The organism is Salinithrix halophila (genome assembly GCF_042650125.1).
Lineage (GTDB): Bacteria > Bacillota > Bacilli > Thermoactinomycetales > DSM-45169 > Salinithrix > Salinithrix halophila.
The window spans coordinates 519,306-698,316 of record NZ_JBHSAP010000018.1 but is presented as its reverse complement, the minus strand read 5'-3'; the positions used below and the strand labels follow the sequence as shown (position 1 = coordinate 698,316).

165 protein-coding genes, 5 pseudogenes, 3 riboswitches and 1 other annotated feature (1 of these 174 running past the window's edge) are annotated in these 179,011 nt (G+C 52.3%); of the genes and pseudogenes, 131 read left to right on the top strand and 39 right to left on the bottom strand.

The window, feature by feature from the left end; translation table 11 throughout:
* Positions 1-56: 56 nt before the first annotated feature.
* The 3 genes from map to ACFOUO_RS16475 form a co-directional block, all read right to left on the bottom strand.
* The gene (gene map, locus ACFOUO_RS16485) at positions 57-803 is read right to left on the bottom strand and encodes a type I methionyl aminopeptidase (protein ID WP_380706225.1); all 747 of its coding nucleotides are present in this window, start codon (positions 801-803) and stop codon (positions 57-59) included.
* A gap of 94 nt (positions 804-897) precedes the next feature.
* The gene (locus ACFOUO_RS16480) at positions 898-1,377 is read right to left on the bottom strand and encodes a hypothetical protein (RefSeq protein ID WP_380706224.1); all 480 of its coding nucleotides are present in this window, start codon (positions 1,375-1,377) and stop codon (positions 898-900) included.
* Entirely contained in the window at positions 1,362-2,291 is a 930-nt protein-coding gene (locus ACFOUO_RS16475; protein WP_380706223.1) for a DMT family transporter, read from the bottom strand. Before ACFOUO_RS16475 ends, ACFOUO_RS16480 begins: the two co-directional genes overlap by 16 nt.
* A 381-nt stretch (positions 2,292-2,672) precedes the next feature.
* On the opposite strand from ACFOUO_RS16475, the gene ACFOUO_RS16470 reads away from it, so the two are divergent.
* Both ACFOUO_RS16470 and ACFOUO_RS16465 read left to right on the top strand, forming a co-directional pair.
* On the top strand, positions 2,673-4,514 hold the full coding sequence (locus ACFOUO_RS16470; RefSeq protein ID WP_380706222.1) for a GAF domain-containing sensor histidine kinase: 1,842 nt from the start codon (positions 2,673-2,675) through the stop codon (positions 4,512-4,514).
* A complete protein-coding gene (locus ACFOUO_RS16465; protein WP_380706221.1) occupies positions 4,504-5,154 on the top strand; it encodes a response regulator in 651 nt (216 codons plus the stop codon). The genes ACFOUO_RS16470 and ACFOUO_RS16465 overlap by 11 nt, the downstream gene beginning before the upstream one ends.
* A gap of 21 nt (positions 5,155-5,175) precedes the next feature.
* Here ACFOUO_RS16465 and ACFOUO_RS16460 read toward each other — a convergent pair whose 3' ends face one another.
* Genes ACFOUO_RS16460 through ACFOUO_RS16450 form a run of 3 tightly spaced genes read right to left on the bottom strand, consistent with a single transcriptional unit; the run spans position 5,176 to position 7,811 of the window.
* On the bottom strand, positions 5,176-6,012 hold the full coding sequence (locus tag ACFOUO_RS16460; RefSeq protein ID WP_380706220.1) for an ABC transporter permease: 837 nt from the start codon (positions 6,010-6,012) through the stop codon (positions 5,176-5,178).
* Positions 6,009-6,776, bottom strand: a complete 768-nt coding sequence (locus ACFOUO_RS16455) for an ABC transporter ATP-binding protein (protein ID WP_380706219.1) — start codon at positions 6,774-6,776, stop codon at positions 6,009-6,011. The genes ACFOUO_RS16460 and ACFOUO_RS16455 overlap by 4 nt, the downstream gene beginning before the upstream one ends.
* A 27-nt stretch (positions 6,777-6,803) precedes the next feature.
* A complete protein-coding gene (locus tag ACFOUO_RS16450) occupies positions 6,804-7,811 on the bottom strand; it encodes an ABC transporter substrate-binding protein (protein ID WP_380706218.1) in 1,008 nt (335 codons plus the stop codon).
* 220 nt (positions 7,812-8,031) lie between these two features.
* On the opposite strand from ACFOUO_RS16450, the gene hemA reads away from it, so the two are divergent.
* The 19 genes from hemA (at position 8,032) to ACFOUO_RS16355 (ending at position 31,772) form a co-directional block, all read left to right on the top strand.
* Positions 8,032-9,402: a glutamyl-tRNA reductase gene (hemA, locus tag ACFOUO_RS16445; protein WP_380706217.1), complete on the top strand. Its 1,371-nt coding sequence runs from the start codon at positions 8,032-8,034 to the stop codon at positions 9,400-9,402.
* 18 nt (positions 9,403-9,420) lie between these two features.
* Entirely contained in the window at positions 9,421-10,236 is an 816-nt protein-coding gene (locus ACFOUO_RS16440) for a cytochrome C assembly family protein (protein ID WP_380706216.1), read from the top strand.
* 86 nt (positions 10,237-10,322) lie between these two features.
* Positions 10,323-11,252, top strand: coding sequence for a hydroxymethylbilane synthase (hemC, locus tag ACFOUO_RS16435; protein WP_380706215.1), 930 nt, complete (start codon positions 10,323-10,325; stop codon positions 11,250-11,252).
* Entirely contained in the window at positions 11,249-12,676 is a 1,428-nt protein-coding gene (locus ACFOUO_RS16430; RefSeq protein ID WP_380706214.1) for a bifunctional uroporphyrinogen-III C-methyltransferase/uroporphyrinogen-III synthase, read from the top strand. The genes hemC and ACFOUO_RS16430 overlap by 4 nt, the downstream gene beginning before the upstream one ends.
* Before the next feature lie 55 nt (positions 12,677-12,731).
* Positions 12,732-13,709 carry a porphobilinogen synthase gene (hemB, locus tag ACFOUO_RS16425; RefSeq protein WP_380706213.1) on the top strand — a complete coding sequence of 326 codons (978 nt, stop codon included), beginning with the start codon at positions 12,732-12,734 and terminating at the stop codon, positions 13,707-13,709.
* 106 nt (positions 13,710-13,815) lie between these two features.
* Complete coding sequence (locus ACFOUO_RS16420) at positions 13,816-14,148, top strand: hypothetical protein (RefSeq protein WP_380706212.1); 333 nt, start codon at positions 13,816-13,818, stop codon at positions 14,146-14,148.
* A gap of 32 nt (positions 14,149-14,180) precedes the next feature.
* On the top strand, positions 14,181-15,467 hold the full coding sequence (gene hemL / locus ACFOUO_RS16415) for a glutamate-1-semialdehyde 2,1-aminomutase (protein WP_380706283.1): 1,287 nt from the start codon (positions 14,181-14,183) through the stop codon (positions 15,465-15,467).
* 307 nt (positions 15,468-15,774) lie between these two features.
* Complete coding sequence (locus ACFOUO_RS16410) at positions 15,775-17,055, top strand: LysM peptidoglycan-binding domain-containing protein (protein ID WP_380706211.1); 1,281 nt, start codon at positions 15,775-15,777, stop codon at positions 17,053-17,055.
* Positions 17,056-17,097: 42 nt separating this feature from the next.
* Entirely contained in the window at positions 17,098-18,207 is a 1,110-nt protein-coding gene (locus tag ACFOUO_RS16405; RefSeq protein WP_380706210.1) for a phosphotransferase, read from the top strand.
* Positions 18,208-18,464: 257 nt separating this feature from the next.
* Entirely contained in the window at positions 18,465-19,961 is a 1,497-nt protein-coding gene (locus ACFOUO_RS16400; protein WP_380706282.1) for a spore germination protein, read from the top strand.
* A 25-nt stretch (positions 19,962-19,986) separates the two neighbouring features.
* Positions 19,987-21,177 (top strand): Ger(x)C family spore germination protein, encoded by a 1,191-nt coding sequence (locus ACFOUO_RS16395; RefSeq protein WP_380706209.1) that lies wholly within the window; start codon positions 19,987-19,989, stop codon positions 21,175-21,177.
* A 32-nt stretch (positions 21,178-21,209) separates the two neighbouring features.
* Positions 21,210-21,440 (top strand): hypothetical protein, encoded by a 231-nt coding sequence (locus tag ACFOUO_RS16390; protein ID WP_380706208.1) that lies wholly within the window; start codon positions 21,210-21,212, stop codon positions 21,438-21,440.
* 29 nt (positions 21,441-21,469) lie between these two features.
* Entirely contained in the window at positions 21,470-22,564 is a 1,095-nt protein-coding gene (locus ACFOUO_RS16385) for a GerAB/ArcD/ProY family transporter (RefSeq protein WP_380706207.1), read from the top strand.
* 611 nt (positions 22,565-23,175) lie between these two features.
* Positions 23,176-23,337, top strand: coding sequence for a hypothetical protein (locus tag ACFOUO_RS16380; protein ID WP_380706206.1), 162 nt, complete (start codon positions 23,176-23,178; stop codon positions 23,335-23,337).
* Between the two features lie 138 nt (positions 23,338-23,475).
* Positions 23,476-23,705: a binding site (T-box leader), on the top strand.
* A gap of 50 nt (positions 23,706-23,755) precedes the next feature.
* A complete protein-coding gene (locus tag ACFOUO_RS16375; RefSeq protein ID WP_380706205.1) occupies positions 23,756-26,407 on the top strand; it encodes a valine--tRNA ligase in 2,652 nt (883 codons plus the stop codon).
* A gap of 103 nt (positions 26,408-26,510) precedes the next feature.
* Positions 26,511-27,854: a bifunctional folylpolyglutamate synthase/dihydrofolate synthase gene (locus ACFOUO_RS16370; RefSeq protein ID WP_380706204.1), complete on the top strand. Its 1,344-nt coding sequence runs from the start codon at positions 26,511-26,513 to the stop codon at positions 27,852-27,854.
* Positions 27,855-27,859: 5 nt separating this feature from the next.
* Positions 27,860-29,251 carry a UDP-N-acetylmuramate--L-alanine ligase gene (gene murC, locus ACFOUO_RS16365; protein ID WP_380706203.1) on the top strand — a complete coding sequence of 464 codons (1,392 nt, stop codon included), beginning with the start codon at positions 27,860-27,862 and terminating at the stop codon, positions 29,249-29,251.
* A 180-nt stretch (positions 29,252-29,431) separates the two neighbouring features.
* Entirely contained in the window at positions 29,432-30,955 is a 1,524-nt protein-coding gene (locus ACFOUO_RS16360; RefSeq protein WP_380706202.1) for a glycine betaine uptake BCCT transporter, read from the top strand.
* A gap of 166 nt (positions 30,956-31,121) precedes the next feature.
* Complete coding sequence (locus ACFOUO_RS16355; RefSeq protein WP_380706281.1) at positions 31,122-31,772, top strand: SCO family protein; 651 nt, start codon at positions 31,122-31,124, stop codon at positions 31,770-31,772.
* A 32-nt stretch (positions 31,773-31,804) separates the two neighbouring features.
* Here ACFOUO_RS16355 and ACFOUO_RS16350 read toward each other — a convergent pair whose 3' ends face one another.
* Positions 31,805-33,028, bottom strand: coding sequence for an ABC transporter permease (locus ACFOUO_RS16350; protein ID WP_380706201.1), 1,224 nt, complete (start codon positions 33,026-33,028; stop codon positions 31,805-31,807).
* Positions 33,025-33,756, bottom strand: coding sequence for an ABC transporter ATP-binding protein (locus ACFOUO_RS16345; protein WP_380706200.1), 732 nt, complete (start codon positions 33,754-33,756; stop codon positions 33,025-33,027). Before ACFOUO_RS16345 ends, ACFOUO_RS16350 begins: the two co-directional genes overlap by 4 nt.
* Positions 33,757-33,886: 130 nt before the next feature.
* Between ACFOUO_RS16345 and ACFOUO_RS16340 the strand changes: the two genes are divergently transcribed.
* The 4 genes and pseudogenes from ACFOUO_RS16340 to ACFOUO_RS16325 all read left to right on the top strand — a co-directional run bounded on the left by ACFOUO_RS16340 (position 33,887) and on the right by ACFOUO_RS16325 (position 36,920).
* Complete coding sequence (locus ACFOUO_RS16340) at positions 33,887-34,021, top strand: hypothetical protein (protein WP_380706199.1); 135 nt, start codon at positions 33,887-33,889, stop codon at positions 34,019-34,021.
* A complete protein-coding gene (locus ACFOUO_RS16335; protein ID WP_380706198.1) occupies positions 34,018-35,889 on the top strand; it encodes a terpene cyclase/mutase family protein in 1,872 nt (623 codons plus the stop codon). The genes ACFOUO_RS16340 and ACFOUO_RS16335 overlap by 4 nt, the downstream gene beginning before the upstream one ends.
* 89 nt (positions 35,890-35,978) lie before the next feature.
* The gene (locus ACFOUO_RS16330) at positions 35,979-36,623 is read left to right on the top strand and encodes a prepilin peptidase (protein ID WP_380706197.1); all 645 of its coding nucleotides are present in this window, start codon (positions 35,979-35,981) and stop codon (positions 36,621-36,623) included.
* A 99-nt stretch (positions 36,624-36,722) separates the two neighbouring features.
* Positions 36,723-36,920, top strand: a pseudogene (locus ACFOUO_RS16325) (HU family DNA-binding protein).
* Positions 36,921-36,957: 37 nt separating this feature from the next.
* Here ACFOUO_RS16325 and ACFOUO_RS16320 read toward each other — a convergent pair.
* Complete coding sequence (locus ACFOUO_RS16320; RefSeq protein ID WP_380706196.1) at positions 36,958-37,647, bottom strand: glycosyltransferase; 690 nt, start codon at positions 37,645-37,647, stop codon at positions 36,958-36,960.
* 247 nt (positions 37,648-37,894) lie between these two features.
* Between ACFOUO_RS16320 and ACFOUO_RS16315 the strand changes: the two genes are divergently transcribed.
* The 24 genes from ACFOUO_RS16315 to ACFOUO_RS16200 all read left to right on the top strand — a co-directional run bounded on the left by ACFOUO_RS16315 (position 37,895) and on the right by ACFOUO_RS16200 (position 58,067).
* On the top strand, positions 37,895-38,623 hold the full coding sequence (locus tag ACFOUO_RS16315; RefSeq protein WP_380706195.1) for a glycosyltransferase: 729 nt from the start codon (positions 37,895-37,897) through the stop codon (positions 38,621-38,623).
* 42 nt (positions 38,624-38,665) lie between these two features.
* Positions 38,666-38,923 (top strand): metal-dependent hydrolase, encoded by a 258-nt coding sequence (locus ACFOUO_RS16310; protein ID WP_380706194.1) that lies wholly within the window; start codon positions 38,666-38,668, stop codon positions 38,921-38,923.
* A 53-nt stretch (positions 38,924-38,976) separates the two neighbouring features.
* Positions 38,977-40,047 (top strand): hypothetical protein, encoded by a 1,071-nt coding sequence (locus ACFOUO_RS16305; RefSeq protein ID WP_380706193.1) that lies wholly within the window; start codon positions 38,977-38,979, stop codon positions 40,045-40,047.
* A gap of 218 nt (positions 40,048-40,265) precedes the next feature.
* Positions 40,266-40,877 carry a Maf family protein gene (locus ACFOUO_RS16300; RefSeq protein WP_380706192.1) on the top strand — a complete coding sequence of 204 codons (612 nt, stop codon included), beginning with the start codon at positions 40,266-40,268 and terminating at the stop codon, positions 40,875-40,877.
* A 62-nt stretch (positions 40,878-40,939) separates the two neighbouring features.
* Positions 40,940-41,641, top strand: a complete 702-nt coding sequence (gene radC, locus ACFOUO_RS16295) for a RadC family protein (protein ID WP_380706191.1) — start codon at positions 40,940-40,942, stop codon at positions 41,639-41,641.
* Positions 41,642-41,688: 47 nt separating this feature from the next.
* Positions 41,689-42,789, top strand: coding sequence for a rod shape-determining protein (locus ACFOUO_RS16290; protein ID WP_380706190.1), 1,101 nt, complete (start codon positions 41,689-41,691; stop codon positions 42,787-42,789).
* Positions 42,790-42,806: 17 nt separating this feature from the next.
* A complete protein-coding gene (gene mreC / locus ACFOUO_RS16285; RefSeq protein WP_380706189.1) occupies positions 42,807-43,706 on the top strand; it encodes a rod shape-determining protein MreC in 900 nt (299 codons plus the stop codon).
* Positions 43,707-43,709: 3 nt separating this feature from the next.
* Positions 43,710-44,240 (top strand): rod shape-determining protein MreD, encoded by a 531-nt coding sequence (mreD, locus tag ACFOUO_RS16280; protein WP_380706188.1) that lies wholly within the window; start codon positions 43,710-43,712, stop codon positions 44,238-44,240.
* Between the two features lie 86 nt (positions 44,241-44,326).
* Positions 44,327-45,004 (top strand): septum site-determining protein MinC, encoded by a 678-nt coding sequence (gene minC / locus ACFOUO_RS16275; RefSeq protein WP_380706187.1) that lies wholly within the window; start codon positions 44,327-44,329, stop codon positions 45,002-45,004.
* A 31-nt stretch (positions 45,005-45,035) separates the two neighbouring features.
* On the top strand, positions 45,036-45,830 hold the full coding sequence (gene minD, locus ACFOUO_RS16270) for a septum site-determining protein MinD (protein WP_380706186.1): 795 nt from the start codon (positions 45,036-45,038) through the stop codon (positions 45,828-45,830).
* A 147-nt stretch (positions 45,831-45,977) separates the two neighbouring features.
* Positions 45,978-46,130, top strand: coding sequence for a DUF1540 domain-containing protein (locus ACFOUO_RS16265; RefSeq protein ID WP_380706185.1), 153 nt, complete (start codon positions 45,978-45,980; stop codon positions 46,128-46,130).
* A gap of 154 nt (positions 46,131-46,284) precedes the next feature.
* On the top strand, positions 46,285-47,043 hold the full coding sequence (locus tag ACFOUO_RS16260; protein ID WP_380706184.1) for a peptidoglycan DD-metalloendopeptidase family protein: 759 nt from the start codon (positions 46,285-46,287) through the stop codon (positions 47,041-47,043).
* The gene (locus ACFOUO_RS16255) at positions 47,036-47,896 is read left to right on the top strand and encodes a M50 family metallopeptidase (protein WP_380706183.1); all 861 of its coding nucleotides are present in this window, start codon (positions 47,036-47,038) and stop codon (positions 47,894-47,896) included. The genes ACFOUO_RS16260 and ACFOUO_RS16255 overlap by 8 nt, the downstream gene beginning before the upstream one ends.
* A 197-nt stretch (positions 47,897-48,093) precedes the next feature.
* Positions 48,094-48,405, top strand: a complete 312-nt coding sequence (rplU, locus tag ACFOUO_RS16250; RefSeq protein ID WP_380706182.1) for a 50S ribosomal protein L21 — start codon at positions 48,094-48,096, stop codon at positions 48,403-48,405.
* A 12-nt stretch (positions 48,406-48,417) separates the two neighbouring features.
* Positions 48,418-48,759 (top strand): ribosomal-processing cysteine protease Prp, encoded by a 342-nt coding sequence (locus tag ACFOUO_RS16245; RefSeq protein WP_380706181.1) that lies wholly within the window; start codon positions 48,418-48,420, stop codon positions 48,757-48,759.
* A gap of 15 nt (positions 48,760-48,774) precedes the next feature.
* The gene (gene rpmA / locus ACFOUO_RS16240) at positions 48,775-49,083 is read left to right on the top strand and encodes a 50S ribosomal protein L27 (protein ID WP_380706180.1); all 309 of its coding nucleotides are present in this window, start codon (positions 48,775-48,777) and stop codon (positions 49,081-49,083) included.
* Between the two features lie 102 nt (positions 49,084-49,185).
* Entirely contained in the window at positions 49,186-49,905 is a 720-nt protein-coding gene (locus ACFOUO_RS16235; protein WP_380706179.1) for a Spo0B domain-containing protein, read from the top strand.
* 42 nt (positions 49,906-49,947) lie between these two features.
* The gene (gene obgE, locus ACFOUO_RS16230; protein WP_380706178.1) at positions 49,948-51,228 is read left to right on the top strand and encodes a GTPase ObgE; all 1,281 of its coding nucleotides are present in this window, start codon (positions 49,948-49,950) and stop codon (positions 51,226-51,228) included.
* Between the two features lie 19 nt (positions 51,229-51,247).
* Positions 51,248-52,465, top strand: coding sequence for a NupC/NupG family nucleoside CNT transporter (locus tag ACFOUO_RS16225; RefSeq protein WP_380706177.1), 1,218 nt, complete (start codon positions 51,248-51,250; stop codon positions 52,463-52,465).
* A gap of 283 nt (positions 52,466-52,748) precedes the next feature.
* On the top strand, positions 52,749-53,939 hold the full coding sequence (gene pgsB, locus ACFOUO_RS16220; protein WP_380706176.1) for a poly-gamma-glutamate synthase PgsB: 1,191 nt from the start codon (positions 52,749-52,751) through the stop codon (positions 53,937-53,939).
* A 28-nt stretch (positions 53,940-53,967) separates the two neighbouring features.
* Positions 53,968-54,417, top strand: coding sequence for a poly-gamma-glutamate biosynthesis protein PgsC (pgsC, locus tag ACFOUO_RS16215; RefSeq protein WP_380706175.1), 450 nt, complete (start codon positions 53,968-53,970; stop codon positions 54,415-54,417).
* Positions 54,418-54,429: 12 nt separating this feature from the next.
* Complete coding sequence (locus ACFOUO_RS16210; protein ID WP_380706174.1) at positions 54,430-55,737, top strand: CapA family protein; 1,308 nt, start codon at positions 54,430-54,432, stop codon at positions 55,735-55,737.
* Between the two features lie 5 nt (positions 55,738-55,742).
* Positions 55,743-57,395: a gamma-glutamyltransferase gene (gene ggt, locus ACFOUO_RS16205; protein ID WP_380706173.1), complete on the top strand. Its 1,653-nt coding sequence runs from the start codon at positions 55,743-55,745 to the stop codon at positions 57,393-57,395.
* Positions 57,396-57,443: 48 nt separating this feature from the next.
* Positions 57,444-58,067 (top strand): golvesin C-terminal-like domain-containing protein, encoded by a 624-nt coding sequence (locus ACFOUO_RS16200; RefSeq protein ID WP_380706172.1) that lies wholly within the window; start codon positions 57,444-57,446, stop codon positions 58,065-58,067.
* 77 nt (positions 58,068-58,144) lie between these two features.
* Here the strand turns inward: ACFOUO_RS16200 and ACFOUO_RS16195 are convergent, their stop codons facing one another.
* Together ACFOUO_RS16195 and ACFOUO_RS16190 are read right to left on the bottom strand one after the other, a co-directional pair.
* Complete coding sequence (locus ACFOUO_RS16195) at positions 58,145-59,029, bottom strand: fructosamine kinase family protein (protein WP_380706171.1); 885 nt, start codon at positions 59,027-59,029, stop codon at positions 58,145-58,147.
* Entirely contained in the window at positions 59,029-59,496 is a 468-nt protein-coding gene (locus ACFOUO_RS16190) for a low molecular weight protein-tyrosine-phosphatase (protein WP_380706170.1), read from the bottom strand. Before ACFOUO_RS16190 ends, ACFOUO_RS16195 begins: the two co-directional genes overlap by 1 nt.
* Positions 59,497-59,631: 135 nt before the next feature.
* Between ACFOUO_RS16190 and ACFOUO_RS16185 the strand changes: the two genes are divergently transcribed.
* From ACFOUO_RS16185 to treR, 9 genes are all read left to right on the top strand, one after another.
* On the top strand, positions 59,632-60,081 hold the full coding sequence (locus ACFOUO_RS16185; RefSeq protein ID WP_380706169.1) for an ACT domain-containing protein: 450 nt from the start codon (positions 59,632-59,634) through the stop codon (positions 60,079-60,081).
* A gap of 109 nt (positions 60,082-60,190) precedes the next feature.
* Entirely contained in the window at positions 60,191-61,492 is a 1,302-nt protein-coding gene (locus ACFOUO_RS16180; RefSeq protein WP_380706168.1) for a homoserine dehydrogenase, read from the top strand.
* A 2-nt stretch (positions 61,493-61,494) separates the two neighbouring features.
* Complete coding sequence (thrC, locus tag ACFOUO_RS16175) at positions 61,495-62,580, top strand: threonine synthase (RefSeq protein ID WP_380706167.1); 1,086 nt, start codon at positions 61,495-61,497, stop codon at positions 62,578-62,580.
* Positions 62,558-63,514, top strand: a complete 957-nt coding sequence (thrB, locus tag ACFOUO_RS16170; protein ID WP_380706166.1) for a homoserine kinase — start codon at positions 62,558-62,560, stop codon at positions 63,512-63,514. Before thrC ends, thrB begins: the two co-directional genes overlap by 23 nt.
* Positions 63,511-64,422: a prephenate dehydratase gene (gene pheA, locus ACFOUO_RS16165; protein ID WP_380706165.1), complete on the top strand. Its 912-nt coding sequence runs from the start codon at positions 63,511-63,513 to the stop codon at positions 64,420-64,422. Before thrB ends, pheA begins: the two co-directional genes overlap by 4 nt.
* A gap of 21 nt (positions 64,423-64,443) precedes the next feature.
* Positions 64,444-64,548, top strand: a riboswitch (guanidine-I (ykkC/yxkD leader).
* Positions 64,549-64,626: 78 nt separating this feature from the next.
* On the top strand, positions 64,627-65,577 hold the full coding sequence (gene ilvE, locus ACFOUO_RS16160) for a branched-chain-amino-acid transaminase (RefSeq protein ID WP_380706164.1): 951 nt from the start codon (positions 64,627-64,629) through the stop codon (positions 65,575-65,577).
* Positions 65,578-66,035: 458 nt separating this feature from the next.
* Positions 66,036-67,454: a PTS system trehalose-specific EIIBC component gene (gene treP, locus ACFOUO_RS16155; RefSeq protein ID WP_380706163.1), complete on the top strand. Its 1,419-nt coding sequence runs from the start codon at positions 66,036-66,038 to the stop codon at positions 67,452-67,454.
* A gap of 103 nt (positions 67,455-67,557) precedes the next feature.
* The gene (gene treC, locus ACFOUO_RS16150) at positions 67,558-69,243 is read left to right on the top strand and encodes an alpha,alpha-phosphotrehalase (RefSeq protein ID WP_380706162.1); all 1,686 of its coding nucleotides are present in this window, start codon (positions 67,558-67,560) and stop codon (positions 69,241-69,243) included.
* Positions 69,244-69,292: 49 nt separating this feature from the next.
* Positions 69,293-70,003 (top strand): trehalose operon repressor, encoded by a 711-nt coding sequence (gene treR / locus ACFOUO_RS16145; RefSeq protein WP_380706161.1) that lies wholly within the window; start codon positions 69,293-69,295, stop codon positions 70,001-70,003.
* A gap of 95 nt (positions 70,004-70,098) precedes the next feature.
* Here the strand turns inward: treR and gndA are convergent, their stop codons facing one another.
* Positions 70,099-71,511 (bottom strand): NADP-dependent phosphogluconate dehydrogenase, encoded by a 1,413-nt coding sequence (gene gndA / locus ACFOUO_RS16140; protein WP_380706160.1) that lies wholly within the window; start codon positions 71,509-71,511, stop codon positions 70,099-70,101.
* A gap of 415 nt (positions 71,512-71,926) precedes the next feature.
* Positions 71,927-72,116, top strand: a riboswitch (Lysine riboswitch).
* Positions 72,117-72,264: 148 nt separating this feature from the next.
* Here gndA and ACFOUO_RS16135 point away from each other — a divergent pair.
* The 4 genes from ACFOUO_RS16135 to ACFOUO_RS16120 all read left to right on the top strand — a co-directional run bounded on the left by ACFOUO_RS16135 (position 72,265) and on the right by ACFOUO_RS16120 (position 77,598).
* The gene (locus ACFOUO_RS16135) at positions 72,265-73,728 is read left to right on the top strand and encodes an amino acid permease (RefSeq protein ID WP_380706159.1); all 1,464 of its coding nucleotides are present in this window, start codon (positions 72,265-72,267) and stop codon (positions 73,726-73,728) included.
* Positions 73,729-73,899: 171 nt separating this feature from the next.
* Positions 73,900-75,411: a spore germination protein gene (locus ACFOUO_RS16130; protein ID WP_380706280.1), complete on the top strand. Its 1,512-nt coding sequence runs from the start codon at positions 73,900-73,902 to the stop codon at positions 75,409-75,411.
* Entirely contained in the window at positions 75,392-76,489 is a 1,098-nt protein-coding gene (locus ACFOUO_RS16125) for a GerAB/ArcD/ProY family transporter (protein ID WP_380706158.1), read from the top strand. The genes ACFOUO_RS16130 and ACFOUO_RS16125 overlap by 20 nt, the downstream gene beginning before the upstream one ends.
* Complete coding sequence (locus ACFOUO_RS16120; RefSeq protein ID WP_380706157.1) at positions 76,486-77,598, top strand: Ger(x)C family spore germination protein; 1,113 nt, start codon at positions 76,486-76,488, stop codon at positions 77,596-77,598. The genes ACFOUO_RS16125 and ACFOUO_RS16120 overlap by 4 nt, the downstream gene beginning before the upstream one ends.
* Positions 77,599-77,664: 66 nt before the next feature.
* Here the strand turns inward: ACFOUO_RS16120 and ACFOUO_RS16115 are convergent, their stop codons facing one another.
* A complete protein-coding gene (locus tag ACFOUO_RS16115; protein WP_380706156.1) occupies positions 77,665-78,438 on the bottom strand; it encodes a GDSL-type esterase/lipase family protein in 774 nt (257 codons plus the stop codon).
* Positions 78,439-78,614: 176 nt separating this feature from the next.
* Here ACFOUO_RS16115 and ACFOUO_RS16110 point away from each other — a divergent pair, with 176 nt between their 5' ends.
* The 3 genes from ACFOUO_RS16110 to ACFOUO_RS16100 all read left to right on the top strand — a co-directional run bounded on the left by ACFOUO_RS16110 (position 78,615) and on the right by ACFOUO_RS16100 (position 81,425).
* Positions 78,615-79,493, top strand: a complete 879-nt coding sequence (locus ACFOUO_RS16110) for a LysM peptidoglycan-binding domain-containing protein (protein ID WP_380706155.1) — start codon at positions 78,615-78,617, stop codon at positions 79,491-79,493.
* A 22-nt stretch (positions 79,494-79,515) separates the two neighbouring features.
* Entirely contained in the window at positions 79,516-80,451 is a 936-nt protein-coding gene (locus ACFOUO_RS16105; protein ID WP_380706154.1) for a phosphotransferase, read from the top strand.
* Between the two features lie 221 nt (positions 80,452-80,672).
* Positions 80,673-81,425: a YebC/PmpR family DNA-binding transcriptional regulator gene (locus tag ACFOUO_RS16100; protein WP_380706153.1), complete on the top strand. Its 753-nt coding sequence runs from the start codon at positions 80,673-80,675 to the stop codon at positions 81,423-81,425.
* A gap of 129 nt (positions 81,426-81,554) precedes the next feature.
* Here the strand turns inward: ACFOUO_RS16100 and ACFOUO_RS16095 are convergent, their stop codons facing one another.
* The 8 genes from ACFOUO_RS16095 to ACFOUO_RS16060 form a co-directional block, all read right to left on the bottom strand.
* Positions 81,555-82,964: a nucleoside recognition domain-containing protein gene (locus ACFOUO_RS16095; RefSeq protein ID WP_380706152.1), complete on the bottom strand. Its 1,410-nt coding sequence runs from the start codon at positions 82,962-82,964 to the stop codon at positions 81,555-81,557.
* Positions 82,927-83,709 (bottom strand): FeoB small GTPase domain-containing protein, encoded by a 783-nt coding sequence (locus tag ACFOUO_RS16090; protein WP_380706151.1) that lies wholly within the window; start codon positions 83,707-83,709, stop codon positions 82,927-82,929. The genes ACFOUO_RS16095 and ACFOUO_RS16090 overlap by 38 nt, the downstream gene beginning before the upstream one ends.
* 5 nt (positions 83,710-83,714) lie before the next feature.
* The gene (locus ACFOUO_RS16085) at positions 83,715-83,963 is read right to left on the bottom strand and encodes a FeoA family protein (RefSeq protein ID WP_380706150.1); all 249 of its coding nucleotides are present in this window, start codon (positions 83,961-83,963) and stop codon (positions 83,715-83,717) included.
* A 284-nt stretch (positions 83,964-84,247) separates the two neighbouring features.
* Positions 84,248-85,147: a metal ABC transporter permease gene (locus tag ACFOUO_RS16080; RefSeq protein ID WP_380706149.1), complete on the bottom strand. Its 900-nt coding sequence runs from the start codon at positions 85,145-85,147 to the stop codon at positions 84,248-84,250.
* Positions 85,144-86,451 (bottom strand): metal ABC transporter permease, encoded by a 1,308-nt coding sequence (locus ACFOUO_RS16075; protein ID WP_380706148.1) that lies wholly within the window; start codon positions 86,449-86,451, stop codon positions 85,144-85,146. Before ACFOUO_RS16075 ends, ACFOUO_RS16080 begins: the two co-directional genes overlap by 4 nt.
* A 5-nt stretch (positions 86,452-86,456) precedes the next feature.
* The gene (locus ACFOUO_RS16070; protein WP_380706147.1) at positions 86,457-87,218 is read right to left on the bottom strand and encodes a metal ABC transporter ATP-binding protein; all 762 of its coding nucleotides are present in this window, start codon (positions 87,216-87,218) and stop codon (positions 86,457-86,459) included.
* A gap of 49 nt (positions 87,219-87,267) precedes the next feature.
* Positions 87,268-88,206: a metal ABC transporter solute-binding protein, Zn/Mn family gene (locus ACFOUO_RS16065; RefSeq protein WP_380706146.1), complete on the bottom strand. Its 939-nt coding sequence runs from the start codon at positions 88,204-88,206 to the stop codon at positions 87,268-87,270.
* 275 nt (positions 88,207-88,481) lie between these two features.
* Complete coding sequence (locus ACFOUO_RS16060; RefSeq protein ID WP_380706145.1) at positions 88,482-88,955, bottom strand: hypothetical protein; 474 nt, start codon at positions 88,953-88,955, stop codon at positions 88,482-88,484.
* A gap of 301 nt (positions 88,956-89,256) precedes the next feature.
* Here ACFOUO_RS16060 and ruvC point away from each other — a divergent pair, with 301 nt between their 5' ends.
* The 7 genes from ruvC to yajC all read left to right on the top strand — a co-directional run bounded on the left by ruvC (position 89,257) and on the right by yajC (position 94,339).
* Entirely contained in the window at positions 89,257-89,763 is a 507-nt protein-coding gene (ruvC, locus tag ACFOUO_RS16055; RefSeq protein ID WP_380706144.1) for a crossover junction endodeoxyribonuclease RuvC, read from the top strand.
* Positions 89,760-90,374 (top strand): Holliday junction branch migration protein RuvA, encoded by a 615-nt coding sequence (gene ruvA, locus ACFOUO_RS16050; protein ID WP_380706143.1) that lies wholly within the window; start codon positions 89,760-89,762, stop codon positions 90,372-90,374. Before ruvC ends, ruvA begins: the two co-directional genes overlap by 4 nt.
* Before the next feature lie 22 nt (positions 90,375-90,396).
* A complete protein-coding gene (ruvB, locus tag ACFOUO_RS16045) occupies positions 90,397-91,395 on the top strand; it encodes a Holliday junction branch migration DNA helicase RuvB (protein WP_380706142.1) in 999 nt (332 codons plus the stop codon).
* Positions 91,392-91,610, top strand: coding sequence for a DUF2905 domain-containing protein (locus ACFOUO_RS16040; RefSeq protein ID WP_380706141.1), 219 nt, complete (start codon positions 91,392-91,394; stop codon positions 91,608-91,610). The genes ruvB and ACFOUO_RS16040 overlap by 4 nt, the downstream gene beginning before the upstream one ends.
* Positions 91,611-91,686: 76 nt before the next feature.
* On the top strand, positions 91,687-92,718 hold the full coding sequence (gene queA / locus ACFOUO_RS16035) for a tRNA preQ1(34) S-adenosylmethionine ribosyltransferase-isomerase QueA (RefSeq protein WP_380706140.1): 1,032 nt from the start codon (positions 91,687-91,689) through the stop codon (positions 92,716-92,718).
* A 109-nt stretch (positions 92,719-92,827) separates the two neighbouring features.
* Positions 92,828-93,970 (top strand): tRNA guanosine(34) transglycosylase Tgt, encoded by a 1,143-nt coding sequence (gene tgt / locus ACFOUO_RS16030; RefSeq protein WP_380706139.1) that lies wholly within the window; start codon positions 92,828-92,830, stop codon positions 93,968-93,970.
* A 60-nt stretch (positions 93,971-94,030) separates the two neighbouring features.
* Positions 94,031-94,339, top strand: a complete 309-nt coding sequence (gene yajC / locus ACFOUO_RS16025) for a preprotein translocase subunit YajC (protein WP_380706138.1) — start codon at positions 94,031-94,033, stop codon at positions 94,337-94,339.
* 99 nt (positions 94,340-94,438) lie between these two features.
* Here the strand turns inward: yajC and ACFOUO_RS16020 are convergent, their stop codons facing one another.
* Both ACFOUO_RS16020 and ACFOUO_RS16015 read right to left on the bottom strand, forming a co-directional pair.
* A complete protein-coding gene (locus ACFOUO_RS16020; protein WP_380706137.1) occupies positions 94,439-95,287 on the bottom strand; it encodes a phosphatase PAP2 family protein in 849 nt (282 codons plus the stop codon).
* 139 nt (positions 95,288-95,426) lie between these two features.
* Positions 95,427-95,825, bottom strand: coding sequence for a TIGR04086 family membrane protein (locus ACFOUO_RS16015; RefSeq protein WP_380706136.1), 399 nt, complete (start codon positions 95,823-95,825; stop codon positions 95,427-95,429).
* A 133-nt stretch (positions 95,826-95,958) separates the two neighbouring features.
* Here ACFOUO_RS16015 and ACFOUO_RS16010 point away from each other — a divergent pair, with 133 nt between their 5' ends.
* Positions 95,959-96,618: a DUF421 domain-containing protein gene (locus tag ACFOUO_RS16010; RefSeq protein ID WP_380706135.1), complete on the top strand. Its 660-nt coding sequence runs from the start codon at positions 95,959-95,961 to the stop codon at positions 96,616-96,618.
* Between the two features lie 21 nt (positions 96,619-96,639).
* Here the strand turns inward: ACFOUO_RS16010 and spoVB are convergent, their stop codons facing one another.
* On the bottom strand, positions 96,640-98,226 hold the full coding sequence (gene spoVB / locus ACFOUO_RS16005; RefSeq protein ID WP_380706279.1) for a stage V sporulation protein B: 1,587 nt from the start codon (positions 98,224-98,226) through the stop codon (positions 96,640-96,642).
* A gap of 290 nt (positions 98,227-98,516) precedes the next feature.
* On the opposite strand from spoVB, the gene ACFOUO_RS16000 reads away from it, so the two are divergent.
* The 10 genes and pseudogenes from ACFOUO_RS16000 (at position 98,517) to ACFOUO_RS15955 (ending at position 113,798) form a co-directional block, all read left to right on the top strand.
* The gene (locus tag ACFOUO_RS16000; RefSeq protein WP_380706134.1) at positions 98,517-98,816 is read left to right on the top strand and encodes a post-transcriptional regulator; all 300 of its coding nucleotides are present in this window, start codon (positions 98,517-98,519) and stop codon (positions 98,814-98,816) included.
* 106 nt (positions 98,817-98,922) lie between these two features.
* Positions 98,923-101,062, top strand: a pseudogene (gene secD / locus ACFOUO_RS15995) (protein translocase subunit SecD).
* 84 nt (positions 101,063-101,146) lie between these two features.
* Positions 101,147-102,049: a cation diffusion facilitator family transporter gene (locus ACFOUO_RS15990; RefSeq protein ID WP_380706133.1), complete on the top strand. Its 903-nt coding sequence runs from the start codon at positions 101,147-101,149 to the stop codon at positions 102,047-102,049.
* A gap of 83 nt (positions 102,050-102,132) precedes the next feature.
* Positions 102,133-104,526, top strand: coding sequence for a single-stranded-DNA-specific exonuclease RecJ (gene recJ, locus ACFOUO_RS15985; RefSeq protein WP_380706132.1), 2,394 nt, complete (start codon positions 102,133-102,135; stop codon positions 104,524-104,526).
* Positions 104,499-105,011: an adenine phosphoribosyltransferase gene (locus ACFOUO_RS15980; RefSeq protein WP_380706131.1), complete on the top strand. Its 513-nt coding sequence runs from the start codon at positions 104,499-104,501 to the stop codon at positions 105,009-105,011. Before recJ ends, ACFOUO_RS15980 begins: the two co-directional genes overlap by 28 nt.
* 225 nt (positions 105,012-105,236) lie before the next feature.
* On the top strand, positions 105,237-105,839 hold the full coding sequence (locus ACFOUO_RS15975; RefSeq protein WP_380706130.1) for a DUF4912 domain-containing protein: 603 nt from the start codon (positions 105,237-105,239) through the stop codon (positions 105,837-105,839).
* Positions 105,839-108,682, top strand: a complete 2,844-nt coding sequence (locus ACFOUO_RS15970; protein WP_380706278.1) for a 1,4-alpha-glucan branching protein domain-containing protein — start codon at positions 105,839-105,841, stop codon at positions 108,680-108,682. The genes ACFOUO_RS15975 and ACFOUO_RS15970 overlap by 1 nt, the downstream gene beginning before the upstream one ends.
* Positions 108,679-111,093, top strand: coding sequence for a sugar phosphate nucleotidyltransferase (locus ACFOUO_RS15965; RefSeq protein ID WP_380706129.1), 2,415 nt, complete (start codon positions 108,679-108,681; stop codon positions 111,091-111,093). Before ACFOUO_RS15970 ends, ACFOUO_RS15965 begins: the two co-directional genes overlap by 4 nt.
* 321 nt (positions 111,094-111,414) lie before the next feature.
* Complete coding sequence (locus ACFOUO_RS15960) at positions 111,415-112,068, top strand: lytic polysaccharide monooxygenase (protein ID WP_380706277.1); 654 nt, start codon at positions 111,415-111,417, stop codon at positions 112,066-112,068.
* 185 nt (positions 112,069-112,253) lie between these two features.
* Complete coding sequence (locus ACFOUO_RS15955; RefSeq protein WP_380706128.1) at positions 112,254-113,798, top strand: glycosyl hydrolase family 18 protein; 1,545 nt, start codon at positions 112,254-112,256, stop codon at positions 113,796-113,798.
* Between the two features lie 84 nt (positions 113,799-113,882).
* Here ACFOUO_RS15955 and ACFOUO_RS15950 read toward each other — a convergent pair whose 3' ends face one another.
* Complete coding sequence (locus tag ACFOUO_RS15950) at positions 113,883-115,073, bottom strand: C1 family peptidase (RefSeq protein WP_380706127.1); 1,191 nt, start codon at positions 115,071-115,073, stop codon at positions 113,883-113,885.
* Positions 115,074-115,443: 370 nt separating this feature from the next.
* Between ACFOUO_RS15950 and ACFOUO_RS15945 the strand changes: the two genes are divergently transcribed.
* Positions 115,444-115,680, top strand: a complete 237-nt coding sequence (locus ACFOUO_RS15945; RefSeq protein ID WP_380706126.1) for a hypothetical protein — start codon at positions 115,444-115,446, stop codon at positions 115,678-115,680.
* Positions 115,681-115,877: 197 nt separating this feature from the next.
* Here ACFOUO_RS15945 and ACFOUO_RS15940 read toward each other — a convergent pair whose 3' ends face one another.
* Positions 115,878-116,252 (bottom strand): DUF1259 domain-containing protein, encoded by a 375-nt coding sequence (locus ACFOUO_RS15940; protein ID WP_380706125.1) that lies wholly within the window; start codon positions 116,250-116,252, stop codon positions 115,878-115,880.
* Between the two features lie 215 nt (positions 116,253-116,467).
* On the opposite strand from ACFOUO_RS15940, the gene ACFOUO_RS15935 reads away from it, so the two are divergent.
* The 3 genes from ACFOUO_RS15935 to ACFOUO_RS15925 all read left to right on the top strand — a co-directional run bounded on the left by ACFOUO_RS15935 (position 116,468) and on the right by ACFOUO_RS15925 (position 119,378).
* Positions 116,468-117,448: a hypothetical protein gene (locus ACFOUO_RS15935; protein ID WP_380706124.1), complete on the top strand. Its 981-nt coding sequence runs from the start codon at positions 116,468-116,470 to the stop codon at positions 117,446-117,448.
* A gap of 17 nt (positions 117,449-117,465) precedes the next feature.
* Positions 117,466-118,287, top strand: coding sequence for a YiiX/YebB-like N1pC/P60 family cysteine hydrolase (locus ACFOUO_RS15930; RefSeq protein ID WP_380706123.1), 822 nt, complete (start codon positions 117,466-117,468; stop codon positions 118,285-118,287).
* Positions 118,288-118,361: 74 nt separating this feature from the next.
* Positions 118,362-119,378, top strand: coding sequence for a hypothetical protein (locus ACFOUO_RS15925; RefSeq protein ID WP_380706122.1), 1,017 nt, complete (start codon positions 118,362-118,364; stop codon positions 119,376-119,378).
* 190 nt (positions 119,379-119,568) lie between these two features.
* On the opposite strand, the gene ACFOUO_RS15920 is transcribed toward ACFOUO_RS15925, so the two are convergent.
* The gene (locus tag ACFOUO_RS15920; RefSeq protein WP_380706121.1) at positions 119,569-120,498 is read right to left on the bottom strand and encodes a DUF2935 domain-containing protein; all 930 of its coding nucleotides are present in this window, start codon (positions 120,496-120,498) and stop codon (positions 119,569-119,571) included.
* Between the two features lie 1,090 nt (positions 120,499-121,588).
* Between ACFOUO_RS15920 and ACFOUO_RS15915 the strand changes: the two genes are divergently transcribed.
* From ACFOUO_RS15915 to ACFOUO_RS15905, 3 genes are all read left to right on the top strand, one after another.
* The gene (locus tag ACFOUO_RS15915; protein ID WP_380706120.1) at positions 121,589-121,711 is read left to right on the top strand and encodes a sporulation protein YjcZ; all 123 of its coding nucleotides are present in this window, start codon (positions 121,589-121,591) and stop codon (positions 121,709-121,711) included.
* Positions 121,712-121,865: 154 nt separating this feature from the next.
* The gene (locus tag ACFOUO_RS15910; protein ID WP_380706119.1) at positions 121,866-122,243 is read left to right on the top strand and encodes a YmaF family protein; all 378 of its coding nucleotides are present in this window, start codon (positions 121,866-121,868) and stop codon (positions 122,241-122,243) included.
* A 542-nt stretch (positions 122,244-122,785) separates the two neighbouring features.
* Entirely contained in the window at positions 122,786-123,475 is a 690-nt protein-coding gene (locus ACFOUO_RS15905) for a Crp/Fnr family transcriptional regulator (RefSeq protein ID WP_380706118.1), read from the top strand.
* Positions 123,476-123,578: 103 nt separating this feature from the next.
* On the opposite strand, the gene ACFOUO_RS15900 is transcribed toward ACFOUO_RS15905, so the two are convergent.
* A complete protein-coding gene (locus tag ACFOUO_RS15900) occupies positions 123,579-123,986 on the bottom strand; it encodes a DUF6789 family protein (RefSeq protein ID WP_380706117.1) in 408 nt (135 codons plus the stop codon).
* Between the two features lie 301 nt (positions 123,987-124,287).
* On the opposite strand from ACFOUO_RS15900, the gene ACFOUO_RS15895 reads away from it, so the two are divergent.
* The 8 genes from ACFOUO_RS15895 to ACFOUO_RS15860 all read left to right on the top strand — a co-directional run bounded on the left by ACFOUO_RS15895 (position 124,288) and on the right by ACFOUO_RS15860 (position 130,609).
* Positions 124,288-125,079: a cyclase family protein gene (locus ACFOUO_RS15895; protein ID WP_380706276.1), complete on the top strand. Its 792-nt coding sequence runs from the start codon at positions 124,288-124,290 to the stop codon at positions 125,077-125,079.
* Between the two features lie 23 nt (positions 125,080-125,102).
* Positions 125,103-125,507: a DUF4288 domain-containing protein gene (locus ACFOUO_RS15890; RefSeq protein ID WP_380706116.1), complete on the top strand. Its 405-nt coding sequence runs from the start codon at positions 125,103-125,105 to the stop codon at positions 125,505-125,507.
* 464 nt (positions 125,508-125,971) lie between these two features.
* Positions 125,972-126,262: a hypothetical protein gene (locus ACFOUO_RS15885; protein WP_380706115.1), complete on the top strand. Its 291-nt coding sequence runs from the start codon at positions 125,972-125,974 to the stop codon at positions 126,260-126,262.
* Positions 126,263-126,513: 251 nt separating this feature from the next.
* Positions 126,514-127,524 carry a glycoside hydrolase family 15 protein gene (locus tag ACFOUO_RS15880; RefSeq protein WP_380706114.1) on the top strand — a complete coding sequence of 337 codons (1,011 nt, stop codon included), beginning with the start codon at positions 126,514-126,516 and terminating at the stop codon, positions 127,522-127,524.
* 361 nt (positions 127,525-127,885) lie between these two features.
* On the top strand, positions 127,886-128,386 hold the full coding sequence (gene mobB / locus ACFOUO_RS15875) for a molybdopterin-guanine dinucleotide biosynthesis protein B (RefSeq protein WP_380706113.1): 501 nt from the start codon (positions 127,886-127,888) through the stop codon (positions 128,384-128,386).
* Positions 128,387-128,401: 15 nt separating this feature from the next.
* On the top strand, positions 128,402-128,593 hold the full coding sequence (locus ACFOUO_RS15870; RefSeq protein WP_380706112.1) for a hypothetical protein: 192 nt from the start codon (positions 128,402-128,404) through the stop codon (positions 128,591-128,593).
* Positions 128,594-128,772: 179 nt separating this feature from the next.
* Positions 128,773-129,930: a homogentisate 1,2-dioxygenase gene (locus tag ACFOUO_RS15865; RefSeq protein ID WP_380706111.1), complete on the top strand. Its 1,158-nt coding sequence runs from the start codon at positions 128,773-128,775 to the stop codon at positions 129,928-129,930.
* Between the two features lie 34 nt (positions 129,931-129,964).
* The gene (locus ACFOUO_RS15860; protein ID WP_380706110.1) at positions 129,965-130,609 is read left to right on the top strand and encodes a flavin reductase family protein; all 645 of its coding nucleotides are present in this window, start codon (positions 129,965-129,967) and stop codon (positions 130,607-130,609) included.
* Positions 130,610-130,672: 63 nt separating this feature from the next.
* Here ACFOUO_RS15860 and ACFOUO_RS15855 read toward each other — a convergent pair whose 3' ends face one another.
* The 3 genes from ACFOUO_RS15855 to ACFOUO_RS15845 all read right to left on the bottom strand — a co-directional run bounded on the left by ACFOUO_RS15855 (position 130,673) and on the right by ACFOUO_RS15845 (position 132,074).
* Positions 130,673-131,248 (bottom strand): YdcF family protein, encoded by a 576-nt coding sequence (locus tag ACFOUO_RS15855; protein ID WP_380706109.1) that lies wholly within the window; start codon positions 131,246-131,248, stop codon positions 130,673-130,675.
* A 74-nt stretch (positions 131,249-131,322) separates the two neighbouring features.
* The gene (locus ACFOUO_RS15850; RefSeq protein WP_380706108.1) at positions 131,323-131,679 is read right to left on the bottom strand and encodes a fluoride efflux transporter FluC; all 357 of its coding nucleotides are present in this window, start codon (positions 131,677-131,679) and stop codon (positions 131,323-131,325) included.
* On the bottom strand, positions 131,676-132,074 hold the full coding sequence (locus ACFOUO_RS15845) for a fluoride efflux transporter FluC (protein ID WP_380706107.1): 399 nt from the start codon (positions 132,072-132,074) through the stop codon (positions 131,676-131,678). Before ACFOUO_RS15845 ends, ACFOUO_RS15850 begins: the two co-directional genes overlap by 4 nt.
* Positions 132,075-132,367: 293 nt before the next feature.
* Here ACFOUO_RS15845 and ACFOUO_RS15840 point away from each other — a divergent pair, with 293 nt between their 5' ends.
* The 9 genes from ACFOUO_RS15840 (at position 132,368) to ACFOUO_RS15800 (ending at position 143,755) form a co-directional block, all read left to right on the top strand.
* Positions 132,368-133,312 carry a hypothetical protein gene (locus ACFOUO_RS15840; protein WP_380706106.1) on the top strand — a complete coding sequence of 315 codons (945 nt, stop codon included), beginning with the start codon at positions 132,368-132,370 and terminating at the stop codon, positions 133,310-133,312.
* A gap of 170 nt (positions 133,313-133,482) precedes the next feature.
* Positions 133,483-136,350, top strand: coding sequence for a D-alanyl-D-alanine carboxypeptidase/D-alanyl-D-alanine endopeptidase (gene dacB, locus ACFOUO_RS15835; RefSeq protein WP_380706105.1), 2,868 nt, complete (start codon positions 133,483-133,485; stop codon positions 136,348-136,350).
* A 33-nt stretch (positions 136,351-136,383) separates the two neighbouring features.
* Positions 136,384-137,880: a family 10 glycosylhydrolase gene (locus ACFOUO_RS15830; protein WP_380706104.1), complete on the top strand. Its 1,497-nt coding sequence runs from the start codon at positions 136,384-136,386 to the stop codon at positions 137,878-137,880.
* A 363-nt stretch (positions 137,881-138,243) separates the two neighbouring features.
* A complete protein-coding gene (locus ACFOUO_RS15825) occupies positions 138,244-139,560 on the top strand; it encodes an anti-phage deoxyguanosine triphosphatase (protein WP_380706103.1) in 1,317 nt (438 codons plus the stop codon).
* Between the two features lie 80 nt (positions 139,561-139,640).
* On the top strand, positions 139,641-140,144 hold the full coding sequence (locus ACFOUO_RS15820; protein WP_380706102.1) for a hypothetical protein: 504 nt from the start codon (positions 139,641-139,643) through the stop codon (positions 140,142-140,144).
* Positions 140,032-141,219: a methionine gamma-lyase gene (megL, locus tag ACFOUO_RS15815; RefSeq protein ID WP_380706101.1), complete on the top strand. Its 1,188-nt coding sequence runs from the start codon at positions 140,032-140,034 to the stop codon at positions 141,217-141,219. The genes ACFOUO_RS15820 and megL overlap by 113 nt, the downstream gene beginning before the upstream one ends.
* A 376-nt stretch (positions 141,220-141,595) precedes the next feature.
* The gene (locus ACFOUO_RS15810) at positions 141,596-141,955 is read left to right on the top strand and encodes a hypothetical protein (RefSeq protein WP_380706100.1); all 360 of its coding nucleotides are present in this window, start codon (positions 141,596-141,598) and stop codon (positions 141,953-141,955) included.
* Between the two features lie 48 nt (positions 141,956-142,003).
* A complete protein-coding gene (locus ACFOUO_RS15805; RefSeq protein ID WP_380706099.1) occupies positions 142,004-142,786 on the top strand; it encodes a carbon-nitrogen family hydrolase in 783 nt (260 codons plus the stop codon).
* A gap of 162 nt (positions 142,787-142,948) precedes the next feature.
* The gene (locus ACFOUO_RS15800) at positions 142,949-143,755 is read left to right on the top strand and encodes an amino acid ABC transporter substrate-binding protein (protein ID WP_380706098.1); all 807 of its coding nucleotides are present in this window, start codon (positions 142,949-142,951) and stop codon (positions 143,753-143,755) included.
* 63 nt (positions 143,756-143,818) lie between these two features.
* Here ACFOUO_RS15800 and ACFOUO_RS15795 read toward each other — a convergent pair whose 3' ends face one another.
* Positions 143,819-144,148, bottom strand: coding sequence for a hypothetical protein (locus ACFOUO_RS15795; protein ID WP_380706097.1), 330 nt, complete (start codon positions 144,146-144,148; stop codon positions 143,819-143,821).
* A 251-nt stretch (positions 144,149-144,399) separates the two neighbouring features.
* Between ACFOUO_RS15795 and ACFOUO_RS15790 the strand changes: the two genes are divergently transcribed.
* Positions 144,400-145,083, top strand: coding sequence for an amino acid ABC transporter permease (locus ACFOUO_RS15790; protein ID WP_380706096.1), 684 nt, complete (start codon positions 144,400-144,402; stop codon positions 145,081-145,083).
* A gap of 20 nt (positions 145,084-145,103) precedes the next feature.
* Positions 145,104-145,853, top strand: coding sequence for an amino acid ABC transporter ATP-binding protein (locus ACFOUO_RS15785; RefSeq protein WP_380706095.1), 750 nt, complete (start codon positions 145,104-145,106; stop codon positions 145,851-145,853).
* Positions 145,854-145,917: 64 nt separating this feature from the next.
* Here ACFOUO_RS15785 and ACFOUO_RS15780 read toward each other — a convergent pair whose 3' ends face one another.
* Together ACFOUO_RS15780 and cudC are read right to left on the bottom strand one after the other, a co-directional pair.
* A complete protein-coding gene (locus tag ACFOUO_RS15780; RefSeq protein WP_380706275.1) occupies positions 145,918-147,504 on the bottom strand; it encodes a sodium:solute symporter family protein in 1,587 nt (528 codons plus the stop codon).
* 108 nt (positions 147,505-147,612) lie between these two features.
* Complete coding sequence (gene cudC / locus ACFOUO_RS15775) at positions 147,613-148,158, bottom strand: choline uptake/conversion transcriptional regulator CudC (RefSeq protein ID WP_380706094.1); 546 nt, start codon at positions 148,156-148,158, stop codon at positions 147,613-147,615.
* Between the two features lie 274 nt (positions 148,159-148,432).
* On the opposite strand from cudC, the gene betB reads away from it, so the two are divergent.
* The 3 genes from betB (at position 148,433) to ACFOUO_RS15760 (ending at position 152,057) form a co-directional block, all read left to right on the top strand.
* The gene (betB, locus tag ACFOUO_RS15770; RefSeq protein ID WP_380706274.1) at positions 148,433-149,890 is read left to right on the top strand and encodes a betaine-aldehyde dehydrogenase; all 1,458 of its coding nucleotides are present in this window, start codon (positions 148,433-148,435) and stop codon (positions 149,888-149,890) included.
* A gap of 36 nt (positions 149,891-149,926) precedes the next feature.
* Complete coding sequence (locus ACFOUO_RS15765) at positions 149,927-151,129, top strand: iron-containing alcohol dehydrogenase (protein ID WP_380706273.1); 1,203 nt, start codon at positions 149,927-149,929, stop codon at positions 151,127-151,129.
* Positions 151,130-151,262: 133 nt separating this feature from the next.
* Complete coding sequence (locus tag ACFOUO_RS15760) at positions 151,263-152,057, top strand: N-acetylmuramoyl-L-alanine amidase (RefSeq protein ID WP_380706093.1); 795 nt, start codon at positions 151,263-151,265, stop codon at positions 152,055-152,057.
* Between the two features lie 151 nt (positions 152,058-152,208).
* On the opposite strand, the gene ACFOUO_RS15755 is transcribed toward ACFOUO_RS15760, so the two are convergent.
* Positions 152,209-152,547 (bottom strand): DUF4115 domain-containing protein, encoded by a 339-nt coding sequence (locus tag ACFOUO_RS15755; protein ID WP_380706272.1) that lies wholly within the window; start codon positions 152,545-152,547, stop codon positions 152,209-152,211.
* A 51-nt stretch (positions 152,548-152,598) separates the two neighbouring features.
* Here ACFOUO_RS15755 and ACFOUO_RS15750 point away from each other — a divergent pair, with 51 nt between their 5' ends.
* Positions 152,599-152,820, top strand: a complete 222-nt coding sequence (locus ACFOUO_RS15750) for a hypothetical protein (protein ID WP_380706285.1) — start codon at positions 152,599-152,601, stop codon at positions 152,818-152,820.
* Positions 152,821-153,120: 300 nt separating this feature from the next.
* Here ACFOUO_RS15750 and ACFOUO_RS15745 read toward each other — a convergent pair.
* The 3 genes and pseudogenes from ACFOUO_RS15745 to ACFOUO_RS15735 all read right to left on the bottom strand — a co-directional run.
* A pseudogene (locus tag ACFOUO_RS15745) lies at positions 153,121-153,336 on the bottom strand (helix-turn-helix domain-containing protein); the annotation flags it as partial.
* 203 nt (positions 153,337-153,539) lie between these two features.
* Positions 153,540-154,349: a YqhG family protein gene (locus ACFOUO_RS15740; RefSeq protein ID WP_380706092.1), complete on the bottom strand. Its 810-nt coding sequence runs from the start codon at positions 154,347-154,349 to the stop codon at positions 153,540-153,542.
* On the bottom strand, positions 154,330-156,054 hold the full coding sequence (locus tag ACFOUO_RS15735; RefSeq protein WP_380706091.1) for a DEAD/DEAH box helicase: 1,725 nt from the start codon (positions 156,052-156,054) through the stop codon (positions 154,330-154,332). The genes ACFOUO_RS15740 and ACFOUO_RS15735 overlap by 20 nt, the downstream gene beginning before the upstream one ends.
* 199 nt (positions 156,055-156,253) lie before the next feature.
* A riboswitch (glycine riboswitch) is annotated at positions 156,254-156,345 on the top strand.
* 177 nt (positions 156,346-156,522) lie between these two features.
* Here ACFOUO_RS15735 and gcvT point away from each other — a divergent pair.
* The 16 genes and pseudogenes from gcvT (at position 156,523) to ACFOUO_RS15655 (ending at position 174,560) form a co-directional block, all read left to right on the top strand.
* Positions 156,523-157,620, top strand: coding sequence for a glycine cleavage system aminomethyltransferase GcvT (gene gcvT, locus ACFOUO_RS15730; protein WP_380706090.1), 1,098 nt, complete (start codon positions 156,523-156,525; stop codon positions 157,618-157,620).
* A gap of 33 nt (positions 157,621-157,653) precedes the next feature.
* Entirely contained in the window at positions 157,654-159,000 is a 1,347-nt protein-coding gene (gene gcvPA, locus ACFOUO_RS15725; protein WP_380706089.1) for an aminomethyl-transferring glycine dehydrogenase subunit GcvPA, read from the top strand.
* Entirely contained in the window at positions 158,997-160,457 is a 1,461-nt protein-coding gene (gcvPB, locus tag ACFOUO_RS15720) for an aminomethyl-transferring glycine dehydrogenase subunit GcvPB (RefSeq protein WP_380706088.1), read from the top strand. Before gcvPA ends, gcvPB begins: the two co-directional genes overlap by 4 nt.
* Positions 160,458-160,671: 214 nt before the next feature.
* Entirely contained in the window at positions 160,672-161,316 is a 645-nt protein-coding gene (locus ACFOUO_RS15715) for a YdbC family protein (protein WP_380706087.1), read from the top strand.
* Positions 161,317-161,397: 81 nt separating this feature from the next.
* Entirely contained in the window at positions 161,398-161,751 is a 354-nt protein-coding gene (locus tag ACFOUO_RS15710) for a DUF4870 domain-containing protein (protein WP_380706086.1), read from the top strand.
* 170 nt (positions 161,752-161,921) lie between these two features.
* On the top strand, positions 161,922-163,454 hold the full coding sequence (locus tag ACFOUO_RS15705; protein WP_380706085.1) for an aldehyde dehydrogenase family protein: 1,533 nt from the start codon (positions 161,922-161,924) through the stop codon (positions 163,452-163,454).
* A 21-nt stretch (positions 163,455-163,475) separates the two neighbouring features.
* The gene (locus tag ACFOUO_RS15700) at positions 163,476-163,853 is read left to right on the top strand and encodes a DUF779 domain-containing protein (protein WP_380706084.1); all 378 of its coding nucleotides are present in this window, start codon (positions 163,476-163,478) and stop codon (positions 163,851-163,853) included.
* A gap of 55 nt (positions 163,854-163,908) precedes the next feature.
* Positions 163,909-165,108, top strand: a complete 1,200-nt coding sequence (locus tag ACFOUO_RS15695) for an amino acid deaminase/aldolase (RefSeq protein WP_380706083.1) — start codon at positions 163,909-163,911, stop codon at positions 165,106-165,108.
* The gene (locus tag ACFOUO_RS15690; protein WP_449329109.1) at positions 165,096-166,415 is read left to right on the top strand and encodes a D-arabinono-1,4-lactone oxidase; all 1,320 of its coding nucleotides are present in this window, start codon (positions 165,096-165,098) and stop codon (positions 166,413-166,415) included. The genes ACFOUO_RS15695 and ACFOUO_RS15690 overlap by 13 nt, the downstream gene beginning before the upstream one ends.
* A gap of 23 nt (positions 166,416-166,438) precedes the next feature.
* Positions 166,439-167,164 (top strand): annotated as a pseudogene (locus tag ACFOUO_RS15685) (SDR family NAD(P)-dependent oxidoreductase).
* A 167-nt stretch (positions 167,165-167,331) separates the two neighbouring features.
* Positions 167,332-169,062: a glycoside hydrolase family 3 protein gene (locus tag ACFOUO_RS15680; RefSeq protein ID WP_380706081.1), complete on the top strand. Its 1,731-nt coding sequence runs from the start codon at positions 167,332-167,334 to the stop codon at positions 169,060-169,062.
* Between the two features lie 159 nt (positions 169,063-169,221).
* Positions 169,222-170,187 carry an NAD-dependent epimerase/dehydratase family protein gene (locus tag ACFOUO_RS15675; protein WP_380706080.1) on the top strand — a complete coding sequence of 322 codons (966 nt, stop codon included), beginning with the start codon at positions 169,222-169,224 and terminating at the stop codon, positions 170,185-170,187.
* Positions 170,188-170,310: 123 nt separating this feature from the next.
* On the top strand, positions 170,311-171,147 hold the full coding sequence (locus tag ACFOUO_RS15670) for a lipoate--protein ligase family protein (RefSeq protein WP_380706079.1): 837 nt from the start codon (positions 170,311-170,313) through the stop codon (positions 171,145-171,147).
* Between the two features lie 108 nt (positions 171,148-171,255).
* Positions 171,256-171,729, top strand: a complete 474-nt coding sequence (locus tag ACFOUO_RS15665) for a GNAT family N-acetyltransferase (RefSeq protein ID WP_380706078.1) — start codon at positions 171,256-171,258, stop codon at positions 171,727-171,729.
* Between the two features lie 391 nt (positions 171,730-172,120).
* Complete coding sequence (gene proB, locus ACFOUO_RS15660; protein WP_380706077.1) at positions 172,121-173,272, top strand: glutamate 5-kinase; 1,152 nt, start codon at positions 172,121-172,123, stop codon at positions 173,270-173,272.
* Positions 173,273-173,305: 33 nt separating this feature from the next.
* Positions 173,306-174,560 (top strand): annotated as a pseudogene (locus ACFOUO_RS15655) (glutamate-5-semialdehyde dehydrogenase).
* A gap of 474 nt (positions 174,561-175,034) precedes the next feature.
* Here ACFOUO_RS15655 and tnpA read toward each other — a convergent pair.
* Positions 175,035-175,454, bottom strand: a complete 420-nt coding sequence (tnpA, locus tag ACFOUO_RS15650) for an IS200/IS605 family transposase (protein WP_380706076.1) — start codon at positions 175,452-175,454, stop codon at positions 175,035-175,037.
* A 404-nt stretch (positions 175,455-175,858) separates the two neighbouring features.
* Here tnpA and ACFOUO_RS15645 point away from each other — a divergent pair, with 404 nt between their 5' ends.
* Both ACFOUO_RS15645 and ACFOUO_RS15640 read left to right on the top strand, forming a co-directional pair.
* Positions 175,859-177,622 carry a hypothetical protein gene (locus tag ACFOUO_RS15645; RefSeq protein ID WP_380706075.1) on the top strand — a complete coding sequence of 588 codons (1,764 nt, stop codon included), beginning with the start codon at positions 175,859-175,861 and terminating at the stop codon, positions 177,620-177,622.
* Positions 177,623-177,897: 275 nt separating this feature from the next.
* On the top strand, positions 177,898-179,011 hold the 5' portion of the coding sequence (locus ACFOUO_RS15640; protein ID WP_380706074.1) for a hypothetical protein. 656 nt of this gene lie beyond the right edge of the window; only the first 1,114 of its 1,770 coding nucleotides appear in the window; it begins with the start codon at positions 177,898-177,900; the stop codon falls past the right edge of the window.

Below are 179,011 nucleotides of genomic sequence, written 5' to 3'. Positions count from 1 at the left end.
CCCCCGACACCTAAGGGTGTCGGGGGTTTTTGGGCCGTTTTGATTGATGGGGGAATCTATTGTTCTGTCAGTACCAGCGGTCCATTTCGGGTGATCGCTATCGTGTGCTCATACTGGGCGGAGAGACTGCCGTCGACCGTGCGGGCCGTCCAGCCGTCGGGATCGATGCGGGCGCGCCAGGAACCTGTAGTAAGCATGGGCTCGATGGTTAGGACCATTCCTTCTTCCAGCATTTCTCCACTGTTTTGAGGCCCGAAGTGGGGGACGGCTGGTTCTTCGTGGATCCGCCGGCCGATGCCGTGGCCGATGAACTGACGAACGACGGCATAGCCGCGGGATTCAGCGAAGGTCTGGATGGCGTGGGAGATGTGACCAATTCGATTACCTACCTTTGCTTGACGGATTCCTTCCAGGAGAGCGTCCATGGTAGCCTGCAACAGGGATTGGGCTTGGGAGGTGATTTTGCCTACCGGGTAAGACCAGGCGGAATCGGCCAACCAACCGTCTAGGTTAACGACCATGTCGACGGTGAGGATGTCCCCTTCCTTCAAGGGGGTATCATTGGGCATCCCGTGGCAGATCACGTCATTGACCGATGCACACGTGGCAAAGGGATAACCCATGTATCCTTTTTGTTCGGGAGTGGCTCCTAAACGCTCGAGATATTTCTCGACGAATCGGTCAATCTCCAAAGTGGTTGCCCCTGGGCGGATCCGCCCGGCGATCTCTCGGTGGCAGGCAGCCAGGAGTTTGCCCGCTCGGTGCATATGGAGGATTTCTTCTCTGCTTTTGATGAGGGCCATGGCGTATTTCCTTTCTATAAGGGGTCGCCATTAGTTTATGATGCAGAATGAAATCAGAGACGCGATTTGACCCGAAACACCGATAGCCCGATTGTCACCATTTCTTGAATATGAGGGTCAATCCCAGGATGACGAGCAGTGCGGGCCAATAGGTGTTAAGGGTGTCGGCGGCTCGCCCTAGCCCAGGGATCTCTGTTACACCAGGCCAGGCGAACAAACCGAGCAGGAGAAGCAAGGACCCAATAGTTCCTTGCTTATTATTTTTGCGAAGGATTCCACCGAAGAGGAGGAAGGAAGATCCGATAATGGCGGGTACCAGGCTCCAATGCTCGGGCCACTCGTTTACATGGGAAAGGCCCCAGGAGTGGATGCCCAGGCCGGTAATGATGCCGCCCCAAATCATCAGATGAGGCTTTCCTGTTTTTTTTCTGGCGATCAGGAGAATAGTGACTCCAGCGACGATTAAAAGGAACTCCCAATTGGTAATGGATTTGGGAATCGCCCCATTTAATTTACGCAACATCAATAGGGCTCCAGATACTACAAGTAGAATGCCAATCATTTTTCCGCGCATGATGTTCCCTCTTTCTGTACCGGTTTGCGAAGGCGGCGGAAGCGGATTTCTGCAAATACCATCCCGCACAGGATCAGTAGACATCCGGCAAGGGTCTTCCCATTCATGGAGGTTTCCAGCCACCACCAATCCGTCCAGGCGGCGAAAACAGGTTCCATAGCAAAAATAAGGGCGACCCTTGTTGGCGTGGTATACCGTTGGAAGTGGGTTTGTCCCGTGTAAGCCAATACCGTGGCAAATAGAGAGGTGATTAGGAGAGCTGCGATGACTTCTGTTCGGGCAAATAGACTCAAATTAAACCATGAATACCAAGGTTCGAAGAGGAGGGCAAAAACTCCGTTCAAAAAGGCAACCGTACCCACCTGAACGGTAACGAGGGGCAGGGCGTCGGCCCAGGAAGCGTATTTAGCGGTATAAACAATTTGCAGACCAAAACCGATGGCGCAGAGGAAAGCAAGCAAATCGCCTCTGTTCAGGCTGGAAAAATCGGCAAAGGCGAGGTTCCAGAGGCCTGCCAAGGCGAAGAGAGCTCCGGTTATGGCATTCCATCCGGGTTTTGTGCCGAGGATCCACAGACTGAAGACCGGGACCAGGACGACAGCGACTCCGGTCAGAAAACCGGATTTCCCCGAGGTGGTGTAAAGGAGGCTGAACGTTTGCAAGGCGTATCCGACAAAGAGCCAAATACCTAGATAACCCCCTGTTTTTCGGTAGCGTGGTTCGCGAATCTTCCAAGCCTGCCCGTTGATCCGGAGCAGAATCCAAAGCATGGTTGCTGCCAAGCCAAAGCGAAGGGCCAGGAAGGAGAAAGGGGGCATCGTTTCAATGGCATTCTGAACGAGCACAAAGGTAGCTCCCCATACAAAGGCGATCCCTAACAGCGCCGTATCGGCGACCCAGGTTTTTGTACGCAATCCCGTTCCTCCTGCCAAGTATGTATTCTTCCTCCATCGTAACACAATTTCACCATGGCACAGAGGGTACGATCAACCTCTTTATATCAAGGAGGAGAGATGCATTTTATATTATAAATGATGGCAGAGGTATGGTAGGATTATATACGACAAAGGTAGGGATATAAAGGGACGAAAAGGTAGCATCCACGCCTTTTGTTCCCCATCTGTCAGCTTTCTGGGTTTTCTGTTGAATCAACTGAGGGGAAATAAGCCGCTGGACCATTGGGAATTTTCCTGATAAAAGGGATCGGTGGCCCACTGGATAGCAAAAAAAGCTATTCGAAGCTTGTGCGTATTACATAATTGGGTACGAGTACAAAGAGAATGGCGGGTTGTCAGATGAAATGGAAACTATGGCTGGAGCAGATTTGCCGTTGGTTCGTCGTATTTTCGGCCTGGATTTTGGCCTTTTATTCACTCTTTCATCCGACGGCGAGCGGGTGGACTCTCTTGCACCTTTTCACGTTGGCCGCATTGCTCCTGGTCACCGAGTTTTTTCCCTACCCTGGCCACGACGGGCGGGTGACGGTCCACTTCCCTTTCCTGTTTACCCTCGCAACCATGTTTTCTCCGGGGATCGCCGGCTTTGTTTATATGGTTATCGTCCTGCCGGTCACCTGGCTCCGGAAGCACTCTTTGACGCGGGCGGCTTTTCGGACGGGGTATACAATCTTCGCTCTCTTTAGCGTCCAGTTTTTTCTCGATGCCATTGGCCAGTCTCTGTTTGAGAACGGGGGAGTCTGGGTACCTGTATTTGTCCTCTTAGGCTGTGTGGCGGTGTATGAGCTGACAAGCAAGGGGCTGCGGGACGGTGTGGAAATGATGCGCCCCCGCCCCCGGGCTAACCGGCTCTGGGTGAATAACTGGCTGTTGGAGACAGGGATCGCCCTCTTTTCCTGGGGCTATGTTTGTGCATACTACGGTATGCTTCACCAGGGGCGGGAGACAGACCCTTTGGCTTTTCTGTTTTTCTTCACGCCGCTGACTGCTTTTGCTGTTTTATCCAATGTGTTTGCGAGGCTTCTCCGTAAAAAGCGGAAGCTGGAACTATTATTTCTGCTCACCCGTAATATCAACAAAAACCTGAAGCTGAACAAGGTGATGGAACATACCCTTCTGCCTTTGTCTAAAGTGATCCGGTTCAGCTTCGGAGTTGTCTACTTGGTGAAGAATGGCCGGTTGTCCCCGGCGGTGACAGCCGGAGATTTTCCGAAGCATCTGCGACGGCAATCTCAGCCGCTGAACCGGGGGTTATCCGGTTGGGCTGCTTCCCACGCCCGACCAGCTTTGGTTCATCACGCCAAAATGGATCCCCGCTGCCAGAAGGATCGGGCGGACTTTGAGGATGTCCGTTCGCTTCTTGCCGTGCCTCTGGAGATGGATGGTGAGGTGCTTGGTGTAATCACCCTGGGCAAAACCGAGCGGGGTGGCTTTGAAGAGGCTGATCTAACCTTTTTACAGGTGCTGGCCAGCCAGACGGTAATCGCTATACGAAATGCCCGTCTCGTCGAAGAACGGGAACGGCGGGTGGTGGCAGAAGAACGGAACCGCCTTGCGAGGGATATTCACGATGGAATCGCCCAGTCTTTTGCAGGGGTTTTAATGAAGGTTGAATCATCGCTCAAGGTGTATGACACCCAGCCGGATAAGGTGAAAGAATGGCTGGAAGAGAGTCGAGCAAAACTCCGGGAAGGGTTGAAAGAAGTCCGTTACTCCATTACGGCTCTCCGTCCTTCGCCGGCACAGAAAATCGGCCTGATCCCCGCCCTTAACCGGCGGGTGGAGGCTTTCCAAAATGAGACCGGGGCAGAGGCGGTCTTTGAAGCAGAGGGAGAGAAAATCCCTTTGCGGTGTGAAACAGAAGAAACGATTTACATGGTTTGTCACGAGGCTTTGTCCAACGCTGCGAAGCACGCCAAAGCCAATGAAGTGAAAGTAACCCTCGTATTCGAACCGGAGGAAGTGAGATTGGTGGTTCAGGATGACGGAGTAGGTTTCTCTCTTGCCCGGGCTGTATACAAGGCGGAAGCCCAAAAACGCTACGGCATCGTCGGCATGAACGAACGGGCCCAAAACCTCAAAGCTGCCTTGCAGTTCGACAGCGAAGAAGGGGTGGGTACGACCGTTACCTTGAGCATCCCGATCGGAGAAGAGGAGGAGGCTGCTGTCCATGCCCATTAATGTCCTATTAGTGGACGATCACGCCGTACTGCGAGACGGTTTGTCCAACATCATCAGCCTGGAGAAAGATATGGAAGTAGTCGGGCAGGCGAACAGCGGGAGCGAAGCGTTAGAGATGTTCGAGGAATTGAAGCCGGATGTAATCCTGATGGATATCAATATGCCGGGGATGAGCGGAGTGGAAGCCATCCGACGTATCCGGGCCAAGAACCAGAAGGTGGCCCTGCTGGTTCTGACTATGTTCGACCGGGACGAATATCTTTATGAATCCATCCGGGCGGGGGCCACAGGTTATCTCTTGAAGGACGCTCCCTCTTCCGATGTCATCGATGCGATTCGCTCCGCCTCCAGGGGAGAGTCTATCCTGCATCCGGTAATGGCACGCAAACTCCTGGATAACATCAGCGGGGAGAAAAAAACGGATCGCGGCACCGGGGAAGACTCCCTGACACCGCGAGAATTGGACGTACTCAATTTGATGGTGAAAGGCCTATCCAACAAAGAGATTGCTGAGCAACTGTTCATCAGTGACAAAACGGTCAAAATCCATGTCAGCAATATCCTAAAGAAGCTGCGGGTAAAAAGTCGTTCCCAAGCGATTATCTATGCGATCCAGCACGAATTGGTCATGCTGGAGTAAGGCGGTTGATTCATCTGGGGGCTACTCTAGGTCTCGGTGGCGAAGGAGACGACGCTCCAATCGGTTGACGACCTGATACATCAAGGTGGCGCAGAGCGCGACCAGGACGAGAGAAAGAAGAACCAGGTTGAGGTTGAACACCTGGAAGCCATAAATGATCAAATAACCGAGCCCCTCTTTAGAGACAAGGAATTCACCCACAATCACGCCGACCCAGGCTAATCCGACGTTTACTTTTAGAGTGGCGATCATTTCCGGGATACAGGCGGGAAAAATGATGGTAAGGAAGAGCTGTCGTCTGGAAGCGCCGAAGGCCCGGGCAAGCTTATGGTAATCGGGATCTACACTTTGGAAGGCGGAATGGATGACCAGCGTCGTGATAACGATGGTGATGGCTACGGCCATGGCGAGGATGGAGCCGAATCCTGCGCCGATGGTCACGATGAACAAGGGGCCGAGGGCTACCTTAGGCATGCTGTTCAATACAACGAGGTAAGGATCCAATACCCGGGATAGGAACGGAGAAGCCCAGATTAGTGTAGCCAGGCCGGTTCCCGCGGCTGTCCCCAAAAGAAAGCCTGCAACGGTCTCCATGGCTGTGAGGCCGATGTGATGGAAAAGGTCCCCTGTCGCGACCATCTGCAGGAACAATTCCCAGATACGGGACGGACTGCTGAAGAGGAAAGGGTCGATCCAGCCGGTTTGGGCGCCCCACTCCCAACCGCTGAGGAGGAGGAGCAGGATCGCCGTCCGGACAGCCCCCACGTGGATATCTTGGAGGCGGAGACGCCGCAAGTGAGCGGCATGGATGTTGGATTGGGCATCCCGTATGAGCCAGCGGTTCCATCTCTTTCTCATGTTTGGTCGATCTCCTTCCACAATTCATTGAAAAGAGGACGGAAGGAGGGCCGGTCCCGGGCGGAAAGGGGGGTGGCTTGCCTGATTTCCTCTGGCACCTCCAAGGTACGGCGGATGTGCCCTGGATGCCCTCCCATGACGTAGATCCGGTCCGAGAGGGCTAAGGCTTCTTCTAGATCATGGGTTACCAGGAGAACGGTCATCCTTTGCCCTTTGAGCACGTTTACCAGCAGCTCTTCCAAGTGAAGCTTGTTTTGATAATCTAATGCGGAAAACGGTTCATCCAACAAGAGCAATTCCGGCTGTACGGCAAGGGTGCGTACAAGAGCGACGCGCTGGCGCATTCCGCCGGAGAGCTGGGAGGGATACTGGTGCAAAGTATGTCCTAGGCCCAGTTCTTGCAGGAGATAGCGGGCATGACCCGCTGTTTTTTTGTTTTTTAGACCACGAAATTCCAACCCGAGTGTAATGTTCTCCTCCACGGTCCTCCAGTCCAAGAGGCAATCCTGCTGAAGCATATAGCTGATGCGGTCGGATGGGCCGTCTACCGGTCTGCCGAAAAGGAAGATTTCTCCTGATGTAGGGGGGATAAGCCCCGCTACTAAGGAGAGAACGGTGCTTTTTCCACAGCCGCTGGATCCGATGAAACTGACGAACTCACCCGGATTGATTTGGAAAGAGATCGGCTCCAACGCCTCCACTTGATCTTGTCGGCTTAGATAGGTTTTCGTTGCTCGATTGGCTTCGATGGCACAGGCGGTCATCGATTTCCCTCCTTCCGCATTCCAGGATCATTCCGGTTCTTTCATAACTTGGTTGGTTAAGTCCATGCGGATCACTTGGTCATAGGGGACGCGTTCGGGCAGTTCACCTGCCTCTTTCATCACGTCCAGCAGAAGCCCATACTCTGTCTTGTCAATAAACGGGTCAGTGGCCCAGGAACCCTGAGCTTGGTAGCGTTCCAGCACCTGAACCACGATTTGGCGGTTGGTGTCCGGGAAGAAGGATTGCACGGTGTCGGCAATTTCCTCTGGTTTATGGGATTCGCACCATTTCTGTGCTTTTTGGAGGGCGCGAATATACCCTTTGATTAACTGGGGATGACCTTTCATGTATCCTTCACGGGTGAGATAGACGGTATAGGGAAGCCGTCCGCTCTCTTTGCCAAAAGAGGCGACGATGGTCCCTTTTCCTTCCTGTTCAATCTTGGAGGCGAGGGGCTCAAAGAGCTGGGCGTAATCGCCGGTCCCTGACAGGAAAGCGGAACCGAGGTTTTTGAAGTCGATGTTTTGAATAATGTTGACGTCTTGGTGGGGTTTCAGCCCGTTCTTGCGCTGGACGTGTTCACTGACCATTTCCGGCATCCCTCCTTTGCGTTGCCCGAGGAGGGTTTTCCCCTTTAGGTCTTTCCACTCGAAATCCTTTGCGGGCTTTCGAGAAACGAGGAAGGTACCGTCGGTCTGGGTTAGCTGTGCAAAGGCGACGACAGGATCTTTGGCACCCCTTGAGGTGACGTAGATTCCGGTCTCGGCACCGACCAGGACGATATCCGCATCCCCGGAAAGGAGGGCGGCCATCGTCTTATCTCCGCCGAACCCGTTGGTCAACTGAATATCGAGACCCTCTTCTTTGAAATAACCTTTTTTGATTGCCACATATTGGGGAGCATAAAAGAGGGAGTGGGTCACTTCGACGACCTGTACCTTCTCAAGCCCTCCCTTCGATCTGTCAGTGGCACAGCCGATCAGGGTGAAGAACAGGATCAGAAAGAGCGGGAAAGCGATACGGACCAACCTCATCGGGAATCTCCTTTCTCCCTTGAAAAGGGTTCCGAAAATAGGCTGATGTATCGTATGCCCCCGCTTCAAATTCTGTTCACAACCCTTTTTTCACGGTGGAATAGCCTATGCTATAATGGGGTATGAATACACGAGATCTGTTGGCCTTTTAGCCTGTGCCGCGGGCCAGCAGATGACGGGACGTCCGATAGGACACCCGGGTAGATTCGGGGTGGAGTCTATGCATATCATCGTAACCGGATTTAACCATAAAACGGCTCCAGTGGAATTGAGAGAGCGGATGGCCTTTTCCTCCGAGGATCTCGGTCGCTCTCTCCGCCGACTGCGCCATATGAAAAGCATCTTGGAATGCGTCGTTGTCAGTACTTGCAACCGGATGGAATTGTACGTGGTGAGCGACCAAATACACACGGGTGTATATTATTCGCAATCCTATCTGGAAAGTGAGTTTGGCGTCCCGCAAGAAGCATTTACGGACCACTTGTATGTTAAGAAGAACGGGGAGGCAGTCAACCACTTGTTTTCGGTTGTGTGTGGCCTTGATTCGATGGTTCTCGGGGAGACGCAAATCCTGGGTCAAGTAAAAGGTGCTTTTCTCGCTGCCCAGGAAGAGGGTGTCACCGGCACGATTTTCAACCATCTCTTCAAAGAGGCGGTTACGCTGGGCAAAAAGGTTCAGTCGGAAACGGAGATTGGACAGAACGCCGTCTCCGTCAGCTATGCGGCAGTTGAACTCGGGAAGAAGATGTTCAGCACGTTTACCGGGAAGACGGTCCTGTTGTTGGGGGCGGGGGAGACCGGTGAACTGACGGCAAAGCACCTTGCCGATGCCGGTGCCGCTCGGGTGTTGGTCCTCAATCGGACCCTAGAGAAAGCGCAGGAATTGGCAGGGCGGTTCCAGGGCGAAGCACGCCCGCTCTCCCGGTTGGTCGAGTCAATCCGGGAGGCGGATATCGTGGTCAGTTCCACGGGTGCACCGACTTCGGTGATCGGGAAGGAAGCGGTGGAAGAGGCCGTGAAAAAACGTCTCAATCCCCTGTTTCTGATTGATATCGCCGTCCCTCGGGATGTGGATCCCGATATCCACGGTTTGGACAATGTCTATCTTTTTGACATTGATGATTTGAAAGGGATCGTGGAGGCGAACATCGATCTTCGCCGCCGTGAGGCGGAGAAGGCCCAAACCTTGATCGCCGATGAGGTCGCCTGTTTTAATGAATGGCTTCAGACCTTGGGTGTGGTACCTCTGATCACGGCCCTCCGCGAAAAGGCGATCGGGATTCAGGAAGAGACGATGCAGAGCATCGAGCGTAAACTCCCGGACCTGACAGAACGGGAAAAGCGCGTCCTCCGCAAGCATACGAAGAGTATTGTCAACCAGCTTCTTCGCGACCCACTGTCCCGGATCAAGGAGATGGCGGCTACTCCGGAGCGTGAACAGGCTCTGGAGATGTTTGTCCAAATCTTCGCCCTGGAAGAGCAACTGAAAGAGATCACGCGGGAAGAAACCGAAGAGAAAAAGACCGTATCCGAAACCCGGGGGCCGGTGCTACAACCGGCTCTAGCAGGCGAGGTTTCCATCCGTTCCTGAACGAAGGGGGAGGCCGAGGTGTTCGCCGAGCATTGGTTCTACGATTTTATCATTTATATCTACGCCCTAAGTTTGTTGTTTGCTTTCTCAGACTTGATGCAGCCCAACCGGCCGGCCCGCCGGTTGGCTCTCCTTTTTCTCGTGGCCGTTTGGCTGTCTCAGACGGCCTTTTTCGTATGGAGGGCGACGAAACTGTTTCCTGTGCTGACCGGTTTTGACTCGCTCATGTTCTTTTCTTGGACGCTGATCACGGTCACCCTGGTCATTAACCGGTTTTACAAGATGGATTTCTTCGTATTTGCAGCGAACTTGCTGGGTTTCGCCATTTCCGCTGTCAACCTGTTTATCATACCCAATCATGGCCTGGGGTTGAGGGAGCCCCTTTTGTCGGAGCTGGTATTTATCCATGTGGTGATGGCGTTTCTCGCCTATGTTTTTTTCTCTTTGTCGACAGTATTTGCGGTGCTCTATCTGATCGGAAATTCCCTACTCAAAAAGAAGAAGTGGAACCAAACGCTGCGCCGGCTTCCTAGTTTGGGCCGGTTGCAACTTTTTTCTTACCGCTTAAACATGCTTGGGGTGCCCCTGTTGATCCTGGCTCTCATTCTCGGCGTTATCTGGGCTCAGCAAAAAGTGGGAGGCGGCTTCTGGTTTGACCCGAAGATCATCGGTTCCCTATTGGTGCTGGCGGTGTATTCCGTCTACCTTTACCAACGAAGGGCTGGGGGATGGAACGGACGTCGGCTCGCCTGGTGGAGCGTCCTTTCTTATTTTACTGTGCTGGGGAACTACTTAATCTCCAATGCGGGGCTTTCTTTTCACCAATGGCTTTGAAACGGATCGGTGGAGGAAGCATCGATAGACCATCGGGTTGGAACGGGATTTCTTAAAGTTGATCGACAGAAGAGGAGGACGCATCGATGCGAACGGTAATCGTGGGAACAAGACGGAGCGACTTGGCTATCACTCAGACGCAATGGGTGATGGATAGGATGGAAGAGGCGTTGCCAACCTCTTGGGAGCTTCGGCAGGAACGGATGGTGACGAAGGGAGACCAAATTCTCAATGTCACCCTTTCTAAGGTGGGAGGGAAAGGATTGTTCGTTAAAGAAATCGAACAGGCCCTCCTCGATGGCCGGCTCGATATGGCTGTCCACAGTATGAAGGATATGCCCGGGGAAATGCCGCCGGGGTTAACTATGGGAGCGGTTACTGTACGCGAAGATCCCCGGGATTGTTTGATTTCCAGGACCGGGTCGACCCTGGAAACCCTACCGGAAAATGCTCTTGTCGGGACGAGCAGCTTGCGTCGTCAAGCTCAAATCCTGGCGTATCGACCGGATCTGCGTGTGGAACCGGTACGGGGTAACTTAAACACCCGGCTGAAAAAAATGATGGAAGGTCAATTCGACGCAATTGTCCTAGCTTATGCGGGTATCAAACGGCTCGGTTGGGAGGAGAAGGTGACCCAGGTTCTGCCCGAGGATGTGATGCTGCCTGCCGTGGGTCAGGGGGCGCTGGCAGTTCAGTGCCGGGCCGATGACCATGATATGCTGGAAGTCCTCCAGAGGGTTAATGATTCGGAGACGGAACGGGTGATCCGGGCAGAACGAACCTTTCTCCATGCATTTGAAGGTGGATGTCACCTGCCGATCGCCGGATATGGCACACTGGAAGGGGAAGAAGTTCATCTTACCGGTTTGGTGGCGGATCCTACGGGCCATCCTCTCTTGAAAGGGGAAGCGAGGGGCACCGACGAGGAGGAGGTGGGTCGGAGGCTGACTGTCGACCTGATGGAACAGGGGGCACGGGAGCTCTTGGAGAAGGTGAAGGATGGTATCGGGGAATGAAGCCCGGGCGCATTGTTTTTGTGGGGGCAGGCCCTAGTCCCCAGGGACTATTGACGGTTCGGGGGAGGGAAATCCTGGAACGAGCCGAGGTGCTCGTTTATGACGAGGAAATCCCTGCAACCTTGTTGATAGAGGCCCCTGATGGGGCAGAACGGTTCCTGACTACTGGCGATACCGCCGAGCTGCTCCTCTCCCTGGCAAAGAAAGGGAGGGAGACGGTTCGCTTGATACAGGGAGCTGCTTCTTTCTCCAACAACCTGCGAAAGGAAGCGGCAGCTCTCGCTGAAGCGGGAGTCCCCTTTGAGGTAATACCCGGGGTATCCCCAGAGATCGCCGCCTCCGTCTTCGCCAGTATTCCCCTTCCTACAGGAGAGTGGATTCTACGGGGGGGAGAGGGAGAGGTCCAAATCCTCTCCCTGAAAGGGATTTCTCCAGCAGAGGCAGCTGGGCGGTTGATCGATGCCGGTTGGCCGTCCTCCGCTCCTGCCGCCTTGGTAGCTTGGGGGGCAAGGAGAGAGCCGCGAGTAGAGAGGTATAACCTTGGATGGTGGACAGGAGAGAGGGAGAGCCCGCCACCTGGCTCCTTGTTGATCGTAGGGGAGGGAATGGCTGACTCTTTCGGACTTTCCTGGTTTGAAAAACGCCCGCTCTCAGGGAAACGGGTGTTGGTTACCCGGGCCAAAGGCCAAGGGAGCCTCCTTTCCAAATTGATTCGCGACCAGGGTGGTGAAGCGGTGGAGTTACCGATGATTCGGCTGACACCTCCGCCGGAAGGAGGGCTACTGGATGACGCCCTCCGCCGATTGAGTGACTTTTCTTGGGTGGTTTTCACCAGTGCGAACGGAGTGGATTTCTTTTTCCAACGCCTGCGCGGCTTGAAACGGGATATTCGAAAGATTCACCGGGCAAAGATCGCCGCCGTCGGGCCAAAGACAGCGCAATCTCTGGAGGAAAAAGGCATCATGGTCGATCTCATTCCGAAGGAACACCGGGGAGAAGGATTGGCTGCTGGACTCGCCTCTCTGGTGAAGGCAGGGGAGGAAATTCTCCTCCCGCGAGCGAACATCGCCCGTAAACGGTTGGTCGAGGAACTGGTTGCTCTCGGTTGCCGAGTGACTGATGCTCCTGCTTATCATACGCTACCCGACACGCGAGGAGCCCATGAGGCGGCCCGTCTGTTGCGAGAGGGGCAGCTAGACATCCTCACCTTTACCAGCCCGTCAACAGTAAGGAATTTCGTTCAAGCCATGAAGTTCATGGAGCCTGAGTGGAAATCTATAGTTTCCCGGGCGAAAATTGCCTGTATCGGTCCTGTTACGGCTGATACTGCAGAGAAGCAGGGGCTGAGTGTCGATGGGACCGCCGAGCCCTATACCATCGAAGGCTTGGCGGAAGTTGTCAGCCGCTTGTCGAATATACATTGAGCCATCCGAAAATGTCGGTATGCTTTCTACGGAATGTTAAGAAGGAGGATGGACCATGAAAGCTTTTGCCCGTCACCGCCGTCTGCGTCAGAATGAAGCCATTCGCCGCATGACACGGGAAAATCACCTATCACCCGCAGACTTTATCTATCCGCTGTTTGTTGTGGAAGGGAGCGGGATTAAGAAAGAGATTCCCTCGATGCCGGGAGTCTTTCACTATTCGCTGGACCGGCTCGGGGAAGAGCTGGATGAAGTGGCGGAATTGGGCATTCCCTCGGTCATTCTGTTTGGAGTGCCCGAACACAAAGATGCCTGTGGGAGTGAAGCCCAAGCGGAAAATGGGATTGTTCAGCAGGCGATCCGTAGGGTGAAAGAACGGCAACCTCACCTCTATGTAATGGCTGATACCTGCCTTTGCCAATACACCGATCATGGCCATTGCGGTGTGGTGGAAGAAGGGAAAGTGCAAAATGACGAGTCGCTGGACCTCCTGGTGAAAACGGCTGTTTCCCAGGCGAGGGCCGGGGCTGACATGATTGCCCCTTCCAACATGATGGACGGTTTTGTCGCTGCCATCCGTCGCGGGCTGGATGAGGCGGGTTTTAAGGAGATCCCCATCCTCTCCTATGCCGTGAAATATGCTTCAGCATTTTACGGTCCTTTTCGGGATGCAGCACACTCCTCCCCGCAATTTGGTGACCGGCGCACATACCAGATGGACCCCGCCAATTCCCGGGAGGCTCTCAGGGAAGCAGCCACCGACGTGGAAGAAGGAGCGGACATGTTGATGGTGAAACCGGGGTTGGCTTATATGGATATCATCCGTCAACTCCGTGACCGATTCCACCTGCCTGTTACCGTTTATAATGTAAGCGGAGAATACTCCATGGTGAAAGCGGCTGCCGAGAAGGGCTGGATTAATGAACGGGACGTGGTCCTGGAACTTCTCCTGGGAATGAAACGGGCGGGGGCCGAGCTGATTCTGACCTATCATGCCAAAGAAGCGGCTCGCTGGCTACAGGAGATGACGTAAAGATCGGGGTTTAAAGCCGGCGAAGGGCACCGCAGGAGGTGTCCTTCCTTCTATTCCGATTTGAAACCAAAACGACAACTCCGGCGTTGAAGAAGGAGGAACAAACGTGCCCGAAGAGTATACGCTTCGGATGGTCCGGGCGGAAGCCCAGAAGAGAGCCTTTGATATCCGGTATGATGATGCCCGCATCCTACTGGACACTCCTGGTCCGTGGAACCTGAAGAGCTGGTCTGTCCAGCTGGATGGAATGGACGCGGATAGTACGGAAAGGTTGGATGACTGCTTTTATTATGGGCGTAAACAGTTAACCCTGGTGATGGAGACCGAGGGGGGTAAACCTCTTCGCGGGGAAGCGGTTCTTACCAAGGTTGCCATCGGTCCACGGTCCCGAGCCTGGCTTGAAGGAGCGGGAACGTTGGAGGGCTTCCAAGCCCTGTAATAGGGAAACAGAGCGAAGGAGTGATCCATGTGGTGCGAAGCTATGAGCAGTCGGCTGCCCAGTTTGAAGAAGCGTTGAAATATATCCCCGGCGGCGTAAACAGTCCGGTGCGTGCCTTCAAGAGTGTGGATATGTCCCCGGTCTCGGTGGCGCGTGGGAAAGGCTCCCGGATTTATGACGTAGACGACAATGAATACATCGATTATATCTGTTCCTGGGGTCCTCTTATCCTGGGTCATGCTCATCCGGAGGTCACCTCGGCGGTCCGTACCGCCTTGGAGAAGGGTACTAGTTTTGGATTGCCCACCACAGCGGAAACGGATCTGGCCCGGCTGGTAACAGAGATCGTGCCTTCCGTTGAGGTGGTCCGGATGGTCAACTCTGGAACGGAGGCGACCATGAGCGCCCTTCGCCTGGCACGGGCTTTCACCAAACGGAACAAGATCCTCAAGTTTGAGGGTTGCTACCATGGCCATTCCGACAGTTTGTTGATCAAGGCCGGCTCCGGTGTGGCCACCCTGGGGCTGCCCGACAGCCCTGGCGTCCCGGACAATACGGGTCAGCACACGTTAACCGTCCCCTATAATGATGTCGACAGTCTCCGGGTGGCCTTTCAGAAGTTCGGTCACGACATTGCCGCTGTCATTGTCGAGCCGGTGGCGGGCAACATGGGAGTCGTACCGCCGGAACCGGGATTCCTGGAAGGACTGCGGCGTTTGACTCATCACTATGGTTCCCTGCTTATCTTTGATGAAGTGATGACCGGTTTCCGGGTGGATTATCACTGTGCCCAGGGAAAGTATGGGGTAACTCCGGATCTTACCACCATGGGCAAAGTGATCGGTGGCGGTCTGCCGGTGGGTGCCTACGGCGGGCGAAGGGACATTATGGATATGGTGGCTCCTTCCGGCCCTGTTTACCAAGCCGGTACGCTGTCGGGTAACCCCTTGGCGATGGCGGCGGGGCTTGCCACCTTGACCGAATTGGGCAAGGATGGGACCTATGAACTTCTAGAGAAACGGGCAGCCCGCCTAGCGAAGGGAATCGCTCGCAATGCAGAGGAAGTGGGGATCCCCTATTGGATCAATCGGGTTGGCTCGATGGTTTGCTTCTTCTTCACCGAGGAGAAGGTAACCAGCTACGAGCAGGCCAAAAGAGCAGACACCGGGAGGTTTGCCCGCTATTTTAAGGAGATGATGGAGCGAGGCGTCGCCGTTCCCCCCTCCCAGTTTGAGGGGATGTTTGTGTCTACCGCCCATTCGGAAGAGGACATTGAACAAACGATTGAAGCCAACCGGGATGCCCTGGGAGCGCTTTGATCCCTCACGTATTGATTGTTGACCTGCCGACCTCAAGGGTCGGCAGGTTTGTTTTTTAGGAGAATTATAAAAGAACGAGGTGGAGCCCCTTGGCGGACTAGGGTATATCCGCCCAGGCTCTCGCATAAGGTTACAGTACAGTCGTAAACCTATGACTTCCATCCATACTCCTGCATCCAGGGGATTTTGTGGCCCTGAGATATAGGGGGAGGGGTGAAACGGGGACTCTCCGTTGGCTGCTTATATGCTAAAGAGGCGGCAAGTCTCGGGTTTCTTCGGTAACCATTGTCCTGAGGGGGGATTTTTGTTGACGGAGAATTATAACCAACTCCGGTTTGACATACTGGAAAAGGTCCGTCTCCATCCCCAGCAGCCGGGGATCGGGACCCTGCTGGAATTGGACTTGTATCCGGATGTTGAAATCGAAGATCAGAACACCCATCTAAAGATTGAGGGATACCTTCGTCTAAATGGAACCTATGTACCGGATGAAGGCTTCCATCTGCAGCCGGGCGAGGATGGAACGGCTGGAGAGGGGACGGAAAAAGGGGAAGGGGCTATATCGGAGCAGAAAAAAGAGGAAATCGCTTATGTGATCCCGGTAGAGATTACCCTACCTGCGGAACGGGCAGATATCGAACAGATTGCTTCCGAGATCGAGTCCTTTGACTACAAGGTGCTTTCTCCCTTTGAGCTTCAGATTGAAGCAGTCCTTACCATAGACGGGCTTCTGACCGAGATGAAGAAGGAGGAGCAGCAACCGGACTATGAGGTAGTGGACACAAGCAAGACGGCCACTTTTACCGTTCCCGGGCCGGGTCGAATGGAAGGAGAGGAGCAGGAGGAAGCGGAAGAACAGCAGTCATCCTTACATGAAGAGCTACCGGACTCAGAGAATCTGGTGTCGGAGCCTCAATCCGAGGAGTACGAATTTGTCCATGTTGCCCGTTATGATGGGGAGGAAGACTCGAAATCGGAGGAGGCTGACTCTTTAGCCGAAGAGTTTCCTGAAGAATTGGACCGCCCCACTGAAGTATCCTCCCATTTTGAAGACGAGGGGGAAACTCAGGAAGAGGAATCCGCAGAGGAGAGCCTTCCCGCTGCCGACGAAGAAAGAACAGAAATGAATACCCGTCCGGAATTTCTTATCCGGGACCGGGGGGACTGGGACGGTTCTGATCGTTACCTCCGAGACCCTCATATCGGCGAATTCGATTTTCAAGATTTAGAGAATAATGAACAAGCGAAGTTTGGCCTAGAACGTCTATCGGATTCCGGTGAAAGCCGTCGGGAGAGTACGACAGAGAATATGGAAGAAACTGATCTCAATGATCGTGATTCCTTCCCCGATGAAGCGGAAGAAGAGGAAAAAGGGACCAGCTTGGAGTGGGCGCAGTGGATGCTAAAGGAAGAAAAAGATCAATTTGTGAAACTGCGTATGGTCATCGTCCAGAAAGAGGATTCCCTCGATGCGCTTGCCGAACGGTATGAGGTTCCAGCTAGTAAGATCCTGCACCTAAACCGGCTGGAAAGCAATGTACTGGAACAGGGACAAATTGTCTATATCCCTTCACAGCCTAGGCCCTAGGAAAGGGCTTGTCATAGAAAAGGGAGAAAGGGGGATCAACGATTGAAATTGGATCCTTCCCTCGACGGGCCGGTCCTGTCTGAGGTGTTCGACCGATATGGGTGGTCGCCCCGACGGATCCATTATACGAGGGGTGTCCTTCGGGTCCAGACTGATGAAGGGGAGTTCGCACTGAAAAAAAGCTCCGTCCCTGGGGAAAAACTGCGAATTCTCCACCAAGTACTGGAATCGATCCGGGAAAAGGGGTACCCACACCTGCTTTCCTGGGTAATGACCAGGAAAGGAGAACCTTTCGCCGAAACGGACCAGGGAAACTGGTATGCCAGCCCTTGGTATGGGAAGGCGGCGGTGAAAGGGAACGAAGTGCCGGCTGACGAGTTGATCCGGGATTTGGCCCGTTTTCACCGTTTAAGCCAGCCCTTGGTAGAGGAGGAAGAACCTCTTTTTGAAGCTTCTCTTGCTTCTTTGCCGGAGCAATGGCGGGAATGGAAGAAACAGATGGATCGGTGGCGGGAGCTTGTCGGGAATCGGGAATTTTCCTCTCCCTTCGACCGGACATTCCGGGAGCACGGCGATTTCCTTGAGAAATCCCTCCAGTTCTCCCTCCAGGGAGTAGAACGATTCACGGTTAGCGGGGGAGATCTCCCCCGTCGAGCTCTCCTTCATAAGCGGCTTCATCCCCAGAATCTCCTGGTCGGGGATGAAGGTTGGCGCTGGATCGACTGGGATAATGCGGCAGTCGGCAGTCCGGCGGGTGATATCGCAGCCTTCCTGCGCCGTTTTCTCCCTGTGGAGGAGGATGAAATTCTCGACCCAGCAGCTCTTCTGGAAGCGTATGAAAAAGAATGGCCGTTGCCTGGGAATGAGAAAAAGCTTCTCGCTCTCCACCTGGCTTACCCGGTACGGCCTTTACGGCTCCTGCACCGCTATTATACGGAACGCCGGCATGACGGAGAGGCTGCTACCATCCGCCGTCTGGAAGAGGAAGTGGACCGTCTCCATGTTTTTCAGGATTGGATTCGGTCGGAATGGAAACAAAAACCCTCCCGGAAGCCTACTGAGAAGAAACCGGGGCGGGAAACAGCAGGAGTCCGCTCAGGTAATCCATCCGCTCGCCGTCGTCCGCCTGGTGCGAGACGGCAGAGAAATTAAAGGACTTTTCAGGCATGGTTTGATTCTATTTGCAAAAAATTGTTCATGGTTAGCCGCTCAGCGGCTTTTTTTATTTTTGTCGGAAGTTGAACGGTTCCTAAACCAACGCCTTCCACCAATCAGGGTAAAAGCGGAGTGGATGGGTGATAATATGAAAAACTTGTTGTGAAGGGGGTGGGAGATTGTTCAAGAGATGGCTTTTTAAACGGGGCAAGAAAGCCACGCAACAACAAGGGGTGGAAAAAGAAAGCGATACGATGTCCGCATTGAAAAAAGACCTTCCCGATAATATTAAGAAGATCCAAAACGATTTCGGAGACAGCAGCGATCTGAAAATCAGGCAGCTTCGTCTGGGTGGTAGGGAGCCGTCCAGGAAATTGGCTGTAATCTATCTGGAAGGATTGATCGATGAAAACAGACTCCAGGACTTTATTCTTCAATCGCAACAAAGAGCTGATCATTCGAAAATGGACTGTGATCTTCTCGAAAGGATCAAAAACGAGCTTCTTGCTGTGGGGGAGGTCCAATCCGTTGTGGACTTTCCAAGCGTATACCAATCGGTCGTAAGCGGAAATACGGTGATCCTGATTGAAGGGTTTATGGAAGGAGTGGCCCTTAGTGTCGAAGGGTCGGAAGGCCGTTCGGTTTCTAAGCCATCCACTGAGACAGTCATCCGCGGTCCTCAGGAAGCTTTCAATGAAAATCTGCGGACGAATACCGCCCTGGTTCGTCAGATTATCCGGACGCCCGACCTATGGATGGAAACCAGGCAGGTAGGAAAGATAACCAAAACAGACATAGCAATTATGTATATTCAGGGGATCGTCAACGAACATGCTCTAGAAGAAGTGCATGAGCGGATGGATCGAATCGATATCGATGCGGTGTTGGAAAGTGGCTATATCGAAGAGATGATCCAGGATGCTAACTTCTCTTTCTTTCCCACGATTGACAATACCGAGCGTCCCGATGTGGTTGCTGCCTCGCTCCTGGAAGGGCGGATCGCGATCTTCGTTAACGGGACGCCCTTTGTTCTTATGGTACCGGCCCTGTTCGCCCAATTTCTTCAGTCACCGGAAGACTATTATACACGGTCAGATTTTGGATTGATCCGTATCCTGCGGTATATCGCGGTATCCATCTCTTTTCTTGCCCCATCTCTCTATATTGCGATTACCACCTTTCACCAGGAGATGCTGCAAACCACTCTTTTGATTAGTATCGCTGCACAGCGGGAAGCGATCCCTTTTCCCGCCTTAGTCGAAGCCTTGATCATGGAATTCACTTTTGAAGTATTGCGTGAAGCTGGTATCCGGATGCCGAGGGCGGTGGGTTCCACCATCTCTATTGTCGGGGCCATCGTGTTGGGTGAAGCGGCCGTTCAGGCGGGGCTGGTTTCCCCTGCCATGGTGATTATCGTATCGATCACCGCCATCGCCGGCTTCGTCTATCCTTCCATAGCCATGGGATTTCCTTTCCGGGTTTTGCGGTTTGCTCTTATGGGACTGGCCGCTTCCTTTGGCTTATTTGGGATCTTCATTGGATTGATGATGCTGGTTCTCCATTTGTGCAGCTTACGTTCCTTCGGGGTCCCATATATGTCTCCGATGGCACCCATGAATGCAGCTGGAATGAAGGACTCCTTGTTTCGTTTCCCCCTATGGTCCCTTCACACCCGTCCGCGGTTAATCAGCCGGCGAAACGTCGTGCGAGAGAGAAGTTCCAATTCGGTAAAGCCTAAACCCCGTCCATAAGAGGGGAAAGTGGAGGTAGCCAAGCATGATCAAGCGAATCGGAATTCTTTGTTTGGTCGGCTCCCTATTGCTCCTTACTGCAACAGGATGCTGGGATCGACGGGAACTTAATACTCTTGGCATCGCGATCGGCATTGGGATCGATAAAGTGGGGACCCGGTATCGCGTGACCGCTCAAATCGTTAGTCCAGAGGCGGTTACGGGACAACGGGCACAAATCGGTCCACTTGCCACCACTTACCAGGCGATGGGAGATACCGTGTTTGAAGCATTAAGGAAAATAACCACGAAATCCCCGAGAAAGATTTATGTCGCTCATATCCGCGTCCTAATCCTTAGCGAAACGTTAGCGAAAGAGGGGATTCGCAATGTGTTAGATTTCTTTTTCCGGGATCCCGAGGTCAGACCCGATTTTTACGTCCTCATCGCCAAAAAAAACAGTGCTCGGGATTTGCTGTCGCAATTCACACGGGTGGAAAAAATCCCTGCATCGAAAATGTTTTTCTCCCTGGAGACTTCGGAAAAGAGCTGGGCTCCGACGAAAGGGGTGAAACTGGATCAACTCCTTTCTGAAATGATGACCAAAGGGAAGGCTCCAGTCCTAGCGGGAGTTGAAATCAGGGGAGAAGAAGAAACAGGCGAAACGGAGGCGAATCTGAACACCATCACCCCCCCCTCTCTGGTGGTTATCGAATTGATGGGGGTACTCAACAAGGACAGGCTGGTCGGCTGGCTCAATCAGGAGGAAAGCAAAGGGTACAATTACATCAGAAATAACATCACGAACACCGTCGGTCACCTTCCCTGCCCCCAAGGAGGGAAGGTTGTCATCGAGGTAAAGGGGATCCAATCAAAAATCAAGGGAGAGATCAGGAAGGGGAAGCCGAAACTTACCGTAGAGATTAAGGGCGAAGGGAATGTGGGGGAAGTCGCCTGTAACATCGACCTCTCGAAGAAGCAAACCCTTTACGAATTGGAAAAAAGAACGGAACAACGGATTAAAAAAATGGCTGAGATGAGCATCAAAAAAGCGCAGGGCTACCGATCCGATATTTTTGGCTTTGGCGAGGCGATTTACCGCAGTGATCCGAATGTGTGGAAAAAGCTTAAGAAGAACTGGGACCGGGAATTCGTCAAACTCAAGCCTGATGTCAAGGTGGATTTCAAAATTCGGCAAACCGGGTCAGCGGGTAATTCTTTCATTGAAGGAATGTGACTTTTGACCGCGGCCTAAGAGGGGGGATCCGGATGTTTATGATTGGGATCTTTGTGGTGGTTGCTGCCATTCTATACATCGAAGTCCCGAAGTTAAAACAGCAAGGGATGAAAAAGGGACTGTGGCTTTTCTCGATCCTCCTTCTGTTTGGAACCGGGTTGAATATCGCTTACGGGTTGGATCTGGATATCCCAAACCCGTTGGATGGGGTCGTGCTTATTTACAAACCGTTGAGTGATTGGATATTCGGTTGGTTAAAGTGAGTCAGTCCTTAATTAGGAAGTGAGACGCCATGATGAACCAAGGCTACATATCGGGGCGCCAGTTTATGATTTTGGTTATTCTGTTTATGATGGGGAACGCGGTTTTGTTGACCCCTACCATAGTGATCGATTCGGCAAAACAAGATGCTTGGATCGCCGCCGCCTTGGGTTTGGTCGAAGGTGTGGTGATCGCTCTTTTGTATGACGCGATCGGAAGACGGTTTCCCGGTAAGACCCCTATAGAGTTTACGGGGGAAATCTTGGGGAACTGGATGGGTAAAATGGTTTCGTTCCTGTTTTTTACCTTTGCTTTTATAGATACCATCCTCATGTTGAATCAAGTGGGTGATTTCATTACGACCTACATTCTGGTTGAGACACCGATTCAAGCGATTCTTCTTCTTTTTTCTATCGTTCTGATCTTCGGGGTTCGGCTTGGGATCGAACCGCTTGCCCGTGCTGCGGAATTGTTGTTTCCATGGGTGGTCGCCTTATTTCTCATCCTGATCCTTACTTTGGCCCCCGAAATGAAAGGAGTACGGCTCGAGCCTATTCTCGCTGAAGGGGTAAAACCAGTTTTGGAAGGGAATATCCGTTATGTCGCATTCATTTTTGAAACGGTCATATGGTTTATGGTTTTTCCCGCCTTTACTCGGGCTAAGGCGACTAAAAAACCCTTTCTAATCGGGATGATTGTGGCTAACCTTCTGCTGGTAATGATGAATGCCGTCTCGGTATCGGTTCTTGGGGCTGACATCGCGAAGTTGTATAACTATACACCATTTAAGCTGGCGCAAAGAATCAGTCTGGGTCAGTTTGTTGAGCGTGTGGAAGTCATCGTGGCGGGGATATGGTTCATCACTCTCTTTATAAAAACAGCGATTAGTTTTTACGCTTCAGCCTTCAGCCTCGCACTGGTTTTTCGCCTCAAGGATTACCGGCCCTTGACTATGCCCCTGGGTCTTATCATGATTCCCCTCAGTTTAATATTCGTTCCGAATATCCTGTATCTCACCACTTTCACGAAGCTGATCTGGCCCCCTTTCACTGCGACGTTCGGGGTTCTTTTGCCCGTTCTTCTCTTAGGAGCGGCAATCCTCCGCCGTAAGGGAACGTCAGCTTGAACACGAGCTTCATGATCACCCCAACCGCTAACCCCGGCGGATGCCGGTGTTTTTTTGTGGTTAGATGGTGAAAAAAGACCTCAGTGTTCGTATTCACTTTTGCAGCTGGGGCTATCGAGAGGATTGGGGTATCCATGCGGTACGAAACGGTTTCATTGAGCGATTGGTTTTTTTCCCGAAATCGGCTGGTTTAAACGCAATTTTCTGGCTCGGGCGGTGCCTTCGGAGAGGATAGCGGGTTATCGCACCCGATGATCCGAGAAGCTCACGGCTTCAGCCATGGGAGAAATCACTTTCTCTTCCTTCGTTCTTCCAACCAGATTTCCATCATTTTCAGGGGGAAGAATAAGGCGGCAGAAAAAAATAGAGCCCTGAACCATTCCATGGGGATCACCCTTTCCATCTCTATATGACTCATTCGAGCGAATCCTCGTTGAAAGGTTTGCCTTCAACCAAATTATATGCGTAACGGAAACACAAAGTGTACACAAGTGTCGTGCTGCCTTTTTACGCGCCGGAAATGATGAAAGAGGGAAAAAGGGTAGACAAGCCGAGGGGAAAGGAGCAAAATAAACGTTGAGAGAAAGCATGAGGAGTAAGGGGGGTTCATCATGAGCACTGTGAAATCAACGGTCAGAAGCATGTACCGGGGTCTGTTGATTCTTCTCATCCTCAGTTTCCTGCTATTGAGTACGGTCCTGCTGTTGGCTTTTCTGGCCAATCCGCAGCTGATGTGGGAAAGCGTACAGCAAGCTTTTGGAATGACCCGCTGATTTACCGTAACTCCGGCACTTATTTCTTTATAAAAGCATCGACAACCCCAGGGCTGGCCGCTGTGGGTTTGTTGGTGTGCCGTTTCCTTGCGCCCCCGAGACTTTTTTGGTACAATTTAGTTCGCGAATGGGAAGCTCAAAAAAGTGATGACAGGGAGAGTAGGCAGAATTTAGCCTTTCAGAGAGGAGCCTCCCCGGCTGCAAGGGGTTCCAGGTGAAACTGTCGAAGGTCCCCCTCGAGCTGCCCGCCTGAAGGTTAAGTAGGGTGGGACGCGTCCCCGGCGTTACCGGGATCTCAGAGTGCATCGTAGGTTCTTTTTGAACGCGATGAATAAAGGTGGTACCGCGGAACTCCTTCCGTCCTTTGGATGATGAAGGAGTTTTTTATTTTTGTAAAAGTCGACAAAGGAGGGCTATGATGGCTGATCAAAAAAGCATGTCTTCGGCCTATGATCCGAAGCAATCCGAAGAGAAATGGAATGAGTTTTGGTTGAAGGAAGGTTTTTTCCGTGCTGGAAAACATCCGGAGCGGGAGCCTTTCACGATTGTCATTCCGCCGCCTAACGTAACCGGCAACCTTCATATCGGTCACGCTCTGAATATGACCTTGCAGGATATCATGACCCGCTTCAAGCGGATGAACGGGTATGACGCTCTCTGGCTCCCGGGGATGGATCACGCTGGGATTGCTACCCAGGCGCGGGTAGAGGCGCGCCTTCGAGAAGAGGGAGTCAGCCGCCATGATTTGGGTCGGGAAAAATTTCTGACCCAGGTATGGGAATGGAAAGAAAACTATGCCGAGATCATTCGCAGTCAGTGGCGCAAAATGGGCCTCTCCTTGGATTATTCCCGGGAGCGGTTCACGATGGATGAAGGGCTTTCCCAGGCGGTTCGTGAAGTTTTTGTCCGTCTGTATGAAAAAGGGCTCATTTACCGCGGAAAGTACATTATTAACTGGGATCCGGCAGCTCGAACGGCTCTTTCCGACATTGAAGTGATCCATAAAGAGGTGCAGGGGAAACTTTATCACATGGAATATCCCCTCACCGACGGCAGCGGTAAGATCCGGATTGCCACGACAAGGCCGGAAACGATGTTGGGGGACACGGGTGTCGCTGTTCATCCCGAGGATGACCGCTATAAGGCGTTAATCGGAAAGACGGTCCTATTGCCGATCGTGGATAGAGAGATCCCGATTGTTGCTGATGAACATGTAGATCCGGAATTCGGAAGCGGGGCGGTGAAGATCACTCCTGCCCATGATCCGAACGATTTCGAGATCGGTCGCCGTCACGACCTGCCCCAAATCCTGGTGATGGATGAGACAGGAACGATGAATGAACAAGCGGGTCCCTATCGGGGATTGGATCGATTCGAATGCCGTAAAGCCTTACTAAAAGATTTGCAGGAAGACGGGGTACTGGTCGAGGTTGAAGATCATGTCCACTCCGTTGGGCATAGTGAACGGTCCGGAGCCGTGGTGGAGCCTTATTTGTCCACCCAATGGTTTGTTGCTATGAAACCCTTGGCCGAGTCAGCCATCCAAGATACGCGGTCAGGGGAAGGCGTCCGTTTCATTCCGGGGCGGTTTGAGAAGATCTACCTCCACTGGATCGAAAATGTACGGGATTGGTGCATTTCCCGGCAACTGTGGTGGGGCCACCGGATTCCGGCTTGGTACTGTACAGATTGTGGAAAAATGCTCGTAGCCAAGGAAGATCCTGATACCTGCCCTCAATGTGGCGGAAAGAACCTAAAACAGGATGATGATGTCCTGGATACCTGGTTCAGTTCCGCACTGTGGCCCTTCTCTACCCTGGGGTGGCCAGCCGGTACAGAGGACTTGAAACGGTACTATCCAACGGATGTGCTTGTGACCGGGTATGATATCATCTATTTCTGGGTTGCACGGATGATTTTCTCCGCCCTGGAGTTTACCGGAGAAAAACCCTTCAAGGATGTTCTCATTACCGGTTTGGTCCGGGATGCTGAAGGTCGCAAAATGTCCAAATCACTGGGTAACGGAGTCGACCCGATGGATGTCATCGATAAGTACGGAGCAGATGCGATGCGATTTATGCTGTCTACCGGCTACACTCCGGGGAATGACCAGCGCTTCCGTTGGGAGCGGGTGGAATCGGCCCGCAACTTCGCCAACAAGATCTGGAACGCCTCCCGCTTTGCTCTCATGCACCTGGAGAAGGAGGAAGTTGGGGATCTTTCCCTGGGGGAGAACTTGTCTACAGCGGATCGCTGGATCCTCCATCGCCTCAATGAAACGGTGAGCGAGGTGACCCGCCAGCTGGATCGGTACGATTTTGGTGAAGCTGGGCAAGTACTCTATCAATTTATCTGGAACGAGCTGTGCGACTGGTATATCGAGTTCGCCAAGCTTCCTCTATATGGGACGGACGAACAGGCAAAACGGACGACCCGGGCGGTCCTAGCCCATGTCTTGGATCAATCCCTGAGGCTTCTTCACCCGTACATGCCTTATGTGACGGAAGAAATCTGGCAGCACCTGCCCGTGGATGGAGAAAGTCTCACGATTGCCGACTGGCCCTCTCCCCATTCGATGTTTGAAGCGCCAGAAGCGGTGCGTGAAATGGAAGTGCTGATTGAAACCATCCGTGCCGTTCGTAACATTCGCGCTGAAATGGAAGTAGCGCCCAAAAAACAGGTGGATCTACTGATCAGGGCTGAGGCCGAAACACTTCCCATCTTCCGTCACAACGAACCGGCAATTCGGCGTCTCTGTGGAGTGGAGAACCTGACTGTAGAGGTGGATCTGGCGCGTCCGGGCCGGGCGATGACCGCCGTCGTTACGGGTGCCGAACTATTCCTTCCTCTAGAAGGTTTGATCGATATCGAACAGACCATCACCCGTCTGGAAACCGAGAAGAAAAAGTTGGACAAAGAAGTGGAACGGGTGGAAAAAAAGCTCTCCAACCCTGGGTTTGTGGCGAAGGCACCGTCCCACGTGGTCGACGAAGAGCGGAAAAAAGGCGAAGAGTATAGGGAAAAGCGGACCAAAGTGGAAAATCGCCTTCAGGAGTTAAAAGGGAAGTAACCGGAAAATGGGCAGGCCCCCTGCCCGTTTTCTCTTTTGACTGTTATGATAGTATTGGTTTGGGGATTTTTCCGCATGGAATGGAAGAAGGGAACGAAGCGGCATGGCTGAAGCAATGGGATTCACCATAGCGGATGATGTGTTTCAGTGGATGAGAGAAGGGTGCTCCCAGGGCGTTCGCCCAGGGCTGGACCGGATGGAATGGATGTGTGCCCGTCTCGGCAACCCGGAACGCCGACTGAAAATCATCCACATTGCGGGCACTAACGGCAAAGGATCGACAGCCGCGATGACGGCATCTATACTTAGGCAGGCGGGTTATCCGACCGGAATGTTCACTTCTCCTTATTTGCAGCATTGGGGAGAGCGGATTACCATGGATGGGGACCCCATCCCGGAGTCCGAATTTGTCCGTTGGGCGAAAGTCGTAGCCGACCTGACAGAGGAACGGGCGGCGGCAGGGCTTGACCGGGTGACAGAATTCGAGTTTTGGACATTGGTTGCTCTTTTATACTTCGCCCGTGAGGCCGTTCCTTGGTTTGTCGTCTGGGAAACGGGTTTGGGCGGGCGGCTGGATTCCACCAATGTTGTCCTTCCCCTCGTATCCGTTATTACCAATGTAGGACATGATCATCAGGCGTTTCTTGGGGAGTCCATCCCAGAGATCGCTGCGGAGAAAGCGGGGATCATCAAGGCGGGAGTGCCGGTAGTGAGTGCCGTCGAAGACGAGGAGGCGCTTCTCGTTATCCGACAGCGAGCGAAAGAAAAAAACTGCCGTCTTTACCTGTTGAACCGGGATTTTAAAGTGGAATCCTTTCCTGAAAAGGGAGCGGAAGGGGAGGCTTTTACATTTATCGGTCCCTACCGTTCTCTTGAGAAGGTATCCATCCCTTTGAAGGGGGCGCACCAGGTAAAGAACGGGGCCATGGCCCTGATGATATGTGAGGTGCTGCGCCAGTTTTATGCAACGCTGCTGGATAAGGAGACAGTCCGCCAAGGGCTGGAGAAAGTGTTCTGGCCCGGCCGGTTGGAGACAGTGGCTGATTCGCCCCGCATTCTGCTTGACGGGGCTCATAACCGGGAGGGAGCCCTGGCACTTGCCGACGCTCTAACATCTTATGAATATGATCAGCTGCACTTTTTGACAGGAGTGATGGCGGATAAAGAACGGGAGAACATTCTCGCCCCGTTGCTGCCGCTGGTGGATACGGTTACGGCTACGCAAGCGAACCATCCCCGTTCTCTCCCGGCTGTCGAGCTGGCGGATACCATCCGGTCCCTGAATCCGGAGATCGCGGTTCGGATTGCCGAGAAACCATGGGAAGGGCTGGCTCAACTCCGAGAGGAAGCGGGAGGCCGGGATCTGATTCTGGTGGCTGGAACCCTTTTCCTGGTAGGGGAGATTCGTCACAGCCTAAGGACGCAGAAATGGGATAAAGGTGGGTGAGTGGGTTGCACAAAGGAGAACATGTACATTTTGTGGGGATTGGTGGTTACGGGATGAGTGCGATTGCCCGTGTGTTGCTGGAGATGGGGCACCGGGTGACCGGCTCCGATGTGGCCGTGAACAAATTGACGGAAAGCTTGGAAGTCAGAGGGGCAGAGATTCATCTCGGGCATGATGCTTCTCTCATTGATGGAGCCGACCGTGTGGTCTATTCTTCCAGTATTCCCAAAGGTAATGTGGAGCTCAAAGCGGCTGAAGCACAAGGGATTCCTGTCCTTCACCGTTCGCAAATGCTAGCAGCCCTTCTAAACGATAAAAAGGGAATCGCGGTCGCCGGTGCACACGGCAAGACGACGACTTCTTCGATGATTGCTCAGACATTGGAGGAAAATGAAGCGGACCCGACTTATGTGATCGGTGGCGAGGTAGTCGGCCTCGGCAGTAATGCCAAAGCGGGTCAAAGTGAATATGTGGTTGCGGAAGCGGATGAAAGTGATGGGACTTTTCTTGAATACTATCCCCATATTGCGATTGTTACCAATATTGAACCCGACCATCTAGAGAATTACGATGGCGATTTTGAAAATCTGAAGAAAGCCTACCAACAGTTTCTGCGCCAAGTTAAAAAAGATGGGGTTGCTGTCCTAGGCTGGGATGACGGGTATTTGCGGGAGATCGCCGGAGAGTCTGACGCTCAGGTGATCACGTATGCTTTAGACCGTCCGGCGGATTATACCGCCGTTGATATTAGGCAGCGTTTCAACGAGACCCGTTTCACCGTGAAACGGGGAGAGGAAATTCTGGGCGACGTCATGATCCAGGTTCCTGGTCGCCACAATGTGGCCAATGCCCTGGCGACGGTTGTGGCCTGCCTCGAAGCGGGACTTTCCTTCGAACAGATCGTTGAAGGGCTGGCTCGCTTTCAAGGGGCAAAACGTCGTTTCCAGGTTATCGGGGAAGCGGATGATATTCTGGTTGTCGATGATTATGCTCACCATCCGACGGAGATCCGAACCACCATTAACGGCCTGAAAGCGATGGAACGCCGGATTGTCGCCGTATTCCAGCCTCAGCGGTATTCACGGACCCACCTCTTGATGGAGGAGTTTAGTCGTGCCTTTGGAGAGGCTGACCAACTGGTGATTACCAGTATTTATTCTCCGCCGGGAGAAGCCCCCATTGAGGGGGTCACCTCAGAGAGGCTGGTGGAGATGGTGAAGGTCAACAGCAATCCCCATACCGTATTCCGTAATACCAAAGAAGATGTGGAAGCCTATCTGATCGAACAAGTCCGCCCCGGAGATCTGGTGATTACCATGGGGGCTGGCGATATCTGGCGTGTCGCCCACAATCTGGTCCCTATTCTTGAAAAGCGGAAAGAGCAAGCAAGACAATAAGATATTTGCCCGCCCTTCAAAGGCGAGCGGTGCTCTTAAAAAAGCAATTTTCCGATACATGAAATGGGAGGAAATTCCCGATTATAGGAAGAAGGAGGGACATGGAGGTTTCACGCTGATTGATTTGGGGTAACATAAAAACGTTAAAGTGATAGCATGTTTGGATAAAGGTGGGTTAATGTGAAAAAAGTCTCAAAGTCTGTTTTTTACACATCGGTTATCATCTCACTTCTTTTCATCGTCTGGGGTACGGTGGCACCTAAAAATGTTGCTGCAGTCACCGGAGATATCCAGGAGTTTCTTCAGGTCAAATTCGGATGGTTTTACCTCCTAGCAGCGACGGCTTTTTTGATCTTTGTGCTTATGCTGGTATTTACCCGGTACGGGAACATCCGGCTTGGAAAAGACGATGAGAAACCGGAATACGGGTTTATCACTTGGTTTGCGATGCTTTTCTCCGCTGGTATGGGTATTGGTCTTGTATTCTGGGGTGTTGCAGAACCTCTTACTCACTTTACCAGCCCTCCGATCGGTGAAGGTGGGACTCGGCAGGCAGCGGAAAATGCGATGAAATACTCGCTGTTTCATTGGGGCCTCCATCCCTGGGCCATCTATACCTTGATTGCCCTTGCTTTGGCCTATTTTAAGTTTCGCAAGGGCGCCCCTGGCCTGATCAGTGCTACCTTCACCCCTTTGTTGGGGGATCGGGTAAACGGACCGATCGGTAAAACGATCGATATCCTGGCGGTCTTTGCTACCGTTTTCGGAGTTGCCACATCTCTCGGGCTCGGTGCTGCCCAGATTACCGGGGGTCTCTCCATCGTTTCCCCTGCCATCGATAATACCTTCACAACGCAACTGATTGTAATTGCTGTCGTCACTGTCCTATTTACGTTTTCTGCCATATCGGGGCTGGATCGGGGTATCCGAATCCTCAGTAACGTCAATATTACGTTGGCCACCGCTCTGATGTTGTTTCTTCTATTTGCCGGACCGACTATGTTCATCATGAACTCTTTTGTCACCACTATCGGCGCCTATCTGCAAGATTTGCCTGAGCGGAGCCTCCATATCACGCCTTTCCCGAAATCCCAGGAAGCTGCCTGGACCCAGAGCTGGACAATTTTTTACTGGGCATGGTGGATCGCTTGGGCACCTTTTGTTGGAACGTTCATCGCTCGGGTCTCCCGAGGTAGAACCGTGCGAGAGTTCATCCTGGGAGTTCTTGCCGTTCCTACTCTCTTTAGTGCACTTTGGTTTGCGGTATTCGGCGGCAGTGGGCTCTATGCCGATATGTTCAATGACTTGGGCATTTCCAAGATCGTTACCGATCAGGGTCCGGAATTTGCCCTCTTCAAACTCCTTGAGAGCGTCCCCTTGGGGATGGTTTTAACCGTGTTGGCCATTCTGCTGATCAGTACCTTCTTTATTACCTCAGCGGATTCCGCTACGTTCGTTTTGGGAATGCAGACTACCAATGGCAGTCTCAACCCCGCCAACTCAGTCAAACTTTTATGGGGGGCTATCGTCGCCGGTTCCGCCGCTGTGTTGCTCGCTTCCGGAGGCTTGCAGGGGCTCCAGACGGCGTCGATTATTGCCGCTTTCCCCTTTACCTTTATCCTGATTGGGGTGGCTGTTTCTCTGTTCAAAGCGTTCCGTGCAGAAAATCCAGCACCCCGACGAAGCCGGGTGAAAACAGGTTAACCAATCCGAATCATGAACCCTCGAGAATTTCTCGGGGGTTTTTCAATCGGTATTTATCAATATTGTGACGGGGCTGTTTTCTCTTTCGGGAAATCGATTACACTGGTTAAGGAAACCTTGTCGCTGGATGCTTGATGCGGCGGAGTGAAAGGAGAGGTCAATCTTGGTGAAAAGACGGCGTCGATATCATCGAGGGGTGTTGCTCGTGGCTGTTGTTTTGTTGCTTGCGGGAACCGCCGCTGGATGTGGTGCTCCCCAAAAGGAAGAATCGGCAGGCGATCAAAAGCAGGAAAAGCGGCAACCCCTTAACTGGAAAGTTCCTGAATACGAATTCACCGACCAGGACGGCAAACCTTTCGGTTCGAAAGACTTAAAAGGACAACCCTATCTGGTGGATATGGTTTTTACCCGTTGTCCGGATGTTTGCCCTCCGATGACAGCCAATATGGTCCAATTGCAGAAGAAGATGAAAGTGGAGGGGGCGGAAGTGGACATCGTCTCTTTCAGTGTCGATCCTCATCATGACACACCTAAGGTGCTGAAACGTTTTGCAAAGAACCACCATGCAGATCTCACCCGCTGGCATCTGCTGACGGGCTATCGTGAAAAAGAGATCAAAAAATTGGCCTACAAGGGATTCAAAAGCGAAGTACAGAAGAGAAAGCCCCAGTCTAAGGGGGATCCGCTCACCATTAACCACCCGGTTTCTTTTTTCCTTGTGGACGGTGAAGGGAAGGTATATGAACGCTACAACGGCTTAGATCCGGAGGAAGAAAAGATCATCGAAGATATTAAGCGACTGAAAGGTCAAGAATAGAAAAAGGTCCCCGATCGGGGACCTTTTTTTGTTTAAGCAAGGGATTTTTTCTTTTGGCGGGGGATCCATCCCCAGCCGAGCAGCCAGCCGGCTCCCCATCCGAGGAACAGGAGGGGGAGTCCCCAGGTTGAGGGGGCGTACCAGAAGAGGGGTTGGGGAAGCAAAATCAGGGTGGATTGTACCCCGATGATCCGGAAGACGAGGCGGGAGAGGTCCCGCTGTTTCTGTCCTTCTGGCAGGGGATAGAGACGGAACCAAGGCTGAAACCGATGGATGCGCCGGATCCAGGGAAGCTGGATCCCGGTGACGAAGAGCGCTACCGCCAGAATGATTATCCCCGTCGGCAGGGAGGGGCGAAACGTCAGTAGGAGGATTGCCGCTACCAAGGTTAGCCGGAGGGTCGCGCCAAAAGGCTCGCTGTGACGGAGGAATGTGCGAAGGTACAGATAGAGATAGGTATTATCCGGACGGCTGGAAACTGCCCCTTCCAAAAAGGCAAGCCAGCGCCGTGGGCGAACTTCGTTACGGATATGGGGCACTTCGACGAACTGGCTGGCAAGCCGGTAATAGGCGGAAACCGTCTGCTCTTCCTGAGCGATCAGCCTCTCCCAAGGGATGAGGGAAGATGGTGGCTGGCGGTGGAGCTTATGCCATGTGATCAACCCGAGCCACAAGAGAGCGGCAGGGATCAGAAGGGGATGAAGGCGGCCTTCGAAAAGCCAGAGCAGAATCAACAGGTTCGTACCGCCCCGCAACCAAAGAGAGGAGAGAGAAGGCGAGCCACCGGTAATCTCCAGTCGGAGCATGTATAAATTCCAACTCTTTAGCAACAGGAGCAGGATGAGAGCGAAAACAAAGAAGGCGGTTCCTCCGATCCCCGTATAGAAGAGCGGGGCTAGGAAAAGCATCCATACAAACGTGTGACCGAGTTGAAGAACAAGATTGTAAAAGAAGGCCTTGCGAAAATAAACATCAAGTTCCTCGCGGGCCGGAAAAAGAAAGTAGGGATCAGCCGGTTGGACAAAGGTTCTATACCGTGATCGGGTTAGCACAACAGTCAGGATGACGGCCAACAAGATCCCTGTCGGGAAATCCGCTGGGAGCCATTCCAAAAAGCGTTTGTAGCAGAAATAAAGGATAAGGAGAGCGAAAATAGGAAAAGCCTGAAGGCTTTTGGCGATCAGGGCGGCGTAACGGACTCCTTTAGCCCAGGTTTTTTTCCGTCGCTTTGCGAACAGGGATTGGATGCTGTTCATCGGTTTTCGTCCTTTGACACATGGATGAACAGGTCGTCCAGAGAAGCGCCGGAAAGACCCGCCTGCTTCCGCATTTCCTCCAGCTTGCCGCTGAGGACGATCCGGCCTTTCTTCAATAGAACAAACCGATCCCCATACTTTTCTGCTGTGGCGAGGACATGGGTGGAGAGAAGAATACCGGTTCCCTGCTGCTTCAGCTGAAGCATTCGCTCCAGCAGGGAGTGTATAGCCAGAGGATCCAAACCGATGAAGGGCTCATCCACGATCAGTAGTTTCGGTTGAACGAGGAATGCACACAATACCATTACTTTCTGCCGCATCCCCTTGGAGAACGTGCTCGGATACCATTCGAGCACGTTTTCCATCTGGAACTCGCGCAAAAGAGGTAGGATCCTCTCTTTCCACCGGTCGTTGAGGCTGTAAGCCATTGCGGTCAATTCTAGGTGTTCCTCCAGAGTGAGTTCAGGATAGAGATAGGGAGTTTCCGGTATGTAAGCTACCTGTTTACGGAAACGGACTGACTCCTGTTCCGTAGAAATTCCGTCAAAGAGGATTTCTCCGCTCCCGGGATGGAGAAATCCGAGGATTTGTTTGATCGTCGTGCTCTTGCCCGCACCGTTCAATCCGATCAGCCCTACGATTTCACCGGGTCTGACAGTAAAGGAGATATCGTGGATAACGGGTTGCCGGGAGGAATACCCCCCGGTTAAGTTTTTGATTTCCAGCAAAGAAAGACCCTCGCCTTCGCAGATGATTCCATCACACTTGTCATCTTATCCCAGTGGGACGCAGGTGTCCAGAAGGGGCACATACCGAAGAGCCACCAGCCATAAGGTGAAAGAAGAGGGAGGGGTTTGCGTGTCGGTAAAACGGGAGGAGAGGGGTTCTGTCACGAGCATGTGCCACCACAACCAGGAGGTTCTTCTTTATGTCAAGATGATGATCGGGCGGGCTGGTGTGGAATGGTCGGATACGGTGGGGGAAGGAAGTTGATCCGGGATGGATGGATGGACAGGGTGAACCGGGAGATCGGGCGGCTAACCGATTTTTTGATCCAAGAGCAGGGGCCGGATGGGCGCTGGACCTTTTGTTTTGAGAGTAGGCCGATGACGGATGCTTATGGCATTCTTTTTTTTCGACTTCTGGGAATGGGAGAGGAAGAGATCCAGGGGATGGCCCGCCGCCTGGAAGGATTGCGGGACAGTGACGGACTTTGGCGGGTGTATCCGGATGAAAAGGAGGGGAACCTTTCTGCTACCCTGGAGTCAACCCTGGGCTTAATGGCTGCTGGAAGGTTGGAGTCGGGGAGCCCGGAAATCGAGCAAATTCGTGAATGGGTCCGGTTCCGGGGCGGCCCGGCTCAGTCTTCCTCTCTTACCCAAGTTATGCTTACCCTTGTCCGGTTGCTGGATTGGTCCCGTCTTCCACGGGTCCCGGTGGAAATTCTGTTGTTGCCCAGGTGGCTGCCAATCAGTTTCTGGGATCTTGTCGGATATGCCCGTGTCCATGCCGCCCCCGTTTTACTCGCGTCCCATCGGCGCTTTTCGACCCGCATCCCAGGACTGCCCCTGGACTTGTCCGGTTGGGGGAAGACAGGACGAATAGCTGAAATTCGGCAGGAAGGTGAATTGACGGCACGGGTGAATGATCTTATTCAACCGTACCGACTAGGAAGAAGGCTGGCTGGGGCTGCCCTTGCCCGCGGTGAACGGTTTATTCTCGATCGGATTGAACCTGACGGCACCTTGTACAGCTATTTCAGCACCACCTTCTTCATGCTTTTTGGACTGATGGCGCTGGGTTATCCAAAAAGGCATCCGATTTTCCGACGGGCGGCAGAGGGGCTGAAGTCGTTTTTGTTTCCCATGGGGGAAGGGCTTCACATGCAGGAAACGACTTCAACGGTATGGGATACCTCCTTGATTGCCGGGGCACTGACAGATGGGGGGATGAAGGCGGACCATCCGACTCTTCGCCGAGCAGCCTCCTACCTTGCAGTCCACCAGCATCATCGTTTCGGAGACTGGTCGTTAAAGAACCCGCGTGTATGGTCTGGAGGGTGGGGGTTTTCCGACATCAACACGATCAATCCGGACTGCGACGACACGGCATCCGCCCTAAGAGCTCTAGCCCCATTCGCAACTAGTCATCCACGTTGGAAGCAGGGTGTTTACTGGTTGTTGTCGATGCAGAATCGGGATGGAGGCTGGCCTGCTTTTGAAAAAAATACAGATAAAAAATGGCCATTGAAGCTCCTCCAACAGGATACGGCCCCTGCATGGACGGACCCTTCCTCTAACGATTTGACGGGTCGTGTTCTTTATTTTCTCGGTCGGGTGGCCCGCTTTGACCTTTCCTGCCCGGCGGTTGGAAAGGCCGTTGGCTTCTTAACCCAAAGCCAAGAAAAGGATGGTTCTTGGTTCGGACGCTGGGGGGTCACCTATTTGTACGGTACATGGGCTGCTCTGACCGGTATGGCGGCAGTAGGGATCGGGTCGGCGTATCCTCCGGTGGCCCGCGGGATGAAATGGCTGCTGGACGTTCAGAACGAGGACGGAGGTTGGGGGGAATCTTGCCGTAGTGATCAGGAGCGCCGTTATATCCCTCTTGGTATGAGCACCCCTTCCCAGACAGCTTGGGCCCTGGATGCCTTGATCGCATGTTCCGACAAGCCGACACCGGCGATCCAAGCCGGAATTCGCCGTTTACTAGAACTAACTGAAGAGAAGGGCATCGCCGTCCAATATCCTACCGGGGCCGGACTGGCCGGCCAATTTTACATTCACTATCACAGTTATCGGTATATTTGGCCGCTGACCACCCTGGCTAACTATCGAAGGAAGTTTGGCGGGAAGCTGTAAAAAAATCACCTGAAAATAAAACCATTTTCCCCTCATATTTCCTCGTTCATAGTATAATAGAACCGTCAGCTTGGAAAGGGGTGGGGAAAATGGAGTGGGCCTTCCTGTGGGTAGTCGGCGGTTGGTGGGCGGGAGGAATCATGGAAAGATTGGCCGCTGTTACCCTGCAGCGAGTCGCACCCGACCCGTCTCTGAGGCCGCTGTCCATCCGCTTTCTTTTCCCTTTAGGATGTGCAGTAGGCTTCACGGTCATCTGTTTCGTTCATACGGATACGGAAGAAAGAGTGATTGGCTGCTTTCTCTTCCTGTTTCTGTCGGCTGCCTTATTGACCGATCTTTGGTGCCGCTTAATTCCGGATCGGCTCACCATTCCGGCCTTTTTTCTTTTTTTTCTGCTTCGTCTTGTAGACGGAAAAGCGGCTTCTTCCCTGATAGGCGCTTTCCTCTGCGGAGGAGTATTGGTACTTGCGGCGTATCTGTCTGGCGGGGGGATGGGTGGTGGAGACGTCAAACTGGCGACCGCAGCCGGGGCTGCACTCGGTTGGCCTGTAGCAGTCGTAGGCTTGGCCCTGGCTATTATGCTCGGAGGGGTTGTTTCGACCGTTTTGCTCCTTGTCGGAAAGGTGGGCCGTAAAACGGCTTTACCTTTTGCTCCGTTTCTCTTAGCCGGGTTCTTATCGGCCTTCCTATGGGGGCAGATGTTGGCGGATTGGTATCTCTCCCTCCTAGGGTAACCAGGGGTGGCGATCGGGCGTCTTCCGACACCATTGAATTGGATGCCTATAAATACGTGACATTAGCCGCCTAGAAAAACGGGAGTTCCAGCTGGGTAAGTGGTTCTGGGGACAGTGGCGAATGCTCTGCAACAAGAGGAAAAGGTGACGCTGACCGGTTACGGGAACTTCATCGTACGTAAACGGCCGGGACGAATGGTTTGAAACCCGAGAAATGGTGAATCCATCCATGTTGGTGCTAAACGCATGCCGGCTTTTAAACTGGGCAACAAGTTGAAGCAAATCGTGAATGGTTAAATCCATGGGGCGTCCGAGGGGCGCGATTCCAAAACATTTACGCATAGGAATTTTTCAGAAAAGCGACCAGCCGGTTTTGAGGATGGGATAGAAGCTCCCGGTCGCTGATTCTCCATGTATGGTTGTTCTGTGAATGGCGGACAGCGATAAAGTGGGATTTTCCCGCCGAGACGAGTTTAAACCCTTTCGCGCGGCAGTCCCTGCAAAACTGGTCGTCTTCCCCCGCATTGCGACGGGAAAAACGAACTTTATGAAACACCCGTTTTTTAATGAACAGCGTGGCGCCGGGCAGCAAGAACGGGGATGGGACCTTCCTTAGAATAAGGGCGTTCGACCCCTGAAGCCAGATGTAATGACTTCGTTTACCGACCACATCGGCTTCAGTTTGTTTCATGACCCGCATGCAGTCGGTTAAATAGGAAGGCGCATAGTAATCATCGTCATCAAACTTGGCGATATATTCGTATCGGGCCCGGCTCACTCCAAAATTCAAACACTCCCCCAGGGAAATACTCTCCGAAAGTTGATAGACCGACACCTGTGGAACCTGTTTCGCTGCCTTTTCGTATACGTGCAGGGGCAGTTTGTTGTGATTCAGGATGACGATCAGTTCTTTTCTTCTCCACAACTGTCTTCGATAGTTGCGGAGAAGGTGATGGATATTCAAAGCACGTTTCGTGCATGTGATGATGGTAATCCCCGAATTGTTGGGCAGAGTCGCATTCACGGTTTCTTTCTCCTTCCTCAAAAATCTCTTCTGCTATTCTACGAAAGGTTGATAGATCATTTGACGGCTAATCCAGCGGGTGATAAGTGGAAAATACGAGGCTTTGTTCTTTCTGATCCCGTATGTCAATCTTGCAGGTATCCACCCTCACAAATAGATGAACTCCTGGATAGGATAATGGTAGTTTACAAAAACGTTCTTTTACGGTGATGCCACCGCAAAGAAGACAGCAGAGGTGAGTACCTCCATGAATCGGGGATCGAAAAAGAGGGGGAAGAACGGCGTTTCCATCATTGTCTGTACGAAACGTCCCCAGTGTATCGATCGAATTTTCAACAACTATCGGAGACAAGCTTACAAAGAAAAAGAATTAATCATTGTATTGAACCATAACAGGATGGATTTCGCTCCATATAGGCTCCGCGCCAAAGACTACCAAAAAGTACGGGTATATCAGCTTCCAGAAGTCGCTTCCCTGGGGGCATGTTTGAACTTTGGAGTAGGCAAGGCCCAGTATCCATTGGTGGCCAAATTTGATGATGATGACTACTATTCTTCCTATTACCTTTTGGAGGCTGTCCGGGCCATGAGCGAAACCGGGGCAGACGTAGTGGGCAAACGAACGATGTACGTCTATTTAAGAGAAAAGAAGCTGTTGCTGATCCGCCGTCCGGGGATCGAGAACCGGTTTTCTCAAGTGGTGGCCGGCGCCACTTTGGTGGCCAAACAGGAAGTGTTTCGAAAGGTCCGGTTTCCGGATTCCACACTGGGCGAGTGTTTGTCGTTTTTGCGGGGTTGTAGGAAAAAGGGTTTTAAAATATATTCGACCAGCCGATACAATTTTGTTGCATACCGGCGACAGGATCATAAAAGTCATACGTGGCAGATTCCGTATCCCGTTTTGATCCGACAATACAGTCGAATCGTCTCCTTCACCCGCAATTATAAAAAGTGGGCAGACAAGCCGATTTTGTGATCCTCCTCAAGAAAGAGGAAGGAAAGAATTTCAACAAAACAAATGATCGGGGAATTATTTATAGAGGAATCAGTAGGAAAACAGCCATTTATAAAACCAAATTTTCACTTGTTTGCGGTCGCTTCTCATCTGTTAGCGGATGCCATGACCCCTCAAGGGATCCCGTTACTATGGCCGTCATCCCAACCGTTTCGTTTGCAGATTCCAGGCTACAGGATTTACACAGGGCACCGAGTCGATCATTGGACAGGGGCGGTTGCTCTATCATTTTGCACTCTCTTCTCCCGGGTTCTACTTTAATCTAGCAGGACATACATATGGTAGTACCAGATGGGAGAAGGGGACGATAGACGATGGAGAAACCGCGAATCACCGTTCGTTTGAATGGATTGGCAACGCACCCGTCACAAAAAATCGCGGGCCTGTCGTGCAATAGTAAAGAGAAGGAAGGATTGGAAACTGTCGCGAAACCGGAAGGCAGAGAGAGGGGGACTAGGGAGCCCGACCGAGCACGGACTCCCTGGACCGTGCTGGAGGTGGATGAAGAGGGAATCGAGTGGGGAAGTCCGTATTCCCGAAAGCGTTCAACTCAGGGTAAAAAGGCGGTGGGGGCTCTCCTGCTCTCCATCGGGGCGGCTGTCATGATAGGGACTTTAATGGGGGTTGTGGTTCTTTCCCTCTTTTTCCCTGAAGGAAGTGACTCTTCCGCCGGATCCATCGATTCCCACCTGAAAACCGTGCCAAGCGAAGTGGAAAAGGAGATAGCTGGAAAAAAGAAGGAGTCAAAACAGGAGATCCCTACGGTAACGATTCCCAAATTGACGGCTGTTCTTGTCCAGGGAGGGACTTTTCAGGAAAAAGCAGGAGCCGGCAAAACGGTGATGAATCAACGTACCCAAGGGCTGGCTGCTGTAATGACGGATAAAGCTCCCTACCGGATCTATCAGGGGGCAGCTCTGAACAAAGGAGAGGCTCAAAAACTGTCTGCCGGTTTCAAGGAGAAAAAAGGAGAAGTCTACTATAAAGATATTCAGCTGGGAAAAGATGTTCCTCTTCCTAAAGGGGCCGAAACCGCTTGGAAAAAGGACCTTCCTACGGCTCTCCGGGAAGGAAATCGAATCTTCACCACAATGGCAAAATTGACGGTGAAGGGAGTCTCCTCTCCCGGTACAGACCTTGATTTTCAATCGGCACGCAAAGATGTCAACCAAGCCTACACCCGCTTTTCCAAAGTTAGGGATTCTGTGGAAAAAGGGCTTTCCGATCAGACAATGGCAGATTGGATACAGATGGTACGGGCAATGGATTTGGTGGTGCAAAGCACACAGACGGAAAAACCTAACAAAACAGTATTGTGGCAAATCCAGGAAGGATTGGTGAGGTACGCGCTCGCCTATGAAAAATTTATAGAGACCCTTAGTTGAAGCGGGGATTGTTCCTTGTGACCGGGTTTTGATTTTGCTAAACTGAGAATTATCAAGAGCGATTGTAATCCTGTCAAAAGAATGGAGGGGTGGAAGCAACCCTGCTGGGTCTCGTCCTTTTCACTTAATGACAGGAATTGAATGTTATTCCCGACTAAGTATAAAATAAGGAAACTATTAACAAACTTTGTTGCAAGTGTTAAGGAGGTCGGGACCCCATGCAGCCGGAACTCGTACTTGCTTCCGGGTCTCCACGGCGGAAGGAACTCCTGCGTTCTTTAGGTGTTCCTTTTTCTGTCCACCCAAGTTCTGTGACGGAGGAAGTGCCGGGTAGCCCGTCACCTGGGGAACTGGTTGAAATCCTGGCCGCCAAAAAGGCGTTGGCGGTGGCACATACCAAACGCTACGCTGTGGTGATCGGGTCGGACACCGTCGTCTCCCTCGAGGGAGATATTTTGGGGAAACCCGCCAATCATGCGGATGCAGTCCGCATTCTAGAGCGTCTTTCGGGACAAGCCCATCAGGTTTATACCGGAATCACATTGGTGGAAGTAAATGAAGGAAAAGTGAGAAGGCGGTTGATCGACCATCGAGTGACTGAGGTGATGGTTCGAAACATGGATCGGGCGGAGATCGAGTGGTACGTATCTACTGGCGAACCGATGGATAAGGCCGGCGCCTACGGGCTTCAGGGGATCGGTTCTCTTTGGGTAGACTGGATCGATGGATGCTATACCAATGTGGTAGGTATGTCGCTGCCTCTACTCTACGATATGCTGAAAAAAATGGATTACCCTGTGCTTTACCCATTACCCACTCCGGAACAATAAGGTCTCACCTTCAGCGAATACAACCAGATCCTCCTTATTTGACGGTAAGCAGGAGGTTCATGATGAGCGGATTGCCGGAACCGATGATGATCCGGGATGTACCGGAAGAAGACCGCCCTAGAGAGCGTTTGGCTCGTTATGGTGGAGCAGCTTTATCCAATGCTGAGTTAGTGGCGATCCTGTTACGGACGGGCACGGCTGCGGAATCGGTTATTATCTTGGCCCAGCGCTTGCTTGCGACGGGTGGGGGCTTACGTGGCCTTGCAGCAGCAGATCTGCGAGAATTGGTGAAAATCCGTGGCGTGGGCAAGGCGAAGGCGATCCAGGTACTCGCGGGAATCGAGCTGGGTCGGCGTGTCTGCCGAGCCGTTCCTGAGGAACGGATAGCTATCCGTTCTCCCCGGGACGCGGCCGATTTCGTGATGGACGAGCTACGCCACCTCTCCCAAGAACACTTTATCTGTCTGTTTCTCAATACAAAAAATCGGGTAATCGATAAACAGTGTATTTTTGTAGGAACGCTTAATTCATCGGTGGTCCACCCCCGGGAAGTATTTCGGGAAGCAATCCGACGAAGCTCCGCGGGCGTTATCTGTGTGCATAACCATCCCAGTGGAGATCCGACTCCTAGTCGTGAAGACATCCTCGTTACCGAACGTCTGTTTGAAGCAGGCCGCATCGTTGGAATCGAATTGTTGGATCATGTCATCGTCGGAGATCACCGATTTACAAGCATGAAAGAGAAGGGAATTCTTCCTGTCTGATACCATACACGGAATGATCACTTTAAGCAGAAGGGCTGAGACAGCAGATGCGATTTTGGTTTGGGAGTAACGAAAACAACGGGGGAAATGAGACAATTTTTCAGAAATTTGGCGGTTTCACACGAGATATGGGAATCGATCTAGGTACCGCCAATACGTTGGTTTATTTGAAGGGGCAAGGAATCGTCGTCCGTGAACCTTCAGTTGTTGCCCTGGAGACAGGAACTCAGGATATCAAGGCTGTTGGGGAAGAAGCGAAACGAATGATAGGAAGGACACCCGGCAATATCATCGCTATTCGTCCGATGAAAGATGGTGTCATTGCGGATTACAATACCACTGCGACGATGCTGGAGTATTTTCTCAAAAAATCGCAAACCCAACGGGTTTATTTTCCCCGACGCCCAAACGTAATGGTCTGTGTTCCTTCCGGAGTAACGGCTGTCGAAAAACGGGCAGTGGAAGAGGCCACCCGTGCAGCCGGAGCAAAAGAAGCCTATACGATTGAAGAGCCTTTTGCTGCGGCTATCGGTGCTGGATTGCCTGTCTGGGAGCCCACAGGTAGCATGGTGGTGGACATCGGAGGCGGTACGACAGAAGTAGCCGTGATTTCCCTGGGGGGAATCGTCACAGCGAAATCTTTGCGAATCGCCGGGGATGAGATGGACGATGCGATCATTCAATATATTAAGCGGCAGTACAACTTGATGATCGGGGAACGGACGGCTGAAACCCTGAAGCTAGAAGCTGGCTCTGCTAAAGCGGATGGAGATAAGGAGGAACGTCAGATCCGGGGGAGGGATCTGATCAGCGGTCTTCCCAAAACGATCCGGATCACTTCCCGGGAAATTGGCGAAGCCCTTAACGATACGGTCCATTCGATCATCGAGTCCGTTAAGCTCACCTTGGAACAGACTCCCCCGGAATTGGCAGCGGATATCATGGATAGAGGAATTGTCCTCACTGGCGGTGGGGCGCTCCTTCGACACCTTGACCAACGGTTGTCTGAAGAGACGGATATGCCTGTCGTTGTGGCAGATAATGCCCTCGATTGTGTGGCGGTTGGTACGGGGCAATCCTTGGAGAACATCCATCTCTTCACATCAGGGGCTGGTATCACTTCCACTCGGACGGGACGCCGGCCGTGAATAGGGGCGGATGACGCATGTTTTCGAGAATTTTTGCCAACCGTCGGCTGTTCATGTTGCTCCTGTCTGTCATTCTGCTAACTGTAACCGTGGGCATGACTCGAGGGGAGCGGACTTCCCTCACTTGGCCCGAGGCTGTGGTGAAAAACTCAATCGCCTGGCTAAACGGTTTTTTCGCATCTCCGGCCTACGCTGTTTCCAATTGGTTTGAAGAATGGGGAGAGGTAGGGAATCTACGGGCTGAAAACCGAAAGCTGGAAAAACAGGCAGATGGTTATCTGCAGTTGAAATCCCAAGTGGCTACTTTAAAACGGGAAAATCAGCAGCTGAAAAGTATTGTCGGTTATACAGACAAGTACAAAACGAATTGCATCGCCGCCCAGACAGTAGCGCGAAATCCTGATCGGTGGAACGATCGGGTAGTGATCGACCAGGGAACCCAGGACGGTGTAAAGAAGAATATGCCCGTCATCACCCATGAAGGATTGATCGGTCGCGTGAAGGATGCAACCGCCCATATGGCCGATGTCCAATTGCTGACAGACACGGGAAGCGGGCCCGGAATCGCTGCTCATGTGAAAGCGGGGGATAAAGAAGTCTTCGGCTTAATCGAGGGCTATGATACCAAGCATGAACGCCTGCTGCTGAAAAAGATCCCTCCCAAGGCCAAACTGAAAAAAGGGCAGCTGGTGGTTACTTCGAGATTGTCCGACATCTATTCCGGTGATTTGTTGATCGGAACGGTGGATCAGGTGACGACGGGTGAGTTTGGGGTCGACCAAATGGCCTATGTCAAACCAGCCGCCAGTTTCGAACGGCTCAATTATGTGTTGGTGGTTCGTGATCCGGCCAAGTTGAAGCTCAAAGAACACCGACAGGAACTGGATTCTAGGGAAGAAGGTAACGGAGGGGAATAAACGATGGCGGCTTGGATTCTCATCGGGTTCCTCTCCTTTCTTTTTTTGTTGGAAGGAACCGCATTGCAAATGTTTGTGCCTCAAGCTTGGGGCAGCAATTTTGTGTGGATTCCGCAACTGGTGGTTAGTGGCATCATCCTGCTTTCTTTGTATCGGGGCCGAAAAGTCGGACTGATCTACGGTTTGTGTTTTGGATTGCTTCATGACCTCGCTTATGGTCAGGCGGTGGGCGTGTATGCGTTTTCTACTGCCGTAATCGGTTATATAACCGGGCAGGTTTCCCGGCAGTTCCTATCGGGTCCCATTGTTGCCCTTCTCGCAACGGGCCTGGGGCAGGCAACCCATCTGATTCTCACCTACTTGTGGCTACGTATGTTTGACATCACACAGGTGGGGTGGGAGACAGCATTTATCTATCATATCCTTCCCTCTGTCTTTTTTAATTTATTGGCGGCATATCCGGTTTACCGCGGAATCCGGTGGATCTTTCGACGGTTTCACCCCCAGTCGGTTCAACTGTTTGACAAGCGGTAACGGGCGCTCCTGCCATTCAATTGCGTACCGGGGAAGGAAATCGGAGGCTTATGCCGAAAATAGAATTGAGGCGGGGTGACTGTATCATGGGGAAAGTTTTAAAGCCGGGTGTCACGATCAAGGGAACAAAGGACGGACTTCTTTTCCTTTTGGATGACTCACGGCCGTTTTCCGCGCTCTTAAGCGAATTGAAATATAAACTGGATAACGCTTCCAGCCTCTGGGACGGACCCGATACCCGCGTCCATATTAAAATCGGGGACAGGAAAATTACCCGGGAAGAAGAGAAAGAGCTGCGCTGGCTTTTTGCCCCCCGCAAGAACCTGCTCGTTCATTCCATTGAGGCAGCAGGAGGAAAGCCCTACTTGGTGGATGAGGATCAGGGTATTCAACTGCTGGGTGGGACAGTCCGCTCCGGTCAGGTTTTGGAACACCGGGGAGATCTTCTTTTACTGGGGGATGTTAATCCCGGAGGGACTGTCCGGAGCACGGGAAGCATCTATGTGTTGGGTGCTCTTCGCGGATTGGCCCATGCTGGGGGAGAGGGAGACGAGACAGCCATTATCGCGGCTTCCCTCCTAAGGCCGACTCAGCTCCGCATCTCGGATATCGTTTCCCGACCACCGGATGAGTGGGAGGAAGCGGAAACCTCGGGTATGAATTTCGCCTACCTTCTAGGCGGCCAGATCGCCGTCGATAAAATGCATCATCTCAACCGGATCCGTCCGGACATCGAATGGAAAGAGAATCGTTTCCGCAGTTGAAGCCTGCGGGTGTCCGGGAGGGGGGATAGAGTTGGGTGAATCCATTGTCATCACATCTGGCAAGGGTGGTGTGGGAAAATCGACCACTTCGGCCAATATCGGCACGGCTTTGGCGTTATTAGGCAAAAAAGTGGTCTTGCTTGATACCGACATCGGTCTCCGTAACCTGGATGTTTTAATGGGTCTAGAGAACCGGATCGTCTACGACATCATCGATGTCGTAGAAAAGAAATGCCGGATCAAACAAGCCTTGATCAAAGATAAACGTTGTGAGGAACTTTATCTGTTGCCGGCGGCACAAACCAAAGATAAATCATCGATCTCCTCGGAACAGCTTCGTTGGTTAGTCGCCGAATTGAAGGAAACCTTCGATTATGTCATGATTGACTGCCCCGCTGGGATCGAGATGGGATTTAAAAATGCCGTTTCCGGGGCTGATCGAGCGATTGTTGTCACCACGCCGGAAACGGCGGCCATTCGCGACGCCGACCGGGTTATTGGCTTGCTGGAAAAGGAGAGAGCAGGTTCTCCCAGACTGGTCGTGAACCGTTTACGGACCCGGATGGTAAAGGAGGGCGGCATGATGGATGTAGATGAAGTGGTGTCCGTCCTTGCCGTCGATTTATTGGGTGTGGTACCCGATGATGAAGAAGTGATTCGCGCTGGTAACCAGGGAGAGCCTGTTGTTTTACATAATCACCATTTGGCTGCTAAGGCATACCGTAACATCGCCCGTCGCATCCAGGGGGAAACTGTTCCGCTACTGGTGTTAGACAAGGAGCGGAAGTTCATGACCCGAATGAAAAGGTGGTTGGGGTTTGCTTAGGACACAAAACGAGCCGATCCGCGGTTCGTTGAATATGGCATGTTCCGGTGGGGGCCTTCCCTGCCGGTTTTTTCTATTGTTATCCTGAATTTGGTGCCTGTTTTCGGGGGATGTCCTGTCCATACTGTAATCAAAGGAGGGAACATCATGCCGAAAGATGTTTTGTGCGAAGTGGATACCTGTACGTATTGGGGGAAAGGAAATCACTGCCAGGCAGATGCCATCTACGTTGTTGGTCATACTGAGGAACCCCATGAATCTGAAGAAACCGATTGCAAAACCTTTAAACCCAAACATTGATTTTGAAGCATGTCTCCTCAGCCGTCGGGGAGGCATTTTTCTGTTTAACCATTCAGTGCAGAAACACCCAGTCATACCTGAATCAGACAAGTCATAGACTTGTACAAACACCAAGCGAGGTTGGTGACTTGGGATGCGGGAGTGGAATCAGGGCGTGCAGAAGCGACGCGTGGAACGTATGCGAAAGATCCGAGAGGGGAAGCCTTTCCCTGATTACCGTCAACAGTGGGGTACACCCGTCTGGAAAAAGGAAACGTTAGAAGACAGGGACGAGCTTCCTTGGAATCGACCGCAATGGATGGAAAGGGAAAGGAAAAAAAAGCGGGAAGGGCGTTTCCTCCTGCAAACCTTCGCTGCTTTTCTCCTTCTTACTGGTACGTATTTGGTCTTCCAGTCCCAGGTTCCAGCTGGACGGGAAGTGCAAACCTTCATTTCTCAAGTGATGGAGCGCGACTATAATTTTGCTGGTGTGGCAAAGTGGTATAAGCAGAATATTGATGGTTCACCAACCATCCTGCCTGCCTTTCAGGGAAATAAGATCAAAGAAGAGGAGAAGCAGGCGACATGGGTGGCGCCGGTCAAAGGGAAAGTGATGGCGGGCTTCAGCAAGGAAGGGCGGGGCATCGTATTGCGGACTGCTAAAGGGGCTCCGGTGGTAGCTTCCTCGGAAGGATGGGTCGTCAAGGCAGGAACAGAGGAAGGGCTGGGCCAAACGGTGGTGATCCGTCACGCGAACGGTCTGGAAACTTGGTATGGTTGGATGGGAAAGGTGCAAATAAAGGAAAAAGAATGGGTGAAGCCGAGGCAACTTCTCGGGGAAGCAGGCGATAGAGAAGGGGACCCGCTTTTTTTCTTCGCGGTTAAACAGAAGGGAGCGTTTGTGGATCCGGCGGGAGTGGTCCCGTTTGATTAGTCTTCTGCTACAGGGAACGGTGCTGCGTATCCATTTTCTTTTTTGGGTGGTTATCCTCTCGTCGGTGGTGACTGGACAGTTTATGGAGGTGACCACCCTTTTTGTGCTGGTTCTGATCCACGAATTAGGGCACGTAACAGCTGCCCGTTCCTTTGGGTGGCGAATTCATTCCATCGAGCTTCTCCCTTTCGGTGGAGTCGCCCATACGGATGAATGGGGGACCGTTCCTGCCAGGGAGGAAATCGTTGTCGCTCTGGCAGGTCCCTTTCACAATGTGATAATGGTGCTCTTTGGCCTTCTGTTTTACCAGTTCGGCTGGTGGTCTGCCGAATGGACGGAATATTTCGTTAAGGGAAATGCCATGTTGGCTGGGTTCAATCTATTGCCCATCTATCCTCTTGACGGAGGGCGGATCCTTCAGGCACTCCTATCCTATGTATTCCCCTACCGGAGAGCTGTTGTGTGGAGTCTGGGATTCGGTTTTGCCGGGGCGGCTGGGCTTTTTCTCTTTAGCCTGTCGGGAGAGAAAGTGCAAATCAACCTGAGTATAGTCGCGCTCTTCCTTTTCTATTCCAACTGGATCGCCATGAGACAGCGAGATTACCAGTATATGCGATTTCTTATGCACCGTCGAGAGCACAGGGTCCCAGACTCCGCTCCCATCATTCAGTTGCCGGTCCGTCCCGAGGAACCATTGCTCACCGTGCTTAAGCGCTTCCGTAAAGAGGCTTACCATGTGGTGGTGGTGCAAAAACCAAAGGGAGGATGGGCGACGGTGCCGGAGGAAGCAGTTTTTCGCTGTTATTTTGATGAGAAGCGGATTGGAGGTTTAGCCGCCGATCTCATCGCTTAAAAAAGGGTATGATATAATATTCAAAGCAGGCTCTTTTCCGAGAGCCTCATTGACAGCATGGATGGTATGTGGTAAGATTTCCTTTGTGTAATCTGCGCTTGCTCACCCGGAGCAAGGCAGTACCGCACGGATCGGGTTTTGAAAAGGGCGCTGCCCACCCGGTTTCGGCGAGTCTTCACACAGGAGGTGGATCCGGGATGTACGCATTGATTGAAACCGGCGGCAAGCAATATCGCGTAGAGGAAGGGAAAGCAATCTACGTGGAAAAACTGTCCGCCGCAGAAGGCGAAACCGTTACCTTTGAAAAGGTATTGCTTGTCGGGAAGGAAGACGGAACCAGCGTCGGCACCCCGTTGATCGATGGTGCGAAAGTGACCGGCAAAGTGGATAAACAAGGCAAAGGTAAAAAGGTGACCGTGTTCAAGTACAAACCGAAAAAGAACTACAAACGGAAGCAAGGGCATCGTCAGCCTTTCACCAAAGTGGTCATCGATAAAATCGAAGGCTGAGACCTTTTCGATATGATTCAAGTGACCCTTTACCGGGATTATCAGCGGAAGTTGCAGCGACTGGTCGTAAAAGGCCATGCCGAATTCGGTGAATATGGTAAGGATATCGTTTGTGCAGCGGTATCTGGGATTACGATCGGATTAACCAATGCTTCCGAAACTTTGCTCGGGGTTCGGGTTCACCGAGAGGTGGATCCAGAGGCCGGTGGCTTGTTGGACTGCCGCGTTCCTCAGGGCCTGACACCGGACGTGGAAGCACGGGTTCGGTTGCTCCTGGAGGCGATGGCGGCCTCTTTGCAGTCTGTTGCTGATGAATACGGATCGTATGTGACAATCACGGAAGACTCCCATTAAAAGGAGGTGGACACCATGCTGAAAATGAACCTGCAGTTTTTCGCTCAGAAAAAAGGGGTTGGCTCCACCAAGAACGGTCGCGACAGCATCGCGAAACGCCTCGGCGTTAAGCGCGGTGATGGCCAATCGGTGAACGCCGGCAGCATCTTGGTCCGTCAGCGCGGAACCAAGATCTACCCGGGGATCGGTGTGGGTCGCGGCGGCGATGATACGCTTTTCGCCAAAGTGGACGGTGTTGTCAAATTTGAACGTCTGGGTCGCGATAAAAAACGCGTCAGCGTTTACGCCAAAGCCGCTGAAGAAGCGGTCCAAGCCCAGGCTTAACTTGAAGAGGCCTCGGCCATTTCGGCCGGGGTTTTTTTGTGGCCAAAAATCCATTAGAATGAAGAGACACGGAGGTTTGAACGGGATGGGGGGCGGTTGAAGATGAAGGAGGAGAGCTTAGGCCGATTGACAGATGCGGCGTGGGTCTGGTTTCTGATTCTCCTGATGGCAGTGCAACCCTGGGGATGGGCGGTAGGCATTCCTTTGGGAATCTTCACCGTTCTGGGCGTCTTGCGGTTCCTTCATCGGGAAAGGATGAGAGAGGAGCGATTTTGGCGCATGAAGAATGCTCAAACCTCTCTTGAACTAATGAGTCGCCAACGGCATGATTGGTTGAACCATGTGCAGGTCATCATGGGTTATCTCGGGATGAAACGGCAAGAACGGATCCTCCCTTATCTGCGGGAGCTGACAGATCGGGCTCGTGAAGAACGGGAAGCCGCCCGGGTAGGCTACCCTCCTTTGGCTTTGGCTCTGTCCACCCTGAACCAGCGCATCCCCGAATGGCGTTGGTTCGTTGAAACGGGAGAAGAAATGAAGGAGATTGATCCCGAATGGGGAGACCGGCTCTGTGAAGCCCTGGACCGAACAACTGCATGGCTGAGGAAGCAGGGAAGAGGCATGGAGGAGCCGGAGGAGGTTTGGCTCCGTGTGGAAAAGACGGATTCAGATTGGCAGATTACCATCCACCCGGATTTTCCCCCTGAGTTGAAAGTAGAACCGAGTGAGTGGACGAACCTGAGGGATACTATCCGGGAACGGGGTGGAGCCCTGGAGCGGGAGGAAGCAGCCGGCGGGTTTACCCTTCGGTTCGCGGCTTGAGGGATTGATCATGCTTACATATTTGGAGGCGGTGGGGAGAACATGTTTGTCGATAAGGTAAAAATCTATGTAAAGGGCGGCGACGGCGGGAACGGGATGGTCGCCTTCCGCCGGGAAAAGTACGAGCCCAATGGGGGACCTGCCGGGGGTGACGGGGGGCGCGGGGGGGATGTGGTGTTCCGAGTGGAAGAAGGGCTCCGCACACTGATGGATTTCCGTTACCAGAAACATTTTAAAGCCCAGCGGGGGGAGCATGGTCGTTCCAAGAACCAACATGGGAAATCGATGGAACCGATGATCATCCGTGTACCGCCAGGAACGGTGGTAACCGATGCCGACTCCGGGGAACGGATTGCCGACTTGATTCGCCATGGAGATGAAGCGACAGTGGCTCGCGGCGGTCGTGGCGGTCGTGGCAACGTCCGTTTTGCAACCGCCAAAAATCCGGCGCCCTATATAGCGGAAAATGGGGAGCCGGGTGTAGAACGATGGGTGGAGTTGGAGTTGAAGTTATTGGCCGATGTAGGGTTGGTCGGCTATCCAAGTGTTGGAAAGTCCACCCTGCTCTCTGTTGTGACTGCCGCCAAGCCGAAAATCGGGGCTTATCACTTCACGACAATCGCTCCCAACCTGGGAGTAGTCGAAGTAGGGGACGGGCGTAGCTTCGTGATGGCGGACTTGCCGGGTTTGATTGAAGGTGCCCATGAAGGAGTAGGTCTCGGCCACCAGTTCCTGCGCCATGTAGAACGGACCAAGGTATTGGTTCATGTGGTGGACATGGCGGGTTCCGAGGGACGCGATCCTTACGAGGATTGGAAGCAGATTAATGAGGAGCTAAAACAGTACCGGGAAAGCTTGTCCAAACGACCGCAAATCGTGGCCGCGAACAAGATGGATTTGCCCGAAGCGGAAGTAAACTTGGAAATCTTTCGCGAGACTGTCGGGGAACAGGTGCCGGTCTATCCGATCTCTTCTGCTACCGGCCAAGGGGTTAGAGAATTGTTGTTTGCGGTGGCTGATCAACTGGATCAAATGCCTGTCGAAACGGATCCTGAGATGGAAGAAGTTGCAGAACCCAAGGTTTATCGGATGGAAGAGCCGGAAGTGCCCTTCCTTGTCAAAAAAGATAATGAAGTGTTTGTAGTAGAAGGTGCCCGGGTGGAGAAATTGGTCAAAATGACCAACTTCAACTATGACGAGTCGGTTCGCCGATTTGCTCACATATTAAAGGAAATGGGTGTGGATGATGCCCTGCGAGCCCGTGGAGCGCAAGAAGGCGATACCGTCCGGATTGGCACAATGGAATTCGATTTCACGTTTTAAACCGAAAGGTTGATCGAATATGACATATCTCTGGGGACTCGGCGGGATGCTGGTTGTCCTATTGATCGCCTTTTTATGTTCAACAAACAAACGGGCGGTCAATTTCCGAACGATTGTTGGTGGGTTAGCGATCCAATTGGTTTTTGCCTTCATCGTGTTGAAATGGGAGGCAGGTAAAGCTGGGCTCGATTGGTTTAGCCGGCGGGTTCAAGGGCTGATCAATTACGCCAATGAGGGGATCACCTTTTTGTTCGGCGGTCTTTTAAAGGGGCAGGAAGGTCCGATCTTCGCTCTCCAAGTTTTGCCGATCATCATTTTTATTTCCTCGGTTATTTCTGTCCTGTATTATCTGGGAATTATGCAATGGGTCATTCGTCTTCTAGGAGGTAGCATCTCGAAGCTTCTCGGGACAAGCAAAGCGGAATCTCTGTCAGCGACAGCTAATATTTTTGTTGGACAGACGGAAGCTCCCCTGATGGTAAAACCTTATATTTCAAAAATGACCTCTTCTGAGATCTTTGCTGTTATGACCGGTGGATTTGCTTCGGTTGCTGGCTCCGTTCTTGTCGGGTATTCTCTTTTAGGAATCCCTCTCTCCTATCTGTTAGCGGCCAGTTTCATGGCAGCACCGGCCGGTCTGGTCATCGCGAAATTGATGGTACCGGAGACGGAAAAACCGATCACAGATCCGGAAGACGACATCAAAACGGGTGAAGAAACGGAACATGTCAACGTCATTGACGCAGCCGCCGGCGGGGCCATTGACGGCCTTCGTCTCGCGGTGAACATCGCTGCTCTCTTATTGGCTTTTATTGCTCTGATTGCTCTGTTGAATGGAATTCTGGGAGGAATCGGAGGGCTTTTCGGCTATTCAGACCTTAGCATGGAACTGATCTTGGGTTATCTATTCTCTCCCCTGGCTTTCGTCATCGGAGTCCCCTGGACCGAGGCTGTGCAGGCGGGAAACTTCATCGGCCAGAAAATTGTCCTCAACGAGTTTGTTGCCTACTCTAATTTTGCCCCCCAACTGGATACCCTCGGCACGAAAACCGTGGCGATCGTTACATTTGCTTTGTGCGGGTTTGCCAATCTATCCAGCATTGCTATCCAATTGGGAGGATTGGGCGGGATGGCTCCAGAGCGCCGGGGAGAAATTGCCCGCTTTGGGCTCCGCGCCGTCCTGGGAGGTACCTTGGCGTCCCTTCTCAGTGCGTCCATAGCAGGAATGTTGATCTAACCCTCGACAACTTTTTTCCGTCCCAATAGGGGCGGTTTCCTTTTCCGCCCTATTTACTGAATATTTAAAATATAAATCCCGGGGGTTGAGCCTCCAGAGATTAACAAAAGATTAATATGACTGTGATTTAATAGCAACGGATGAGTTTTTCCCCCTTTTGTGGGCGAAATCGCTGGATAATAGTTATTAAGGATTGGTGATTTTTCTTCCCTATCCATTTAATATAAAAAGGTCAAAGGAATTTGGTTATCAGGAATTAATTTGTATCCAGGAGATGGCGTGCATGCTGTTCATTTCTTTACTGTTGGCGGGCCTGGTTTTCATGGGGGTGCTTGAGTGGCGCCGTCACCGGAAAGCCATCAGCTCGATCCCGCTGCGAATCAACATTAACGGGATCAGAGGTAAATCGACGGTCACCCGCCTGATTACAGGAATCATGATGGAGGCCGGCATGCGAACGGTGGGGAAGACCACCGGAACACAGGCTCGAATGATCTATTGGTATAAAGACCAGGAGGAGCCGATCGTTCGTCGTCCGGAAGGACCCAATATCCGTGAGCAAAAAGAGGTGGTGGCTAAGGCTGCCCGCCTGAATGCCGAATGTCTAGTCAGCGAGTGTATGGCTGTCAACCCGGATTATCAAATCATTTTTCAGGAGCGGATGCTTCGAGCTAACGTGGGAGTGATCGTCAATGTACTAGAGGATCACATGGATGTCATGGGCCCTACCCTGGGCGAGGTGGCGGAGGCTTTCACCGCAACCATCCCTTACCGTGGGCATCTGATCCTCAATGAGAGCCCCTATGTTCCTTATTACCGGAAGATCGCCCGTCAACGGAGAACCCGTGTCTATGTCTGTGATACGAGCCGGATCAAAGAAGAATACTTGCGCCGGTTCCGTTACATGGTTTTTCCGGAGAACGCCGCCCTTGCTCTTGCCGTAGCGGAAGCGGTAGGAATTGATGAAGAGACCGCTTTGCAGGGCATGCTGAATGCGCCGCCGGACCCTGGAGCGATGAAAATTCTGCCCGTTGGTGATCCGGCACAACCTGCCTACTTCGCTAACGGATTTGCGGCCAATGATGCCTCGTCTACGTTGAATATCTGGAATCGGATTGTGGAGTTGGGCTATCCCACGGAACAAAAACCCGTGGTCATCATGAATTGCCGTTCAGACCGGGTGGACCGTACAGAGCAGTTTGCAACCGATGTGCTCCCATATATTGAGATGGAGGCGTTGGTGCTGATCGGACAGACAACACAACCGATAGTGGAGGCGTTCCATCTGAGCAGAATTCCGGCCCGGAGGATGTTGAATCTAGAGGGAAAAGAGACGGGGGAGATCTTGAACGATCTGCAACCTCTCTTTCAAAACAGAGTGATCTACGGGGTGGGTAACATTCACGGTGCAGCCGAACCCCTATGCAAAACACTGGAGAAAATGAAACAGCAACCGGTTTCCCACGTCAGCTGAGCGTTGGAATCCATGGGGGGAAAAGGGATTGTTTGGGTCGGATTTATATATATCTCTCGTCGTAGGGGTGGTCTTAAGTCTTCTGTACGCAGAAAAGACCGGGGTAGTCCCGGCGGGCTTAGTGGTACCCGGTTATCTCGGACTGGTTTTCGACCAGCCGTTGTTCATCCTGGTGGTACTCACGCTCAGCTTTCTTACATATTTGATTGTCACTCAAGGTGTCGCCCGGTATACCATCCTTTATGGTCGAAGGAAATTTGCCGCCATGCTATGCACGGGTATTATGTTGAAGCTACTTTTCGACTATTTTTACCCGGTAGTCCCCTTTGAAATTTTTGAATTTCGGGGCATTGGGGTTATCGTTCCTGGTTTGATTGCCAACACGATTCAGAAACAGGGGTTGCTCCCGACAGTCGGTAGCACGATGTTGCTGTCGGGGCTGACATTCCTAACCATGTTTGCCTACTATCTGTTCTAAGCGGGGATTGGGATGAAAAAGTTGAACCTGCAACAGAAAATGCTCTTGAACACGAAGCGGCATAAAAAGAAAGCGCCTTTGCACACGGCAATCGCTTTTGGGATCTCTTTTGCCTTGCTCGTGAGTATTCCTCTCCTGGATGGCGGGAAACCGGTAACTGCCGACTCTAATAACCTGGATGAGGTTCTGACGATGACGATGGTGGGAGATATGATGCTCGGGCGCCATGTGGAAAAGGTAGCGGAACGGAAAGGATCCGACTCCCTTTTTCGGTATGTGAAACCGCTTTTGAAGGAATCCGATTTGGTGACGGGAAATTTCGAATCTCCCATCCTGCTGGGTGACCCGGAGAAGTATCCCCCATTTGATAAGGCGATTCGTCTTAATGCCGGTCAGGAATCAGCTGTCGCCCTAAAAAAGGCGGGGTTTACCTCTGTGAATTTGGCTAATAATCACATGATGGATTACGGCGGCCCGGGGGTATCGGACACCAAAAAGGCCTTCGAACAAGCGCGGTTGGAAACCGTTGGGGCAGGGCGGGATCGATACAACGCCAAGCAGATCTTGTACCAGGAAGTAAACGGCCTCAAAGTAGCTACCATGGGAATGACGGATGTTTATCAGTCCGGCTTTCCAGCGAGGCAGGGAACCCCCGGGATTTTGCCCGCCAGTCCGAAAACAGTTCTTCCCCTGGTTCGGAGTGCCGAAAAGAGCGCGGCTTTGGTCGTTGTCCACATTCATTGGGGAGTGGAGTACGATAACAATGTTCATCCACGGCAACGGGATTTGGGGAGAGCTCTGGTGGACGCCGGTGCCGATATTGTGGTGGGTCATCACCCCCATGTACTGGAACCGGTGGAGATTTATAAGAACGGCATCATTCTCAACAGCACAGGCAATTTTATCTTTGATCAGGGTTGGTCCCGTACGCGAGAAACCGCCCTTTTTCGGTACCGTCTTGCCAAGAACGGAACGGCTAAACTGGAAGTGATCCCGATGTGGATCAGTGAAGGGCATCCACGTCCACTGGCGGGCCTCCGAAATCTGTACCGGCGAGAAAAAATCTATCTTCAGCTGACGGAAGGCTGGATTTACAGTAAGGCCTGGAAAAAGGAATGGAAGCGGGAAGGGGATAAGCTCGTTCGTGAGTTAGATCATTCCCGTATCCTAAAGCACCAAGAAAACCGACAGAAAACCGGTGGACCGGGCCAATCACTGGAGAACAACCAAGCACCCCCGGGCTCCGTGTTGCGGCCCGCCCAGTCAGAGACCGGGAGGAGAGCATCTGCGACTGGTTCGGAACCGGTTCAGGGGAGGTGAAGCATATGTCTACCCGAACACTGAATGGGGTCTTAGCGGTGATTGTGGTATTGGGTATGGCAGGGTTCTATTGGCACCAATCCCGAGGAAGCACCGATTCCTTGGACCGCCTCTACCGAACTAGCTTGGGGTTCGGAGGCAAGGAACCATCCTTTGGGGTGGCCTCTGCCCATCCGCTAGCGACAGAGGTCGGAATGGATGTTCTCCATAACGGAGGCAACGCTGTCGACGCGGCGATTGCGGTCTCTTATGCATTGGGTGTGGTGGAACCCCATGGTTCCGGGATCGGGGGAGGCGGCACGATGATGGTCTACCCTGGGGCTGGGAAGGAACCGACAGTCTATGATTACCGGGAGATCTCATCCTACAGTGGCCAGACTTCCCCTCTCGCCATCGGGGTTCCTGGTTTTGTCAAGGGAATGGAAGCGGTGCATAAGGACTTTGGCACCCGGAAGATGGCGGAGTTGATCGAGCCCTCGGTTCGCCTCGCCTCTGATGGATATTCCTTGACGGCCTTGGACGAGTCCAGGTTGGAGAATACCCAGTTCCGCATGCCGGTCCGGGAACTGCCCCACATGTATCCAAAGGGGCAGCCCCTCAAGCGGGGGGATATCTTGCGTCAACAGGAATTGGCCCAGATATTGGAATTGATTCAGCAGGAGGGAGCCGACGGCTTCTACCGGGGATCGATCGCCAAGGAGTTGGTACGGAAAGCACCCTCCATCACCCTAGATGACCTTGCCCGCTATCGGGTTCTCAAGAAGAAACCGGTCAAGGGGAGATTTGCCGGGTATGATGTCTACGCTCCCCCCGCTCCCTCGGGAGGGATCATGATGATTCAATTTCTGCAGGTGGCCGAGGCGCTCAAGGTGGAGGAGACCAAAGGAAAGCCGTCTGACTTTGTTCATCTGAGCAGTGAAATCTACAAGTGCACTTACAAGGATCGTCTGTACAAGGTAGGGGATCCTGCATTCGTCCAAGTTCCGGAGGAAGAGATGATCTCCAAGCAACATACCCTGAAATTGACCAAGGAGGTTTCACGTAATCAACTCTCCAAGGAACAGAAGCTGGAACTGGACTCTGCGGCAGATCAGGAAGACCATGATAATACGACCCACTTTGTTGTGGTGGACCGGGACGGGATGATGGTTTCAGCTACCAACACCGTGAGCGGTTACTATGGTTCCGGGGTCTATGTAAAGGGGTTCTTCCTGAATAACCAGCTAAAAAACTTCAGCCTGTCCGCTAATCTGCCAAATCGTTTTCAGCCGGGCAAGCGGCCCTTCAGCTATACGACACCGATGATTCTGATAAAAGACGGCGAGTCGATGATCGGGATCGGTAGCGCAGGAGGCAGAAAGATCACGGAGATGGTGGGACAGGTGTTGATCCGTCATCTCGCATACGGCCAATCCATCGAGGATTCCTTGAAGGGTCCCCGTTCCTATGTAGACCTGGCCAACAATACGGTCGTCAACGAGAAAACATTTCCGCCGAAAGTCTCTCAAACCCTCATGCAAAGAGGATACTCAAAAATTAAGACGGATGATCCCTGGGCTTATGGAAGTGTCCAGACCATCCGGGTTGATCTGAGAAACGGGAAATTGGAGGGGGGAGCCGATCCTCGGCGGGACGGGACCTGGCGGGCGGAACATTGATTGGTTTACTGACGCTGGGGCTTCATCCGTTGAAGGGGGAGTGATAGGGTGAGACGATGGATCAAAAGGTTGTTCCCTGTCTTGTTTTTAGGTGGGATCTTGTTTGCTATGATCGGGTTTCGCCATCTGGATCGGCTGGATGCCAGTGAGGCACGGGTGATCGAGGAATTTCGGGAGCGATGGATGTACGAAGCAGATGGTCCGGCCTTGGCCAAGGCGAAGGAGGTATACCGGGGCGACTGGTCCCTTTCTACCAACGCCCAGGGATATTTTGGCCCGGATTATCAGGCGCATCCTCAGGGAGACGGAAGGAGTACCTTTACCTGGATATTCATGGTGAAACGGCCTGGTACATATAAAGTATTCGTCAATTATGCCGCTGAATTTGATCGAGCCAGCAATGCTCCTTATACCATCGAGTACAATGGGGGGCAGAGGGCTGTCAGACAGGTGGACCAACGTACAGGCGGCGGCAATTGGGTTTCCCTAGGGACCTATACTTACAAGAGGGGAGAAAAGGGAAAAGTTACTCTCTCCAATCAGGCGGACGGGTTTGTCATCGCCGACGCCATCAAGTTGGTTCATAAGGACGACCCCTCCGCCAAACTGATCCTGGATAACCGAAATCCACAAAATGGCTCAACGGTTCCGACCACAGCGAGCGCGCGGTAAAAACGACGAGAGCCGATCTGAAGAACCGATAAAAAAAGAGGCTGGTTTCGGGAGAAAACCAGCCTCTTTTTTTACGTCTACTCGCCTGCAAATCGCTTCCACACCTGATCTACTCCGTTGCCATAGCTCTCTCCGAAAATATTGAGATGGACGAGGAGGTAGAAGAGCTGGTAGAGGGGTTTTCTGTCTTCGAAACCGGGATCGAGCGGCCAAGCTTCCTGGTAAGCGTCATAAAAAGCAGCGGGAAAGCCTCCGAAAAGTTGCGTGAAGGCGAGATCCACTTCGCGGTGGCCATAATAGGTAGCAGGGTCGATCAGGCAGGGGACGCCTTCTTTGTCGATGATCCAATTACCGCCCCATAAATCGCCATGAAGAAGGCTGGGTTGGATTTCGGGATAACCGATCCATTCATCCAACCGATCCATCAATCGGGTTAATCCCCGTTCCCTTGCCGAGGGGAGACGATTTTGCCGACGAGCGCGTTCTATTTGAGGGCGGAGGCGCCGTTCTCGGTAAAAGGTTGTCCATTCTTCCAGATATCCGTTTTTCTGCGGAAGGGTTCCGATAAAATTATCGTGTTCCAAACCAAAAGAGGGAGCCGTCGTGCGGTGGATCTCCGCGAGGCCCCTGCCCAAATCTTCCGCCGCTTGGGGGCTTGGAGTTTGTGGATCGGACTCCAGCCATTCCAGCAAGATCCAGCCGGTTTTATCCTCCTCCGTGATTCCATGGGCAATCACCCGAGGGATTCGGATTTGATCGGAGACATCTAGTTTGGTGAGACCCGCAGCTTCCACCGCAAATAAACCGGCGGGGGCTTTTTTTCGCACTTTAAGAAAGTATCGACCCTCTTCGGTTTCGAGACGAAAGGCATCGCTGATTTCTCCACCGGAAACGGGGTGGGGATGGAGGACAGGGCTTCCGATGGTCTCCTCCACCATCCGTTTTAGCGTGCCTGACAGCATTACTGAACCTCCCGTCGGATCGAACGGACGATTCCCCGGCATGCTTCCTCCAACAGGGTGTATGTTTCGTTAAAATCGCCTGTGAAATAGGGATCGGGTACTTCGGTATAGGGTGTGTCGGAAATGAAATCGACCAATCGGTTGACACGGGATTTTCCGGCAACCCGTTCCAAAGCGCGGACATCGCTGTAATTGCTCTCATCCATCACAATGACATAGTCGAAATCGCTCAGATCTTTGGGTCTGATTTGGCGGGCGAGAATGCCCTCATAAGAGATTCCTTTTTCGGTGAGGAGCTCCCGCGTACCTCGGTGTGGCGGTTGACCGACGTGCCAGTCACCGGTGCCAGCGGAGTCCACTGTCACCTGGTCGTTCAGGCCCTCCTCCTTTAATTGATGACGCAATACCGCTTCCGCCATCGGGGATCGGCAGATATTTCCTAAGCAGACAAACAGGACGGAAACCACGTTATTCGCCTCCTATTTTTATCGTCGAGATCCATCTTACCATAGGCTTCACAAAAAACTCTTGCATTCCTCTCCCGTCCCTTCTATAATGTCCGTTATATACAGACATTTGTTTTTATTAGGAGGACGATCGATTTGAGCCGTCGCGAAGAGTCCTACTACCTGATTCGTTCGGACATGTTGCCCGAGGCGGTGCAAAAGACGGTGGAGGCGAAGGAAATGCTTGCCTCCGGGGAAGTGCAAACCGTTCAGGAGGCGGTGGAACGAACTGGGATCAGCCGCAGTTCGTTTTATAAATACAAGGATGCGGTTTACCCTTTCAATGCCTTGATGAAGGAGAAAATCATCACGGTCTCCATGAGTCTGGAACACCGTTCTGGGGTGTTGTCAGGTATCCTTTCTTATTTGGCAATCCAGCGGGGCAATGTTCTCACCATCAACCAGACGATCCCTTTGCAGGGGGTGGCTGGGGTGACGATGTCTTTGGACACGGCCCAAGTGAATGTAGACACTACAACCTTAGTCGATGGCCTGCAGGATCTGGAAGGTGTCAAACGGGCGGTGATCGTGGCTCGGGGAGAATAAAAACCAGAAAACCTGCTCCCTGTCTGGGAACAAAAGGTTTTTGATTGCGGAGTCGGATCGTACCAAATGGGGTGCACATGATACAAAGAAAAGGGAGCGGGAACTAACCATGCAGAACAGTGACGTTGTACGGGTGGGTTTGATGGGTCTGGGCACGGTCGGATGCGGAGTCGTCCGGCTTGTGGAAGAACACCAAGATGATTTGTATAACCAAACAGGGCAACGGATCGAAATCCGGAAGGTATTGGTGCAGGATCTCGATAAAAAAAGGCCGGTACCCTTGGAAAAATCGATGTTGACGGATGATCCGAGGGCCATCCTCGAAGATGAGGAGATCGATGTCATCGTTGAGGTGATGGGCGGGATCGAACCAGCCCGGGAGTGCATCCGACAGGCCTTGGAGAAAGGCAAACATGTAGTGACCGCCAATAAGGACCTGATGGCTCTGCACGGAGCGGAACTCCTCTCCGTTGCTGAGCGTCATGGATGCGATGTGTTCTATGAGGCGAGTGTAGCCGGTGGAATTCCCATCCTGCGAGCGCTGGTAGAAGGTTTTTCTTCCGACCGGATTACACAGATGATCGGCATTGTCAACGGCACTACCAACTACATCCTGACAGAGATGGATCGTAGGGGGGCCGGCTTTGAAGATGCTCTCACGCAGGCACAGGCTCTTGGTTATGCGGAGTCCGATCCCACCTCGGATGTGGATGGACTGGATGCAGCCCGTAAGATGGCCATCCTAGCCACCCTGGGTTTTCATATGGAGATGCCGCTGGAGGACGTAGAAGTACAGGGAATTGCGGATATTACGACAGAGGATGTTCAATTTGCGGAACAGCTAGGGTACCGGATGAAGCTGGTCGGAATCGCCCGTTCCGACGACGGCAAGGTGGAGGTAAGTGTTCAGCCGGCTCTTTTGCCCCAGAATCATCCCCTGTCCTCGGTGGACGGGGTGTATAACGCCGTATATGTCCATGGTGAGGCTGTGGGAGAGACCATGTTTTACGGGCCCGGGGCTGGGGACATGCCCACTGCTACCGCAGTTGTTTCCGATCTAGTAACCGTGGTGAAGAACATGCGCCTCGGGATCAACGGGAGCGGGATTGTTGCGCCCTATCGGGAAAAAGTACTAAAAACACCTCGGGAGATTCACTCTAAAACCTTCTTACGTTTGCACGTTTCCGATGAGGCGGGAGTGCTGGCCCAGTTGACCCGTATCTTTGCTGACGCAGGAGTGAGTTTGGAAAAAGTGCTTCAAGTCCCCCGCAGCCGGGAGAAGGAGGCGGAGATCATCCTGGTGACTCATACCGCCAGCCGCCACCAACTGAGACAAGTCCTTGCAAACGTTGAAGCTCTGGAATCTGTCCTAACCATCCAAAGCCATTACCGAGTCGAAGGGGGATGCTAAACATGTCAGAAGGAATTATTGCCCGTTACCGTCCATTTCTGCCCGTAACCGACCAGACACCAGAGGTTACTCTCCATGAGGGTAATACCCCCCTGATCCATGCCCCTGCTTTGTCGGATCAACTAGGGGTGGAACTGTATTTGAAAGTGGAGGGATTCAACCCGACCGGCTCTTTCAAGGACCGGGGGATGGTCATGGCTATCGCCAAAGCGGCGGAAGAAGGGAGTCGAGCGGTGATTTGCGCTTCTACCGGCAATACCTCCGCTTCTGCCGCCGCCTTTGCCGCACGGATGGGACTTCGTTGTATCGTCGTGGTTCCCGATGGTCACGTAGCCCTCGGAAAGCTGTCCCAGGCAGTGGTTTACGGAGCCGAAGTGCTGGCGGTGAAGGGAAACTTTGACCAAGCTCTGGAGATCGTGCGCGAGATTGCGCGGGAAGCCGACGTCACCCTGGTCAACTCCGTCAATCCTTACCGGATCGAAGGCCAGAAGACAGCTGCCTTTGAAGTATGCGACCGTCTCGGAGACGCTCCCGACGTTCTGGCTATTCCCGTCGGCAACGCGGGTAACATCTCTGCCTACTGGAAAGGGTTTAAAGAATATCGCGAGGCAGGATACAGCGGTAAACTTCCCCTCATGTGCGGGTTTGAGGCGGAAGGGGCGGCTGCTATCGTGCGCGGAGAGCGGGTGGAGAAGCCTGAGACGGTGGCGACAGCGATCCGTATCGGTAACCCGGCCAGTTGGGAAACGGCGGTGACGGCGGCCAAAGAATCCGGTGGCCTCATCGGCAGCGTCACGGACGAAGAAATTCTTAATGCCTATCGGGCATTGGCCCGCTGGGAAGGGGTTTTCTGTGAGCCGGCTTCTGCGGCCTCGGTAGCGGGAGTGAGTAAACTCCGACAGACAGGGGAGATTCCCGATCATGCCCGGGTCGTCTGCGTCCTGACAGGCAATGGTCTCAAGGATCCTACCACGGCGATGGATGCGATTCCGGTCAAACCCAAGGTTCTTCCCTGCGAAAAAAGGGCTGTATTGGCAGCGGTAGAAGACAAGGAGGAGGAGGCCCATGGAGGAATTTCAACCCTTTGAAACGGTAGTGCCGGGGAGTACCGCCAATTTGGGTTCCGGTTTTGACTCCATCGGCATGGCCCTCGACCGCTTCCTCCGCCTTCACATCGAACCCTCGGATCAACTGGAGCTGGACCCCAAAGGAGAAGCCCTTGCCCAAGTGGAACGCGGCAGGGACAACCTGGTTTTTCGGGTGATGGAGCAGCTTTTCCGTAAAGCGGGACAACAGATGCCTTCCCTCCGTATTGTTGCGGAAAGCGACATTCCCCTCGCTCGCGGCTTGGGTTCCAGTGCAGCTGCCATCGTGGCAGGGCTGATGGCTGCTAACTACCTGCTGGGAAAGCCATTTAGCCGGAAGGAATTGTTCCGGGAGGCGACAGAATGGGAGGGGCACCCCGATAATGTAGGGGCCTCCCTTTTTGGAGGTGTTGTGATCGCTTCCTGGGACGGGGAGCAGGTTCACCGCGTTAGTGCTCCGGTGCCCCCTTTTCAACTGGTGGCGGCCATTCCTCGGGTGTCTCTGGCCACCTCTCGCGCAAGGGAAGTGCTACCCGCCTCGATCTCCCATGGGGAAGCCGTACTCGGAAGCAGCCGGGCCAATCTACTGACGGCGGCTCTGCTTACAGGGGATGGGGAATTGCTCCGGGTCGGGATGAAAGATCGATTTCACCAACCTTACCGAATGGCGCTGGTGCCTGGTCTAGAGGAGTTGATCCAGGAGGCAGAGAACTATGGTGCCCTAGGGGTGGCTCTTTCCGGGGCGGGTCCCACCGTGGTTGCTTTCGCTTCCGATCCGGATTCTGTCGTTCGCTATATGGAAAGGGTATTCCAGAGGTTGGACGTAGAGGCTGACATCATACGCCTCCGTCCCAGCGGACAAGGGGCCGTTGTCCGATTGACAGGAGAGGAGCCCCGTAGTAAATTGGTGGGAAACATCAAAGGAGCGAGTCGATGAACGAGCCGGTAGCCTATTTAGGACCGCGCGGTACTTTCACCCATGAAGCGACGCGTGCCCTGTTTCCAGAGGATCATACCCTTCATACTCCATGTGACTCCATTCCGGATGTCCTAACCGCCGTTGATCGGGGGGAGTTCCCCTATGGTGTCGTTCCAGTTGAAAACGCCATCGAGGGGTCTGTCACTCTCACGCTGGATTGGTTGGTTCATCATGTGGATGTACCCATTACAGGAGAGCTTATCTATCCCATCGCCCAGCACTTGATGGTTCATTCGAGTCGGGCTGGAGAACCGCTTTCTAAAATTACCCGGGTCCTTTCCCACCCCCAGGCGGTTGCCCAGTGCCGCGGGTTTCTGCGGGAAAACTTGCCGAAGGCGGTCGTCACCTATGTGGACAGCACCGCTGATGCCGCTCGTCAGGTACGAGACCATGCAAGCGAGACATGGGCCGCTATCGGGCCATTCATGGCCCATCAATTATATGGCTTGCAGTTGGCCGCCCAGCAAATCCAGGATTACGAGAACAACTTCACCCGGTTCATCGTCGTCGGAAAGGAGTGGGCTCATCCCTTAGTCCTGCCTGAAAGCAGGAAATCGAGTCTGCTGGTGGCGCTTCCCTCGGATTATCCCGGCGCTCTCTATAAAGTATTGCAATCCTTTGTGGAAGAGGGAATCAACTTGTCTCGTATCGAATCGAGGCCAACTAAGAAAAAATTGGGGACCTACCATTTTTTTATTGACGCGGAAGCAGAGCTTTCCCAAAGCGGGATGGAGCGGGCCCTAACGAGTATGGAGAGTTGGGGTTGCCAGGTTCGTCGCCTTGGATCCTACCCTTGTCATTCTTATCAAACACTCAATAAAGCCCGGGTTGACAACACTTCCTGGGAGGCATATAATCATCGTTAAATATTGCGAAAGCTTTGTGATCAGGAGGGCACCTAGGGTTCCGCCCTGTGGCAGCAGGGGTCTGGTCCGAGCGGTGCCGACACCGGAAACCGGTGTTACACCGTGGGGAAAAAAGCCTCATGCGGCAGGTTCTGATTCTTTTTTCTACCTGCGCAGGAAGGCTTTTCATTTTATTTAAAACACGTTGACGGGGGTGCTTGTCCAATGGAAGAGCGCTGGGTGTTCATGGACGGGGAATATGTAAAAAAAGAGGAGGCGACTGTATCGGTCTTTGACCATGGATTCCTGTATGGTGACGGGATTTTCGAAGGAATCCGGGTCTATGAGGGCAATGTCTTCCGATTGCGCGAACATCTGGTTCGTCTGTATGAATCCGCCCACTCCATCCTTCTAGGCATCCCTTATACATTGGAAGAGATGGAGAAAGCGGTATTGGAAGCTGTTCGCAAAAATAGTCTGAAAAATGCTTACATCCGGCTGGTGGTATCGCGAGGGACGGGGGATCTCGGCCTTGACCCTGCTAAATGTTCTCATCCGAGGGTCATTATCATCGTTGATCAGGTAGTTATGTTTCCTCAGCGGATGTATGATGAAGGCTTAGCCATCGTCACGGTGCCGACTCGCCGAAATGTGCCCGATGCTCTGAACCCGAAGATCAAGTCCCTCAACTATCTCAACAATGTACTGGTGAAGATTGAAGCCAACCAGGCCGGAGTGGGTGAAGCCTTGATGCTCAACCATGAAGGCTATGTTGCCGAGGGCTCTGGGGACAATATTTTCATCGTCAAAAAAGGCGTGCTCTATACCCCGCCGTGTTATGTGGGCGCCCTTGACGGCATTACCCGTCAGGCGATCATGGATCTGTGTGGGCGCCTCGGGTATACGGTCAAAGAAGAACCCTTCACTCGTCATGACGTTTATGTGGCGGACGAGGTTTTCCTTACCGGCACCGCTGCGGAAGTGATCTCTGTCGTCAGTGTGGACGGTCGCACCATTGCCGACGGAAAGCCGGGATCGATCACGAATCACCTGCTGAACGAATTCCGCAAGCTTGTCAGAGTGGATGGTAGTCATGCTTATCCGGAAGAGGCTCGTGAATCGGAACTCGTCTCGGTGCAGGATAAACAGAAAGCCGCTGCAGGGCACGCGGGATAACATAGGCGCGGAAAACGCCTTGCGTTCCTTGAGATGGTTAAAGAATGATCGGATAATCAGGCTCCCTTTCGGGGGCCTTTTCCATTTTATTCGCAGGATCGACTAAAGGCTTATTTGTCAGATTTTTCTCGTTGACACCCTGTATATACAGGTTTAAGATGACCATGTAAGCGTTTTTTGGTAGGTCAGCGTGCCCATGAAAGGGGTTTCTCTGAAAACAACCCTGCATATACAGGTGCGAGAGTTGGTGGGAGATTCATGCAGGGAACCAAGGAGGGTATGGTAACCGATATAGGGTTTACGGAAGCGGCGGATTACTGTCCAGGATGAAACCGCCTTCACGTAGGGGGGGCGACGTCGAAAGAATCCTTACCTTGATATGAAACCGGCGAAGATCAAGTTCCCTGCTTGTGCAAGAGTTAGACGATTACACTTTGACATCAGAGAGGAGCCACACCATGAGTATCAGCCGACAGTCAGTGGAACAAATCGTCCAAGGCGTTGGCGGAAAAGAAAACATTTCTGCCGTGACCCACTGCATTACGCGACTGAGGTTTGCCTTGAAAGACGAGAGCAAAGTGGATAAGGAAAAACTGGAAAGCATTGATCTAGTGAAAGGGTCGTTTTCGACCAACGGTCAATTCCAAGTGGTGGTCGGTCAAGGAACGGTCGACAAGGTGTACAAAATACTGGTGGAACTGACCGGCCACACTGAATCCTCCAAAGAAGACGTAAAAGAAGCAGCCTCTAAAAACATGAATGTGCTGCAACGGATGGTCAAGGTCCTGGCTGACATCTTCATCCCGATTGTCCCGGCTATCGTGATGGCAGGTTTACTGATGGGGATCAACAATGTGCTTACCGGGCCGGGCATCTTTTATGAAGGAAAGTCCGTCGTTGACCTTCATCCCCAATGGAAAGATATCGCCGACATGATCAATTTGATGGCCAACACGGCCTTCACCTTCCTGCCGGCGCTTATCGGTTGGTCAGCGATGAAGAAATTCGGCGGCAGTCCGCTGCTGGGTATCGTCCTTGGGCTCATGCTGGTTCACCCCGATCTGTTGAATGCCTGGGGGTACGGGGAAGCTCTCAAGAAGGGGGAAGTGCCGACCTGGAACCTGTTTGGATTCGAGATTGAAAAAATCGGTTACCAGGGACAAGTTTTGCCGGTTCTCTTCTCAGCTTACGTCCTGGCAAAAGCGGAGATCTTCCTAAGAAAGCGCGTACCCGATTCGATTCAGTTGCTGGTGGTCGCTCCGGTTGCTCTTCTTCTCACAGGATTCCTCGCATTTATCGTCATTGGTCCGGTCACCTTCGCAATCGGCAACATGATCACGCAAGCTTTCGTCACGGTTTTTGACCAGTTCGCCGCTGTAGGGGGTCTATTGTATGGCGGTCTCTATGCGGTACTGGTGATGACGGGGATGCACCATACGTTCCTGGCGGTCGACCTGCAATTGATCTCTTCCGCCGGGGGCACATTCCTGTGGCCGATTCTCGCTCTTTCGAATATCGCTCAAGGGTCGGCAGCCCTGGCCGTGGGTTTTGCATCCCGAGATGAAAAAATGAAAGGTTTGTCCTTTCCCTCAGCAATTTCCGCCTTTCTGGGTGTTACCGAGCCGGCCATGTTCGCAGTCAATCTGCGCTACCGGTACCCGTTCGTGATGGGCCTGATCGGTTCAGCACTCGCTGGAATGGTGATTATGATCCTGGGGGTGAAAGCTTCGTCCATCGGTGTTGGCGGTATCCCTGGTTTCCTATCCATCTTCCCGCAAAATTGGGCAGCTTTCTTCCTTGGAATGGGTATCGTGCTCCTCATCCCCTTCGCCTTGACATTCATCTACACAAAAATCAAAGCTGGAAAATCTAAATAAAAACAGACATCAACCGGTTGGCCGGATTCCATCCGGTTGATGTCTGTTTCCGGCCTCAAGCCGGTGCGTGAAGAACCAGGAAATGCTAGAAGGAGCGATCGTGATGACGGAATGGTGGAGAAAAGCGGTTGTCTATCAAATCTATCCCAAAAGTTTCCGTGATACGACAGGAAACGGAGTAGGGGATCTCCGTGGAATCATCGAAAAGCTGGATTATTTAAAGGATCTCGGAGTCGACGTTTTGTGGTTGACACCGATCTATCGATCTCCCCAGCGGGATAACGGTTACGATATCAGTGATTACCGAAGCATCCATGAAGAATATGGGACGATGGAAGATTTTGAAGAATTGTTGGAGGAGGCCCATGCTCGTGGACTGAAGGTGCTGCTCGACATTGTGGTGAACCACACGTCGACGGAACATGCTTGGTTCCAGAAGGCTCGATCTTCCGAGGACAATCCTTACCGAGATTTTTATATATGGAAAGATCCGACTCCTGAAGGAGGAGTGCCTAATAACTGGCAATCCAAATTCGGCGGCTCTGCATGGGAATGGGACGAAAAAACGGGACAGTATTACCTGCATCTCTACGACGTTACCCAGGCAGACCTCAATTGGGAAAACATCCGCGTTCGACAAGAAGTATACGATATGATGCGCTGGTGGTTGGATAAGGGAGTGGATGGCTTCCGACTCGATGTGATCAATGTGATTTCCAAGGATCAGCGTTTCCCCGACGATGACGGTTCAGTGCCACCAGGGGACGGTCGTAAATTTTACACCGATGGCCCCCGGGTCCATGAGTTTTTTCGGGAGATGAATCAGGAGGTGTTCTCCCGTTATGAGATGATGACTGTGGGAGAGATGTCTTCCACCACCATCCCCGAGTGTATCCAATATACCCGGCCGGAAAACCGGGAGTTGAACATGACCTTTAACTTCCACCATCTAAAAGTGGATTACCCCGAGGGAGAGAAGTGGAAGCAAGGGGAGATGGACTTTAGCGCCTTGAAACGCATCCTATCCGAGTGGCAGGTGAAGATGCATGAGGGAGGCGGATGGAACGCTCTGTTCTGGTGCAACCACGACCAGCCCCGGATTGTCTCCCGGTTTGGAAATGATGGAAAATGGCACAAAGAGTCCGCGAAAATGCTGGCTACTGTCATCCATCTCATGCAGGGAACTCCCTTTATCTATCAGGGTGAAGAGATCGGAATGACCGATCCCAAATTTACTTCCATCGACCAATACCGGGACGTAGAGACACGCAATATGTATCGGATCTTGAAGGAAAAGGGTATCCCTGAAGCCGAAGTGATGGCTGTTATTGGGGAGAAATCCCGGGATAATTCCCGAACCCCGATACAATGGGATGCCACAGAACATGGGGGGTTCACCAGAGGTACACCCTGGATCGGAACGGCCCCCAATTTCCAGGAAATTAACGTGGAGAAAGCCCTTGCAGATCCGCATTCCGTCTTGTACCATTACAAGGAACTGATCCGCTTGCGTAAGGAGATGGACATCGTGACCACGGGGCGCTACGAACTGATCCTGCCCGATGATCCGAATCTCTTTGCCTACTTCCGTCACGGAGACGGGGAGAAGCTGCTGGTGGTCAACAATTTCACCGATCACCAAGTTCGATTTGAACTTCCCGATCCGGAAAGATGGGAAGGGTGGATGGGCGTTCAGCTTCTCACGAACTACCCTGCCAGCTCCGCCGATTTTCGCGGTATGGAGATGCGCCCCTACGAGTCCGTGGTTTTCCGTTTGACGAACTCGTAACGGATCGACCCGGTAAGGAAGGAGAGCAACTGGAAGGAAGGCGTACTGGATGGACAATATCTACTACAAGATTTACCGTGATTACGCAAAACAAATACAGAATGGCATCCTCCGCCCCCACAGCAAGCTCCCCTCGGAAAACGAGCTGGCTGAAGCCTATACCACTTCCCGGGAAACTGTGCGTAAAGGACTCAACCTTCTGGCCCAAAACGGGTATATCCAGAAAGTAAAGGGAAAGGGATCTTTTGTCCTTCCCATCGATCGGTTCGATTTTCCCGTTTCAGGCCTTGTCAGCTTTAAAGAGCTGGCTGCTAAGATGAGGGAAAGTCCGGTTACTCGAGTGGTCTCCCTGGAGGCAAGCCTGGCTGGAGAAGAGATCGCTTCCCGGCTGAAAGTGGGCCCTGACGAACCTATCTGGAAAGTGGTACGCACTCGGACGATGGATGGGGAGGCAATCATCCTGGATAAGGATTGGTTTCTCCAGTCTTGTGTGCCGGACCTGACAAAAGAGATCTGTGAAGACTCAATCTATCAATACCTGGAGAAAACGATGGACATTCCGATCAGCTTCGCGAAGAAGGTGATCACGGTCGAGGAAGCGACCGAAGAGGACAGCTCCCTCCTCGACTTGACCCGCCATGAGCTGATCGTTGTCGTTCGAAACTACGTCCACCTCGAGGACGCTCAACTTTTCCAGTACACCGAATCCCGCCATCGACCGGATAAATTCCGTTTTGTCGATTTCGCGCGAAGGCAATAATGCGGAAGAAAGCCCTCATAAAAAAAGCGATGGCCCCTTTTTTAGGGGGCCATCGCTTTTGCTTTTCAAAAGGATGATGATAGGATTCGCGGGGCTTATTTGCGCAACCAATCGGTATGGAAAGTCCCTTCCTTGTCCACCCGTTGATACGTGTGGGCACCGAAATAGTCCCGTTGTGCCTGAAGCAGGTTGGCAGGGAGGCGCTCCAGGCGGTAACTGTCGAAATAGGCCAGAGCACCGGACATGCCGGGGACAGGGATGCCGCTGTGAACGGCAAGGGCGACGACTTTACGCCAGGAGGTTTGGTAACGATCCACCACTTCTTGGAAGTAGGAGTCGAGGAGCAGGTTGGTGAGAGCAGGTTCCCGGTCGTAAGCTTCTTTGATGTTCTGCAAGAAGCGCGCCCGAATGATGCAACCACCGCGGAAAATCATGGCGATGCTACCGTAGTCCAAGTTCCAGTCATATTCATTGGATGCTGCCCGCATCTGGGCGAAACCCTGGGCGTAGGAGCAGATTTTACTGGCGTAGAGGGCTTGGCGGATCGATTCGATCCATTTTTTCTTGTCGTCGGTAGCGATGCCGGAGTCGGGACCACGCAAAATACGGGAAGCTTTCTGCCGTTCCTCCTTCATCGCAGACAGGAAACGGGAAAAGACGGATTGGGTGATGATGGAGAGAGGAACTCCCAGATCGAGGGCGCTCTGGCTGGTCCATTTTCCCGTTCCTTTCTGGCCGGCGGTATCCAGAATAACATCGACGAGCGCTTTGCCGGTCTCTTCATCCTTTTTGGTGAAGATGTCTGCTGTAATTTCAATGAGGTAGCTGTCCAATTCCCCTTCGTTCCACTCGGCGAAGACCTGGGCCAGTTCTTCATTGGAAAGGCCGAGTCCTTCTTTCATTAAGTGGTAAGCTTCGGAGATCAATTGCATGTCACCGTACTCGATCCCGTTGTGGACCATTTTTACGTAATGTCCAGCGCCATCGGGACCGATATATGTGGTACAGGGCTCTCCCTCTACCTGGGCCGCGATGGCTGTCAAGATCGGCTCTACCAGCTTGTAGGCACTCTTTTGGCCGCCGGGCATGATGGAGGGGCCTTTGAGAGCCCCTTCTTCGCCGCCTGAGACCCCTGCCCCGATGAAGCGGATCCCTTCGTCTTCCAGCTCCTTGTTGCGCCGCATCGTATCCTCGAAATAGGCGTTGCCGCCGTCGATCAGGATATCCTCTTTATCCAGGAGGGGTTTCAGTTGTTCGATGGTTTTATCCGTTGCTTCCCCGGCTTTCACCATCAACAGGATGCGGCGAGGTGTCTCCAGAGAGGAGACGAATTCTTCCAGGCTAAAAGTACCCTTCAGATTTTTGCCTTCGGCTTCTTTCAAAACCTGTTCCGTTTTCTCCGGTGACCGGTTGTAAACAGAGACGGAGAATCCTTTGCTCTCGATGTTGAAGGCCAGGTTTTTACCCATGACGGCCAGGCCGATAACACCGATCTGTTGTTTGGACAAAGGCGATCATCCTTTCTTGGTCTGAATACTGGGACTTAGGAAATAGGCGGATGTTCACAGTATAGTATCCCTTTGAAGCGGGATCAATCGTCAAAGGGAAGAAATCCTCAAAGTAAGCCGTTAAGACTTTTCCAATTCATCCAGAGTACGGTCGTTGCCTGATCGTAAATGACGGGTTGATGAATAACTAGGCAGGGGAGAAGCCCCATAGATTGCCCGTTTATGGCCCATTTTGTAGGTGATTAGAGGGGAAGCGGCGGAAGTTGGCTCAGGGGTGCCATCAAATCGTTTTGTTGGTAACTAGAATACCAGCATCCCGGGACGGAAAAACATCCCATTGTCAACCTTTTTTCCATTCGTTATACTGGTTACCGATTGTCAACAATCGAATGATGACGAAATCCTCATCGCTGTAAGGTGAGGTAGAGGTTGCGGTTTTCATTAGTAACCCGCAGGAGGGACGGAGTTCCCTAGGAACGCGGGAGAAAGGGAAAGCCGCCGAAGTCTGTGCTGTCGTCTCCGGACGGTCAGGCTGGGCCTGTTTCCGACAAGGGACAGGACTGTCACGTCGGCTCTCGCTGCTGCCGTGGTGCGCTATCTTCGCGGAAGGTGATGTGGTTTGCACAGTACCGTCGAAGATCGTTTTCGGCGGTATTTTCTATTATCTATCGCGTGGGTATTTGCCAAAAAAGGTGATAGCGAAAGGGTTGTTGAATCTTCTGCAATAAATAAAAAAGAGGGGTGCAATCATCCATGCAAGTAACTTCGGAAAACGGAGCATCTTCGGGAGGGTTGAAGAGAGATTTAAAGTCCCGCCACCTGTCGATGATCGCCATTGGTGGAGCCATCGGGACGGGGCTGTTTGTAGCCAGTGGAAGCTCCATTCATGAAGCCGGCCCCGGCGGGGCACTGACTGCCTACGTTGCTGTGGGAATCATGGTCTATTTTTTGATGACCAGCTTGGGGGAGATGGCCTCTTTCATGCCCGTCTCCGGCTCCTTTAGCACCTATTCCTCCCGTTTTGTCGACCCGGCCCTCGGTTTTGCTATGGGATGGAATTATTGGTATAACTGGGCGATTACTATCGCCGCCGATTTGTCAGCAGCCACGCTGGTAATGAAATTCTGGTTCCCTGATACGTCTTCAATTTTGTGGAGCAGCCTTTTTCTTTCGATCTTGGTCGGGTTGAACTTCCTCTCCGTCCGCGGTTTCGGTGAAGCGGAATACTGGTTCGCCTTTATTAAGGTGGGAACGGTGGTCATTTTCCTCATCGTTGGCGTTTTGATGATTTTTGGAATCATGGGAGGTCAGGCTGTCGGTTTTCATAATTGGACGTTGAACGACGCCCCCTTCCATGGAGGATGGGCTGCCATCCTGGCCGTATTCATGGTGGCTGGTTTTTCCTTTCAGGGTACGGAGTTAATCGGGGTAGCTGCCGGGGAAAGCGAAAATCCCCGTAAGAATATCCCGCGTGCCATCCGCCAGGTCTTCTGGCGTATCCTGCTCTTCTATGTGTTCGCCATTTTAATCATTGGCCTGATCATTCCTTACACGGATCCTAAGTTGGTGAACGATGACTTGGGAAACATCGCGGTTAGCCCTTTCACCATCGTCTTCAATAAAGCGGGCCTGGCTTTTGCCGCCTCAGTGATGAACGCGGTGATTCTGACAGCAGTGCTATCTGCGGGCAACTCGGGAATGTACGCCTCCACTCGGATGCTGTGGTACCTGGCCAAAGAAGGCCACGCTCCCCGACTATTCGCCCGGGTAAACCGCCGTGGAATCCCTGTGTTTGCCCTGCTCGCCACTACCGTTATCGGCATGTTGGCCTTCCTTGCTTCCATCTTTGGGGATGGGACAGTCTATGTCTGGTTACTCAATGCTTCTGGTCTGTCCGGCTTCATCGTTTGGTTGGGAATAGCGATCAGCCATTACCGTTTTCGAAAAGCGTACGTGGCTCAGGGCAGGGATCCTTCTAAGCTTCCCTATCGAGCTAAATGGTTCCCCTTCGGCCCGTTGTTCGCTTTCGCCCTCTGTCTGATCGTCATTGCCGGGCAGAACTGGTCGGCCTTTACCGGCGGGGGAGTCGACTGGTACGGGCTGCTCGTCGCTTACATCGGTATCCCCCTTTTCCTCATCCTGTGGCTCGGCTATAAGTGGGTGAAGAAAACGAAGGTAGTTCCGCTTATGGAATGCCGGTTCGACGAGGAAAAATAAGAATAAGAGGAAGCAGGTACCCGGCCCTGGGGAATGGGCCGGGTTTTTTATTTTGGATGGCCTTGGTTTGAGGCATATCGGCATCTTATCGGGTCATATTAAGAGAAACTGCCTCACATGGACGGTAGTAGCGAAAGGGAGGGGAACGTCATGAAAAAGAGGAAACGACCGCTGTCTCTGAATCGTAAAAAGCGTTCCCAATCCACGTCGAAAAAGGAAGTAGAACTGGACGAGTCTTTGCAAAAGAATGTGGAGTACATTGAGGAAACCCTCTTTCACAGCCAGGATCTCAAGAAAAGAAAGATCCGTTTTAACGGCCGGGATGGGATGATCCTGTACATCGATTCCCTGACGGACACTCAGTTAATCCGTCGGGATGTGGTAAAGCCCTTGTCCCAGGAGCCGGAAGGGGATTTGGAAGAGAATCTCCTCGCTGTGGATTTTCAGGAGGAAAAGAGCCTGGCGAGTGCTGTAGAAGCCGTCATCGCGGGTCATTCGGTACTGCTCCTGGACGGGCAACGCTCGTTTTTTACCTTGGGTACGAATGCTACTCACGCGCGGAGTATGAGTGAACCGGAAAACGAAAGCGTCGTCCGCGGACCTCATGATGGGTTTGTGGAGCAACTGACTATCAATCTTTACAGCATTCGAAAACGGATCGAGAGCCCCCATTTGACGGTCCGTTTCATCGAAGTAGGAAGAGTGACCAAAACAAAGCTCGCCATGGTCTATATGCGGGATCTGGCCAATCCGGACTTGATCCGGGAGATCGAGAAGCGAATGAAGTCCATTTCTTCCGATTCGGTGATCTCCCCTGGTTACATCCAGGAATTCACTGAGGATAATCCCTGGTCTCCTTTTCCTCAGCAACTTAGCACGGAGCGGCCGGACCGGGCGGTGGCCAATCTGATGGAGGGGAGAGTGGCGATTCTTTCTGAAGAAAGCCCGACAGCCTTGATTGTACCGGTCACTCTGTATGCCTTCTACCAATCCCCGGACGACTACCACGGTCGCTGGATCATTGGTTCGTTTGTTCGAGCGATCCGCCTAATGAGTTTTTTGATCGCCACCCATTTACCCGCCTTATATATCGCCACCGTTTCCTTTCACCCGGAGATTTTGCCGATTGACTTGATTTTTACCATTAAAAGCACCTTGGAGAGGGTTCCCTTTCCGCCTCTGATCGAAGCGATGCTGATGGAATTGATCTTTGAACTACTTCGAGAGGCTGGGGTTCGTCTACCCAGCCGGGTAGGTCAGACCATCGGCATAGTGGGCGGTCTCGTCATCGGCGATGCAATCGTGCGTGCAGGTTTGGTTTCCTATTCGATGATCATCGTGGTTGCCCTGACGGCCATCGCTTCCTTTCTGGTCCCCTCCCATGAGATGAGTACGGCAATCCGTTTGCTTCGGTTTCCTTTAATGATCGCAGCGGCCACCCTGGGATATATCGGGATCAGCTTCGGGTTGATGATAGTCATCATCCACCTATGTAAATTGCAATCCTTCGGCACACCTTATTTGGCTCCTCTTGCCCCCCTTCATTTGAAGGACATGAAAGATGTCCTTTTTCGGGCGCCGATCTGGCAAATGAATCAACGTCCCCACGATCCGCATCCACAACGAAAGAAGCAGCAAGCCTACTCGAGGGAGTGGAATCAGCGTGATCAGCGAGAAAAGTAGAATTACCCAGGGGCAGCTTGCTTTTTTTATCTTGCAAACGCAAATAGGAACCGGAATTTTGTCTCTGGCTCATGATGTTCAATTTGTAGCGAAAGGTGGCGGATGGATTTCCGTCCTGATCGCGGGAATCGCCGCGCAACTCCTCATTTTAGTGATGTGGTTACTCATGCGGCGTTTTCCCAGTTCAACGATCTATGATGCCCTGCCTCGGATCATTGGCCGTTTTCCCGGAAAAGCTGTTGCTTTTATTTACGTGGTCTATTTTTTAGTGGTCGGGGGAGCTGTATTGGTGAGGGCAGCAGGGATTATCAATAAGTGGATGTTGACGGAAACTCCCCGTTGGGTTCTGGTCGTGTTGGTGGTTACTGCTGCAGCTTATCTGGTACGGGAAAGCCTCAGGACCATAGCCCGGTTTTATTTGTTGGTTTCTCTCCTCGTTCCCCTGTTTTTCTTGCTGATCGCATATGGGTATCCGAAGGTTGACTACTTTACTTATTTTCTTCCCATCCAGGAAGCCGGGTGGGGGAATATCGCAAAAGGTGCCAAACAAGCGGTGACAGCTATGTATGGTTTTGAGATGTTGCTGGTGATTTACCCCTTTGTGGAAGGAAAGAGCGGCGGAAAATGGAAGGCCGTTTCATTGGCTGTCGGCTTGGTTACCCTCTTTTATACCTTTGTAACCCTTTCATGCCTCATTTACTTTGCCCCGGAGGAACTGGCCGTCACTCCCGAGCCCGTCTTATTTATGTTGAAGACGTTTCAAATTCAGGTGGTGGATCGCGCAGACCTGATCTTTCTATCCTTATGGTTTCCCAATGTAGCCGCCTCCATCTTCAGTTACATTTATGCCGGTGCCAACGGGCTGGGCTATCTTTTTCACAAGGGGAACCATAAAAAAGCGGTCCTCTACGCCGCTGTAATCTGTGGGATTGTCGCTCTCCTACCTCAAACGCCGGCGGAAGTCGATACCTTAAGCAAAGGGATCGACCAGGCTACGTATGTGTTTGTAGGAGGGCTCCCCGTTTTGTTGTGGTTGCTGGCGATCTTTCGGAAAAAGAAAGGGGGAGGGGAAGCGTGAACAAGTGGATCCGTCGGTTGCTGATGGTGATGAGCCTCCTTCTCCTGCCAGGGTGCTGGGATCAGGATTTACTCAAAGATGCGCGATTGCTGTATGCTTTAGCCTTTGACCGTGCTCCTGGAGAAAAGATGATGCAAACCGTTACCATCCGGGATATGCCGACGACGGAACAGGGGGAACCCGTTAATGAAGTCTATTCCGCCCTCGGGGACTCACCCAGGGATGCAACGGATTCCTTGGCCCGGAAAATCTCCGGCAGTTACCGTGTCTATAAGGCCCAGGTTCTCTTGCTGGGAAAATCCCTTGCCAAAACCGACATTTATCCGTATTTCGATGTTTTTTTTCGTGACCCCAAAGATCCGATCAACACGAAGGTGGCGGTAGTGGACGGGAAAGGGGGAGACATTCTGCGGATGAAAAAGGTGGGGAATCAACTGATTGGTGAATTTCTGTACGATCAAGTGACGAGCAAAGAGCAATTGAGTGTGTTTCCGGAAGAGAGCCTGCAATCGATCCGTCCGATTATGCTCGACCCAGGAAGGGACTTTCTGCTCCCTTACATTAAACAGGAGGGAGGAGAGGTTGTCGCTAAGGGATCGGCGATGTTTCACGGTCACCACCTTACCGGTATCCTGGCTCCTGATGAGACAACGTTGTATTTACTCGCCCTGGGGAAACAGGGAAAGGTTGCCCGATTTACTGAAAAAGTAGACCCCGGCCTGCCGTCAAATCCGGCCAACTATATCACGATTGACGTGGCGAAGTCCAAGCATACATTGAAGGTGAAGGTTCAACCCGACGGGAAGATCATTGCGGATGTCGGTTTGTATCTAAAGGTGTCGGTGCCCGAATACTTTCCGAACCGGATGGCCGATGAAAAGCAGGTACAACGGCTGAATCAAGTTTTGTCCAAAAAATTGACCAAAAAGGCGAAGAAAATGATTCGGAAGACACAAGCGGCACACTGCGACGCCTTGGGCGTTGGCAGAAATCTGATCGCCTACCACCCCGAAGTATGGAAGAAAAAGAAGTGGACACGGGATTATCCCAAGGTTCAATTCCAAACCAAAGTGAAAGTAGAAATTATCGGGAGTGGAGTGATTGGTTAGCGGGAACGGTAGAAAACACCCTCCTTCAGGGCATGGAAGGAGGGTGTTTTGATTGATCGGTAGAGATCAGCGGGTATTCATCGCTTGTAACAAGCGTTCAGCTATCACTTCGTATCCCTTGTCGTTGGGATGGAGCTGGTCTTTGTACAGAAGTTTGGGATGAAGCTGGAAGATATCTGATACGGGGATAACGACGATCCCTTCAAATTCCTGGGAAACGGAATGGATAGTTTGATTCCACAGGACCACTTCAGTTGTCGTTTTTTCTTTATTCTCCAAAGCACTGAAGGGGTTGTATAATCCGATCAGGAACACCGGAGCGTTAGGATTTTCCTGTCGGATATCGGTCAGGATTCTACGGAGGTTTTTTTTATATTTTTTTCGAGTGGCTTCCGCCCGTTTCAGATTTGGCTGATCCGGTGTGCCGCTTGCCCGGATGAGGTCGTTGCCTCCGATAGTGAGGCTGATGTGATCGGCTTGGTTCAAGAGTTGTCGGATACGTTTTTGTGTCATTTGGTTTCTTAGTTGGTAAGATGTCTGTCCCTTGATCCCGAGATTGATGACACGGAGGGATCTCTCTTTTTTCTGCAGGGCCGTACGAACCCGACCGACATAGCCCTGTCCTTTGGAATCACCCGTGCCCCGTGTAAGGGAATCGCCCAAGGCTAAAAACAAGCCCTCTTCAGGTGAGGATGGATTCTCTGTAAGGGCGGTTGATTGGCTTCCGAAATAAGGAGCTGAGATTTCCTGCATAACAAGACTGAAGCCAGCGGCAATCAATACGAGGGAACCGGCGAGAACGCTGAATAAAATCCAAACTGACCGTCCTTTGTATTTCATTCCAATCTCCTTATCTGGGGGGTATGGTCAGGTTATTTTGCCCTGGATGCCGGATGAGTGGCTAGAGGACAACCTCAATGAATCGTTCTTATATCTTTTCCTCCCGGAAAGGGGGCAAACCGCCTATCTGCGCATATACATAAAACGTATTTGTTTTTTGAGGGAGGGAATGAGATTTGAAGCTTCACATTGTTCAATCGGGAGACACGTTGTGGAAGATTGCCCAACGCTATGATATTCCGCTTCAGAAGCTGATCGACATGAACCGTGACATCCAGGATCCGGATTATTTGGAGCCAGGGACGAAAGTCCAGATTCCAACGGGCAAGGTGTCTGTCCATGTTCAGAAGAAAGAGGAATTGGAAGTAAGCGGGGAGAAGCCTCCCCACCAACCCCCGAAGCCGGAATATCCCAAAGAATCGCCGGAAGCGCCCATGCGACCCATGCCCCCGCGAAAACCGGGGGCAGAGCCATATCCGTCCCCTATGCTGCCGCCGATGCCAAAGATGCCACCAATGCCAAAGATGCCCGAAATGCCAAAGATGCCCGAAATGCCAAAGATGCCGCCGATGCCACCGATGCCGGAAGCTCCGGCTTATACGCCACCGGGATCAAGCCCAGGAATACCAGGCGGAGCCCCGGGGGGTGGATATCAGCCAATACCGCCCACGGGAGGGTGTCGCCCGGACAGGGGGCGTGGCTACCCCTCCCCCATGCCGGGATATGGCTACCCGCTTCCCGGGCCCGGCTACGGGAGTCCTGGTTTCGGCTATTCACCCTGTGCTCCCTGCGGTCCCCGTTATCCGATGGGCGGGATGCCTGGTTATAGCCCAGGGTACCCCCCAGGTTATATGCCACCCGGATATACGCCAGGTTCCATGCCGGGATATACTCCGGGTTATCCGCCGATGCCCCCTAGGTATGGAACCCCCGGTTATGGTGCTGGGCCCATGACTGGAGGGTACGGAAGCGGAAACTCCCATGCCCCTGATTTTACCTCGGTTCTCTATGAAGAGGAAGAGTCCCTTGAATCGAGTTCCGGGGAGGAATTCTAGAGAGTGAACCGGAGGGCTACCCATGGAAGGGCATATGGTGGAATGGGGGCAGATTCTGGGAGAGCCGGTTTCTGAAGCGATTCCTTTTCACCGGAATTGGATTGTTACCACATCCCGAGGAAAATGGGTGGTAAAGAGGATTCGGCATCCTGGGCATGTGCGGTGGTGGCTATGGGTGGAACGGGAGATGCGGCTTCGGGGGTTCACCCCCATGCCGACGATTCGTACGGACGGGGTTCGTTGGCTACTTACCGAGTGGATTGAGGGGAAACGGGCCAGTTATCGTCGAAAGGAAGACATTCAGGTGGTCGCTGATTTGTTGGGTCGGTTCCACCGGACGGGGCGAGGGTTGACCATTCATCCGCTAGGGAATGGTCGGTATAATCTAGCGGAGAAGGTTCGGTCCCGGTTTCGTTCCTTTTTCTCCCTTGTCAAAGAAGTAGGCAACCGAGGAGAGCCAGGAGCGCTTCTCCGTTCATATGGGCAGGAGTTCTGTGAGTACGGACGGGAAGCCCTCCAGCGATTGGAACAGCTTCCCCTGGTTGAGTTGTGTGCTTGGGACCGAAGGACCCATTCTCTGACCCACCGGGACCTGGCTAGCCACAATATTCTATTGGGGGATCAAGCTTGGCTAATTGACTTTGAAACAGCGGATTATGATTGCCAGGTAGGAGACTTATGGCAGCTTCTCTCCAGAGGTTTAAGTGAGCAGGGATGGGATGGGCGGGTGGCATGGGAAGTCCTTGATGCCTATGAGGCGCATCGTTCGCTTACTCCGCCGGAAAAACAGGTGCTGGCGGCACTCTTCGCCTTTCCCAACGAGTTTTTCAGGGAAGCCCTGGGCCTGTTCCACCAAAAAGAGGGATACGGAGAGGCAAAGACTCTCCCCTACCTTCAAAAATTGGCTCGAGAAACTCCCCGCTGGCGGTCGTTTCTCCAGAGCCTCGACGGTTGGTAGAAAGAAGAAAAAGCTTGTGGTATCATGAACATGATTTCACAAGCTTTTTTTATGTCCCGGCTCGGGTAGTGCCTGCTGGCGGGAGGACCTTTATTACCATAGAGCCGGAGTCGATAGGATCCGCCTGTCATTGAAAAGGACGGTGGATCCTTTGCCATGCCCGGCTAGCTCATTCAGCACTGGCTGGGCAGGACCCGAAGCAATTGAAAGAGGTGATCAGGATGGCCGGCCATTCTAAATGGAAAAACATTCAACACCGTAAAGGGCGCCAGGACGCCCTCCGGGGGAAAATCTTTGCCAAACTGTCCCGAGAAATCACCGTGGCGGCTCGAGAGGGCGGAGATCCGGATATAAACCAAAGGCTGCGTCTTGCGATTGCCAAGGCGCGTTCCCAAAATATGCCTAATGACAATATTGAACGAGCGATTAAAAAAGGAACCGGTGAAGAAGGTGGGGGCAACTATGAGGCTGCCACTTACGAGGGTTATGGTCCTGGAGGAGCCGCCGTCATGGTGGAGGCCCTCACTGATAACCGCAACCGGACCGCCGCCGACGTACGCCACATCTTTACCAAACGGGACGGAAACTTGGGTGAGGCAGGTTGTGTTGCCTGGATGTTCGAGCGAAAAGGCATCCTCACCATCGACCGGGAACATACCGACAAGGGAGAAGATGATGTGCTGATGTTGGCCCTGGAGGCAGGAGCAGAAGATTTCGAGGCAACGGAGGAGACCTTTGAAATCACCACCTCTCCTGAAGCCTTTGAAGAGGTGAAAAATACGTTGGAGGAGGAAGGCTTTCCATTCTCCACAGCGGAAGTGACGATGGTTCCCAAAAACACCGTCGACCTCACTGGGGAGCAGATACCGAAAATGCTCGCTTTGATGGAAGCCTTGGAAGATCACGATGACGTACAAAGTGTTTATGCCAACTTTGAAATGGATGATGTAGAACTGGAGAAGTACGGCGGATAAGACACTCTTTTCTTGAGAAACAACTACGATCCCTCTCCAACGCCGGACCGGTCCAAGGAGGGCGGATTTCCTCGAAAAGAAAGGCCCTGTTGACAGAATCAACAGGGCCTTTCTATTGGGAGAGTCTTCTTAAACCCAACCCATCAACTGGGCTGTCTGGGTGGTCAGGAAAGTGACGCCTACAGCGAGGGCGGTGGGGATGGCAAATGACAAGAACGTCCACTTGGGGCTTTTGGTTTCTTTATAGATGTTGATCAGCGTCGTTCCACAAGGGTAATGAAGCAGGGAAAAAAGCATCATATTGAGGGCGGTCAGCCAGGTCCATCCGTGGTTGAGGAAAACCTGCTTCAACGCATCCAAATCGGTGACCTCGGTCATTGCACCAGTAGAGAGGTAACCCATCAGCAGGATAGGCAACACGATCTCATTAGCCGGGAGGCCGAGGATGAAAGCCATCAGGATAAAACCGTCCAGTCCGAGAGTCTTGGCGAAGGGGTCAAGAAAGGCTACAGCATGTTCGAGTACGCTCAACTCTCCTACGAAAATGTTAGCCAGAATCCAGGTGATCACCCCGGCGGGCGCTGCAATGACTACAGCTCGACGGAGAACAAATAACGATTTATCCAGGGTGGCACGGACAATGGTATTCCAAAATTTTGGCTTTCGGTAGGGAGGGAGTTCCAGTGTGTAATGGGTGGGAACCCCCCGGAGGGCTGTCTTGGACAGGATCCAGGATACGGCGAGGGTGACCACGATGCCTATTAGGACCATTCCCATCACTACTGAGGCCGTGACAAGGGTGTGTGCACCTCCCGAAAAACCGGCGGCCATGAATAGGGAAGAAAGAAGGATTAACGTTGGCCACCGGCCATTGCAAGGCACAAAGTTATTTGTCAAGATAGCCATCATCCGCTCACGGGGAGATTCAATAATCCGGGTCGATAGAATGGCGGCCGCATTGCAACCGAAACCCATAGCCATGGTTAAGCTCTGTTTTCCGTGTCCCCCTGAACGTTTAAACAGGCGGTCCATATTAAAGGCTACACGGGGCAAATATCCGAAATTCTCCAACAGGGCGAATACCGGAAAAAAGATGGCCATAGGCGGTAACATCACGCTGACGACCCAACTGATTCCCCGATATAGGCCCAAGACGAGGATGCCATGCAACCAGTCCGGTGTACCGACCGCTCGAAATGCCGACGTCATGTACCCTTCGATCCAGCCGAAAAATTCGGCCAACATGGAAGAGGGGACGTTAGCCCCGGCGATAGTAATCCAGAACACAGCCCCCAGAAGGGCGAACATGATCGGGTACCCCCAGATTTTTGAGGTGACGATGCGGTCCCATTTTTCCGAACGTAGTAATTTTTCCTTGTCTTCATATCGGATGGTCTCGGAGCAGATACTTTGGCTGGTCTGGTGAATCCGACCGACGATCTCGTCCCGAGTTGAGCAATCTCTTGCTGGTCGGTCTTGGTTGACAAGGGTGTCTAGCACCTCATGCTTCAATTGGATAGAGGGGTTGGTCTGTGCCATGGGATCCCTTCTCCTCTCCGTCCCGGTTGAGCCGGTTTTTCAAGGCATCCACCAGGTTTTGGTCCCCGTCTAGAAGCCGCAGGGCGATCCAGCGGGAGGGGAGCTGGGCGTCAAAAATCGCCCGGATGTCGGGTTCCATTTCTGCGATTCGCTTCTCTATCTCTTCACCATAATGGACCCGATAGGGATGCGTCGGGATCTTCCCTTCCACCATCTCCTCGATGGTCCGTTGTAGACGCTGGAGTCCATCATGATTACGGGCGGTTGTCGGGATAACCGGAACGCCCAATTTGGCCGAAAGTTTGCGGGTGTCAATCCAGATGCCTTTTTTTCTGGCTTCATCCATCAAATTGACGCACAGGATGACCTGGTCTGTTATTTCCAGCACTTGAAGAGCTAGATTCATGTTCCGTTCCATGGCGGTGGCGTCCAGTACAACCACCGTTACGTCCGGCTGTTCGAAAACGATGCAATCCCGAGCCACTTCCTCGTCTGCCGAGTTGGAGTAAAGGGAGTAAGTGCCGGGCAAATCGATTAGTTTAAAGGTCTTGCCGTTAAAATCGTAGGTTCCTTCCGCATGGAGAACCGTTTTTCCCGGCCAGTTTCCTGTATGTTGGCGAAGGCCGGTTAGTGCGTTGAACAGGGTGCTCTTTCCGGTGTTGGGATTACCGGCCAAGGCCACTCGGTACATGGTTTTTACCGGTAGGTTTTTATCTGTTTTCGACGGATGGTAATGTAAAGGCATCTCTCTCACTCTCCGATGATTTCTCCGTTAATACGGGAACTTTCCTCGCGTCTGAGTGCGATGGTGGTGTTACACACCCGGAATGCGATGGGATCTCCCAAGGGGCTCCGTTGCAGAATACGGATTTCCGCGCCTGGAACGAAACCAAGGTCCAGAAGGCGGCGTCGCATGGTGCCTTCCAGGGTGATAGATTTTACACGCAACGTTTGCCCGGATTTTGCCTCGGACAGAGGGATGACAACAGGTCCGTTCATCGGATCGACCTCCGTGCGGTGCGGTCGTTCTGTAGCACTGCAAAGTTGTGTATTGAGACAAAGTTTTTAGCCAAGGCAATGTAAGTTTCCCTAGGGAAACTATTTATTACTTCATTATAATAAGGGGTTCCACCATCTGTCAAGACTCTCCATCCTCCCCACTGGGTAAAAACGTCAAGGGTTCCTCCCAGGATGGGTGGAAAATGAAGAAGGGGGGAGGACCGTTGAGAAATAATAAAACCCGACTGGGGTCGGGTTGACAATCTTTCATACACTGCTCCACTCTAGTCGATTCCTTCCTTCGAGAGGGCGGTCCGAAGCCGATGACGGATGAACCAGCGGGTAACAATGCCGTGAAGAGGAGAAAACAGGAGAGCGAGCAAGAACAGGAGCCCTGCCACGCCCGTCATGGTGCCAGCAATAGAAGCGTCCAGCCACAGGGCCGCTCCGTATCCTAGCACCGAGCTGGCGATTCCTGTAAGAACACTTAAGCCGAGCATCTTTTCCAGTTTGTCCGTCAAGAGATAGGCCGTCGCCGCTGGCACGATTAGCATCGCTACCACTAGGATGGCACCCACGCTTTCAAAGGAGGCAACGGTGGTAAGGGAGACCAAACCCATCAAGAGGTAGTGGATGAATAGGACCGGGATTCCAAGGGCGGCTGCCATATTAGGATCAAAAGTGACCAACTTGAATTGTTTGAAAAGGAGGCCCACGACGATGAGACTGATGAGAAAAGCGCCGCCCACGGCCCAAATCGCTTTCGGCCCCATGTCGTTGCCGAAAAGAATGAACGTGTCCCAGGGAACATAGGCGATTTCTCCATAAAGGACACAATCGAGGTCGAGGTCTACCTGACGAGCATATAAGGAGACGAGGATGACTCCGATAGCGAACAGGGCCGTAAATGTAACGCTGATGGCAGCGTCGTTTTGTACTCCTTGTTGTTTCAGGGTCTGGATAAAGAAGGTGCAGAGGAGGCCAAGGATCGCTGCCCCGACTAGCATTGCCAGGGAATCCCGTGTGCCGCTGATCAAAAAGGCGATCACGATACCGGGAAGAACGGCGTGGCTGATCGCATCTCCCAGCATCGCCATTCGGCGCAAAATGAGGAAACAGCCGAGGAAGCCGCAGGAGGCGGCCACTAAGGCACCAGTGATCATGATAGTGAGTCCCATGCTCATCGCGTCGCACCTTCTTCCGTGTTTCCGGGTTTCCATTTTGGTTCGCGGCCGTGCCGGACTAGCAGGTCCGACAGTTCCCGGAAAAGATCGGCAGGAATGTCTTCCCGCATCGTTCCGTTTTCCCGGTCGCGTAACATCCCACCTACCTCTTCCTCGTGCATCATCCAGACTTCGGTGAGACGGGTCTGGAGCACCAGATCATAGGCCTTTTGCCATCCAGCCTTCGTACACCGGATCAGGGAGCCGTCCTGTTCCCAGGTGATAAATCCATCCCGTTCCAGGGATCGGAGGGCTGCTTCCAGCCGCCGGTGGGAGAAGGCATATCTTTCTAGCAGTCCATCCATATCCATCTCATGCAGTCCGTCGGTTTCCCGGGATTCATAGAGGATGGTCAATACTCGTTCTTGAGCCCATTCCCGCCGTGTGCGGGCGAGACGGGCCCACTTGGCTACCAATCCCCGTTTCGGGGAAAAAACGAGGGAGATGAGAAAGACCACGGTGGCAGCGACCACGATTAGGGGTCCGGTGGGCAGGTTGTGTACCAAAGCGCTGAATAGGGTTCCCAAAACGCCGGACAGAGCGCCCATCAGGGCAGAAAGCACCACCATCACACCGAGTCGTTCCGTCCAATAACGAGCCGCGGCGGCCGGTGTGATGATCAGGGCGGCCATCAACACGACTCCGGCCGCCTGAAGGCCGATTACCACCGCCACCACCAGCATGACCATGAGCAGTAGGTCGAGGAGACCAACAGGGAAACCGAGGCTTCGCCCAAAGCCCGGATCGAAACAGAGGAGTTTGAATTCCTTGAAAAACAAGAAGCAGAAGAGGAGAAGGGAGAGAGCCACACCGCCCATCACAAGGACATCGTCCCCGACGAGAGAAGCGGATTGGCCGAACAGGAATTTGTCCAGCCCGCTCTGGTTTCCGTTCTCTGAGTGTTGAATCTGGGTAAGGAAAATGATTCCCAGTCCAAAGAAAACTGAAAGGACCAACCCGAGGGCAGTGTCTTCCTTAATGCGGGAGAAACGGGTGATTCCGTTAATTGCTAGGGAGGCGAGCACCCCGGTCACCGTTGCTCCGATAAGGAAGAAGAAGGGGTTTTTCGACCCGGTCAGCATGAAAGCGAGACAGATCCCAGGCAAGGCGGCGTGAGCCAGCACATCGCCCATCAGGCCCCGCTTACGGAGGAAGGCAAAAGCACCCAACACCCCGCTGGAAAGACCGAGAAGGAGGGTCCCCGCCAACACCCAGGCAGTGTTAGGGTCAGACAGGAAACGGATGATCTCGTGGAATCGGTCCATCTCCCTCACCTCAACGCGGCGACGCCGGCCATCTCTGGTAGGATGGTGAGGCGTCCGCCATAGGCCTTTTGTAGGTTATCGGCGGTGTAGGCCTGCTCCGTAGGGCCGAATGCGATTTGGCGCAGATTGAGTAGAAGTAACCAGTCGAAGTACTCCCGGACGGTCTGGAGATCGTGATGAACCACTAACACTGTCTTGCCCTGCCCTTTCAGTTCGTCTAAGATGCGGATGATCGCCTTTTCAGTGGCAGCGTCGACACCGACGAAGGGCTCATCCATGAAATAGATGCGGGCATCCTGGGCGAGGGAACGGGCGAGGAAAACTCGCTGTTGCTGTCCTCCGGAAAGCTGGCTAATCTGACGATTGGCGAAATCTGCCATACCCGTCTTTTCGAGGCAATCCATAGCGAATTCTCGGTCTTCCGCTTTAGGTCGTTTGAACCAGCCCAACTTACCGTACCGCCCCATCATGACCACGTCGAGCGCGTCGGTGGGGAAATCCCAGTCAACCGATTCGCGTTGGGGGACGTACCCGATCATATGCCGTTGTTCCCTATAGGGTTTTCCGTAAATTTCCACTTTGCCGCTGGTCAAGGGCAACAAGCCCAGGATCGCCTTGATAAGGGTAGATTTACCGGCTCCGTTGGGGCCAACGATGCCAATCAATTTTCCTTCTGGAGTGTCGAAGGAAAGGTCGCGCAAGACTGGTTTTCGGTGGTAGGCGACAGAAAGGTCCCGAACCGAAACTGGATGGATAAAGGGCGTCATAAGGTTTCGCCTCCTATTTCTTTGGTGTTATGTTCGGATCGATCAGCAATCATTTGAGAGCGGAGACGATTGTATCCACATTATGGCGTACCATGCCGATGTAGGTGCCCTCCTTCGTTCCCGCTTCCCCCATAGCGTCGGAGAAGAGTTCACCACCGATCTGAATCGAGTGGCCCTTTTTTTCAGTTCCCTTTACAACGGCTTGAATGGAACGCTTGGGGACACTGGATTCCACGAAGACGGCCTTGATCTTTCGTTCCGTAAGCAAGTTTACGATCCGTTGGACGTCTCTCAGCCCGTATTCTGAGGCGGTGCTAAGCCCCTGGAGTCCGACCACTTCGATGTCATAAGCTTGGCCGAAGTAGCCAAAGGCGTCGTGTGCAGTCACCAGGACTCTCCGTTCATCGGGAATGCTTTGGATCTCTTTTTTTGCGTAGCGGTCCAGATGTTCCAGTTTGCTGATATAGTTCTCCGCTCGTTTTTCATAGTCCGCCCGGTGTTTCGGGTCCGCTTTCGCTAACGCTTTTTCGGCATTAGTCACTGCTTCCATCCACAGATTTACATCGAACCAGATGTGGGGGTCGGCCTGTCCCGAGCTTGTAAGTAGACGGGATTTGTCAATATCGTCGGCGACGGCTGTCACGGGCTTTTCTTCACCGATCTTTTTCAGGATGTCGGTCATTTTCCCTTCAAGATGGAGTCCATTGTAAAAGATCATGTTTGCATGGTTCAATTTGTTAATGTCCCCTTGCGATGCCTTGTATAGGTGAGGGTCTACCCCGGGTCCCATTAAGGTGGTGACCTTTACGCGGTCTCCACCGACGTTTTTGACGATATCTCCCACCATCCCGGTGGTGGCAGTCACCTCGATGGGGCGGTCTTGTGGGATGGAGGATTCCCCTTGGGTTCCGCAGGCGCTCAGGAGGAGGGAAGAAAGAAGGAAGAGGCAAAAGAGGGGTATGGCGCGTCGGGCATGGGTTCTTTTCATCTGTTTGTACCTCCGTTGAATGAATGTTGCCCCGTTGATAAATACATTCTTTTGGGCATATTTTTTTCATGGACAAAGCTATTTTAACCAAGGAAACAATTTTTGCCCTAGGGCAAAAAATCGTCACCTCCATTTTATGCGCATGCGTAAAAGAATGTCAATCCTTTTCGTGATCGGGAGGAGGGGCCATTTGTTTCAGAGGTACGGGGATGAATCAAAACAAAAAATCCCCGAACACTTCGGGGGAGCCATCGGTTTGGAAGGGGTTCTGAGGGCTACGGGCTATCCACCCGTTTCCATTGAATCTCAGGATATTCTTGACCAAGGCGTTGGTAGGCATCTTGGCTGACATAACCACCAGCCCGGGGGTCAAAGTTCTGTTCGAATTTAACCACTTTCCATTCCCCGTTCCGGAGTTGGAGACGCACTTTATAATCTCGTTTGTCCGAAGGGCGGTGGATCAGGATGGTATGAGTCCCCATCTGACGGTCCGTGGGGGACTGAACGAGAAGGATGGGGGGGTTTTTTCTTTCCTCATTTTGGACTTCTTGCACCCGCCAGCCGATTTCTTTCACTTTGTCGGGGCGGTCTAACATCCGCTGTGCCTGCTCTACGTTCCCCTCTACCCAGACTTCCTTGTAGAACCGTACGGCGGCTTTTTCCGGGGCGGTTAAATTCTGGGCGCAGCCGGACAACATTCCCCATACAGCCAAATGGAGAAGGAGGGACATCCATCGATTTCTATTCATTGTCATTCACTCCCATAGGGTCGGATGTGAGGGGCAAGCTCCTCCCTACGAGTTTCCGCTTGAATTGTCGCTTCCATTCCCCCTTTTTATAAGGGGATACATAAATTCGTGTATCGCTTATCACAATCGTTTGTTTTCCAAGAGTCCCTTTCCGTAGAAAGATTCCTTGCGGATATTTAGCCAGATAAAGTGCCGGGAAGGCATTTATATACCGATGTGCGACGTGGGGCGAAACACTCATGGAATGTGATATAATCAGCCTCATGGGAGAATGAATGTTCGCAGAGTGGGAGGGGCTTTTGTGAGAATTATGGGGATCGATCCGGGGATCGCCATCGTTGGGTACGGGGTTGTCGACCGACGGGGTAATCAACTGAAAGCCGTCGATTACGGCAGTATCCAAACGCCGGCAAAAACGGCTACCTCGACCCGGCTGAAGCAGATTTATGATGCCAGTACGGCGTTATTTGCCCGGTACCGCCCTGATGTGGTGGCGATTGAAAAACTTTTTTTCAACCGAAACGTGACAACGGCTTTCGATGTTGGCCAAGCTCGGGGAGTGTTAACGCTGGCGGCGGAGGAGGCTGGGGCTGTTATCACCGAATATACGCCGATGGAAGTAAAGATGGCGGTAGTGGGTTATGGCGGAGCGCAAAAGAAACAGGTGCAGGAGATGGTTAAAATGCTGCTCACTCTTCCAGAAATCCCACGCCCCGATGATGTGGCGGACGCTCTCGGTGTCGCTATCTGCCAGGCTCACTCAACGACCTTTACCGATCGAATCGACACCCGGGGGTGGAAAAGATGATCGATTATGTCCGAGGACGGGTAGCCTACCACACCGTCGATACCGTTGTCGTTGAGGCAGCAGGAGTGGGTTACCGCTTGTTCTGCGCCAACCCCTTTCAATGGAAAGAAGGGGAAGAAATCCGCATTTTTACCCATCATGTTGTACGGGAAGATGCCCAATTGTTGTACGGCTTTAAGGATGCTGAAGAGCGGGATCTGTTTCGCCTGCTTCTGGAGGTATCCGGCATCGGGCCCAAGGTAGCCCTTGCGGTGATCGGGGCGGGGTCTCCGGCCACGCTGGTGGAAGCGGTACAGCGGGAAGATCTCCGTTTTTTGACCAAACTGCCTGGGATCGGCAAGAAAACAGCCCAACGCATCGTCCTCGACCTGAAGGACAAGCTGGAAAAGGCGGGTTGGACCCGTCTGTTGGCAGAATCGGACCTTCCGAAAGAAGCCTCTAGACCTGGTTCCCCCGCCTTAGCGGAGGCAATTGAAGCCCTTATGGCCCTGGGCTATAATGAAGGGGAAGCGGAAGCGGCTGTCCGGCAAGCACGGGACTCTTTTGAGGATGAGGAACCCGCCTTGGATGGCTGGATCCGGAGAGCACTTCAGGTATCGGTGAAGGGTTGAGAGGAAAAGGAGGAGGGATGGAATGGAGGAGAGGATCATCTCTTCCCATATGGCGATGGAGGACGAAACCGTTGAATTCAGTCTGCGTCCTCGTTATTTAAAAGAATATATCGGCCAGGCCCGTGTGAAAGACAACCTAAAGGTGTACATAGAAGCGGCTAAGATGCGGCAAGAGACGCTGGATCATGTCTTGCTCTACGGTCCGCCGGGGCTGGGGAAAACCACCCTTTCTCATATCATTGCCAATGAGTTGGGAGTCCAAGTGCGGACGACTTCAGGCCCCGCTATTGAACGTCCAGGGGATCTGGCCGCGATTTTGACCAACCTGCAGCATGGGGATCTCCTCTTTATCGACGAGATTCATCGGCTCAACCGAAGTGTGGAAGAAGTCCTCTATCCGGCGATGGAGGACTTTGCCCTCGACATTGTGATTGGCAAAGGGCCCAGTGCACGATCCGTTCGCCTTGATCTGCCCCCTTTCACCCTGGTAGGGGCGACGACACGGGCGGGCTCTCTCTCATCCCCCCTTCGGGACCGGTTTGGGGTGATGAGCCGGCTGGAGTATTATACGCTGGAAGAACTTTCCCTAATCGTTTCCCGGTCGGCAGACCTGCTCGGTATAGCGATCCGGGAGGATGGGGCTGAAGAGGTTGCATGTCGGGCCAGAGGAACCCCCCGGGTAGCCAATCGCCTTCTGAAGCGGGTGCGTGACTTTGTCCAGGTGCAGGGGGAAGGAATCATTACGGCAGAGGCTGCACGGGACGCATTGGATCGGATTCAGGTGGATAAACTGGGATTGGATCAGGTGGATCACAAATTGCTGCGTTCAATTATCGACCATTTTCGAGGAGGACCGGTAGGGTTGGAAACGATTGCGGCTACAATCGGGGAGGAGGCCCATACCGTAGAAGATGTTTACGAACCGTACCTGATGCAAATTGGTTTTTTGCAACGGACTCCTCGAGGCAGAATGGCCACCCCCCGCTGTTACCAACACTTTGGAGTGGAAAATCCCCAATGAACCCGATTGCCAAACTACTGATCTTCGTCGGTATCGCTCTCGTGGTAATCGGTCTCTTGTGGCAGGTAGGTGGTCGGTTCCTCCACTTGGGACGTCTACCGGGGGACATCGTGGTTGAGAAGGAAAACTTCAAGTTCTACTTTCCGGTCGTCACCAGCATTCTGATCAGCGTCGTCCTGTCGGTTGTCCTGTATTTGATTCGCCTGTTCCGGTGAGGAGCGGGCGTTTCTCATGTATGAGCTCATCGGGTACCCTAAGGGATAAATTGATATGGATTGGAGCTTTTGATAAATGGATGTGTCCTTATTTGATTTTGATCTCCCCGAAGAATTGATTGCTCAGACACCCTTAAAAGACCGATCCTCCTCCCGCCTGATGGTGTTGGATCGGAAGGACGGTTCCGTTCAGCACCGGCGGTTTCCCGATTTATTGGAATACCTTCAACCGGGTGATGTATTGGTACTGAATAATACCCGAGTAAGGCCGGCTCGTCTCATCGGGAGCAAGGAGGAGACAGGAGCCCGGATTGAAGTGCTGTTATTAAAACCTTTGGGAGAGGATCGTTGGGAAGCGCTGGTCAAACCGGCCAAGCGGGTTAAACCGGGAACTGTGGTTCAATTCGGCAACGGAAAGCTGCGAGCGGTCGTAGAGAGGGAGGCGGAAGTTGCTGGTGGCCGCATCTTCCGTCTGGAATATGCGGTGTCAGATTTGGAAAAGCTGCTCGAGGAATTGGGGAAAATGCCCCTTCCTCCCTATATCCATGAGGAATTGGAAGAAGGGGAGCGATACCAGACGGTTTATTCTGCCGAAGTCGGATCCGCTGCGGCACCGACTGCCGGCCTTCATTTCACACCGGAACTGCTGAGACGGGCGGAAGAGAAGGGTGTTCGAGTGGCCACACTGACTTTGCATGTGGGGTTAGGTACGTTTCGTCCTGTAAGCGCCGAATCCGTGGAGGAACATCGCATGCACGCCGAGTATTATGAACTCTCGGAAGAAGCGGCTGGGCTGATCCGGGAGGCTCAGAGCAATGGGAATCGGGTGGTCGCGGTTGGCACTACCTCTGTCCGGACGTTGGAGACAATTGCTCGGGATTTCGGTGAAGTCCGGGCCGCCAGTGGATGGACCGATATCTTTATCTATCCGGGGTATGAATACCGTGTTGTCGATCGGTTGCTGACCAATTTTCATCTGCCAAAATCGACACTCATTATGTTGGTGAGCGCCTTTGCCGGTACAGAATTTACCTTGCAGGCGTATCGGGAAGCGGTGGAGGAACGGTATCGGTTTTTCAGCTTTGGGGATGCCATGCTGATTGTGTGACAGGAAGCCATGTTCAGCGCATTGTCACACATTTCCGTCTCAACTATCCACCGATAGGTTTATCTAGGATTAGGACTAAGGTATAATGGTACGAGTAGGAGGAGCAGCCTTGGCCGTTCATTACGAGTTGATTAAGACATGCAAACAGACTGGTGCCCGCCTCGGGCGCATACATACCCTTCACGGTACGATTGAGACCCCTGTTTTTATGCCGGTGGGAACGCTGGCTACGGTCAAAACGATGAGTCCGGAAGAATTGAAGGAGATAGGTAGCCGCATTATTCTGGCCAATACATACCACCTCTTTCTCCGACCGGGCCACGATGTGGTGGAAGAGGCCGGCGGTCTTCACCGGTTCATGAACTGGGATCGGGCTATCCTGACCGACAGTGGGGGTTTTCAGGTATTTAGCCTGTCGGATCTGCGTAAAATCACTGAGGAGGGCGTCTCCTTCCGCTCCCACCTGAGCGGGGAACCCCTCTTTATCAGCCCGGAAAAATCGATTGAGATCCAGAACTCTCTGGGGGCGGATATTATCATGGCCTTTGACGAGTGTCCCCCGTATCCGGCTGACCGGGACTATGTACGTAGCTCCATGGATCGTACCTACCGCTGGTTGCAACGGTGCGTTGAAGCTCATCGGCGGCCTGAGGAGCAAGGCCTCTTCGGAATCGTCCAAGGGGGCATGTACCGGGATCTGCGGGAGGAGAGCGCCCGTCAGATTACGTCGGTTGACCTTCCGGGTTATGCCATCGGTGGACTCTCCGTCGGGGAGCCCAAGGAATTGATGTACGAGGCCTTGGAACACACGACTCCCCTTTTGCCCAAGGAGAAACCGCGCTACCTGATGGGGGTGGGCTCTCCGGATGCACTGGTAGAAGGGGTGATGCGCGGGGTCGACATGTTTGACTGTGTGCTTCCCACCCGGATTGCCCGTAATGGGACGACCATGACTAGCCAAGGTCGGCTTGTGGTCCGAAACGCCCGCTATGCCCGGGACTTCTCTCCTCTGGATCCGGAGTGCGATTGTTACACCTGTCGCAACTACTCCCGGGCATATCTCCGGCATCTGATCAAGGCGGATGAGACCTTCGGCTTGCGGTTAACCACGTATCACAACCTCTATTTCCTTCTTCGGCTCATGGAGGGGGTAAGGGAGGCCATCCGGCAAGACCGCCTGCGCGACTACCGTAACGCTTTCTTTGAAAAGTACTACGGCTCCGTTGAAGAAGCGCACCGGCGTGGCTTTTAACCCGTTTGAACCCGGTTTAACCTTGATGTATACCAACAACCATCTCAAGGAGGCAAAAGAATGAATCTGACCCAAATCCTTCCTCTCATCATCATTTTCGGGATCTTCTACTTCCTGCTTCTCCGTCCGCAACAGAAACGGCAAAAGGAACGGAACGCGATGTTGGCTTCCCTGAAAAAAGGAGATAAGGTCGTTACGATTGGCGGATTACACGGAACGATCATGGATCTGACCGATGAGCGGGTCACCCTGAAGGTAAACGAAACGACTCGCCTGTTTTTCGAGCGTTCCGCCATCAATGCTGTAGCTAACCAGGCTGAAGAGAAGAAGGAAGACCAAGAGAAAGAGGAAACAAAGGAAGAGAAGTAACTTTCCGCAGAAGGAGCCCCGCTATTAGCGGGGTTTTTTACATATTCACGAAAGGAATGGTGTATCCAAAAAACCGGCCTAGAGGCCGGGTTTTTTGGATTAGGATAGATCGGCGTATTGTTCTGATGAAGCCTTGCGTTGGGGAGATAATCCCGGACGGGGGGTGCCGAGGGGTATCTCGCACGCCCAGTAGGCGAGGCCGAGGCTGACGGAGGCGAGGATGATGCCAGCAATGATGTCGAGGTACCAATGGATCCCCAGATACAGGATGGCAAATAGAATCACCCCGACTGACAGCAGGTTGAGCCGGGCGAAACGCCGGTTCACCGAATGCCATGCAATCACAGCCAACGTAATCGAAAGAGAAGTGTGGAGGCTGGGGAAGGAGTTGTTTAATCCGGAGAAGTTTCGATATTGCTCCTCGAAACCAGGATATACCGTTGGAATGAGGAATTGGATGTTCGGGTGGCTGTGCCAGGTTTCATTGACAGGGAAGAACAAGTAGAAGGGGATGGCCAGCAGATAGTTAAAGCCGATCCCGTATAGTAGGGCATACAGGGAGCGAAAATCCCGTTCCGAGTGGTAGATAAACAAGGAAGCGAAAAGAAGTACTGAAAAAAGGATTACATAAAAATAAGTGGTTAGATAGGTTAAGGAATCATTCATAAATAACTGCTGAATGATCGGGGTGACGTTTTCTTCGAACATCCCGATGTAGGGAGTCCAGTCTTCCGAAACGTTTAAGTGAGGTTCTAACAGCAATTCCAATTTATTCATCAAGAGGATGCCCATGCAGGCAATTACATGGAACAAAAGCAATCGATGATGTTTTAAACCGAGGATAAAATCCCTTATAACAATGAACGGATTTTTCCGAAGGCATATCAAAAGAACGGTTAGGAAAGTAAGTAAACTAGTGAGCAGGATCGTTGTGCCGGATTGAAACAACGTTCGCACCTCCGAACGGTTTGTCGGTAAAAAGGAAAACTTCGGTTTACTCTGGTAACCGAAGCAGTGCTCCTGTGATACCTATTCCCTTTACCCCCGGAGATGGAACTTTAAACGCTCTGTCATAGAATGGAAAATATCACCGCTCTCCCGTATTGACACCAAAAATTCCGCCAATGGCTGACAAGCCGGTTGCACAGATAGTGAACAAAAAAGGTTGCACGCGCATGGTGGTGTTGAAGGCGAGGAAGCCGATGACGAGGATGAGAAGGACATACAGGATGCCTGTCAACCCCCCATATAACCAGCCTTTTCGTCCTGCCCTTCTCCCTGCGATCCATCCCCCGGCTATAAGGGCCGCTCCGTTGATCCCATAGGTAAAGTAAGGAAGCGAGGCCTCTGCGAGACTGGTGAAACGGAGCAGCATCGCGGTGGCGATCGATCCGGAAAGTACCGTTCCAAGTACGACAGCCATTCCGGATAGAAGCGGGGATCGCAGCAGTGGGTGGGAGGGACTTTCTGTTGTAGCCTGTTTCATGTTAAGCACCCCCGGTCAAAAGGTTTTGTACATGAATATGAGCGTGTCTCCTTATTTATTCGGGATGGCGAGCGTGATAAAACAAAGAACTTCAGTGGAAGCTATGAAGAGCGGCTTCAAGGGGGGAACAATCATGGCGGAATTGTGGATAACCCTTTTACGTACGATTGTCATCTATTTTTTTATCCTGGTCATTATGCGTTTAATGGGGAAACGGGAAATCGGCAAGCTGTCTGTCTTCGATCTGGTAGTTTCCATTATGATTGCTGAATTTGCCGTTTTGTCCGTGGAAGATGTCAAGGTGTCTATTTTAAAGGGAATGATCCCGATCGTTGTCATGTTTTCCATCCAAGTTTTCCTGGCATATATCTCCATGAAAAGTTCCCCGATCCGCCATTTAATTGAAGGGACCCCGACAACCTTAATTAAAAACGGAAAGATTCAAGAAAAAAACATGCGAAAACTTCGTTATAATGTGGACGATCTCATGCTGCAATTGCGTGAGAGCAATATTGCCAATGTGGCGGATGTGGAATTTGCGATTCTGGAAACGACCGGAAAGCTGTCTGTCTTTGAACGGAAAGCAGACGGGGCACAGAAGCGGGTCCGGCTTCCGATTCCCCTTATTATCGACGGGCGGGTGCAAGAGGACGGACTGGACCGGATCGGCGAGGACCGATCCTGGTTATCCCGCCAACTACAGCAATACGGTTACCAGGATATCCATGAGATTTTTTTCGCTAGTATCGACGATAGGGGCAGGCTGTACATCGACCTGCGGAACGATGAATAAATGGACAGGCAGAGGGTGTGGTTAACGGGGGAGTAAGGGAGCCATCCATTTCCCGACATAGGGGATGCGTCGGACGTCCTCTTTTTTGACGAGGGACAGAAGGATCAAACCGGCCAGATAGACAGAGAAGCTGGATCCCGTTGCGATTAGGACACGGGTGAGAAGGGCTCCCTCAAGGGTATGGAACACCCACCAGCCAGCCGCCCCCATTCCTGCCACCGCCAATGCGAGTTTCAAGGTGTCTCCGGCCATTAGGGTAAAGGGGACATGGCGCATGACACTGATAAAATGAAGGGCGGTAACGATAACAATTCCGCAGTTAATGGCGAGTACTACCCCGTCGATTCCCAGGCTGGGCTGGGAGCCGAGCAGAAAAATAAGCACCGTTTTGATAATGGCACCGAAGATGGAATTACGCATGGCGTCTTTCGCTTTGTCCAGCCCTTGAAGAACGGCTGACAGCGGGCCCTGGATGTAAAGAAAGACGGCGAAGGGGGCCATAATCTGCAACAACCGGGCTACGGAGACATTGTGATAGAGGAGGGTGGTCAGAGGCTCGGCCAATATGAATAGGATCATGGCACAGGGGCCACCGACAACGAGAGAGAGGCGGAGTGCCTGATTGAGGCGATGCTCCACGGTTCGGTGGTGTCCCTGAGCCGCTGCTTCAGAAATGGCCGGGACGAGGGAGACGGAAAGGGCGTAAGTAATAAAAGCCGGGAAGAAGAGCAAAGGAATCGCCATCCCCTCCAACTGGCCGTAGAGGGCAGTGGAGGCGGCAACAGTGATGCCGGCGACCGCCAGACTCTGAGCGACGACGATCGGCTCCACGGCGTATGAGAGAGAGCCGACCATCCGGCTGGCGGTGACGGGCAGGGCGATTCGCATCAGTCGTCGAGTGGTGGTATGGAACCGCCTCCATGCTCCGAAGCGGAGGGCTTCTTTTACTTTGAACTTGATCGGTGGCCTTGCCGGGTCTTTCTTGTAGGAATGGAGGAGAAAGAGCATGCCTGCCCCTTCCCCGATTACTATCCCAACCATCGCTCCTGCAGCAGCATATTCGACCCCGTAGGGAAGGAGATAGCGAGCCAGCAGTAAAACAGTAAAGATCCGCACAATTTGCTCAACAATCTGGGAAAAAGCATAAGGGCTCATATGCTGCCGTCCCTGGAAATAACCCCGAAAGATGGAGGAGACCGCGACGATGGGAAGGATAGGGGCGATGCCGATCAAAGGGTAGATCGCCCGCTCGTCCGTGAGCAGGGTATGGGCGATCACCGGAGCGGTTAGCAAGATCAGTCCGGTAAAAAGGGTGCTGGAAACTGTGACAATCAGAATGGACACAATCAGAATAGCCCGGACTCGTCGTTCATCCTTGACGGCTTCCGCTTCAGAAACCAATTTGGAGATGGCGACGGGCAGACCCGCTGTTGTAATGGTGATGGCAAAGATCAAGATGGGGAAGGCCATCTGGAACAGGCCCATCCCTTCGTCTCCGATGAGACGGGAGAGCGCGATTCGGTAGACGAAACCGAGCACTTTGGTTACGAAACCCGCCCCGACGAGGATGAGGGTCCCGTGGAGGAACGATTGCTTGGTCAAATGGATGCCCCTCCTTCCTGACGAGGTTGTTAGCTAATACAAGCTTATGCGCTTGTCTCTCGTCTTCATGACTGCAAAACCGGTCTTCCCTCTCGCCAGTCCGATATTTTTTTGGTACGATTTAACTAGCTATGTTTCAGATAGATTTGATCTGAAACGAGGGGGGATACCCTCTAAATATCCGGGATTCTGATTACCCGGTGGAAACCTCCAGTGGCGACGATGCCACGGGTGTGTCATGATAGAAATAAATGAACCTTCTCCGGGATTGCACCGGACATAGGGAGGGAAGGAACATGGTGAGACAGACATCGCTGAAGCCGGTCAGCCGACAGCGGAAAACCTCGGTGGAACTCTTGAGCGAATCGGAACTGATGCAGTGTATTGAAGACCTGTGCAACAGCAAGGCTGAAGAATTCCGCCTATACGGCTACGAAAATGTTACGGGTGAACAAGTCTGGGCCTGCGTCTCCGAGAGCTATCGCCGAGGCTGGCCTCGGCTCAATCGCCTGGTTAATGACATCCTTTCGCTGAAAGCGACACGTTTTATGAACTGGCTGATGGTCAGCGTCTACAAATCCCCGGGCGACCAGTGATGCCCGGATTTTTTATGCTGGATTTGGCTGCCGGTATAAATTGACATGCTTCGGTTGTCTTGGGATAATGGGAGTGGTTTTCTTCAATTGAAGGAGGAGCGTCAGCATGAAGGTTCGCAAGGGAAGAATCGTTGTTTTCTCCCTGTTGGTGCTGGCCATTTTGGCCATCGTGGGGGCGACGACCCAACCGGTTATCAACAAGATAACCCTGGGCCTGGACTTGCAGGGCGGTTTTGAAGTTCTCTATGAGGCCCAGCCTTTAGAGAAAGGACAGAACATCACGCCGAACGTATTGAGCGATGCGTCGAAGGCACTAAGCAAACGGATTGACGTACTCGGCGTGACAGAACCGGAGATCTCCGTCGAAGGGAAGAACCGGCTCCGGGTTTCCCTCGCTGGAGTGAAAGATCCGGACAAAGCTCGTAAAATTCTTGGGAAGCCCGCTGTCCTGGAATTTCGGGATCCCTCGGGAAAAAAGGTGCTCCTTAGAGGCACGGATCTGGTCGAGGGCAGCGCAAAGCAGGACTATGATCAACATGGGAGGCCTGCCGTTTCTCTCTCATTCAAGGACAAAGAACGATATGCCAATCTGACTGAGAAGTACATAGGCAAACCCATTCCCATCTATTTGGATGATAAGCAATTGAGTAGCCCCGTCATCAATGAGCGAATTCCAAACGGTTCTGCTCAAATATCGGGGAGTTTCACTGTCGAAAAGGCCCAAGAACTGGCTGATCTCTTGAACGCAGGTTCCCTTCCTGTGAAACTGAAGGAAATACAGTCCAATGCTGTCAGTGCCAGCTTAGGGCAGGCATCCTTGCAACAAAGCTTGATCGCAGGTCTGTATGCCATCGGTTTCATCTTCTTGTTTATGATCGGGTACTATCGCCTTCCGGGGTTGATTGCCGTCCTCACCTTGATCAGTTACAGCTATTTGGTCCTACTGACCTTCTCCCTTCTCGGGGTCACGCTTACTTTGCCGGGAATCGCCGCTTACATCCTGGGTATCGGGATGGCGGTCGACGCCAATATCATTATGTATGAGCGGATCAAAGATGAACTCCGGGTGGGCAAGAGTATTCCTGCCTCTGCCAAAAGCGGTTCGAAACGCTCTTTCCTCACCATCTTCGACGCTAATATCACGACTATGATCGCTGCGGCAGTTCTCTTTTACTTCGGCACTTCCAGTGTACGAGGCTTCTCTGTGGCCCTGATGGTGGGGATCGCAGTCAGTTTCCTGACAGCGGTAGGACTCTCCCGTATCCTTCTTACCTTGTTGGTTCGATCCAACCTGTTGCGGAAGCCCGGCTGGTTCGGTGTGAAGGAGGATGAGATCAGTGAACTATAAATTTGATTTTGTCAAAGCCCGGAAATGGTTCTTCCTCTTTTCCGCCGTCACGATCTTATTCGGTATCGGTTCCCTGCTGGTCCAAGGGCTCAACCTGGGGATCGATTTTGTCAGCGGTACTCGGGTGGATGTCAGCATCGGAAAGCCTTACAAACTGGAGAAGGCCAACGCGAAACTGGAATCGCTGGGTTATGAGAAACCCAATACACGAAAAGCGGGAGCCGATGGGAATCTGCTCATCTTCCGTACCGATGAAACGCTCAAGTTGGACAAGGTGAACGAGATCCGGGATGCCTTCAAAAAGGACTACGGTAAGCAGGTCAGCGTCAACGAACAGAAGGTAGAGCCGATCGTGGGGCGGGAGCTGGCCCGAAACGCGTTGATTTCTGTCCTGATCGCTTCCTTGGGGATTATCCTCTATGTCACCCTGCGGTTTGAGTACCGCTTCGCCGTTGCTGCGGTAATTGCCCTGTTTTATGACGCTTTGTTTACCATCAGCCTCTTTTCCCTGTTCCAGTGGGAGGTGGATCTGGTCTTTATTGCGGCCATCCTTACCATCGTCGGGTATTCGGTCAACGATACGATCGTCATCTTCGACCGTATCCGGGAAAACCTAGAGACGGAAAAGCCCAAACGATGGGAGGACCTGTCCACCTTAGTAAACGCTAGTATCCAGCAAACGCTGGTACGTTCTATTAATACGGCGCTTACTGTTGTCTTCGCCGCCGCGGCGTTACTCTTGTTCGGAGGGGAAAGCATCAAGTATTTCTCCCTCGCTCTCCTGCTAGGCCTCATTTCAGGAGCCTACTCCTCCATCTGTATTGCTAGCCAGATCTGGGTGGGGTGGAAGTGGCGCTCCATGGAGAAAAATCGGCTAAAAGCCAGGACCGCTGAATAAAAGAGAGATGGATTACCATAAACTGAAAGTACGGACCGGCCGCGGGAATTCCCGCGGCCTTTCTTGCGAAGGGAGAATCTTCGTATGCAATCGGAGCAATACCGGCTGGCGGAAAAAGGCGCTTGGGTTGGCATTCTAGGAAATCTGGTTCTGGCGGTGCTCAAGGGAGTCGTCGGTATCCTCTTCAACAGCCGCGCCCTGACAGCAGATGCCGCTCATTCCGCTTCCGATGTTGTCGGCTCCCTGGCGGTGCTGATCGGGGTGAGGGCGGCGAAGCAGCCTCCGGATGAAGATCACCCCTATGGGCATGGGAAAGCAGAATCCATCACGGCTATTATCGTTGCGGTGCTTCTGGGTGTAGTGGGAGTAGAGATCGGACTTGGTTCGGTGAAAGCCCTCTTTGCAGAAGTGAGCGCTCCGGGTTGGCCGGCGGTGGGGGCTGCTTTTGTATCCATCGTAGTGAAGGAGGGGATGTTTCAATATAAATATCGCCTGGGAAAACGGATCCGCAGCCAGGCGATTATCGCCAACGCCTGGGAACACCGTTCTGATGTATACTCCTCGATGGCCGCTTTGATTGGGATCGGGGGGGCGATTATCGGAGAGTGGTTGGGAATTCCTGCTCTGGTCTATTCCGATGCCGTCGCGGGGATCTTGGTATCGATCCTGGTGTTGAAGATGGGCTATACGTTGGCGCGGGAATCGATACATAATACGTTGGACCATATCCTGCATGAGGAAGATGCCGAGGAATTGTGGAAATCAGCCGCCGGTGTGCCGGGTGTAGAGCGAGTCGATGAGTTGCGGGCGAGGGAGCATGGGTTTTATGTGATCGTGGATATTAAGGTAGCAGTGAAACCCACGATCAGTGTTGAAGAAGGTCACCATATCGGTAAACAAGTGAAGGAGGCATTGATGGAACAATTCGACCACGTGCTGGATGTGTTTGTCCACATTAACCCCTACCATGCGAAGGAAAAAGGATAGGTGGGAGGGACCTTTTAAAAAGGCAGGAGGGGTTTCTTGTGCTATAATGGGAAACGGCAAATGTGGGAAAGGGAGGGGCGCACATGCTCCAATCCAAAACACGTTGGCAGACCGTTGAGGCCGATATTGCCCATATCCGGTCCCTTGCCGATGAACTGGGGATCCATCCCCTGACCGCCCGCCTCCTCTATAACCGAGGAGTGACTGATTTTGAGGAGGCCCGCCGCTTTTTATCGGTGGATATTTCCCAGCTTCATGACCCGTTTCGCCTGGACGGGATGGAGGCCGCTGTGGAACGCATCCGAAAAGCATTGGAAACCGGTGAAAAGATACGAATCTACGGGGACTACGATGCTGACGGTGTCTCCAGCACCAGCCTGATGATGCGGGTGTTCCGTGATTTGGGCGCTGATGTGGATTACTACATACCCAATCGTTTCACCGAAGGATACGGCCTCAATGGGGATGCCCTCCGTGCTGCGGTGGAGAACAGGATCGATCTGATGATTTCCGTCGACACGGGTATTAGTGCTGTGGAGGAAGCAGCTCTCGCCAAGGAATTGGGGCTGGATTTGATTATTACCGATCACCACGAGCCGCCGAAGGAGTTGCCCGAGGCTCTGGCGGTAATTAACCCTAAAAAACCGGGATGCTCCTATCCCTTCGACATGCTGGCGGGGGTAGGTGTTGCCTTTAAGCTGTGTCAGGCCTTGTTGGGACGCGTTCCGGAGGAGGTGCTGGAAATCGCAGCGTTGGGGACAATTGCCGACCTGGTGCCTTTGGTAGAGGAAAACCGGGTATTGGCTGCCCTTGGGCTGGAACGAATGAATCAGCGCCAAAATTCCGGGCTGACTGCCTTGATGGAAGTTTCTGGCTGCGATGGGGAGGTAGGGGCTGGGCACGTAGGTTTCTCCCTCGGTCCCCGAATCAACGCCAGTGGGCGCCTGGACTCCGCCAACCAAGCGGTGGAACTGCTTCTGACCGGGGATCCCGATCAAGCGCGTCAAATTGCCGAGGAACTGGACGGCATGAACCGGGAGCGACAGAAGCTGGTGGAGGCCATCGCCGAGGAAGCCTCGGCGATGGTAGAAGCAGAACCCGAAAAAAACCGGCGATTTATTGTGGTGGCCGCACCAGGGTGGAATGTCGGGGTGATCGGGATCGTTGCTTCCCGGCTAGTGGAGAAGTATTATCGCCCGACCATTGTGCTGGGTATCGACGAAGAAACAGGGATGGCCAAAGGCTCCGCCCGGAGTATTACAGGTTTGGATATGTACCGGGCTCTTAGCCGGTGTTCCGATCTGCTTCCCCATTATGGAGGGCACCAGATGGCAGCGGGGATGAGCCTGCCGCAGGAGAATCTCCCGGAGTTACATCGATGGCTGGATGAATTGGCCGGGGAGTGGTTGGCAGAAGAAGATTATATCCCCTGCTCCCGGGTGGATGGGGAACTGACTGTAGGCGAGGTTAGTCTCTCCCTGATTGAAGAGCTGGAACGGCTTGCCCCATATGGAATGGGGAATCCTACCCCGCGTTTTCGTGTCACGGGTGCAGCTCTCTCTCGGATGCAGCGGATCGGACGGGACAAAAATCATCTGAAACTGATCCTGGAAGAAGAGGGTCAAACCCTGGATGCTGTCGGCTTTCGGCTCGGTGAGCTGGCGGAGGAGATCTCTCCCGCCTCTTACCCCGAACTTCTGGGTGAGCTTTCCATCAATGAGTGGAACAACCGGCGTCTGCCCCAACTCCTAATCCGGGATATCTCCGTCCCCCATGTTCAGGTGTTCGACTGGCGCAGCAACGGGGATAAAGGGGATCGTTACCGCTTTCTGGCGGAGCGGAAGGATGTTCTGTTCGTCATCTCCGATAGTCGCAAACGTCGGGAGTTTCTCGATAAAGGCAGCCAGGCGGGGGTTCTCTCTTGGGGAGAAGTGGAATCCGGTACCTGTCCTTCAGGGTTGAAGGGGACGCGTTGGCTTGTGTTGGCCGATTTGCCGGTCACCATTGGCTGTTTCCCGGAGTTCCTCCGTTCCCTGTCTCGGGTGGAGCGACTTTATTTTGCCTATGGGGACACGGAGTTGGATCATGGCTTGAGTCGAACCCCTGAGCGGGAACAGTTTAAACGACTGTATGCTTTTCTTATGGGGAAAAAAGGAGTACGGCTTCCGAGGGACGTTGAGCGGATATCTCGCCTGACAGGATTGTCTGGACGTTGGATCCGTTTCATGGTGGATGTTTTCGAGGAGCTAGGTTTCCTCCGTCTCCCCGACGGCAATCTGGAGATGATCGAAGGGGCCTCCAGGCGCCCCCTAACCGAATCGGACCGATATATGCGCCAACTGGAAAGGGAGAAGGTGCAGGAGTTGTTTGTTTACTCTTCCACCCGCGACCTGTGCCATTATATCGCTTCATTATTTCCATATGAACTGAACTTGGGAGGAACGGGAACATGGACTTTAAAGAGAAAATCCGGGTAATCGAGGATTTCCCCCAGCCGGGTGTCCGGTTCAAAGATATCACCACTCTTTTAAAGGACGGAAAAGCTTTTCAGGCGGCCATCGATGAGATGGCCCGCCAGGTGGCGGGGAAAGAGATCGATGTTGTGGTAGGACCCGAGGCGAGGGGGTTCGTGGTTGGAACGCCTCTGGCCTATGCGCTGGGTGTTGGTTTTGTCCCTGTCCGGAAGTCGGGTAAATTGCCCGGAGAGACAGTGGAAGCAGGATATAGCCTGGAATATGGCAAAGATAAACTGGCGGTCCATAAAGATGCGATCGACCCAGGGCAGAAAGTATTGATCGTCGATGATCTCTTGGCCACCGGCGGTACGATTAACGCGACGTTAGACCTTGTACGCCAACTGAAGGGAGAGGTGGTGGGAGCCGCCTTCTTTATTGAACTGACCTATCTCCACGGACGGGATAAACTGAAGGATGTGGACCTTTTCACCTTGATCCAATATTGATCGGACAGGAGCTTCCTGTTCCATTTGAAACACCGGGTTATCCCGGTGTTTTTTTGATTTCCAGCGAATTTTTCTTTGTATGCGGTTTCAACGATTCAAGGTGTGTCTGAAACACCGGAGCCATTCATAGACTCCTTAAAGCAGGATCGTTGTGTCATGAAATTTTTTCCTGGAACATATGAAAAGGAATAGTTTTGCACATAAAGGGGGCTCACAGAAATTACGGTGGAAGAAGTTCTTTATTGGGATCGGATCATTCGGGCGGAACAGTCACAAGGAGGTACCGGCCTGTCGGATGAAAGCTGGGATCAACGAGGTACCCCCGACCGACTGACCCTTCTGGTCAAAAATCCATGGACCCTGTGGGCCTATTGGCGGGTAGGAGATCTCCGCCGAAGGATGACCTGTGAACATTTTGAATCCGATTGGGCGCACCTTCCTTTTTCCCTAAGGCTTTGCAATGTGACGGATCTTTCCTATGACGGGGAGTATGCCCACTCCTGTCGGGTGGAAAATGTAGGACCTTTCGACGACCGTTGGTATATCAACGGATTGGAACCCGGTAGGCTCTATCTGGCTGAGTTCGGGACCTGGACGATTGAGGGCCGGTTTTTTGCCCTCCTCCGGTCCAATACGGTGGAAGCTCCGCCGACAAGGGAGAGGAGGACATCTCCTTTAATCGCTTTCGGGGAGCGGTCGGACTCTTCTCGGAAGGAAGTTGCAAAGTCTGCCCACCCGTCGTCAGTACCTCTAGCGATCAAGGAACCGTGGGCCGAGCAATTTAGCGGCTATACGCTGGTGCCAGAAGATAAAGAGGTGAATCGTTGATGGAGTCGGGTTATTTAGCCTTGGTACTACATGCCCATCTGCCTTATACCCGCCACCCTGAACGGAAGCACACATTAGAAGAACGCTGGCTCTTTGAGGCGATCACGGAGACTTATATTCCCTTATTGCAGGTTTTCCAAGGGCTTCTCCGGGATGGGGCGGATTTTCGTCTGACTTTCTCCATCTCTCCTACTCTTCTTTCTATGTGGACTGACGATTTGTTGAAAGAACGGGTTCTCCGTTATCTGAACCAATCGATTGATTTAGCGGAGAAGGAGGTCGACCGTACTCGGAAAGATCCGGTTTTTCATCGGCTAGCCAACTACTACCGGGAACGACTGGGAAGTATTCATCGGTTCTGGAGGCATTACAACGGGGATCTGGTTCGTCCCTTCCGGGAGCTGGCTGACCGGGGAAAGCTGGAGTTAATAACTTCAGCGGGAACCCACCCCTTTCTTCCTTTTGTAAAAAGGGAAGAATCGATCCACGCTCAATTAAGGGCGGCGCTCACCCTCCATGAACATCATTTTGGCAGGAAATCCCGAGGGATCTGGTTACCGGAATGCGGGTATGCCCCGGATCTTGACCGGCTTTTACAGGAAAACGGGATCGACTATTTTTTTACGGATAGCCACGGATTGGCTTTAGCGGAACCCGCTCCGGTGTTCGATCTACTTTCACCGGTGCTGACACCAAAGGGAACGGCTGTATTCGCCAGGGATCCCGCAGCTTCAGAACAGGTGTGGAGTTCTAAAGAGGGTTATCCAGGGGATTACGATTACCGCGAGTACTACCGGGACATCGGTTACGATCTGGATTTTGAGACGATCCGCCCCTATATCCACCCTGAAGGCATCCGCATCAACACCGGGTTTAAGTATTATCGGATTACCGGCCCGGGAGAACACAAAGAACCTTACAACCTTGAATGGGCCCGAGAGAAAACAGCTCGGCATGCGGATCATTTCCTCTGGGAACGAAGGTGTCAAGTTCGGGAAGGGGTTCATTCCATCGGTCGCAAGCCCGTGGTAACCGCGCCTTATGATGCAGAACTATATGGTCACTGGTGGTTTGAAGGTCCTCAATTTCTCGATATGCTTTTTCGCAAAATGCACTTCGACCAAGATGAACTTCAGCCGATTACACCCTCAGAATATCTGGATCGTTACGGAGATTACCAAGTGTGTCGCCTGGCAATGAGCACCTGGGGCCGGCACGGTTACGCTGATGTGTGGCTCAATGGAACGAACGACTGGATCTATCCGGTCCTCCATCGCTCCGAGGAGAGGCTGGTAGCATTGGCCCTGCGTTTCGACCGTCCTTCTTCCCTGGAGCGCCGTGCCTTAAACCAGGCGGGACGGGAGCTGATGTTGGCTCAGGCGAGTGATTGGGCGTTCATTATGGACAACAAAACGATGGTGGAATACGCCGTCAAACGGACCAAACATCATATCAACCGCTTCGAGTGCTTGATGGAAATGCTGGAGGCGGCTTCCTTGGATGAGGAGTGGATCGCCCAGGCGGAAGCGCTAACTCCCTTGTTTCCACAGATGGACTACCGCTGGTACCGCCCTCTAACCAGAGGGACGGTACCGGTCGCTTCCGAGTGCCCTCGTGTGCTGATGCTGGCATGGGAATTCCCGCCGATGATGGTGGGGGGATTGTCCCGTCATGTTTATGATTTGTCCCGTGCACTGGTGAAAAAAGGGTGGGAGGTCCATGTAGTCACGACGGAAATCGGAGATGATCCCCATACGGAGATGGTAGAGGGAATCCACGTTCATCGGGTTCATGTAATGAAACCCTGCGGAGACGAATTTTATCATTGGGTGTTCCAGCTGAATCTGATGATGGTCGATACCGTTCATGCGCTGATGGACACGGGTTTGTCCTTCGATATCATCCACGCCCATGACTGGCTGGTCAGCCGTGCAGCCAAAGCATTAAAATACCGCCTCGGATCTCCCCTGGTGTCTACCATCCATGCGACGGAACACGGGCGCAACCAGGGGATTCACACGGATCTCCAACATCGCATCCACAGCTTGGAACAGCAACTCATCGATGAATCAGATCGGGTCATTCTGTGCAGTACGTATATGAAAAGGGAAGTGGAACAAATTTTTCATATGCCTTCGGATAAGGCAGAAGTTCTCCCTAACGGGGTGGACCCGGAACTGATCCAGGTCGCTGATGGTAGAGAGGAAAATAAAGAGCCCTTCGCTATGGTTCATGAGCGGATCGTTCTCTTTATCGGTCGTCTGGTGCGGGAGAAAGGAGTGGAAACGCTCATTCGGTCGGCGGAACGGGTCCTTTCCCGTCACCCCGATACCAAGTTTGTCATCGCCGGTAAAGGGCCGATGAAGGAAGAATGGGAGGAGTTGTCCCGGCAGCTCAATCTGGCGGATAAGGTCCTTTTTACCGGGTTTATATCCGATGAAGCCCGAAACCGCCTGCTTCGCTCCGCTTCGGTCGCCGTTTTTCCCAGTTGGTATGAACCCTTCGGCATCGTCGCACTGGAAGCGATGGCTGCCGGTACCCCTGTTGTTGTTTCCGACACAGGGGGGCTCGCTGATGTAGTAGAACATGGCTACACGGGACTGAAGGCTTATCCGCAGGATGTTCATTCGCTTGCTCTGCAAATCAACACCATTCTGTCCGACCCGGAACAGGCAGCCGGGTTTGCCCAGCGAGCTAAAGAGGAACTGAGCCGATTCGACTGGAATCGTATCGCAAACGGAACGATCAGCCTCTACGAGAAAATACTTCCCCGAGATTGCAGTTACCTCATGGTTACCAGGAATCCAGTATCCAGGGTTAGAGAGGAGAATGCATGCATATGAAAGCCGTGATCATGGCCGGAGGAAAAGGAACCCGCCTGCGTCCTCTCACCAGCCGACTGCCAAAGCCGATGGTCCCTCTGCTGGATAAGCCGTGTATGGAGTATATCATTGAACTGTTGAAACGCCACGGCATCGAAGAGATCGCCGTCACCGTTCAGTATCTTCCGCAGGCTATCCAAAACCATTTCGGGGATGGTTCCGATTATGGGGTGAAGATACAGTATTTCGAGGAGACGCTCCCTTTGGGAACAGCGGGTAGCGTCAAAAATGCCGAGGATTTCCTGGATGATACGTTTATCGTGATCAGCGGGGACGCATTAACGGATTTTGACCTGGATAAGGCTGTGGCCTTTCACCGAGAGCGTCGGGCGATCGGTACGCTTGTCACGACTCGAGTGGAGGTACCTCTGGAATACGGGGTGGTGATGACCGATGAATCAGGCCGCATCCTCCGATTCCTGGAGAAGCCGAACTGGAGTGAGGTGTTTAGTGATACGGTAAATACCGGGATCTATGTACTGGAACCAGAGATCCTTTCCTTTTTTCATTCCGGGGAATCTTTTGATTTCAGTAAAGATCTTTTTCCTCTGATCATGGCGAAAAACTTACCGCTCTATGGGTATATTGCCGAGGGATACTGGTCCGATATCGGCTCGTTGCGGCAATACCGAAAGACCCAGATGGATATGCTGGAGGGTCGGGTGAAGGTCTCCATCCCTGGAACGGAAGTGGAACCCCATATCTGGGTGGGGGAGGGGGTGGAAGTGGAAGACACCTCTTCCATCCAGGCTCCCGTCTTTATCGGGGCGGGGACGAAGGTAAGCCTTCAGGCAAAAGTGGGCCCTTATGCCGTGCTGGGACGGTACAATCGGATCGCTTCCGGGGCCAGGGTGGATCGATCCATTCTGTGGAACCGGACGTCCCTGGGAGCGGCAAGCTCCCTGTCAGGTTCCACGCTGACCCATGATGTCCGAGTTGCGGAAGGGGCTCGGATCGGTGAGGACACAGTGGTTGGGGACCGGAGCTTGATTGGTGAGACGGCGGTGGTAGAAGCTGGGGTAAAGGTTTATCCGGGAAAAACGGTTGGTCCCGGTTGTATATTGAAGCACTCACTCGTCTGGGGTGCATCCGTCTCCCGGGGGATTTTTGGCTCTGACGGCGTGAGCGGAATCACCAATCTCGATTTGACACCAGAACGGGCGGGGGGCATTGTTTCCGCTTATGCCTCCGTGTTACCGCCCCAGTCGGTGGTGGTGGTCAGCAGTGACGATGCCGTCTACAGTCAAATCCTGAAATATGCGATCCTCTCCAGCCTCCTTGCTTCCGGCATTCATGTACGCGACTTGGGAACAGCCCCCGCTCCGGTGGTTCGCCATGCCTGCCGCCGAGAAAAACAGCAGGGGGGCATTCACCTCCGTCGGTCCAATGAGAGTGCCGGGAGTCGGACGGTCCTCCAATTTTTCGATAGGGAAGGGCTTCCCATCGATAAAGGAACAGAACGAAAAATTGAACACGCTTGGATGCAGGAGGAATACGCGAGGCCTACGGAAAAGAGCTGCGGAATCGTGGAACGGTGGGGGGGAGCGGTGGAAGCCTACCAGAGGGAGGTAATGTCTCGGATCAACGTCCTCGCAGTGAGGGAGAGGGAATTTCGGCTTGTCTTCCATAGCGAGAACACACCATTTTTCCCGGTGATCCAGCCTCTCCTGGAACAGTTGGGCTGTCAAGTAGTAACTGTGCTCGGCCAATGTCCGGCCCTGGACCGGTTTGTTCTCGATAATCGGGCGGATCTCGGGATCCAGATGGATGGAAGCGGCCAGTCTCTCTCTCTATTTACAGAGAAGGGATACCGTGTGAGTCATTCGGAATTAACGGTATTGCAGACCTTGTTGGCGATCCTGAAGCAGGAGAGAGTGGCTATTCCGGTGACGGCTCCCTCGGCGGCAGAGATGGTTGCCCGCAACGCAGGGGTGGAGCCCGTACGGACGAAAGACGGTGTGCGGGCGGTGTTGGAGGTGGATCGAACCAGCTCTCTCCAGGTGTATTTCGACGGATTTTACACCTTGGCATGCCTCCTGGAGTACGTAGCGGTGGAGAAAATCACCCTCCAGGAGGCCCTAAAGCGACTTCCCCCCATCCATCTAAGCCGGAAGAAAGCAGGCTGTCCCATAGAAGCCAAAGGGCGGGTAATGAGAAAACTAATGCAGGAAATGAAGGGGCGCGACCTGGAACTTCTCGACGGAATTCGGGTGTTGACGGAGGCGGGGTGGGTACTTATCCTGCCTGATGCAGAAAAAGCGCATTTTGAAGTGGTGGCCCAGGGGAAGACGAGTCGGGAGGCGGAAGCACAAGTCCGTGATTTCCAGGAGAAAATTGAACGTTATCAATCGCCCTATGCCTCACAGAGCTAATCGGAGCATACGGCAAAACCCGTATTCCATCTTGGAGTACGGGTTTTTTGTAACCAAGTATAGTTCCTCCCTTTATTATTTTTTAATAAAATTATTTGTATTTGAAACAAATGTAATAGGAGGATCGTTTTTAAGGGCGTCGGGTCGTAATAAGGAGGACAGACATCTGGAAAGGGGGGATCTATATTTAATGAGGGCACTTTTCCATGGTTGACCGGCCATTCTTATCAATATTAAAGAAAAGGGGCGGATCATATGGAACAATGTTGTTTCCGGGTGAAAGAGTGGTTTAAAAGTTCGTCGCTACTTACCGCTTGCGGAATGATCCTGCTGCTTGCAGCGGGTATGCTCTTGTTTGCCGAGAGTGCCTCTGCCCATGGTTATATTAAGTCTCCGGCGAGCCGTTCCTATCTGTGTAAACAAGGCAAAAACAAGGGCTGTGGTCCCATACAGTATGAACCGCAGAGCCTGGAAGCAAAAGGATCCTTCCCGAAATCAGGTCCCTCGAATGGCCATATTGCCGGGGCCGACCGTTTCCCGGAACTCGATGCACAAAAGTCAACTCGATGGAAAAAAGTAACCCTACGTGGGGGCAAGAAGACGTTTAAATGGCATTTGACCGCACCCCACAGCACCGCCAAATGGAAATATTATATCACCAAAAAGAACTGGAACCCGAATAAGCCGCTGACCCGTGCCGCCCTTGAGTCGAAACCTTTTTGCTCTTTCAACGATGGCGGATCTAGGCCTTCTTCTACCGTTACCCATCCATGTAAGGTACCGACCGACCGCAGCGGTTACCACCTGATTCTGGGTGTCTGGGAAGTCGCGGATACCGGTAATGCTTTTTATCAGGTGGTTGACGTTAATCTGGTTAACAAAGGTTCTAACAAACGCTCCAATCCGGAAGCTTCATCGACGGATGATGTGGTTTCCCGGCTAAAAACCTGTATGAGGGATTGGTTCAATTGGTAAGAGGGCTTAATCTTACAGAGTAATGGAGGCAGATTATTTCTAATTTTATAATGATTGGGAAACGCCTTCAACTTGTCTCATGCCTTCCATTTGCCTCTCTTATATGGATCCAAGCGAACTGATCCTGATTGGAAATGATTTTAACTTTATTCAAAACGTCGTTTGGGAGAGTGAGAGAAATACGCATGGATCAGGAAAACCCAATGAAAAGAAAAAAGCGCCGGAAGAAACTGAATGGCAAATGGATCCTCGCCCTTTCCGTTATTTGCATCTTCGCCCTGTCTGCCGGTTGGCTCTATGCTTCTGACTCGAGCGCAACCGACAGCAAAGATCAAAAGAGTACCCGAGCAGCTACAGCCACTGAACAGGAAGCCGAGTTATTCAACTCCCTGGAGGGAACCAAAGAAGCAGATAAAGAAGAAGAAAACGATCAGAAAATAGTGACGGCACCTGTTCATGAAAAAAAGAAGGAACAATTTCTCCAGAGCATCACTGACCATCAACAACGAGAGGCCACACGTCTATCGAAAGAACAGCCTCGACAAACCCAAAAAAGGAAGAATCCTTCACCTTCTAAGCATCAACAACAAACAGCAACACCGTCCAAAGAAAAAGACGCTTCCTCCGACTCCGATCAAAAAGAGCCTTCCAAAGAGCGGGCAACCACAAACAAGGACTCAGAAAAGCCGCAACAAAAACCGAAACAACCCTCCACTCCTCAGGAGAAGTCAACCAAACCATCACCACCGGTGACAAACCCTCCCCAACCATCCAAACCCAATCCCCCCCAAGGGGAGCATCAAAAGAAAAATGGGTTGAAGGTGGCGGTATGGTTCCCCTTCTGGATGCAGGAAAGTGCGACCAAGGCTTTAAAGAAGAATGCCGATGTGATCGATTCAACCGGATTTTTCTGGTATCGGCTTACTCCAGAGGGAGAAATTACACGCATGAAATATGCGGATGATGCGAATGAACAGGCGATGCGCATCGCCAAGGAAAAAGGCATAGCAGTCATGCCTACCATTGCCAATGTGGAAGAGTGGGGGCGGCCAGAGTATAAGCAGGAGCTGCATAACCAAATCGGTACCCCTGAAGCACGGGAAGTATTAACCAATCGCCTCGTCAAATGGGTAATGGATAACGGGTTTGATGGGTTGGATATCAACTATGAAGTGATGTTTGCTGAGGAACGGGACAATTATGCCAGCTTTATCGAACTGCTGGCACAGAAACTCCATCAGCGAAACAAGAAGATTTCCATCTCGGGCTGGGCGGATCCTCACCAGGGAGAAGATATGAAACGCTTGGGGAAAGCCGTCGACCAAGTGAGATTTATGAGCTACCATAAGCAAGGCGAAGAGCTAAAAAGTTATCTCGAGCGTTGGAAGCGAGAAATCCCTGCCCATAAGATTTATGTAGGGTTTCATGTGTTTTCACAGAAACAGGTACAAGGTGCAGCAGGAGATAAGCTTATATCCCATCAGCAGGTAAGCAAAATTGTACGCGAGCACCAGCCGCAGATTCAGCGAAATCCCGTAACGGGAGTAGGAACCTTTACGTATCAAGAAGAGGGAAAAACGGTTACCGTGATCATAAGGGATGAGCAAACCTTAAGTAAAACGGTCGACTATGTTAAACAGCACCATTCAGATATCGGTGGTTTTATCAGCTGGCACATTGGAGCTGAAAATCCTAAAATGTGGGATGTCCTGCGTGAGAAATTGAAGTAGGGGAAAAGCGATAAACATAGCAAATCCGTACCACCTGTAAAAAGGGGTACGGATTATTTTTTGGGCTTGGCTCTCCCTATGGGTTTAGCCTGCTTTTTTCAATTTCAGGGTTTCCGTTTGAGTCTCCACTTGGATGGGTTGGCTTCTCGTGTCACCGTTTCGATTCTTAGCCACGATGTGGTAGGTGTAATGGTGACCGGGTTCCAGGTTTTCATCGCTGACCTGGGTACCGGTGAAGGTTTTTACCAATTGATCGTCGCGGTAGAGCTCATAACTGTCTGCATCGATGGCAGAAACCTCGAAACGGACGGAGGTGTCGAGAGTGGAGGTGTCGGTCACGTTCACCCCTTGGGGAGGGTAGGTCTGGTTGGCATAGGGCTCGGCAATAAGAGCGTATCCGTGGTCCATCTCTTTCAGGATATCGTATTTCATATAAACGTATCCTCCGTCACCGAAGCGGTTTCCCCAGCTGTTTCGAAGGATGAACCATTGATTTTCTTCGTCATATCCGGCGACGACGAGAGCGTGTCCACCCCGGGATTTCTTCTCACCCACGGGCGGAACGATCCCGGAAGAGGGGGTTGCATCGAAATTGGGGTAAACATCGATGCCTACCATGGCTGGGTCTCCGTTAGCGACAGCTTGTTTAATCTCGTCGATCATGCGGCTTCCCCAAATCATGCGATAGTCTTCAATCTGATAAGGTTTGGCGTTTTTGTTTTGCAAGGGTGTTAAGGGAGCTGAAAATTGAGCGGTATTCTCGGGATCCAGATCATACGGTCGTTCTGTTTCCGGTGTGACGCCTTTCCTTACCATAACTCGAAATGCGCTGTCTAGTGCCATCCCATCCTTTGGTCCTTTGGGATAATAGATATAGAGAGGGGACAGATAACTGATTTCGCTTCCCCGGGCGGAACTGTTCCTGCCGATGTAATACTCCCGTAGCCCGGTTGTGGCGAAAGCGACACATGTGCCGAAACGCCCCTGGCTCCGGATGGGGGAAAAATACTGGCGAAGATCGACCTTGGCAGGGAGTACGTTGGTCTTTTTCCGGTCGGAGGCCGGTTGTTTCTGGTACTCATCTTTACTGATAAACCGTTTTTCTGGCGTGTACTTCTTGATGTTCTTATCTTCCAACCCTTTATTTAACCCAAGGCCATAGGTGGAAAAGTCCTTGGGGTTAAAGGGTTTTTGATTTTTAGCCTCCGCTGAAGGTGTGATACTTAGTGAAACCAGCAATAAACCACTGAGCAGTAGGTATATCCACTTTTTCATTTTCTACTCTACTCCCTTTCTTTTTGAGTGCTACAGTGATGGAAATAGAAGCTTCTTTCTATCAACATAAGAAGCTAGCAATTAAATTCAATATATTTCAATAGAGATGAACTGTCAAATATTTTTTAATTGAATCATAGTATTTGAATAGAAAATAAATTCGTTAAAAAATACCCCCTTTCGCCATCGGCTGAATGAAAGGGGGTTTAGAAGGGCAGGGTTCCTTATACCGCAGAAGATATCGAGAGGGGTCCCACAACCATCGGAATGGTTTTTATAACACTATGGGTGTTGGTGTCAACGGCGGTTCTCCCTGATGCTTGAGGAACCCGCCTGTCCCCAGTAAGATATGGAGAAAGAAGAGATCTTTGTGAAATCATATTTATGGTTCTTATTGGGTAGTTTTCTAATCGTTTTTATGTGGTCGGCCATCCATCCCTATGATCCGTTCACGTGGGTATTGGAGGTGTTACCGGCGGTATTTGCTGTTATCCTGCTAGGGTTGACGGTTCGTACCTTTCCCCTCACTCCCTTGGTTTACGGGGTCATCGGAGTTCATGCCATGATCTTGCTGGTTGGAGGTCATAACGGTATCTTAAGCCTGTAGCCCACTCCAGGAATCGGAGTGGGTTTTCCTGAAGCTCACCATTTCAATGGCAAGAGGTTCACAGAATCCATCTATTTGCTCGAATACGGAAACAATGAGCTTTTACAATAGAAGACCCCCTTCCTGTAGATCACCAAAAAAGTGAGTAAATCTACTGAAGGGGGTCTTCTCATAGAAAAAATAGATCTCCTCGTAAGTTATCTGCCCAACACCTTTAAGGCTTCAGCGACCTTTCTGGCAAAGATAATCGGGTTTTCAATGGCTTCGAAGTGAATGTACATGAGGCGTGGATTTTCGAATAACCAGTGATTATGCAAAGCCGTTACCTTGATTCCCCGCTTTCGTAAGGCTGAGATAAAGGGATTAATCTCTTTTTGTAAAATAACGGTTTCTCCCAGATTTAATGCACGTCCCTGACGGTCGAGGCTTTCAAAGCTGAAAAACTGGGGTAACACCAAGGGGGAACGAGAGGGGCGGCCTAAAATCGTCACATCAATATTACGGAATCTCTGTGATAGACAAACCCCATTAACAACGCTCGGGGTTCCGCCGAGAATATCCGCAAATTGCATACATAGCCTTCTCAAAGCGCTCACTATAACACTCCTTTTTGAAAAAAGATACCATAGAGTATGTATAGTAAAACGGCTATGACTCTTTCGAATACCTACCCTCAATAAATTAGGCTTTTTGAGCTATAGATAAAAGCTTCGAGCAGGGGTGTTATCTCTTGTCGGGAGCTTTTATTTAGGCATTAACGGTATCCGGCGGAGGAAAGACCAGAAGTGTGATCCTCCCGGTTTCCTGCCATTTGCTAGTAGGAAAGGAAAAAGGGATTGACAGCATTGTTGGATTCAAAGACTTTGTGTATTATCCCGCCAAATGTACATCTTGCAATTATTCGGGGAACTATTTTTGGGATCGGTTTTCGTATTATGCCGGTCAAGGGTATACGGTTGGGAATTCCCTATCTAAAGCCCGAAATGACTTGGTGGTCAAAGAAGGAAATGATGGAGGATATGGATCCTACTATATCGATGGTGCCGTCAATTACCCGTCTTCTACGCGCCTGACGTCACCGGATTGGGGGGAGTCGTGGAACTCCGAACCGTTTGGTATCGATCCGTTTGATCCCGTAGCTCTTCATGTAGTCGCCACATCCGAAGAAACCATCGATGGTATCGAGTACAAAGACATACATACGAAAGAAGGTGTGGAAATCCGCCGAAAAGCGAATACAAACGAGCTAGTCTGGTTACAGGCTCCAACCTCCACAAAAGGGGGTCAAGAGCCGATATCCAAAGAGGAAGCCTTGGAAAAAGGACGATCTTTCGCCCAAGAGCAAGTGAATGGATTTAAAAACATGGAACTAGTTAAAGCAGAAGAGGTGATCCATATCCCGGGTGATACCTTGTATACCTTTACTTGGCGACCGAAGAATAATGGGGTATGGGGAGCTTCCCAGGTAACTGCTGAGGTGGATCGGAGAACCGGTGCAGTAGTTTACTTCTCTGCTAACCGGAAAAACGCCTCGACTGATCCCTTAAAGGTGACGAAAGAAGAAGCGATCAAAATGGCCAAACGAGTGGCTGGTGAAGGAGAAATTCAAGGAGCCATTGCTGAGGTTTGGGACAAACCACGCTGGGTTGTCACCATGGATCATGGGAACCGAAACACTACCATTAACGGTCAAACCCTCAGCTTTCCATCCAGGACACAAGTCATTGTCGATGGTACAACGGGTGACGTTGAACGAATGATGAAATAATAGGGAGGCAACAACAAATGAAAATGAAACCCTTCAAATGGACTGGATCATTAGTACTCGTTCTTGCTTTGGTTGTAGGAATGCCTTCTGGTGTTTTTGCTGATGATACTTCGTACTCTTTGGAAGAGATTTCGAAACTTGCTGAAAGTACGGGGTATTCAGAAGCGCAGTTGATTGAAGAGATTGAAAGAGAAAATCAGGCTAATCAGGAAAAGATAGAAAACTGGAGCAATCAAATCGATGTTCAAGCAGTTATTGAAGCAGCAAGGTTGAAAGGCTATGATTTGAAAGAAGAGGATGTTCTGGAAGACGGAGGATTGGCACGCCCTTCCCAGACGAATGGGGATGTAGGAGTTGCCAACTTGGATCCGGGTGTAGGGACTTACGGGGATATCCTGTATACTCCTGATACCGGAACCAAAAGGGGATATTTTACGGGTCATGCCGGTATGGTTGCTATGGATGATGATAATACTTGGGAGTCCTATTCCACTGCAGATAAGGGTGGAGTCATTTACGATGTAAATAGATGGCGCTGGGATTATGAAAAAGCACAAGCTTATTGGGTGAAAGACGCTACCTCTACAGATTATGATTATGCTTCCAAGCAAAAAGGGGAGCCCTACAACGTCATGTCTAGTAAAGAAACAACTGATGAGTGGTACTGCTCCAAGCTGGTTTGGAGAAGCTGGAAAAATGCAAAAGGTATAAACTTGGATCCCGATCCCGACAGCGGATGGCATGGGAATGTCAAAGTTTCTAGTGGGAACTACTGGGTTAGCACTGCCGACCTTGGTGACAGTCCGCATACCATTACCTATTGGTCCAAGGGTTATTGAACAAAGTTTTTTTCAGTAAAGAGTGAAGACGGGCTACGTCTTCACTCATCTTTTTGAACAAGGGAGGTAACGTCATGTGGAATAAAGGAATTAAAATAATGGCCTGTTTCATTTTGACTTGGGCAATTTCCGCCTGTAGTTTAAATGGTGAGAATAGCAACTCGGGGAAAATTCCAATAAATAAAGGAAAGTTTGGAGTAATCTACACAAATGCAGTAGAACCAAAAAGTAAGCTGCTTATCGTTGATGAAAGCGGAGATATCATTTCCAATGTCAATATAAAAGCAGCAAGAATCAGGAAGATTGAGGAGGCGAAAAACGGAGGTTGGGTATTACCCGCTTCATATGATGATGTGATTCACTACATCAATGAAAAAGGGGAGATTTCAAACCGAAAAGCACCAGGTCCGACGAATTTTGTTAAGAAAGATTCCGCTTTCGAAATCGCTGCTTACAATACCGAAGCCTTTCAAAATACGTTGATTGTTAAAGAAGAAAAAAAGCAATGGAAGGTCAAACAAAAGGGATATATGGGAGAGGGTGTGTACGATGATCAATATATCTACATATATGCGGATATCCCATATGAAGATAAGAGTGTCCCTCCCGATCAACATCATGTAGTATATATGATTAAACGGGACACCGGTAAACTAATAAAAAAAATACCTTTAAAAGAAAAGTCCGCGCGAGACATGAAGTGGTTTAAGAAGAAACTCTTACTTACAACAGAAAACCGTTTGACTTTAATAGATCCGAAAAAATCGAAGGCCGATTATTTACCAACCCCAACAGTCGTCGGGGAACCCATGACGATCGTTAAAGAAGATAATAAATTCTATGTCACTTTTTTTGGAGGGTCTGTAGTTGAATACGATGATCATTTTAATATTGTCAGGCATAAAAGATTATGTGACGTGATATTAAATGATCATGCCGACGAACAGAACTTATATTTATTTGGTCAAATGCCATCAGGTGCGGGTCAGATTCATGTTGTGGACAAGAAAACATGGAAGGTGAAAGAAAAAATCAATCTCCCTGACGTTGGATATAACATTATGGCACAAGATTTTACCTTAATAGATTAAAAGTCCGAACGGGAAGATCCTGCTGACTGTGGAGCCATACCATAGGGAGAGGAGGGGGTTATGGTATTTCCTATGGGGCTAAGTAGCAGGGAACAAAAAACCTCTCTCTCCTTTAGAAGAGGAGAGAGAGGTTTTCCGTTATTCACTATAAAATAACTTACGATGATGGTACTGAATCTTTTTAAAACCATTAACCAAAGCGAATCCGTTCCAGAATATCGATAAAATAGATGACTTCTCTGCGCATGTGATCCGCTAAAAGGGGCGGGAAGTTGGTTTGACCCGTTGGGATTCTACAGGTAGAAATCTCGTCTAAAAGTTTAGTTAGGTAATCTCGGAAGGAAAAGGAAAGCTTTTTGTTTTCCTCCAGAAGTTTGCCGAGGTCGGAGCGAGTGCTTTCGACTTCTTTGGCCTGAAGCATCAGGTTATGGTAGTCGTCTTTAAAACGAAGGGCTCTTTTCCGATATTTTTCCTGGACCTCGGGCCGAAAGGACATGGAGAGGTGTTCGGCGTGTTCGGCGTGAGTCCGATCGAAAAACATGCTTTCCTCAATGGCTACAGTAAAAAGTTGTTCAGGGGGCAAACGATGATACAATAAACGGGGGACCGTTTGGGCATAACGGTTTCCATCTTTTAACCCTAAGCGTTGGCGAGTACGAGTTTGGAGGTTGCTCTTCGATCGTTCCAGTGTTCCTACAAAGCGATCAGCTTCCCGACGAACGTGGTCGATGAGAATAGCCGGTAGAATGCCCAATGCTTGACAGGATTCAAGGGCGTTAAAGATTTGTTCTTTTAGTAAGATAAGCTGATTGACGAGCGTAATCGTTTCTTCCCTCAACTGATACAAAATTTCATTGGGAGCAGTTGGAGGAGTTGCGATGGTACGGCTATAAAGCATATCAAGTTGGATGGCAAATTGATCGGCCGTGCGAAAAAATTCTTCTTGTTGGGGGTTGGGGTCCAGGCCAAGACGAATAAACTTGGCATGTTCGGCCATAAGGATCGTCCAAACCCGCATCTCTTCCAAGGCAGCAATAAGTGCTTCACGGTCCGGTGCCACACGGGGATTCATCAGGTGGGGCCAATACGGGGCATCAGAAAAAGGGTTAGGTTGGTTCATGGTAAATCCCTCCTTCGTATAGGTTCTTTAATACCTATGACGGGAGGGATCTTTTTTTGCTTATACGTATCCCATAAAGGTGGGGGATGGGGGGTAATAACGTGGATCCCGATAGTATGGAACATATGGAACGGGGTAGGGAGTCGGGTACGGGAAGGCACGGTGGTCACAGCGGCAACCACGCCCACACTGACAATCTTTACACTTACACCTTGGGTTGGAGCAGGCCATATAATCCCTCCTTTTTTGAACAGTACATGATATGTGTATATGCCATTTATGTACCCAACAAAATAATTCCAATTGGCATTTCTGAGCGGCGGCTTTTCCTGGGGTTATAACAAAGGGAATTTGGGAGGAGTCAACTCAGGCACGCAAATGAAGTGATTCATCATTTTATTAAATCGACCACTCTCCATGAGAAGGCAACGAAAATTGTAAAGGATATGCTCTGTTCGATGGCTCCGGAGACAGAGAAACACGGGATTCAAAGTATTTCTTGCGTCAGAGAGCCTTAGTTCTCCTAAATTTGATTAGTTGAAGTATATCGTGTAAAGGATCGTGCCTGCCACTGTGGCAAGGATTGAACTGAGAATGAAGACTTGCCACCAAGAGTAATTACCGTTGCGGGAAGGTTCTACCCATGACAACCCCAGCAATGACTACCAAGAACAAACCACCGAGAAACTTAAAATCAGCATATGGAACCCATCCGAATAAGTAGGCGGAAAACAATGAGACAAGTAACAGTGTGCCTCGAAGGAAGACACCTTTCAGGGTATTGCTAAAAATGGCCATACCTTATAGCTCCTATTCTTCTCGATTTCTTTTAGGATTCGCAATGAAATTTATAATACCAGGTATTCATACGATCAGGGAAGCGTGGTTTTTACTCGGGCTAGTTACTATTGTACCAGTTTATCAACTCCCCACCCTAAGCACCTTATTTAAATAAGGCTCTACTTTCTAAAAAAATTCCATACTGGCCTACCCAACATGCCTATTTTATTCAAGATGGTTTTTTGATCATTTCCTTCCGTCAGCTCCGTACATAGGATATGAGTAAATGGGTGAAAGGAGGAAATTAAAGATGTCCGGATACGGTGGATATGGCTCCGGTTATGGTTTTGGTGGATTTGGTTTGCGCCGTCTGTTAATTTTCCTATTGGTCATTGCGACGATCTTCTCCCTGGTCAGTTTTGGAGGGTATTAACCTTCACTTCGATTCGCACCCAAATGGGTGCTTTTTTTTGCTCGTTTCGATATTACTGGGATGTTTGTATAGCCTCCGGGTCATCGGTTTATCTGTTCTGTTGAAGTCCTTCCCTTCATACCTATTATTGACTGAAAATGAGGGGGGACTTGAATTGAAGAAACCAGAACATACCACTGTGCAGATGAAGGACGGGTTACACGACCATCGTTTTGAAATCGCTTTTTTTGAGGAGAAAGCGTCGATTAGTCAAAATTTCCATCGACACAGGTATGAAGGAGAAACTTCATTTGATGTGGGGCACCGACACGGCCTCAGAGGAGTCACAGCACCCGCTCCGGACGTTCCAGATCATGTTCACGAATATAAGGGAACCACTTCATTTGATGATGGCCATGTCCACCATTTTGGAGGCGTTACCGGGCCGCCCGTCGAGACACCGGATGGCGGTCACTATCACATCATCGAAGGAGAAACCACTGTAAATGGGGCAATGCCCCATGCCCATACCTATGAGGGGATCGCCAATTAATCATCCATTTAAATACAACCATTCGATGCTCATATTGCTAAACGGTTGGCTGGTAAGTCGGTGGACTTATCAGGTTTTTTTGCGACGAATAATCATCAATGGAGACAGAGAAGTTGGGCAGGGATTACCAGTCTGACTTCTCTGTTTTATTGGCGTTTCAATCGGGATTATCTAGTAAAGGGGATCTCTTTTTTTCGACTTAGTGATCCGTGAGAATCTTAACTTGTGACCTACCATACAGATTGTTGGGGGAATCGAGGTACAATGGAGATATCCAATCCGTGTGAGGCGAGCTCTATGAATCCGTGTGTTCTACTATTGACCCATTCCGGTTGTCCCGGGGGTCGCCGGGCCAAACGTCATTTTGAGAGACACCAGATACCTTATCAAGAGATTCCATGGGAGGAGCTTGATTCTGGCCTTTGGACACGGCTGAACATCCGGGTTGTGGTCAGTCCCATGATTCTGGTCAAAGGAGAGGCTTTGCAGGGGTTTGATCCCGAAGAATTTCAACGAATCTACGATTCAAAGGAGCCACGTCCATGAACAAGTTATGGTATTTGTCTCAAATCAACATTATGGAAGAACTAACCATGGAGGATTTGCAGGAAATCGATCGGAGGGCTCCCATGTCGGAAACGTCAAAGGGGACAGTGATTTCTTCTCCGGAACGTCCCCAACGTTCCCTGTACTTGCTGAAAAAAGGAAAAGTACGCCTGTACAAATTAAATCGGGAAGGCAAAGAGTTTACGCTGGGAATCCTGGGGAGCGGAAATTTTTTTGGAGAGGTGGAGTCCTTTTCCACTGGAACACAAGATACCTATGTGGAGACCATGGAAGATTCCCTCCTTTGTGTCCTGAACCGGAAAGATTTTGAGGAGTTCATGAGAGAACGTCCTCAGTTGGCGATCAAGATGGTCCAAGTGATGACGCAACGTTTACGGGAAGCGGAAGAAATGTTGGAAACCATGGCTTACGGGTCCGTGGAAAAACGTTTACTGCATCTGTTATCCAAACTGGCCCCCAATTTCGGGACAAAGAAGGGCGAGTATATGGAATTTGATTTGCGCTTAAGTCATCAAGATTTGGCGGCGATGATCGGGGCGACCCGCGAAACGGTGAGCGCCACGATCTCCAATTTAACTCGGCAGGGCGTCATCGCAAAGAGTAGCAACAAAAAAATGATCCGAATCCACATAGAGAAAATGAGGGAAGCTATCGATTTTGGCTAAATGTATGATTCCTTCGGGTAAGGCCGGTAAAATCAAGCGGGCCTTTTCTTTATGCTCAATAAAAATGAGCCGGTGTCATCCCGGCTCGGGTCGTCTATGGGGGTCACTGGGCCAATTGACGCTTTTGTATGCCACCATATACAGTGCCGGTGATCAGTCCGTAAATCAGATGCCCCATCATGCTCATCATGCTATCCATGTTCATCGGGAAAGGAGGCATTCCCATCATCATCGGCATGAGAATAAAGGGAAACAATACCCAGAGACCGAAACCGAAAATCAAGCCCGAAATCAGAGCGGAGCCTTTAAATAAGCTCGCAAATAGGGTAAAGGCTAGGCCGAAGATGAAGCTGATCATCATATGAACGGCAAAACCGACTACAGATGATTGGCTTCCGACCATTCCGGCGATCATTGGAAGCATCCCCATCATAGCCATCATTATTCCAAACACGATCCCACCAGTCAGACTTCCAAGGATACCCGCTTTCCAGTGAAAAGAACGTTTCAATGTTACTTCCACCTCCATATCGAGTTGACCTTATTAAAACAGTTTTGGAAGATGGAATCTGTAAACTTCCTTACAATCATGGTCATTGGATCCCCATAAACCGTTTCGCTCTGAAAGGATTAGTACTTACTAACAAATAGTCCATTCAACGGTTTATCATCATTCAAAGGCTTGTTGTACTGGTGAATAGAAGTTTATGATTGGATTATCGCCTAAAACGGTGTGATGAACTTGAACGATTGTATCTATAAAACTAGAAATCTCGTTATGATCCATAGAGATGGAGGTGTCATAAACCTTGGTGAAAGAAACCTTTGAACGAAACGGGAAACAAACGACACTCATTGATTTAAGCGACCGATTGGGCAATGATTCTACACCTTATGAGGTCAATGCCCATCAAATCCAATATTCGGATCATCGACAAGGGGTTCATTTAACGGAGAAGTTTTTGGGACTTGGAGCCGAGTATTTCCCTAAGGGGATGGCTTGGGCGACCGAGGAACTGACAATTAGCACCCATTCGTCTACCCATATCGATGCTCCGTATCACTATGGACCGGAGACAAATGGGATGCCCGCGAGAACCATCGATCAGGTTCCCCTTCAGTGGTGCTATGGGGATGGGATTCTCCTTGACATGAGGCATAAACAAATCGGAGACGGGATTTCTGAAATCGATATCCAGCAGGAACTCGAACGGATCGATTATGTCTTGAAGCCCTTTGACATTGTTTTGGTACATACAGGAGCGTCGCAGTATTTTGGAACCCCCAATTACTTTACTAAACAGCCTGGTCTGTTGCGATCGGCAACGGAATGGTTGGTAGATCGAGGCATAAGGCTGATCGGCATCGATGCTTGGGGATTAGATCGCCCATTTGATAGGATGGCCGAAGATGCGAAAAAGGGAAAGGGTCAATTTTGGGAGGCCCACTTACTGGGGCGAGAGAAGGAATATTGCCAGATTGAAAAGCTATGCAACCTGGAGCAAATACCCAAACCGTTCGGGTTTACCGTCTCTGCTTTTCCGATCAATATCAAAGATGCCAGTGCAGGTTGGAGCAGGGTCGTGGCGATTATGGAGGAGTGAGTATGAAAAGGGAGTTTTAACCTTTGGATAAAGAAACGAAAACCCATTGGTACGAAGTAAAGGTGTTGTTTGAGTCGATTCACACGGGCGAGCCGCTTCCTGATAACATGGATGAACACGACTCTGATCCCGACCTGAAGCTTTATGAAGAAAGCATCCTGTTGGTTCGAGCCGGTCATATCGATAGCGCTTGCAAAATAGCAGAAGAAAAGGCGAAAGAAGAGGAAATCGAATACTTAAACGCCTATGGTGAATGTGTTAAAAAGAAATATATGAGTACCGTGGATGCTTTCGAACTTTTTGACTCAGAAATCGTATCTGGGGTGGAGGTTTATTCCAGATTTATTCACGCCAAAAAAGGCGACACAGCTTCGGAGATTATCAAAAGGTATTATCCTGAAGTTCTTGACAACGGAAAGTCTGAATAGATTCGAATTTGGGAGTTCCGATCATGGTAGTAGCTAAAAACGGTTGGCCACACTGCCCTTCAGGGAGAGGGTGAGTTTATGGAGCTTGATCGCGAAGGCGGCTGGTGTTTTGGCCCAAGCATTAGTCTTCTATTGCGTATCGGGCACTCAAAAAAGAGGGTACTCGCCCTCGTGGCAAAGGTGTGCGGGCAACCCGTGTCCGTTTTGTCTGCGGAGCTATCCGGCGGTAGGGGTGAAACCCTGCCGCCGTTTTTATTTCTATCAAAAGAAAACTATGGGCATACTTTGGCTGCCCAGACAAAAGGGTTGCCAGTTGCAGGGCGAATCTATGGGGGCTATAATGATTGCCAGCCGAGCAGTAAGAGAAAGAGGGAATTGTCCAGAGAATTCGGTAGGAGGGCAAGATTCGCCAGGGCCTGAAAATGAGCAAGAATGACGAATAAACTAATAGGGGGGGCATTGGCATGGAAATTACCTGTAAACTGTGCGAATCTACCAACGTTTTTCACCTTCGTTCTCCGAAACACGGTAAGAACCATCACCTGTACTGTTGTCACCAGTGTGGAGGATATACGAAGGTCGACCGTTGGAAGCATATCCAGGCGAAGGAAGCGAAGAAAGCTGCGAAGATAGCCGCCAAGGAGCAGAAAAAAGCAGAAAAGAAAGCGGAACGTAAGCGTCCGTTAACAACCAAGGAGAAAGCAATAGCCGCAATTGCACTTATCATTGTTTTGGTCGGATGGTTGACGAATTGAGGCCTATGGTAACAAAAAAAGGGCGTTCATGGGTATAACATACAACAAGCACCCCTAGATAAGGGGTGTTTGTTTGTCTACGTTTTGACGAGGGAAATTGAAGGTTGTCTGAAGAGTGACCATGTGTCTCGATGATCAGGAGGGAGGAGTGCGGGTTTTTGTGACAGGCAGCCCCTTCGCTACGTATAAAGATAATAACCGGTTGGAAACCCTTTTCATCCGTCGATAATGGAAGGGAAAGGAAGGGTACCATGAACCGATGGAGCGAAGTCTTGGATACGATGCGTATCGAAAACGGCGCCTATATCGCGAGTCCTTCCCGGGATTATTCCTATGTCTGGATCCGAGATGTGTGCTATACGGTCCTGCCCTATCTCGGCACCCCTTGCGATCGCTACGAAAGAGCTTATCACGCACTCTTGGACTTATTTCGCCGTTATGAGTGGAAAATTGATATTCATACCCGGAAGAAACCGGTCTATCTTTATGAATACATCCATGCCCGTTATACCCAAAAACTCACGGAACTGGACCAGCCCTGGGGGCACGCGCAAAATGATGCCATCGGCCTTTTCTTGTGGGGGGTGGCGGAAGGAGTGCGCCGCGGCAAACGGATCTTACGGGACGAAAAAGACCGGGAGATCTGTGAGAAGCTCGTCCGCTATCTCGCCTGTCTGGAGTATTGGGACCACGCGGATAACGGGATGTGGGAGGAGAATATGGAGGTGCATGCCTCCAGTATCGGCGCCTGTGTCGCTGGGCTTACTGCCGCCCGTCTTCTGGTGGAAGTGCCGGAGGGTCTGATCCGTAAAGGGGAAAAGTCTTTAGGATTGCTGCTTCCCCGGGAGAGTGTCACCAAGGAGTCGGATCTGGCCTTGCTCTCCCTGATCTATCCGTACCAAATCGTTCCCCGGACCGTTGCGCAACAGATTCTTTCCCATGCGGAAGCCCGGTTGGAGCGCACCTATGGCCTTATCCGCTATAAAGGGGATCGGTATTACAATGAAGGGGCGGAGGCCGAATGGTGCTTCGGCTTCCCGTGGATGGGTCTTTGTTACACACTGCTTGGGGACGATACAGAGGCGGAGAAGTATTGGGCGAAGACGCAATCGATCCTGCCCCCAGATCATCATCTCCCCGAACTCTACATCGGGGGTACGGATCAGCCGAATGGAAACACTCCTCTCGCTTGGGCCGTCGCCATGGCCTGGCTTCTGGAACAGCGCATTCCCTCTTCCCAGGCCGGCGAACGGGCGGAATAGGTGGGTGCCCCTCCATGGAAGGGGTGAGGTTATTGACAAAGTCCTTCCGTACCGCAAGGTGGGCCGGTTTCCGGTGAAGCGCCTGTTGGCCGACCACCCAGCGGAGTGTCTGGAGGCTCCAACCGTTTTGCGGCCACACACGTTTTTCCTTTGGCCGCTGGTTGGAGCCGGAGGGCACGGAGCGGACAGACCCTACATCTTTGGGAGGAACATCTGGCGCGGAATCGGAAATCCGGCTCCCCACCCAACATCGGTTTGTCAGCAGTCTCGCCCCCTCACAGGAGGGGTTTTTCATTGCTCTCTCCCCTGGTTTTCGATAGGGTAGAGAAAAGAGATCCTTTGAAAAGGAGCGAACAGCGCCTTGTCCCATAACCACCCCCCCGTGCTGCAGATTGTCGGACACGCCAATTCAGGCAAAACGACCTTGATCACCGCTCTTATTAACCATCTCACCGGGTGGGGCTATCAGATCGGTACCGTCAAGCACCATGCTAAAGACCTGGAGATGGACGTCCCGGGGAAGGATTCCTGGCTCCACCGGCAGGCGGGAGCCTCCCCCGTTACCCTCATTACCGGGAATCAGGCGGCTGTTTTTTATCCAACCCCTCCATCGCTGGACCTCCTTCTGGAACACTACCAGGAAACGGATTTGGTGTTGGTCGAAGGATTTAAAAGGGCCCCCTTTCCCAAATGGGCGGTGTTAAAGGATGGGGAGGATCCTTCCTGGGCGAAGGAGCTGGTCGGTCTCCGAGCGGTGGTGAGCCCAAAGAAGACGAAAGGATGGCCGGTGCCGAGCTATCGGTTGAACGAGACGAAAGCGATGGCGGAAGCCGTCCGACGTTTTATTAACGAAAATGGGTAAAAAGGAGTACAGCGGGTGATACTGGGAGCGGAGGTGATGGGAATGAAAGAGAACCATCGTCCGGTCCGGCAACAGGCCCCCGACGTGGCCCCTGGTATGACGGAGGAAGCCCTGGATGCCGAAGCGACGGAAGAGGAAGTCCATCGGGGGGATTATACCGAGGTGACCAAACTGGAACCTGCCCCCCGGTATGACCGGAACGACTGACCGGTTTACGGCCCGCAACAGCGGGCTTTTTTACGCCCCGGCACAGACGCCCCAAAGCGGTGAAGGGAAGAAGGAAAACAAGTATTCCGAACCTTGCCGCCCGCCGTGAAAGTGTCTCAATTTTTGTTACAATGTGAATAAGAAAGCCCTTTCAATTTCACGGCAGGGGGAGAGTGTATATGCCCTTTTATCATCGGATGGGAAAAATTCCGCGCAAGCGGCATATCCAGTTCCGTAAGGAGGATGGGAGTCTGTATCGGGAGGAAGTGATGGGGACAAAGGGCTTTTCCGGGATTCAGTCCATCCTTTATCACCATCATCCCCCGACACGAGTAAGCCGGGTGGGAAAGGTTCGAGAGTGGATGCCTGCTCTGGAGGAACCTGGGCCCAATCGGCATCGACACGTGCAGACGTTTGAAGCTGGGCTGGGGGGAGACCCGATCGACGGACGTGTCCATCTGCTAACGAACGAAGACGTGACGATTGGGGTGTGTAACCCGACAGAACCGATGGACTATTTTTTTCGTAACAGTGATGGGGATGAGGTACTTTTCGTTCATGAAGGGGAGGGGGAGCTTCAGTCGGTTTTTGGGACGCTTCCTTACCGGGCGGGGGATTATCTTGTGATCCCTGTAGGGGCCACCTATCGCCTGGAGATGAAGAGCGAGCGGAGTCGTTTTCTGGTCATTGAATCGACGGGGGAGATTGTGCCGCCGAAACGATACCGAAATGAACACGGGCAGTTGATGGAGCATAGCCCATTCTGCGAGCGGGACATTCGCGTTCCCGAACGGCTGGATACCCGGGCGGAAGAGGGGAGTTTCGAGGTGCGGGTGAAGGCCCACCATCGGTTGAATACGTATTTCTACGACTTCCATCCCTTTGATGTGGTGGGATGGGACGGGTATCTGTATCCGTACATTTTCAATGTGGAGGACTTCGAACCGATCACGGGCCGGATCCACCAGCCGCCGCCGGTTCACCAGACCTTCGCCGGTCCCAACTTCGTCATCTGTTCCTTTGTTCCGCGGCTTTACGATTATCACCCCGAGGCGATTCCCGCTCCCTACTGGCATAGCAATGTTCACTCCGATGAAGTTCTCTATTATGTGAAGGGCCATTTTATGAGCCGCAAAGGAAATGTCAAGGAGGGTTCCATCACTCTTCATCCCAGCGGACTGCCTCATGGCCCCCACCCTGGAAAAGCGGAAGCCAGCATCGGGAAAAAAGGGACGGAAGAACTGGCGGTGATGATCGACACTTTCCGCCCCCTGCGGGTGACCCAAGAAGCTTTGAATCTGGAGGATACTGGGTATATAACCAGTTGGTTGGACTAGGCTTACCCTATGTTTGTAAAGAGGGGGGACTCCCATGGAAATCGATCCGTCAGTACAGGAGAAACAAGCTAATTACAAGCTTTTGATCGGAAGCATCCTGCCCCGTCCCATCGCCTTCGTCACTTCACTGGCGGAAGACGGAACCGTCAACGCCGCCCCCTTCAGTTTTTTTACCGTCGTTAGCACCGATCCGCCGATGGTGTCCGTGACGGTCAATCGGAAACCCGGGGGTGTCCGAAAAGATACCGCTCGTAACATCGCGGCTACGAAGGAATTTGTGATCCAAGTGGTCGATGGGGAAAACGTAGAGCGGGTGAACCAGACATCGACGGAATTTCCCCCGGAGGTTAGCGAGGCGGATGCCGTGGGTTTTACCCTGGAGCCGGGGAAAAAAGTGAAGGTGCCCCGTATAGCCCAGACGAAGGTGCAGATGGAGTGTCGCCTCCATGATATCCGTTCTATGGGGGGGACCGCTAATGTTCCCAACAGCGATGTGATCATCGGAGAAGTCGTCCTTTTTCACGTGCGGGATGACCTCTATGAAAAAGGGCGGATCAACACTCGAGCCCTCGACCCTCTCGGCCGCCTCGCTGGAACGGCTTACGGGACGGTCGGGGACATCTTTTCCATGCCCCGCCTCAGTGTGGAGGAATGGGAGGAGAAATATGGCTCATCCTGAAAGCCGAAAACCCCCGGCTATGCCGGGGGTTTTCTTCGTTTTTCCTGGAGAAAGAGTGTGTAGTTATCGGTCTACCATCCTCCATTTAATGATGGCGAGGCATTCCCGAGATTTATAAAACGGGGTGAACAGAACCCGGGAGTGGACGGGGGCGGGCTTTGCCCGGATTCCTGCCTGCTTAGCGTAGGCAAGGGACCGGAACAGGTGGTAATCATGGGTGACGAGATAAACCTGATCGATATTATTTTTGCGTAACAAGCGCTTGGAAAAGAACAGATTTTCTTTTGTTCTTGTAGATTGTTCTTCCAACAATAAGTGATCGGGCTTAACCCCCTGTTGAACCAGATACCGCTTCATCCCTTCCGCTTCGGAAAGGCCGCTTTTTCCTACCCCGCCGGATAATACGAGCCATTGTACCTGATCTCGCCGGTAGAGTTGGAGGGCCATATCTAACCGTTCCTTCAAGGCGGGACTTGGTTTTCCCTCCCACAGAGCAGCACCCAATATCAGAGCAGCATCACTCGGCTTCGTACTGACCGATACATCGTCGTAGAGGGAAGCCCGGGACCAAAAAGGAGCCATGAGCAGGATTCCTGCCAAAAAGCCGACCAACACCGCATACAAAAGCCGTTTCTGCAAACCTAACAACCCCCACCTTGAATTAGGCCGAACCCCTCTAATATATCAGAGGTTGGTGTAGATCCGTAGATCGGTTAGGAATTGCCCGCCCAAAAGCCGACAAGGGCGAGCAGAATCCCCACCGTGTAAGTGAGGGCGAGATAGAGGAAGAACTGGCCCCATCGCTTTTCCTGTCCATAACCATGGAGTTCCCAGTGAAGGGTAGAAAAGGTGGTAAAGGAGCCCATGAAGCCGGTTCCGGCGAGGAGGAGGGTATTCGTACCCCAGTGGGCGCCTGTCATCCAGCCGAGGAGGAAGGAGCCGACAAGGTTGACGGTCAGGGTTCCCCAAGGGAGGTGGCTCGTTCTCCGGTTGAGGTAGCAGCTGAGGAGGAAGCGGCAGATTGCCCCGAGGAAGCCGCCGAAAGCGACGCTGAGCAAGGATAAGGTCATCGGCTGTCCGCTCCTTCCGAGGAGGCGCGGCGGGAACCCAGACGCCAACCGATCCAGGCGAAGAAGAAACCACCCCAGATACTGGCCAGGATATAGAGGAGGGCGCCTGCCACCCGTCCAGTGATCGCCATTTCAACGGTTTCCACACTAAAGGTGGAAAAGGTGGTAAAGGAGCCGATCAGTCCGGCTCCGACAGCATTTCGGAGGGAGGGGGATAGGTGGAGCATTTCCCCTCCCCGCCGGTTGAACCAGCTGAGGGCGAGACAACCCGCCCAATTGGCGGCTAAGGTGCCGAATGGAAAACAATCTCCCGCCGCCTGCTGAAGGCCTATCCCTGTCCCATAGCGCAAAAGCGCTCCGATCATACCAGCGATTCCAATGAGGAAAATCTGCATGGTGAACTCCTTTTGACATAGAGCGCCTTCCCGGCAAGCCGGGAAGGCTTATTCTGTTTCAGTCTAACCAAGGCGGTAAAACCCGTCAAATTGCTTGGAAACCATACCAAGCAGATTTTTTTGCATTCAGGGTAAAAAAGCCTTGTCAAGAAGAGAGGTTGTGTGTATTATATAACAAAAGAACAAATTAGCGATCTGTACTAATACAATCCATTCCAGCAATCGAGCCGGATAGAGGACCGGAAAGGGGAAAATCCCGGCAATCCGGAACACACAAAAAGGAGCGATGTGGGATGATGGAGCGAAACAGCCTGCGTTATCGGGGAATCTATACCAAGGTGCCGGGAGACCCGTCCCGGTGGCGGCATTGGGAACGGATGGGGCATGTTCTCAAAGAAGATACTCGGCTGAAAAACGGTGGGCGGCTTCCCGAACGATTAATCTGTACGGAAGGGGAGCGGGAATTCCCGCGGATGTTCCAACTCCTGGAGGAAGGCGGAACCATCGGATTCCGGGGTTCCATGTCCGGTTTCCATATGACATTCCTTGGGAAAGGAGCTGCCTTGCGACCGGAGAGAATGCTGGAACGGGCGGATTTCCGCCGGGGTGAGAAGGTTTTAGTCTACTATGGGATCGGTACAGACCGGGTGGATCGGGCAGGTCTCGAGATTATGGAGGCGATTGCTCGCGCCGGGGGGATGATGGTGGCAGCCGTTCGGACGGAGGAGCAACGGCTCTATCTGGAAGAACGGTATCGGGGGCTATTAGCTGGGGTTGCCAGCCTGGAAGGGATTGCCGAAGAAAAAGGCGATGCCTTCGATTGGCCCCAGGCGATGCCATGGCTGCCCGATCCGGATCGGAGTTGGAAGGAATGTGAGGAGCTCCTCACTTTGTATGAAAAACGGACCGTAAAGCCCTTTGCCCAGGCTGTCACCCGTTTCCTTCCCGAGGAGGATGCGGCTTTCGATCTCGTTTATGAACGGGCCCACCAGGATGCGCTGGGGGTAAGCACCTCCCTGGTCCGTCCCATCACCGGACGTGTCGTTTACGGGGAGGCGATGGAGGGGCGCCGATACAGTTTTTACGCTCCCCAGATCTGGATGGGAGGAAGAAGGGTGCTGATGCCAGCAGCGATCATTGACGGTAAGATACAGAACGCCGCTTCCTCTTCTGCCCATACCATGAAAAAAGAAGATCCCACCGGCAGGTATTTTTATCGGATACGGCAGACGGGATGAATCGGAGATAAAGGGAGAAAGACGCCTCCTGCTAAAGAGGCGTCTTTCTCCCTATCTGTATATTCGATATTTTTTATCAAACCGACGGGTTTCGCCACCTTTCACCCTTCGGGACTTGGTACGATGAAGGCGCGGATTGGTCCACATTCGATGAAAGGTGTGATGCCAGGGTGGTTGATTTTCGCCGTCGGTGGTTATCTGTGTGGCTGATTTTCCTATTGGTGGCCACTTTCCTTCCTGTATCTGCAAGAGCTGGATCTGCCTTTGATCCTGATGAGCGCTTGCAGCGAACACTTCTCCATGCTGTGGCAGCCATGGAGAAGAAACCGGAGACGGCCGGTATGTCGGTGGCTTTTGATGTTGTCTCCCTCAGGGACCAGCGGGTGGTTGCTTCCCGTTTGCCTGAAAAGGCGTTGGTGCCCGGGGCAGTCTCCAAGCTGTGGACAGCAGGGGCGGTATTGAATGCCTGGCCGGAAAGCCTGCGTTTCCCAACGGAGCTGTACACCGAAGGAGAGACTTTCCGGGGGGAGTTGCGAGGCGACATAGTCCTAAAGGGAAAAGGAGATCCGTCCCTGAGGATTTCAGATCTGGACAAGCTGGCACGTACCTTGAGAAGAAAAGGGATCCGCCGGGTAACCGGGAATGTGGTGGTGGATGATTCGTATTTTGATCAAATACCGCTGGGAACGAGCTGGATGTGGGATGAGGAGCCTTATCCAAAAAGCGCCCAGAATGGAGCCTTGTCGGTTGAGGGTAACACCGTCGACATTCGGGTGATGCCCGGTTGGCCGGGCCGAAAACCACGGGTGGCTGTCGCTCCGGTACCGGCGTATGTACAGGTGGTTAATCGAGCGGTTACTACCTTCGGTAGGGGGGAGTCGCTCTCGATTACCCGAACCCGGGCCAAAAACGAGATTGTGGTTACCGGCTCGATCGGTGTGGCACATCCAGCGGTCAAGGAACGACGCACGGTGAAAGATCCGGCTCTGTTTACCGGGACGGTGTTGAAGGAGCGGATGGAACGGGCGGGAATCCGTTTTTCCCGGGATACCCGGGTGATTAGAGGAGACGCCCCTGCCGGAGGGAGTCGAGTCGCCTGGACAAAATCCCCTATTCTAGGGGATCTCCTGAAAAAGATGGTCAAGCCGGGAGACAACCTGACTGCAGAGATGCTCCTGAAGCAATTGGGCGCTCGTGAAGGGGAGGAGGGTAGCGAAGAAGAGGGGCTCCGTGTTTTACGACGTTTCGCTGCGGAGAAGACAGGGGCTAGCGATACCTTCCAACCGAAGGACGGGTCGGGCTTTTCTCGGATGAGCGTGATGACACCTCGTCATTTGACCGGCTTGTTGTCGGCAATGGAAAGACACCAGGGCCGGGAACGATTTTTTTCCCTTTTATCCGACGTCGGTGAGGGACCCCTCACGGGTCGGATGGAGAGAACCCCCGCCGCGGGAAGATTGCGGGCCCTTGCTGTAGATATGGAGGGAGTGAGCGGACTTACCGGAATCGTAAAAACGTGTTCAGGGGAATCTTTCGCCTTTTCAGTGATGGTTAACGGGGTCGATCAGGAGGCGGCGGCGAATGTCTTGGAAGACCGGTTCGGAACAGCTCTTGCCTCTTATCCCAGCCTTGCGGACCCGGGTCCTCTGCCTAAGGAGAAAACTTATCCCCTTTCTGCCAAGCTGGATCCTCTTTTAGACAGCCCCGGCTATGAAGGCATCCTGACGGGGATGTCGGTTCGTTCTGTCGAAAACGGGGAGGAGTTGTATGAACGCAACGGGGGGGCGAGGCTTACACCGGCCTCCAATACCAAACTTTTCACCTCCGCCGCCGCTCTACACGCACTCGGCTCAGATTACCGTTTTCACACGCAGTTATTCGCCGCAGGAAGCCTGCAGAACGGGGTATTAAAAGGGGATCTCATCCTTCGGGGAAAGGGAGACCCTACCCTGGCTACCGAGGACTCCCTCCGGGTGCAGAAAGGTCCCACCCTTGAACAGATGGCCAGGGATCTGAAGGAGCGGGGGCTCCGCCGTATTGAGGGCAACGTGCGTGTAGATACCTCCGCCTTCAGTGATCCCGTATACGGCAGAGGCTGGGCTTGGGATAACGAAAGCGAATATTACCAGCCTCAGATCACGGCTCTCAACCTGAATCGAGGCACCGTCCGTTTCGATTATCAGCCTGGTGATAAAGAGGGGGACCCTGTGAAACTCTCGATGATTCCTGAAACGGCGTATGTCGATGTTGAGAAGGATGTGACGACGGGGCCTGCGGGTTCCAAAAACACGCTGAAGATCGAGCGAATCCGCGGAACCAACCACATCCGATTGACAGGAAGCCTTCCCTTGGATTTCAAAGGAGATTACACGCGAGTTCCGGTAGAAGAGCCGCACCGGTATGCCGGGACGGTCTTGAAAGAGGCCCTGCTCCGGGAAGGGATCGAAGTGACAAGCGATGATCCCCCCGAGGAAGGATGGGTTTCTCCTCGTGCCAAACAATTAGCCGATTACCCCTCTCCACCGCTGGGAGAGGTGGTTCAATACTTGAACAAGGTGAGTGACAACTTTTACGCCGAGATGATCCTGAAAACCTTGGGGCTGGAGAAGCGGGGGACGGGTACGGCAGCTGCCGGCCTGAAGGAAGTGGACGCCTACTTGAGGGGGATCGGGAAACAAGGAGCCTACCGGATGGAAGACGGGTCCGGGCTTACGCGATATAACGTGTTTTCCCCGCAACAGTTGGTTTCCCTGTTGGCCGTGCAGAAAGAGGAAGATCACTTTGATGCTTTTTACCATTCTCTTCCCGTCGCCGGTAAGGACGGAACGCTCCGCTCCCGGATGAAAGGCACTCCCGCTCAGGACAATTTGCGGGGGAAAACGGGCTCCCTCACCCATGTCAGTTCGTTGTCTGGGTATGTACGGTCGAAGGACGGAGAGCTTCTTGCTTACTCGATCGTGATGAACGGATATACGGAAAAATCGGAACGGGCCCTTCAAGATAAGATCGCGGTCGTATTGGCGGAATTCTCCAGATAGTCACAGGGAAATCCATGAGAAGGAGAGGACACGATGCGAAGAGTCTGGATCGGGTTCATAACCTTGCCTCTGCTGGCAGCGGCAGTTCCCCAAAGGGCTGCGGCGGAAGGGGAACCGGAAACGGAGTTCCGTGCTTACTGGGTGGATGCTTTTCATAACGGCTTTAAAACACCGGCTCAAGCAGATCAGCTGATCACCGATATCCGGAAATCAGGGGCCAATGCGGTGATTGTGCAGGTGAGGCGGCGGGGGGATGCTTATTTCAACAAAGCCCTGGAGCCTCGCACAGAAGATCCGGCTTTAGCCCCCGGGTTTGACGCGTTGGCGTATCTGATCGAAAAAGCCCATACCGCATCGCTACGGATCGAAGTCCATGCCTGGCTGGCGACGCTTCCGATCTGGAATTCGGCTACACCGCCCATTGCCAAGGAACATGTTTTCAATCGGCATGGTCCGACAGCTCAGGGCCGGGACTACTGGTTGATGGACCGGGTGGACGGGGTGAACCGGAGCGGGGCGGATTACCTATTGGACCCAGGGCACCCTGACGCGGTCGATTACACCGTGGAACAGTATCTAAACGTGGTCAGACGGTATCCGGTTGACGGCATTCATCTGGATCTGGTGCGGTATATGGGCCCCGAGTGGGGATATAACCCTGTCAGCCTGGAGCGGTTCCGGGAACAAACAGGGTTTTCGGGTACTCCCGATCCTCAGGACGAAATCTGGAAAGAGTGGCGCCGCCGGCAGGTGGATCACCTGATGCGAAAAGTCTATCTGAAAGCGATCGCCATCCGGCCGCAGGTGAAGGTCTCCGCTGCCGTCATCGCTTGGAGGCAAGGCCCTTCCTTCATGGAAGAGTATCGTAGATCCGCCCCTTATACGGAGGTGCTTCAGGACTGGAACGCGTGGTTGAAGGAAGGGATCATCGATCTGGCGATCCCCATGAACTATGATCGGGAGCATGTTCCGGACCAGAAGCGATGGTACGATCAATGGATCGGGTGGGAAAAGGACCATCAATATCACCGGCAAATTGTCGCTGGCCCCGGGATTTACCTTAATTCCATCGATGGAAGCCTCAATCAGATCAAACGAACGCGGGCGCCTTCAACGGCTGGGAATCGCTTGGCTGGTGTCGGTCTGTACAGTTATGCGGTCACCAATAAGGATAACGAATCCAGTGACCTTTTTTTCCGGCGTTTGAGAGAGACGCTTTTCCAGCTGCCCGCCGTCGTGCCCGAGATGCCCTGGAAAAACCGGCCTGAAAAAGGGTTTCTACGGGGAAAGGTTGTGAGTATCGCTGGGAATCCTCTCGACGGGGCCGAGATGGAGCTAAGGCATAAAGGGCGTAAGGTTCGCCTCACCGCTGATGGGAGTGGATTCTTCGGTACAGCAGAGTTGGAGCCGGGATTTTACACCCTCCGGTTGGATAAGCAGTGGGGATACACCCCGGTTCGTCCCTTGTTCATCCGTCCGGGAGGGAATACGGAGATAAAGGTGAGGGTGATCCCCATCCGCAACGATTAAAAAAAGAGGGCCGCCGATCGGTAATCCGATCGGCGGCTTCGTTTTGTATCAGAGATCCGTTTGGTGAAGAACCCAAACATTGGGATCCAAGTAGGTGCCTTGGTTCTTTTCCCGGTCGAGTTCGAATGCGGGCTGAAGAGCTCTGGGGACAATAAAATCACCGCTGGGCATGATGACCCGATTGCTCATGGAGGCATCTTTAGTCAGGTATTTTTTCTCCATCCCAGTATACGTTTTAATGGAAAAACAGGAAACCAACAATCCCCGGAGACCCGATGTTTGGGAAAAAAGAAGCAGAAAAAAGGTGCCGGGCTCTTCTAGTGAGAAATCCTAAACACGAATGAATAAGCGGGAGGGCTTATCATGTTGTTGAGCGATGAAGTGAACCCTTTTTACGGGGATGAAGACAGAGAACGTCGTTTTGGGGAATCATCACGCTCCCCATTGGATGTGCGGGACGCTTTTGAAAGGGATTATGGACGGATCATCCACAGTGCTGCCTTCCGTCGCCTTCAGTCTAAAAAGCAGGTGATTGGTATCGAGGTAGGAGATGTACACCGAACGCGCCTTACCCATTCCATGGAAGTAGCCCAAATTGCTCGGGGGATCGCCCTCTTTCTCAATCGCCGTTCAGAAATCCTGCCTCCGGGATGTAAAATCGACATTTCCTTGGTAGAAGCGGCAGCTCTGGCCCACGACCTTGGCCATCCTCCTTTTGGCCATGAGGGGGAACGTTCTTTGAACCGAATGATGGCCTTAGACGGGGGGTTTGAGGGGAATGCCCAGACGTTCCGTATACTCACCCGGTTGGAGGGGAGGAAGGGAGAAGGGCTCGATCTCACCCGGGGTTTGCTGTTGGCGGTGATGAAGTATCCGGTCCTGTACGAGGAGACTTTCGCTCACGCTGCTGCTCCGGATTCCCCTGAGCGTCCCCCCAAGGCCAGCGTTTACAGTAGTGACCGACTTGCTTTTGATTGGGTATTGGCTCCTTATGGAGAAGGGGAGAAAGAATTTCTCCTCAAAACTCTTCGGGAGTCGGAGGATTCCCCTTACCGGAGAACCCTCCACCACTCCTTTGAGTGTTCGATTATCGAACTGGCTGATGATATCGCCTATGCCACTCATGATCTGGAGGATGCCGTCAACCTCCATTTGGTGGAATTGGAGGAGCTAAAGGAGATTCTCCTAGCCCGGCCCTGGGGAGGAAAGTACGAGGAATTGGACCGGGCGTCGAGGGAAGCAGCCGGAATCCATCCCCGCCAAGATCTGTTCAAGCACCATTTGAAACAGGTTTTTGCTTTTCTTATCTCCGCTTTTGTCAACCACATACAAATCGATATCCAAGGAGAGGAATCCTTCTCCAACCGCTTCCGCTTCCGGGCTGTCCTGCCCCCGGAACTGGCGGAGTTGAATCTTCGCCTAAAATCCGTCGTCGAGGAAAGGGTGATTCATTCCCAGCCGGTTCAGGCCATGGCCTGGAAGGGAGATCGTGTTGTTCGTATGCTCTTTGAGGCCATGATGGAGGAGAGCAAACTTTTGCCGGAGAATGACCGCCGTCAAATCAGGGAGAATCCCCAGGATCGGGCTCGGATCGTCTGTGATTATATCGCTGGGATGACGGACCCCTACGCGCTCCGGATGCATGAACGCCTTTTTGGTACAGGACGGAGCAGTCTCTAACCCAGGATGCCCCCCTGCCAACGAGTACCGAGCGCTTCCTTTCCGCAGACTAGGGACAACAGCGGAAAGGGGAGAAGCTCATGACAACGACCCGATGGCGGTGCTGGGTTACGGTGGCCTGCGTTCTTTGCTTGGGCTGGGGAGGGGCCTCTCTCTCAGCGGCACAGGAGGTTCCCGGAAACCCCCAATGGATTCTTTCGGGAACCATGCGTTACATCAATGTGGAAGGCGGCTGTTGGATATTGGAGACCGACAACCGTGGTCGATACCAATTGACAGGAGATGCTTCAATTCTGAAACGCCTGCAGGTTGACGGCCTGCAGGTGACGGTCTTGGTGGAGAAGGCTCCTGGAAGCGTTGGAAAGTGCATGATCGGTCAATGGGTGCGACTGGTACGGTTGCTCCGGATCGAGAAGGCTCCATCTGAATCTTCCGGGTCGGAGACGATAGAAAAAAAGGGAGAGAGCTGTCATGGAAGAGAAAAAAGGCTTTTCCACGCGACTGGTTCATGGAGGCGGGGAGCCGTGTCCGCAGACGGGATCCCTGATTCCGCCCCTGTACCAGACTTCTACCTTCGTCTTTGACAATGTGGAACAAGGGGCAAAACGTTTTGCCGGAGAAGAAAAGGGTTATATTTACAGCCGCTTGGGCAACCCGACGCTGACCAGGCTGGAAGAAGCGTTAGCTGATTTGGAAGAGGCAGAGGCGGGGCTTGCTTTCGGTTCGGGGATGGCGGCTGTTTCTGGGGTTTTAATCGCCCTCTTGAAAAACGGGGATCACCTGCTTTGCGGGGATACGGTGTATGGATGTACCTATGGACTTCTGCGCCTCTTTCAGGAAAAATTCGGGATAGAAGTGGGGTTTGCTGATCTGTCCGCCCCGGAAGAAGCGGTAAAAGCGATACAGCCCAACACCCGGGTCATCTATCTGGAGACACCGGTCAATCCGACGATGAACCTGGTTGATCTAGAAGCTGTCTCCCGCCTGGCTCGACAGACGGGAGCATGGGTCGTGGTGGATAATACCTTTGCGACTCCGTACCTACAGCAACCTCTAAAGCTGGGTGCCGACTTTGTCGTTCACAGTGCCACGAAATACATCGGAGGACACGGGGACGTGATTGCCGGGATCACATTGGGCAAACGGGAGATCCTGGATGAGATCCGATCCACTACGCTGAAGGACATCGGCGGTGTCCTCTCTCCTTTTGATGCTTGGCTCCTGCTCAGGGGGCTTCGCACCTTAGCGGTACGTATGGACCGACACGTGGCGAACGCAAGGGAAGTGGTCCGCTTTTTGGAGAACCACCCCGCGGTTGGTGAGGTCCTCTACCCAGGCTCCCCCAATCATCCCCAGAATCGCTTAGCGAATCGGCAAATGCGAGCACCAGGTGGAGTGGTCGGTTTTCGGTTGAAGGGAGGCGAATCTGCCGCCCGGGCATTCTTGGATCGAGTCCGCCTCTGTCGTCTGACGGTAAGCCTCGGAGAGACAACCACCTTAATCCAACATCCCGCCACGATGACCCACGCTGTAGTCCCTGCTGACGCTCGGGAACAGATGGGGATTACAGGTGACCTCGTCCGGATTTCTACCGGGATTGAGGATATTCAGGATATTATCGCCGACCTTGAACAAGCACTCGATAAAGGGTCCTCGTGACCCTGTTTTTCAGGTTGTTTTTGTAGGGTTTTCTGTGCGAAAATGTTCTTGAAGCGCCCTAGATATGATGATATATTGGATCTATAAAACAGAGAAAAAAATTTAATATATTTTACACCTCCCTCTTGACAAGTGTAATCGGACAACCTTCGACAATTTTGATCGTCATTGTTAGAAAGAGAACCGCGTTTATTGTAGAAATATTGGGGATAAAGGGTGGGGAGCTGGTGGGGACAAGCCGGTGCCCGTCTAAACGGGGTTTTTAGACAGTTCTACTGATCGTTTAAAAATTTATAAAAATTAAATTATCGATTCGACATCCCAATACCTATGCAACTGGGGTGTCCCACAAAATTCAATGGCAGGTGGTAGAAGAGTGTTCCTGCACAGCCGTCGAAATCATGAGCTTAAAGACATTTTGCCCCGGATCGACGGAAACGTCCAAGCACTTCTCCGTCATGGGGACGGAACGCCAGGCGAAGTAGAGTGGATTCTCGAAAATGTCCAGGATATCCAGGACACCTTGCATCAAAGGGATTTGGCCGGGAGATACCCCCAGGTTCACGAAGTGGTCAGCTTTCTCTACCTCAGTTGTTTCAGCCTCCTTTACATGGAAGGGGAGTCCTTCCACACATACCAAAAAGAAGTAAAACGCCGTTATAAGAACTTGCTTCGGTCTCTTTATTTTTTTCCCAAATATCCGGCCCGGACGGGGAGGCAAATCAGCAATCTTTGACCATGGCAAAACGCAGGTTTGTTCACCAAGTGAGAGGAGACTTCAACCATGCGCATCTCACTCATCCAGATGAATGTCTCGTTCGGTCAACCGGAAGAAAACTGGCAAAGGGTTAAGGAACGGGTGGCCCAGACCATGGCAGAAAGCCGACCGGATGTGGTGGCTCTCCCTGAGATGTGGAATACAGCCTATGACCTGCCCCGATTTGAATCGATTGCCGACCGTGGGGACCTGCGGCGAAAACTGGCGGAATTGGCCCGCGAACACGGAATCACCCTGATGGCCGGATCTATCGGAGAACAGGATGATACGGGTTGCTACAACGCTAGCTACATCTTCGCCTCTGATGGCTCGGAGTTGGCCCGTTATCGGAAGCTTCACCTCTTCCGTTTGATGGGGGAAGAAAAAGTTTTGAAACCGGGTGGGGACGGTCGAGTTCTCTTCCCTGTAGGGGAGGGACGAGGTGGGGTGATTATCTGTTACGACCTCCGTTTTCCGGAGATGGTCCGCTCCTTGGCTCTGGACGGGGCCCAGTGTCTGTTTGTTCCTGCCCAGTGGCCCCATCCCCGACTCAATCATTGGAGAGTGTTGAATCAAGCTCGAGCCATCGAAAACCAGATGGTGGTAGTCGCAGTAAACCGAGTGGGTTCTGACCCGAACAACACCTTCTGCGGTCATTCGATGGTCATTGATCCCTGGGGGAATATCCTGGCGGAAGCAGCAGAAGGAGAAGAAATCCTAACGGTCGATTTGGACCTGTCGGAAGTGGAGCAGGTTCGTCGGAAAATCCCCGTCTTTGAAGATCGCATCCCTGGTCAGTATCGGAATTGAAACGGAAAAAGGGTAAAGGAGCCTCGGGTTCCTTTACCCTTTTTTTGGAGAAAATAAGGGGCAGAAGCCGCGTTGACAGGGAAAAGGGACTTCGCTATGATGAGAAAGACCTATATACAGGTAAATCCGATGAATTAACTATGATTTATGGGGGGCAGTCTGATGAAACGATGGATGATAGCAATCGGGATGATCATTCCGTTGCTGGTACTCGGTGCCTGTGGTGGTGGCGGGGGAGAGCAGGAAGGTGCGAAAAACACAGGCAATCTGCTTTCCGATATCAAGAAGCGGGGGGAAATCCGAATCGGAACGGAGGGAACCTATAGACCCTTCAGCTTCCGGGAAAAGAAAAACAACAAACTGACCGGTTACGATATCGATGTTGCCCGTGAGGTGGCTCGACGGATGGGGGTCAAGGCCAAGTTTGTGGAAACTCCCTGGGATTCGATGCTGACGGGCCTTTCCACTGGACGCTTCGACATGGTGGCCAACCAGGTAGGGATCAAGAAAGAGCGGAAGGAAAAATTTGACTTCAGCCAGCCTTACTCTGTTTCCTACGCCGCCATCGTGGTTCACAAAGACAACAACGATATCAAGGGGATTGGCGATGTGAAAGGGAAGCGGGCAGCCCAGACCCCTACCAGCAACTATGGAGAGATGGCTCAGAAGGCAGGAGCCGAGATCGTCTCCTATGAAGACATGATGACGGCGATGCAGGATGTAGCGGCTAAACGAGCCGACTTGAGCATGAATGACCGCCTGGCTGTGGCAGAAATGCTGAAAACACGCGATCTGCCCTTGAAAAAGGTAGGCAAACCGATGGAGAAGTCGGAGAGTGCTTTCCCGGTACCCAAGGGGAATGAAGACCTGGTAAAGGAGATTAACAAAGCCTTGGATGGGATGCGTAAAGACGGCACGCTCACAAAGATCTCCAAAAAGTGGTTTGGGGAGGATGTTTCCAAACCGTAGAGCTCTAAAAAATCCTCCGGATCACCGGAGGATTTTTTCATGAGAAGAGGGTGATCCTTCCCATCAATAATAATCGCCATCAGGTTTCTGTTCGGTCGATTTCAGCTTTGGTTGAATCGATTCAGGGGGGTCGGACTCTGAGGAATCAAAGACGGTTACCAAAGGTTCCCTTTCGATCTCGATCGTCTCGGGCAATGCCGTCACTTTTTCAGCCTCTTCTTGTTGTTTTAGATTGACTTTTTGCACTTCGACGGTATGAACCTCTTTCCGGATATGAATCGAATTCAGTTCATAATATTTCTCCAACACCTTCCTAAGATCACGGTGGAAAGCTTCTCTGTCGATCCCCTCATATTCCCGGGCGATATCGATCTGGATATCCAGCTTGCGCATGCCGGTTGTGCCCTCCCATGCTGATTTCATCGGATTCTCTTTCCCATTCCATACTACGCCAAAGAAAGGACGGGGACAATATCCTACAGGGAAAAGGGTTTAAACAGGGGAACATCCGGATAGAAGAGAGAAGGCGAAAATCGTTTGACAAGGGAGGCATCCTGCCGGATAATTAGGTCGTTATCCGTGAAAAACCGATCAAATTACTCGAGAATAAGCAGCGGCCAAATAGCAGAAAGGTTGGAAGGCTTATGATAGCAAATATCCAATGGGAGAACCTTTTCGATCCCCAATTGGCAGCGGAATCATTTCCCTTTGTATTACAGGGGATTGGGTATACGCTCTTGCTAAGTTTCCTTACGATGATTATCGGTCTCATTCTCGGCCTGATCACTGCAGTGGGGCGAATGTCAAAGAAAATCTGGTTTCGCTGGCCTGCCCGGGCTTATATCTCCATCATTCGCGGGACTCCTCTCCTGGTGCAATTGTTCATTCTATACTATGGCCTGCCTGTGGTGGGAATTCGGTTGACTGCTGTGTCCGCGGCTATCATCGGGCTCTCTCTTAACGTGGGGGGGTATGCGGCGGAAACCATTCGTGGCGCCATCCTTTCCATCCCCCGGGGGCAATGGGAGGCCGCTCAGTCGATGAACATGTCCTATTGGCAGACGATGCGACGTATTATCATACCACAGTCTGTTCGGGTTGCATTGCCGCCGCTGGCTAATACCTTTCTCAGCCTAGTCAAGGATACGGCTCTCCTTTCCGTGATTACGGTGCCGGAAATGCTCTACCAGGCCAAGATCATCGGGGGACGTTCTTTCGACTACATGACCATGTTTATCTTGGTGGCAGCGATGTATTGGGTGATCTGTACGCTTCTCAATGTCGTACAGGATTACCTGGAAAAACGCTACGGACGGTTTGCCGCCTAACAACGGGGAGGGAGCGCCATATGATTACCACTGAACGATTAACGAAGCGATTTGGGGACTTGGAAGTGCTGAAGGGGATCAACCTCCAGGTAGAAAAAGGACAGGTCCTCTGTGTTATCGGTCCCAGCGGATCCGGTAAATCAACGCTGCTCCGTTGCCTAAACCTGCTGGAAACGCCTACTTCCGGAAAGATCACTGTGGGGGGGGCAACCGTCTCCTTCGGGGATAAATCCCCTCGGGAACGGGAAATACGCGCCCTGCGGGGAAAGACAGGGATGGTATTTCAGAATTTTAATCTGTTTCCTCATAAAACAGCGCTAGAGAATGTAATAGAAGGTCCGCTAGTGGTTAAGAGGGCGGATAAGTCTCGGATGCAGGAGCGTGGCCGCCAACTCCTCGCCAAGGTGGGTCTTGCCGACAAAGAAGACGCTTATCCTTCCCAGCTTTCCGGTGGCCAACAACAGCGGGTTGCCATCGCCAGGGCTTTAGGCATGGAACCGGAGGTACTTCTCTTTGATGAACCAACCTCCGCTCTCGACCCGGAACTGATCGGTGAAGTGCTGGTTACGATGAAGGAATTGGCAGAAGAGAACCAAACGATGGTGATTGTCACCCATGAGATGGGTTTTGCCCGAGATGTATCCGATCAGGTGATCTTCATGGACGGCGGTACGATCGTTGAATCAGGTGAGCCGACTCAGATTTTTTCCAATCCGGAGCAAGAACGGACCCGGCAGTTTCTGGCCAAACTGTTGGCGGAAACGCCCTAAAAGCCCCAACACAAAAAAACGCCGACCCTCATAGGGGTCGGCGTTTTGAATGGCTGTTTTTTCATCAAATTTTATTCAGGTTTTTCAACGGACGGGGCGGACAGATTTTGCTCGTCAGCAGGGAAACCACAAAAATGGTGACCAGGCTGGAGACCATCGCCAACGTCCGGAAAGGGAAGAGAACCACGCCGTCCTCCACCATCGGGTAAGGAAGGAAACTGGGGATTCCCAACACAGGTTCTCCTCCGCCGAAGCGCAGGATTACTGCGACGATCAGACCGGCAGCGGAACCGTATTTATTGGCTCCCTTGAAAAACAGGGCCATGGTCAATTGGGGGAAGAGAATGCAGTAAACGAAGTCACTGGCTAAATACCATAGTTCGTAAACACTTTTGACGTTGAGAGCAATCAGTGTAGCGGCCACACCCACGAGGACGATGGCACGTTTGATGATTTTCTGAAGTTGCTCGGAGCTTGCTTTGGGTTTGATCAAGGGGCGGTAAATGTTCCAAGACGCCAGGGAAGATGCAGAAAGAATGGAGGAATCGACGGAGGACATGACCGCTGCGGCCAAAGCTCCGAGACCGATCGCACCTACGACGCCAGGAGTCAGATAGCTGAGCACATAGGGAAGAATCATGGCGGGATTCTCCGGTTCGCTCACCCCGAGGGCCGCCCAATCGACATTGAATCCGACAACCCCGATCAAAACGGCAGGGACAGCTGCCACCAGGGCCCAAAAGCCCGCGAGGAGGGAAAGCCACATAGCTGCATTTTCACTCCGTGCAGAAAGCACGCGCTGGAAGTAAACCTGCCAGGGAATTCCTCCGAAGATCAGAAGGAGGGCATAATCCCACCAGTTCCAGTAGTACGCACCCCAATCGGGATCTTTCCAACCGTCCAGCGGGGGGAACAGATTGGCATAGTTGGTGCCGGTTTTCTCCATCCCGGCAACGTAGTTGGACCAAATTTCGCTTAGGCCCCCGTTTTCCCCCCCGATAACGAAGGGGAGAACGAGAAACAACCCGGCGATGATAATGATGAACTGAAGAACGTCGGTGTAGGCGACAGACCAGAGACCACCTACAACGGTATAAGCGATGGCGATGGTAGCGGAGAGGATGATGGAAGTCGTGAAATCCAGGCCCAGGATGGTTCCGAAGGTGGTACCGAGGGCGGTCAGAATCGCACCGCTCCAGAAAATCTCCCCAGCGAGGGCCGGCAGGAACAGGAAACCGGTGATTCGTCTGCCGAAACGGGCTTCCAACGGATCCAACATCGTGGTGAATTGGTAACGGCGCATCTTTCTTGCATAGAAGATCCCGCCGATAATAAGGCTCAAGGCGTATCCCCACGGCGCCTGTGCCCATACCAAGCCGCTGGCATAGGTGGCTTCCGCCGTTCCGTTGATGTATCCACCGCCCACCCAGGTGGCGGCCATAGTGAACATCGAGATCCAAAGGGGGATTTGCCTTCCACCCAGCATCATGTCGCTCAGATTGTCACTTTTATTACCGGCGGTTACAGCGCCGATATAGTAAACGAGGGCATAAAAGAGCAACATGAACAGAAGACCGCCCCATTGAACCTGGCGACCAGTGAAACTGGCATAGGCCACCACAAAAACAAAGACCAGCAAGATACCCAGCATTCCGACTTTACCAGGAGATTTCCAGAATGATTTTTTCTCTTCAACGGTATTATCCACGTTGGCAATCAACTCCTTGATTGTTAGATGGGATAAAAGGAAAGGATGTGTTCAGTCGGCTTCCTTTGGTACGGGAACGTGGTTAAAGATTTCACCACTCTCAAAAACGTCCACCAGGTTTCTGAGCCAATGATAATACTGCTTCGCATGAGAGAGCCGTTTAAGATCGGCCTCCAGTTTTTGGGCATCTTCTGGTGAGGTACTCTCGTCGGCCAACAAGCGATTCAGATTTTTTTCTGTCCGGGCAAGGGCACGTTGGTTCAACTCAATTTCTTGTTCCCACATCCCACAGAAAAATTCGACAAAAGAGCTTACCTGATCGTGTTCCGCCTCGTAAAGATCCTTGCGGACGCCTTTTTGCCACTTTTTGTGGACCAATTTCAGACGGGATAAGGCACGCACTCCCGTACTCATGCTCGTTTTGCTCATCCCGGTCAAATCCATCATTTGGTCTAATGTCATGGGCTCATCCTGAAACAGCATAATGCCATACAGCCGTCCCATGGATGGGCTAAGACCGTACATCTCCATGGTTTCCGCTAGGGATTCAATATAATCACGGCGCGCTTCTTCAATTTTCATATTGTGGGATCCCACTGCAGACACTCCTTACAGAGGCGGGTTTCACCTTAAGGTACCCAAAAACGTCCGGAACGAATCGTTTATTCCGTTTTTTTTGTATGGACGTTACACATACTATCACATGAAAAATCCTTGTCAAATGAAATGGAAAGCACCAATTGGGCACATTCTAAAAAGGGTACAGGGGTTGCCAAAGGAAATAGGGAATGTTATTCTTGCAGGCGAAACGGTTCATACAGAAAAAACTGTATAAACAAAAATAGGGGTGAATGCCTTGAAACCGAAAAAGATGGTGATCGACGGAGAGTGGGTCGCAGCCCATAACGGGCAAACGAGGGAAATCATCAACCCCTTCAACCAGGAAATCATTGCAGTCGTACCTGAAGGGGATCGTGAAGATGCCAAACGTGCGATCCAAGCGGCTCGTCGGGCATTCGACCACGGTGAATGGCCTCATATGCCCGCTGCAGATCGCGGCAAAAAGTTGTTCAAAGTCGCAGAATTGATCGATCAAAACAATGAAAAACTGGCTGAGTTGGAAACGCTGGATACCGGGAAAACGCTGGTGGAGAGCCGGGCCGATATGGAAGATATCGCCGGTGTATTTCGCTATTATGCGGGTCTAGCTGATAAGGATGGGGGAGAAACGATCGAACCCCCGATGCCTGACGCCGTCAGCCGGGTTGTACGTGAACCCGTCGGTGTCTGCGGAATGATCACACCTTGGAATTACCCCCTCCTCCAAGCATCCTGGAAGCTGGCTCCGGCTCTAGCTGCCGGTTGTACGCTGGTGCTGAAGCCGAGTGAGATCACGCCGCTGACGACCTTGAAGATTGCGGAATTGATGGAAGAGGTCGGCTTCCCCAAAGGGGTCGTCAACATCGTCACCGGCCCGGGAGCTACTGTGGGGGCGGAATTGTCCGAATCCGATCAAGTAGACCTCATCTCCTTTACCGGTGGGATTGAAACGGGTCGCAAGATCATGCAGGCGGCTTCGGGTAATATGAAAAAAATCGCCCTCGAACTGGGCGGGAAAAACCCTAATATCGTCTTTGCCGACAGTGATTTCGAGACGACAGTGGATTACGCGATGAATGCGGTCTATTTTCATGCTGGGCAAGTCTGCTCCGCAGGCGCCCGCCTGATTGTCGAGGAAAGCCTTCATGATAAGCTGGTGAACGAGCTTCTGAAACGGGTCAAGCGGATTCAGTTGGGTAACGGGATGGACGAATCCACCCAGATGGGCCCCCTCACCTCCGCAGAACATCGTGCGAAGGTGGAACGTTATATTGCGATCGGGAAAGAGGAAGGAGCCAAACTGCTGATTGGTGGGAAACGCCCGGAGGGTAAGGAGTATGAGAAGGGGTTTTTCCTGGAGCCGACCGTCTTTGACGGTTGTGACACCAAGATGCGGATCGTTCAGGAAGAAACCTTCGGCCCGATCCTGACCATCGAAACATTCCGCACGGAAGAAGAAGCGGTCCGGATTGCGAATGATTCCGTGTATGGATTAGCGGGAGCCATCTGGACGCAGGATTTGAACCGTGCCCAGCGTGTCAGCAAGAGCTTGCGAATGGGGACGGTTTGGATCAACGACTTCCACCCCTACTTCCCGCAAGCGCCATGGGGTGGTTACAAACAGTCCGGGATCGGTCGTGAATTGGGCAAAACTGGTCTTGAGGAGTACACGGAACAGAAGCATATCTTCCAAAATTTGAACCCACAGCCGATGGGCTGGTTTAAGTAATTATCATCACACATCAAAAGGAGTTGACTTGATATGATGCGTTTTGAGCAGATGATGGAAATGAAAGAGTTTGTTATGCCGACCAAGGTCGTTACAGGTATTGGAGCATCGAGAAAAGCTGCCGATGAAATCAAGGCCCTGGGTGTGACCAAAGCGATGATCGTGACGGATAAAGGCATTTATAAAGCCGGTATTGTCGACCCCATCGCTTCGGCCCTCAAGGAAGCCGGAATGGAAGTCCATATCTTCCATGAAATCCAGGGTGAGCCCGACACAGAACTAATTGCCAAAGGCAGCGGGATCTTCAAAGAGCAAGGTTGTGACGGTCTGGTTGCTATCGGCGGCGGCAGCTCCATGGATACCGCTAAGGCGATCGGTGTGGAGGTTGTCCATCCTGAACCGCTTCTCACCTATGAGGCCTCCGAAAACGGCAAACCGCTGGAAAAGCGGATCCCGCCGTTGACCACGATCCCGACCACCGCCGGTACCGGTTCCGAGGTCACTCAATGGGCCGTAATCAAGGATCCTGTCCGTGAAATTAAGTTTAATGTTGGCGGTCCGTTGATCCCGGCGCACTTGGCTATCATTGACCCGGAACTCCATCTTTCCATGCCGCCGCACATTACTGCGGCTACCGGGGTAGACGCTCTCTCCCACGCCATCGAGTGCTACACGATGCACCAATCCCAGCCAATCACCGATGCGGTGGCACTTTTGGCGATTGAATATGTGGCAAAATATCTGCGCCGTGCCTATGCGAACGGCAATGACATCGAAGCCCGTTACGGGATGGCCCAAGCCGCGATGCTGGCCGGCCTTTCCTACGGAAGCGATTCTGCCGGTGCCGCTCACGCCATGGCCCAAACCCTGGGTGGTATGGTCCCCGTAATGCACGGTCAGTGCGTGTCCGCTATGTTGCCTCCGGTGATGGAATACAACTGGATGGGTTGTCCTGACAAGTTTGCCCGGATCGCGAAAGCCATGGGTGTTGACACGGAGGGTATGACCACTGAAGAAGCTGCCAAGTCAGCCGTTCTTGAAGTGGAAAGCCTGGTGGCAGAGGTTAACATTCCGACCCTGCTTGAACAGGGAGTAGACCCTGAACAGGTCGACCGTTATGCCCAAGCGGCATTCGAAGATCCGCAAACCTTCGGTAACCCCCGCGTGATCAAAAGTGTGGAAGACTACAAGTGGATTTACCGGCGTTGCCTCGGTCTAGAAGAAACGACGATCTACTAAGGACTCACGATTTGTAAAAATACCTGGCCATCGAGCCGGGTATTTTTGTACTTTTTTAGGTATCTGTTTCCACTCTTTCCTATGGCGGGCCACCTGTGATTTTCATAGATTATAAGTAAGAGGTGGTTGAATCATGACGAAAATCGTCATTGATCCGGGCCACGGGGGCAGAGATACGGGAGCCGTCTATGGAGAATGCCGAGAGAAGGACTTCACCCTTCAAATCGCCCTTAAAGTCCGGGATTATCTAAAAAGCCGTTATGTGGCGGAAGTGTTGATGACCCGCACCACGGATAAGACAGTCAGTCTGACGGCACGGACCGACTTTGCGAACCGTAACAAAGCGAACTACTACTGTTCTATCCATATCAATGCCGGGGGTGGAACTGGCTGGGAAAGCTATATCTACAACGGTTCCGTTTCCAACTTTACGAAATCCGCCCGGAATACCATCCACTCTACAGTCATGAATGTCATCGGTCCCCAATACGGAGTGAGGGATCGTGGGAAAAAACGGGCCAATTTTCATGTGTTGAGGGAGTCCCATATGCCCGCTATCTTGATGGAAAATATGTTCATCGATACGGAGCGGGACCGGAATCTCCTCCGTAGTCAGGCATTCATCTCGGACCTGGCTAACGGGATCGGAGCAGGATTGGCTAAAGCACTCCAACTCTCTCCAAAGGCGAGGGAGAGATTCTACAAGGTTATTGCGGGATCATTCTTGATTCCACAGAATGCTTTCAACCGTCAGTCTTTCCTTCGCTCGAAAGGGATCGGATCAATCATTGTGAAAAAGGTCGTGTCGGGAAAAACCGTTTATCGGGTGCAGGCGGGAGCTTTCCGGAAGCGTGCCAATGCAGAGGCCCGTTTACAAGCGGTGAAGAAGCTGGGGATCAGCGACGCTTTTATCCTGGTTGAACGTTGATTCCCCTCAATTTTTTCTGAAAAATAAGATATCTAAGAATGGAGACCGACTTATCCTGTACCCGACGCCTTACCAACAACTGTCAGCCCCGCTATTGATCAGGGGATGATAAATCGGATCTTCTTTGAATAATGCAAGAGTAGGGTTACCCCTACTCTTTTTTGTGGATTTGGATGGTTTTTGTCGGCTTGATAGCCTGGCCGTTGATGGTTAGTTCCACGCCCTCAGGAACGCCCAGTGAGATCCACAGATCCGTTGTCACGCTTTCAGGATGGCGGAAGCGGAAACGCTCGCCCTTGGTAAGCGTAACGTCCCTCAAGTAGCCTCCGTTTTCATTCTCTCTTATTTGGAGCCAGGACTCTTGGTTGGCCTTGACCTGCAAGAGAAGGTTCTGGTTGTTTTTTACTTCGTATTCACTTTTCCCGCTTTCTTCATCCCGGTTGAGCAGGGCCATACCCTCCGGTGCTGAAGCTTGTGCTTCCCCGGTCATAGAAGGTGTATTTTCCACCTGTTCTCCTTGATTTTCATTAGAAGGTACCGGTTGGGCAGAGAAGAATCCGGATATCCACAATGCGGCGGGGATGAGAAAGAAGGTGACACAGGCTGCAACCAGGAGAGGGTGGCGGAGGATGCTAGCGACAACAGCTTTCCGCCGTCGGCCCGTTCGTCTTTTATGGGGCTGAGGATTGGCCATACTCGGGCTGTTTCCAAGGGGGACGGATGGACGGGGTGGATGACTGTTTCGATTCAAGGGCGCAGTTAAATAGCGGCCAGTGGTTCCCCTAACGGGAGGGGTCCTTCCCGTATCTGATAGCGGGGGGCGATGAAATTTCCCACTTCCGCCGTACCTATCCGTATTGGGTAAGTTTCTCGAGGGAAAGGTTTCGGAGAAACTCCTTTCCTGTGGAGGAGAATGGAAAGGACCTGTTTTTGTAACGGATGGTTTCTGAAAGGGTTTTGTTTCGGGATTCCATTCGCTTCGAGAGGGCTCCGGCAGGGAAGTAAACCGACCGGTAACCTCCTGCTCCGATGACCGGTATTTTTTCAGGAGCGAGGTAGGTTCAAGCCCGATTTGGGTTGCATAGGAACGAAGGTAGGAACGAACATAGAAAGGACTGGGAAGCCGGTCAAAGGCCCCCATCTCTAGAGAGTTCAGCTCATCCCGATGAAGGTGGGTTCTAGCCGCCACTTCCTCAAGGGAGAGGCCTGCCTCTTCTCTAGCGTGCCGTAATTGGTTTCCGATTTCCTTCCACACATCAGGCACCTCCAAAACAGGCATGGTTTGCATGAGTTTCTATCATGATCAGCGGAAAAAATTTCATGTCAGCTTGATTAGGGTTCCGTTAAAGACGCTTATTCTTTCGTTATAAGATACCATGCCGATCTGCCAGTTTATAGGCTGTTCCCGACAAATATATGGATTCCAAACACAGCCTTTACATTCCCTTTATAAAAAATCCCGGAGGCTAGCTGCCCTCCGGATTACGTGTCGCTGTCCAGGTAGAAGAGTCCGGCGTTCACCACTTCTACTTCCACACGGGGATGGTATTGCCAGACGGTTTCTCGTAAACGTTGCTTTTTTTCTGTATGAAGTTCATCATTCATGCGCCATTCTTCGGGATAGTAGGCATGGAGTTGGGCTAATTCTTCTTCCAGCCGTTTCTTTGCCTGGACAGCCCAGGAGAGATCTTGATGTTCAATCCAGCCCTGCAGCCAAAATTCCAGTTCTCCGACCGCTTCTGGAACGGTTAGAAGAGGCGGTAGCGTATGCCGCCGGTCAGGTAGCCGGGGTGTCCACTGCTTGTTCTGGATCCGCTGGTGGAATTCTTGGATGATTTCTCCTGTCCGGAGGTGGATTCCCAAGCTAAGGAGTTCATCTTTTTTCCGGTCACAGATAGAAGAGACCTCGTAGTTGACTGCGAGCCAGGGGTCGTAGGGACGGGAGTCGGCCTTCCGAGCCCCCCTGAAAGAATCTTCGTATAATCGGATAAAACGACCATTTTTACGAGCGGAATGGAGCATCTGGTTAAAGCGGGGGGAACCGCAAGTCAGATGCTCTGAACGGACGCCGGGAGGAGCCTTGCCTGGTTTAAAGGTGAATAACAGGGTGGACGGCTGTGGCTCAAAACCCATTTTTTCAACGTACATCCAGTAAAAGGGTCGGTGGATGAGGTCTTTATCAGCTTCCACAGAAAGGCGGCTTTCCATATAATCGGGGTGGTCTTCGATAATTTCGCAGTCATGGGACTTTAGATACCGAAGGGTAAGGGATCTAACTTGGCTGGGTTCCATCCAACAACACTTCCCGTCTGTCGGTTTCAACTTGAACTTCCCGTTGGGTGGAGGTGAACCGGTCTCCCAGTTGGGAAAGGCGCTTTTTAACCTCTTCGTCATCTTGGGATTCCAGCATGATCCGCATCAGGTTTTGTTCGACGTCTTCTTCCAGCTCCATCTGTTCCAAGATGGTTTCCACCTCGCCGATCACAGAGCGGAACATATCGATTTTTTCGTGGAGAAGCCATACGATGTGCTCCTCAATCGTCTCCCGGGTGGCGAAATTGTAGATTGATACATCATGAGTTTGCCCGAGTCGGTGAACACGGCCGATCCGTTGTTCCACCCGCATGGGGTTCCAGGGTAGATCGTAATTGATGATATGGTGGCAAAACTGAAGGTTGATCCCTTCGCCTCCGGCTTCCGTCGCCACCATAACCTGGGCTCGATTCCGGAAGAGTTCCATCATCCAGTCCTTCTTGTTCCGTGCAAAGCCGCCTCGGTAAGGGACCGCATAGATCCCTTGGGCGGATAGGGAACGAAGGAGGAGATCCTGGGTAGCACGGTATTCGGTGAAGATAATCACTTTGTCGTCAATAGACCGGATCAGCCGGATGGCTTCCTCCACCTTAGATTGGCTCTCAACAGACCGGAGCAGCTCTACAAGAGAAGTGACTTCGGGTGAGAGGGTCTCCTTTCCCGCTTCTCCCCTCTTAAATAGTTTGAACAGGGTCAGAAAGGCGGCGTCTCGGCTGCTACACACCTCCCGCTGAAGGGTAATCAGGGAGAGAAGACTTTTCAGGTTTCCCCCGCCGTTTTGATATTGTTCTCGAACAAATTGGGAAACCCCATCATAAAGAGCCCGTTCGGCAGGGGAGAGAGTGATGGGAATGGTCTGTACGTTCCGTTTAGTGAAAACGATATGACCGTCGCTTCGTTTGTTGCGGATCATTACCCGTTGTACTTCCTCTTTGAGCTGGTCTTCGTTTTTAGGTTTGCGTTTACCCGCCACGTAGTTGGAACTGAAGGCAGCATGTTGTCCGAGGTGACCGGGTTTCAAAAGGGTGACCAGGTTATACAGTTCGTGGAGGTCGTTTTGGACGGGGGTGGCGGTGAGTAGAAGGGCATACTTCTTTTTTACTTCATTGATGAATTGCCAGTTCTTTGTCCGGCGATTCTTCAGCTTGTGCGCTTCATCCACGATTAAAAAATCGTAGTGCCGACTGAGAACTTTGGAACGGTGCGGTTCCCGTTTGGCCGTATCGATGGAGGCGACGAGGATATCGTATTGATCCCACATCCATTCTTTCTTTTGGGCAACCGCAGGGATCTGGAATTTTTGGTTCAGTTCTCTTGTCCATTGAAGCACAAGAGAAGAAGGAACAAGAATGAGGGCATTTTTCACCGTTCCTCTTACCATGTATTCCTTTAGGATCAGACCGGCTTCGATGGTTTTTCCGAGCCCGACTTCGTCAGCGAGGATGGCTCGTCCTCTCATTTCCTCTAAGACGCGGTGAGTGGTTTCGATCTGATGGGGAAGAGGGGTGAAGCCCATGATATGTTCCAGGCAGCGGAGGGTGTTGAAGTCCGGGACCCGCTGGAGGTCAGCGGCTTCCAAAGCCAACTTGAACCGTTCCCATGTGGTCCAGCCGCTGTCCTCTTCGATGTGGCGCTGAAAGTCGTTTAACCATCTACGATCCATGCGGATGGGTACCGAATCCATTCCGGACACCTCCCGAAGGTAGGGATTGATTTCCATAGTAGTATGGTTGACGAAAGGGAGGTTTATGTGAACCCTTACCTATGATGTGGGGAAGATCGAAATCCGGCAGGAAAGTCTGCCGTTTTTTGTTTTGTACGAAGGTATCGAAATAGGGAGAGAGTTGTGGCACAATGAAAAGGAAAATCCCTGGTTTCGGCGGTTGATGGCGGGAGGAGAGACCACATCCATGTGGCGCCGAAGGAGCAAGCCCATCCGGGTGAATCTCTCAGGCAAAAGGAGGCCCGCCGGACGTTCCTCTGGAAAGCGCTGCACGACAAGGCCACCCAAGGGGCAATCCCGAATTGTTCGGGTCTAACTCTCAGGTCATCGGACAGGGGTCATCAGATCGGGGAACCTTTCACTCAGGCTGCCGGTTGTCCAAGGCGGATCGGTGGTACACTGAGTTCTAATCGTATGGAGGTGGAAATCGTGGCCGAATTGAAAAGGACGTCGCTGTATCCGTGTTATAAGGATATGGCCAAACTGGTTCCCTTTGGTGGCTGGGAGTTGCCGGTCCAGTTTTCAGGGATCAAGGCAGAACACGAAGCCGTCCGCACCCGGGCTGGGCTCTTCGATGTTTCTCATATGGGCGAAGTGGAAATCAGCGGTCCGGACGCTTATGCCCTGGTGCAGCGGTTGACCACCAACGACCTGTCTAAAGCCAAAATCGGGCAAGCTCAGTACACGGTGATGTGCTACCCTGACGGCGGGACGGTGGATGATCTGTTGGTCTATAAAAAGGGGGAAGAATCCTACCTTTTGGTGATCAACGCGGCCAATACGGAGAAAGATGTCGAATGGGTAGAGAAACACGCCTCCGGGGACGTCGAGGTGAAAAACGTTTCTGATGAAACGGCCCAGCTCGCCCTGCAAGGACCCCTGGCGGAAACGGTGCTGCAACGGCTGACGGAAGCAGACTTGTCGCAGATCAAACTGTTCCGTTTTAAAGACGATGTAGAAATTGCCGGGGTCCGTGGTCTGATCTCTCGTACGGGCTATACGGGAGAGGACGGATTTGAGATATACTTGCCGGCGGAAGATGCTCCTGTCCTCTGGACCCGGATTCTGGCGGAAGGGGAAGTGGAAGGCGTGATCCCCTGCGGTCTTGGCGCCCGGGACACCCTTCGCTTTGAAGCGCGTCTGGCCCTATATGGCAATGAGCTATCCGCCAGCATCAGCCCCATCGAAGCTGGACTCGGTTTTGCTGTTAAACCGGAAAAAGGGGAGTTTATCGGTAGGGATGTATTGGCCCGGCAAAAAGCAGACGGAGCTCCCCGCAAGCTGGTTGGCTTAGAGATGACGGGCCGGGGGATTCCTCGCTCCCATTATCCTGTCTTCAAGGGGGAGGAAGAGATCGGGGTCGTCACCAGCGGAACCCAGTCTCCCACCCTGAAAAAAAACGTGGGACTCGCCTTGGTGAAGCGTGAGCACGCTGTTGTCGGGACGGAACTAGACGTGGAAATCCGCGGTAAGCGGGTCGCCGCCACGATCGTGCCCACGCCTTTCTACAAGCGATCCAAAGCTTGAGCCGATAAGCGTTATTTTCAGAGGAGGAGACTGATGAAATATCGATATCTGCCCATGACGGAACAAGACCGGCATGAGATGTTGTCTGTGCTCGGAATCGATTCCGTCGACGATCTGTTTCGTGACATTCCGGAAAATATTCGGTTTCAAGGACGATTGTCGGTGCCGGAACCTCTGTCCGAGACCGCACTGACAAGGCATATGGCCCGTTTGGCTGGCCAAAACGCATCCTTTGACCGGTATCCTACTTTTTTAGGCGCAGGGACCTATGAACATCATATTCCCAGCGTAGTCAACCACTTGATCTCCCGATCCGAATTTTATACGGCTTATACCCCCTACCAACCGGAGATCAGCCAGGGGGAACTGCAGGCAATTTTTGAATTCCAGACGATGATCTGCGAGCTGACAGGGATGGAAGTGGCCAACTCGTCGATGTATGACGGACCGACAGCCCTCGCTGAGGCAGCAGGCGTTGCTTCATCCGTTTCCGGGAAGAGGAAGATTCTCGTATCGAGAGCGGTTCATCCCGAAGCCCGTCAAATCTTGGCTGCTCAAGCTAAAGGCTTGGGTTTGGAAGTGGTCGAGATCCCCTGCACGGATGGGACGACGGATCTGGATCGATTGGATCAAGCGTCAGATGGAGATACCGCTGGGGTGATCATTCAATCCCCCAACTTTTTCGGCAATCTTGAAGAGCTGTCTCGGATCGAGCCCATTGCTCATAAGCATAAGGGTTTGTTCGTCGTTAGCGCGAACCCGGTTTCCCTGGGCCTCCTAAAGCCGCCGGGAGAATTCGGTGCCGACATCGTGGTTGGGGATGCACAGCCATTCGGCATTTCGGCACAGTTCGGCGGTCCCCACTGCGGATATTTTGCCGTAACCCGGAAACTGATGCGGAAAGTTCCGGGCCGAATCGTTGGTCAGACGGTAGACGAGGAAGGGGTGCGGGGATTTGTTCTCACTCTCCAGGCACGGGAGCAACACATTCGCCGGGAGAAAGCAACTTCCAACATCTGTTCCAACCAGGCGCTTAACGCCCTTGCCGCCGCCGTCCATATGACGGCTCTCGGCAAAGAGGGTCTAAAAGAGCTAGCCCTTCTCAACCTTTCCAAGGCCCATTACACAAAAGAACGTCTCAGCCGGGTGCCTGGAGTGGAACCTTGCTTCAGTCGCCCCTTCTTCAATGAATTCGCGTTACGGCTTCCCAACCCGGTAAAAGAAGTCAACAGCAAACTTCTCGCGGGCGGAATCATCGGCGGGTATGACCTGGGCCGCGATTATCCGGAGCTGGAAGGCTCTGTGTTGCTTGTGGTCACTGAGATGCGGACCAAAGAAGAGATTGAAGATTTGGCCGGGGTACTGGAGGGATTGGCATGAGCGACGGAAAGCAACTGATCTTTGAAATGAGCAAGCCGGGCCGAGCGGCATACAGCCTGCCGGAGTGGGATGTACCGGAAGCAGATCCGGAAACATGTCTTCCGGAAGAGATGCTCAGGGAGACGCCCGCCGAACTGCCGGAGGTGTCCGAACTAGATCTCGTCCGCCACTTTACCGAACTCTCCCGCCGCAATCACGGGATTGACAACGGGTTTTATCCTTTGGGCTCCTGTACGATGAAATACAATCCCAAAGTGCACGAAGATGTGGTTCGCTATCCTGGTTTTGCGAAAATCCATCCCTATCAGTCTGAGGAATCCGTTCAGGGAGCGCTTCAGTTGATGTATGAACTGCAACAGGATTTGGCCGAAATCACCGGGATGGACCGTGTCACCCTACAGCCCGCTGCCGGGGCCCAGGGGGAATGGACGGGCCTGATGATGATCCGAGCCTATCACGAAACTCGTGGAGAAATGAAGCGGGACAAAGTGATCGTTCCCGACTCTGCTCACGGCACCAACCCCGCTAGCGCTACCGTAGCCGGGTTTAAAGCGGTGACGGTGAAGTCTAATGATGAAGGGCTGGTCAGTGTAGCCGACCTGAAGGAAGTCGTCGGTGATGATACCGCCGCCTTGATGTTGACGAATCCCAACACCCTAGGCCTTTTTGAGCGGGAGATCAAGGAGATCGCCGATATTGTTCACGAAGCGGGAGGGCTCCTTTATTATGACGGGGCCAACGCCAACGCGATTCTAGGTAAAACGCGTCCCGGGGACATGGGTTTCGACGTCGTACACCTCAATCTGCATAAAACCTTTACAACTCCCCACGGGGGCGGCGGTCCCGGCTCCGGACCCGTTGGTGTGAAAGACGTGCTAGCTCCCTTTCTCCCAGCGCCTCTGGTGGGCAAAAAGGAAGATGGTTATGGCTTCGATTATGATATTCCTCAGTCCATCGGTCGGGTAAAAGCGTATCATGGAAACTTTGGGATGTTGGTTCGCGCCTATGCTTATATCCGGACGATGGGTCCCGATGGTCTGCGCTTGGTGGCTGAGAATGCCGTGCTCAATGCCAATTACTTGATGAAGAAGCTGGAACCTCACTTTGAGGTTCCCTATAGCCAGCACTGTAAGCATGAGTTTGTCCTCTCAGGGAACCGTCAGAAAAAACAGGGCGTTCGTACCTTGGATATGGCCAAACGCTTGCTCGATTTCGGGATTCACCCGCCGACCGTCTATTTTCCTCTGATCGTGGAAGAGTGCATGATGATTGAACCGACGGAAACGGAATCGAAGGAGACGCTGGACCATTTTGTTGACGTGATGGCGAAACTGGCCAAAGAAGCGGAAGAGCAACCTGAAGTGATTCAGGAGGCCCCCCATCATACGTTGGTAAAGCGCCTGGATGAAGTTACTGCTGCTCGTAAGCCTGTTGTTCGTTGGGAAAAGGGAAAATAACCGACTAGAAAAGCCCCTGCTGAAAACGGGGCTTTTCAGGTTGGATGGTAGAAAAAAAGGAATACGGAAAAGGAGTTAAAGAAAGGAATCCAGGGTTTGAAGCCAAGGGGGAAAGGGTAGACAGAAAGAAAGGGAACCGGGCCAAGCGTGCGGCATCCCGTGCTTATGATAGGGTCGCTATGAACTCTGATGGGCCAACAGTGGAACAGGCGGGATGGCAATGCTGGTGAAATGGATTCTCTGTGATGTCCGAAGGGAAAAGAGAACCTTGTTTTCCCGTGCTCAAACGAGCTGGAACGCATTGAGGTATATCGAGGGTTTTTTAGGGCAGGTGGGCGGTTGGAATGTCAATCGGCCCTGGGAGGCCTGTGTGATGGGCTTCTGGAAGGATTCCCAATCCTTCCAGCGTTTTATGATTGATTTTCACGACCGGATCTTTGAAGGAAGCGCTCAAGCAGAGACTTATGATTCTATCCGGATTGCTCTTTCTCTTAAGGTTGAAGAAATGAAAGGGGAAGAAAAAAATCTCTACACAGCCCTCCGGCAAGGTGAATTCCTACGTGTCAGCGATATGGCAACCCGGGTCGGAGGAGATCTGAATGTTGCCAAAGAACAGCGTGAAGTATGGAATCCTGCGCTGAGTAATGCCCAAGGGATGCTGAGAGGGATTTTCTCCAGGGAATTGGAGCACCGGGAGCGGTATCTGGTCACTAGCATATGGCAGGATGAATCATCCCTGCAAGGGTTTCACGATCAGCAGATTCCCCGCTTGCGGGAACGGTTGGATTACCGGCGGGATCTGGAACAATTCGTGAGTCGAACGGTTCGTCTGAACAGTCGATGGCGGGTGTTGCCATGATGGATCCCCACCAGTCGGCATAGAGATAATGTTATGGGTTATCCATACAGATGGGTTATCAATTAGAGGGGGAAAGAGAAAATGAATGAAGACATCCAAGAGAAACAAGCGCGCACGTGGGGAATGTTGTGCCATTTGAGTGCCATCGTGGGGTATCTGGTGCTTCCCCTCGGCCATATCATCGGGCCTCTCGTGGTGTGGTTGATCAAAAAAGACGAACACCCCTTTGTCGATCAACAGGGGAAGGAATCGCTCAATTTTCAGCTCTCCATGACCCTTTATTTCCTGGTCGCGTGTGTCCTGCTGTTGCTTCTGATCGGATTTATTCTGGTTCCAGTCATCTACCTTACGGGCCTCGTCCTAACGATTATCGCCTCGGTTCGAGCCAACGAGGGTACTCCGTATCGGTATCCTCTGACCATTCGGTTTCTGTAAGCACAAAAATTCCCCTTAAAACCCGTCGACCCGGATATGGGCCGACGGGTTTTTTGTAAATTCTGTTTGAAAGAAGGGAACCACTTCCAGTTTGTTGAAAAGATGAACAGAAAGGGTGTGTTTTCGGATCCCCTTTGGATTCCCACTTTTTTTGAGGAGGAATGTTAGGGATGAGCGTAACCTTGGCTGGCTACAAAAAGCCAAACACCGACGGAAGTCTAGTGCATTACAAAAAACAGTACGAGAATTTCATCGGCGGTGAGTGGGTGGCCCCTTTGGGCGGGGAGTACTTTGACAATCCGTCGCCTGTCGATGGGAAGGTATTTACCCGTGTGGCCCGCTCCAAAAAAGAGGATATCGAACTAGCGATCCGAAAGGCACACGAAGCCAAGGAAAAATGGGCGAATACCCCGACGGCTGAGCGAAGCCGTATCCTTCTGAAAATGGCGGATGTATTGGAAGAAAACAGCGAGCGGCTGGCAGTGTCGGAAACCTGGGATAATGGGAAACCGATCAGAGAAGCGTTGGCCGCAGACCTGCCGCTTGCCATTGACCATTTCCGTTATTTTGCCGGGGTCATCCGCGGAGAGGAAGGCGGAGTATCGGAGATCGATGCCCAAACCGTTTCGATGCATATTAAGGAACCGATCGGGGTGGTCGGCCAGATTATCCCCTGGAATTTCCCGCTCCTGATGGCTGTATGGAAAATGGCTCCTGCCCTGGCGGCGGGCAATTGCGTTGTCCTAAAACCGGCGGAACAAACCCCGGCGACTATTCTTCTTTTTGCGGAGCTGATCGCAGACATCCTGCCACCCGGGGTCTTCAACATCGTCAACGGTTTCGGACCGGAAGCGGGACAACCCCTGGCCACTTCACCGGATATCGGTAAGATCGCCTTCACTGGAGAGACGACTACTGGGCGGCTGATCATGCAGTTTGCATCGGAAAACATTAAGCCCGTGACCCTGGAGCTTGGCGGGAAATCCCCTAATATTTTCACCGAAAGCGTGCTCGCAAAGGAAGACGCTTTCTTTGATAAAGCCGTGGAAGGATTTACGATGTTCGCACTCAACCAAGGGGAGGTTTGTACTTGTCCTTCCAGGGCCTTGATCCAGGAGTCGATCTATGAAGCCTTTATGGAGAAGGCGCTGGATCGGGTACACAAAATCAAACTGGGCGATCCGCTGGACCCTGCTACGATGATGGGAGCTCAGGCCTCGGAGGATCAATTTCAAAAGATTATGAGCTACCTGGATATCGGTAAACAGGAAGGGGCCAAAGTGTTGGCTGGCGGTGAAGCCTTCCATAACGAAGCTTATCCCGATGGATTTTATATGAGGCCAACGGTTTTCGAAGGGACTAACAAGATGCGGATTTTCCAGGAGGAGATTTTTGGTCCGGTGGTTTCTGTCGCTACTTTCAAAGATGAGGCGGAGATGGTGGAGATCGCCAATGACACCTTATACGGCCTTGGCGCGGGACTGTGGACCCGGGACGCACACCAGGCTTATCAGGTGGCCCGCAAGATAGAAGCCGGTCGGATCTGGGTCAACTGTTACCACCAGTATCCCGCCCATGCTGCCTTCGGGGGATACAAACACTCCGGAATCGGAAGGGAAACCCACAAAATGATGCTGGAGCATTATCAGCAGACAAAAAACCTCCTGATATCCTATGATCAAAACCCTGTTGGGCTGTTTTAAGCCTGAAAGGAGGGAAATGGAATGGAACGTGTCCCCCGCGTCCTTGTCACCGAAGGGGCGAAGGAAGTGATCGATCAATTGCGGGCCGAACACGGTGAGCTGATGTTCCACCAGAGCGGAGGCTGCTGTGACGGATCCTCCCCGATGTGTTTTAAGCAAGGTCAATTCCGGACGGGATTGTCGGATGTCCGGCTGGGGGAAATTGTTGGGTGCCCTTTTTACATGTCACGTTCGCAGTTTGAATATTGGAAGCATACCCAGCTGACGGTGGATATCACCAAGGGGAGAGGGGCTTCCTTCTCCCTGGAAATCCCTCTAGGCATCCGGTTCCTAATCCGATCCCGCCCCTTTACCGAAGAAGAGGTGAAAAACCTCGCTCCCATCGAAACGGCTTCGTAAGGAAAAATCCTGTAAAACCCGCCAACGGCGGGTTTTATTGCAAAGGAGCGGAGCGATGATGGAGGATTATCAGTATCAGAAATATCGGGCGGCCTTGGTAGGGTATTCCCTACCGCTGGCATTTCTGGATCTTGATCGGATGGAAGAAAACATCGGGTTCATTTTGAAGGAGGCAGGGAAAAAACGGATTCGCATTGCCAGTAAATCCATCCGTTGTGTGCCCCTGATCCGGCATATCTTAGAATCGGGCGATCGCTTTCAAGGAGTCATGTGTTTTTCTGTCCCTGAGGCGCTCTTTTTAAGCGAAGAACACGGGCTGGACGATTTACTGGTTGCTTATCCCGCTTGGGATGCCTCTTCACTAATGCGGGTGGGTGGGGAGCTGGCCAGTGGGAAGCGGATCACCCTCATGGTGGACTGCGTCGAGCACGTAAGCCGCTTAGACGCGATCGCTCAGGGAACAGATTGGGTTTTTCCGGTTTGCATCGATATGGATCTTTCCGTCTCCTGGCCCGGGCTTCACTTTGGCGTCCGTCGCTCTCCCCTTCGTTCCCTGGAGGCTTTCTTGGAATTGGCCCGATTTATAGGAGAATCCCCCCGGGTGGAACTGGAAGGGGTGATGGGTTATGAGGCTCAGGTGGCGGGTGTTGGCGATTGGGTACCGGGAAAGCCGCTTCGAAACGGGATCGTTCGGCTTTTGAAGCAACATTCGATCCGCCGGATTGCCAGGCAGCGGAGGGATTGGCTCAAAGCTTTAAAGGATAGGGGGATAAAACCTCGTTTTGTCAACGGTGGTGGAACTGGCAGCCTGAGGGAAACCGCTCGGGAGGATATCGTTACGGAAGTGACGGCAGGTTCCGGTTTTTTCACCTCCGTTCTGTTTGACCACTATCGTGGATTCCATGGAAAACCGGCAGCGGGATTCGCTCTGGAGGTCACCCGTAAGCCCGCTTCCGGGATCGTCACGTGTGCCGGGGGTGGATATCCAGCTTCTGGGGCAGCGGGGAGGGACCGCTTACCGACACCCTGGCTACCGGAGGGGCTGAAGCTTCTTCCTTCTGAAGGTGCGGGGGAGGTTCAGACTCCGGTCTGTGGTTCAGGTGCCCTCAACCTGGATCTAGGGGATCCGATTTTGTTTCGGCATGCCAAGGCGGGAGAGATGTGTGAACGTTTCCATGAAATTCTGATCATATCCTCGGGCCGCGTGGTGGATCGTTACCCCACCTATCGGGGAGAAGGGAAGTGTTTTCTGTGAACACGTCTGTCCGAAGGGCCACCTGGACGAATTGGGCTGGCTCCGTCTGTTGTATGCCTTCAGACATCATTCGCCCGAGTACCCCCGATGAAGCTGTGGAGTTGGTACGCCGTGCCGCTTCGAGGGGCCAAACGCTGCGGGCGGTTGGCTCCGGTCATTCTTTTACCCCGTTGGCGGAAACCGATCAGGTCCTGGTTTCATTGGATGGCATCCAGGGCCTGATCGGGATCGATGCGGGCGCCCGCCGGGCATCAGTCCGTGCTGGAACGAAGCTGGCCGCCTTGGGAATCGCCTTGGAAGAAGGGGGATGGGCGATGGAAAATATGGGGGATATCGATGCCCAGACGATTGCGGGAGCCGTCAGTACGGGTACGCATGGAACCGGTATTCGCTTTGGCACTTTGTCGGATCAGGTGGAAGGCGTCACACTGGTGACCGCCGAAGGGGAGATCATCACTTGTTCACCGGATACAAAGCCGGATTGGCTTCAGGGAGCGCGCCTCTCTCTCGGGGCCCTCGGCCTGATCATCGGGGTGGATCTGCGTGTCCGTCCCCGCTATCTGCTCCGCATGGAAAGCCGCAGAATGGGATTGGAAGAGGTGTTGGCGTCCCTGGACCACTATAAGAGGGAGCACCGGCATTTCGAGTTTTTCTGGTTTCCTTATACAGATAGTGTCCAGGCGAAATTTCTCGATGAGACAAAAGTGCCTTCCAAGGGGCGGAGGTGGTGGGGTTCTTTCAGTCGAACGGTATTGGAAAATGGGGTCTACTGGTGCTTGTCGGAAAGTGCTCGTTACCAACCCCGCCTCTGTGCGGCAGTGAGCCGGATTTCAGCCCGCGGGATTCCGACGGTGAAAGAGATAGGGATGAGCCGGCGGGTATTCGTGACCCCTCGGAAGGTCCGTTTCTGTGAAATGGAGTACAGTATTCCCGCAGACGCCCTTCCCGATGTTCTCAGGGAGATGAAGGTTCGGATTGAGGAGGAGCGCCATAGTGTCCATTTTCCTGTGGAGTGCCGATTCGTCAGAGGGGAAGACATCTGGTTGAGCCCAGCATACGGAAGGGATTCTGCCTATGTGGCTGTCCATATGTACAAGGGGATGGAGTGGCGATCGTATTTTCGGGCTATGGAGGAGATCTTTCTACGTTACGAGGGGCGACCTCACTGGGGAAAGATGCACAGTCTGGAAGCACGGGATTTGGAGAAGCTTTACCCCCGGTGGCAGGATTTTCAGTATCTGCGTGAGCATCTTGATCCCAGGGGCTTGTTTCTTAACCCGTACTTAAAGAGGATTTTCGGCGTGTAATGAAGTGAACCGCGAAGTACTCCATGATAGAGCTACCAACGTTTCCTCCACAGGCTTCTAGACGGATTCGATCCATGAAAGGGGGAGAACCATTGAACACGCTTGATCTGTTCTGTTTAAACGGAAAGACGGCCATCATCACTGGGGGTGGCCGAGGTTTGGGAAGAACGTTTGCCGAAGCCTTGTCAGAGGCGGGCACCAAGGTGGTGCTCTGCTCTCAAAAAAAGAAGCTTGTCAAGAGGTCCGTTCATCCATCGCAGCGAATGGAGGTGAGGCACTGTCTTTTTCTTGCGATGTCACGATCCGGCTGATGTGGAGAATGTGGTTCGGGGAACCTGTAAACCTTTCGGCGGGATTGACATCCTGTCAACAACAGTGGAACGACTTGGGGAGCCCTGCCGGAAGAGATGCTTCTGGACCAATTTGAGAAGGTGATGGATGTCAATGTCAAAGGAACGTTCCTGATGTCCCAGGCAGCGGGGAAAGTCATGATCGCACAGGAACATGGCGGCTGTATTGTCAATAACGCTTCAGTTTCCGGTCTGGTGGGTGGGCGTCCCGGCTATATGCAGACAGTCGGCTATAACGCCAGCAAAGGGGCGGTGATCAATATGACCCGCGACCTGGCTACCAGTTGGGCCCGTTACAACATCCGGGTAAACGCCATCGCACCAGCTGGTTCCCCGCCAAGATGTCCCAGGGGCTTCTGGAACGGTACGGCGAAGAGCTCAGCGCTGACATTCCGATGAATCGCTTGGGCCGGATCGATGAATTAAAAGGGGCATATCACAGGGCAAACCATGGTGGTCGATGGGGGAGTTACGTCGTGGTAGCGCCACCTATTCACGTAATATTCGTTCTTTTCTAACCGGTTGGCCTTAAAATAGAATAGGGGGAAGAGGGGAGGAGGTCGCCCATGAAGCTGAAGGAAAGGATTACAGTCGTCCTGGTCCTGGCGGTATCCATTTCGCTCCTGTTAGGGGTACCTGCCGGGGCGGAGGGTGGGAGGAAGGAAAAGGTGAACATCCATAAGCTGTTGAAAAAGATGTCCCTGGAGGAGAAAGTTGGCCAGATGATCATGGTCGGCTTCAAAGGAAGTGAACCCTCTGAAGACATCCGGCACCTAATCCAGGATGTTCACGCGGGGAATGTGATCCTGTTCGCCTGGTCGGAAAATGTCAAAGATCCGGTACAGACCGCCCAGTTGAACAATGGCCTGCAGACCTATGCAGAAAACACCCGCCTTAAGATTCCACTGTTGATCGCCACAGACCAAGAGGGCGGAGTGGTCGCCCGGATGACGACAGGGGCGACGGAACTGCCCGGCAATATGGCCCTTGGAGCCGGTCGGGATCGATGGGGAGCCTATGAGGCAGCGGCCCTTACGGCAGCGGAATTGAAAGCCGTTGGAATCAATATGAATTTGGCGCCGGACGTGGACGTGAATGTGAACCCTGATAACCCGGTGATCGGGGTCCGCTCCTTCGGGGAGGATCCGCAACTGGTGGCTAGGATGGGAGTGGCGGCGATCCGGGGCTACCAATGGAACGGGGTAGTGGCTACGGCGAAGCATTTTCCAGGCCATGGGGATACCGACGTGGATTCTCATCTGGGACTCCCGGTGATCGACAAATCCCGGGAAGAACTGGAGCGTGTCGAGTTGGTTCCCTTTAAAAGGGCGATCCGTAGCAGAATCGATGCCATTATGACCGCCCACATCCACGTACCGGCCCTAGATGACACACCGAAGCTGCCAGCCACACTTTCTAAGCCGATCTTAACCGGTCTCCTGCGCAAGGAAATGGGATATCGGGGGATCATCATTACCGATTCGATGACGATGGCGGGAGTGGCCGACTACTTCGGCGGTGTGCCGAAGGCAGCGGTGAAAGCGGTCGAGGCAGGGGCTGATGTGGTGTTGTTGACGCCGGAGCTGACAACGGAGAAACAACGCGAGGTATATAACGAATTGCTGAAAGCAGTCCGATCCGGTGAAATCTCTGAAAAGCGCTTGGATCAGTCGGTGAAACGTATTCTGAAGGCGAAAGTGAAATATAGGTTGTTCACTGAGCGCCAGGTGGATGTGGGAAAAGTAGCCGAGCGCGTAGGAACCCCTGAACATCGGGAAAAGGCGGCGAAATTGGCACGGAAATCGATCACGTTGGTCCAAAACAAAAACGGCTTACTCCCCCTAAAAATGGACCCCAGTGAGAAGCTTGGAATCATCAGCTCTTACTCTCTTAAAGAGGATACAGTTCCCTACCATGCCAACCTTACCGAGCTTCGCTATCGACAAATGAATCCAACCGACCGGGAAATTACCGAAGCGGTGGAAGTGGCTAAAGGGCAGGATGTACTGATCGTCGGCACCTACTCTTCCAGCCTTTATCCGAAGCAAGTAAAACTCGTCAAGGAATTGCAAAAGTTGGGCAAACCAATGACCGTCATCGCTTTCCGAAACCCCTACGACCTAAAGGATTACCCGGATGTAGACGCTTATGTCGCTGCATACGGCTTCCGTTCCGTCTCGCTGAAAGCAGCGGTGGATACCCTATTCGGAGCTAATCGGCCTGCCGGCAAGCTACCGGTGACCATCCCGGATCTGTACCCCTATGGACATGGATTAACCTACGGGGACTGCGACTGATAACCCGCCATTAAGGAGGCGCCTCTGGCGCTTTTTTTGTTGTAGGCGAATAGGGAAATTGCTCAACCGGAGAAGAGGGGCGGGATGGTAGACTAAAAAAGTAGAGGGAAGGGGAGTGCGAGCCCTTTTTTTACCGTGATCATCCAAGGAGGGGTGCATTTGCGTACATTGGTCACTGGAGGCACCGGGTTCTTGGGGTGCCGTCTAGTTGGGAAATTGTTGGAGAAGGGGCATGACGTATCTGTTCTTTACCGGTCTGAGGAAAAGAGGGCACGCCTGCCGGAAGGGGTGAAGGGGGTACGGGGAGATGTGTTGGAACCGGATTCCCTTGCCGGTTGTTGTGAGGGAATGGATACGGTTTTTCATGTTGCGGGTGAGGTGGCATGGGGACGGCGTCTCCGTTCCCGGATGATGGAGGTGAACGTTCATGGGACGAAACATATCGTTGCCGAGGCGTTACGGGCGGGGGTGAAGCGGTTTGTCCATACCAGCTCAGCGGCAGCGGTCGGTTTCTCCCCTGATGCCGTTACTGTTGATGAAACTTTCCCTTTCAATGGAGACGCACTGAATAACGGCTATGCGATTGCCAAACGACGGGGAGAAGAGGAAGCCCTTCGCGCGGTGGAAAAGGGTCTGTCAGTGGTGGTGGTGAATCCGGCAGTGATTTTGGGGCCGGGCTCCCCTTCCTTTGTCCGGATGGTGGCCGAAGGGAAGCTTTCCGTCGCTCCCGCGGGGGGAATCAGCCTTTGCGGAGTGGAGGACGTCGTGCGCGGCCATATCCTAGCGGCGGAAAAAGGAAGGAGCGGGGAGCGTTACATACTGGGGGGAACCAACTGGGAGATGCGGGAAGCTTTTCAACAGATCGCTGAGGTAGCTGGGACTCCCCGTTCGATCCATCGGATGGGGCGTATGCTTGCCCTGGGGGCAGCCGCACTGGCGGAAATCCAGGGATGGGTGGCCGGTAGGGATGCCGCTTTTGCCTGGGATCTGGGGAGGTTGACCGGATGGTATGCCTGGTATTCTTCCGAAAAGGCGGAACGAGAACTGGGTTATCGGTGTACACCGTTGGAGACTATTCTTCACCCTTTGGTCGGTCCGGAAAATATTATCCGGTCTTCTGGGTAATCCATTTCTCCAACGAAAAGAAGGCGATTTGTCCCTGTATCCTTCCGGCGTTACAATGAGATAGGGAAATATCGCCCGGTACTTGAAAACCTGAGACGTGAAGATAGAGTGGAGGACAGCCTCATGACGACAACCCAATGGCGTTTGCTTGATTCCGGATTGAAAAACAGTGCAGAGAACATGGCGATTGACGAAGCGATCCTGACTGCTCACAGCGAAGGGAAGGTGCCGCCGACCATCCGTTTTTACGGGTGGGACCCGGCCACGCTTTCTATCGGATATTTTCAAAAGGTGCATAAAGAAGTGGATATGGACGCTCTTAAAGAGCGGGGTCTTGGCTTTGTTCGCCGCCCTACGGGGGGACGGGCGGTCCTTCATGATCAAGAACTTACTTACAGTGTGGTGGTCCGAGAGGATTCCCCGGATATGCCTACCTCCGTCACCCAATCTTATCGGGTGATCAGTTCCGGTCTGTTAGAAGGGTTCCGACGTCTCCAGCTGGAGGCGGAAATGGTCCCTCTGGAATCAGAGGAGGAAAAGGCCCAATATGAGTCGATGGGTTCTGCTGCTTGTTTTGATTCTCCTTCCAATTATGAGCTGGTTGTGGAAGGGCGCAAGGTAGCTGGCAGCGCTCAAACCCGGCAACGAGGAGTGATTTTGCAGCATGGCTCGATTCTGCTTCAGCTGGATGTGGATCAATTGTTTGATGTCCTCCGTTTTCCCTCGGAACGGGTGAAGGAGCGGATGAAGAAAGGCTTCCTCACCAAAGCGGTAGCTCTGAACCAACTGCGAGAGGAGCCCGTTACGATGGAAGAGGCCGTAGATGCTTTCGCCTATGGGTTTTCGAAAGGGATGGGAATCCAGCTGGTACGGGGGGAGTTGACGGAGGATGAGAAACGTTTGGCTGAAGACCTGGTGAATTCCCGCTATAGCCGGGATGAGTGGAATTTGAAAAAATAGTGACTGAAATGGATTACCGGTTTTCAATGGGCAGTCCTGGGTATATAATTTCCCGAGTGAAGAATGGCCTAACCCTGTGGGTTAAAAAATCACTCGGGAGGGAAGCGTATGTGGACGATTCGCAAAGCAAAACTGGATGATGCCCCATCCATACGGGAACAGTTGCACAAAGCGTATCGCCCCATTAAAAAGCAGGGTTTCAACATGGAAGCGACCAATGTATCGCTCAGTGCGGTGGAAGAGAGTGTGCTGCGCGACGAAATATATATTCTGTTGAACGATGAGGATGGACAGGTGCAAGGAACGGTGCGCCTAAAAGAAACCGATGGGGATGAAAGCCTGGACCATTTGGGGTGGTTCAGTATCTCTCCGGACCTGAAGGGTCAAGGGCTTGGCAAGATGCTGATGGATTACGCCGAGGAGCATTCCCGTAAACGGGGACGGCGAAGAATTTATCTCGATACCGCAAAGAATCACCCCTGGCTACCGGGATTATATGAAAAATTGGGTTACCGGAAGATTGGCATCACCCGGTGGCCGGGGCAAAATTTCGACGCCGTCCAGTTTGAAAAGGAACTCTGAAGGCATCCTGTAAGTTGTTTCCTCTGTATCGCGATATCGCCCGGTTCAAGGACCGTTTTTTGCTTTTGTGATCGATTACCGGTTGACAAGGAGCCTGTCTTCGGTGCATAATCATACACAATTACAAACGACCGGATAGAAACGCTTGGACGGAGGCCAGTAGGATGGACTAACCGTGCAGAGAGAGCAGAACCCGTCGGCTGAAAGGTTCTGCCGGGACGTCCCTTCGAACCCACCTCCTGATGCGGCCGTTGATGAGACGGAACGGGCTTCCCGCCGTTAGCAGGGAATGCAGCTGATCGCTGCTCAGAGATGGGCACATATTGTGCCAACCAAAGGTGGTACCGCGGAAGAACCCTCTTTCGTCCTTCGACGAAGGAGGGTTTTTGTTATGGTTGAACGGAGGTTAATCGGAATGGACAGACAGACGGTAGTAGTCAAAATCGGGACCTCTTCCCTGACAGATGAGCGAGGACAGTTGGATGAAAACCGTCTCAACCATCATGTGAACGGGGTCTTTCACTTAAGAGAAGCCGGCTTTCGAGTGGTTGTGGTCTCTTCAGGAGCAATCGCAGCTGGCTTTCACGAACTGGGGCTCTCTTCTCGACCGCGGACGCTGGCTGGCAAACAGGCAGCCGCAGCGGTGGGGCAAGGCGCTCTCGTGCAACGGTACCGGGAGCTATTCGCGGCGAAAGGAGCCGGTTGCGCTCAGGTCTTGTTAACTCGAAGTGATTTGGAAAGCCGAGGACGGTACCTGAATGCTTTGGCTACTTTGAACTACCTTCTGGAAAGAGAGGTAGTTCCGGTGATCAATGAAAATGACTCCGTAGCGGTAGACGAAATCCGCTGGGGAGACAATGATACGCTTGCATCCTTGGTGGCAGGCCTGTTGCAAGCGGATTGGCTGCTTCTTGTCACCAACACAAACGGCCTATATACCGACAATCCCCATAAACACCCCGACGCCCGGCCCATCCGCCGTCTGGATCGAATCGATGAAGCGCTTATCCAACAGGTGGACGGAAGTAAGAGCCTTCTCGGAAGCGGCGGGATGCGCTCCAAGCTGGTAGCGGCACGGTTGGCGGCGGAAACCGGGGTGAAGGTCCATATCGGAACTGCCGGGAGCGAGCCGGAGTGGATGCTCCGGGCTGTCCGAGGCAGAGGGGACGGAACGACCATTGAAGCCGCCCCTCGCCATGTGAGCCGCAAACAACAGTGGATTGCCGCCCACTCCACGCCTGCAGGTAGGTTGCAGGTGGACGAGGGTGCGGTTCATGCTTTGCTGGAGAAAGGGGGAAGCCTTCTCCCCTGCGGGATAATAGCGGTGGAAGGCGTGTTTTTCGAAGGCGATATTGTCGAAGTAACGGACCCAAAAGGAATTCCTATCGGACGCGGGGTTACCCGCTATCCCTCGGTGTTGATCGACCAGGTTAAGGGATGGCAGTCGACAACGGTAAAGGGAATTGCTCCCGATGCTCCCGAGGAAGTCATCCACCGGGATGATTGGGTGACCGCCGTTGTAACGGAAAGCAGTTGCAGCTGACAAGATTACCCATGTGAAAGGAGAGAGGGGAAGATGGAACACTCCGATGTACGCAAGAAAGCCTTGGCGGCCCGTTCTTCAGCCCGGAGGCTGGCAGGGGCTGGGGAGACAGAGAAAAACTCCGCTCTGGAGGCGATCGCCGACTCCTTGACTGCCAGTAGGCAGATAATCTTGAAAGAAAATGAAAAAGATTTGTCCGCTGGGGAGAAAGCAGGCCTCTCCCGGGCCTTATTGGACCGGTTGACATTGACGGAAGATCGGCTCATGGATATGGTTGACGGGTTGCGGCAACTCTGCCGGTTGTCCGATCCGGTCGGGGAAGTGCTGGAAACACGAGTGCTTGAAAACGGTCTTCATATCGAAAAAGTGCGTGTCCCTCTCGGAGTGATCGGGATGATTTACGAGGCTAGGCCCAATGTGACGGTTGATGCGGCGGGTCTGGCGCTGAAGACAGGCAACGCAATCGTGCTGCGGGGCAGTTCCTCCGCTTTTTTCTCCAATCGGGCGCTGGTTTGTGTCATCCAGGAAGCGCTGGCAAAGACAGATCTTCCTCCAGAGGCGGTTCAACTGGTGGAAGATCGGGGTCGAGAGGCAGTCCGTGAATTAATGACGGCCAACGGCCTGATCGATGTGATCATCCCCCGGGGGGGAGCCGGTTTGATCCAGCGGGTGGTGAAAGAGTCCACGGTCCCAGTTCTGGAGACTGGGGTGGGCAACTGTCAATCTCTATGTGGATAGCGCGGCGGATCCCGCCATGGCCACCTCCATCGTGGTTAATGCCAAGACGGATCGCCCCGCCGTCTGTAACGCGGCAGAGACCCTCCTCGTTCACCGGGAGTGGGCGAAAGCACACCTATCCAGCTTAGCTAGGGCTCTTTCCGACCGGGGCGTTGAGATTCGGGGTTGTCCTCAGACAAAAGAATGGGTACCGGATGCCCGCAACGCCACTCGGGAAGATTGGGATACGGAATTTCTCGACCTCGTTTTGGCGGTGAAAGTGGTGGATTCCCTGGAGGATGCCTTGCTTCATATCGACAAACATGGTACCCGGCACTCAGAGGCCATTATCACCGGAGACGCCACTGCGGCCCAAGCTTTCTTAACAGGAGTGGATGCTGCAGCCGTCTATCATAACGCCTCCACACGGTTTACCGACGGCGGTCAGTTCGGATTTGGCGCGGAGATCGGGATCAGTACCCAGAAGCTTCATGCCAGGGGCCCGATGGGGTTGAAGGAGATGACCTCGTATCAGTACCGGATCCATGGTTCTGGCCAGGTGCGCGTTTGACCGCTGACTGGATTCGCATCCATGAACCTCCCCCTCTTACGCTAACGCTAAGAAGTGGGGGTTTCTTACCATCAGAACCAAAAAGCTCTCACGTATCGAAGGGTTTGCCTCCCATACTCAAATCGACCGACTCGGAAAGCCCTTTTGGATTCCTAAGTAAGCAACAGGCACGAATCGTACCTGGGTCGGAACAGACCATCTACTACTTCTCGCTCAGGCGATCCGTAGATACGTTTGCTTCGTGGAAACATCGAGATGCTGGATCTCTCCATGAAGCGATTTGGCTAAAATATTCCTCTGGTCGCTTTTTGTAGCTCGGTTTTTGATATCCATTTTCCATGGTCGCGATTATGTTGTCTTGATAATTGCAGACATTCGTTCCAAACAAGAGCGGATTCACGGTTACAGGCAAAGAGGCGATTCACATCGGATAGGGAGGCAACAAAATGTACTTTCTTCGCTCGAAGCATCGTTTCACCTCGCTTTCTGTCCTTGTGATTGGATGTATTTTTTGATGATGTCTATTGGAGCCCCGCCTGTTGTCAATAAGCAGAAGCTTCTCGACCAAAAAGATTCTTTCCATCGCTTTTTCCGGATGTCTGGAAACTCCTTTTTCAACAAGCGGGAAGAAGCCCTTTTGTAAGCATTGATAAACCGGGATAATTCCGAATTTGGATGTCCTTTGAACAAGATATGGACATGATCTTGCTCGTGATTCCATTCTTGTAGCGTGATATTGTATTTGGATGCGATGTACTCAAAGATTTCCTTTGCACGACGAGAGATAGGATCATCCAGTACTTTCTTTCGATATTTGATCACGAGGACTAAGTGGTAGTACATCAAGAATACTGAATGGTTGTTGCTATCCAATTTCCTATTTATATCAACCATTTCATCACCTAATACTGATGATAGATCCGGTGAATCATAAAGGCAACCATGATTCTACTAAGTGGTCAGACTAGCGAGAGGGGTAAAAAGCACCCCTCCCTCGTCTGACGCGCCATTCATCTCACCGCTTGTAGAAGTGGGAGACTTCTGGCGCAGGTTTGTTAAAAAATGAGGAAGAAAAACAGACACCATCTCGGTGTCTGTTTTTTTAGGACGCTATACGGTGAAAGTGGTTTACCCCGGAGGGTTGACGAGGGTGCTTTGGGTATTGTGTAATTTTCATTGGTGTTTATCAAAATTCCTTGATTTTTGTTTTTTGGGCGTCTACGATGAAAGATATTACAGATATTTTATTATTGTTTTTGTGAAGAGACACGTGACACCGAGAATGGAGGGAAGCGTCTATGATACGGGAACGGAGGCGCCAAGTCCGATATTATGAGCGGTTTCAAGTGGAAGATGCACTTACATTTTTTAACGGACAGCTGATCCAAGCCCGCTCGCCCGACGGGGCGAGAGTTTTACTGCAGGAGATCAAACTCGTGCGCCCGCTGCCTCCGGGGGCGCAGGAAATGCTCGGCTTCATCCATCATCCCCATCTCCTGTCCGTGCTGGATGTGATCGTAGAACAGGATGTGGTGGTTCTGGTCCACCCGATTTTCTCGGGGGAACCACTCCCCCTGGTGGTTAACCGAGAACAGCCGATGCCCCCGTCGCAGGCGGTGAACCTCTTCCGTAAACTAATCCAGACCCAGGCTGATCTCGCTGAATTTTCGATTCCAATGTGGACCACCTTGGATCCGCGAAACATCTGCCTCTACGATGATGAACCCTTCGTTCTTTTCTGCGGCTTAAAAAATTTTACGACCCAACCAAAGGAGGACCAGCGGAAAAGTCTGCTTTATTTTTTGCTGGCTGGAGAACACCCCAAGAATGTCATGTACCGACGGCAGGATTTAAGTAAATCGATCCGGAAGGTTCCGCCACCGATCCGCCATCTAGCCTTGGATATCCTAAACCATGACGATTCTTTGGATGAGATTTTGCGAAAGACAGATGAAACCCTATCACAGCTACCGCAAAAAATGAAGGCTTCTTCCCGGTCGAACCGGTATAAACGCCGTTTGAGCCCGGCGGCGACAGCTGCAGCGTCCCTGCTGATCCTTGGGGCTTCGGCAGGGACTTACTCCGCCGCAACGAGTGGCATTCTCTCTGAGGAAGTACAACCCGCTGAGGGGCCGCAGAAACCAGAGGTACAGGAAACATTCCAATTCAACAAGGAAGAGGTTGCTGTAAGGAAACTGAGTGAAAAAGTACCTTTTTCGGCCCGAATTGAAGGGGAAGTAATCCGACAAACGGCCAGCCCTTTCTCCGTGAGGCTGGCTTCCCCGGACGGCACTTCTTGCGGGATCAACGTGGATAAACAGGGGAAGGTCCGTCTCTTTCAGCATCAGGACGAAAATCTCCATGAATTGCAACAATCAGACGATTCGTTCCGGATGAAGGCGGGAAGAGCTTATCGGGTGGAGCTCCTCTACTTTTCGGGTGACCCCCTGCGTATTTCGGTCGAAGATCGGGAGAACAACCAAAAATGGGTAGCTGTTGGAACGATTCCTCTGGATAAGGGAGGCCGTGTAGAGGTAGAAGGCTCGAAAGGGACGGTATTCCGGTCTGCTCAGGTAACTGCCGTGGCGAGGGAAGACAAAGCAAAGCAGAAATGGATGGACTCCCAGCGCTGGAAATTGCTTTCCGGCGAGGGTACCCTTGATAAGGAGCGCTTTTTTCTTGACGGGAATGCCATCATCAAAGCAAGAAGCGGGCGAGACACCGATTTCGCATTCCGCCGAGATCAGGGGTATACGGGAGATCCCCTTAAGCTACAGTTGGAAAGTGCCGATGGAAGCCGTTACTATGTTGTCTGGGGAAAGGATAAGAGGCTGGTTCTCTACCGGGAAGGTGAGGAGGAGAAAGCATTGGCCGAAACGAAACTGGGCTGGACCCCTGACCGGAAGACGGATGTTTCCGTTCTTACACAGGGGAGTCTTCTTACCGTCAGATTGAACCAGGACACGCAGAGCCAATCCCTGGAGTACTCCCATTCAGAACCTATTACCATTCGCAACACGACGATAACCAGCCAGTCGGATCTGGAGTTGTCGAGCCATTAATCTTTATCGGATGGCCGGGGATTTCTCCCGGCCTTCTTTGTAAACCGACCGTGTCACCGGCTGACCGAATTTGGCTGGATTTGGAACCGGTTCGATTTGTTATTCGAAAAAAAGACGGAGGGGCCCCGCTTTTTTTTCCCAGACGCTGTCGAAATACGTGGATGTGTGTCATAATAAGACGTAGGCTAAAGATACCAACTTCTATCTTTTTTCTGGATAGTCCACATACGCTTTTTGATTGATTGTTCGCAGATTTCGTTTAGGAGGAAAGTTGAATGAGGTCCATCGGTAAGATGAAGGGCCGGTATTATGAAAGGTTCCAGGTGGAAGACGTCCTGACCTTTTTTTCCGGCCAGCTGGTGTCGGCGAAATCGCCGGACGGAACGCAGGTCTTCCTGCAGGAAGTTTCTCTGACCAAACCACTGCCACCCGGTTCGAAGGAGATACTGACCCGCTTGAAGAACGAGCATTTGGCTCCGATTCTGGATGTGATGGAGGAGAAGGACAGGGTCGTGTTGATCCACCCGCCTCTCGGGGGTGAACCCCTTTCCCTGCTGATCCAGCCGCGGCAGGGAATGAAGCCGGATCGCGCCTTAAATGTTTACCGGCAACTGTTGCGGACGGCGGTACGTCTCTCTGAGCTTCCGCTGCCGCTCTTCACCACATTGGACCCCCGAAACATCATTATGGAGGGTGACCGGCCCTTCGTTCTTTTCGTCAGCTTCGAAAAGTTCAGTAAACAACAGGCTGATGAAAAATGGCGTTTCCTGCTTCATTTCCTGCTAACCGGTTTCCGTTTGGAAGCTCGTCCTGACAAACCGGAAGCGGAAAAGAGCATTCGGGAATTGCCTGGACCGATGAAAGACTTGGTGATCCGGGCGATGGATCCGAAGGAGTCCATGAAAAGTGTGTTGGAAGCGGCGGAAAAAGTGGTTCCCCCACCGGCTCAACCGGTGAAAAAGAAGAGAGGGGTTGCCCGTAGGAAAATTCTTTTTCCCGGAGTTATCGCGGTAATCGCTATTTTTGGCATCGTCATCGGTTTTCAACTCTTCGGCGAACAAGGAGATGCCGTCGCAGATGAGGAGAAGGCGGAAGCCTTACTCGCTAAGCCTGGTGGAAGCGCCCGATTCGACAATGTGGTTTTTCAACGGGAGAAGCCGCGTATTCAGTCCCTCCCTCCCTCGGTTCAGGGTTCCTTCCGAGTTACGGGTGAGCTTTCCCAGTCTTCCAACAAGCCCTTCAGTATCTCCCTGGTTTCCGAAAACGTCGAATCGGATTTCGGCTTCCGTTTGGATGACAAAGGGACGATCCATCTCTTTCAATACGTCAACGGGGAAACCTTTGAATTGGCAAAATCTAAGGGTCAGCTCAGAATCGATCCGAAAAAGA

Coding starts and splice junctions, on each gene's coding strand:
- map (WP_380706225.1), bottom strand. CDS start 803: ATGGCCCTCATCAAAAGCAGAGAAGAAATCCTCCATATGCACCGAGCG.
- ACFOUO_RS16480 (WP_380706224.1), bottom strand. CDS start 1,377: ATGCGCGGAAAAATGATTGGCATTCTACTTGTAGTATCTGGAGCCCTA.
- ACFOUO_RS16470 (WP_380706222.1), top strand. CDS start 2,673: ATGAAATGGAAACTATGGCTGGAGCAGATTTGCCGTTGGTTCGTCGTA.
- ACFOUO_RS16465 (WP_380706221.1), top strand. CDS start 4,504: ATGCCCATTAATGTCCTATTAGTGGACGATCACGCCGTACTGCGAGAC.
- ACFOUO_RS16460 (WP_380706220.1), bottom strand. CDS start 6,012: ATGAGAAAGAGATGGAACCGCTGGCTCATACGGGATGCCCAATCCAAC.
- ACFOUO_RS16455 (WP_380706219.1), bottom strand. CDS start 6,776: ATGACCGCCTGTGCCATCGAAGCCAATCGAGCAACGAAAACCTATCTA.
- ACFOUO_RS16450 (WP_380706218.1), bottom strand. CDS start 7,811: ATGAGGTTGGTCCGTATCGCTTTCCCGCTCTTTCTGATCCTGTTCTTC.
- hemA (WP_380706217.1), top strand. CDS start 8,032: ATGCATATCATCGTAACCGGATTTAACCATAAAACGGCTCCAGTGGAA.
- hemC (WP_380706215.1), top strand. CDS start 10,323: ATGCGAACGGTAATCGTGGGAACAAGACGGAGCGACTTGGCTATCACT.
- ACFOUO_RS16430 (WP_380706214.1), top strand. CDS start 11,249: ATGAAGCCCGGGCGCATTGTTTTTGTGGGGGCAGGCCCTAGTCCCCAG.
- hemB (WP_380706213.1), top strand. CDS start 12,732: ATGAAAGCTTTTGCCCGTCACCGCCGTCTGCGTCAGAATGAAGCCATT.
- ACFOUO_RS16400 (WP_380706282.1), top strand. CDS start 18,465: ATGTCCGCATTGAAAAAAGACCTTCCCGATAATATTAAGAAGATCCAA.
- ACFOUO_RS16395 (WP_380706209.1), top strand. CDS start 19,987: ATGATCAAGCGAATCGGAATTCTTTGTTTGGTCGGCTCCCTATTGCTC.
- ACFOUO_RS16390 (WP_380706208.1), top strand. CDS start 21,210: ATGTTTATGATTGGGATCTTTGTGGTGGTTGCTGCCATTCTATACATC.
- ACFOUO_RS16385 (WP_380706207.1), top strand. CDS start 21,470: ATGATGAACCAAGGCTACATATCGGGGCGCCAGTTTATGATTTTGGTT.
- ACFOUO_RS16380 (WP_380706206.1), top strand. CDS start 23,176: ATGAGCACTGTGAAATCAACGGTCAGAAGCATGTACCGGGGTCTGTTG.
- ACFOUO_RS16375 (WP_380706205.1), top strand. CDS start 23,756: ATGGCTGATCAAAAAAGCATGTCTTCGGCCTATGATCCGAAGCAATCC.
- ACFOUO_RS16370 (WP_380706204.1), top strand. CDS start 26,511: ATGGCTGAAGCAATGGGATTCACCATAGCGGATGATGTGTTTCAGTGG.
- ACFOUO_RS16350 (WP_380706201.1), bottom strand. CDS start 33,028: ATGAACAGCATCCAATCCCTGTTCGCAAAGCGACGGAAAAAAACCTGG.
- ACFOUO_RS16330 (WP_380706197.1), top strand. CDS start 35,979: ATGGAGTGGGCCTTCCTGTGGGTAGTCGGCGGTTGGTGGGCGGGAGGA.
- ACFOUO_RS16315 (WP_380706195.1), top strand. CDS start 37,895: ATGAATCGGGGATCGAAAAAGAGGGGGAAGAACGGCGTTTCCATCATT.
- ACFOUO_RS16310 (WP_380706194.1), top strand. CDS start 38,666: ATGATCGGGGAATTATTTATAGAGGAATCAGTAGGAAAACAGCCATTT.
- ACFOUO_RS16305 (WP_380706193.1), top strand. CDS start 38,977: ATGGAGAAACCGCGAATCACCGTTCGTTTGAATGGATTGGCAACGCAC.
- ACFOUO_RS16300 (WP_380706192.1), top strand. CDS start 40,266: ATGCAGCCGGAACTCGTACTTGCTTCCGGGTCTCCACGGCGGAAGGAA.
- radC (WP_380706191.1), top strand. CDS start 40,940: ATGAGCGGATTGCCGGAACCGATGATGATCCGGGATGTACCGGAAGAA.
- ACFOUO_RS16290 (WP_380706190.1), top strand. CDS start 41,689: ATGCGATTTTGGTTTGGGAGTAACGAAAACAACGGGGGAAATGAGACA.
- mreC (WP_380706189.1), top strand. CDS start 42,807: ATGTTTTCGAGAATTTTTGCCAACCGTCGGCTGTTCATGTTGCTCCTG.
- mreD (WP_380706188.1), top strand. CDS start 43,710: ATGGCGGCTTGGATTCTCATCGGGTTCCTCTCCTTTCTTTTTTTGTTG.
- minC (WP_380706187.1), top strand. CDS start 44,327: ATGGGGAAAGTTTTAAAGCCGGGTGTCACGATCAAGGGAACAAAGGAC.
- ACFOUO_RS16265 (WP_380706185.1), top strand. CDS start 45,978: ATGCCGAAAGATGTTTTGTGCGAAGTGGATACCTGTACGTATTGGGGG.
- rplU (WP_380706182.1), top strand. CDS start 48,094: ATGTACGCATTGATTGAAACCGGCGGCAAGCAATATCGCGTAGAGGAA.
- ACFOUO_RS16245 (WP_380706181.1), top strand. CDS start 48,418: ATGATTCAAGTGACCCTTTACCGGGATTATCAGCGGAAGTTGCAGCGA.
- rpmA (WP_380706180.1), top strand. CDS start 48,775: ATGCTGAAAATGAACCTGCAGTTTTTCGCTCAGAAAAAAGGGGTTGGC.
- ACFOUO_RS16235 (WP_380706179.1), top strand. CDS start 49,186: ATGAAGGAGGAGAGCTTAGGCCGATTGACAGATGCGGCGTGGGTCTGG.
- obgE (WP_380706178.1), top strand. CDS start 49,948: ATGTTTGTCGATAAGGTAAAAATCTATGTAAAGGGCGGCGACGGCGGG.
- ACFOUO_RS16225 (WP_380706177.1), top strand. CDS start 51,248: ATGACATATCTCTGGGGACTCGGCGGGATGCTGGTTGTCCTATTGATC.
- pgsB (WP_380706176.1), top strand. CDS start 52,749: ATGCTGTTCATTTCTTTACTGTTGGCGGGCCTGGTTTTCATGGGGGTG.
- ACFOUO_RS16210 (WP_380706174.1), top strand. CDS start 54,430: ATGAAAAAGTTGAACCTGCAACAGAAAATGCTCTTGAACACGAAGCGG.
- ggt (WP_380706173.1), top strand. CDS start 55,743: ATGTCTACCCGAACACTGAATGGGGTCTTAGCGGTGATTGTGGTATTG.
- ACFOUO_RS16195 (WP_380706171.1), bottom strand. CDS start 59,029: ATGCTGTCAGGCACGCTAAAACGGATGGTGGAGGAGACCATCGGAAGC.
- ACFOUO_RS16180 (WP_380706168.1), top strand. CDS start 60,191: ATGCAGAACAGTGACGTTGTACGGGTGGGTTTGATGGGTCTGGGCACG.
- thrC (WP_380706167.1), top strand. CDS start 61,495: ATGTCAGAAGGAATTATTGCCCGTTACCGTCCATTTCTGCCCGTAACC.
- thrB (WP_380706166.1), top strand. CDS start 62,558: ATGGAGGAATTTCAACCCTTTGAAACGGTAGTGCCGGGGAGTACCGCC.
- pheA (WP_380706165.1), top strand. CDS start 63,511: ATGAACGAGCCGGTAGCCTATTTAGGACCGCGCGGTACTTTCACCCAT.
- ilvE (WP_380706164.1), top strand. CDS start 64,627: ATGGAAGAGCGCTGGGTGTTCATGGACGGGGAATATGTAAAAAAAGAG.
- treP (WP_380706163.1), top strand. CDS start 66,036: ATGAGTATCAGCCGACAGTCAGTGGAACAAATCGTCCAAGGCGTTGGC.
- treC (WP_380706162.1), top strand. CDS start 67,558: ATGACGGAATGGTGGAGAAAAGCGGTTGTCTATCAAATCTATCCCAAA.
- treR (WP_380706161.1), top strand. CDS start 69,293: ATGGACAATATCTACTACAAGATTTACCGTGATTACGCAAAACAAATA.
- ACFOUO_RS16135 (WP_380706159.1), top strand. CDS start 72,265: ATGCAAGTAACTTCGGAAAACGGAGCATCTTCGGGAGGGTTGAAGAGA.
- ACFOUO_RS16115 (WP_380706156.1), bottom strand. CDS start 78,438: ATGAAATACAAAGGACGGTCAGTTTGGATTTTATTCAGCGTTCTCGCC.
- ACFOUO_RS16105 (WP_380706154.1), top strand. CDS start 79,516: ATGGAAGGGCATATGGTGGAATGGGGGCAGATTCTGGGAGAGCCGGTT.
- ACFOUO_RS16100 (WP_380706153.1), top strand. CDS start 80,673: ATGGCCGGCCATTCTAAATGGAAAAACATTCAACACCGTAAAGGGCGC.
- ACFOUO_RS16095 (WP_380706152.1), bottom strand. CDS start 82,964: ATGGCACAGACCAACCCCTCTATCCAATTGAAGCATGAGGTGCTAGAC.
- ACFOUO_RS16090 (WP_380706151.1), bottom strand. CDS start 83,709: ATGCCTTTACATTACCATCCGTCGAAAACAGATAAAAACCTACCGGTA.
- ACFOUO_RS16085 (WP_380706150.1), bottom strand. CDS start 83,963: ATGAACGGACCTGTTGTCATCCCTCTGTCCGAGGCAAAATCCGGGCAA.
- ACFOUO_RS16080 (WP_380706149.1), bottom strand. CDS start 85,147: ATGAGCATGGGACTCACTATCATGATCACTGGTGCCTTAGTGGCCGCC.
- ACFOUO_RS16075 (WP_380706148.1), bottom strand. CDS start 86,451: ATGGACCGATTCCACGAGATCATCCGTTTCCTGTCTGACCCTAACACT.
- ACFOUO_RS16070 (WP_380706147.1), bottom strand. CDS start 87,218: ATGACGCCCTTTATCCATCCAGTTTCGGTTCGGGACCTTTCTGTCGCC.
- ACFOUO_RS16065 (WP_380706146.1), bottom strand. CDS start 88,206: ATGAAAAGAACCCATGCCCGACGCGCCATACCCCTCTTTTGCCTCTTC.
- ACFOUO_RS16060 (WP_380706145.1), bottom strand. CDS start 88,955: ATGAATAGAAATCGATGGATGTCCCTCCTTCTCCATTTGGCTGTATGG.
- ruvA (WP_380706143.1), top strand. CDS start 89,760: ATGATCGATTATGTCCGAGGACGGGTAGCCTACCACACCGTCGATACC.
- ruvB (WP_380706142.1), top strand. CDS start 90,397: ATGGAGGAGAGGATCATCTCTTCCCATATGGCGATGGAGGACGAAACC.
- ACFOUO_RS16040 (WP_380706141.1), top strand. CDS start 91,392: ATGAACCCGATTGCCAAACTACTGATCTTCGTCGGTATCGCTCTCGTG.
- queA (WP_380706140.1), top strand. CDS start 91,687: ATGGATGTGTCCTTATTTGATTTTGATCTCCCCGAAGAATTGATTGCT.
- yajC (WP_380706138.1), top strand. CDS start 94,031: ATGAATCTGACCCAAATCCTTCCTCTCATCATCATTTTCGGGATCTTC.
- ACFOUO_RS16015 (WP_380706136.1), bottom strand. CDS start 95,825: ATGAAACAGGCTACAACAGAAAGTCCCTCCCACCCACTGCTGCGATCC.
- ACFOUO_RS16010 (WP_380706135.1), top strand. CDS start 95,959: ATGGCGGAATTGTGGATAACCCTTTTACGTACGATTGTCATCTATTTT.
- ACFOUO_RS16000 (WP_380706134.1), top strand. CDS start 98,517: ATGGTGAGACAGACATCGCTGAAGCCGGTCAGCCGACAGCGGAAAACC.
- ACFOUO_RS15990 (WP_380706133.1), top strand. CDS start 101,147: ATGCAATCGGAGCAATACCGGCTGGCGGAAAAAGGCGCTTGGGTTGGC.
- recJ (WP_380706132.1), top strand. CDS start 102,133: ATGCTCCAATCCAAAACACGTTGGCAGACCGTTGAGGCCGATATTGCC.
- ACFOUO_RS15980 (WP_380706131.1), top strand. CDS start 104,499: ATGGACTTTAAAGAGAAAATCCGGGTAATCGAGGATTTCCCCCAGCCG.
- ACFOUO_RS15970 (WP_380706278.1), top strand. CDS start 105,839: ATGGAGTCGGGTTATTTAGCCTTGGTACTACATGCCCATCTGCCTTAT.
- ACFOUO_RS15965 (WP_380706129.1), top strand. CDS start 108,679: ATGAAAGCCGTGATCATGGCCGGAGGAAAAGGAACCCGCCTGCGTCCT.
- ACFOUO_RS15960 (WP_380706277.1), top strand. CDS start 111,415: ATGATCCTGCTGCTTGCAGCGGGTATGCTCTTGTTTGCCGAGAGTGCC.
- ACFOUO_RS15955 (WP_380706128.1), top strand. CDS start 112,254: ATGGATCAGGAAAACCCAATGAAAAGAAAAAAGCGCCGGAAGAAACTG.
- ACFOUO_RS15950 (WP_380706127.1), bottom strand. CDS start 115,073: ATGAAAAAGTGGATATACCTACTGCTCAGTGGTTTATTGCTGGTTTCA.
- ACFOUO_RS15940 (WP_380706125.1), bottom strand. CDS start 116,252: ATGCAATTTGCGGATATTCTCGGCGGAACCCCGAGCGTTGTTAATGGG.
- ACFOUO_RS15930 (WP_380706123.1), top strand. CDS start 117,466: ATGAAAATGAAACCCTTCAAATGGACTGGATCATTAGTACTCGTTCTT.
- ACFOUO_RS15925 (WP_380706122.1), top strand. CDS start 118,362: ATGTGGAATAAAGGAATTAAAATAATGGCCTGTTTCATTTTGACTTGG.
- ACFOUO_RS15920 (WP_380706121.1), bottom strand. CDS start 120,498: ATGAACCAACCTAACCCTTTTTCTGATGCCCCGTATTGGCCCCACCTG.
- ACFOUO_RS15915 (WP_380706120.1), top strand. CDS start 121,589: ATGTCCGGATACGGTGGATATGGCTCCGGTTATGGTTTTGGTGGATTT.
- ACFOUO_RS15905 (WP_380706118.1), top strand. CDS start 122,786: ATGAACAAGTTATGGTATTTGTCTCAAATCAACATTATGGAAGAACTA.
- ACFOUO_RS15885 (WP_380706115.1), top strand. CDS start 125,972: ATGGAAATTACCTGTAAACTGTGCGAATCTACCAACGTTTTTCACCTT.
- ACFOUO_RS15880 (WP_380706114.1), top strand. CDS start 126,514: ATGAACCGATGGAGCGAAGTCTTGGATACGATGCGTATCGAAAACGGC.
- ACFOUO_RS15865 (WP_380706111.1), top strand. CDS start 128,773: ATGCCCTTTTATCATCGGATGGGAAAAATTCCGCGCAAGCGGCATATC.
- ACFOUO_RS15860 (WP_380706110.1), top strand. CDS start 129,965: ATGGAAATCGATCCGTCAGTACAGGAGAAACAAGCTAATTACAAGCTT.
- ACFOUO_RS15850 (WP_380706108.1), bottom strand. CDS start 131,679: ATGACCTTATCCTTGCTCAGCGTCGCTTTCGGCGGCTTCCTCGGGGCA.
- ACFOUO_RS15845 (WP_380706107.1), bottom strand. CDS start 132,074: ATGCAGATTTTCCTCATTGGAATCGCTGGTATGATCGGAGCGCTTTTG.
- ACFOUO_RS15840 (WP_380706106.1), top strand. CDS start 132,368: ATGATGGAGCGAAACAGCCTGCGTTATCGGGGAATCTATACCAAGGTG.
- ACFOUO_RS15830 (WP_380706104.1), top strand. CDS start 136,384: ATGCGAAGAGTCTGGATCGGGTTCATAACCTTGCCTCTGCTGGCAGCG.
- ACFOUO_RS15825 (WP_380706103.1), top strand. CDS start 138,244: ATGTTGTTGAGCGATGAAGTGAACCCTTTTTACGGGGATGAAGACAGA.
- ACFOUO_RS15820 (WP_380706102.1), top strand. CDS start 139,641: ATGACAACGACCCGATGGCGGTGCTGGGTTACGGTGGCCTGCGTTCTT.
- megL (WP_380706101.1), top strand. CDS start 140,032: ATGGAAGAGAAAAAAGGCTTTTCCACGCGACTGGTTCATGGAGGCGGG.
- ACFOUO_RS15805 (WP_380706099.1), top strand. CDS start 142,004: ATGCGCATCTCACTCATCCAGATGAATGTCTCGTTCGGTCAACCGGAA.
- ACFOUO_RS15800 (WP_380706098.1), top strand. CDS start 142,949: ATGAAACGATGGATGATAGCAATCGGGATGATCATTCCGTTGCTGGTA.
- ACFOUO_RS15795 (WP_380706097.1), bottom strand. CDS start 144,148: ATGCGCAAGCTGGATATCCAGATCGATATCGCCCGGGAATATGAGGGG.
- ACFOUO_RS15790 (WP_380706096.1), top strand. CDS start 144,400: ATGATAGCAAATATCCAATGGGAGAACCTTTTCGATCCCCAATTGGCA.
- ACFOUO_RS15785 (WP_380706095.1), top strand. CDS start 145,104: ATGATTACCACTGAACGATTAACGAAGCGATTTGGGGACTTGGAAGTG.
- ACFOUO_RS15780 (WP_380706275.1), bottom strand. CDS start 147,504: ATGCTGGGTATCTTGCTGGTCTTTGTTTTTGTGGTGGCCTATGCCAGT.
- betB (WP_380706274.1), top strand. CDS start 148,433: ATGGTGATCGACGGAGAGTGGGTCGCAGCCCATAACGGGCAAACGAGG.
- ACFOUO_RS15765 (WP_380706273.1), top strand. CDS start 149,927: ATGCGTTTTGAGCAGATGATGGAAATGAAAGAGTTTGTTATGCCGACC.
- ACFOUO_RS15760 (WP_380706093.1), top strand. CDS start 151,263: ATGACGAAAATCGTCATTGATCCGGGCCACGGGGGCAGAGATACGGGA.
- ACFOUO_RS15755 (WP_380706272.1), bottom strand. CDS start 152,547: ATGACCGGGGAAGCACAAGCTTCAGCACCGGAGGGTATGGCCCTGCTC.
- ACFOUO_RS15740 (WP_380706092.1), bottom strand. CDS start 154,349: ATGGAACCCAGCCAAGTTAGATCCCTTACCCTTCGGTATCTAAAGTCC.
- ACFOUO_RS15735 (WP_380706091.1), bottom strand. CDS start 156,054: ATGGATTCGGTACCCATCCGCATGGATCGTAGATGGTTAAACGACTTT.
- gcvPA (WP_380706089.1), top strand. CDS start 157,654: ATGAAATATCGATATCTGCCCATGACGGAACAAGACCGGCATGAGATG.
- gcvPB (WP_380706088.1), top strand. CDS start 158,997: ATGAGCGACGGAAAGCAACTGATCTTTGAAATGAGCAAGCCGGGCCGA.
- ACFOUO_RS15715 (WP_380706087.1), top strand. CDS start 160,672: ATGGCAATGCTGGTGAAATGGATTCTCTGTGATGTCCGAAGGGAAAAG.
- ACFOUO_RS15710 (WP_380706086.1), top strand. CDS start 161,398: ATGAATGAAGACATCCAAGAGAAACAAGCGCGCACGTGGGGAATGTTG.
- ACFOUO_RS15705 (WP_380706085.1), top strand. CDS start 161,922: ATGAGCGTAACCTTGGCTGGCTACAAAAAGCCAAACACCGACGGAAGT.
- ACFOUO_RS15700 (WP_380706084.1), top strand. CDS start 163,476: ATGGAACGTGTCCCCCGCGTCCTTGTCACCGAAGGGGCGAAGGAAGTG.
- ACFOUO_RS15695 (WP_380706083.1), top strand. CDS start 163,909: ATGATGGAGGATTATCAGTATCAGAAATATCGGGCGGCCTTGGTAGGG.
- ACFOUO_RS15680 (WP_380706081.1), top strand. CDS start 167,332: ATGAAGCTGAAGGAAAGGATTACAGTCGTCCTGGTCCTGGCGGTATCC.
- ACFOUO_RS15670 (WP_380706079.1), top strand. CDS start 170,311: ATGACGACAACCCAATGGCGTTTGCTTGATTCCGGATTGAAAAACAGT.
- ACFOUO_RS15665 (WP_380706078.1), top strand. CDS start 171,256: ATGTGGACGATTCGCAAAGCAAAACTGGATGATGCCCCATCCATACGG.
- proB (WP_380706077.1), top strand. CDS start 172,121: ATGGTTGAACGGAGGTTAATCGGAATGGACAGACAGACGGTAGTAGTC.
- tnpA (WP_380706076.1), bottom strand. CDS start 175,454: ATGGTTGATATAAATAGGAAATTGGATAGCAACAACCATTCAGTATTC.
- ACFOUO_RS15645 (WP_380706075.1), top strand. CDS start 175,859: ATGATACGGGAACGGAGGCGCCAAGTCCGATATTATGAGCGGTTTCAA.